This window comes from Sorangium sp. So ce385 (assembly GCF_051474135.1).
In the GTDB taxonomy this organism is placed as follows: domain Bacteria; phylum Myxococcota_A; class Polyangia; order Polyangiales; family Polyangiaceae; genus Sorangium; species Sorangium cellulosum_D.
The window spans coordinates 11,129,881-11,360,566 of record NZ_CP150337.1; the positions used below are offsets into that span (position 1 = coordinate 11,129,881).

The window sequence follows — 230,686 nt, forward strand, 5'->3', positions numbered from 1 at the left end:
TCCTGCGGAATTGTTTCCGCTCTCGGCGTCACCTTAGGGCGAGGCCCGTCAGCACGCCAGCAATGCACGACGAGATCTGTTGATGTGCGACTCGGCGTGGGCAGGACGCCTGGACGCGGCCGTCCAGGGGTGCTCTCGGGCGCGCCATGACACGGCACGTCGTGGTTCGCAGTTAGCCATCCTCGAATAGCCGTTGCAGAGCTCGGCCGAGCCGTAGGACAATCGCCCCGTGACCACGCTCGGCCCACGGCTCCCCCGGATCTCGCGGCTCTCTCTCGTCCTCGCCCTGACGGCCGCGTGCAGCGGCTCGTCCGATGACGAGGCCACGGCCGGCCACGCCGCCGGCGAGCCGCCCGAGATGGCCGGGATCACGGCGGCCCACAACGCGGCGCGCGCCACGGTCGACCCGCCCGCCGACGACCCGATCCCGGTGCTCACGTGGTCGCCCGAGATCGCCGCGGTGGCCCAGGCCTACGCCGACGGGTGCGTGTTCGGCCATAGCAAGAGCAGCTACGGAGAGAACCTCTATGCCACGAGCGGCGCCGCGGCCTCTCCGGAGGACGTCGTCGCGGCGTGGATCGACGAGGCCGCAAATTACGACCTCGCGAGCAATTCGTGCAGCTCCACCTGCGGCCATTACACGCAGGTGGTCTGGGCCGACTCCCTGCGGCTCGGCTGCGGGGTCGCCGATTGCTCGGGCGACTCGCCGTTCGGCGGCGGGTCGTGGCAGCTCTGGGTGTGCAACTACGACCCTCCCGGCAACTTCGTCGGCGAGCGCCCCTACTGAGGTCCGCGCAGGCGGTGCAGGCGGTGGTGGACGGCGCGCCGCCCGCGTCTTCCCCGCCCCTCGCCCGCTCTGGTATCGCACGAGCGATGGACTTCGGATGGACCCCTGCCCAGCGCGCCGTCCACGACCGCATGCGCGCCCTCGGCGCCGAGGCCGACGCCGCGGCCCCGGACGACCGCATGGGCGTCCTCGCCCGCGGCGGCGCCCTCGGCCTGCCGATCGCCCGCGATCTCGGCGGCGAGGGCCTCGACCTCGTCACGACGGCGCTCGCCTACGAGGGCCTCGGCGCGACGCTGCGCGACGGCGGCGTCCTGCTCGCCGCGGGGGCGCACCTCTTCGGCGTGGCGCTCCTGCTCGCCCGGGTGGGCACGCCCGCGCAGCAGCGCGCGTGGCTGCCGCGGATGGCGACCGGCGAGCGCATGGCCACGGTCGCCGCGACCGAGGCCGGCGCCGGCTCGGACGTCGCGTCGGTCGAGGCCACGGCCGACCGCACCGCCGCGGGCTACCGGCTCACCGGCGAGAAGCGGTACGTGACCTGGGCCGACCGCGCCGACGTGTACTTCGCGCTCGCGCGCGACGGCGGCGACGGCGGCGCGCCGGCGCGCGGCCTCACGGCGCTGCTCGTCCCCCGCGACGCCGCGGGCGGGGCGGGCGGGGCGGGCGCTCCCGCCGCGGCGGAGGGCCCCGGCGCGGCGCGCATCCGCCCGGGCGCCCTGCTCGCGACCGCGGGCCTCCGCGGCGCGCGGCTCGCGCCCGTCTCGTTCGCCGGCTGCGAGGTCGGCCCCGACGCGCTCCTCGGCCGCGCCGGCGCCGGCCTCGCCGTCTTCCAGATCGCGATGACCTACGAGCGCGCGCTGATCCTCGCCTTCCGCCTCGGCGCCATGGAGCGCGCCCTCGGCGAGGCCGTCCGCTTCGCCCGGGAGCGCGCGATCGGCGGCCAGTCGATCGCGCGCCACCAGGCCGTCGCGCACCGCCTCGCGCAGATGAAGCTGCGGCTGGAGACCTCGAGGCTGCTCGTCTACCGCGCCGCCTGGGAGCTCGACCAGGGCCACCGCGGCCAGGCCGAGGCCGCGCTCGCCAAGTGGCACACGGCGGACTCGGCCTTGCAGTCCGCGCTGGACGATCTCCAGCTCCGCGGCGGCGCCGGCTACCTCGAGGAGAGCGGCCTCCCCTCCGCCGTGGACGACGCGCTGGGCGGCAGCATCCACTCGGGGACGTCCGACGTGCTCGCCACGATCGTCGCGCGCTGGCTCGGCGTCTAGCGCCGCCCGCCAGCGTCCCGGCGCCTTCGCGCGCCCGGCACTAGCCAACCCCCGCGGACGCCTTTACCAAAGGAGGGCTGCGCGGACCGGCCGAGGGTGCCGGCGCCGCGCCCCGTCCGTCGGCCCCCTCACGCCCAACCAGGAACGATCATGACCGAAGCGACCGACAATCCCCTGCTCTCTCTCGGCTTCGAGATCCCGTTCGATCGCATCCGGAGCGAGCACGTCGAGCCCGCGGTGCGCGCGCTGCTCGCGGACGCCCGCGCCCGGCTCGAGGCGCTCATCGCGACGCCCGGCCCCCGCACCTACGAGAGCACCCTCGACGCGCTCGAGGCCGTCACCGAGCGGCTCGACCGCGCCATGAACGTCGTCTCGCACCTCGAGTCGACGTCCACCACGCCCGAGCTGCGCGCCGCCTACAACGCCGTCCAGCCGGAGGTCAGCGAGTTCCTCAGCGGCATCGCCCTCAACGAGGGCGTCTACGGCGCGCTCAAGGCGTTCGCGGCCACGCCCGAGGCCGAGGCGCTCACCGGCCCGCGGCGCCGCTTCTTCAAGAAGACCCTCGACGACTTCCGCCGGAGCGGCGCCGAGCTCGACCCGCCCGGCAAGAAGCGCCTGTCCGAGATCGACGTCGAGCTCGCGACGCTCACCCTGCGCTTCTCGCAGAACGTGCTCGACGCCACCAACGCCTTCGAGTTCGTGGTCGAGGACCCGGCCCGCCTCGCCGGCCTGCCGCCGAGCGCGATCGAGGCCGCCCGCCAGAGCGCCCAGGACAAGGGCGTCAAGGGCTACCGCTTCACGCTGCAGGCGCCGAGCTACATCCCGGTCCTCACGCACCTCGACGACGCCTCGATCCGCGAGCGCTTCTACCGCGCCTACAACACGCGGGCGACCGAGGGCGATCACGACAACCGCCCGCTCATCCGCCGCATCCTCGAGCTCCGCCGCGAGAAGGCGACGCTGCTCGGCTACGCGACCTTCGCCGACCTCGTGCTCGAGGATCGCATGGCCAAGACGGGCGCCGAGGCGCGCCGCTTCGTCGGGACGCTGCGCGAGCGCACCGAGCCGGTGTTCGCCCGCGAGAAGGACGAGCTCGCCGCCTTCCGCCGCGAGATCGAGGGCCCGGGCGCGCCGCCGCTCGAGCCGTGGGACGTCTCCTACTACGCCGAGAAGCTGCGCCGCGCCCGCTACGACTTCGACGACGAGGCGCTCCGCCCCTATTTCCCGCTGGATCGCGTCGTCTCCGGCCTGTTCGAGATCGCCCACCGCCTCTACGGCGTGCGCATCGTGCCCTGGCAGGACGCGCCCACGTGGCACCCGAGCGTCCGCGCCTACCGGCTCCTCGAGGCGGACGGCGCCCAGAGCGCCGCGTTCTACCTCGACTTCGCCCCGCGCGAGCAGAAGCGCGACGGCGCCTGGATGCACGGGCTCGTCACGGGCGCGCCGAGCGACGGCGGGCGCGCGGCCGGCGAGGACGCGCGGCACCTCGAGGTCCTGGCGGGCAGCTTCACCCCCCCGGTCGGCGGCCGCCCCGCGCTGCTCAACCACCGCGAGGTCGAGACGCTGTTCCACGAGTTCGGGCACATGATGCACCACGCCTCCAGCCGGGTGCCGATCCGGAGCCTCGCCGGCACCAACGTCGCCTGGGACTTCGTCGAGCTCCCCTCGCAGATCATGGAGAACTGGTGCTGGGAGCGGGAGGCGCTCGATCTGTTCGCGCGCCACCACGAGACGGGCGCGCCCATCCCCGACGACCTGCTCCAGCGGATGCGCGCCGCCCGCACGTTCCGCGCCGGCGCCGTGACGATGCGGCAGCTCGGCTTCGCCGAGATCGACCTCGCGCTCCACGTGGACTGGACCCCCGAGCGCGGCGACGTCGTCGAGTTCGCGCGCGAGGTCCTCGAGCGCTACTCGCCGGTCCCGCTGCCCGAGGGCTACGCGATGATCGCCGGCTTCTCCCACCTCTTCTCGAGCCCGGTGGGCTACGCCGCCGGCTACTACTCGTACAAGTGGGCCGAGGTGCTCGACGCCGACGCCTTCTCCCGCTTCCAGGAAGAGGGCCTGTTCAGCCGGAAGGTGGGCGACGCGTTCCGGAGCCAGATCCTCGCGCTCGGCGACACGCAGGACCCGATGGATCTCTACAAGAGCTTCCGCGGCCGCGAGCCCACCCTCGACGCCCTGCTCCAGCGCAGCGGCCTCGCCTGAGCCCCCGGGGGGGCGGCCCTCCGGCGGTCCGCCCGGCGCTGCCGCCTGCCGGCCCCCGCCCCGAAGGCCCGCCTTCCCCCGCCCGGGCCCCTGACGGCCCCCACGGCTTCCCGACGCCCCCTCGACCCCATCGCCCCAGGTAGCCCCAGGACGAGCGCGCCTCCGCGCCCGGCGAGCCCGAGCGCGCTGCCGGCGCCGGACGCGCTGGAGCGATTGACCGGTTCATTCAAGCTCCGGCGGGGCGCCCGAGGCGCGCGATGCCCGTCCCGGCGCGCGGCCCTCCGTGCGTCGCGCGCGCCGCAACCACGGAGACCTCGACCGCTCTCCAGGACGGCGGCGTCTCGGGATCGGCTTTGTGAACATCGGTGAAGAACCCTGAAGAATACATGAAGTCAAAATCGTGCTGCCCGCAAATAAAGAGCGCGACTCGAATTGATAAAACAATTCAGCTCGCTATTTAAACACCGGTCGCGGCCGCCCCTGACTTCGAGCCTCCCTATCGGCTGCATGATCCCGTGATGGCAGGCTCGATCCGGTCTGACAGGAGCGTTCGATGGGGGGGCGTGCGACGTCTCAAAAAAACCGGTTCATCCGGCCTCGCTCCCGTGGACCGTTCGCGCCGATCCGGCCCTGCATCGAAGCGGCCGCCGGCCACGTACGAAACGACCGATCGCCGCCTGGGTGGATGGCATCCAGGAGGGCAGAGGCGACCGACGGTCGCCGGACTCATCAAGGAGAACAACGATGCGACGTTTGAGCTTCATGATAACGACCTCGTGCGCGCTCGCGCTCGGCGCCTGCGTTCAGGCGCCTGAGGCGGACGAGCAGCCCGTCGGTCAGGTGGCGCAGGGGCTCGCGGATCCGGCCTCGGTGCTCGGGTTCGAGAGCGTTGCGGACTGGACCGTCGCCGGCGCCGTGAAGAGCGCCAGCTCCAGCGCCTCGCAGGGCGCCTCGGCGCTCGCGCTCAGAAATTTCGCCTTCGCGGAGCTCCGCTCCGCGCCGCTCACCACCCTGTCCGGCGTGACCTCGAAGCTGGCCTTCGACCTGCGGGCGCCGGTGCCGCCCGACTTCGGCAATGCGCAGCTCTCCGTGGACATCCCGTCTCGCGGCGTGCACAGCGCCTACCTGGGTCAAGTGAGCCTCGACGAGCTCGACGCCAACGTGTACGGCACGCTCTCGTTCGACGTGCCGCCGAGCGTCGTCAGCGCCCTGCAGCAGACCTACAGCGACCTGACGTTCAAGATCGTCCTCAACGTCCCGTTCACGAGCGCCGATTACCTGGTGGATAACCTGCGCTTCGTGGGTGGGGAGCCGCCGGGCGAGGCTTCCAAGGTCGAGCTGCGCGTCTCGGGCGTGGACGACCGGCTCGTCGTCTCGGTGAACGGCCTCCAGCGCAGGATGTTCCACCTCGGCGAGGCGAGCGTCGGCCAGCGCATCGACGTGAGCGGCTGGTTCGGGGGCGGCGCCAACGACGTGCGCGTCCAGCTCCTCAACACCGGGGGTCCGGCGACCGGCGGCGTCGAGCTCTGGGTGGACGATCAGCCTGTCGTGAGCGAGGCGTGCCCTGCGACGGTGTGCAATGGCCTGGATGTCCGGACGGGCATCGTGTGGGATCGGACGTTCTCGGTCGCGACCCCGAACCGGCCTGCGTTCCAGCCCGTGACGGTGACGGGGGACGGCGGCGCGCCTGGCAAGGTGTATGTGAACGACGTCTTCACGGGGCGGGTCACGCCCACCACGCTGTCGCTGCCGCCGGGCGACTACAGGATAGGCGTCGGGTTCAGCAGCGAGCTGCCGCCGCGCGATTACACCGGCTCGTTCTTCGAGCAGCAGGTGACCGTCGCCGCGTCGCCCCTGAACGTCGACATCACGTCGACCCCGCCGCTCCCCCTCCAGGAGGAGACGCGCATCGCGATCCTGCCCATCCGGAACAGCATCAACCATGTCGCGTCGCTGGGCGGGCCGGACCCGTCGAACACCGGCGTGCTCTTCGACGCCGACGTCACGGCGCTCGTCGCGCAGGTCGAGGCGACCAACGAGCTCTGGTTCGAGCCGCTGTCCTACGGGCTCGCGCGGTGGACCGTCGAGGTCCTGCCCACCATCGAGGACGTGCCGATCATCGAGCAGAACCACGACGGGTGGGACACCACGCGCTTCATCGCTGAGGCTGATACTGGCTCTCTGGCGAGCCAGTACGACATGGTCGTGTACTTCTTCTCGCAGCACCGGGCCGACGGTTCCCCGGTCGAGCGCGTGAGCAACATCGCGTGGGCGTTCGACGGCACGAACATCGGTTTCTCGACCAGCTTCACCAGCGTGGGCTCGGACAACCTGAACGCCGGCTTCCTCCACGAGACCCTGCACAACTACGAGTCCTACAACCAGAACGTGCTGCACCTCTACAACGGCATCGAGGGCCTGCACGGCGCCGAGCAGCACGGTTATTACAACGGCTCCAACGGCGAGGTGGACTACCTGCACTTCTATCGCCACTTCATGCGCGGCCAGGTCGCCGAGCTCGGCGCCATGCGCTCGAACCTGAAGTGGCCCGCGATCGGCGAGGTCGCGCCGAGCTCGGACCTCTACCTCGGCGTCTTCCCGGTCCTGCGCCACGGCTTCCGCGTCCCGTGACGTAGCCTCCCCGGCCCGTCCGTCCCCATCCGCAGGCCCGAGGAGACCGTGCTCGTCGCGCGGCGCGGGCAGGGCGGATGTCTGAGCCCCAAGGACAAAGCTCCTCGCGGCGGAGCCGGAGGAGCTTTGTCACAGGCGAGCCCGGCGGGACCCCCGCGCCGCGCGACGAGCACGGTCTCTCGGGTCGGGCCCCCGGGCGGGCCTCTAAGCCAAGCGTAAGGAGGAGGAGGGGGCCCCGGCGCTCATGCCACCGGCCGCCCCCTCCGGCGGGCTCACTTCATCGAGAAGTTGCACGCCGAGAGCGACGCCGACCCCACGGTCTGGGTGATCGCCCAGTTGTTGAGCGACCGGATCTGCGCCTGCTCGGTCCTGAAGGCGTACCGGTTCGCGAGCTGCACCTCGGCGCCGCCCTTCGGCTGGATGTACACCGAGTACCGCCGCGACGACGTCTCGACCACCATCCGGACCGTGTACGTCTTCCCGGCCACGTACGGGAACACCGTCGCCGCCTCGTACCGCGAGCCGTTCCGGACCCGGACGTTGCCCTGCTCGTCGAAGATCACGATCGCCGCGAGCTCGGTCCACTGATCCGCCGCCCCGCTCGACAGCCCGACGACCCCGTCGATCTTCGCCGCGCTCGGCGTCACGTCCCACGTCGCCGTGAAGGTGCCCCACTGCGTCGTCAGCGGCGTGTTCACCCACTCGCCAGCGTCCACGGTCGGGCACGACGGCGCCGGGTCTGGTGTCGTCGGCTCCGGCTCCGTCGGCTCGGTCGGCGTCGTCGGCTGGGTCGGCGTCGTCGTCGTCCCCGAGCCGAACTCGAAGGCGCCGATGTCCATCGCGCCCACGGCCGTCCGCTGCCGCGCGGTGCCGACGGCCTCGAGCGCCCCCTTCGGCGGGTGGAAGAGCGGGCTCGTCAGCGGCTTCGGGAACGGGTACCCCGGGATCCCCGAGATCTGGCTCACGCCCTTGTTCAGGAGCGGGCTCGACGACAGCAGCGACACGTCGCGCCGGTCCAGGCTCGTGAAGCCCGGATTGTCCACGAACTGCGTATTCGCGAAGGCGGAAGGCACAACCGAGCCCGTGGGCACCGCGTTGTTGACGCCCTTGATCACCGGGCTGCCGGTCGTCCACTTCGCCTCGGTGTCGCGGAAGACCTGGACGCTGCCGCCGCCGACGCGGTGGAAGACGTTGTTGTGGAGCTCGATGCTCTCGATGCGGTCGAACAGGTGGATCGCCGCGTTCGACCCCTGCATCAGCAGGAAGGTGTTGTTGACGAACCGGTACCGCCCCTTCGTGTCGCCCGTGCCGTCGCCGCCGACGCGCACCACGTACTGCGTGTGCGTCTTGCGGAAGACGTTGCCGACCACATCGGAGTCCTCCCGCGCGAGGTCCTCATCCTGCCCGTCCGGACCGATGAGCTCGAGGTCCTTGTAGAGCCCGCCTTCGATCCAGTTATAGTAAATCTCGTTCCGCTCCGCGCGGGACTTCACCGCGTTGCCGCCGTTTGTGTCGTGGACGTAGCTGTGCTGCATCCGGAACACGGCGCCCGGATACGCGCTCTCGTCCGTGGCCATGTAGATCGAGTGCTTCTGCGTCCCGCTCCCGCACTTGTAGACCTCGACGTACTCCAGCGTCAGCGAGCCCGAGTCGCTGTCGGCGCCGAGGATGCCGTGCGCTGGACAGTCGTGGACCACCGTGTCGCGAATGGTCACTTCGTGACCATGGTGGAAAACACACCGGGACGTGCCGCCGGTCACATCGAACCCCTCGAGCACGACGTGGTTCGCGTTGAGCTCGATGGTGTTGGTGCCGCCCTTGAGGATGGGGCGCTTCCCGGAGACGCGCTTGCCGCGGATGGTGATCTTCGCGCTGGCCGTGCCCCCCCTCGTGATCCGGATATTGCCCGGGTACGTCACGTTGCCGTCGACCTCCACGATGTCGCCCGGCTTCAGCAGGTTCGCGACGTCGTTGAGGGTCTTGTAGGTGCGCGTAGGGCCGACAAGGAACGTCGTGCCGGCGGCCTGCTCCCCCGCGCCCCAATCCTCCGCGGTCACGTCCTCGTCGAGCGGCGCGCAGCCGGAGCCGACGATCGACATCGCCAACAGCGAGGCGATGAACTTACCGGCGGCAAACGACCGCGACCCAAAGCCTTGAGAAATCGAATGCATGGCTTTTTCTCCCCCGGCGTCGTCGAACCCCTGCGGTGAACAGGACCGTAACGGCCGAAGGCTACAGGGGGCAGAAGTGAAGCCTCCCGCTGTAGACCCTCGCGCCGCGAACCATCGGTGCAGACCATTCAGCACCAGAGGGGCGGATACCGGCGCTCTCGTGAGACAACTTATTCCTGGATTGGAGCAAAGGGTCAAGACGAAATGCTTTCGCAAATCAAACGATCGGCCAATTAGGTCGCACACCTCAGCCGCTTTTCACATCAAGGTTGCAAAAATTCGATGCAAAACTGCAATGCGCAGCTCGTCCGCTGATGTGAGGAATGTGTAGCGATGTGGCCGCTCGCTCGCTCTTTCATGGTCAAAATCCCGCATAATTGTGGGCCAAAGCGCACCTACACCGGAAACTCCGTTCGTCCTAACGACCTCTGCCTACCTCTCCCCGCATCTGTCGAGCTCGCGAGCGACGTCCACGCCGCGCCGAGGCGGCGTGCTTCGCCGGAGCGCGCACCGATTCGTCGTCAGCGATGGGCGGAGCGGTGATCGCGCCGATCTCACCGCGCCCGCATAGGAGCAGCGCCTTTCACGCTTCGAGCCGCTGCCGCGGCCCCTCGAGCGCGCGCGGCGGTGCCACGTGCGCCGGGCGCGCCTCCGCGGCGACGCCCAGCGCGCCTCGGCGCGCGTGCGACGGAGTCATTCGCCGATCGGATCTCCGGGGAGAGCTTCCATTGCGGCGCTCGCGACCGCGAGGGGATCTCGGCCATTGCGATTCGGCGGGGCGCCGTGCGTTCGGCCGGCGGCCGTTCGGCCGGCAGCCGCGCCCGTTCCCGGGGGATCCGAGCGCGCTCGCCGGTGCGTTCTCGCCGGCGAGATCGAGGCGATCGGGCGGGAGATCGCCGAGAGGCACGAATGAGCGGCGTTCGACGACGAGATCCGGCGCGCCCGCGCGGCCGTCGCGCGCGTCGCGCCGTTCATCGCGCCGCCAGCCACGGGAAAGTAAGCCGCCGGCCGCGCCGGAAAACTGAACGGGTTGTCAGGAATACGGAAAAGGATGAATCGGGCTCAGGAGGAGATCTCGTTGCCTTTCGGGAATTCCCGTCTTCCTCCTGGATTCGGGCGTCCGGCGGGCCGAGCGGGGCCGGGGCGGGCTCAGCGCCTGCCTTTGAAGCCCATCATCTGCTGCACCACCGCCTCGCTCTCCTCGGCGATCGCGCCTTCCTGGGCCGCGCGATCGGCGCAGTCTTCACAGACCTTCTTCTTCTTGCTTCCGACCTTGATCGTCTTGAGCTCGTCGACCTCGCTGTCGCACTCGCGGCACGTGGGCATCGCCGACCTTCCTTTCGCGCCGCCAGCATATCGCACCCGCGCCGGGATCGCGCCGCCGCGGTGCGGGGTTCCGGCGGGGCTCGCCCGCCCGATGTTTGGCCCGGACGAGCCGCGCGACCTACGCTCGGCGCCTCACGAGGACCCAGGAGGAACGCATGGATCGCAGGCAGGGCGCGCGCGCCCAGGTCGACTTCCCCGTCTCGGCGCTCGTCGACGGCCACAGGCACCGGTGCCGCGCGATCGATCTCTCCCCGACCGGGATGGTCGTCGAGCGCACGCCCGGGCTCGCGGGCCGGGCGCTGCCGGCGGTCACCCCGTTCGAGCTCGACCTCGGGGTCGGTCGCCCCATCCGGCTGCGCGCCCGCCCGGTCTGGGACCGCGACAACCTGCTCGCCGTCCGCTTCGTGGTCATGAGCGACGCCGACCGGCTCACGATCGCCGAGCACCTCGACGAGAGGGCGCGGCGCCGGGAGCCGCTGCACTAGATCGTCCCCGTCTCCCGTCTGCCGTCTCCCGTCCCCCGTCCCCGTCCTTCGTCCCCGTGCGCGTGCGCGTGCGCGTGCTCGTGCGCGCTGACTTCGGGGAATCGCGCACGCGCACGCGCACGCGCACGAAGGACGAGCACGGGAGACGGAAGACGGAAGACGGGAGACGGCAGACGGCAGACGGCAGACGGGGACGAGAGATGACGCACGGCGTAGCAGTCGCAGCTGAAGACCGCGCTCATTCCGTGCGCCAGCACGCAACGAGCCGGCCCGCCCTCGACGCAATGCGTGCCTGCAAGGATGAAATCGCAGGAGTGCAACGCGAGGGAATGCGCCCGGGACATCTATGCGATTTCGCAGTGAATTTTGAGCTTCTCACGGTGGCACACGAGCTGCTAATTCATACGTCAGCGTTGCTGGTGCGGCTTCTCCCCCCCCCGGGCCCCGGCGACGCTTTTTCTTTTTGTCGATCGCCGGATCGACGCGCCGCTCGGCGCTCGGTGACGCCTCCGCCCGGCGCCAGCGCGCGCCGCTGCGTAAGGGAGCGCCGTGCGACGTGGGCGCCGCTCTACGTGCGCGGCTCCCTGCGCCGGCGCGCGGCGGAGATCGACGTCCGCGGCCACTTGGCGGCAGAGCGGCGCAGCTCGTCGAGCGCTTGCTCGGGCAGGCGCGCCACGCGCGGCTCGGCGGCGCGGGGCTCACCCGGGCGGGGCTCGGCGGCGGCCGGCGCCGCGGCGGCCGGCTCGCCGGCGCGGGGCTCGGCGGCGGTCAGCGGCTCGGCGGGGGCGGCCGGGCGGGCGCCCAGGTAGGGCCAGAGGCGCTCGCGGATGGGCGCCGGCAGCACGTTCTCCAGGTACTCGAGCGCGGTCCCGCGCAGGTGCGCGTCGTCGGCGTGGAGCGCCCGGTAGGCGATCTCGAGCGGCTCGCGCTCGAGGCACAGCGAGAGCACCCGGAAGACGTGCTCCAGGCTGCGGCTCGTCCGCTCGACCAGCAGCCGCTCGGCCAGGGGCGCCTCCACCGCCGGGGACGCGTTCGGGGGCTGGGCGTCCCACACGCGGCGGTCGATCTCGATCTCCCGCGTCGCCGCCGCGATCACGTCGTCGCGGCGCAGGTGGATCGGCGCGCGCTGCTGGAGCAGGCGCGCGAGCGCCACGCCGCACTGGTAGCGCACCTCGAAGCGCTCGTCGGCGAGGCCGAGCATCAGCCCGTCGGCGGCGCGCTGGGTGGGGCAGGCCTGGAGCACGCGCGGGACGCGGCGCCGGACGGCGAGGCTCACGGCCGGGTCGAGCAGCGCGTCGAGGAGCTGGCCGGTCGCGCGGGGGGCGACGGCACGGAGCGCGCGGATCGCCTCCGAGATGAGCCCGTCGCGCTCGAGGAGCGGGAGGAGGTGCGGGACGAGCACGGGGTCGGGCTCCCGGGCGAGGGCCCGGCGGATGCGCTCGGGCTCGCCCGAGCGGAGGTCGGCGACCGCCGCGAGCACCGGGTCGGACGAGAGCGCGGCCGACGCGGAGCGCGCCGAGAGCGGCCCCTCGGCGATCTTGCGCTCGCCGGCCGGCGCGCGCGGGCCGTCGCCGGAGCCGCCGGCGGAGACCGACGGCCGTGCGGAGATCGGCGGGCCGGCGTACGAGGTGCGCTCGCCGTCGCCGGGGGCGCGCCCGGCGTCGGCGCGCGCGGCCGTCCCCTTCCGGAGGGCGGCGAGCTCGGCGAGCACCTTGTCGCGGCTGAGCGCGTCGACGGTGCCGCTCAGGGTGCGGCGGGTGGTCGCGTCGACGACGTTGGCCGGGTCGAGCGAGACGGCGCCGGAGCGCAGGCTGCCCTCGAGCGCGGCGACGTAGCCCCGGTGGAGCCGCGGCGTGAAGAGCAGGGTGACGCCCGCCGCCGCGGTGCCGAGGCCGATGAGGAGCGGCAGCGACGCGTCCGGCGCGAGCGCGAGCAGGACCATGGCGAGGCCGCTGCCGGCCGCGGTGCCGATGCGGTCGAAGCCGACGTCGATGAGGGTCTTGATCGACCGCTTCTGGTCCGGGGGTAGGGGCGTGTAGAGCAGCTCGTAGCCCGAGCGGAAGAGGGAGTTCCGGAGCACCGCCTCGGTGGCGCGGACGATGGAGGCGGACCAGAGGCGCGGCGCGACCACGACGGAGAGGGAGCTCGTGAGGACGGCGACCGGGAGGATGCCGATGGTGGCGGCGAGCCCGAGCCGGTCGAGCGAGAGGGTGGCGGCGAGCGACTGCACGAGGAACGAGAGCAGGCTGACCGAGAGGTGGAAGAGGGCGAAGAACGAGAGGAGCTCGTTGCGGTCGCGCATCGCGTGGGCGGCCTCGGCGCTGAGGGCCACGTCGAAGAGCGCGCCGCTCACGGCGCCGAGGCCGACGAGCAGGGCGAGGTCGCGCAGGTGGGGGCTCTCGCGCAGGGCGCGGAGGCCGGAGGGGCTGTCGGCGGTGGTGCTGGCGGCGGTGGAGCCGGCGGCGGCGGCGCCGGCGTGGTGTTCGGCGTGGCCGTCGGCGCGGGCCGCGGTCGCGCCCGGGAGGCTCGCGCCGAGGAGGTAGGTCGCCAGGGCGGCCAGCCCGCTCAGGCCGGCGAGGGCCAGGAGCATGGTCGGGGCGTCCATCAGGTGGCCGGCGCGCCAGGCGAACAGACCGCCGATGACGCCGCCGAGCGTGCCGCCGCCGGCGATGCGCCCCATGGAGTGGCGGGCGGTGTGGGGGTCGAAGCGCTCGTTGACGAGCGACCAGAAGGCGGAGATGAGGGTCGCGCCGAAGACGGCGACGTGCAGGTAGAAGACCAGGGCGGCGGCGCCGGGCGCGCGCAGGGCGAGGGCCCACTCGAGGGCGAGGAGGACGGAGCTCGCGGCGCAGGTGGCGGGGACGACGCGCGCGGGCGAGAGCTGCAGGAGGGCGCGCGAGAGCAGGAGGACCGCGCCGAACGAGAGCGCCGCGCCGGCGGCCATGACCTTGGGGACGTCGGCGGCGCCGAAGGCGGCGAGGAAGAGGGCGTCGCGGGTGGCGCGGCCGGCGACCTGCTGGGCGATCATCGCGCCGGACGCGAGGGCGGCGATGAGGACGGGCCTTGCGGTGCCGGTCTCCCCTTCCACCGGGTTCTTGGGCAGCGGTCCGTTGGGCATCAGGCGGGCTCGGCGGCGAGCACGCGGGCGTCGGTCACGATGGTCCCGAGGGGGACGTCGCCATCGGTGGCCGGCACCTCGGCGATGAGCTGGAAGTCGAAGGCGACGCCGACGGCGTGCGCCGGGGGGCAGAAGCGCGGCAGGGTGCTGTCGTAGTAGCCGGCGCCGTAGCCGATGCGGTGGCCGCGGGCGTCGATCTGGAGGGCGGGGACGACGATGACGTCGAGCGCGGCGGCCTCCTCGTCGGCGGGGTCGGGCTCGCGGAAGCCGAGGCCGCGCTCCTGCATGGCCTCGGGGTCGGCGACGAAGCGGAAGGTCATGGCGCGCGACTCGGGGTCGATGGCGGGGTAGGCGACCTGGACGCCGCGGGCGCGGAGGAGCGGCTCGAGCTCGCGGAGGTCGACCTCGTTGCGGTCCTCGATCGGGTAGAAGAGCGCGACGCGCCGAGCGGCGACGACGGCCGGGAGCTCGGCGAGGGCGCGGACGATGCGGCGGGAGCGCTCGAGGATGGCGTCGCGGGGGATCGAGTTGCGGACCGCCCGGGCGCGCTTCCGCAGCTCGGCTTTCGCGCGGTAGCGCAGGGCGGCTTCGGTGTCGGGGTCCATGGCGGGGGTGGGTCCTCCGGGGCGCATCCTAGAGAGGCGGGGCGGGATCGGGGAACCGGTGTGTGAGAAATCGGCGGGGGGTGGAGATGGGGGGCGCGGGGTGGGGCGGATTTGCAGGGGGGAGCGCGGGGGTGGGGCGAGACGGCGGGTGCAGGAGGGGGCTGAGGGCGGGCTCTGGAGTGGGCGAGCGGCGGGCACGGGGAGCGGGGAGCGGGGCGAGGTCGGGGGTGGAACGGGAGGGAGGCGCGGGAGGAGCGCGAGCGGGCGCACGAGGCGGACCGAGGCGGTCGCGACCGGCGGGCCGGGATGAGCTCACGGAGGAGCTCGGTGGCACCGTTTGTGCTGGCGGCGCCGGCCGCGTGGGCGGCGTGGACAGGGTGTCTGTTGGCAGCGCCGAAGTTGCGATAAAGCGATGACCGAGCCGGAGTCGCCTGCGCGAGCCGCGGCCCTCGGCGATGGGAGGAGAGCGATGTTCTGGGACGATTTCAAGAAGTTTGCGATTCGTGGCAACGTCGTCGACATGGCGGTCGGCGTCGTGATCGGCGCGGCGTTCGGCAACATCGTCAAGTCCCTCGTCGATCACCTGATCATGCCGCCGATCGGCCTGGTGACGGGCGGCATCGACTTCAGCCGGCACTACATCGTCCTGAAGGCGCCGAGCGGCCCCGGTCCCTACGCGAACGCAGACGAGATGGTGAAGGCGGGCGCGGTCCTGCTTCAGTATGGCCAGGTCATCAACAACCTGGTGAGCTTCTTCATCATCGCCTTTTGCGTGTTCCTGCTGATGCAGCTCATGGGGAAGCTCCAGAGAAAGCACGAGGAGGCCGCGACGACCAAGGACTGCCCCGAGTGCGCGATGAGCATCCCCATCAAGGCGGTGCGCTGCGGGCATTGCACGACGACGCTGAAGGCGGCGTAGGGCCGCGGAGGGGCCGGCGGCGGGGGGCTGTTACCAAACAGGCTCAAGAACGCGCTCGTCCCGTCTTCGCAAGTAGTAGAGCCCCGTCGCCTGGTCGAGCTCCTTGCCGGTGAACACGTACGCTCGCCGCAGCTCGTACCGCGAGTCCGACGCGTCGATCCACAGCTCCCCGGTCGGGAAGTACTCGTCCCGCTGCGTCAACGTCTGCTCGTTGTTCGACGCGAAGCTCGTGCTGCCCTGGTGGTCCGGGTGGTAGTAGATCGTCGGCGGATCCCGGAACCAGTCCGGGTCCATCTTGCTCGCGATGCGCGTCTGCCCCGCGTAGATGTGCTTGGTGATGAACCGCCCGTCCCGCAGCGTCAGGTGCTGATCGTGGTAGGCCGTCTCCTCCTCGCCGCTGATGCGGTGCAGGTGCACCCGCCGCTCGCCGTCGCCGTCGTAGAGCACGCGCGACAGCTCCTGCCCGTTCTGGCTCACCCGTGAGACGCGGTTCTCCTCGTTGCACTCCGTCCCCCGTCACGAGCTCACTATGGCGGTGAGGGCCCTAGCTCTTCGAACCAGCTGGATATCAGGCTCTGCAGTCCTTCTGAGATCTCCTGAGAGCGAAGGCGAGCGAGGTACCATGAGATCCTCTCTCGCAGCTAACCATCGGCCCTGCACGATAATCCTAGGAGGTCAACACAAGAGGCGCGCTCGCCAGGATCTGAGCTGGACTCGAGGATGTGCAAATAAATGGCGACTCCCCTCGATAGCTCTCGCAGACATCGATTGACCAGGTCTATTTCGCCGTGTGCAAGCTCCGACTCCGATCCTTCGCCGCTGCCGATCTGCACCAGGAGCTCCAGTACCTGGGGGGGGGGCGAGCCACGCGAGTACATCGCAGCAAAACCTCTATGAGACACGGCACCGTTGCCAGAGCCGCTTGATAAACAGCTCCTTGAACGACCACAACATTGTCGATCTTCCAGTATGATGCCACCGCATCGATCTCTGTTTTGGCACATTGGAGCTGCCGAATCGCATCTGGGATCCCTGATGCATCGCCTGCGGCGCGCAACTTTGACCAGTCGCAACGTTCAATCTCCCAAACCATGTTTGCTGCTCTCGCTTGATCTCACTTGGACTTGTCGCTCTGAAGCTGAGTCCCTTCGTAGCTCATCACCGGCGGCCACGGCATCGACTCCGCCACGAGGTGCTCGTCGATGTGCCTGGGCGCGTGCGGCTGCGGACCGGCGTACTGGCACATGGACCGACAAAGATGACTCCAGCGGTTCTAGGGTTTACATATGTCCCAAAGCACAGACCTCAGATTGTCGAGACCTGGGTCATACTGTAGTTGGCCGCTTTCGATTCGTGGTAGAGCGCTAGATATATTTAGCTTCGGTTCGAAGACTATTGATCGATTCACAAATCGTTGTCAATGAACAACGTTGACTCTGAAACGGCCTATGCAAGAATTTCGATCCCAACAAGGATGCCTCTAATATCGAAATCAAGTACCACATCTGGGCCATCATAGTCTCCGATAAGGTCATGAAGCCGAACTGACTTGGACATCTTGCACGGACTGGTCCCAGGATGAGATGGCAAACGAAGATAAGCCACGTCGGCATCATCCTCGGACACGCGCAGCTCAAATGTTCCGCTACTCTTTCCCGAACTCGAATCACTCATGTTGTGGCCTCCACTCCAATACCGTTTTCAGTTTTAGGGTTCCATCTTTGACCTGATAGACGACAGCACCCCGTTTCCCGAACCCAGGGACAATCACCCGATCAGCGTGTGCAGTGTCTCGAATGGCTCCACTCGGGAGGCCACCCTTTTCTATGCTCGCCCCGAACTCCTGGAGCGCGGCTCGGGCCTCCTTCACGCTGCCGAAGCCTGCGCGCTCAACTGCTCTTTCGGCAGCGTGGGGCATGTTGCTATTCACGATCTTCTTGATCGGAATGCTCAGTCTTTCCTTCGTTGTTCCTTCGGATGTAGGCTGCTTCGCAGCTGCCTGCCCCCCCTTCATCGCCTGCGCGGGCTTCGTCGGCTGCGCTGCCGGTGCTGGCTGCGGCGGCTTCGCCGGCTGCGCTGCCTGCGCCGGCTGCGATGCCGCCTGCTGCTGGCCAGCGGGCCGCGGCGGCAGCACCGGCTGCTGGTTCACGCCGCCCATGCGCACCGTCCGAGGAGGAGCCGCCGCCGGGCTGACGGACGTCTTGCCCTGCGCCCGCTGCTCCGCCATGCGCTGCATCTGCATCATCTGATGAAAGCGAGCGCCCTCGGGCCCGGTCCAGCAGCTCGGGCTCCGGCAGCCCCCCATCCCGACGCCGCCGGGCGGGAAGTTCCGGTGTCCACCAAACGCCTGCCGCCCATCGGGATCGAGCAGACTGACCGGGTTGTTCAGCGTGTAGCTGTACAGCCCCAGGTTCCCCGGGTTGAACACCCCCGCGCCCGGCCCTCCCGCCATGTACTCGTCCAGGATCGGGTCCGGGCTCAGCCACACGTTGATCCGCGGGTCGTAGTACCGCGCTCCGAAGTAGTAGAGCCCCGTCGCCTGGTCGAGCTCCTTGCCGGTGAACACGTACGCCCGCCGCAGCTCGTACCGCGAGTCCGACGCGTCGATCCACAGCTCGCCGGTCGGGAAGTACTCGTCCCGCTGCGTCAGCGTCTGCTCGTTGTTCGACGCGAAGCTCGTGCTGCCCAGGTGGTCCGGGTGGTAGTAGATCGTCGGCGGGTCCCGGAACCAGTCCGGATCCATCTTGCTCGCGATGCGCGTCTGCCCCGCGTAGATGTGCTTGGTGATGAACCGCCCGTCCCGCAGCGTCAGGTGCTGGTCGTGGTAGGCCGTCTCCTCCTCGCCGCTGATGCGGTGCAGGTGCACCCGCCGCTCGCCGTCGCCGTCGTAGAGCACGCGCGACAGCTCCTGCCCGTTCTGGCTCACCCGCGAGACGCGGTTCTCCTCGTTCCACGCTGTCGTGCGCCGCGTCGCGTCCCGGTAGACCCAGCCGGTCTGGTTGCCGCTGGCGTCGTAGCTCATCACCCGCGGCCACGGCACCGACTCCGCCACGAGGTGCTCGTCGATGTGCCTGGGCGCGTGCGGCTGTGGACCCGTGTACTGGTACACCGACCGGTACGTCTGCTCCCGGATCGCGTGATCCTCCCGCCATCCGCCGCTGCCATCCGGCACGAACCGGTAGCTCGCCTGGTCCTTCGTCAGGATGTTGCCGATCTCGTCGAACTTGAACGACAGCCGGTACCGGTACTGCCAGTCCCTCCGGTCCTGGTACGTCCCGCTCGCCGAGATCAGCTGATAGAGATCGTCGTACCCGTAATCGTGCGTCGTCGGCCCGACCAGCACCGAGCCCGGCATCTCCTGGTCGTACGGCGCCTCGTTCCGCACCTGCTCCAGGTTGCCCGCCGCGTCGTACGCATACCGCATCCGCTGGAACGGCCTCGCCGGCAACCCTCGTTCCACGAGGAACCGGTCGCGGTGATCGGCGTTGATCTCCTGAAGCCGCCGCGACTTCTCGAAGTACCTGTACGACGTCGCGATCCCGTTGCCGTGCACCACGCGCACCCGCTGCTCGAACTCGTCGTAGCCGATGTGCAGCAGGTACTGCGTCGTCGCCGGCTCGTCCGGGTGTTGCGGGTTCGGCTGGGTGTTCGTGCCCACGGCCGACCGAACCAGGCCGCCTCGGTCGTAGCCGTACGTCACCACCTCGGCACCGGAACCGGGGAACTTCATCGACAGGAGCCGCCCGAACGCGTCGAACGCGTACTCCATCGTCGCCTGGTACGGCCCCCGGTGCGGCTCGCGGATCCGGGGGAACTCGGTCGTCAGCTGCGCGACGTTCCCGAGCCGGTCGTACGCAAACGTCCTCTTCCCCGCCTCGCTCTGCTCCTCGACGAGCCGCCCGGCCCGGTTGCCGTGCTCGTCGCCCGCCGCGTCCGGCGCGCCGTACGCGTACGTCACGTCCGTCGAGTCCGGGTAATCCACCCGCGCGATCCGGTTGAACGCGTACTCATACCGGATCAGCTTGCTCGCACCTTCCACCGCCAGCTTCGCCGTCTGCCGCGCGCCGACGTTGCCCGACAGGTCGTAACGCCACTCCGTACGGCCCATGTCCGGGCTGGTCAGCGCCACCATCCGCCCCACCGTGTCGTACTCCGCGGTCGTGACATTCCCGCGCGCATCGGTCACCCGCACGAGCTCGTCCACCGCGTTGTACCCGTAGCGCGTCACCAGCGTGGTCCACGTCTCCGCTCCGTGCAGCCGATTGCGCTCCTCGACCGCCACGATCGCGTTGTCCACGTCCTGGTACGCCGTGCGCACCTTCCCGTTCGGGTCGATCTCCGTCGCGACGAACATCGCCACACCATCGAGCGCCTCGATGTCGTAGCTCGTCGTGGTCACCGCCTCGCCGGCCTCGTCGTCCGGCTCCCGCTGCTCGATCACCCGCGATAGCACGTCGTACTCGAACACCGTCGCGTTCTTCAGCGGCACGTCCACGAACGCCGTCGCCTCGCCGGTATCGAACACCGGCTGCCCCTGCAGCGCGACGCGCCCCCGCTCGTCGAGCACCACCCGCCCGCTCACGGTCATGCCCACGATCGGATCCGCCCCCGGGCCCTGATCCTTCTCGAGGTCCTTCTTCGTCTGGATCACCCGGTCGAGCCCGTCGATGAACGTCACCGTGTCGATCGGATCGCCCGGATGCTGCACGTCCTTGTGCCGCGTGCGCGCCCACGCCGGAACCAGCGGGCTCGCCCCCGGCTGGAGCGCATACTCGAACGCGATCGTCGCCTCCGCCGCCGTGGGCGCGTCGTTCGGGCCGAACACCTCGGTCAGCCGGCCGAACGCGTCGTAACCGTAGTGCACCTCGTGGCCGTTGACGTCCTGGACCGCGCTGATCGCGCCGTAGCGGTAATCCGGTGCTCTCTCCGAGGAATACCCGAACGAATCGCTCACCCGAACGAGGTACGTCTCCGCAATCTCGTCGTACTCATACGTGAGCGTGAAGCCCCGCGGGTCGATCGCCTCCTCGAGGTTGCCGTACGCGTCGTGCGAGAATTCCCATGTTGGATTCGTCGACGCGTCGCCCGTATACGGCGCGCCTGTCGCCGGCTCCTTGCCGCCGATCACCGTGCTCGAGATCGACGCCACCGCGCCGGTCGTCCCGTTGTACACGGCGGTGCGCTTGCGCAGCAGCGTGCCCGCGCTGTCGCGCGCCTCGACGCTGTCCGCCCGCACGATGTGCGGCCCGTCGTACGTCACGTAGTGGATCGTGGTCGTGACGTCGTCGTCCAGCGTGCCTGGCTCGCCGTGCTCCGTCAGCTGGATCAGGTTGCCGCGGTCGTCCCAGTCGCGCTCCTCGCTCGCCTGCTTGCCAGGCGCGCTCGGGTCCGTGGTCTTCCCCTCGTACCAGGACGTCGTCCGCAGCTCTTCCTCGGGGAAGAACGAGCCCGTCAGCGTCGGCAACGCCCCGGGCGAGCGGTAAACCACCTGCTCTCGGCTGAACAGCCGCCCCTCGGCGTCCTGCTCGCGCACCTCCCTCACCAGCCCGCGGCGGTAGTAGTCCTGATTGTGGTACCGCGTGACGATTTGCGAGCCGTCCTCGCGCGTCGACGTCACCTGCGCGAAGCCGTAATCCTCGCGCTCCGCGCGGTCGTAGAACCCGCTCTGGTGGTAATCGAACGTGTGGACATACGCCGGCGTGCCCATGCCGTCGTCCACCTCGACCCGCGACAGCACCCACTTGCTGCCGGGCATGTCCACGCTCAGCTCGTCCGGGCTGCTCGCATACGCCACCCTGTTGCCCTCGCGGGCATAGTCCAGCTGGAAGCTGCCGCCAAGCGGCCGGACCACGCGCCGCAGCCGGTTGGTCTTGCCCGTCAGATTCAGCCGCGCCCGCAGCGCACCGTCGCTCTCGCGCAGCATCCCGTCGCTCAGCTTCAGTACGTGATCGACCGTGCCGTCGCCGTCGAGGTCGTCCCATCCGAGCTCCGTCCGACCGTCGTTCAACCCGAGCTGCGCCGCGATCTCGACGATGATGCACACGTACGGCGTCGTGATCTTGAGCGGCACGCCGTAACCCGCGTTGAACGCCGTCGTCTCGGAGAACGACAGCGCGTCGTTGCTGCCGTTGATCTCCTTCGTGAAGTCCTTCTCCAGCGCAACGCCCCACGGCAGGCTGCCGCTCACCGCCGGCGCGCTCCACTTCTCCTCCGGTCCAAAGCCGTCCCCGAGGTTCAGCCGCACCCGGTAGTAGTCCTGTCCAGGCTGCTTGCTCACCCGGTCGGGCAGCCCGTCGCCGTTCAGATCCACGAAGTCGGCCAGCGTCCGGCTCACCGTGTGCGCGATGCCGCCGCCGATCCCCGCGTAGCCGACCTGAAGGCTGTTCGTCGTGTTGTCCTGCACCCGCACCGACGCGAGCTGCGCCGCGGACCAGACCCGGCTCAGCGCGGTGAGCGGATCCCCTTCGACCTCCGGCAAGGGCTCGAACGGATCACCGCCCGGATCGAGCACCGCCCAGGCGCGCTCGTCCGCGAAGCGGTAGCCCAGGTTCAGGCGCGCGTAGAGCACGCCGCCCTCGCTCCTCACCTTGTCCGGGAGCCCGTCGCCGTTGACGTCCAGGAGGTCGCGCGTCGTCTGCGACGTGCCCCAGCTCTTGCCGAGAGAGGGCAGCACGCTGAGCACCGCCGAGGTCTTCCCGCTCGCCTCGATCTTGTCCGCGAGCGACGACGCCGCGGACCCGAAGCCGAACCCGAACCGCGCGCTCGCGTTCTCAAACTCCCGGAAGTCGCCCGGCCCCTCGAGCGTCAGGTCGCCGTACTCCCCCGGCTGCTGTCCGTCACACCGGCCGCCTCCGCACGTCTGCACGCGCACGCTGCCCTGCGTGACCGCGTCCGGCCGCCGGTCGCCGTTGACGTCGATCAGCTCCAGCTTCGACTCGGTCGTCCCGGTCGTCACCTGGAACGACCCGATGAGCGCGACATCCTGCGACGTCGAGCTGCTGTGGCTCTTGCGCAGCCCCGGCACATTGGCCACGTCCTCCGGCCTGACCCCGCCGACGCGCGACGGCTTGAGCTCTCCGGCCGTGATGTACATGTCCGCGCCCGAGCCGCGGAACACCGGGCCGCTGATGCTGCCCACGAGCGGAAAGCCGGCGTCCTCCGGCGACCAGCCCGCGTGGTAGCCCTCCCAGTGGGGCTCGACGCGCGTGAAATAAGGCGGCTTGTTCTCCTCGGGCCGCTTGTTGATCTGGTTGTCGTCGAACGGATACTCCGTCGTCCACTCGCCGTAGCTGAAGCCCCGGAACCCGCCCACCATGCGGGCGTCCAGCTGCCCGTCCGGCGTCAGCCGCGCATTCACCGTCGGCACGTCGAGCACGGTGCCCGTCTCGTCGAACACGAGCTGCGGCAGCCATGACACCGGCGACCCGGGCTCCGGAAGGCCAGGGCCCAGGTCCTCTTCAAGCTCGAAGAACTTCGTGAACGCGAGCTCGTCGCCCGCCTGCACCGGGAACACCACCGGATCGCTCGGATCAGGCACGCTCCGGGCCGGCGAGATCGCCGCCCCTCCGAGCAGCTCCCGGAACAGCCGCTCGCTCCCCCGATCCACCCGCAGGCTCACCGGCCCTTGCGTCTCCTCCTTGGAGACGGTGCCGATCAGGCGGACCGTCCCGCTCTCGGGCACGATCAGCCGCGCCAGGTCCAGCGGCGCGCCGCCGAGGCCGCTGTCGCTCAGCTGCACCGGCACGACGATCGACGCCTCGGGCACCGAGATCGGCCCGCCATCGCCCGGCAACGCTTCGAGCGCGCACTCCCTCCTTCCGGAGGGCGCGCCGGGCCTCTCCGCACACGACTCGACCGCGCGGCACCTGCCCGGATCCGCGTCGTGGCCGCACACCTCGGTGTACCTGGCGAACCCCTGGTACTGGACGCGCGACGGGTCGACCGTGTTGTCGCTCAGCTCAGCGTACAGGAACAGGAGATCTCCCTGGAGCACCGCGACAGGCCAGGCGATCTCGGTGCTGAGCTGCGCTCCCGACACCGTCGTCCGGTGAAGCTCGACCTGCTCCCCCGAATCGACGTCCCGGCGCACGAGCCGCACGTCGAACGCGTCGTCCGCGTCGGTCCGAACGAAGCTCGCCTGGACCGTGACCTGCCCGTCCGCGCCCGCGGCCCAGCCTGGAACGTTCCGGTCCAGCACCGAGAAGTCGTCCGCGAAGGTGTAGACGTACAGCGGACGCCCGAGCGCGTCGCGGCGCCTCAGGTCCGGCCCGAAGATCGGCACGCAGGTCGCCGACGTGCAGCGCTCCGTGTAGCGGATGCGCGGGTTCCAGCGCGTGCTGTCACCCTCGATATCGTCCTTCGGATCCACCCGGAAATAGAGCGCATCCATCGGACGAACGCGGACCTGGATGCCGTTCCCGCAACCTCCCTCGCCCTCGGGAACACACGCCGCATCGCTCGGCCCGATCTCTCGTTGCCAGAGCAGCTGGCGCTCGTGATGCCCCAGGTCGCCCGGCCGCGGCGCCCAGATCGCCTTCGTGATCGACGCCGTCACCCCGTCTCCCACGCCGCCGCCGGCCAGCGACACGCCGCCGTCGATGACGACGATGCCATCCAATGGCGGCGTCCACTTCACCAGCGGGCTGGTCCGGTAGAACGCCTTGCCGAGCTGCGCGACCTGCTCGCCGTCGCTGAAGTCCTCGTCGACGGTGAAGGCGGCGCCGCTCGCGCCCGACCCGAGCCGCGCGTTGTTCGGGTTCAGCGTCGCCCCGCTCCGACCGAACAGCTCCGGGAAGCCGTCGCCGTTGATGTCGAGCAGCACGCGCTGCGCGGTGGCGGTCGTCCAGGCCTGGTTGATCCCGGCGCCCCCGAGCTCCTGGAAGAAGTGGATCGCCCCCTGGAGGCTGGCCGTGATCTGGTGCGTGCTGCCGGCGCTCTCCGGGGAGAACGCGTTCGGGCTCGACCGATCCGGGAGCGCGTTCAGCCAGACCCCGTTGCTCCCCACGAAATCAGGGAGCCCGTCGCCGTTGATGTCGGTGAAGGCGACCTCGTCCTCGTCCATGCCGAACGAGACGCCGACGCCCAGCCCGCCATGGGGATCGCAGACCGGCGGCCCCGCGCCGACGAACGCGCTGAGCCCCCCTTAGATCGAGCTCGTCGCCCCGAGCCCGTCGCGCCCTTCCGCCGGACGGCTCCACTCGGTCGGGGCGGAGAAGACCTGGAGCCTGCCGTCCTGCTGCTCGAGGCCGAAGTACTCGAACGTATGATCGTAGAGCTGCTCGGCGCCGCCGTTCCCGTGGAGAGCGATGCTCTTGAGGAGCGACTTGGAATAATGCCGGACGTCGGGCTCGTGGTAGGCGAAGTGGTAGCTCCGGATGATCTCCTCGGCGCCGGGCACCTCGCCCATGGTCACGTCGATTCGCTCCAACCTTCGATTCGTTCGCACCTCGAAGCCCGCGCGCGCCGAGCTGAGGATGTCTCTCCGCTGCGCGCCGTCATCCAGAACGAAGAGCACGTGGTAGTAGGCGGCGGGGGAGCCGCTCGCGTGCTCCGTGTAGTCGATCCGCTGCGGATAGAGCTGCACCCACTCCTCGCCGTCGGGCGCGTCCTCGAAGTACGAGACGCGCATCCGGTTGCCGAAGGTGTCCTCCACCCGCTCGAGGTTCCAGCGGAAGATCCCGGCGTCGCCCGACGGGTCCGCGAGGCGCGCGCCCTCGCTCTCGCCATAGACGTACCGGGTGCCGTTCTTGTCCGTGACCACCCAGTGATAGCTCTGGGGATCGGCCCCGAGGCGCTCGATGCGATCGAACGCGCCCTCGACGCGCCGTTCATACCGGCCCGGTTGATCGGGGATGGCCCGGAGCATCTGGCCGTCGAGCGCGTAGAGCTCGTCGCCCGTGTAGCGCGGGACGCCGAAGCGCGTGTCGATCTCGATCGCGGAGAGGCGCAGGTCCCAGCCCACGCCGAGCCAGCCATTGCTCAGCTCGCTCTCGTACGTGACGGCGAGCTCCGGCTCGAGGCCGTGCCGGCCGGGCGGCACCTCGATCGGATACGCCAGCTGCGCCGTGCCCCGGCTGTTCGCCTCGGGCGGCTCGATGAACGACACGCCGGTCGACGGGCTCGCGAGCTCGATCCCCTTCATGGCGTTGGGATCGAACGACTGCGCCCCCGGCTGGTCCGGCATGGCGATCGTCGCGTTGACGAAGTCGGTGAAGTGGTCCGTCAGGCTCGTGAGCTCGCGGGAGCGGCCCTCGTCGGCGCGCCCGAGCTTGGTCCACTGCTTCGCCGTCTCATCGAAGTAGAAGCCGAAGACGTCCCTCGCGCCGGCGCCGTCCGGGAGGCGCTCGCCGTCGATGGGGAGCGTCAGCTTCACCGGCTTCTTGAACCTGAGGCCGTGCGGGCCGAAGCGGAACGCGCGGCCCTCGGGCGTCACGTTGCGCATCGCGCGCCCCATCGGCTGCACCTGGACGGGCATCAGCGGCCGGATCGTGATGCGCGTCGCCTCCGCCAGCGCTCCCGGCGGGACCTCGAGCGTGGCGCCCGCGAACGAGAGCACGCCGCCCTGCTCCGGGCTCACCACCGCGCCGTACGGGGCGCCCTCGTCCACGACGAGCCCGCCCGGCGCCGCGCTCGCCGCGGCGCTTTCAGCGCACGGGCCGAGCTCCACCTCGCGACCAAGGCGCGTGCCGTCCTGGAGCCGCGCCTCGAGGTGCGCCCTCCACGATCGATGACGGGCGCCTTCGGGCTCCGGCAGGGTGAGCTCGAAGCTGCCGTCGTCTGCCAGCTCCACGGGCGTTGCATCGGCGAAGAGCCGCGCTCGCGGCGCGCCCTCGCCGGGGAGGTCGAGGAACCCGCGCACATACGCTCTCCCGTCGGTGCACTCGCCGTGCAGCGGCGTGCTCAGCGCGATCCGCGGGGCGCGGGACGGGATGAGGCTGGCCGCCACGGCGACGTCCGATACCTCGGCGCGGCTCCCCTTCGCTGGCCGGATTTGCACAGAGGCCGTCTCTGACCAGGTCGATTGGACCGGGAGGTCGAGGCGGTGCCAGCCCGGCGAGAGGTCCTTCAGGTCGAAGCGCAACCCGTTCGCCCCCGCGCCGGGCGCGATCTCGATGTCCCCGGCGCCCGCGGCGGTCAGCTGGAACAGGAGCGCGTGCGGGGCCGCGGGCGCGCCGAAATCGATGCTGAGCGGCTCATCGCGACGCGCGCGCTCGCCTCCGGCCGATCGCGAGGCGGCGCGCGCCTCGTACACGCCGGCATGCGGGATCCCGACCACCCGGAGCGCGCTCACGGTGAATCCGTGCTCGATGTCCGCCTGAGGGCGGAATCGCACGACGTTGTCGCCGCGCTTCAGCCACGCGGGCGCGATCTCCTCGACCTGAAGCCCTCCCGTCGCCGGCGCTTCCGCCCGGAATCCGCCGCGCGGCGCTGCGCCGTTCAGCTGCCGGCTCACGCTCGCCCAGTGCCCGCGGCCCTCGAGCTCATAGACGAGGAACGCGCGCGCGAGCGCCCGTGGATCGGTATTCACGTGAAACGTCAGCGACTGCTCACCGCCCGTGCGCGTCACCGTCGCCCGATCGGGTATCGCCGGGAACGCGTAGGCGCCCGCCAGCTTCCCCGCGAGCACGCGATCGGCCAGCTCCACCTCGGCCAGGCTGCGCGTGGGCGCGCCGGCGGTCCAGAACACGAGCTCCTGCGGCCCGCGCTCGCCCGAAGGGAGCCACTCGAGCACGAGTCGCTGCGCCGTGATGGTGATGGGAAAGCGAGTCCAGCGCTCGCCCGTGTCATGGAGCGGTACGTCGACGAGGCCGGACACCGCCTGAAGCCCGGTGCCATGCTCCGCATAGACCGTGAGCGCGCCATCGATGCGCCCGTACAGCGCGAGCGCGTCGAGCGCGGTCGGCTGCGGGAACGAGACCCGGACCCGCATCACCTCGCCGGTCTCGCTGTGGAGTCCGGTGTCAGCGCGGCCGTCGAACAGGACCCATGGGTCCGCACCCTGGCCGGCGCCGGTCGCGCGAACGTCCGCCGGAAGGGCGGCGATCGGTACCCCGGCGCGGTTCTCGGAGGCCCCACCTGGCGTCGCGAGGGCGACGGTGGCAGCGTCGCCGGCGAGCGCAGCTGCCATCTCGGCGCCGGCGCGAGCGCCGCTGAGCCGCGCGCGAAGGGGCTCGCCCATCCGACGCAACGTCAGCGCTTGAGCCCACGCGCCGAGAGGCGCGCTCACCGCCACGAGCAAGACAACGCAGCTCGCGCACCACCGCCACACCCATTTCACCCACCCGGATGCCATTGATTCCCTCCGCGGCGGCGAGGGAAACAATCGAGAATGCAAATAGCAATGACAAAATCTTGCAGGCGCGAGGCAGCGCCATGAACACGCCCTCATCGCCCGATCCGCAGCACGATTTCCGCGCAGCCTCCCTCGGACCTCCACCGGGCGACCGGATTCGTCTACTCAACCGCTGCCGACTCGGATAGCGTGCCATGCTCCGGCAATAAACCGCAGCTCGCTTCTCTCGGCCGCCGGTGCCTCACGGGGCGAGCGAACCACGCCATTACGGAGGTGACCTTGCGCAATCTCACGATAGGAGACCTGAAGCTCGCGCTGCGCGACCTGCTCGACGAGAGGGTCGAGGAGCTGCGGCTCTCGGCCACGGGCAGGCTGTACGAGCCGCGGCTCCGGGCGAGGCAGAAGGAGATCGACGCGATCCCCGACGCCGCGGGCACGCAGGCGCCGCTCGCCCGGGAGCTCTCCGAGGCCGACGTCCGGCACGACGGCCTCGGGGCGGCCATCTTCTTCCTCTGCAAGGCCGTCGAGGCGCACCCCTCGCTGACGACGGAGGTGAAGGCGGCGGCCGCCGCCGCGCAGCAGGCGTTCGTCCCGGGGCTCGACGTGCTGCGCGCGCCCTACGCGGACGAGGCGTCGGCGGCGCTCGACAACCGGCCCGAGCTGACCCGGCTCAAGGCGGAGCTGAAGGCCGTGGCCACGCCCGGCGGGGGGAGCCTGCACGAGTGGGTGAAGGCGTTCGTCGCGGCCGGGGACGAGATCGACAAGCTCCTGCGCAGGCGCGCGACGCTGCTCGCGACGGGGGAGAACGCCGCGGCCACCGGGCCGCTCCGGGGCGCCGCGGTGGGGCTGCTGGGGCGGTTCAGGGAGGCGCTCCGGGACGAGATCCAGGAAGAGGGCAGCAAGCTGCCGGCGGACCATGAGGCGCGGCTGTTCGCGTACGTCGACAAGCTGAACGCCGATCGGGAGCGGGCGGCGCGCGGGCGCGCGGCGCCGGCGCCGGCGCCGGGCGAGCCCGCGGCGCCGGTCGAGCCGGCGCCGGCGGAGCCGGTCGCGGTCGCCGATCCGGATTTGTAGCACACATCACACAGGCGACATGGGCGGGGGCCTGCGCAGCAGGCACCTGCCCATGTGCCGACATGCCCGCCGCCTGCTCGACCAGGCACCGGCCCATGTCTCGACATGCCCGGCGCCTGCTCGGCCAGGCACGTGCCCATGTCTCGACATGCCCGCCGGCTGCTCGGCCAGGCACCGGCCCATGTCTCGACATGCCGGGCGCCTCCTCGGCCAGGCACCGGCCCATGTCTCGACATGCCGGGCGCCTCCTCGGCCAGGCACCGGCCCATGTCTCGACATGCCGGGCGCCTCCTCGGCCAGGCACCGGCCCATGTCTCGACATGCCGGGCGCCTCCTCGGCCAGGCACCGGCCATGGCCCGACATGCCCGGCGCCTGCCTGGCCAGGCTCCCACCCATCTCGCGACATGGCCACCGCCTTCCCAGCGAGGCTGCCGTGACCACCTTTCTCCTCGGCGCCCCCGCAGCCTAGGATGCGCCGGTGCCGGTCACCCCGCAGCAGGGCAATTTCGTGCGCGTGCGCTCGCGCCTCTATCTCGTCGATCAGGTCGCGCAGGACGCGCCCGACGAGGACGCCGTCGTCCACCTCTCGTGCCTCGACGACGACGCGCAGGGCGCGCGGCTCGCCGTGCTCTGGCAGAGCGAGGTCGACGCGCAGATCGTCGACGCGGCGAGCTGGCGCGAGGTCGCCGCCCGCGGGCTCGACGCGCCCCGCACGTTCGCCGCGTACCTGAACGCGCAGCGGTGGCACTGCGTCACCTCGACGCGCCCCCGGCTGTTCCAGGCGCCGCACCGCGCCGGGATCGAGCTGCACGCCTACCAGCTCGAGCCCCTCCGCAAGGCGCTGCTCCTCCCGCGGGTCAACCTCTTCATCGCCGACGACGTCGGGCTCGGCAAGACCATCGAGGCCGGGCTCATCCTCCGCGAGCTCCTCATGCGCCAGCGCGTGCGCCGCGTCGTCGTCGTGGCGCCGCCCTCGGTCGTCGTCCAGTGGCGCGAGGAGCTCGAGTCCCGCTTCGGCCTCTCCTTCGTGATCCTCGACCGCGAGTTCGTCGCGAAGAAGCGCCGGGAGCGCGGCTACTCCGTCAATCCGTGGCTGACCCACAACCTGTTCATCGTCTCCCACGCCCTCGCGCGCGACGAGGCGTACGTCGCGCCGCTCCGCGCCTGCCTGCAGAGAGACGGCGGCGGCTCGATGATGATCCTCGACGAGGCCCACAACGCGGCGCCCGCGAGCGGCGCGAAGTACGCCGTCGACTCCAAGCTCACCGGCGCGGTGCGCGAGCTGGCCGAGCTCTTCGAGCACCGCCTCTTCCTCTCGGCGACGCCGCACAACGGGCACTCGAACAGCTTCACCGCCCTGCTCGAGATCCTCGACCCGCAGCGCTTCACGCGCGGGATCCCGCTCGAGGAGCCGCAGCGGCAGCTCGATCCCATCATGGTGCGCCGCCTCAAGTCCGACCTCCGCGAGGTGAAGGTCGCGTTCCCGCGGCGCGAGGTGAAGCAGATCACCATCGACGGCCTGCCCGACGACGCGCCCGAGCTCGTGCTGTCGCGCATGCTCGAGCAGTACCGCGAGATGCGCGCGCGGCGGCTCGAGCGCGCGTCGCGGAGCGCGCAGGCGGCGGCCGGGCTCCTCGATATCTCGCTGCAGAAGCGGCTCCTCTCGTCGATCGAGGCGCTCCGCTGCACGCTGCTCACCCACCGCGATTCGCTCCGCAAGGCGCGCGAGAAGAAGCAGAAGGAGCAGGGCGCCCGGCCCCCCGCGCCGCCCGCGCCGGTCCGCGAGGAGCGGCTCGACCTCCTGCGCGAGGCGCCGGGCGCCGACGACGAGCGGGCCGGCGTCGGCGAGGACGAGCTGCGGCGCGAGGAGAGCGCGCAGGTCGAGGCCGCGACGCGCGCGTCCAGCGAGGCGACCGAGGCCGAGGAGCTCGCGCTGCTCGACCGCATGATCGAGGTCGCCGAGGCGCACGCGAACGCGCCCGACGCGCGGATCGAGCGGCTCCTCGCCTGGATCCGGGAGAACCTCTGCCCGGATCTCCCCGCGCGCGGGGTCCAGCCCGCGAGGCCCGCCCGCTGGCTCGACCGCTGCAAGGGGCGGGCGCACGCCGCGCGCGTCCTGATCTTCACCGAGTACACCGACACCAAGCGCTACCTGGAACAGCAGCTCCAAGCGGCGCTCGCCTTCACCGACCGCGGCGAGGAGCGCGTCGAGGTCTTCCACGGCGAGATCGCCGACGAGGCCAAGCGCGAGGAGATCAAGCGGGCCTTCAACGGCGATCCGGCCGAGCACCCGGTGCGCGTCCTCATCGCCACCGACGCGGCGCGGGAGGGCGTCAACCTCCAGAGCCACTGCGCGGACCTCTTCCACTTCGACGTCCCGTGGAACCCGAGCCGGATGGAGCAGCGCAACGGGCGCATCGACCGCAAGCTGCAGCGCGAGGAGGTGGTGACCTGCCACTACTTCCTGTTCGCGCAGCGCGCCGAGGACCGCGTGCTCGAGGTGCTCGTCCAGAAGACGAGCACGATCCAGAAGGAGCTCGGCAGCCTGGGGGCGGTCGTCGAGGGGGAGCTCCTGCGCCTGCTCTCGAGGGGCATCCCGCTGCAGCAGGCGGCGGCGCTCTGCGGGAAGATCGGCGCGGTGAAGGCGGCGCCCGCCCCCGACGAGCTCGAGGCCTCCCGCGAGCGGCGCGCGCCGCTCGAGAAGCAGCTCGCCACGCTCCGCGCGCTCCTCGAGGAGTCGCGCGTGCACCTCGGCCTCCGCGGCGGGGACCTGGAGCGCGCCCTCTCCGAGGCGCTCCGGCTGCTCGGCGCCGAGCCGCTGCGGGCCCTCGACCCCGCGCGCGACCGGCTCCCGTCGGGCAAGCCGGCGCCGCCCGGCGCGTACGCGTTCCCGGCGCTGGACCGGCTGCCCGGCGCCGACCCGGGCTGGGCCGAGCTCCTCGACGCGCTGCGCGCGCCCGAGCGGCCGCGCGACGTCGACCTCCGGGCATGGCGCCGGGAGGCGACGCTCCGGCCCGTCGTCTTCGCGGACACCGGCACCCTGGGCGCCGAGGTCGTCCACGTCCACCTGGAGCACCGGATCGTCCAGCGCCTGCTCGGTCGGTTCCGGTCCCAGGGGTTCCTCCACCACGACCTCTCGCGCGCGACCGCCGTCATCACCGACGAGGCCGAGCCGAAGGTCGTGCTGCTCGGGCGCCTGGGCCTGTACGGGGACCACGCCTCCCGCCTGCACGAGGAGGTCATCCTGGCGGCCGCGCCCTGGGTCGCGCCCGTGGTGCGCAAGGCGAGGCTCCGCGGGATGGGGCTCGACCACCACGACGCGATCCTGCGGCAGATGGACGACGCGCTCGCGCGCGGGGAGCGCCCGCACGACAAGGTGAGGGAGGACCTGGCCGCCGCCGCCGAGCGCGACGTCGAGGAGCTCCTGCCGCTGCTCGTCCAGCGCGGCGAGTCCGCGGGCAAGCGCGCCGAGGAGGAGCTCGGCAAGCGCGCGGCGAAGGAGGCGGCGGACATCCGCAAGGTGCTCGAGGCGCAGCGCGCGCGCATCCAGAAGCACCACGACGAGCCCCAGCAGGAGTTCCAGTTCACCGAGATCGAGCGGCGCCAGATCGCGTCGGAGCGCGCCTTCTGGGAGGCGCGCCTGCGCACCATCGAGGCCGAGATCACGTCGGAGCCGCAGCGCATCGAGCGCGCCTACCAGGTGCGGGCGCGCCGGCTCGATCCGCTCGGGCTCGTCTACCTCTGGCCGAGGACAGGCTGATGGCAAGCAGCACGACCGCCGCCCACAACCGCGATCTCCAGGCCCACAAGGCGTGGCTCGGCCTCCTCGAGGGCCAGCGCGTGGGCGTCGTCGTCACGCCGCCCGCGCTGGTCGCGGCGCAGGCGTACGCGAACGCCGACGTCATCCCCGCGCAGGACGCGCTGCTCGCGCTCCTGACCGACAAGCCGCGCGACCTCCGCGACGCCATCGCCGATCGCTGGGGAGAGAGCGGCGACGTGGTCCTCAGGCGGCTCGGCCCCTTCTGCGAGGCGGTGCTCGGCTGGCGGCCGGGCGACCTCTGCCCCGTGGCGCCGGACGACGCGCGCTGGTCGGTGTACCTCCGCGAGCAGCGCGAGACGCTCTCGCCGACGCACGTCCTGATGGATCCCGACGCACGCGATCCGTCAGCCGCGCCGCTGCTCCTCGTGCGGGAGGAGCCGACGAACACCGACCTCGACGCGCTGCCGCCCGAGCGCGAGGACGGCGGCGGGTGGCGCGCGAGCCCCGAGACGCGCTTCGAGCGGCTGCTGCGCGACACGGGGGTCTCCCTCGGGATCCTCTTCAACGGGGCCAGCATCCGGCTGGTGTACGCGCCGCGCGCGGAGACCCCCGGGTACATCACCTTCCCGGTGCGGGCGATGTGCGAGGTCGGCGGGCGGCCCATCCTCGCCGGCCTGGTGATGCTGCTGCACGAGAGCCGGCTCTTCACCGGCCCGAAGGCGCAGCGGCTCCCGGCGATCGTGGCCGAGAGCCGCAAGTACCAGAGCACCGTCTCGACCCAGCTCGCCGGGCAGGTGCTCGACGCGCTCCACGCCCTGGTGCGCGGGTTCCAGGCGGCGAACGAGGTCGACCCGCGCGGGCGCGGCGAGCTGCTGCGCGAGGTGATGGTCGAGGACCGCGCCCAGGTGTACGGCGGGCTGCTCACCACGCTGATGCGGCTGGTCTTCGTGCTCTACGCCGAGGACCGCGAGCTCTTGCCCGCCGGCGGGATCTACCCCGGGAGCTACTCGGTCACGGGGCTGTTCGAGCGGCTGCGCGAGGACGCGGGCCGGCACCCCGACACGATGCACGCGCGGTACGGGGCGTGGGCGCAGCTCCTCACGCTGTTCCGGGTGCTGCACGACGGCGCGCGCGCCCGGGACATGCAGCTCCCCGCGCGCGCGGGGCGCCTCTTCGATCCCGACGTGTACCCGTTCCTCGAGGGGCGCCCCCACGGGACGCGCCGGGCGAAGGGCGAGCGGATCGCGCCGCCGCTCGTGTCGGACGGGGTGATCTACGAGGTGCTCGGGCTCCTGCTGTACCTCGACGGGGACCGGCTCTCGTACCGGTCGCTCGAGGTCGAGCAGATCGGGTCGGTCTACGAGGCGATGATGGGGTTCACGCTCGAGCAGGCCACGGGGCGCTCGATCGCGGTCCTGCCGCACCACGTGGTGATCGACCTGGAGGAGGCGCTCGCGCTGTCCGAGGCGGCGCGGGACAAGCTCCTCGTCGAGGCCGGCTGCAAGCTCGCCGACGCCGCGCAGAAGGCGTGGAGGACGGCGAAGACCGAGGCCGCGCTGCTGGCGGCGCTCGGCCGCAAGGTCTCGCCGCGGACGCCGGACGTGCTGCCGCAGGGCGCGCTCTACCTGCAGCCCACCGAGGAGCGGCGGCGGTCGGGGAGCCACTACACGCCGCGCGAGCTCACCGAGCCGATCGTGCGGACCACCCTTCAGCCGCAGCTCGACGGGCTCGCCGGGGGGAAGACGCCGCGGGCCGAGCAGATCCTCGGGCTCAAGGTGTGCGACCCTGCGATGGGCTCGGGCGCGTTCCTCGTCGAGTCGTGCCGCTTCCTCGCGGCCGCGCTCGACGCCGCGTGGGGCGAGCACGGCGACGCCCCGGTGATCCCCCCGGACGAGGACCGCGAGCTCCACGCGCGCCGGCTGGTCGCGCAGCGGTGCCTGTACGGCGTCGACAAGAACCCGTTCGCGGTCGACCTCGCCAAGCTGTCGCTGTGGCTGTTCACGCTCGCCAAGGACCACCCGTTCACGTTCCTCGACCACGCCCTCCGGCAGGGGGACTCGCTGGTCGGGCTGTCGAAGGAGCAGATCGCGTGCTTCGACTGGAAGGACACGGGCAAGCCGTCGCTCCTGCTCCGGCCGCGGCTCGCGACGGCGCTGAAGGCGGTCGAGCAGAAGCGCGCGGAGATCCACGCGCTCGGCGACTCGACGGACGTGGCGGAGAAGTCGCGGCTGCTCGGCGATGCGGAGGACCTTGTCGCCGACGTGCGGGCGATCGCCGATCTGGCGGTGCTGGCGTTCTTCTCCGAGAAGAAGGACGCGGCGCGCGAGAAGCACCGGAAGCGGCTGGCCGATACCGTGGTGGAGCCGTTCCTGTCCGGAAGGCTCGCGGGGCACACGCTCCGCGAGCAGGCGGATGGGCTGCGAGCGCTCACACCGCCGGTGACGCCGTTCCACTGGGAGCTGGAGTTCCCCGAGGTGTTCGCGCGGGAGAACCCGGGGTTCGATGCGTTCGTGGGGAATCCGCCGTTTGCGGGGAAGAACACCCTGCTGGCCACCGGGGGCCCGTTCATCGTCGATTGGCTCAAGACGTTGCATGAGGACTCCCACGGCAACGCCGATCTGGTCGCCCATTTCTTCCGGCGAGCGTTCTCGTTGATTAGGCGCACGGGCACGTTCGGCCTCATCGCGACGAACACGGTGGCGCAAGGCGATACGCGAGGAACAGGGTTACGCTGGATCGTGCAACACGGCGGGATCATATATTCTGCAAAGCGCCGTTACAAATGGCCGGGAGCCGCAGCGGTGATCGTGAGCGTGGTGCATGTACGGCGCGAGGGGACCACCTCGACGCCGGAGCTCGATGGCAAGGCCGTACCCCGCATATCGGCCTTCCTCGTTGCCAACGATGTTGATGAGGACCCCGCTCCGCTCGCCGCGAACCAGGACCGCTGTTTCCAGGGGAGCATTGTCCTTGGAATGGGATTCACGTTCGACGACACGGACAAAAAGCGACGCACCAACAGCATTGCAGACATGTACCGCCTGATTGAGAAGGATCGACGAAATGGCGAGTTAATTTTCCCGTATCTCGGCGGCGAAGAGCTCAACACGAGCCCAACGCACGCTCACCATCGATTTGTCATCAACTTCGGACAGCGGACTGAAGAAGAAGCACGCGCCTGGCCCGACTTGATGCAGATCGTTGAAAAACGGGTAAAACCCGAGAGGGAGAAGAACAAACGCGAGGTTCGACGTCGCTACTGGTGGCGATTCGGCGAATCCGCGCCCGCACTTTACGCTGCCATTCACCCCCTGCATCGGGTCCTTGTCATTCCATTCGTAGGCAAGTGGCATGCGCCCGCCTTTGTACCGTCCACCACCATCGTGGCGGGACCAGCGAACGTAGTTGCCTTTGACACATTCGCCCCCTACGCGATCCTTCAGTCGCGCCCGCATGAGAGCTGGACGCGCTTCTTCGCGTCATCGCTCGAGGACCGGCTTCGCTACACGCCCTCCGATTGCTTCGAGACCTTCCCCTTCGCCGAAGGCTGGGAATCCAATCCCGCGATAGAGGCAACCGGCAAGGCCTACTACGAGTTCCGCGCCGGCCTCATGGTGAAGAACGACGAAGGCCTGACCAAGACCTACAACCGCTTCCACGACCCCGACGAGCGCTCTCCCGAGATCCTGAAGCTCCGCGCGCTCCACGCGGAGATGGACCGCGCGGTGCTCGACGCCTACGGCTGGCAGGACGTGCCGACCGCCTGCGAGTTCCTCCTCGACCACGACGACGGGGACGAGGACGACGACGAGGGCGGCAAGAAGCGGAAGCAGAAGCCCTACCGCTACCGCTGGCCCGACGAGGTGCGCGACGAGGTCCTGGCCCGGCTGATCGAGCTCAACCGCGTCCGCGCCGAGGACGAGCGCAGGCGCGGGGTGGCGGTGGCGCGCTCCGCGCGCACACTGGACGAGGAGGAGGACGGCGATGGCGACGGCTGAAGCAGGCGCGCTCCGCGCGCTCGGGAGCTCGCCCCCTCCGCCCCCCCGAGAACACCATGCTTAAACGGCTGGAGCTCGACGGCATCGGGCCGGCCGACAAGCTCACCTTCGGGCCGCTCGCCCCCCGGCTGAACCTCATCACCGGCGATAACGGCCTCGGCAAGTCGTTCCTCCTCGATCTCGCCTGGTGGGCGCTCACGCGGACCTGGCCGCAGTACCCGGCCGTCCCCAGGCGGCCCGACGCGTCCATCGGGTTCGCCTTCGACGGCCTCAAGGGGCTCACCGAGGACGTGTCCCCCTGGATCCCGAAGGCCCAGGACTGGAAGCGCAAGCGAGGGCGGCCGTCGAACCCCGGCCTCGTCCTCTACGCGCGCTCGGACGGGGCGTTCTCGGTCTGGGATCCGGCGAAGAACTACCGTCTCTACCGCGGCGCGGACGGCAGCGAGCGGGAGATGCTCCCCGCCTACCACTTCACGCCGGGTCAGGTCTTCGACGAGCTCCGCGCCGGCGACAACCAGGTGGTCTGCCGGGGATTGCTCGACGACTGGACGCGGTGGCAGCAGTCCCACGATCCCCGCTTCGCGATGCTCTCCCGGATGCTCGAGGCGCTGTCCGAGGATCCGGAGCGGCCCATGGAGGCCGGCAAGCCCACACGGCCCTTCCTGGAGGACGTCCGCGACGTCCCCACCATCAAGATGCCTTATGGCGACGAGGTCCCGGTGATCTTCGCCGCGGCCGGGATGCAGCGCATGCTCAAGCTGGCGTACCTGCTCACCTGGGCGTTCTCGGAGCACGAGGAGGCGGCGCGGCGGCAGGCCCTCCCGCTCTCGGAGCAGGTCATCCTGCTCATCGACGAGCCCGAGACCCACCTCCACCCCAGGTGGCAACGCGCGGTGCTCCCGGGGCTGCTCAAGACGATCGGCGCGTGGGGCGCGCATGCGCCGCGCGTCCAGGTGATCGCCGCCACGCACGCTCCGCTGGTGCTCGCGTCGGTGGAGCCGCTGTTCGATCCCGAGAGCGACGCGCTCTGGAAGCTCGATCTCGTGGACGGCGCCGTGCAGATCGCGCAGGACGCGTGGCACAAGCGGGGGGACGTCAACCGCTGGCTGATGTCCGACGTGTTCGATCTCGACGCCGCCACGTCCACCGAGGCCGAGGCCGTGCTCCGCCAGGCGCGAGCGTTGCTCCGGGACTCGAGCCCCGATGCGGCCGAGGTCAGGCAGGTCAACGAGGCCCTCCTCCGCACGCTCCCCGAGATGGATCCCTTCCTGGTGCGCTGGCGGTACTACGTCCAGCAGCACGCCGGCGGGAAGTCTGCGTGATCCGCGTCCAGCCAGCCGCCGAGCCCCCCGACTTCGACGCGAAGGTCCGGCAGAGGGGGAAAGCGGCGCTCCAGGAGCTGATCGGCTCGGCCGAAGCGCCCAGACGACGCGGCCGCCCACGGGCGAAGCTCGCCGAGAAGGTCGAGGATATCCCCTCCGAAGCGCTCCCCCCGCTCTGGACAGAGGCGCTGCCAGCGCTGCGGGCGGCGTACCGCGATATCTGCGCCTACCTCGGCATGTACATCGACCCGGCGACCGGGCTCGCGACGGTCGACCACTTCAAACCGAAGTCGAAGCCGAGCCACAGGGCGCTCGCCTACGAATGGAGCAACTTCCGGCTCGCCTCGCACCAGATCAACACGAACAAGGGAGATCACGAGGACGTCCTCGATCCCTTCGAGATCCAGGACGGCTGGTTCGTCATCGATCTGGGCACGTTCAAGGTCGAGCCCGGGGAGGGGCTCGATGACGACCTGCGCGCGGCGGTGATCGCGACGCGGGACCGGCTGGGGCTGAACTCTCCGACGTTCTGCGCGAGCCGGGAGCGTTACCACGACCTCTACCTCGGGCTGCAGACGGCTCCCGACGACCCGGACGAGCCGCTCCCGCTCGCCTGGATCCGCCGTCATTGCCCGTTCATGGCGCACGAGCTCGAGCGCCAGGGTCGCCTCCGCCCATCCGATCGGGAGTCCACGCGTTGACCTCGGGAGCAGCGCCCGCAGGGCCCAACCAGCCGTCCTCGGATGCTCTAGCATCCACCACGGCGGCGGCAGCGTCGCCCCGGGACGGCGCGTGACGGGACGGCGCCCAGGCGAGGGTGAGAGCGAAGAGCGGTGCTCCGGCGCGTTCACGGACCAGCTGCCGGGATGAGGCGCGCGACCCGGGCGCGGCCGGCTCACTCGAACGGATCCCCGTCCTCGTCCATGGCGACGGCGAAGGGCCCCTCGCTCGGCCCCGCCGGCATCACCCACCGGCCGGCCACGGCGTCGGGCGCGACGCCCGCGAGCTCCGCGATACGCTCCTGCCAGTGCTCGGACGCCTCGGTGGCGCAGCGAATCACCGTGGACGCCGTCTTCCCCACCGCCGGCTCGGCCTCCAGCGCCACGGCGACCTCCGCCGCGAGCGCCGCGTCCGCCTCGACGATCGCGGCGTCCGGATCGAACCGGCGGATCAGATCCGCGACACGCGCGGCATACGAGGAGCCGAGCACGTACGTCCCCACCTGCGCGCGCTGCGCTTCCACGAGCCGGCCCAGCGCGTCCTTGCCCGCCTCGCCCAGCGCAGCCAGATCGAGCGGCACCGGCCGCATGCGGGCCGGGAGCCCCGCCTCGGCGAGCGCCTCGGCGACGGCGCGCTCGTCCACGATCTCCCCTCCGAGCACGGCGACGTCGCCGAAGCGGTGCCGGCGGACCACCTCCCTCGCGGCCAGCGACGCGCCCTCGTGGAGCGCGACCCCCGCGCGCGCGCACCCGATCCGCACGGCCGGGAGCGCCGCGCGGGCCGCCGCCGCGCTGGCCAGGAGCACCGCGGAGATGCCGTACCCCCGCACCAGGTCGAGGCAGAGGAGCACGAGGCGGGCCGCCGACACCCGCGACAGCGTGCCGTAGGGGGCGTGGCGCGTGTCGGAGAGGTGGATGATGCGGTAGCCCTGCACGAGCGACGCGATCTGCGACGGGAGACGCGCGGCGGCGCCGCGCTCGTCAAGGACGACGAGGGTCCTCTGGCTGGATGAGCTCATGACGGACGGGGGCAAGAGGTAGCAGGTGGAGCTGACCGTTCGGAAGGCGGCCGATCGAGTAGGTGACGCGACGACCGCACGCCCCGGGCGACGGCGCCGGGGCGCGGCACACCAGCGTCCGCCGCTCAAGGGACGGGCGGACGACAGAGCGGGTGCTCCCAGTCGTCGACGATCCGCTCGTGCTCGCCCCCGCGGGAGGGCAAGACCTCGACGTGCCCGTTCAGGTAGAGCTTGACGACCGCCGTCCCAGCACACGGGACCTCGAGACGACCCTTCTCGACCTGACCGCGCCTGTCGGTCAGGTGCCGGTACTGCGGCTCCGTCCATTGGTTGTGCTTGGTGATCACCCGGCCCCGCAGCGCCGCGATCTCGACCGGATTGCGCTCCATCCGGCCGTCGGTCCCGGGGACCTCAAGGGGACCGTGGCACCGCGCCGTCACCTGCGTGCAGAGCAGGCGACAAGGGCCTCCTCCGGTGATCGGTTTCACCCAGGGTTCCCTCGGGTGACCATGGGCGTTGTTGGTGCCCACCGAGATCAGCGCCGTCGCGGCCCCCACATCGTTGTAAAGGCGGTCCACGGTCCAGCCCGCGGGGATGCCGCCGTCGTCCAGAGCACCGCCGTGGTGCGGGATGCGGAAGGCCTCTGCTTTCAGCTCCTCCGGGGCAAGCTCGCTCCAGGACAGCAGCGGGGCATCCCCACCGATCAGCATGGCGCTCGGACCAGCCTGGACGCGCAGGATCGAGGAGTAACGGTTTGCCTCCTCCCACTCCCCCTCGCGCTCTCGCCGGATCACCTGTCCATGCCGCGGAGCGAGCAGGGTGACGGACCAGCCTTGGCCGCTCGCCAGGGCCCTTCGATCCCTCGTGTTCGGAAGGAGCTCCCAGCGGCGGCGGCGCGTCTCCTGGTGACGGCTCTGCTCTTCCGCGTAATCGAGCAGCGCCTTCGCTCGCTTCGCGTCCTCGTGATCGACACCGACATCGCGATCCGTGGACAGGTAGACGCCCTCGATGGGCCTCGTCCAGCCCCGGAGGAACTGGAGCGCACCCGCGATGTGATCCTGGTCGAGGTGACTCAGCACGAACGCCGCGATCGCCGGCGTGTTCCAGCCGTCCAGGACCTTGCGCAGCACGTGATCGTCGGCACAGTCGAAGATCACGACACGGTTGTCCGGCAGCAGGACGACCGTGCAATCGCCCTGCCCCACGTCGAGCATGTAGACGGCGAGCCGATCGTTCAAGCGGCGTCCCCGGACATGCGGGCGAGCAGCTCGATCAGCGAGCCGACGTCGCGGCCGCTGCCCGCCGGCTCGAGCCTCGTCGCCGGGCCGGACGGCGCGCCGTCGCGGTGGACGGGCACCCGCGCGAGGTAGAGCCCCTCGGCGCTCTCGGGCAGCAGCGCCTCGGGGAGCTCGATCCGGGGCAGGTGCCGCATCGTCGGGACGAGCTCCCTGCCCGCGACGCGCCCCACGATCCAGCGCTCCGCCGCGTGATCGAGGCCGATATCGCTGTTCAGCACGTCCACGATCGAGAGCAGGCGCCCCTTGAGACGCACGTCCTTGGCGCCGAGGTTCGAGGAAGGGGTCGAGACGAGCCGGCGCGTCTCGTGGGCGATGTGGCATGCCAGCTCCTCGATCGCGGCGCGGGGCTGCGCCGCGTGGCCCTCCTTCGCGAGCTCGCGCAAGCGCGCCGCCCAGGTCCCTCCCGCCTTCCGCACGTCGACCGCCGCCGGGGCGTGGAACACGAGGCGCCCCTCGGTGTCGCCTTGCCCCGCGCGAAACGGCAGCTCGCGGACAGGGAGCCCGCCCTCCCAGCGGCGCAGCAGCGCCCTGCAGCCGTCGGCGACCTCGGGGAACAGGTCCACCGGCTCGTCGAGGACGGGCTCGATCAGCTCGAGCGACAGCAGCGGCAGCTCGGCCTGCAAGGCCGTCGCGGCGGGGCGGACCCGGAGCAGCTCGTCGCGGCGCGGGTGCGGATCCACGCGCGCGGACGCCTCGTTCACCGCCTGCATCGCCTCGATCGGGCGGCCGAGGCGCACCAGGGTCTCGATGAGGCGCTGGTGCCAGAGCGCGTTCTCGGGCCACTCCGCGACCGCCTGCCGGTACTCCGCGAGGCACGTCGCGCCGTCGAGCATCCCCGCGAGGGCGCCGTCCCGGCTCCGGTAGTGGCGCACGTAGGAGAGGAGCCGGCGCCCGAACCGGTCGCCCGTGCTCCAGGGGCCCGACTGCATCATGCGCAGGAGCCCGTCGTACTGGCGCCAGGCCTCCGCGTGCCGCTCGTCCAGGCTGGTGCGGCGGGCGAGCTCGACAAGCCCGTGCACGTGGAGCGCGGCGGTGTGCTCGGCGCGGCTCATGTCTCCCAGCTCGACGAAGAGGGCGTGCGCCCGCAGCACCCGGGACGCCTGCTCGGGCGCGAGGCTGCGCACGTCGTTGACCGGCGCGAGGAGCGCGTGGGCCACCGCGGGCAGCAGCTCCTCCCGCTCCTTCGCGGTCAGGGCGCGGACCGCGCCGGCGTCGGCCAGCGCCGGGAGGAGGGAGAGCACGCCGGACCGCTCCTCGACGAGCTTGAGCCCGCAGAGCCGATCCAGCGTGGAGCGCTCCTCCGCGAGCAGCCCCGGCTCGGCCGCGGCGGCGCCCGCGCGCCCGTCGAGCAGGGGCTCGATCGCGTCGCGCGGGACCTCGCCGAGCGCGCCCACGAGGGAGAGCACCCGCTGCCAGGACGGCGGCGCGCTCGACTGGAACGCTTCCCCGAGGCCCCGGAGCAGCCCGAGGACCGTCGCCTCGTCCTCCTTCGCCTGCTCCACGAGGTCGTTGAACGCGCAGGCCGGCAGCAGCGGAATCAGCGCGCGCGCGAGCGTCAGGACCGCCGGGTTGCCCTTCGCGAGCCTTCCCAGGGTGGGCCAGTTGCGATAGCCGCTCTCGGCCTCCTCGAGCCGGATGGGCCAGTCGCCGGGGGCGGCATGCGCCCGGGTCGACTCGACCCCCTGGGGGTGCCTCCTCCCGACGAGGAACGTCGGAGAGCGCTCGAGGCGGCCTCGCAGCCACTCGAGCAGCACCTGCTTCTCGTCCTGCCAGAGGCTCGCCGCCGGATCGTCCAGGCTCGGCGCCCCGGGGAGCAGGGCGTCGGCGCCATCCACGACGAACGGGTGCCCGTTCACGGCCCGATCGGCGATGTGGAGGCTGGCCTCGATTCCCTCGCTCCGGAACGCCTCGAGGAGCGGCCTGCCGTCGGGGCCGAGCTGCCGCGCCAGATCCGAGGCGAAGCGCTGGCTGAGCAGCGGGCCCGAGGCCACGTCGACCCGGATGCCCTCGCGCACCCCGGCGCGCACGGCGTGCGACTTCCCCGTACCCAGGGGCCCGAAGATCCAGCCCCCGCGCTTCTGGCCGAGGCGTTCTCCGACCCACCGGGTCGTGGGGACCGGCACGTCGCGCGTTTCGAACCTGAAAATCAACGGGACCTCGCCCCGGAAAGTACCCGCGAACGCGGGGGCCTTCAACGTCGTCAGGGCCCGCGCTCCGGACCCCGGGCGGCGGCGTCGGGGCGCGGGCTTTCCGGTGGACATAACTCGGGGGAATCCCCTAGTACTTCCTATTCTGCGGATCCTGGCTCCATTCCGTGGGTTCGCGGGGGGCTCGAACCGGGCTCGACCGCGTACGCACCGGGGGACGAGCGGGAGCGCGGGTCGGCGGTGGCGCGCCGCGCGATCGCGCCGGGGGACGACGAGGAGGACGCCGATGGCGACGACGGAAGGGACGAAGCGCACCGAGCCGGTGCAGGTCCGCGATCACCTCGTGGAGGTCCTCGGGCGCGACCTCGTGGGGGCCGAGCCGCACGAGGTGCTCTCGGTGGCGCCGTCCCGCTGGTACCTGACGGGGTTCCTGGTGCCGCGGGAGGCGCCCATCGAGGTGCGCGAGGATCCGGAGCCGGACGAGGAGCTCGCGAGCGTGGACGGCGAGGACGGGGACGACGCGGCGCCCCCGGAGGTGGCTTCGGCGCGCAAGGCGTTCTTCCCGTCGTCGATCGGCCTGAGCGTTCTCATCCCGGCGGCGACCCGCGCCCTGTCGGTGCGGGCCACGTGGGGCGAGTACGTGCGCGAGGACGGGTCGGTCCGCCCCACGCCGCAGGGCGAAGGCGCGGAGCCGCAGGCGGCCGCTCGCCCGCCGGAGCGCTGGCGGCGGTCGCCCCGGGAGGTCGCGCAGACGCTCGCGATCCCGGCGACCGGGAAGGTGGCGTACCCGCTCGCCGACGGCGTCAACCTGGTCGTTTCCGTACGGCGCGTGCCGGAGGGCACCGGCGTCGAGAAGGGGGCCCGCGCCGTCTCCGCGTTCCTGGTGAACGACAAAGAGCTCTCCGAGCGCGCGCCCAAGGACCAGGCGTTCCTCTTCCAGGCGAAGCTCGAGCTCGACACGGAGGAGCAGTTCCTCCCGCGTCCGAACGTCCGAGGGCAGGACGGGGACGATCCCGACGAGCAGATCGCGGAGCTCCAGTACCGCAATGTCTACGAGCACGCGGTGGGGCACGGGGTCGCGGCCGAGGCCGAGGTCGTCGAGGGGCAGGCGTGCAGGCGCGTGTGGACCACCTGGCTGCCGACCGCGGAGGTCGAGAAGGTCGTGCCCGGCGACGTCCCGGGGGTCCAGCTCGGGATGGAGGCGCTCGCCGACGCCGGGTCGGCGGCCGACGTGCGGGCGATGCTCGAGGAGCTCCCGGCCAGGTACGCGGCGTGGCTCGCGGACCAGGCGAGGACGCCGGTCGGCGAGCACCAGCGCGAGGTGCTGGCCGGGCTGCTCGACGCGGCCGAGACGGTGCGGCGCCGGATGATCGACGGCCTGGCAGCGCTGGACGACGACGACGTCTTCCTGGCCTTCCGCCTCGCGAACCGGGCGATGGCGCGCGCCGCGCGGGCACGCGACACCGAGAAGAAGAACGGTCCCCCGACGTGGCGGCCGTTTCAGCTCGCATTCTTGCTGATCAACCTCCGCGCGATGCACGAGCCGGCGCACCACGACCGCACCGTCATCGACCTGCTCTTCTTCCCGACCGGCGGCGGCAAGACCGAGGCCTACCTCGGGCTCGCGGCGTTCACCCTGGTCCTGCGCCGGCTGCGGAGCGGCGGACTCGGGCTCCCGGGGGCCGGCGTCAGCGTGGTGATGCGCTACACGCTGCGGCTGCTGACGCTCGACCAGCTCGGACGCGCCGCGGCGCTGGTGTGCGCCCTCGAGCTCGAGCGGCAGGAGCGCGCCAAGCAGGGAGACACGCGGCTCGGCGCGTGGCCGTTCGAGATCGGACTCTGGGTCGGCAAGGGCGCGACCCCGAACCGGATGGGCTCCGAGAAGGATTACGATCCGACGACGGCGCGGATGAAGGTCAATGCGTACCAGCAGGCCTCGGACAGGAACCCTTCGCCGATCCCGATCGAGAAGTGCCCGTGGTGCGACCGGAAGTTCGTCCCGAGCTCGTTCCGGCTGACGCCGACCCCGGCCCGCCCGCAGAACCTCGAGGTCTACTGCGCGAACCGCGACTGCGCGTTCTCGGGCGAGCGCGCGCTCCCGATGCTGACCGTCGATGAGCCCATCTACCGGCGACTGCCGTGCTTCCTCATCGCGACCGTCGACAAGTTCGCGCAGCTGCCGTGGGTCGGCCGGACGGGCGCGCTGTTCGGCAGGGTCGACCGGCACGACAAGGCCGGGTTCTATGGCCCCTGCGATCCCGGGATCGGGCGCCCGATCGAGGGGGGTCAGCTCGCGCCGCCGGACCTCGTGATCCAGGACGAGCTCCACCTCATCTCGGGCCCGCTCGGCACCATGGTCGGGCTCTACGAGACGGCGATCGACGTGCTCTGCGAGCGCCCGGCGGCCGGCAAGGCGTTCGGCCCGAAGATCGTCGCCTCGACGGCGACCGTGCGGCGCGCGGAGGCGCAGATCAAGGCCCTGTTCGGCCGCTCCGCGGTCACGATCTTCCCGCCCCCCGGCCCGGATCGCCGCGACTCGTTCTTCGCGCGCACGGTGGCCGTGACCGAGCGGCACGCGCGGAAGTATGTGGGGGTCGCCGCCCCCGGCCGGAGCGTGAAGGTGGCCCTGCTGCGCGTCTACCTCGCGCTCCTCGCGGCCGGGAAGAGGGCGTACGACGAGTCCGGGCTCGCCGCCGACCCGTACACGACGCTCGTCGGATACTTCAACAGCCTGCGCGAGCTCGGCGGGAGCCGCCGGATCGTGGAGGACGAGGTCACCTCCCGCGTCCGCGGCTACGATACGCGCCGGCGCGTCGGAGAGGAGGCCGGCGACTTCGCGGCGCGCTCGCTCGGCGAGCCGGTCGAGCTGACCAGCCGCGAGCCGACGCACCGCGTCGCGAACGCGAAGGATCGCCTCGCGTGCACGATGGATAAGCCCGAGCACGTCGATGTCGCGCTCGCGACGAACATGATCTCGGTCGGCCTCGACATCCAGCGATTGGGCCTGATGGTCGTGTTCGGACAGCCCAAGACGACTGCCGAGTACATCCAGGCGACGAGCCGCGTCGGCCGCGACGACCGGAGGCCGGGGCTCGTCATCACGCTGCTCAACTGCCACAAGCCGCGGGACCGATCCCACTTCGAGCGCTTCAATGCTTACCACGCGTCGTTCTATCGCGCGGTCGAGGCGACGAGCGTCACGCCGTTCTCGCCGCGCGCGATCGACCGCGGGATCGCGGCCGTCACCGTGGCGCTCGCGCGCCTGAGCATCTCGGAGCTGACACCGCCGCGCGGGGCCGAGGAGATCGGCAAGGGCGCGCTGCGCGACCACGTGAACCGCATCCCGCGGCGCCTGGGCGCGCGTGCGGAGCAGGCGCACGTCGACGCGAACGAGGCCCCCGAGATCGCGCGCAGGGTGGAAAAGCGGACGAGCGATCTCCTCGACTCGTGGCAGCGCACCGTCGAGAAGAACCACGCCGTCAGCGCCGGTCTCCAGTACCAGCGCGAGGAGCCCGCCCACCCGAGCCTGCTGCGCGATCCGCTCGAGCCCGAGCCCGACGATCGCGATCTGCGCAAGTTCAAGGCGCAGCGCTCGCTGCGCGACGTCGAGCCTAGCGTGGATGTGTACCTGAGAAAGCCCGGCGGACGCCGGCAGGAGGACGGCTGATGGCAGCGCGCAAGCCGCGTTCGAGCGGCTCCCCGAAGGCGAGGATCCGCCCCGAGGGCCAGGTCCGTCGGAGCCAGGTGCTGACGACCTTCGGTCCCGGCGCGCTCGTCGATTTCCCGAAGCACGCCGCCATCATGGGCGGGCTCGAGTCGTGGGGAGATCCGGACAAGGAGGGTTTCCAGCAGGTCTTCGAGGAGCGGCTCGAGGCCGCCCTCCGGGCTCGCGAGCAGAACCCCCGCTTGCGGCTCTTCGCGCCGCCCTCGAGCCCGGACGCGCTCGACGCGCCGGCGCGCGGCATCACGGCCTTCGAGTTTCCGGAGTGGTTCATCGAGCAGCCGCCAGAGGGCCGGGCCGGCGAGGGCGGCTTCCGATCGCGCCGCCTGCTCCATCGGAGGGCGATCGAGCGCGGCAGCTACGGCAAGGTCGTCCCGATCCGGTTCGTCCGGGCATGCCCGAACGGTCACATCGGCGACATCGATTGGCGTGGCTTTGCCCACGGAGGCCGCACCGACTGCACGCGCGAGCTCTTCCTGGACGAGCGCGGGACGAGCGGCGATCTCGCCGACATCATGGTGCGCTGCGCCTGCAAGGCGAGCCGCTCGCTCGTCGACGCGACGCTGAAGGGCGATCAGTCGCCCCTGGGGCCTTGCTGGGGGGAGACCCCGTGGCTCGCCGACGCGGCGCCGGGGGACGGGGAAAAGCCCGCTTGCGTCGATGAGCAGGGGAAGCCGGTCCGGAACAAGCTCCTCGTCCGCTCGGCGACCAACGCGTATTTCCCGCAGAACGTGAGCGCGATCTCGATCCCGACCGATGCGAGCAAGCAGGCGCTCCGCGAGGCGATCGAGGCGGCGTGGGGAGATCTGGAGTCGGCCGAGGGCGAGGAGGACGTCGCGCGCGAGCTGAAGAAGCCCAGGTACAAGCACCTGCGCGACCGCTTCAGCGCGCCCGAGCTGTGGGCCGAGGTGCAGCGCAAGCGGTCGGGGACGGGCGAAGAGCGGCGCGGGATCAAGGCGGCCGAGCTCGATACGTTCCTCACGATTCCGGAGTCGGCCGGCGAGGACACGCCTGATAAACAAGATTTCTTCGCCCATGCGTCGTCGCTCGCTCCCGCGCGGCGCGGCGCCATGGCGCTCGTCTCGCGGGTGGTCCTCGTGCACCGGATGCGCGAGGTGAGCGTCCAGCTCGGGTTCACGCGCTTCGAGGCGCCGGCGCGCGACGTCGACTACGAGCTGTCGCTCGGCGTGCGCACCGCGCCGCTGGCGCGCGAGGTGACCTGGCTGCCCGCCGTGGAGAACCGAGGAGAGGGCATCTTCCTGGCGCTCGACCCCGGCGCGGTCGCCAGGTGGCGCGACAGGCGGCCTCAGGTCGAGGCGCGGGAGCAGCAGCTCATCGCGGGGTTCGACGCCTGGAAGAAGCGTCGCCAGGCCAAGAACGCACGGTTTCCAGGCGTGACCTACGTGATGCTGCACTCGCTGTCACACCTCTTGCTCACGGCCGTCTCGCTCGAGTGCGGCTATGCGGCCAGCTCGATCCGCGAGCGCATCTATCTCGACGGGGACCGCTGCGGCATCTTGCTGTTCACCGGCACGCCCGACGCCGAGGGGACCCTGGGCGGCCTCGTGCAGGTGGGCAAGAAGCTCGCTCACCACCTCGACGCGGCGCTCGACCTCGGCAAGCTCTGCTCGAACGATCCCGTGTGCGCGCAGCATCACCCGGACGACGCGCACGAGGAGCGGTTCCTCCACGGCGCCGCGTGCCACGGCTGCCTGCTCATCTCGGAGCCATCGTGCGAGTGGTCGAACGAGCTGCTCGATCGATCGCTGGTCGTGGACACGGTGGAGGACTCCGGCGCTGCCTTCTTCACGGAGGCGTGATGGATCCGCTCGAGGTCCCCAGCGAGACGCTGCTCCAGCTCGCCGACGCGCTCGAGGCGGGCCATGTGCGCGGTCCGCTCACGAAATTCGGGCTGCGCGCCTTCACGACGTCCGCGGGCGCTGTGCGGGCACTGGAGGCGCTGCGGCAGACGGCGGGGAGCGAGGCCGCGCTCGCCGCCATGTGCCGCCTCGTGGTCGCGGAGCGGGCCGCCACGATGGCACGCGCGCCCAAGGTGGAGCTGGTGTGGACCGGGCCGGAGCGCGTCGGCGCGTCGTCGCGCGACACCAAGGTGGTGGTGGCCGAGCTCTTCGCCCGGGCGCGGAGGTCGGTGCTCGTCGCGAGTTACAGCCTCGGAGGAGGAGCGACGCTGTTTGCGCCGCTCGCCGCGAGGATGGCGGAAATCCCGGCGTTGCGCGTCCGGATGTTCTTCGACCTCACGGTCGGCGACGATGGCGTCTCGGGGCCGCGAACGCGCGAGGCGTACGAAGCGCGCTTCGTCCAGCGTTTCCGCAAGTGGCACTGGCGGGGCGCGCGCGTCCCCGAGGTCTTCCATGACCCGCGTACCATCGATGACGAGAGAATCAGCTTCCACGCCAAATGCATTGTCATCGACGAGGAGATCGCCTTCGTCACGTCGGCCAACGCCTCGATGGTCGCCCAGCAGGAGAACATCGAGGCTGGCGTGCTCATCGAGGACCGGCTCTTCGCCCTGACGCTCGGGAAACAGTTCGATGATCTCGTGTCGGCAGGGCTGCTCGTTCCCGTTCAGGGGTTGGCGGCGTCGCGATGAATGCCGAATAGAACTTTGCTTTGATGAAGCCCTTCATGTTCCGCCTCGGCACCGTCCGCGCCAAGCTCACCGTCCTCGTCGCGCTCTCTTCGCTCGCGACCCTCGCGGCCCTCCCCGTGCTGTCCTGGGTGATGCACCGGCAGCTCCTCGCGCAGATCAGCGAGCGCGTCCCGCAGGCAATCCGCAACTTCCGCCTGGAGCTCCGGCAGCAGCAGCGCTCCATCTCGACGACCGCGCGCCAGGCCTCTCGTACGCGCGAGCTGGTCGACGGGCTCCGGCTGCGGAACGAGGCGGCCGTCGATACGGCGCTCGAGACCGTCATCGCCGCTCACCCCAACGTCGCCATCGCCGCCTTCGACGAGCTCGGCGACCTCGTCGCATCGAGAGGGCTCGACGCGCCGCCGCCGAGCACGGACGAGGTCCCCGGGCTCGCCGAGGGCCTCTCGAACCTCGACGAGATGGAGGACCTCCGGGACGTGCTCGTCCACGGGTGCGACGGACAGCAAGGCTCGCCGCCCGCGTACATGGTCGCCCAGCGCGCGAGGGGCGACGCCGGATCGCTGCTCGTCTGCATCCCCATCGACCACACCTACTTCGACGAAGCGGCGACGAGGCTCGGCGTGGAGATCGCGCTCGTCGATCCGTCGGGCAAGCGGATCACGGGCACGGCGCGCTTCCCGACCGAGCTGCTCCACGGCGCCTCCATCGGCGACGAGACCCACCCCACGATCGTCGACGACGCGAGCTCGCTCTGGGCCCTCTCCCGCTTCGCGCCCCGCTCCTTGCGGGGCAAAGCCGGCGATTTCTCGATCGTCATGGCGCTCGACGTGAGCGACGTCCGGAAGATCGTGCGCCAGAACCTGCTGCTCGCGGCCGGCGTGCTCACCCTCGCGGCGCTCGTCTCGCTGATCCTCGGCGCGCGCCTCGCGACCACGATGTCGCGCGCGCTCTCCCGCGTGAACGTCGCCCTCAAGCAGCTCGAACAACAGCAGTACGTCCACGTGGAGGGGGTGAAGACCGGCGACGAGCTGGAGGACCTCGCGGCCGGCTTCAACTCGATGGTCGACGGCCTCAAGGAGCGCGACAAGCTCCGCAGCACCTTCGGCAAGTACATGACCGAGTCCGTGCTCGAGCACCTGCTCGCCGGCAAGGTGCAGCTCGGCGGCGAGACGCTCACCGTCTCGATCCTCTTCTCCGATATCCGGAGCTTCACGACCATCAGCGAGCGGATGAACGCCCATGAGCTCGTGGGGCTCCTGAACGAGTATTTCACCGAGATGGTGGCCATCATCCTCGACGAGGGCGGGGTCGTCGACAAGTACATCGGCGACGCGATCATGGCGGTGTTCGGCGCGCCCGTCCCCAGGCCGGACGACGCCGTGCGCGCCGTGCGCGCAGCCATCCGCATGCGCGCCGCGCTCGTGCGCTTCAACGAGCGCCTCGCCGAACGGGGCATCCCGGCGCTGAAGACCGGCGTCGGGATCCACACCGGCGAGGTCGTCGCGGGCAACATCGGCAGCGAAGCGCGGATGGAGTACACCGTCATCGGCGACGCCGTGAACCTCGCCTCGCGCCTGGAGAGCGCGACCAAGGAGCTCGGCGTGAGCGTGCTCCTCAGCGAGGACACGCACCGCCTCGTGAGCGATCGCTTCAACACACGCCCCGTCAGCGAGATCACGGTCAAAGGCCGCGTGCAGCCGGTGATGACCTACGCCGTGACGGATCTTTGACGGCAGCGCTGGGGCGTCAGAGGCGGATCAGCTCGACGCTATCCATATGGATGAAGTTGGCCGGGTTGCCGGAGGTGGCCTTCGTGTGGAAGCCGAACTCCAGGTAACCGCCGGTGACATGGATGACCGGCGTCTCGATCTGCGTCCAGGCCCCATAAGTCCCGATCGTCGTGTAGGTGGGCGAGCACGAGCCGCACGTCTTGGCCTGGAGCCGGCTGAAATCGTAGCTGCCGCCCTTCTTCACCCAGGCCCGGACCTTGTAGTCGCCCGCCGCGAGCCCCGAGCGCGTCTGGTACGTCCACACCTCGAACGGAGAGCCGTTGGTCCAGTGGGTGAGGTGGTAAGAGCCGGTTTGCGCGCCGTTGTACGTCTCGCTGAAGCCCGCTGCCCCGGTGCCGTTCGGGCTCCAGTTGGTCCAGCCGGTCATCCCGGACTCGAAGCTCGGGTTGGTGAGCGAGATGCCGCTCGAGCCTCCCGTCGAGCCGCCGCCCTGCTGGTACCAGCGCACCCACTCGACCTCCATGGTCTTCGAGGTGCCCGACGGCAGATCGATGCTCGCGGGGCTCGGGTTGCCGTACCAGTTGCCCCCGATGGCGAGGTTCAAGAGGATGTAGTGGTTCTGCTGGAGCTCCGTCTCGTTGTGGTAGTACGTGTTGTTGGCCACGATGCTGCCGTCGAGCCGGAAGATCATGCTGCTCGACGACCACTCGACCTCGTAGACGTGGAAGGAGTCGGCGAGGCTCGCGCCGCGGTTCGCCCCGGTCCCCCAGTCCGCCTGTCCATTGTTCCACCAGTGGACCGCGGACTGCATCCAGCTAGGCTCGGTGGACCTCCATTCGAGGATGTCGATCTCGCCCGAGCGAGGCCACGCGTTGGCGCCAGAGTCGATGTTGGCCCCCAGCGTCCAGAACGCCGGCCACATCCCGTAGCCGGAGGGCACCTTGATGCTCGCGGAGATCTTGCCGTACCGCCGCTCGACCTTGCCCTTCGTGTGGATGCGACCGGAATAGAAGGAGCGCCCGCCGTACCCGGTACACTGGGGCGCGGCCGGGTTGTCGCTCGTGCGCTGCGCGGAGAGGATCAGCTTGCCATCGCGGACGGCGACGTTCGCGGCGCGCGGGTACTCGAGCTCTCCGGTGCCAAAGTTGCAGTTGTTGGTGACCGGATCGTAGTTGCTCGTGAGCACGTTCCAGTTCGCCGTGTTCAGGCTCGAGCCGTCGAACTCGTCCGACCACACGAGGTTCCACCCCGCGCCGGGGCTGTAGGACACCTCGGCGAGCTCCTGGCTCGTCGTGTCCTCCGCGCCCGCGGGCTCGTCGGCCGCCGTGATGCACCCGCCGAGAGCGCCGAGGCAAGCCCAGGTCAGCAGCGCTGCGCAACCGTCTCTCCGATCCATGCGTCCTCCTCTGGTTTCGACGGCGACCTGCGTGGTCCGCTCGTATCGCCGCAACTTGCAGCGTCCGTGCCCGTCCGTGAGGATCAAGAAATTCAATCGCGATCAGAACCGAGGTCGGCTCGGGGCGTGAACGAGGCCCCGCGCGCGCGCTCGGGTGATCCGGGAGATCACCCCCCGGGTGATCTGGGAGATCACCGAGGGGCGCGGTCGAGGTCCGGGCCGACGGCCACGGACCCGTGTCACCCGCCCGCGAGCAGCCGCGCGATCTCCCCCCGCTGCCGCCGCGCCGAGCGCGCCAGCGCGAGCTGCCCCGCCGCCCGCTGCAGGTTGTGCGCGACCCGCGTCGGGAACCGCGCCGGGTCCCAGCCGAAGTACCGATCCTCGAACGCGTCCCGGCAGAACCGCGCCGCGAGCTCCAGCGCGATCCGCTCCACCGCGTCCGCGAGCGCCTCCCGCTCCTCCGCGCCGAACGGCCGCGCCTCGCGGTAGCCCGCCGCCGCGGCGGCGAACACCTCCAGATCGAACCGCGCGTCGGGCGCGTCCTCCCCGACCGGGTTGCACCACGACCGCCACGCGTCGCCGAGCTCCACGTCGATCGGCTGCAGCGCCAGCGTGTCTAGATCGAGCAGGCAGATCCCCTCCCCCGCCTCGGAGAAGCGCAGGTTCGAGATCTTGAGGTCGCCATGGCAGTGCCGCAGCGGCAGGTCCAGCCGCCCCTGCCACGTGCGCCACGCGTCGAGGATCGCGTCGGCCAGCCGCCTCCCCTCCCCCCCGGTCGCCGCGCCGTCCAGCCGCTCCATGTGCAGCGCCGTGTCGTGCGCGCCGGCGCGCACGTGGCGGTACGCGTGCTCGAGATCGTCCACCGCCCGGTGGAACCGCGCCACCAGCGCCCCCGCCGCGCGCGCGAGCGCGGGCGAGCCGACCCGGTGGTGCGTGCGGCCGGGGACGAAGTCCATCACCCGCCACACCGCGCCCGCGCCGTCCCGCGCCCAGAGGGCGCCGTCCTCCGCGCGCAGCAGCCGCGGCGTCGCGAGGCCCCGGCGCGCCAGGTGGGCCGTCACCGCCTCGATGTCGTCGTGGACCTCCGGGGCGAAGATCGGGCTCACCCGCTGCACCACGAACCGCGGCGGCCCGCCGCCGGCCAGGCCGGCCAACCACGTTCCGTTGATGAGACCCTCATCGTCGCAACGGCCCACCGAGAGACCGCGCAGCGGCGCCCACACGTCCGGGATCATCGACACGGCAAGCTACCTGCGCTCCGTCCCGCGCCGCAAGGAAACCGCCTCCGGCTCCGCCGCGACCTCCGCCGCGCCCCGCGCGCGCACCGCCGCGGCCCGCCGGCGCAGCATCCACTGCGACCCGATCCACGCGACCACGCCCGCCCCGAGCCCCAGCCACGCCGCCACCCCGGGCACCCCGACCCGCTCGACGAGCACCGCCCCGCCGAGCGACGTCGCGCACAGGCCGACCGTGAGCACCAGGTTGTCGATCGCCGACAGCCGCCCGACGAACCGGTCCGGCGACAGCCGCTGGATCTCCGCGCTCGACAGCACCCAGTTCGCGCCGCTGCCGAGCCCCCACACGAGCGCCACCGCGATCAGCGCCGCCACGTGTCCCGTCACCGAGAACGCCGCGATCGCCGCGAACGTCATCCAGGCGGCCCCGGTCGCCGCGAGCTCGCCCCGCAGCCCGCGGCGGACCAGCGCGACGCCGACCAGCGGGCCGACCCCCGTCCCCGCGCCGCGCACGCACTGGAGCACCCCCAGCGTGAGCGCGGCCGTGCCCGCGAACGCGCGCTCCGCCGCGACGAGGTTCAGCAAGAGCAGCGCGCCGCCGTTCGCCAGGTGGACCGGCGTCTTCGCGAGCACCGCGTCGAGCAGCGGCGGCCGATCCCACGCGTGCTTCCACGCGAGCGCGATGTCCCGGCGCACCGACGCGAGCGCCGAGAGCACGCCGCCCTCCGCCGGCCGCCCCTCGGCCACCATCGACGGCAGGCCCCAGAGGAACAGCGCCGACAGGCCGAACGACGCCGCGTCGAGGGCGAGCGCCGCCGCGGGGCCGAGCGACGCGATGAGGCCGCCGGCCGCCATCCCGACCGCGAACATCACGCTCCACGTCGCCGACGCGATCGCGTTCGCCTCGAGGAGCTCGTCCTCCGCGACCACGTGGCGCAAGACCGCGCTATGCGCCGGCAGGCGCAGCGCCCCCACCGACGCGCGGACGAAGACGAGCACCTGCACCGCCGCCACGCGGCCCAGCACCGCGGCGCCGAGCATCGCGACCGTGAGCGCGCCCTGCGCCACGCTCGTCGCGACGAGCAGCCACCGCCGATCGAGCCGGTCCGCGAGCACGCCCGCCACCGGCGCGAACAGCGCGTTCGGGAGGTGATGCCCGACCATCACCAGCGCGAGCGCCACGACCCCACCCCCCTCGCCGCCCAGCGCGAGCAGGCTCACGGCGACGAAGCTCATCCAGTCGCCCAGGAGCGAGACGATCTCGCTCAGCCAGACGCGACGGAACTGGGGCCGGCGGCGGAGCAGGCTCGGACGGGGCGACGCGGACGCGGCGGACGGATCGTGCCTGCCGCTGTTCATCCAGGGCACACCGTGGTAATCGCGCTCTGCTGCATGCGGATCTGCGCCATCATTCCCGCCTACCAGGCCGAGCGCAACGTGGGGGACGTCACACGGGAGGCGCTCCGGGTCAACGGCCTGGACGGCGCGGTCTTCGTCGTGGACGACGGATCGAGCGACCGCACGGCCGAGCGCGCGCGCGCGGCCGGCGCCACCGTGCTCATCCACCCCGAGAACCACGGCAAGGGCGCCGCCCTGCGCACCGGGATGGAGTTCGCCCTCGCCGCCGGCTTCGACGTGGCGATCACGATCGACGCCGACGGCCAGCACCCGCCCGAGGAGGCGCGGCGCCTCGTCGAGGCCGACGCCGATCCCGAGGCGCTGGTCCTCGGCATCCGGGATCTCGCGTCGGCCGGCGCGCCGCGCGCCAACCAGATCTCGAACCGCATCTCGAACTTCTTCCTCTCGCTCTTCGCCGGCCGCCCCTTCGCCGACACGCAGTGCGGCCTGCGCCGCTACCCGCTCCGGACGACGCTGTCGCTCGGCGCGCGCGACGACGGCTACGCCTTCGAGGCGGAGATCCTCCTGCGCGCCGTCGCCGCCGGCGTCCGCATCGTCGAGGTGCCGATCCGGGTCATCTACCCGCCCGAGGACGAGCGGCTCACCCACTTCGACAGCGTGCGCGATCCGGCGCGGATCGTCGGCCGCGTGGTGGCGACGCTCGCGCTCACGCGCGGCCTCCGCCACGTGCCCGCCGCGCCGACGCCGTCCCCGGCCGCGCGCCGCTCCGCCGTGGCGAGCGCCCTCGCCGCCGAGATCGACCCCCACCCGTCGCAGCCGACGGCCGCGCCCCCCTGACCCGGGGCCAGCGCTCTGGAACGCGTGACGGACCCAGCCGGATCCACCGCGGCCCCCGCCGCCAGCGCAGCCCCCGGCGCCCCCGCGGGCGCGCTCCGCCCGCCCTCGCGCCTCGCCCGCCACCGCCGCAAGCTCCTCGCCGCCGCCGCGCTCCTCGCCGCGCCGGTCCTCGCCCACCTCGGCATCGCCGCCGCGACCCGCATCGAGCCGCCGCCGATCCGCGCCGCCTCCGGCGAGCCCGCCGCAGGTCCCGCGGGCCTGCGCGTGCTCGGCCCCGCCTACGCGCGCCGCCGCGGCCGCATCCTCGAGGCGCGCCTCGCCGGGACGCCCGAGGAGATCGGCCACCAGCACGGCCGGCTCTTCTACCCGGAGATGGTCCAGAACGAGGGCACCCTCTACGAGCAGTTCCGCCGCTACGTGCCCGTCGCCCCGCTCCGGTGGCTCATCATGGACCTGTCGCGCCTCGAGTTCCGCGGCGTCGACGAGGGCATGAGCGACGGCGCGCGGCGCGAGATCGCCGCCCAGGCCCGCGCCTTCTCGCCCGACCCGTTCGACGGCGTCCTCCCCACGTACCACCGCTTCGTCTTCCTCCAGTCGCTCTACGACATCGCGCTCTCGTTCGAGCACTCCCCGCTCATCGGCTGCACCAGCTTCGCCCTCACCGGGGCCGCGTCGGCGGGCGGGCACGCGGTGCTCGCCCGCAACTTCGACTTCGAGGCCGGGCCCGTCTTCGACCTGGGCAAGGCGGTGTTCCTCGTCCACGAGCAGGGCAAGATCCCGTACGCCTCGGTGGCCTGGCCCGGCCTCGTCGGCGCGGTGACCGGGATGAACGCCGCCGGCCTCGCGCTCGTCGTCCACGGCGGGCGGGCCGGCGAGCCGCGCGCGGCCGGCGAGCCGGTCGTGCACACGATGCGCGAGGTGCTCGGCCGCGCCCGCGGCGTCGACGAGGCGCTCGCGCTCCTCGAGGCGCGCCCCCCCATGGTCTCCCACCTCGTGATGCTCGTCGACGCGGCCGGCGAGGTGGCGATCGCCGAGCGGGCGCCCGGCGCGAAGCTCCACGCGCGCCGCGGCCGCGGCAAGGTCGCGCTCACCAACCACTTCGAGGGGCCGCTCGCCGGCGACCCGCGCAACCGCCGCGTCGAGGCCGAGACCTCGACCCACGCGCGCCGCCGCCGCCTCGACGAGCGGCTCGCGGCGCTGCCCGAGGGCGCGTCCGTCGAGGCCGCCGTCGATGTCCTGCGCGACCGGCGCGGCCCCGGCGGCGCGCCGCTGCCGCTCGGCGACCGGCGCGCGATCGACGCGCTCATCGCGACGCACGCGGTCGTCATGGACGCGACGGCGCGCGTCCTCTGGGTCAGCGAGGGCCCCCACCTCGCCGGCCGCTTCCTGCGCTTCGACCTGGCGCGGCTGCTCGACCCGGCGTTCGACCCCGCCCTGGACACCGCCGAGCCGGACGCCCTGCCCGAGGATCCGCTGCTCACGAGCGGCGACTACGCCGCCTGGGAGCGCGCCGGCTCGCCCCACGCGGGCGGCGAGCTCGGCAGCGACGCCCCCGGCCCCTCCGCCGCGGACCTCAAGCGCGGCCCGGGCGATCCCTGAAAGCACGACCGCGTCGCTCCTCGGGCGCGACGGACGCGACGCTCCTTAAATAACCAACGATCTTAACCCAAAAATAACCAACTTAACGAAGCAATCTCTCTTGCCCGATCGCGACAGCCCCGGGCCGTCCCCGGCGCCCGCGCAACAGCGCTGCGTCCTGGTCGTGTCCATCCCATGGCGAGCTGGACAGCGCTGCGTCCGGGGCGCGCCGTCCTGCGGCGATCGCCGGCGCCGCGCCGCTTCCGGCCGCTCCGCGGCGCGCCGGAGACACGGCCGAGCCCGGAGCGCAACTGTTTCGCCGCCGTTTCGCAGGGCCCCTCTCCCACGCCCGTACACCGGGGCTAGGACACCTCTCGTCCGGCGCTCCCGTACCGCGAGATTGCCTAGCGGGAGCTTCCGTCCGACAATGCGATGCGGGGCGCAAGGTCGCGGCAGCGGAGCGGCGACCGGGTCGACCGGACCATGACGGACATCAACCTGATCAACACCACCCTCGATCAACGGTACCTCATCCTCGGGCTGCTCGGGGAAGGCGGGATGGGGGCAGTCTACGAGGCACGGCACCTCGGCACCGGCCGCCGCGTCGCCGTCAAGGTGATCACCAGCAAGCTCGCGCAGGACGACGCGGTGATGGCCCGCTTCGAGCGCGAGGCCAGGGCCGCCGGCGCGATCGAGAGCGAGCACATCGCGAGCGTGCTCGATAGCGGGAGGGACCGGGCCACCGGCCTGCCCTTCCTCGTGATGGAGCTCCTCTCCGGGGAGGACGTCGACCAGATGCTCCGGCGGCTCGGCCCCCTGCCGCCCGAGCTCGCGCTCTGCATCGTGGCCCAGGCGTGCATGGGCCTCATCAAGGCGCACGACGCGCGCGTCCTCCACCGCGACATCAAGCCCGCCAACCTGTTCCTGGCCCGGCGCGACCGGGGGGAGTACGCGGTCAAGCTCCTCGACTTCGGCGTCGCCAAGATCCAGGCCGACGACAGCTTCGAGTCCCACCAGGAGCTCACGGCCACGAGCAACCTGATCGGCTCGCCCATCTACATGTCGCCCGAGCAGGCGCGCAACATGAAGGACGTCGACGGCCGGACCGACCTCTGGTCGCTCGGCATCGTCCTCTTCAAGATGCTCGCCGGCCGCACCCCCTACCGGAACTCGCGGGGGCTCGGCGAGCTCATCGTCGCGATCTGTTCCACGCCCGCGCCGCCCATCCAGAGCCTCGCGCCCTGGGTCCCCTACGAGGTCGGCGAGATCGTCCACCGCGCGCTCCAGATCGACAGGAACCTGCGCTTCCAGAGCGCGGAGGAGATGCTCGAGGAGTGCCGGATCCTCCTGCCGCACGGCTTCTCGATCCGCGAGGACATGCTGCAGCCGCTGCCCGACTCGGTGCAGGCCGACATGCCGCCGCCCTCGCGCGCGAACCCCGAGGCGCCGACGCGGCGCCCGCCGACGCCCGTCCACACCTCCCGCACGCCCACGCCCGGGGGCACGTCCCGCGGCTGGCCGGACAACGGCGATCACCCGACGCGGCGCCCGCCGACCCCCGTGGCCACGCCCCGCAGCTGGCAGGACCACGGCGATCACGCGACCCGCCGCCCGCCGACCCCCGTGGGCACGCCGCGCAGCTGGCCCGAGCACGTCACGGCGTTCTCGCAGAGCGGCCAGGGCCACCTGAGCCAGAGCGGCCACCACCTGAGCCAGAGCGGCCAGCACCTCGGCCAGAGCGGCCAGCACCCGAGCCACAGCAGCCCCATCATCCGCGGGCTGCCGGACGGGCCGCCCTCGTCGAGGACGGTCGCGGGCACCTCCGTGCCGTTCCAGAAGACGATCATCGTGGCGGGCGAGCCGCCGCCCGCCGCCGTGCGCCCCCGCAGCAAGGCGGCCCCGCTCGTGGCGGCGGCGGCGCTGGTCGCGGCGACGGGCGCCGGCGTCGGCGCCTGGCTCGTGCAGAAGACGACGGCGGCCGCGCCCTCCACGGCGACCGGCGCCGCGCCGGCCGCGCCCATGGCCCCGGCCGGGACCGCGGCCGCGCCGGGGGCGACCGCCGCGGCCCCGGCCGAGCCGGCCGTGCAGATCGATCCGGAGCGGCTCGCGAGCTTCAACCCGCTGCCGGCGGTCGTCACGTCCTCGAGCAACCCGCTCACGGACGAGAAGATCCACCTCGGCCGGATGCTCTTCTACGACGCGCGGCTCTCGAAGAACCACGACCTCTCGTGCAACTCGTGCCACCCGCTCGACCGCTACGGCGCCGACGGCACGAAGGTCTCGATCGGGCACGCCCACCAGAGCGGCCGCCGCAACACGCCGAGCGTCTACAACTCGGCGGGGTTCTTCTCGCTCATGTGGGACGGGCGCTTCGACAGCGTCGAGGATCAGGCCAACGGGCCGATGATGAACCCGAGCGAGATGGCGATGACGCCGGTGCGGCTCGAGGCGACGCTGCGCTCGATCCCCGACTACGTGAAGGCGTTCGGCAGGGCGTTCCCGAACGACCCGTGGCCCGTGACCGTCGGCAACACGGCGAAGGCGATCGGCGCGTTCGAGCGCAAGCTGTTCACGCGCGGGCGGTGGGACCAGTTCCTGGAGGGGGAGCGCGACGCGCTGACCAACGCCGAGAAGGAGGGGTTCAACACCTTCGTCGAGGTCGGGTGCGTGACGTGCCACTTCGGCCCGCACGTCGGGGCGACGATGTTCCAGAAGCTCGGCCTGGTGCGGTCGTGGCCCGACACGATGGACCGCGGCGTCTTCGAGATCACGAAGAAGCAGGCGGATTTCATGGTCTTCCGGGTGCCGACCTTGCGCAACGTGGCCGCGACGGCGCCGTACTTCCACGACGGGTCCATCTCGTCGCTGGAGGAGGCGGTGCGGCTCATGGCGAAGCACCAGCTCGGCAAGGATCTGGTGGAGCCCCAGGTCCATCAGATCGTGGTCTGGCTGAAGTCGCTGACGGGCGAGCTCCCGAAGGAGTACATCACGAAGCCGGCGCTGCCGGAGAGCGGGCCCAACACGCCGAAGCCGGTTGCAGACTGAGCGCCGCGCGCCCGTCTGAAGGAAGAGGACGAGGATGCAGCGACGATCTTTCCTGATGGGCCTCGCGGCGTGCGGCGGCGCGCTCTCGCTCGCCGGCCGCGCGCGGGCGGACGAGGTGGGCGACGCGCTCGCCGAGATCACGAGGGCGCGCGCGTCGGTGAAGACGCTGGTCGCGCCGTTCACGCAGGAGCGGAGCATCGGGCTGCTCGCGACGGCGGTGAAGAGCGACGGGGAGATGACGCTGGTCCTGCCGGACCGGCTCCGCTGGGAGCTCAAGCCGCCGGACGCGATCACCTACTGGATCACGCCCGAGGGGTTCGGCTTCGCGACCCCGAAGGGCGCGGCGGGCGCGGGGCGGGGGGCGGCCGGGCGCTTCGGCGCGGTGCTCTCGGACCTCCTGGTGCTCCTCGGCGGCGACCTCGCGAAGCTCCGGGCGCGCTACGACCTGTCGATCCCGAGCCGCGCGGACGGGATCACGCTGGCGGCGCGGCCGCGGGCCGAGGAGGTCGCGAAGCACGTGCGCAGCCTCGAGATGACGTCGGGGCCGGAGCTGTGGTCGGTGCGGCGGGTGGTCATCGAGGAGAAGAACGGCGACCGGAGCGTGATCACGTTCGGCAAGGTGGCGCGGGACGCGGTCGTCGACCCGGCCCGGATGAGGGCGCCGAAGCAGGGCTGAGCGGGCGCGCGGCCCGGGTGGTGGACGCGCCGACCCGGGGCTGCCGCGGCGCCTCGGGCTCAGGGTGGGCAGGCGCCGGTGCCGTTGTTGTCCTCGATCACGGCGGGAGGCGGCCCGTCGAGGCGCTTCACGAGCGCCTCGACCTCGCAGCTCGGCAAGCTCGGGTTGTACTTGACGTCCAGCAACGAGGTGATCGTCCGAGCTCCCAGGCCGCGGAGCGTCGCGAGCGACGCGTTCCCCTCGATCCTGAGGCTGTCGATCTCCGCCGCATCCTCGAGCCCGGTCAGCCCTGGCAAAGCGTCGTTGTCTTCGATGCTGAAATAGCCCACGCGGACCAGGCCGCGCAGAGCGTCGATGTCGACGAGCGCCTGGTTGCCTGCGAGCAATACCGTGTCGGTCGAGCCGTCGCCCGCGCGGAAGGAGCCGAGCCCGTCGAGGCTTGTGAGCGCGGGGTTATGGGCGATGTAGATCGCGCCTCGTATGTCGCGGAGGCCGCTCAGGGGCTGTAGGCTCGTGAGCCCAGGATTGCCGATGATCTCCAGATGATGGAGCTCCGAGATCCGCTCGAGCCCAGCGAGGCTCGCGAGCCCGGAGTTCTGGCGCACGGTGAGGGCCGTCATCCCGGTGATGCTGGCGAACCCGGACAGGTCCTTCAGGGAGCCACACCCCTCGACGGACAGCTCCCCCAGGCTCGTCACCTCGCCGAGGTCGATGCGGGTGAGCTTCGGGTTGTCGTGGAGGTAGAGCGACGGCGCGACGTCCGGGCTCGGGCGGACGTGGGCGAAGGCGCTGGCGCGCACCAGCTTGGGATTCGATACGGCGACGACCTGCGAGACGCGGCGCAGCGAGCGCAGGCCGTCCAGGCTCACCATCGATGGATTTTGGCTGACGTAGAGGTCGCGGGCGGTTTCGAGCGCTGCGAGCCCGGTCAGGTCCACGAGCCGCTCGTTCGACGAGATGGAGATCTGGCCCGCCAAGACGAGGCTCTCGAGGCCGTCCAGCGATCTCAGCTGCCGGTTGTCCGCCAGCGCGAGGTTATCCACGGTCGTGAGCTGCTCGAGGCCTCGCAAATTGACGAGCCCGTCGTTCTCGGAGATGTGGAGATCCACGAGGGCCTCGACGGCGCCGAGGCCATCGAGGCTGGCCAGCGCGTCGTTGTCCGCCAGGATGAGCGACCCCCGGCGCAGGTTGCGCAGACCGTCCAGCGTCGCGAGCCGGTCGTTGCCCGTGATCCAGAGCTCCCCCTCCTCGATGCCCTCGAAACCCGACAAGGACTCGAGCGAATCGTTGTCGAGCACCCGCCACTGGAACGCGTCCACCCCGACGCCGGCGACGCTCTCGAGGAGCGGATTTTCCCGGATCTCGATGGCTCCCCCGACCTTCTCCAGGCTCCGAAGCCCGCTGAGGCTGCGCAGCGAAGCGTTATAGACCACCGTCAGCGTCGACCCGATGGAGGAGAGGGAGCCGAGGCCGTCCAGGTTGGTCAAGCGCGTGGTGTCGTTGATCAGGAGCTCGCCCGTGACGGTCGTCAGGCACGCTAGCGGGGACAGGTCGGAGATGTCGCCGCCGAGGGCGAGCATGCCGTCGACCACGGCGACGCCGCGCAGCTCCTCGAGAGCCTCCTGGCGCGTGGAGCCCCAGAAGCCGGTGTGCACGTGGCTCGGATCGCACTCCTGCTCGGCGCCCCCCGCGCCCGCCATACCGCCCGAGCCTTGGCCGCCTGAGCCCCCGGCGCCCGACGTGCCGCCAGCGCCACCGACGGAGCTGCCGCCGAGGCCGCCGCCGCCGACCCCGACCGAGCTCGAAGCAGGGCTGGCACCGCCGCCGGCTCCTGCGGTGGTCGATCCGATCTCACCTGCGCCCGCCGGCAGGTCGAAGAAAACCTCACTCCGGGCCCCACAAGCCGGCGCGAGCGCGACCGAGGCAAGCACGCCGATCCACCACGGACTCCGCATGCGGCGAGGCTGGGCTCGCTCCGATTCCGCGTCAATGGGACACCCCACCGCCCCCGAGGCGGCCGAGGCGCGCGCGGCGTCGCCCCCTGAGCGCGACGGCTGTTCCCCTGGCCGCGATCTCGACTATGACACCGGCCATGCGACGCCTCCTGCTCTCCCTCCCCGCCCTGACGCTCGCCGCCGCCTGCTCCGGCGCTCCCCCTGAGCCCGCCCAGACGCCCGCCGCCCCGCGCGCGCACGACGATCGCCCGCCCGCGGCCGCTCCGGCCCCGGCCGGGCCCGCGGCCGCGACGCCGCCGGCCTCCGAGCCCGGCGCGCCTCCTACCGAGGCCGGGACGGCCGGCGGGGAGACCGCCGCCGCGGAGGAGCAGGCGTGCCCGGCCGACATGAAGCTCGTCGAGGGCGAGTATTGCTCCGAGGTCGAGCACAGCTGCCTCCGCAGCTGGTACGACAAGTCGAACAAGAAGACGATCTGCGAGGAGTTCGCGCCCACCCCCGGCCGCTGCATCGGCGACAAGACGAAGAAGCGCTATTGCATCGACACGTACGAATGGCCGAACAAGAAGGGGGAGCGGCCCGAGGTGATGAACCGGTTCCACCAGGCGCAGGTCAAGTGCGCCGCGGTCGGCAAGCGCCTCTGCACCGAGTCAGAGTGGACGCTCGCCTGCGAGGGACCGGAGATGAAGCCGTTTCCTTACGGGTACTCGCGCGACGCGACCAAGTGCAACGGCGACCACCTCTGGGACGACCCCGACATGAAGAAGGTGGCGAAGCGCGACCCGGGCGAGCTGGCGCGCCTGTGGAAAGGGGTGCGGAGCGGGTCGCAGGCGCAGTGCATCAGCGATTATGGCGTCGCCGATCTGCCCGCGAACACCGATGAGGTCGTGGCGAGCGAGACGACCGGCGGCTGGCGCGGCAAGTTCGACAGCGTCCACACCGGCGGCCCCTGGTACAAGGGCGTGCGCAACCAGTGCCGGCCGAAGATCTACACGCACGACGAGGGGTTCTATTATTACTTCCTGAGCTTCCGCTGCTGCGCCGAGCCCGACGGCAAGACCACCGACCCGCGGACGCCTCGCCAGATCCAGGAGGGGTGGAACATGGACCGGGTCGAGCGGCTCGCGCAGTTCACGGTCGAGCAGATGCGCGGCAAGCTCGAGCTCAAGCAGCAGGGCAAGTGCGAGTGCAAGCCGACGGATATCCTGTGCAAGACGATGTGCGGGACGCTGCTCGGGCCCAATGCGGTGGACGCGACGCCGGGCGGCGGCGCGCCGGCGGCGGCGGGCGGCGAGAAGCGGTAAAGGGCGCCGCCGAGCCATCCTCGGCGGGCTCTTCGAGGCACGGACCTAGTCCAAACTCTCCCCGATCTTCCCCACGCTGCGCTCGATGAGCTGCTCCTGCTCGCGCTGGCTCCGCAGCACCTCCTCGGACGCCGCCCTGGCCTTCTGTTCCTCCCGGGTGGCCTTGAGCTCGGCCTGTCGCGCCTCCACCTCGGACCTCCGCGCCTCGTCCCGCGCGGCCTGCGCCTGGCCGGCCGCCACGCGGGCCCGCTCGGCCTCGGCCTCCGCGCGGTCCCGGGCCGCCTCGGCGTCCTGCTGCAGCCGCTCGGCCCGCCTCCGCTGCGCGTCGCTCTCCTGCCGCGCGGCCTCGCTCTCCTGCCGCGCCCTCTCCGCCGCGCTCCGGGCGGCCTCCGCGCTCGCGAGCGCGCCCTTCAGCGTGTGCTCGGTGCTCTGGATCGCGTGGAACTGCGACGTGATGACCCGGTTCTGACGGGTCACCGTCACGATCCCGGCCCCCGCCGCGACGATCAGCAGCGACAGCGCCGCCATGATCCCGGACACGAGGCGGCGCCTCCCGCGTTGCTGCTGATCGGCGAACCGGAGCACCTCCTCCAGATAGAGCCGCTCCCGCTCGGGCAGCTCCCCCCGGTAGCGCTTATGAAACTGGCGCGCGTCGTCGGCGACCTTGCCACGCCAGAGCGTGTCCGCGGCGCGATCGCTCGACTCCCAGAGCCTCGCCGCCGCGCGCAGGCGGTCGAGGAACACCGCGTCTTCCTGGTTCTCATCGAGCCAGCGCTTGAGCGTCGGCCACCGCTCGATGAGCGACTCGTGCACGAGCTCCACCGTGGTGCCCGCGCGGTCGCTCGCCGTCTCGAGCGCCAGGAGCCGCGCGTCCGCGAGCAGCCCCACCACCTGCTCGATCTCGCCTCGATCCCCCGGCAGCTCGCACAGCTCCCCCAGGCTGGCGACGGCCCGCGTCCGCTCCGGCGTCACCAGGCGCTCCAGGACCGCCCGCGCGAGCTTCGCCCGGCGCTCGCTCATCGCGGCCAGCACCGTGTCGGCGTGGCTCGCCAGCGCGCCCGCCACGCCGCCGAGCGCCTCGTAGCTGGCGCGCGTGAGCAGCCGGCGCCCCCGATCGCGCATCTCCCACAGCCTCGCCGCCGTGAACTGGAGGAGCGGCAGCGCGCCGCGCGTGCTCTCCAGCGCGTCGAGGAGGCCCTCGACCATCGCCGGATCCTCGATCTCGTGCCGCGCCGCCTCCACCGGCTTCATCAGGGCTTCACGCAGCCCCTCGCGGCCCATCGGCCGGAGGAACACGAGGCCGCGGATCATCGCCGTCATGAAATGCTCGTGCTCGGCCATCCGCTCGAGGAAGTCCGATCGCACCGACAGGACGACCCGGAGCGGCGAGGAGGCGTCGTCGGCGACCCCCTCGAGGCACGCGAGGAACGACTCGCGCTCGCCGGCCGGGGCGCCGAGCGTGAAGAGCTCCTCGAACTGATCGATGAACAGGAGCAGGCGTCGCTGCGTGCTGGCCGACCACGCGCGCAGCGCGGCGCCGAGGAGGCCAGGCTCGGCGCGCAGCCGCTCGCAAAAGCCCGCGCCCGTCGCCGCGCCGCCCTGCGCGGCGAGCGCGCGCGAGGCCGCGCTCAGCGTCACCGCGGGGTGGCTGAAGAGGTGCGCCAGCGCGGCCATGGGCTCGCGCCCGGGCCGCAGGACGAGCGCCTCCCAGCCCTCCCCGGAGCGCTTGAGCGCCGGGATCACCCCCGCCCTCACGAGCGACGATTTCCCCACGCCGGACGCCCCCGCGAGCGCGAGCAGCGGCTGGCTCCGGAGGCGCGCGACCACGGCGGCGAGCACCTGCGCGCGGCCGAAGAAGCGGTCCGCGTCGGCCTCCTGGAACGCCGACAGGCCCGCGAACGGGCTCTCGTCCGCGGGGAGGTGGATCTCCCGGCGCCCGGGCAGGAGGGGCAAGAGCTCGGCCAGGAGCTCCTCGGCGGAGGCGAACCGCTCGGCCTTTCGCTTGCGCAGGCAGCGATCGATGATCGCGGCGAGCCGGCCGAGCTCCGGGTGGCGCGCGCTGACCTCGGGCATCGGATCGTCGGCGCTCGCGACCCTGAGGAGGCTCGCCATGCTGACCGGCGCGAGCGGGTGCGCGCCGAGCACGAGCTCGTGGAGCATGATGCCCACCGCCCAGATATCGCTGGACTGGTCGATATCCATTCCTCGCCACTGCTCGGGAGACATATAAGGCAGCGTGCCGATGACCGCTCCTTCGCCCGTCAGGCGCGCATCGCGGGCGACGGCGCTGGTAACAGAGCGCTCGACCGCGACCGCGAGGCTCGTCTCGTCCTCGCGCAGCTTGGCGATCCCGAAATCGACCACCTTGATCGCCCCCGACGCCTCGAGCATGATGTTCTCGGGCTTGAGATCGCGATGGACGATGCCGGACGCGTGCGCGCGCGAGAGCGCGCTCACGACCGGGACCATCAGCTCCACGGCGAGGCTGGGCGGCACCGGCGCCGTCGACGTCTCCTCCCCGGCGTCCGCGGGCCTGCGCTGCCTCATCCAGGCGCCGAGGCTCTGCCCGTCGATGTACTCGAGCACCATGTACGGGTATCCGTCGTGCTCGTTCACCTCGTGGATCGTCACGATATGCTCGTGCTTGCAGCGCGCGGTCGCCTGCGCTTCGTTCAAAAAGCGCAACACGCCGTTGCTGTTCAGCTTCGTGAGGAGCTTGATCGCGACGAGGCGCGCGAGCCTTATGTCTCGCGCGAGGAAGACCACGCCCATGCCGCCCCGGCCGAGCTCGCGCAAGATCTCGTAATGCCCGATGCGGGCGCCGGCCGAGAGCAACGGGTTGAGTTGCCGAGGTGACGAGGACGGCGGAGCGCCCGCGCTCGCCGTCCCGCCGGCCTTCACCGCGCGAGCGCCCGCCGGCACGACGGCCGCCTCCGCCGCGAAGCCGGCCCGCGCGGGCGCAGCGGGCGCCGCGCCGACGAACATCGTGCTTGTGTAGCCTGCGTCCTCGAGCCCTCCGGTGCGCAGCGGAAAGCTCCCCGCAGGATGGTGCTCGCCCGCGCCGGACGATCGAGCGCCCTTCGGCCCCAGGATGATCAGCTCGGTGGACATCTTCCCCCCTGCGCATAAAACAACGCCGTCACTGAAACGGCGGTTACCACGGCGAGAGCTGCGAGCGCGGTCACGATAGCATAGGCGCTCAATGCATGCGTGCATTCTCAAATCTGATACGACCTCGCTTCACAGGAGGACATGCGAGGGCGTACCCTCGGGAGCGCGGCATGCTCGCCGGCCCGGTGAGCCGGGGTGAAGGCTCGATGGATCACCCCGGGCGACCCGCGAAGCAAAACGACCCACACGCGACCCATGCACGTCCCCCTCCCAGCAGCGAAGCTCTCATCATCGATCGCTCTCGTGGCCTTGTGCTCCTTCTGCGCCGCGCCTGCGCGGGCCCAAGGGACGACGAGCTCAGGGACGGGCTCAGGGACGGGCTCAGGGACGGGCCCAGGGTCGGCGGGCCCGCCGCCAGGGTCGCTGTCGCCGCATCCGCCTTCTCTCTCGCCGCATCCCCCGTCGCCGCCGCTGCCGCCGCCGGCGGCGGTGGAGACGTCTTCGCCCCGTGCGTCGCGGCCGCCGCGGCCATGGCACCAGGGCATCTCCGACGATCGAAAGCAGCGGGCGCACGAGCTATTCACGGAGGCGCGGGCGCTGCACCGGCGCATGATGTTCGCCGAGGCGCGGGTCAAATACGAAGAGGCGCTGGCCGCCTGGGAGCATCCCGATCTCCGGCTTTACCTCGCGCGGGTGTTGAAGAGCCTCGGGCTGCCGCTCCTGGCCTATGAGAACCTGCGGCTCGCCCTGCGATGGGGGCCCGGCACGCTCGCGCCCGAGACGGAGCAGGAGGCGCGCGCGGCGATGCGCGCGCTCATGGAGCACGAGCTCGCCGCCATCGAGATCCGCTGCGATGAGCCGGGCGCTGCCGTGCTGCTCGACGACAAGCCCTGGTTCGTCGGCCCCGGCGCCGAGCGCCGGATGGTCACGCCCGGAGAGCACGTCGTCATGGTGAGGAGGGACGGCTACTCCACGGTCGTCAAGCCCATCCTCGTTATCGCCGGCAAAGAGGCTTCCGGCCAGCTCGCGCGGCGCGTCGAAACCGTCATCGGCCAGCCGCGGTGGCCCGCGTGGGTCCCCTGGACCATGCTCGGGGCAGGCGCAGCCCTGGGCGTCGCGGGTGGCGGGCTGATGTGGAGCGACGCGGCACACAAGGGCAACCAGGCCAGCGGCGACCTGGCGATCGGCGCCTTCGTCGCCGGCGGAGCGACGATGATCACGGGGACGGTCCTGCTCCTCATGAACAGGCCACAGGTCTACCGCGTCCACGATCGAGGCGACGTGCAGATCGAGCTGCGGCCCATCGCGTCGCTCGGCCCTGCGGGGCTGTCGGCCCGGCTCGTGTTCTGACCCGGCCAAGGACGGCAAGAAGAGGACGATATCTTGGCGCCTTGGAGTTCGATGTCTCGCTCGCTCGACGTCGATCGGCGCCGCGCCGAGGCGGTGGACCGTCGCGGCCACCGCCACCCGCGTTCACCTCGCGACCTCGCCCGTCTTCAGATCCAGCTTCAGCTCCCGCACCACCTCCGGCTCGGCGCACACGATCTGCGGCGTCGAGCCCTTCACATCGGCCTTGATCCGCTCCTCTAGCTTCTTCGCGAGATCCCAGCTCGGCACGAACGCGGCGAAGAAGCGCTGCCCCATGTCGCGCGTCACGACGAAGCGCGCCGGAGAGAACTCCGTGCGTCCTTTGAGCGCCTTTCGCGTCAGCGGGAAGTCGTAGTCGTCAGGCGCCGTCTTGCTGAACGTATAGAGCACCACGAGGTTCTGCGGGCACTTCGGCCCGCCGGGCTCGGGGAAGGGCCGGTTCGGCTTGGGCTTTGGCGGCGGCCCCTTCTGGAGCGGGATGGTCCCCGGCGCCGCGCCCGCGGCCTCGCTCTCGCCGCCGTGCTTCAGGACCGCCCCGCCGGCCGCCACCCACACCGCCCCGTCGCTCCCCACGGCCACGTCCTGGGCCTTCACCCCGTCGGGCAGCGGCGCCTGCTCCCAGGCCTCGCCCTTGCGCGCGAAGAGCGCCCCGTCCGCGATCGCCCACAGCGTCCCGTCCGGCGCCGCCGACGCCGTGAGCACGCGCGCGCCCTTCGCCGGCGGGTCGATCTCCTTCGACTCCCCGCCCTGGTAGCGGAGCACGCCCCCGTCCACGATCCACGCCTCGCCCTCGCCGGGGCCTGGCAGGATCAGCGTGCGCGCATCGTCGGGGATCTGCCCCTCGGACAGCGCCGGGACGGGCAGGATGGTCGCGCCCTTGTCGCCCGGCTTCCACACCTCCAGGGCGCTCGCCCCGTCGCAGTCGATCCCGTAGCTCAGCGCGGTCCCATCGCGCGTCGCCCCGAACGCCTGCGAGAGGATCTCGGCTTGCGGGTAAGGCAGCGGCGCTTCCCACCCGCGGCACGGCTCCTTCCTGGGCGCCTGCGTGATCGTCAGCCCCACCCTGGGCCCGCGCAGCGCGATGAACCTCGGGACGCCGAGCATCGTCGGCCCCATCAGCCCCACGAGCGAGCTGCCCATCCTCGCCACCCCGGTGAACGACAGCCCCAGTTCGCTCGCCCGCTGCACCCAGCCCTGCGCCCCCAGCACGTAGTGATCGGCGACGCCGGTGCGGCCCGTGGTGCCCGTCGCGATCAGGTCGAGCTGGTCGGGATAGCGCCCGTAGACGCCGACCACGGCCACTCCCCACCCCGGCACGTGCAGCCGCTTCGGGAACTCGATCTTGCCATCCTTCAGCACGCCGACGGCGGAGCCCATCTGCTCCCCCTCGAGCGTCATCAGGTCGGTGGTCGACACGAGCAGCGCCCCCTCGACCGGGTGCAGCCGCACATCGATCTCCGCCGGGACCTGCGCCACCGGCGCGAACGCCGACTTCGGCGGCGGCGCCGGCGTCGCCGCCTCCTCCGCCTTCACCGCGCCCGACGCGCCCGCGACGCTCGATCCGCCTGCCGCGCCTGCCCTACCCGGCGCGCCCGGCCCCGGCGCTGCGGCCTCCGCGCGCGGCCTGTCCGCCGCCCGCGGCGCCGGCCCGCACCCTGCCATCGCCATCACGAGCCCGCCCAGCCCCCACCACGCCCTTCGCCCGCTCATCGCTCCTCCTTCCCCCGCCGCGCCGATCCCGCGTCCGCTCACGGCGCGAGCCTCCCCGACGCCACCCGGATCTCGCCCTCGATCTCCGCGTCGCGCAGGTCCACCCCGTTCGGGTGCGCCACCCGCTGGTAGGCCACCTGCCACGCGATCGTCCGCCCCTCGCCGGCGGACCCGACGTCGAGCTCCACCGTCACGGGCTCCGCGTGCACCCGATCGTCGGCCACGAGCTTCCGCCCGATCGTCCCCGGCCGCAGCACGAAGTGCCGTGTCAGGTAGCGCTCCTCCTGCCCCAGCACCAGCTCGTCGGGCCCGAGCGCCTCTGCCGACACCTCGAGCCTCCGGAACAGATCCCCCGTCGGGAACGCGTGCCCCGCGTTCGCGGGCGCGAGCGTCACCGCCACGCGCATCGCCGAGCGCCGCCGCGCCGTCACCGCCACGGCGCTCCGCACGAGCGCCTCGTCCCGCGATCCCGCGAACCCGTGGCTGCGCCGCAGCCCCGGCCCGCGCGGCATGTGGCACGCCGCGCAGGGCTGGTCCGCGGCCGGCGACGCGCGGTGCTCGGTGAGGGTCGACTGCATCAGCTCCGCCGTCGACCGCCCTCGCGCCGTGGGGAACGCGAACTCGTGGCAGGCCGCGCACGCGTCCGCGCCCCCGAACCTCGCGTCCCGGATCACCGCGTGCGGCGCCGCCGGCGGCGCCCCGCTCCCCGCCCACGGCGCCGCGAGCACCGGCGCCGCCGCCGGCCCCGCGAGCTCGCCCTCGCCGTCGCTCGTCACGTGGCACGTCACGCACCCCACCCCGAGCGCCCCGAGCGCCTCCGGCTCTGGCTCTTCGGGCCTCGCCTCGGGCGCGTGGCAAGCCCGGCAGAACGGCATCGGCTCGATCGCGAACGCCCGCCGGTACGCAGGCTCGGTGTTCGCCCGGTGGTGGAGCGACGCGCGCCACTCCCGCGCCACCTCCTCGTGGCACCCCGCGCAGGCCTGGTTCGCGATCGCCGCCGCCCCGAGCCGCGCCCGCGCCGGCCTCGGCATGGGCACCCGCGCCGCCTCCGCGGCCCCAGCCAGCGCGCTGCCGGCCGGCGCCCCGACCTCGCCGCGCGGCCGCGCGGGCGCGTCCGGCGCGGCGGCGCACGCGCCCACGAGGGCGACCGCGATCAGCACGCCAAGGCCAGGGACAGAGCGCCGCACAGCGATCGTTACCGCTACAACACCCCCGCCGCGGCGTCACGCCCGAGACTCCCGAGCGACGCCGGCCGCTCCGCCGGCGCGGCGCGCGCCGCGATGATGCCTGGCAACGCCATGGCGGGCCGAAACAGTCAATCGCCGATCGTAGTCGCGCCGTTCAGGAGCGGCACGCCGAAGTTCGGCGTGCCGTCTGCATTCCATTCGAGCCGCTGGACGCGCGTGTGACGGTTCGGGTCGTAGAGCGGGTCCCCCGTGATCTTCTCGTAGTTCCGCGCGTGGTACACGAGCACGTCGATCGATCCATCCGCCGAGGTCGTGAACGAGTTGTGGCCCGGGCCATACAGCCCGTTCGCGCTGACGAACACTGGATTCTCGCTCTTCGTCCACGAGCTGGCGCTCAGCAGGTCGGCCGTCGCGCTCGCCGTCAGCAGGCCGAGGCAGTAGCGGGCGTCCGTCGCGCTCGCTGAGTAGCTGATGAAGACCCGCCCGCTCCGCTCGAGCACGGCAGCACCTTCGTTGACCGCGAACCCCGCCGTCTCCCAGGCGTGCTCGGGTCTGGCGATCCGCACGTTGGGGCTGGCCAGCGTCCACGGGTTCACCATGGCCGCGATGAACAAGCTGCTGTTGTCGCCCGCGACGCTGGGGTCCTCCTGCGCCCACACGAGATAGCGCTTGCCGCCGTGCTCGAACGTCGTCGCGTCGAGCGCGAAGGTGTCCGAGTCCGTCACGATCTGCCCTCGCTCGATCCACCCGCCATCCATCGGGTTGGCCGATGAGCTCTCGAGCGCATACATGCGAATGGCCCAGATGTCGGTCGAGCTTCCGGCGGCGAAGTAGATGTACCACTTGCCGTCGATGAAATGCAGCTCTGGCGCCCAGATGTGCGCCGCCATCGGGCCGGTCGCGTGCTTCGTCCAGACGACCTTCGGGGGTGCGTTGGCCAGGCCTCGTATCGTGGTCGCGCGTCTGATCTCGATGCGATCGTACGTCGGCACGCTCGCGGTGTAGTAGTAGTAACCGTCCGTGTGCCGCTTGATGTGGGGATCAGCGCGCTGCGAGATCAAATAGCCGAGCGGCTCGAGCGCGAACGACGCCTCCGAGTCCTCGACCGCCGTGCCGTCGAGCGCGTGCGCATGGATCTGGTAGTTCAGGTGCCGGAGATAACGTGTCTCATCTGAGTACCACTGCAGCGAGACCATCGTCGGATCCCCGTTCAGCGCGGGCACGACCCGGAACGTGGCGTCCCTCCGGAACGTGGTGGTATCCGTGAGCACGTCGAGCCACAGGAGGTGACTCCTCTCTTCGGGTGGGGTCTGCCAGAGCCCGCCAGCCCGGTTGGACGTCTCGTTCTGCAGCGGGTACCGGGTCGAGTTCGCGCTGTCGACGTGCAGGTAGCGACCGCCGAAACCCACAGACTCGAACGACACCAGCGTCGGATCGTCCGGGTTCGCGAGGCCGGGCACCACTCTCCACTGGAAGTCGTCAGGAACCTGGTTGTTCGCCCTGTCGTCGAGGTTGGTGATCATCGCGTGATAATAGGAATGCGCGACGTAGAGCGGGGCGCCCTCGGTGTGCGTCGTGCGGATATGGTAACCGCCTCCGACGTCGTCGTCGAGGTTGGAGAGCTCGAGAACAGCGGGGGCGGCGAGGGCCGCATACTCGGGGTCCTCGCTGGCCGGTGCGCCGAAGGCGACGCGTACGGGCTGAGCTCCGTCGGCCTGCCAGTCATCGACGCTGCTCAAGGTCACGGTCTGCGCCGCGCTCCAGTCCGCCTCCGTGAACGTCAGGTCCGCGAGGCTCAGCGTCGCCTCGGTCGTGTCGCTGACGGTGAGGGCGATCGTCACGGGCGCGCTCGGCTGCGATGCGAGGCGCACGGTGAACGTCACGGGCGCGCCGCGCTCGGCGAGGGTCCCCGACGGGTCGCTGACGACGATCGCCGCCGTCCTTGGACCGTCGTCGTCCGTGTTCGCGATGTCAGCGGACTCCGCGACGAGGCCGTCGCACGCTGGGTCTGCAGAGACCGAGGGCCCGAAGCGGACGCGGAAGCTCTGATCCCCGTCGCTCTCCGCATCGTCAACGCCCGTGACCGTGATCTCTCGAGGGGTGCTCCAATCCTCCGCCGTGAAGGAGATGGTCGCCGGGGAGACGGAGCCTTCGGTCGCGTCCGAGCTCGAGACCGGCACCGTGACAGGCCCGCTCGGCGCGGCGTCGAGCGCCACGCTCACGGTCACCCGCCCGCCGGACTCCGAGGTGCTGAGCGCCGTGCCCGCCGTCATGATCCGCAATGAGTTGGTCGACGCGTCCGGCGCGTCGGTCGAGGGCCCGTCCGAGCACGCGATCACCACGAGCGATGCGGCGAAGGCGCAAGCTGCCGCCGTGAGCGCGACGCGTGGCGCAGCGAGGGAAGTGCCCTTTGGGTGGGGAGATTTCGGTGCGCGCATGATGAGGGGTGACTCTAACCATCAGTGAAAATATCGAGACGAGGGCCCGGCGTACATGCGGCCCCTTCGGCGACGTGGAATGGCACGCTCGCCTCGCTGTAGGTGCTGCGGATCCGGTAGGATGTTCAGTCGTGGGCGATGATCGCGTCGAGCTCCGCCTGCGTGACCCGGACCGCGTTCGCGTGGCGCACGCCGGACGGAAAGCGGTACTGCGCGCTCGGGAGCTCCGTCCAAGAGCCCGGATCCGCGTCGAGATCCGTCGTGCTCCAGCACCCGAACACACCGCCGTTCAGGTAGTAGTCGGCGAACAGGTACCATCGGCTCTCCCGCGGATCCTTGATGACAAACGGTCCCTCCGTCGCTCGTCTCCTGCTCTGGGCCGACCCCCGGGTGATGTAGTCCGGACTCCATCGCGTGAACGTCGCCGGATCGAGCGCGAGCGTCGAGGAGCGCGCGATCTGGATGTCCTTGCCCGATCCTGTGAGCGCGCTCCCGCTGCTGTCCGTCTCGTCCTTGAAGAACAGGTAGTTGCGGTCGTTCCATTGCGTGATCGTCGCGTCGATGACGCTGTAGCCCGGATCGAAGAGCACGTCGGGGGTCGGGTTGACGATGGTGACGAAGTCCTCGGTGTAGCTGACGTAGATGCGGTTCGCGCCCGTGGTGTCGTTCCCGGACCAGATGATCGCATAGAGCTTACGATCGGGGTCGTAGTAAGCCTCCGGGGCCCAGGCGTGCATCGGGGTGGCCCCGGGGCCCGGAAGGTTCGTGAGCGTGATCAACCGGGGATTCGTGAAGGTGATGAGATCGGTCGAGTCCGCCACGAAGATCTTGGAGCTCGGGTGGTTCCAGTAGTTCGCGTCGTTGATTGAGAGCGTCCAGTCCGTGGCGATATAGACGTACGTGCCATCGTTCTTGCGGAACAGGAACGGATCTCGGATGTGATTCGTTCCCATCCCGGTGAGCTGGTACGCAGGCTGTCCATCGGCGAGGGTCGACCAGTGAAGCCCGTCGGTGCTGTAGGCGAGGTGCAGCGAGTCGCTCGACAGGTCCTGATTCGGCCCGAAGTAGCTCAGCACCCAGGCACCCGGGGAGCAGCTGCTTGCGTTCATCGAGGCCGAGTGCTCGCCGTTCGTACACTTGAGGCAGCTGCGGTCCGTGGTGCTGCTCCCCTCCGTGCCGACGCGCTCCCCTGGCACGCAGTCGGTCCACGCGACGCACGTCGTTGCGGGATCGGCGTCGTCGTCCCAGGTGCCGTCCGCGCAGTCGACAGGCGCGGCGGCCCCGCCTGCGCAGTACGTGCCCGGCGAGCAGGCGTCACACCGCGCGGGCGTGGTGCTCGTCCCGGGCGCGGTCTGCCTCGTCCCAGGCGCGCAGGGCGTGTGCATCCTGCAGCTCGGCGCGTTCATCGTGTCGCTGAAGGTGCCGTCCGGGCACGCCGTGCACCGCCGGTCCGCCGTAGGCGAGCCCTCGGCGCTCGCGAAGGTGCCTGCGGTGCAGCCTGTCCATGCGACGCAGCTCGTCGCGCCATCGCCATCGTGATCCCAGGTGCCCTCGGAGCACGCGGAGGGCTCGGCGTCGGGTCCTGCGTCTCTGTCGGTCGTCGTCACCGGGTCGCTGCACCCGCTAGTCCATAAGAGCGCCACTAGGAATCGCGCTCTCGAGCTGCTTCCCAAACGTGCCATCTCGCTCCTCGGTTTCGCGCGTAGCTGCTGCGCCGATGGGCGCTAGCGTGAGGTGCTCCGGCGCTCGAGCGGGCGAGGCGTGCACATCCTGGTCCACAGCGGGTTCGGCCGGCTTTGCCTTCTCATGTCTGAACCTGATCCCGAGCGACTCGGGAGCTCACGGGTTTCGTGCGACGATGTCGGACCACGGAGTGCCCACCCTGTTGCGCAGCGCAGTGTTCATGCACCTTTGTCCGCGATGACCAGGCGAGCGGAGCCGTGCCGGGATCGGGCCCGAGGACGAGCGCGCTGCGCGCGTGACGGCCTGTCCTGGACAAAGCGAAAAGGTCGTTCGAGAGCAATTGTGAGCGTTCACAACGGCGGCGTCAACCGAAATGGCCCGGCGACGAGCTCACGGCCGCCGGTTCCCTGGAGCCCATCCACCTCGATGCAGGCCCGACGCGCCTGCCGCACGGCGAGCCCCGGAGCTCGCGCCCGGACACCCTCGGCGGCGATCTCGGCGAACGCCTTCGCCCCCTCCTCGTTCGGGTGCGTGGCGTCGCCGGTCGCGTAGAAGGCTCTGGCCTGTGCTCGCCCGATGTTGTCCACCCACGCGGCGCTGGAGGCCATCAGGTCGACGAAGGGGATTCCCTTGTCGCGGGCGATCCGAAGCGACACCTGCGGGACGTTCAGATCATGATAGATGTGCTGTCGGCCAAGCGGCTCGCCGTTGTTCCTCGCCATGGGTGACACCAGCGCGGGGCTCGCGCGCGCTCTTCGTCCGTCACGCCGCATTTCATCCGCGCCCGCCTCGTCGCCTCAGGAATCCTGGCGGGACTATTCCGCGGGGGCGAACCGTCGCGATCCGTCGCATCTCCAGGGATCTGGGGAGGTCGTGACGACGGTTCGCCCCCCTCGCGCGGCATGGGCCCAACCCGGGCCCAGCGGTCAAGCCCCGGGCCTGGGGAGCTTGCCGTAACCGATCCGTCGCCTCGGGCTGCTGTCGTCGCCTCGCTCGCCAGCACCCTGAGCCGCGCCGTCGCCCTCGGGGATGAGGTGGCGGCCCAGGTCGTTCACGAGGCGCTCGGCCGGCTGCTCGGGCTGCCGCTGGCACCGGAGGCGCGAGCAAGCTTGGGCCGAACGTCGAGCCCGCCGCTCGCATCGGCTCACGATTTCGTGATCCCGGCGCCCGCCTCCGAACATAGCTGCAGCAGACCATGATCAGCGCGACCTCAGCCGACCACCCTGCGCGCGCGGAGGCGGCGCGCGACGCGGCCATGACGGCGCACGCGGAGCGCGCCGAGCAGGGCGCGCCGCCGCCCTCCGCGGAGCGCTACCGCGCGCTGGTCGACGCGCATTTCGACGTCATCTGGCGCTCGCTGCGCGGGCTGGGCGTCCCCGCCGGGTCGGCCCACGACGCCGCGCAGCACGTCTTCCTGATCGCGTACCACAAGCTCAGCGAGATGGCGCCCGGCCGCGAGCGTTCGTTTCTCCTCGGGACGGCGCTGGGGGTCGCGGCGAACGCGCGCCGGGCCGGGGCGCGCCGGCGACGCGGCGGGGTGCCTCTCGGCGCTCGACGCCTACGACAGGAGGTTCCCCCGGAGCGCGATGGGCGAGGATGCTCAGGACGATGACGCTGCACTATTACAACTCGGAGTCGCTCGCGGAGGATATAGCGAAGCCGATCTGCGAAATGATGAATGGCACCTGGACGGCGAGCTGACCATCTGTCGCAGCGACGCCGCTCGGCGCACCTCCGTAGCACGAGCCCGAGGGCAAAGTGCGACAACTGGAGCCCCTCATCGCCCGGCTTCACGGCCGGGCAAGAGAACATAGGATCTACCAATGCACAGGCGAGGGCACCTGCTGAATTTGTGTCACGCCGCTCAGCTGTCTTCCTGGCTCAGGTTGGTTTGCTCTCCAGGCGTCGTGGAGCTTCACCGGATGTGGCTCCGAGGAGCCCCTGCAGGGTCCGGTTGGAGCCGACCATCCCCTCGCCGCCAGCGAGCCCGTCGCCGAGGAGAGGAGGGGCTGCCCATCGGCGAGCTCCAGCGGATCGCGTGCGGCACAAGGCGGCACAATCTGTCAATTGTGAACGTCGTTGCCATGGCGCGTGGGGGCACGAGTATCGAGTGTGACCGTGGCCATTGCGCAGAAAATCGAATGGCGCGTTTGTTGCGGAGTGGCCACGCATTTGAGTGGCCACGCATCTCAAGGAGGCGATCGATCATGGGAAGACAATTGAATTCGCGCGACCAATGGATCTTGAGCGCCGGCATCCTCGCCGGCCTGTGGCTGACGGCTGGGTGCCAGATCGATATCAAGGGGTCGCCAGGCGCAGAAGCGGCAGGCGGCGCGGGCGGTCAGGGCGGCGCGGGCGGTCAGGGCGGCGCGGGCGGTCAGGGCGGCGCGGGCGGTCAGGGCGGCGCGGCGGTGACGTGCGATTCGCGGCCGGGCAACCACGACGACGCCTGTCCTGCGGACGCGCCTTGCGCGATCACGCTCGACGTGGAGGTGACCTGCACCGAGTCCAACTTTGCGTTCGGCGGCGTGATGGCCGTGCCGGCGGCGGGCGCGACGTACCTCGTGGCGCTCGGCAACGACCCGACGCGGCTGTTCGAGCTCGACCAGGAGGGGGCGACGCAACGCGATCTCGACATGGAGGCCATTTACATGCACGTGGCGCTCTCGCCGGAGGGAGAGGCGTACGCCGCGGCGGATGAGACGCAGGCCAGCCCAGGCGCCTATCCCGGCGGTCTCGTGTTCCTGCCGCTCGCCGGCGGCGCGACCGAGGAGCAGCCGGTGTTCGACCCCGAGGACAAGGCCGTGCCGGTGTACGGCTTCGCGATGGATTCCCGGGGCGAGCCGCACATCTGGTTCGCTGCGGACGAGCCCGACCGCTTCGTCCACGCGACGCGCGCGCCGAGCGGCACCTGGGACCTCGTGCCGGCGAGCCGGCCGAGCCGCAGCGACTGGACCCATTTCGACCTCGCGCCGGACGGCGCGCCGCTGGCCTTTGGGTTCGCCGAGGCGGATTCGTTGAGCTGGCAGCTCAAGGTGCTCGATGGCACCACGGAGCGGAGCCTCGGCGCTCCGGTCGCCGGAATAGGGCCGCTCGACTACGGCGTCATCGCGCCGCCGCAGCCCGCCGGGGAAGCGATGGTTCCGCGCGTCGCCGCGGTCGTGCAGCACCCCGACGGGCTGCGGCTGGCGAGCGCCGCCGAGGGCGCCGGCTTCGACGAGATCGCGATCCCCGGAACCGCGACACCGACGCTCGAATGTTCGCGCGGCTGGCAGCCCGCGGACCTCAGCGAGCCCACCGGCGGCTGCCCGGCCGAATGCCACGACGTGACCTCGGGGCTCGGGTGGTCGGCCTTCTCGGCCGCGCGCACGAGCGATGGCGACGTATGGATCGCGGTCGTGATCAGCCATATCGACTGGACGATCGACTACGAGGTGCAGAACATGAACGGATCGCTCGTGTGCGCCGGCGACGTCGCGGTGGACGAAAGCCGGGGCGAGCTGCGCCTCGTGCGCGTGCCGTCGGCCGGAGGCGCCCCGGAGGTCACGCTGGTGGTGCCGCTCCCCGCGCTCGGGAACAACGGCTACATCGAGTCGAGCCGGGAGCAGCCGCTCGTCCACGCTTCCGCGTTCGGCGCGGAGCTCACCGTCGCGGTGCGCACGCAGGCGTCTCCCATGGGGCCCTACACGGCGCGCGCCCTGCGCATCGACACCTCGCTCCTTGCCCCTGTCGCGCCAGGCGACTGAGACGCGCGCCGCCCCCTCTGCCATCCTCGCCCGCGGGCTGTGCGCGGTCCCATGCAGCATCCGGTTGACCGGACGGAGGTGGGGCTCGTTGCGGCGCTCGTCCGATAGCTCCACGCCGTACGCTTGCGCCCAGTGCTGGTTCAGCAGCAGGCCCTGCTCGACCCGGACGAGCGAGGGGACGTCGCGCGGCAGCTCGTCGAGCCGGGGCGCGTGGGCGCCGGCGGACGTAATCGCCGCGGGGCGCGTGTAGAAATCGAGGATTTCCTGGGCTGCCTTCATCGTCCGTCATCCACGAGCTGTGTTGTTCCGGGGGGTGCTTTCGTCGGCCCGGAGGGGCTTGTCATGAAGGCGGTGAATCGGGAAGCTCGTGAGGCGCGAGAACGCGAACACGCAACGAGATCCGTTGCCACGCGTTCGTCAGCAGCCGCCCTCTCCGGAGAGCCGGGAGGGCGTCCAGCGCGTCACCGCGAGCTCATTCGAGGAAGCTGCGGACGGTCCGGCGTGCTCGGGTCCTCGTCGCGCTGCGTGATCAAGCACAGCAGGGAAACGACGCGGTCGCGGGCTGTTTCGGTGATCGACGATCGCGGGGGCCGACATTCACCAGTCAACAGTCGGGCGGCCGCGCCTCGTGCGCCCTGACATGCGCCGAGCGCGGCGGTTCCTCTCGAGACGATTGTGCCTCGCGCCCAGCGCGCAGCGTCCGGAGCAGGAGATGCCCGGCGAGGCGCGCGCGAGAGGTCGTCCTGCCGGCGGGAGGCCAGCCAAAGGCGCGGCGGTGGGCCGGCGTGACTGGTGGTGGTCGCGTGTGGGGGGCCCGTTTCATTTCGCCCGTCGCGTGTCACACTTTGCGCGCCCCGGGCCATTCAGAGTTCGATGAGCTGCCACATGGACGAATGTTCGATCCGCTCGCGCTCCCCCCTCGCCGATCCGGACCTCCGCCGGACCCTCACGGACTTCGCGAGGCGGCGCATGTCCGGGGCCGACGTCGAGGACGTGGTGCAGACCGTGCTCTGCGAGGCGCTCACGGCGAAAGCCTGCCCCGAAGAGCCCGCGGAGTTCAGGTGCTGGCTGCTCGGAATCGCTCGCCACAAGGTGGCCCGCCACCTCCGGCGATCGGCCCGCGAGAGCGTCGCAGAGCTGCCGGAGGTGCCGGTCGCGCCGCCGCCGATCGAGGCACGCGAGCTCGCGCGCTGGGCCGAACGGCAGGCCGCCGCGTCGACGCGCGACGCGGAGCAGACGCTCGACTGGATGGCGCGCGAGGGTGAAGGGGAGAAGCTCGAGAGCATCGCCGCAGCGGAGCATGTCCCGGCGGCCCGCGTGCGGCAGCGGGTGTCGCGCATGCGCCGCTGGATGCGAGAGCGCTGGCTCGCGGAGCTCGCAGCTGTGGCAGCGCTTTCGCTCCTCGCCCTCCTCGTCGCGCGCCTCCTCCGGCGGCCGAAAGAGGAGATCGCGTTCCGCCCCGAGCCGGTGCCGTCGCGCCTCGAGGTTCCGTCGTCAGCGCCGATCGATTCGCTCGCGCCGGGCTCGTCGGACCAGCAGAAGATGCCGGAGCAAAGAGCGCCTGCACGAACGCCCGTTGCCCCGAGCCCGACGTCGCAGGTGGTCCCCGCGCCGAAGCCCAGGCAGACGCCCGCATCGAGACCTCGAGCCCAGCAGGAGGTAACGCCGCTGGACACCGCGCGCCAGCTGCGCGCCCAGGCGCTCTGGGCGTGCGAAGTGGGCTACTTCCAGCCCTGTCTCACGCAGCTGGACGAGGCGGCGCGGCTCGATCCGGCAGGCGACCGCGCGCCGGAGGTGCAGGGGGCGCGCGAGCGGACGCACGAGGCGCTCGACGTACAGGGCGGGTCGAGCGATCCGCGCCCCACGCCCCCCGCGATGGCGGCGCCGGAGGCGGCGACCCCGCGGTCGCTGGCGCCGAACGGCTCGCCCTTGCCGGGCTCGTTGGACCAGCAGAAGATGCCGGAGCAAAAGGCGCCTGCGCGAACGCACGTCGCCCCCGGCCCGACGTCGAACGTGATCCCCGCGCCGACGCCCACGCTGACGCCCGCATCGATACCCCCGGCCCGGCCGGCAGCGCCTTCGGTCCCCCCCGAGTCGTCCAGGAAGTGAGCCGGTAGCCGGCGGGTCGCGTGCGCGTGTCCGCCGATCTGCCGCGGCCCGCGATCGCGATGCTGCGGGCGGCGCGCGAGGTCGATGCGTGAGGCGGACGACAGGCTGGGGTCGAATGACCACACGCTCCACGCCAGACTGGCGTCGACATCAATGCTACCACCGCGTCGCCGTCACCGGCGTCTTCCCGGAAAGGGTCCTCGTCAGCGCCTACACAAACGACAGCGGCAAAGTCGTCGTCGTCGCCATCAACGAGACAACCTCCGCCCAGACCGTTCCCCTCGCCTTCGCAGGCGGCACCGCGCCAAGCGCGATGGTCCCCTTCGTGACCGCCGCTTCGAAGAACTGGGCCGAAGGAACTCCCGTCACCGTAACGGACGCCACGCTCCCGATGGCCCTCGAAGCCATGAGCGTGACGACGTTCGTGAGTCAGTGAAGCCTAGCCAGATCGGCCCCGTCGCTCAGGGGACCTTCATCAGGGCGTTCTGCTCTGCTTGCACGCGGCCATCGGTGCAGAACTTGCAGTTGTCGCCGTAGAAGAAGTTCCTGTTCGCTGTGTCATCCATCAGATGAACGCGGAACCAGGCCGCGGCCGACGACAGGGACACGCCATTTGCGCCCTGATAGACCCAGCTACCGTGATCCGCGTTGAGCTCGTTGAGGAAAAACGCGGGCTGATCGGTGACCGTCTTGAAGACATCGTGGACCCCGCTGCATTTCACCGTGGAGTCTTTCCCCCCGCAGAAGAACAACATGGGGGTGTGCACTCCCTCGAGGGCCCTGGTGCCGCAAATCGTGCCGAGGGCCGAGAAACGGGGATCGGAGGCCGTCATGCAAGTCGACATGCCCCCATAGGAATGGCCAAGCTGGCCGATCTTCGTGGTGTCGAGGGCGTGATAGTACGGGCTGCTCGCATCCTCGGCTTGTTCCAAGATCCAATCGAGGCCCGCGGTCGTGGGAAGAGGATCGCCTTCGGCGGTCGCGGTGCTGAGAGAAGCCACCACGACGAAACCGTGGGACGCGAGATGGTTGACGATCGGTCCGTATTGTCCGCACCACTGATTGCTGCCGGAGTTGACGACGCATTTCGGCGGCTTCTGCTCCGGATTGTCCCGGTAGCCATTGGCCCAGATCAGGATCGGATGGCAGTGGCCGCTGGTTGCGATATTGCTCGGGCGGTACACGTTGAAGCGCTGTTGCTCGTCCCCATAGATCGGATCGGGAACGACGCCGGCGAGGGGGCCGACGTTCTTGTCTGCGGTGACCGAGAAGGGGCCCGTCTTGGTAGGATCGGCCGTGGGGAACGGGTCGCCGACGCAGCTACCGACCGAGCCGCCGCTACCGGTCGTGCCGCCGCTTCCGGCATTTCCTTGGCCGCCGCTGCCCGATTGCCCGCCCGAAGCCGCGCCACCCGTGGCCCCACTCGAGCCGCCCGACGCCGAGCCGCCAGCCCCACCACTGGATGCGCCGCCGCTGGATGCGCCGCCGCTTTCGGCCGTTCCCCCAGAGCCCGTCGCACCACCGGAGGCCGTGCCCCCGCTGCCCGTGCCAACCGCGCCCCCGCTCGCGGCAGCGTCCCCATTCGATCCGTTACCACACGCCGCGGTGGAAACGCACACGCCCAAAGCCAGTAGCCAACGCCTCATGGTGACTCTGTCCTCGCCCAGCCGCTCAGCGTCGTCAAGCGCTTTGGCGGATAGGACAAGCAAATGCGTTCCGCAAAGTCAAGATTCTCGGAGCCGTTCCTGGCTCGTGCAGTCCGACTGTACGAGCTTATCGACAGAACGGGCCTTATGCGATCAGACGGGCCTTCCACTCGTGAAACGCCTGCGATTACCGCGACATCGCACCAAGCGGAAGGCATCCTACCGTATAGCTGTACACTACTGGCACCAAGCGGAAGGAATTCTACCGTATAGCTGCACACTACTGAGCTCGTCCAAACGGCCGCCGTCGCGGTTCGCGGCGCGTCGTGATGGCCGGCGCACGCACCTCAGGGCAGACCTCCCCCCGGCCACGTCGTCGAGCAGCGTCCCTCCCCTTTCAGTTTCGTCACGCGGGGTCCGCCGGGTACCGCGCGCGGCACTCCAGCGGCTCGGCGAACAGACCGAGGTGGCTCAAGATCTTCCTCGCCGTCGCCTTGTCCGTGATCGCGGCCATGAGTCGCATCCGCCCGCTGCATCGCGGGCACGCGAGAACATCTACTGCGTAAGTCCGCCGCAAAAGCTTCGCCCATTCGACGCGAGGCGACGTCGCCAGAAGGAGCCCATCCAGCAGGCGCGTAGGTAAAAGAAGCCGGATCGCAGCGCGAAGAAGCGGTGCGCAGCAAACCGAAAGGGTGGGACCGCGAGCGTCGTGATGGCTCGGTCCTGGGTCGAAAGAGCGTGGTCCGGGCGGCGCCGAGCGCGCTAAGGGGCGCATCGGCGTGCCGTGGGCACACGTGTCCGTCCGGGCGTTGGTCTGGCCCGGGAGGCGCGTCGCGAGACGCTATGCGGCGACGAGCTTCATCCGCCCCTTGCAAGCTGGGCACTCGAGGACGTCGATCGCAAATGTGCGGCGCAAGAGCTCGGCGCGGTTTGTCGACCGCCCGATAGCCGCCACGCTTGCGTTTCGAAGCGGCGTCTTCGTCCGCCTTCGTAGGCTCTTCTGGCTTCGCAGGGCGCGGTCCGATGCGCTTGCGCGCCAACGTGGGCGACTTGCCGAGGCGAGCACGCCAGCGTACTTGACGGTGTGAAAGCGCGGCGGCGGGACGCTGGCCGCGAGGCGGCACAGGAGCGAGAGCGGATCCATGTCCACCGCGACAGTCCCGTCAGCGAAGGCGCGCCTCCGCGACAGCCGCACCAGGCCGTCCTGCTGCGGCTCGACGCGCTCCTTGGCGATCGGGGGTCGCAGCACGTAACGCAGCAGCGCCTCCCTCGCCGCGGCATGGTGCGCACCGGCGCGCGTCGCTGCGTGCAAGGTGAAGCCATCGAGCGCAGCGCACAGCGGCTTGTCGTACGCGAGCGCGCTCGGCGAAGACGGCGAGAGCCCGCGGAGCCATTGCGGGGCGACGACGTGTGGCGCGACTCTCGTCCCGAGACGGCGGAGGCACAGAGCGCTGCCTCGGGCTCGCCGTCCTCCTCGACGTCGTGCTCGATTTCGAGATGCCCGTGCCGCCGAAGGTAACGGAGCATCCGCCCGACGGCGTGCTCTATGACCTGACCGACCGCGCGAGTTGGAAGATGACCGAGTTCGTTCCACACGAGCTCGGTGCCGTCTTCGTGATAAGCCCCGTCGAGGAAGACCACGTGCAGATGCGGATTGAGCCGCATGTCGCCGGACGTGCGTTGCACGGCGGTCACCGCGCCGCTCTTGACCGCGCCGCACGCGCCTCGGCGCGCGGCGCGTTTTTCGTAGAACCGCTCCACGCTCTCGACGAAGAGGCGGGTCAGCACGCCGAACAACGCCCCGTCCTGGGCGAGCCTGCGCCGCCACGGAAACGGAAACGTCAACACTAACGGACGGTGCGCCACCTCGGGCAGGATGTCCTCGATCAGGTTCGCCGCCGTGGAACACATGCGTCGGCCCAGACACGACGGGCAGAAACCGCGTCCTTTACAGCTGAAGGCCACCAGCCGACTCTCTTCGCAGCGCTCGCACCGGAGCCGCGCGAACCCGCGGCAGAGCAGCCCGCAGTCGAGGTAGGCTTCGATCTCCTTCTTCGCGTGCTTGGGTATCCGGACCGCGATGGCGCCGTCGTCGATGGCCCCGTACAGCGTCTCCACGTTGTCGCGCACGATCTCGTAGAGCGTCGTCTTCTCGGGGCGACGGCGCTCGTAGACGACGCCCGTGGTGCGAGCCGCGCTGGCCACACGGCGCCGACACCGCACGCCGCACGCCACGCGGTGAGGGCGCGTTTTCGCCGCGAATTTCGACAACCCGCCGGGCTATCGCCCATGGCGGCGCCATGGCGGAGCGGCGGGCCGGGGGGCGGCGGGCCGCGACGCTCGCTGCCGCGGCGGCGGAGGCGCTCGCCGAGCACCCGCCTCGCGCTCGATATGTCGGCGCGCGAGAACGCGAGAGCGCGAGCGCGCAGCGTTGCAGGAGGAGAGCATCCGGGTGCAGCAGAGCCGGCTAGCGGAGCTGTGCACGCGATGATCCCGATCACCGAGCAGGTGATGGTCATGCCTCTCATCGGGACCATGGATGAGCAGCGTGCCAGGCACGTGCTTGCATCTGCGCTCTCTGGCGCCGAGGCGCATGGTGCGCGTGCCGCCTCCGCGCCAGCATGCAGGAGCCGCTTCGCCACTCGTTTTCTTACCGCTCCCCGTGGCGTCCGCAGTTCCGCCATGGCGTCGCCATGCAGCATCGCGGCGAGAGGGTCGTCGCCTGCGCACGCCGCCGCGCTTGCCTCCCGGCACAGGCCTGCTGCTTGCCGGCATCACTTTCCGGATGCCTCCGGGGCGCTTCGGCACGCAACCGCCGCGCGCGGGCGATCCCCGTAGAGCCTGCGGGCACTGGCGAGCGGCAAGGCTCCGGCAGCGAGTCGACGCGAGCGGCGGGCTCGACGTTCGGCCCAAGCTTGCTCACCGCTTCGGTGCCACCGGCAGCCCGAGCAGCTGACCGATCGCCTCGTGCACGACCCGGGCCGCCACGTCATCCCCGAGGGCGACGGCTCGGCTCAGGGTGGCGGCGAGCGACGCAACCACGGCGGCTCGAGGCGATGGATCGACCGTCGCGAGTTCTCCGGGCCCAGGGCTCGGCGGTTGGGCCGGGGTTGGGGCCATCCCTCCCGAGGGCGAGCGATCCGTCGTCACGCCCCCCTGAAATCCCGAAGAAAGCGACGGTCCGCGACGGTTCGCCCCCGCAGCGGAATCCTGGCGGGATTTCCGACCCGCGGTACCAAGGCGCTGCGGACCACGGTGGACCTGAGGTGCCAGCGCGCCCGCATGTCGCACGCCGGCCTGGCCGTCCTGCGAGACGGGCGGGCGCCTCCCCTCACCGCGCCCCCGCCACCTCGAGCTCCCTCTTCCGCCCCACCCGGTACGTCCTCACCGGCTCCCCCCGGACGATCCGGTCGTGCTCGCTCCAGCGCGCGGCCTCCCCTTCTGCGGCCCGCCGCGCGGCGCGCTCCGCGAGCCGCTCCGCGATGCGCTCCACCCCGCGGCGCACGTTCGCGCGCTGCGAGCGCTCGTCGGCGACGCGCACCGTGATCCCGCTCGGCCGGTGGTGGACCCGCACCGCCGACCGCGTCGTGTTCACGTGCTGCCCCCCCGGCCCTCCCGCCAGGCAAGCCGAGATCTCGATCTCCCGCAGATCCACGCCCGCCCCCTCCCCCGCCCCGGCGCCCGCGTCCGCCCCGGCGGGGTGGATCGCCACCCCCGCGAACCACCGCTTGCGCGCCGCCCGCCCCCGGTCCGCGCTCTTCTCGATCAGCGCGTGCGTCCCGATCTCGCCCTCGAGGCAGCGCCGCGCGTCGCCCTCCACCAGGATCTCGACCGAGGCGGGCGCGCCCTCGTCGCCGTGTACCGTCACGTCGACCACCGCGAGCCCGCGCTCCCGGCAGAGCGCCTCCATCCGCTCGGCCAGCCGCGCCACGAACCGCCGCACCTCGACCGGCCCCCGCCCCGCGCTGATCTGCACCCACGACCGGCTCATCGCTTCACCGTGATCACCGGGACGAGCGGCGCGACCGCCGTCGCCAGGCCGGCCTCCACGAGGCTCTCGATCACCGGCTCGATCGGCTTGTACGCGTCCGGGTGCTCCTCGAGCAGCAGCGCCGGATCGTCGCACACCACGCGGCCGCCGAGCCCCGTGCGGGCGAGCTCGCGCCGCCGGTACCGGGCCGCGATCTTCTCGCGCGCCTCGCTGCGCCCCATCTTGCGGCCCGCCCCGTGCGCGACCGAGCGCAGCCCGGCCTCCGCGTCGCTCGCGCGCATCACCCACGACGGCGCGCCGCGCGACCCGAGCACCACGGTGAAGTCGCTGCCCCGCGCGGGCGCGGCCCCCTTCCGGTGCACCCACGCGGGCTCGCCGCCCACCGTCTCCCGCGCGACGTCGTTGTGGGTGAGGTCGAGCCCGCCGGCGATCTTCGACGCCCGCGCGGCGCCGAGCGCGCGCAGCATCCGGTAGGCGAGCAGGAACCGGTTCGCCCGCGCGAACCGGCACGCGCCGGCGAGCTCGCCGAGGTACGGCTCGGCGGCGTCGCCCTCGAGCACCGCGTCGCCCCAGCGCTGCCCGAGCGCGCCGCCGAGCCCGCGCGAGCCGGAGTGGGCCAGGACGACGAGATCCCCGGCGGAGAGGCCGAGCGCCGCCGCCGCCGCAGGGTCCCGCGGCGCGCCGACGCGCGCGATCTCGAGGAAGTGGTTCCCGCCGCCGACCGAGCCGAGCGCCCCCTCGTAGCCCGCGCGGTACGGCGAGGCGTCGCCGCTCGGGCGCAGGCCGTCCTCGGGCTCCGCCGCGGCGAGCTGCGCGAGGGCCTCGGGCACGCCGTCGATCTCCGCGAGCCCGCGCGCGCCGCGCCGCCAGACCTGCTCGAACACGGCCGCCGGGTCGCAGCCGGCCAGCGGATCGTCCTCCATCGCCTGCCGGGCGCGCCGCTCGAGGACGTCCGCCGACACGCGGCCGATCGACGTCGCGACGAGCCGCACGCCGCACCCGGCGTCCCCGCCGATGAGCTGCGGGACGACGCGGTCCGCGAAGGCGAACGCCGCGCCGATCGGGATGCCCCGCCCCGCGTGCAGGTCCGGCATGCCCACGGCGCGGACGCAGCCGGGCAGCGCGGCGACGCGCGCGAGCTGCTGGACGGCGTTGCCCTCGAGCCAGACGTCGTCGCGGGCGACAAGGCGGGCGTGGGCGGGAAGAACGACGCTGTCGGCGGGCGCTTTCATGAGATCTCCGTGGCGGACGCGAGCCCGAGGCGGGCGGCGCGGGGGAACGCGGCGGATCCTTGCGGCTCCCGTGCCAGCGCGCGACCCGCCGGGACGCCGGCAGAACCCTTCAACCTGGTGCACGATGCACCAGATAATGTGGTGCACTGCGCACCACTGCTGGTGTACGGTGCATCGGTGAATCGCCTCCTGCTCACCTGGTCGGACGCGGGCACGCTCGGGCCGGCGCCGGCGCACCACGGCCGCCGGGCGGAGGGCGATCGCGGGCCGGTGCTGCGGCTCCTCGACCAGGAGGAGAGCCGCTACGACGCGATCGTGATCCTCACCATCCCGGCCGGCGAGGCGCCGTCGCGGGCGCTCGTCGAGCGGGCGCGGGCGCGCGCCGCGCGGGTCGAGCTCCGCGTGGTCGACGTCGACGATCCGTCGGACCACGCGAAGCTCTTCCGCGCGCTCGGCAAGCTCTCGGCGCAGCTCAAGCGCGCCTTTCCGCAGGCGGCGTGGGCGACGGACGTCCTGCTCTCGGCGGGCACGCCGCAGGCGCAGACGCTCTGGGTCATCCTGGTGCAGGCGGGGATCCTGCCCGCGCGCATGCTCCAGGTGATCCCGGCGGCGTTCGTGCCGCACCCGCACCCGCGGCCGGTGCGCGAGGTCCGGCTGGACATCGAGGGCTTCCCCGAGATCCGCGCGCTGCGCGAGGAGGTCGTGCGCCTGCGGGCCGAGGCGCGCACCCGCGACGCCGTGCTCGTCGGCGAGAGCGAGCCGATGCGCGCCCTCCGCGCCCGGATCGCCCGGGTCGCCGCGACCGACGTGCCGGCGCTGATCGTCGGCGAGACGGGGACCGGCAAGGAGCTCGCGGCCAGGGCGATCCACGAGCACAGCCCGCGCGGCCGGGGCCCGTTCGTCGCGGAGAACTGCGGCGTCTTCGCCGAGGGGGTACTCGCGAGCGAGCTGTTCGGCCACGAGGCGGGCGCCTTCACCGGGGCCGCGGGGCGGCGGCGCGGCGTGTTCGAGCAGGCGCACGGCGGCACGCTGTTCCTCGACGAGATCGGCGAGCTCTCGCCGCGGGTGCAGGCCTCGCTGCTGCGCGTGCTGCAGGACGGGACGCTGCGCCGGGTGGGCGGCGAGGCCCGGATCGAGATCGACGTGCGCGTCGTGGCGGCCACGCACCGCGACCTGGCGAAGATGGTCGAGCAGGGGACGTTCCGCGAGGATCTCTACTACCGGCTCCGCGGCGCGATCATCGACGTTCCGCCGCTCCGCGCCCGCGGAGGGGATATCGAGATCCTGGTCGACGCGTTCCTCGACGAGGTGCGGGCGCGGCGCAAGGGGCGCGGGCTCGAGGTGACGCGCGAGGCGCTCCGGTGCCTGTACCAGCACGCCTGGCCCGGCAACGTGCGCGAGCTGCGCGCCGAGGTGCACCGGTGGGGGGTGTTCTGCGATGACACGGTCGACGTCGGCGATCTCGCGCCGGAGATCACCGCGGCGGCCGCGGGGCCGGCGGGCGGCGCGGGCAGCGTCGCGCGGGGGTCGGAGGGGGAGGCCGAGGGCGAGGAGGTCGCGCCGCTCGCGGAGGCCGTGGCGTCGGCCGAGCGCGCCGCGATCGGGCGCGCGCTCAAGGTGCATCGGGGCAACATCTCGCGCGCTTCGCGCGCGCTCGCCATCGACCGGAACACGCTCAAGCGCAAGATGGCGGCCTACGGCCTCCGCGGAGACGAGGCGGCCTGATCCGCCAGCGTGAGGCGCGGGAGCGCGGGCGGGCGGTGCTCAACATTGAACATGAAGGCGGGAAGGCGGGAAGAAAGATCGATGTTCTTCCCGCCTTCCCGCCTTCATGTGAACTCTCTCCGGGCAAATTCGAGCACTACCCGCGGTCGAGGGACGAGCATCCATCATGCCTCCGGATCGTGCCGCGCTCGGCGGCCCGGGCCGCCGAGCGCGGCGACGATCAGAACTCCGCGACGTCGAGCCTTCGCCCGTGCGTGCCCGGGCCCTCTCCGGTCCCGTTCGGGCTGCCCGGGGCCAACCCTTGCAGCTTTCCGGTGATGATGCGGCCGCGGATCGTGCCGAAGAGGACGAGCCGCACGTCATCGACCTCCGCGGGGTCGATCTCGGGGATCCGATAGGAGCCCTGGATCCGGGAGGGATGGATCACGTGGATGTACGCGACAGCGTCGCGACGCACGGCCCGGAGCGTGATCGGGAAAGAGTCGGCGAAGGCGCCGTCCGCCGTCGAGAAGCGCAACGGGACGTCGATCTCCAGCAACGGAGCGCCGCCGGGGCAGCCCGCCGCCCTGAGGTCTGCCGGGTCGTCGGGCGGCCCGTCGCCCCCCGTGGCGGACTCGACCGCTGACCTCGTGAAGCGGACGAAGCGCGCGGCGAGCGGCGCGCCCGCAGAGACCGTCACAATCGTGCTGCCGCCCTTCGCCCACGAGAGCGTGGCGGAGCGCGCGCCGGAGATGGAAGAGACCACGTCGTTGGCCGAGAAGCCGAGCCGGGAGGCGTCCTCCACGCCGATGCTCTCCGAGCGCGCCGTGCATGGCCCGACCACTCCGCTGCTCTGGCCGCCCAGCGCGCCTGAGCGGCTGTCCGTCGCGCTGCCGGCGCCGTCGGAGCCCCCGACGAGCGCAGCGCTCAACATCAGCGCACCCCGCCAAAAAAGCCGCAGTCCCCCGTGCATTCAAGAACCCCTCGCGCGGCGCATCTTGTGCTCCCCCGCGCGAGGCTGCCAGGTCACATTCGCGCATTCCATAGCGCAACTTGGCCAGTCGATGTGCGAATCTGCGATACGTCGACCGCGGCCGGTCGGGTCGAGGGGGAGCGGCCCCGGCAGGGCGCTCCGCGCGGGGCCCCCTGGCACGGCGCACGCCACGCGGCGCCGCGAGCGCGCCGGGGCCGCCCATCGCTGTGGACTCTCGACGGCCGCTCGTGCTCCCCTCTGGAGCCGCGGCGGCGGGTGGTGGCGTGGCACTCGCCCCCGCGGGAAGGCGGGCAGCCCGACGTGAGCGACCTCGACGAGCCATGAACTGGGAGCAGCTCTGCAAGCTCGGCCTCGCGCTGCCCGAGGTGGTGGAGGACGTCTGGTTCCGCACGCCCGCGCTCAAGGTTCGCGGCAAGGCGTTCGTGCGCCTCAAGGAGGACGGCCAGTCCGTCGTCTTCCTGCTCGAGAGCGTCGACGAGCAGGAATTCCTGATCGAGGCGCAGCCGGACCTCTACTTCATCACCGACCATTACCGCGGTTATCCGGCGGTCCTGGCGCGGCTCTCGGCGCTGCGCGCGCCCGAGTGCCGCATGCGGCTCGAGCGAGCGTGGCGCCTCAAGGCGCCGAAGACCCTGGTGAAGCAGCTCGACCAGCGCGCTCCCGCGAAGCCGGGGCGGCAGCGCCCCTGAGGGGCGCGCGCTCGGTGACGACCCGGCCGGCGGAGGTTGGAACGCCGCGAGGAGACCGCGGATAGCGGCCCACGCGCCGGCGATCCCGCAAATGATGGACAGCCGCGCTCCCTCGGCGCCGGCCGCCGAGCCGCGGAAGGCCGATGTCTACGCCGGTCGCACTCTCGATCGCGCGCGCCGGGTTCGCTCCTTGCTTCTCCCATCGAGCAGGACGGGAGGCACTGCGAATGCTGGCAGTCACATACCATGGGCCGAGATGCGTCCGTGTCGAGGAAAACCCGGAGCCTCGGATTCAACATCCGAACGACGTGGTCCTGCGTGTGAGTCGCGCCACGATCTGCGGCTCTGACCTGCATCTCTATCACGGCTACATCGCCGACACGCGCGTCGGCACCATCTTCGGCCATGAGTTCACCGGCGTCGTGGAGGAGGTCGGGCCATCCGTGCGGACCCTCCAGCGCGGCGACCGCGTCGTGGTGCCGTTCAACATCGCCTGCGGGACGTGCTTCTTCTGCCAGCGAGAGCGCACTTCCGCCTGCGAGAACACGAACCCGCTCACCACGATCACCGGCGGGATCTTCGGTTACTCGCACACCACGGGCGGCTACCAGGGCGGCCAGGCCGAGCGCGTCCGCGTCCCCTTCGCCGACGTCGGCCCCATGAAGATCCCCGACGACCTCTCGGACGAGGACGTGCTCTTCCTCTCGGATATCATCCCCACGGGGTACCAGGCGGCGGAGATGGGCGACATCACCCCCGCGGATACGGTGGCCGTCTTCGGCTGCGGGCCCGTCGGCCTCGTGGCCCAGCGGTGCGCCTGGCTCCTCGGCGCGCGCCGGGTCATCGCCATCGACTCGATCGGTTACCGCCTCGACTTCGCGCGCCGGTATAACCAGGCAGAGACGCTCGATTTCACCAAGGTCCCCGATGTCGTGTCCGTCCTCCGGGACATGACCGACGGCCGCGGGCCGGATGTCTGCATCGATGCGGTCGGCCTCGAGGCGAGCGGCTCGACGCTGCACGGCCTGCTGGGCAAGACGCTCATGCTCGAGGCCGGCTCGCCCGTCGCCCTCAACTGGGCGATCCAGTCGGTCCGCCGCGGCGGGAGGGTCTCCATCATCGGCGTCTACGGGCCGCCGTGGAACCTCGTGGACGTGGGCGCGGTCATGAACAAGGGCCTGACGATCAAGTCCGGGCAGTGCGACGTGAAGCGGTACATGCCCCACTTGGTCCAGCACATCCGCAAGGGGAACATCGACCCGAGGGCGCTCATCACCCACCGCGTCCCGCTGGAGGCGGCCGCGGAGATGTACCGCCTGTTCGCGGCGAGGACCGACGGGATCATCAAATGCGTGCTCATCCCGTCGGGCGCCAAATGAGCGCTGTCACCGAGGAGGAGGCGACCATGGAAGCCGAGTTCATGCGACCGAAGGAGCTGCCGTACTGGGGAGTCGATCTGTGCCCGGAGGACAGGCCCGGCGTCCCGAGGGAGGCGCCGCCGCACCTCCTCTCGTACGCGCACTGGATAGAGCCCGAGCGGCAGCCGATCGAGGGCCGGGTGCTCAGGCGCCCGGGGCTCGCCCGGCCGACGCCGGTGTTCAGCGCGGCCTTGCCGCCGAGAGGAGCGAGCGGCGCGCTTCGCCGCCTGGCCTACGAGGTCCCGGATCACAAGGTCCCGCACTGGATCTTGCTGGCGATCGCCGATCGGGTCGACATCCTCGAGAGCCTCCCGCTCCTGCTCAAGCGCGGGAGACGGGCCGCCAGGACGGGCTAAAGAACCCGCAAGAACGCCGTGAGGTCGGCCTTCTCCTGCGCGGTCAGCTTCGTGCCGAGGACGAGGTTGAAGAACTCGACGGTGTCCTCCAGCGTGAGCAGGCGCCCGTCGTGCAGGTACGGCGGGCTGTCCTTGATGCCGCGCAGCGGGAACGTCTTGATGGGGCCGTCGGCGGTGGCCATCCGGCCGTTGATGAGCTCGGGCTTGAAGAAGCGCTCTGCCCGCAGGTTGTGCATCAGGTTGTCGGTGTAGTACGGCGCCACGTGGCACGTCCCGCACCGGCCCTTGCCGTGGAAGACCTGCTCGCCGCGGAGCTCCTCCGGCGTGGCCTTCGCGGGGTCGAGGCGGCCGTCCACGCCGAGCTTGGGCGCCGGGGGGAAGTCGAGGATCTCCTGGAACTCGGACATCGCGTGGACCTGGTGCCCCCGGTCCAGGATGTTGATCCCCTTCTTGACGGCGATGACGATGTCGCCGTCGAAGTACGCCGCCCGCTGCTCGAACTCGGTGAAGTCCTCGACGGTCTTGAGCGCGCGCTGCGAGCCGAAGAGGCGCTGGATGTTCACCCCGCGCAAGGTGGGGGTGTCGACCCGGTGCCGGAACTCCTGCGGCCGCGTGTCGCCCACGAGGTGGAATGCGTTGTTCGTGTGCCCGTTCGCGTGGCAATCGAAGCACGCGACGCCGAGGCTCGCCTTCTCCGAGCGCCGGTCCGCGGTCGCGTTGAACTGCATCTGCGGGAACGGCGTGACGAGGAGCCGGAGCCCCTCGAGCTGCTTCGGCGTCAGGATGCCGTTGAAGAGCTCGTAGAAGTTGTCGATCGTGACGAGCTGCCCCTTGGAGACGTCGCCGAGGTCGGGCCGCGTGGTGAGGTAGATGGGCGCCGGGAACTCGGAGATGAGGTGATCCGGCAGGTCGAAATCGAGATCGAAGCGCGTGAGGTCGCGCCCCGTCTGGCGCTTCAGCTCGTCGATGTGGAACTTCGGGAAGACCATGCCGCCTTCCGGGTGGTTCGCGTGCGGCAGCGGCAGGAAGCCCCGCGGCCAGAGCCCCTGCTCCCGGATGGCGTCGGGCGAGAGCGCGGCCAGCGCTTCCCACGTCGTCCCCTTCGGGAGCTTCACGCGCACGCCGGCCTGGACGGGCTTTCCGCGCGACATGGTGACCCCCTGCGCGGCGCGGTTCGAGAGGTCGTACCGCTCCTCGAGCAGGGCCTGATGGCGCTTCGCCACCGCGGGCTTGTCAGCCTTCATGCGGGCGACCATGGCCGCGAACGGCTCCTTGTCCTCCACCGGCAGGTAGCTCGTGCGCGGCGTCTCGGGGCCGGGCGGAGGGTTCGCGTTCATGGGCGCGGGCGCGATCGTGCCGGCCGTCGCGGGGGGCGCGTCCCGCGGGCCGGTCGGGTCTTCGGGCCGCGCGCCCGGCGCCGAGCCGCAGTTCACGAGGCCGAGCGAGAGCGCCGCGGTGCACGCGACCAGGCACGAGATATCCATTCTCTTCACAGGCATAGAAGCGCTCCTTCGGAAGGAATACATCGACAGGGGACGACCGGCCGGGCGCCCCGCTCTCGGACGCCCCGAGCTTCCGTCTGGCTCACAGAGATGGCGACTCGCCAGGCCCGCAGGCCAGGCGCACGAGCAATTCCGCCCGCAGGCGACTCCTGTGCCAAGGCCGCGTCCGCCACGCGCGTGGCTCACGACCAGGAGCGGAGCGAGGCGTCGGGTGCGCGGATTGTCGCGCGCAGGAGCCTCGCAGGACGAGACATTTTGCCACATGGCGTGGCATGGTGGCTCGCTGACGTTGAGACGACCTGGACAGGGGGGCAGGTCCTGCGTGGAGGACGTCCCGATCAACCGCCGCGCGCGCGCCCGTCGGTCGCGATGCGCACGAAGGGATCTCGGACGTCGCGGGCGTTGAAGAAGAACACCCGATCCCAGCACGGCACGCGCTCGCGCTCCGACAGGGCGAACACCTCGCCTCGGGACAGGCTGCCGACGAGCTTCGCGCTCGACTGACCTCTCATGCTCCACCGGAACTCGTACGGGAGGAGGAGGTCGGGATCGCTGAACATGCCGCGTCGCGCGGTGAAGCTGCGCCGCGCGGCCTCCGAGAGATCCTGCGCGTGGCGCAGGTTCGGGGCGACGGTGTACGTCACCGCCAGGCCCTCCTCGAGGAGCTGCCGGTTGATGAGCCGACCTCCGGACAGCACATAGGCGAGCACGCGGCCGTACGCGTCGCACGGCTGCGCATCGGTCTGGATCTCGACCTCGGCGCCCTCGGGGAGCAGCTCGGCGAGCCGCGCCGCCGCCGCCTCGGCCCAAGGGCCCTGGGAGGCGCCGAGGAAGTGCGTCTCCGGCGTATCGATCGAGAGCATGCGGATCGGATGGTCCACGCCCCGCTCGTCGCGCACGTGGAGCGTGTCCCCATCCACCGTCCTGATCACCGCTGCGCGGAAGCTCGCGCCCGGCAGATCGGGCGCCCTGCGCAGCCGCCGCCGAGAGACAAGGGACACGTAGCCGATGAACCTCCGGATTCCCGGAAGCAGTCCTGTCATCGCCCCCTCCTAGGATGGATGGATTCCCAGAAACCAACGTTCGGCGTTCGCTCGGACGTTCGCCCGGCCCAGGCGGCCTGTTCCATCATGGTATGGACCGGGCCGAGGCCGGCTGAAAGAGCTCGCTAGCCCTGATCCGGGGGGCAGGAGGTGACCTGAAGCGCCGAGCGGCGGGAGGAGAGCAGAGAGAGAATCAACGCAAAGGCGCAAAGTAGCAAAGGCGCAAGAAGAAAAAAAAAGGTTATTATCGACTCTCTTCTTCTCTCTCCCTTGCGCCTTTGCGCCTTTGCGCCTTTGCGTCTTTGCGTTAAACTCTCCTCTTCTGTTCTTCTAAAGCTGCACCTGCCGCTCCCCTCCCGTCCCCGCAGCAGGCCTCCGCCCGGCGGCCCCTCCGCGCGCCGCCAGGCTCCGGGATGGGGCTACGCTTCCTGCGCGCTTTCCCGTTACGATGACCGACGCGATCGCTTCGGTAGATCGCGGCGGGGCATGGGACGTCTGCACGTGGCCCCGCGCTTGGCTCCGGGGGCGAGGGCCACCGCGGCGAGGAGGTCTCGGATGTCGTCGCATGATCAGAGGGAGCCGGCCGCGACGCCGGCAGAACATGGCGCGCCAGAGGCGAGCATCGAGCTGGCACGAAAGAGGCGCGGCCTGCGCTTCCGGCTCGCGGCCGGCGCGCTCGTGCTCGCCGCGAGCGTGACCGCGCTCGTCCTGACCCAGGAGAAGGCGCCCGTGAAGGCCAGCGCCATCGGCGCCCGCCTCGAGCTCTCCTCGGGGGAGGTCACGCTGGAGCAGGACGACCGCAAGTCGACGGTGGTGTCCGGCGTCCCCCTCCCGGTCGGGGCCGAGCTCGCGACCGGAAAGGGGGCGCGGGCGCTCGTGCGGCTCGCCGACGGCTCCGCGGTGTTCCTCCGCGCGGACTCGGAGGTGGCGCTCGGCGCCGAGGGGCTCTCGGTCGCCCAGGGCGAGGTGTGGCTCGACGCCCCGCCCGAGGGGCGCGGCGAGCTCTCGCACGCGCTCGGGGAGGTCCGGGTCACGGCGTCCGACGCCGGCCTGTCGATGAAGCGCGCCGGCGACGCCGTGAGCGTGTACGTGGCCCGCGGGCTCGCCGTGGTCACCGCCCCCGGCGGGCGCGTCGAGGTGCACGCCGGCGAACAGGCCACCGTCGCCGGCGGCGCCGCGCCCAAGGTCGCGCCGCTCGCCTACTGGGAGGACTGGACCGGCGGCATGGGCGACCACCGGCCCCTCGCGGGCGAGGGCAGCGGCTCCGGCCGGATCTACGGCGTCGACCTGCAGGGCGCCCCCGGGGCGCAGGCGCGCACGCTCGAGATCAGCCGGCAGGCCGTGCGCGCGGTCGTGCGCGACGGCATCGCCGAGACCGAGGTGGACCAGACCTTCTCGAACCCGGGCGGGCGACAGGTCGAGGGCTGGTACTGGTTCACCGTGCCCGAGCGCGCGCTCGTGAGCTCGTTCGCGGTCGAGACGAACGGCGTGCTCGTCGAGGGGGAGGTCATCGAGCGGAAGGAGGCGGCCCAGCGGTACCAGGCCGCGGTGCAGAGCGGCCATGAGCCGGCGCTGCTCGAGTGGGTCGACGGGCGCAGCTACCGCGCCCGCATCTTCCCGGTGCCCGCGAGCGGCTCGCGGCGCGTGGTGCTGCGCTACGTGGAGATGCTCGGCGCGCCGGCCGGGAAGCTCACCTACGTGTACCCGATGCGCTCGAGCGAGCCGGCCCAGATCGGCGAGTTCTCCCTGTCGGTCGACCTCGGCCAGGCGGGCCAGGGCATGCAGATCGCGACCCTCGCCGACGCGGTGATCGAGGACGGCGGGCGGCGGGTGAGCATGCGGCGGAGCGGCTACGAGCCGCGCGCGGACTTCCAGCTCGAGGCCGCCGTCAAGGCGAAGCCGGCGCCGCTGCGCGTGTCGCGCTTCGCCGCGGGCGAGGACCGCGCCGACTACGTGATGGCGCGGTACGTGCCCGACGTGGACTGGGCCGAGCTCAAGGAGCTCCCCGCCGACCTGGTCGTCGTGGTGGACACGTCGGCGTCGGCCGACGAGACGGCGCGGCAGCAGAAGGCGGCCGCGGCCGAGGCCATCCTGCGGGCGATGTCGCCGTCGGACCGGTTCGCGCTGATCGCGCTCGACTCGGCCCCCGCGGTCCTGCACCCGAAGGACGGGCTGGCCGACGCGTCGGACAAGGAGATCTCCGCGGCGCTCACGCGGCTGGCCGAGCACGCGACCGGGGGCGCGACCGACCTCGGCGCGCTGTTCGAGTCGGCGCTCGGGCGCGTGCACGGCAAGGAGCAGCCGGCCGTCATCTACATCGGCGACGGGCTCGCGACGAGCGGCGAGGTGACGGGCGCGCGCCTCGCCGATCGGCTGCGGCGCTCGCTCACGGACTCGCGCGCGCGCTTCTTCACCGTCGGCGTCGGCGAGAACGCGAACCACGCGCTCCTCCGCGAGCTCGCGCGCGCCGGGGGCGGACAGGCGTTCCGGATCGACGAGGTCGAGGGGTCGACGTCCGAGGTGCTGCGCCTCGCCGGCGCGATCAAGACGCCGACGATCACCGACCTCTCGATCGACCTCGGCGCCGGGCTCGACGAGCCGATGCTCACCGCGAGCGGCAAGGTGTCGCGCGGCGAGGAGGTCGTGCTGCTCGCGCGCACGCACCACGCGCTGCCCGCGAAGGCGGTCGTGAAGGGGCGGCTCGCCGGCAAGGAGTACGCCCGCGAGCACCCGATCGAGATCGACCGGGGCGTCGGGGCGGCGCTGGTGCCGCGCTTCTGGGCGGCCGAGAAGATGCGGCGGCTGCTCGCGGACGGCGACGACATCGAGGCGCACCGGGGCAAGGTGGTGGAGCTCGGGCTCGATTACGGGCTGATCACGCCGTTCACGAGCACGCTGGCGCTGGAGAGCGAGCAGGCGTACCTGAACCAGGGCATCCAGCGGCGGCGCTCGCCGCTCCGGGGCGAGCGGCTGACGGCGCTCACCCCCGAGCGGGAGCGCGAGCTCGCGGCGCTGCTCGCGCCGCCCGCCGCGGGGGTCGCCTTCGGGTGCGCGAGGAGCGCGCCGAGCGACGAGGAGAGCTCGGGGAAAGAGGGCGGCTACGCGCAGAAGGCGGCGCAGGCGCCGATGATGGCGCCGGCGCCGGCGATGGCAGAGGCCGCGGCGCGAGATGAAGCCCCGAGGGCGGACCTCGCCTCGCCCGCGGCTGCGCTGCCGGCCCCGCCCCCGGCGACCGCGGCGCACGCGGAGGAGGCGGCGCTGCCGCCCGAGCCCCTGGAGCAGGACGCCACGGCGAGACGCGCGACCTCCATCCGCGCGCGGCCCTCGTCCGCGGCGGCCCAGGCGGACAGCGAGCACGTGGCGTTCGGCATGGCCGGCGCGAACAAGTCGAGCGCCCCGCCGCGCGGCGGCGGCGGGCCGGTCGTCCCGGGCGCGGGCGCCGCGCCGCTGGGCGCCGCGGCCAGGCCGGCGCCGGCGATCGCGCCGAGGCCCCGTCCGATCGGGACGCCCACGCCCCCGCCGGTCGCGATGGCGCCGTGCAGCGACACCGCGCGGCGGCCGCTCGCCGAGCGCATCGTCGTCTGGTCGAAGCGCCTCGCCCGCGCCACGGCGGCCGAGCAGCTCATCGCGCGCTACGAGGGCGCGCTCTCGACCTGCGAGCTGCCGGACTGGCGCTCGAAGGCCGCGCTGCTCTCGCTCCTCCAGGCGAAGGTGTCGACCGAGGGCGGCGCCGAGGCGCTGCTCGCGCACTTCGGCGGCGAGCCCGAGGCGCAGCGGTTCATCGCGCACGCGCTCCTCCGGCGGAGCGTCGATCCCGCGATCTCCGCGGCGGTGCGGCGCACGCTCTTCGGGGGCGTCGATCCGAAGGCGAGCTGGGCGCTCCTCGACGAGCGGCTCGCCGCGCTGCCGGCAGTCGAGGACCGGCTCGCGCTGCTGCGGCAGGCGCTCACCGAGCGGCCGGACGATCCGGAGGGGGAGATCCGGCGGGTGCGCCTGCTCTCCGAGGCGGGCCGGAAGGACGAGGCGCTCGCCTACGGGCGGAGGCTGCGCGACCGCGGCTTCATGAGCCCGGCGCTGGCGATGGAGCTCGGCGACGTGCTCGCCGCGAGCGGCTTCGCGTCGGACGCGCTCCGGACCTACTCGGAGGTCGTCGAGTTCGATCCGACGAGCCCCGCGTCGCGCGAGCTGCTCGGCGACGTCTACCTCCGGCACGGCTGGTACGCGGCCGCGTACCGGCAGTACACGACCCTCACGGACCTCGCGCCGGCCGAGCCCCGGGGCTGGCTGCGGCTCGCCGCGGCGGCCGCGGGGAGCGGGCGCGTCGACGAGGCGCTCCGCATCCAGCGCAAGGTCGCCGCCGCGGAGGGCACGCCGGGGCCCGACGATCCGCGCGCGTGGGCGCGGCTCCTGTCGGCGGCGCGCATCGGTCGGCTGCTCGCCGGCGATGGCGCCGCGGCCCCCGCGGCGGGCGCCGAGGCCGAGAGCCTCGCCCGCAAGCTGAAGGAGCTGCAGCTCTTCAGCGGCCCGGGGGCGCTGCGCGTCGTGATCTGGGAGGACTACGCGGCGGAGCTCGCCCTCGCGGCCCGCGACGGCCAGGTGGACGCGGCGCTCGGCGACGGCCTCTTCGCGCCGGCGGTCGGGCTCGCGGCGGTGCAGCTGCCCGCCTCCGAGCTCGCGCGCCTCGAGTGGCGCGTGCGGTTCCGCAGCGATCCGCCGGGCAGGGACGTGCGCTTCGTGGTGACGACGATCGTGTGGGACGGGGCGTCGTTCCGGGTCGCGAGCGCGCCGGGGTCGATCGGCGCGCGGGATCGCGAGGTGGTGCTGGCGAGCGGCGCGCTGCCATGATCGACGTCTCGCTGCTCGGCTGGCTGCTCGTCACGCTGACCTCGCCGCTGTCGCTCGTCCTCTTGGTCGTCGCGCTCGGGTCGGTGGCCTACATCGGCGTGACCGCGCTCGCGGCCGCGCCCCCGCGGCGCGGGGCGCGCGCGATCGGCACGGGCGCGGCGGCCTGCGCGCTGGCGGCCGGGATGATCGGGCTGCGCGTGGGCTCGGGCGCGGGCGCGGCCGTGCCGACGGCCGCGGTGGGGATCGCCGCGGCGGCGGCGCTCGGGGCGACCGCGGCGTGCGCGTGGACGTTCGGCGCGGCCGGCGCGGCGGCGCTCGGGGCGGCGCGGGCCCGGCGGAGGGCCGCGGCGCTGCGGGCGGGCGACGAGCGGCGCCGGCTGCTCGCGGCGAGCCAGCGCGCCTACGTCGAGGGCGACGACCTCGCCGCCGAGACGGCGGCGGCCGACGCCGCCGTGGCGCGGCTGCGCGCCGCGGTCGGGGCGCTGGAGGACGCGCGCGCCGCGCTCGAGGCGAGGCGCGACGCGGCGCGCGGCGGCGACGGGGTCGAGCGCGGCGCAGAGGACGGGGACCCGGCGAAGGAGGCGAGCGCGCTCGCCGAGGACCTCGCGCGGGCGTGCGACGAGGCCGCGACGAGGGCGTCGATGGGCCGGCGGGTGCTCGCCGCCGCGGAGGCCGCGGCGCTGCGGATCGCGTGCAACGCGCCGCTCCGCCGGCTCCTGCGGCGGCGGCCGCGCGAGGCCATGCAGGCGCTCGCGACCCTGGGCGTGGGCGCGATCGCCCCGGCGGCGGCGTCGATCGAGGCGTTCCTGGGCGAGGTGCGGGCGGCGCGCGCCGAGGTCGCGGCGATCGCGGAGCGGCGCGCGACGGACGGCGGGGCCGGCCCGGGCGCGGCGGAGGGCCCGGCGTCCGCCGCGCTCGGCGAGCTCGCCGCGATGGAGTCCGCGTACGGGGCGCTGCTCGAGCGGCTGCGCCTGTCGGAGCTCCACGCCTCGACGCGCGCGTCGGTGGAGCAGGTCGAGAGCGCCGCGGGCGCGCTCTCCGCGGCGGCGAGGGCGGCGGCGGTCGACCCGGCGGCGCTCGGCGCGCTCGTGACGGAGATCGCGCGGGCCGAGTCGGCGGTCGCCGCCGCCGCGCCGGAGGCCGGGGGCTCGCGCGCGCTCGCCGAGGCGCTCGCCGAGGGCTCGCTGGCGCTCGATCGGAGCGACGCGACGTCGCTGTCGGAGCTCATCGCGGCGCTGCGCGAGCTCCGGTGACGGAACCGACGAACCGACGGGCGACCGCTCCTGGAATCGAACGACGGAGGACGCCTGCACGTAACGCGCTCCTCTCGCGGCGGACGCGGCTCGGGGAGCCTCGCGGAGGGCTGTTGCGTCGGGTAGATTCGCTCGTGGCTCAGGCGCTCCCCACCACCAGCTACGTCTTCGATGCAGCAGATCCGCGCGCGCCGACGAGCGAGCAGTGGTCCCGCATGACCCCGGCCGAGCGCGCCCGGGTCGTGGACATGCTCCCCGCCGACGTCCCGCTCGATCTCATGCCGCCCGAGGGCGACGCGCACCGCAAGGCCAAGCGCGACGCGCTGGACGCCCTCGACGGCTTCTTCCGCCGGATCGGCCGCAAGATCTACCTCTCGTCCGAGCTCGCCGTCTTCTACCCCGGCGAGCCGCGCTTCGCGCCCGACGTGCTCGCCGTGCTCGACGTGGAGCCCCACGAGCGCATGAAGTGGGTCGTCGACGTGGAGGGCAAGGGCCTCGACGTCGTGCTCGCGGTCCACGTGGCCGGCAATCGCGCCAAGGATCACGAGGACAACGTCGAGCGCTACGCCCGGCTCGGCGTCCGCGAGTACTTCCTCTTCGATCGCTCCCGCCTGCGCCTGCACGCCTACAGGCTGCCGGCGGCCCAGGAGGGCGACGCCTCCCGTCTGCGCGTGTACCAGCGGATCGTGCCCCAGGCTGGCCGGTTCGCCTCCGAGGTGCTCGGCCTCGATCTGCTGCTCGACGGCTCCCGTCTGCGCTTCTTTGCGGGCAACGCCCCCCTCGAGGATGCCGACGAGAGGATCGCGCGCCTCGGCGGCATGCTCGATCAGGTCATCGCTCGCCAGGAAGAAGCGCAACACCTGGCCGAGGAGCTCGCGGCCGAGCTCGACCGAGAGCGGCGCCTGCGCGAGGAGGCGGAGCGGCAGCTCGCGCAGGCGCGCGCGGAGATCGAGCGCCTCAAGGCTCACTGAGCGCGCTGCCGCCGCAGCTCGGCGGTGTTCAGCGCCTCGCCGCCGACGGCGGCGCCCCCGGAAGGCTAGCCGCCCTTCAGCTTCGCGGCCAGGAACTGCCGTACCTTCTCCCAGGCGTCCGCCGCGGCCTTCGTGTCGTACCGCTCTCCCGAGGGGTTCGCGAAGGCGTGGTCGGCGTCGTACCGGAGCACCTGGTGCTCGACGCCCGCGTCGTGGAGCGCCTTGTCGAACTCGTTGACGACCTCGGGCGGGATGCCCTTGTCCTTGTTGCCAAAGACGCCGAGCACCGGCGCCTTGATCGCCTTGAGCTGCGCGGGGTCGGTGACGAGCCGGCCGTAGTAGATGACGGCGGCGTCGAGCTCCGGCTCGTTCAGGGCGAGCTTGAGCGACCAGGCGCCGCCGAAGCACCACCCGATCGACCCGGTGCGCGGCGCCGAGACGCGCGCGTCGGTCGAGAGGAAACGGTGCGCGGCGCGCACGACCTCGAGGCCCTTCGCCTCGTCGACGGCCTTCATCGCCGCCATCGCGTCGTCGGGCGTGCTCGCGACCTTGCCGCCGTACATGTCCACGGCGAGGGCGGCGTACCCGTCCTCCGCGAGCCGATCGGTCCAGTGCTTGATGTGCTCGTTGAGGCCCCACCACTCGTGGATGACCACGAGGCCGGGGATCGGCGGCTTCGCGTCCTTCGGCAGGCTCAGGTACGCCTTCGTCCCGGCCACGTCGACCGTCTGCCCGCGCGCGGGCGGAGCCTTGTCCGACCGGAGCTGGTGGAGCGCCTTGAAGTCCTCCTCCGAGAGCAGCCCGGTCGGGCTGTCCGCGGCGCCGGAGGGCGCGGGCGCCGGGGCGGCGGCGCCGGGCGGCGGCTCGGCGGGAGGCGGGGGAGACGAGGCAGAGCAGGCGGTCGCCGCGAGCAGCGCGAGCGGCGCGGCGAGGCGGCGGAGGAGCGGGCGGAGCGTCATGGCCGCGCACCCTACCAGCTCGGGGAGGCGCGCCGGAAGCCTCGGCGCGGGGAGGCCGCGCCCGGCTACGTGGCGACGCGCAGGCGCAGCTGGCTCGACGCGACGCCCCGCCGGACGGCGGCCGCGAGGGTGTCCGGAGAGAACGGCTTGGCGACGAACGCATGGGCGCCGAGTCGGAAGGCGCGCTCGCGCTCGCGCGCCGACGACAGGGCGGAGACGACGACGAGGGCGACGTCGCGGTGGTGCCGGCTCTGCCGGATGAAGCGGATGAGCTCCAGCCCATCGATGTCCGGCAGGTTGATGTCGATGATCACGGCGTCGTACGCGCCGCGGTGCATCAGCCGGAGGGCCTCGAACCCGCTCGCCGTCTCCGCGACCTCCGCCGCCTGCCCGAGCTCGGGCGCCCGCTCGAGCGCGGCCCTCATGTGCGCTCGCATCGCGGCGGAGTCGTCGATGAGAAGGATGCGGATCATACGGGGCCTCTGCGGGGGGCTCTCGGGGCGCCTAGGTACAACAGAAACAGCAAAAGCAAAAGCGGTCGTCACTTTTCCGACACCCGGGGGCGTCCGGGCGCGCCCGCTGGCAGCCGTCATCCCGCCCTTCCCCGGCCTCCCACCCGCCGCGCGGGTCCGTCGGTCCGGATCGCTTCGCCTGATGACGCAACGCATCATCATGACCCGAACAGGAGGTGACTCCACCCATGCTCGTCGCGGATCGCGGGAGCTCCGCCGAGCCTCCGCGCTGCCCACCTGCTCGGGCCTCAGACACCGGCCCTCCCGGCGCCGCGCGACGCGACGCGCTGCGCCTCCTCGGGCCTGCTCGTCCACGCCGGCTGGGAGCCACGCCGGTCGTCTGCACCACGGATCGGTCCGGGAGGCGGCCTATCCGGCTCCTCCTCGAGCACCCGCGTGATCACACCCGCCCCCTCCGGGAATTCGTCTACGTCACACGGGAGAATCGGGTGCGCACCAGCGTATTGCATTTCTTCGCCACGGCTGCCGTGCCGCGCCTCGCGGGCTGCGGCGACGAAGACGCTGGCGGGGCAAGTGACGCCGGCGGCGGCCTCGGCGGGGCGGGCGGCGCCGACGCCTCCACGAGCTCCGGCGGCCCCTCGGCCACCGCCGACAGCGGCGGCGATGCGGCCGCCACCGCCACGCGCGGCGGCGGGACGACCACGGCATGCGCCAGCGCCGGCGGCAGCGAGCCTTCCTGCACCGATCCGGTCGTTCCCGAGGTCTCCTCCCTGCCCCCCATCGCGGAGCCCCCAGACCCGTTCACGTTCCTCGATGGCACACGAATGACCAGCGCAGCGGACTGGCGATGCCGCCGCGCGGAGCTCAGCCAGCTTATCCAACATTTCCAATACGGCTCCTATCCGCCGTCCCCCGAGAACGTCACAGGGACGCTGAACGGCGACAGGCTGACGGTGAAAGTCGAGTACGGAGGGAAATCGATCTCCTGCAATGCGACCGTCTCCCTCCCGGACGGCAGCGGCCCTTTCTCCGCGTCCATCGTCGTCTCCTCGCCGATGCCCGGACTGACGGCCTCGGCGGTCGACGACAAGGCATTCGGGTACATCTCGATTGACCCGAACGGGATCGCTGCGGACGCGAAGCCTCCGCGCAAGGGGAAGCTCTACGACCTCGATGGCAGCGACTCCACGACCGGCGCGCTGCTGGCGTGGGACTGGGCGGCTGGGTCACGGACGACCACAGCCATGATGTGATGACCACCCGCGAGGCGAGCGCGATCCTCGGCTTCGCAGAGAGATTCAACCTCGGAAAGGACGTGACAACGGAACAATGAGACGAGAGCGCCAGCCCGCCGACCTTCTCCTGGTCGGCGCCATCGACGAGACACACGCCGTCCCGGCCGGCAAGGACCGGGCAGCGCTCGACAGGCCGAGCCGATTGCCCGCGGGCGCTCGGCCCGATCCCGCCGGTCGCCCCTCGATTCGAATCGACCTCAGCACCAGTGCAAATTCAAATCTCGCGTCGCTCAAAAAGAAATAGTTCCAATTGACAACAAAATAGCGCAACGGTATTCCCATTGGCGGTCCAACGCATTGGGGACCGTGCTCCTCTGCGCGTCGCGCCAGCTCAACGAGAGCGGTTGACGGTCAGGACATAACTTAGGTCAAGGAGACTTCTGTATGAGCGAGAAAAAAGAACCCGCGGCTCGTGATCTGCTCGGCGGGGTCGTCGACCGGCGGCAGGTGCTCCTCAAGCTCGGCGCGTTCGCCATCACCGTGCCCGTGCTCGGCGCCTGCGGGGACGAGGGGTCTACCGGCTCGGAGACCGGAGGCGGCGGCGGCGCCGGCGGCTCCGGGGGCACCGGCGGGAGCGGCGCGAGCACCACCAGCGCGAGCACCACCAGCGCGAGCACCACCAGCGCGAGCACGAGCGTGGGCACCGGGGGCGCGGGCGGCGGAGGCGCGGGCGGCGAAGGCGCGGGCGTGGGAGGCATGGGCGGCGGCGGCGGCGGCGACAGCCTCATACCGCCGCCGTTCGACGACGTGCCGATGTGCAGGGCGCAGAACAAGACGGACGGCGCCGGACAGGGCCCCTTCTTCATTCACGAGCTCGAAAAGAACGACGACATCTCCCTGGTCCGACAGGACATCCGCGGTCGCTACAACGAGAGCGCAGCGCCCGGCGTGGAGATGCATCTCCACCTGCGCGTGCTCGACCTGAGCAAGCCCGACTGCGATGGCAAGGGCGTAGGCCTGCCGGACGTCGACGTCTACATCTGGCACACGGACGGACAGGGGTTCTACAGCGGCTTCGGGGCCAGGGGCTCTGCCAACGAGCAGAACCCCGACTCGCCGTACGCGGGCAGGCCGAATCAGAACAACCTCGACACCACGGAGCGCTTCTGTCGCGGCGTGCAAACGACGGACGCAAACGGTGTCGTCTCGTTCCGAAGCATCTTCCCCGGCTGGTACAACGGCCGCGATGTCCACATCCACTTCGTCTGCTTCAAGAAGGGCTCGATGTCGAGGGGCCGCGTCAATTACCAGGGTGGAGATCACATTTTCACGACGCAGTTCTACTTCGATCCCGCCTTCACCGACTCCGTTCATACGCAGTACGAGCCGTACAAGGCGCGCACCATGGGCAATCTGGCGAACGCGTACGCAGGCGCCATCAAGGCCGACGAGGCGGGCAACAGCGGCCTTCGTGCCAAGGCGCGGCTGGAAGGGGACATCGTGATCGCCCAGATGCAGATCGCCGTGAATCCGGCCTAGAGCGCGGCACGGCTGTTCTCGACGAGAACAAGACCGATGACCCCGCGCCTGGGCGCTCTCGCCCGATGTGGTGCGTGCGCCACGTGCCTCGCGCAAAATCTCCCCAGACGAGCGACGTGTCTTCGTGGGACCGAACGTGAGCCCCTTGTCGGAGAACAACGGCGGGAGGCGCCCCCGCGCCCTCTGAATCGGCTACGCGAGCGGCAAGCGCCGAGATCCCCCTCGCCTCCGCACCACCCGCGGAGGCGCCGGCCCGATGCCCACGAGCGCTCCCAAGCAGGTCACCGACTTACCGAAGGAGATTATCTTATGCGTGACAAAAAGAATACCGCGCCTCGTGATCGGCCTGGTGAGGTCGTCGACCGGTGGCAGGTCCTCATGAAGCTCGGGTCGCTCGCCATCACTTCGCCCGTGATCGTGTCGTGGGGCGACGAGGGGTCCAACGACACGGGCTTCGGCCGCGGAGGCACCCGCATGGGCCGCGCGAGCACCAGCAACGCGAGCGCCACCAGCGCGGGCATCGGGGGCGCCAGCGCCACCAGCGCGGGCGTCGGGGGCGCGAGCGCCACAAGCGCGGTCGCCGGAAGCGGCGGCGCGGGCGGCGGCGGCGTGGGCGAAGGGAGCGCCGACGCGATCGATCCCTCGATCTTCGCGAACGGCGCGAGGTGCGACCTGACCGCCACCGACATCGAGGCGCCGTTCTTCATCGACGACCGCGAGATCCCGAACGACATCAACCTGTTCCGCAGCGATCTCCGCGACGGTCACCGCGGCTGCGAGTTCCGGCTCTATCTCCGCCTGCTCGACGGCCGGAATGACGGCGAGCCGATCCCCGACGCCGAGGTGTACATCTGGCACTGCGACGCGGACGGCCGTTACAGCGGCTTCGACAGGCAGGATCCCTCCACGCCGTACACGGGAGCGCTCGAGCGCGCGCCGGAGCACCTGGACCGCTTCTGCCGCGGCGTCCAGCTCACCGACCGCAACGGGATCGTGGGATTCACGTCGATCTGGCCCGGGTGGGATGGGGAGCGCCCCGTCCACGTCCACCTGGTCGCTCGCATCAACGGCCAGACGACCCGGCTGATCACCACGCAGCTCTACTTCGATGCCGAGTTCAGCCGTCAGGTGGCTCAGGCCGAGCCGGCCTACGCGGGGCGCTCGACGAACATCCCCGCGTCCAGCCTCGACCCGCCCGGGGACAGCCCGGCCATGCCGAGGATGCAGTACACCCCCGGCCTGGTCACCGGCATTCTCGACATCGTCGTCGACCGCGCCTGAGCGCACGGGGCTCGGGACAGTCGCCGTCGCCCCCGAGACCGACTCGGGCTCTCCCTGGGTCTGCGCGGGAGACGCCCAGGCCCTGTGCGCCGAGCGTCTCGCGACATCCTGGAAACAAGGCAACCCTCCTGTTCGCCGCACGCGCGCGGCGCCGCGGGTGGTCGCGCGGGGCGGACAATCGCTCTCCCGGCTGGCAGACTGCGGTAAAGAGGTCCCATGAGCGAGACGGATCGGCTGGAGCCAGCGAGCATGGCGCGCGCGTTCCGCGAGGCGCGGCGCCGCGGGATGGATGTGGAGCCTGCGGTCCTGTTCCACGACCTCGGGCGCATGCGGGCGCGGATCGGGCGGATCGGCGCGGCGTTCCCGCCGGGCGCCCTCCACGCGGTGGCGATCAAGGCGAACCCGCTCGTGGAGGTCCTGCGCGCGGCGGTCGACTGCGGCGCGGGGCTCGAGGCGGCGTCGCTCGAGGAGGTGAGGCTCTCGCTCGCCGCCGGCTGCCCGCCCGGCCGCATCGTCTACGACTCCCCCGCCAAGACGCGCACGGAGATCGCGGAGGCCCTCCGCCTGGGCGTGCGGCTCAACGCCGACAGCCTCGACGAGCTGGAGCGGATCGACGCGCTCGTCCGGCCCGAGGGGGCGGCCGGCCGCATCGGGCTGCGCATCAACCCGCAGGTCGGGGCGTCCAGCATCGCCATCACCAGCGTGGCGGACCGGCGCTCCAAGTTCGGGGTCCCCCTCGAGCAGGCCGACGCCGTGCGCGCCGCCTTCGCGCGGTACCCGTGGCTCGCCGGGCTGCACGTGCACGTCGGCTCGCAGGGGTGCGCGCAGGCGCAGCTGATCGACGGGATCCGCCGCGTCGAGGCGCTGCGCCAGGAGATCCGGCGCGCGCACGGGTCGGGCGCCGCCTCCGTCATGGATATCGGCGGCGGGCTGCCGGTCGCCTACCGGAGCACGGACCGCCCGCCGGCGCTGGAGGACTACGCGGCCGCGCTGCGCCAAGAGGTGCCGACGCTCTTCGAGGGCGGGACCACGCTGATCACCGAGCTCGGGCGCTGGGTCCAGGCGGGCTGCGGCTTCGCCGTCTCGCGCGTGGAGTACGTGAAGAAGGACTCGGCCGGGCGCACCGCGGTCCTGCACCTCGGGGCCGATTTCTTGCTGCGGCGCGCCTATCACCCGGACGACTGGCACCATGACTTCGTGGCGCTCGACCCCGACGCCGCGCCGAAGGAGGGGCCGCTCTCGCCGTGCACCCTCGGGGGCCCGCTGTGCTTCGGCGGCGACGTGCTGGCCCGCGACCTCCCGCTGCCGGACCTGGCGCCCGGGGATCTCGTGCTCATCCGCGACACGGGCGCGTACACGCTGAGCATGTGGTCTCGCCACTGCAGCCGCGGCATTCCGGCGGTGCTCGGCGTCGACGGCAGCGACATCCGGGTCCTGCGCGAGCGCGAGCGGCCGGAGGACGTCGTCGCGTTCTGGAGCCGCGGCCGCGGCCAGCCATGAGCACGCTGCGGTGCGTTCACACGGCTGTTTCCACGCGAACCCAGCATGTGAGAGCCTAGTGCGCGAGCGCGGCGGAGTGGAGGAGCGGAGATGAGAGCGAGCGGTGCTTCCGGAGTCCTGGGGAGATGCGCGCGGGCGTGGCGGGTCACGCTCCTTGGCGCCCTGCTGTGCGTGCCCCCGCTCGCCGGCGCGGGCTGCGGCGACGACGAGCCGAGCGGCCCCAGCGATGCGTCCGGCAGCACCGGCAGCACCGGCAGCGCCACGGGGACCGGCTCGGGCGGCGGTGGTTCAGGGACCGGGGGCGCAACCGGCACCGGCGGGCAGGGCGGCGGCACCGGCGGGCAGGGCGGCGGCACCGGCGGACAGGGCGGCGGCACTGGTGGCGGCGGCGCAGGCGGCACCGGCGGCGGCGGCGCAGGCGGCACCGGCGGCGGCGACACCGTGAGCGTGCAGGTCCTCGCCTTCAACGACTTCCACGGCAACCTGGAGCACCCCACGGGCAACAGCGGCAGGATCACCTTGCCCGATACAACGCAGGTGAACGCGGGCGGCGTCGCCTACTTCGCCTCGCGCGTCGCCGCGCTCCGCGCCACCAACCCGAACACCGTGGTGGTCTCGGCCGGCGATCTCATCGGCGCGAGCCCGCTCGTGTCGGCGCTGTTCCACGACGAGCCCACCATCGAGGCCATGAACCTCCTCGGGCTCGACATCAACGGCGTCGGCAACCACGAGTTCGACAAGGGCACCGCGGAGCTCCTCCGGATGCAGTACGGCGGGTGCAGCCCGGTCGACGGCTGCGCCGACGGCACGTTCTTCGCCGGCGCGAGCTTCAAGTTCCTCGCCGCCAACGTCGTCGTGGACACGACGACCGGCAGGACGCTCTTCCCGCGCTACGACGTCCGCGAGTTCGACGGCGTGAAGATCGCCTTCATCGGCATGACGCTCGAGGGCACCCCATCGATCGTGACGCCGGTCGGCGTCGCGGGGCTCTCGTTCATGGACGAGGTCGACACGGTGAACGACATCGTCCCGGAGCTCCAGGCGCAGGGCATCGAGGCGATCGTCGTGGTGCTCCACGAGGGAGGGCTCCCGACAGGCCACTTCAACGAGTGCCCCGACATCTCCGGCCCGATCATCGAGATCGCCACGAACGTCGACCCCGCCGTGGATGTGATCGTCACCGGGCACACGCACCAGGCGTACAACTGCCTCCTCGGCGACAAGATCGTGACGAGCGCGGCGTCGTTCGGGCGGCTGGTGACGGACATCGATCTGGAGATCAGCAGGACCACGGGCGAGGTGACCGCGAAGACGGCGAACAACGTCGTCGTGACGCACGACGCGTACGACGAGGACGTGCAGGCCCTGGTGAGGCGCTACAAGGACCTCTCGGCGCCGCTGGCCAACGTCCAGGTCGGCACGATCGCGGCGACGCTCGACCGCGCGGTCCCTGCCATGGGCGCGGGGCTGTTCGCGATGGGCGCGGTCATCGCCGACGCCCAGCTCGCCGCCACGCGCGAGGCGAGCAAAGGCGGGGCCGAGGTCGCGCTGATGAACCCGGGCGGCGTCCGCTCCGACCTGACCTACGCGGCCTCGTCGACCGAGCTCACGGACGGGGTGGTCACGTTCGGCGAGATCTTCACCGTGCAGCCCTTCGGCAACAGCCTCGTCGTGATGACCCTCACGGGCGAGCAGATCGACCAGCTGCTGGAGCAGCAGTTCCGGGTGGACGCGACCGGCGCGCCGCGGAGCCTGATCCTGCAGGTGTCGGACGGCTTCACGTACACGTACAGCCAGAGCGCGCCCATCGGCTCGAAGGTCGACTTTGCCTCGATCCGGATCAACGGCGTCCCGATCGAGGCGGCGCGGACCTACCGCGTGACGGTGAACAGCTTCCTGGCCACCGGCGGCGACGGCTTCACCGTGCTCAACGACGGCGCCGATCGCCTCGGCGGCGCCCTCGATCTGGACGCCCTGCGGGACTACTTCGCGGCGCGCTCGCCCATCGCGCCGCCCGCGCTCGACCGGATCACGGTCGTGCCCTGAGCGGGAGCCTCGCCGCCGACGAGCGGGTCGTTCGCCAGCGGCGAGACACGAGAAGAGAAGAGAGGATTGAACCACAGAGGCACAGAGGGCACAGAGGAAGAGAGGACAAGATGTTTCCTCTCTCTCCTCTCTTCCTCTGTGCCCTCTGTGGTTGTTCTTCTTCTCTAACGGCTCACCGCTTCACCGCGCCGGGGCGCGGAGGCCACGTCATCCGCTGCTCGCCCGCGAGCTCGGGCGAACGGTGGATGGCTGGGGACGCCGCGAACGACGCGCCCGCCTGACCGCCGTCGCCCGCGACCCGCCTCGGCCACCAGGTCATGCTGAGGTGGATGTGATGATGGTGATACGGCCACCCGTCGCCGTACGCCATCCGGTCCGAGAAGCTCGCGAGCTCGCCGTCGGTGATCTTCCTCGGGTCGCTGTTCGGAAGGGCGTTCAGCTTCTCGGCGGTCTTCGAGAGGAACGGCGCGATGATCTTGTCCACCCCGATGACGCGCGTGCGCGCCGAGCGGAACAGCCGGGCCATGAAGAACGCCTCCCGCTCGAGATCGACGATGTGCTTCCGCTTCGCCGCCGACGAGCAGTACCCGTCCTCGTGCTTCGACCCGTCCCCGCAGATGATCTCCCCGTCGTTCGACCCGTCCGTCTGGAAATACGCGATGTCGATGTTGCCCCCCTGATCGTGCGTCGACTCGGGGTGCCGCGGGCCGTCGACGTCGTAGCCGGGCGTGACGCCGTTCATCTGGCAGACGTCGATCAGCGAGAGGGGCGCCGTGCCAGGGAACGCCCGCAGCGTCTCGGCCAGCGCGTCGCGGACGAGCATGATGAGCTCGCGCCGCGCGAAGCGGTAGTTGCTGAAGGTCTCCCAGACGTAACCGCCGCCGACGACCGAGTCCTCGGGATCCGGGAACGGGAACGGCAAGAGCCCGCTGCCGCCGTCGCCGAAGCCGGCGCACTCGTCGAACGAGAAGCCGGCGCCCACGCAGCTCGGGCCGTCGACATAAGGATACGAGGTCACGTCGAGATCATAGGTGTTCTGCCCCCCGTCGTAGCCGACGACGCGGACGAGGTACTCGGCGCCGCCTCGCTCGGAGTAGAACCCGTAGAACTCGGTGTTCGTCTCCTGATCGCGGTAGGAGTACGGGTACTGCTCGCCGTAGCGCGAGCCGAGCAGGCGGCCCTCGCCGTCATACGCCACGAGATCGATGTCCCCCGCGGCGTGACGGAACCGGATGCCCACGCGGACGATGGTCCGCGCCGGCACCACGATCCTGAACCAGTCCTCGTCCCCCGCGCACAGGGTGAGCTCCTTCGTGACGCCCGCGGGCGCGGTCACCGCCGCTCCCGCGTCGTCGTTGGGCTCCAGCGCGTCGCCCTCGGACTCGCAGCCGAAGGCCTCCTTGCGGCACACGCCGCCGTCGCAGTGGCTGCCTTTCGGGCACCAGCCGGACGGGACGTCCGGCGAGCACGCGACCTCGTCCGGCACGCAGATCTCGCCGAGGCAGGTCGCGCCGTCCGGGCACGTCGCGGCGGCGTCGCAGCCGGCGAAGCACGCGGACCCGTGCGCGTCGTCGACGACGTGGCACACGTACCCAGGCCGGCAGTCGAGATCGCTGCCGCAGGTGTTCATGCACACGGGCGCGCCGCCCTCGGCCGCAGGGAAGCAGCCCGCCTCCGGCCCGCACTGGTCGTCGCTCTCGCAGTCGAACGCGAGGCAGTATCCCTCGACCCAGCCGTTCGGCTCCGCCGGGTCCGCGTCGCGATAGCAGGTCGCGCCGGGCAGCGAGCACGCCTCGTCCGCGTCGCAGGCCGCGCCCACGCGCCCGCGGCCCACCGTGTCCTCCGCGCACGCCGCGCCGCAGGCCGCGTTGCACCCGTCGCCGCGCCGAGGCGAGCAGAGGCCGTGACGGTTCTCCACGCCCTCGCAGGTCTCTGGATCGTAGACGGGATAACACACCCCCGTGTCCGCCAGGATGTCGGTGTTGAAGCAGCGCGAGCCGGGCGCGCAGCCCTCCTCGCCGTTCGGCGCCGCGCACGGCCCCTCCGCGCGCTGCATGCAGATGCCGAGCACGCAGACGGCCGCGTCGCCGTCGCAATCCGCATCACAGCTGCAGCGCGCGCCGTCGGGGTTCCGCTTCGGCCCCGCCCCGCCGCGCAGATCGCCGTCGCCGTCGCCCGGCGGCGCCAGCCTCCATGGGCCCATGTCACACGCTTCCAGAGAACCCATGAGCGCCGGCACAACCACGAAGAGCCATTGCCAACGTAGATTCATGTCACCTCGCCTGTCGATGAACGCAAGTTCGCTCGCGGCGAGCGTTCTAGTCCCAGGCGAGGCGCGACTGGCTATCGAAAAGAGCAGACGAGTCACGCAGGCCACCCTGCGCGAGCATATTTCCAGCTTTGGAGCGGCGTTGTTCCGCCCGTCGGTGGGGGCGCCTACTCGGCTATTCGTACTTCTGGCTGACGCGGAACGAGCCGAGCGAGCGCACGCCCGTCGCGTGCTGCTCGAGCTGCGCGAGGGCGTCCCTGAACGCGGGCTCCTCCGTGCTGCCCTCGCACTCGACGAGGAAGAGGTACTCCTCGGGGCTGTCGGGCAGCGCGCGCGAGACGATGCGCGTGAGGTTGATATGGTGTCTCCCGAGCGCGGACAGCGCCGCCACCAGCGCGCCGGGGCGGTGGTCGAGCCCGAAGAGGAGCAGCGTCCGCCCGCCCGAGGGCGGCGGCTCGGCGGCCCTGCCGACGATGAAGAAGCGCGTGATGTTCTCGCCCTTCACGCCGAGCTTCGGCACGAGGATCTCGAGCCCGTAGATCGCCGCCGCGCCCTTGTTGCCGATCGCCCAGGCCTCGCCGTCCTGCGCCGCGCGCTCGACCGCCTCGGCGGTGCTCTCCGCCTCGAGGATCTGCGCGTCGGGGTAGTTCGCGCGCAGCCAGTCGCCGCAGTGCTTGAGCGGGACGAAGTGCGAATAGATGCGCTTCGGCGCCGCGCCCGGCCTGCCGAGGAGCGACAGCGTGACGTGCAGCGAGAGCTCCTCGCACACGACGAGCGCCGCGCCCGTGCCCTCGCGGCGGATCAGCTGATCCACGGTGTCGTAGATCGGGCCGCCCACCGCGTTCTCGATCGGCACGATGCCGTAGGTCGCCGCGCCGCCGGCCACGGCGTCGAACACCTCCGAGATGGTGCGCCGGGGCGTGAGGTCCGCGCTCGCGCCGAAGCGCCGCGACGCCACCTCGTGGCTGAACGTCCCCGGCCGCCCGAAGTAGGCGACCCGCGGGCGCGGCGCCGGGGCCTCCCCCGCGTCGCCTGCCCCGGCCGCCTCGCCGCGGCGCGCCGCCCCCTCCGCGTCAGCCGACATAGGGGATGGGCGCCTCGCCAGAGCCCGCGCGCGCGATCGCGACACGCCCCCGGCGGGGCGCGATCGCCCGCCGCGGGGCCGGCATCCTTCGGTGGAGCGTGTGCATCGAGCCCGCCTGTTACCGGCGCGGTGCCGTGGCGTCCAGCGAGGAAAGCGGGCCTCGTCCGGCTCCGAAGGCGCGCGCCCGGCCGCGTCCGCCCTGGACCTCACCAAGGACGCGCGACGCCGGCCCGCGGAGCGAGCGCGCCGGCGCGACGCACGGTCCCCGCCGCCGGAGCCGGACGATGAACGATCGTTACATCTCGGGAACCATCGTCGAGCGACGCTTTTCCGAACGATTCGGCCTGTATCTGCGCAATACGCAGGAGAGCGAGCCCTCGACGCGACGCCCACCTGCACCCACATCAGCACACCCGAAAGAGCGAAATTCTGCCTGGGATCGCTTCGGTCGCGTTTTGCAAGTTTGGTTTCTTGTGATAACGATCGTTACGCAATGCCGGGCACAGGGCATGGAAGCGACGGTGGAATGCCGCCGAACGACAGGGAAGGGGCTTACTGGCGGCTCTTCAACAAGAAAACGATCGTGCTCGTACGGCGCTGGCTGCGTCTCCTGGGGGTGCCGCGCCGAGATCGCCGGGACGTCGCCCAGAACGTGATGCTCGCGGCGCACGAGAGCTTCGCGAACTACGACCCCGCGCGCGGCCCGCCCGACCGCTGGCTCAACCGGATCGCGGTCCACACCGCCTCCCACTACGCGGAGCGCGCGCGGCGCCGCGTGGAGGAGCCGTTGCCGGACGACTTCGACGCGGAGCTGGAAGAGCCGTCGGCCGAGGAGCAGATCATCTCGGAGTGCGATCGTCTGTTTGCGCTCTCGATCCTCCGGGAGCTCGACGCCGAGCTCGGCGCCGTCCTCGTGGCCCACGACATCGAGGGCGTCCCGATGGCGGACTTCGCGAGCCAGTCCGGAATCCCCCTCTCGACGGCGTACAAGCGGCGTACGCGCGCCCTCGCGGCGTTTCAGCTCCTGGCCGCGCAGCGCCTCGCGTCGATGGACGGGATAGACCCTCAGAGCAGCAGCGGCCCGCCGGTGCCCCGCTCGCCGCCGGTGCTCATCCTCATCTCGTCCGCGCGGCCGTGACCGCGCAGGGGCTCATCGCCCGGGTTTCCGGCTCGACGACGGGGGGGAGGAGCCGCGCGAGCCGCGCTCCTCGGGCCGCGGCCGGGAGCGCGGGCGGCCGCGCTCCGGATCATCGTTGATGAGGGCGAGGATGGCCTGCTTCTTCGGCGAGTCGTCCGGCTCGATCAGCAGAAAGAGGAGCGCCTCCTGCAGCGCCTCGGGCGCGCGGTCGAAGCGATCGGCGACGACGGCGGAGACCGGGCTCCGCCCGTCGCCGGGCAGGAGGAGACGAGCATCGCAGTTGAGCCCCTGTGCGATGAGCGCCAGCGCGCCGAGCCCGAGATCGCGCTCTCCGCGCTCCACCTGCCGCAGGTACGTCGCAGAGAGGCGCGCCTTCTCGGCGAATTCGGCGTAGCTGAGGCCGTGCAGCAGCCGGAGCACGCGAATGGCCCGACCGACCTCTTTGGGAAGCGCATCGCCCATGACCGGCGCAGCCTATCAACTCCCGCCGCGGCCAGAAAAGGACGATCGCATCTTTCTCTCACCCTCCGCGTCTCGCCCTCCGCGACCGCGCGTCGATGCCCCGTTACTTACTATAACTGATTCAGCTCCTCCACGAGCGCCCGGGAGTGCGCGTTCTCGCGCTTTTCGAACACCATGTTGACGGCGACGGACGCGCGGCGCACGTGAGCTTGGCGCCGGGCTCGCGCGCGGATCGAGCGGATTCGCGCCGGGCCGCCGCGGGTCCGCACCGGGCCGCCGCGGGTCCGCGCCGGGCCGCCGCGCGGGTCCGCGCCGGGTCGCCGCGCGGGTCCGCGTCGGGCCGCGCCGGATTGCCGCTCGGCCAGCGTCCGTTGCGACCGCGGGACGCTTCTGTCATTCCTGGCGAGCCGTGGTCCCCGAGGTGCGCTATCCCGAGCGCCCGTCTCGGCCCCTCGGGGGACGGCGAGGGCATCGATGATCCGTCTGGAGCTTTCAAGAGAGCACACCCGGCTGCACTCGACGCTGTGCGGCCAGTGCCCGCAAGGCCCCGCGGGGTGCTGCGTCAGCCCGCCCGAGCTCGACTGGACGGACATCGGGCGCATCGTCTCCCTCTCCGGCCGCGGCTGGCTGCTCGAGCAGATCGCCGCCGGCAACCTGCTCCCCGTGAGCCGCGGGCTCGAGCTCCGGCGCGTGCGCAAGCGGGAGGGCCCCGCGGCCCCGCGGCGCTCGAAGTGCGTCTATCACGGCGCGCGCGGCTGCACGATCCCCGCCGAGCGGCGGGCGGCGACCTGCAATTACTTCCTCTGCGAGGACGCCTTCGCCGAGCGCGTCGACGGCCAGGCCGACCCGGCCTCGGCCGCGAGCCGCCGGGCGCACGCGCTCCTCCGCGAGGTGTACGGCCGCTGGGACCGCGAGCTCGCCGAGGCGATCGCCTCCCGGCCGGAAGGGCCGTCGTGGGACGCGGCGTTCCTCGACTGGCTGGGCGCGGAGTTCGAGCGGCTCTCGAGCGCGTCCCGCTCCGAGCTCGCCGAGCTCGCCGCGCCGGGGTAGCGCGCAGCGGGCGCGGCGGGCGCGGTCGCCGGGCGGCGCCGCGCCGCGCCGGTCACAGCATCGCGACCGGATCCACGTCGATGATCACCCGCGCGTTCCGGTCGATCCCGTCCCGCATCAGCCCGGTGAGCGCCGCGAGCGTCCCCCGGAGCGGCCCGCGCTCGCGCGCCCGGAGGAGCACCCGGAACCGGTACCGCCCGCGCAGCCGCGCGATCGGCGCCGCCGACGGCCCGAGCACCTCGACGCGCCGCGCGAGCCCGTCCGGACACGTGCGCGCGTGGGCCGCGAGCTTCGCCGCGGCGCCGCGGCCCACGCCCTCGTCGACCGCGTCGATCCGGATGAGCGCGAGGCGCGTGGCCGGCGGGTAGCCCACCTCCTCGCGGTCGCGGATCTCCCGCTCGAGGAAGCCCGGCACGTCGTGCGCCGCGGCGAACGCGATCGCGGGGTGCTCGGGGTTGCGCGTCTGGATGAGCACCCGGCCCGGGCGGTCGCGCCGCCCCGCGCGCCCGGCCACCTGCACGAGCAGCTGGAAGCCGCGCTCGGCCGCCCGGAAATCCGGCAGCCCCAGCGCGGCGTCGGCGTTCACCACGCCGACCAGGGTCACGTTGGGGAGATCGTGGCCCTTCGTGACCATCTGCGTGCCGACGAGGATGTCGATCTTGCCCTCGCGCATCCGCGCGAGGATCGCCTGCGAGCGGTCCTTGCCCGCCACGTCGCGGTCGAGGCGCGCCACGCGCGCCTCCGGGAACGAGGCGGCGATCGTGGCCTCGAGCCGCTCGGTGCCGAGGCCCTCGAGCAGCAGGGTCCGCGAGCCGCACGACGCGCAGCGCTCCGGCAGCGGCCCCGCGTAGTCGCAGTAATGGCAGCGCAGGAGCCCGCCCTGCGGCCGCTCGTCGAGCGGCGCCGGCGGCCCCGGCGGGGGCGCGCCCGCCGGCGCCTGCGGGCGCGCGTCGCGGCGCCGCCCGCGGTGGTAGGTCAGCGCGACCGAGCACGCCGAGCACGTCGCCAGGTTCCCGCACGAGCCGCAGACGACGCTCGGCGCGAAGCCGCGGCGGTTCAGGAACAGGATCGCCTGCTCCTTCGCCGCGAGCGTCCGCTCGAGCGCGCGGTGCAGCGGCAGCGAGATCAGCGGGTCGCCCGAGGGGCCGGCGCCGAAGCGGCGGAGATCGACCCGGGTGACCTCGGGGAGGCTGGCCTCGCGGTGCGCGCGCTCCGGCAGGCGCAGCTCGACGAGCTTGCCGCGGCGCACCAGCGCGACCGACTCGATGGAAGGCGTCGCGGAGCCGAGCACGCACACCGCCCCGGCGCGGTGGGCGCGGAGCAGCGCCATGTCGCGCGCGTGGTAGCGCACGCCCTCCTCCTGCTTGAACGAGCCGTCGTGCTCCTCGTCGACGAGGATGAGGCCGAGATCCGGCACCGGCGCGAACAGGGCGGAGCGCGCCCCGATGGCGACGCGCACCTTGCCGCCGTGGAGGCTCGCCCACATCGCGTGGCGGTCGGCGTCGCTCAGCCCGCTGTGCAGCACGGCGAGCTCGTCGCCGAAGCGGGCGCGGAAGCGCGCGACGAGCTGCGGGGTGAGGGCGATCTCCGGCACCATCACGAGCGCGCCGCGGCCGCGGTCGAGGCAGCTCTTGATGGCGCGCAGGTACACCTCGGTCTTGCCGGAGCCGGTCACGCCGAAGAGGAGGAACGCGCTCGGCCCGGCGGGCCGCGCCTCGCGCGGGGCGGCCCCGCGCGCCTCCGCGTCTCCGGGCGCCGACAGCGCCGCCCTTCCGGGCTCCGACAGCGCCGCGAGCGCCGCGTCGATGCGCGCCGCGGCCTCGGCCTGCGCCGGGTTCAGCTCGGGGGGCACGTCGCGCTCCTCGGGGAGGCGGAAGAACGGGTCGCGCGGCGGCTCGCGCTCGTCGAGGGCGACGAGGCCCCGCTCGGCGAGCTTCTTCAGGGCGCTGCGCGCGTTGCCGTAGCGCTCCTCGAGCCGCGCGACCGGCTGCTCGCCGTTCGCCCGGAGCAGCGCGAGCACCGCGGCGGCCTGCCCGCGGAGCGTGCCCGGCTCCTCGACCGCGTCCGTCGCCGTGGCGTACGCCACCTTGCGGCCGCCCACCTGCTTGGCCCGGCCGAGATCGAGCATGCCGTCGAGCTCGCCCTGCGCCTTGAGCGCCCGCACCTGCTCGCGCTCGATGGCCGGCAGCGCGAGGCGGAGCACCTCCCCGATCGGCGCGAAGTAGTACGCGGCGAGCTCCTGCAGGAACGAGAGCAGCTCGGCCGGCAGCGCCGGGCGCGCGTCGACGAGGGCCGCGAGCGGCTTGATCTTGGACGGGTCGATGGCCGCGCTGCGCTCGCTGACGGCGAGCACGACGCCGAGCAGCTTGCGCCGGTGGAACTCGCAGAGCACGCGCGCCCCCGGCCGCACCTCGCCGGCGAGCGCGGCCGGCACCTCGTAGGTGAAGGCCTGCGAGAGCGGGACGGGCACCGCGACGTCGGCGAGGAGGGGCATCGCTCCGGGAGGCCGCGCTCGGCGCGGCACGGGCGAGATACCAGAGAACGCCGCTCGGGACGAGGAATGCACGAGACGGGCGCTCACGGTGCGCCCGTGCAGTCCCCGCGCTCCCGAAAAGCGGGCAAAAAAAAGCGCCGCCGGGGCCTCGGGGGGGGGAAGGCCGCGCCGGCAGCGCTGCCCGGACATAGAGCACCGTCCGTGCCACCTCTGCTGTTCGCGATCCGAACGTATTTCGTTCCAGATGAGGCGTTCCTGGGTTTCGAATCTGAAATTTCAGCAATTCACCATTGCAGAAGCGAATTCCGCCGCCGTGTCCGCGCGTCGCACCGGCACGCACCGCCCGAGGGGGTGGGAACGCCCGAGCCGCTCCCGTGGGGTCCGCCGATTGCTCGGGATCCGGGTGAGGGGCTCACCGCTGGACGGTCGGCGGGGCGGGCGCCATGCGCTGGAAATGTGCGCGATGAGGCGCCTGCGAGGAGGGGACATGATCGGAACCGCGGTCTTGGGGGGAATCGAGGGGCAGGACTGGATCGACCGGATCGCCGACCCACTTCAGCGCGGCATCCGCTCCGTCCTGAGGCGAGCGCCCGTGGTGGCGAAGGTGCTCCACGGCAAGTTCCTCGGGCACCCGCTGCATCCGGTGCTGGTGACCATCCCCATCGGCGCGTGGTCCTGCGGGCTCGTGCTCGACCTTGCGGGCATCGGCCGCCGCGGGCGGCGGCTCCATCGGGGAGCGGACGCGAGCACGGCCATCGGCCTCGGCGGGGCGCTCGTGGCCGCCTTCGCGGGGCTCGCCGACTGGAGCACGACGCTCGGCTCGGCGAAGCGGATCGGGTTCGTCCACGGCGCCATGAACCTGGCGATCGCGGGCGTGTACGGCGCCTCGCTCGCCTCGCGCGCGGTCGGGCTGCGGCCCCTCGGGATCGCGCTGTCGACCGCGGGGTTCGGCCTCGCGGGCGCGAGCGGCTGGCTGGGGGGCGAGCTGATCTACCGCTACGGCGTCGGCGTGAGCCACGACGCGTGCGAGCGGAAGCCGGAGGCGCAGGTGCCCGTGCCCGAGGCGCCGATCGCCGACGTGGGTTGACTATCGCGCCGCGAGGTAGCAGGCCGCGATGCAGAGCGCGGCGAGGGCGAACAGCAGCGCGCCGTGCAGGAGCAGCGGCGCGAGCCCCTGCCGCTCCGGGGGAGCGAGCGGGCGCTGCGGCTTGACCCAGGGCGACGGCGGCTCGACCGCGGCGAGCGCCGCGCCCTGCGCGCCCGCCGCCCTGGCGAGCTGCACGGCGGCTTCGCTCGCCGCGGGCGCTACCGCCTCCCTCGCGCCGGGCGCTACCGCCTCCCTCGCCGCGGGCGCTACCGCCTCCCTCGCCGCCGCCTCGTGCCTCGCCGCGGGCGCCGCCGCCTCCCGCGCGAGCGCCGCGCCGGCGTCCATCGCGCGCGGCGTGGCGGCCGCCGTCGCGACCGGCTCGATCACCGCAGGCGGACCGAGCTCCAGCGCGCGCACCGCGCGCTCGCGCGCCCGGCGGGCCGCGACCATCTCCATGCCGAAGTTGTCGCGCAGCCACGCCCCGAAGCGCAGCGGGCTCGCCGTCAGCTCGGCCGCCGCCGCGTAGGCGGCGACGTCCCGCAGCATCGCCGCCGCGCTCGGGTAGCGATCCTCGGGCGACTCGGCGAGCGCCCGCGCCACGATCGCGTGGAGCGCCGCCTCGTCGGGGAGCCCGCGCTCCGCGAGCGGCGGGATCTCCGCGCGCCGCGCGAGCTCGAGCAGCTCGACGCGCGCCTCGTCCTTGGAGAGGGCCGCCCCGGCGCCCGCGCTGTACATCCGCCGGCCGGCGAGCAGCTCCCACAGCAGGATGCCCGCCGCGAACAGGTCGGAGCGCGCGTCGAGCGCCTCGCCGCGGGCCTGCTCCGGGCTCATGTAGCCGGCCTTGCCCTGCAGCGCCTCGTCCAGCGTCCCGCCGCAGCGCTCGTGCGCGCGGGCGATGCCGAAGTCGCAGAGCTTGATCTCGCCCTCGAAGCTCAGGAGCACGTTCGACGGCGAGACGTCGCGGTGCACGACGCCCTTCCGGTGCGCGTAGGCGAGCGCCTGCAGCGCCTCGGCGATGATCAGGAGCGAGAACGCGACGGGGAGCTTCACCTTCTGGCGCGCGCAGCGGCGGAGCAGCTCGCGCAGGTCGAACCCCTCGACGTACTCCATCGCGATGTACAGCGCGCCGTCCTCGCGGCCGAGGTCCTCGACCTGCACGATGGACGCGTGGCGCAGCCCCGCGGCGAGCCTGGCCTCGCTCGCGAGCATCTCCACGAAGCGCGGGTCGTGCGCGAACTTCGGGGCGACCTCCTTGATGGCGACGAGGCGCGCGGCGCCGAGATCCGTGCGCACGCGCGCCAGGTAGAGATCGGCCATCCCTCCCTGGCCGATGTGGTCGAACAGGGTGTAGCGGCCGATCCGGCACGGCAACGGCCGCCCGCTGCGGGGCGCCGCCCGGCGCAGCGGGCGCTCCTCGCGGCCGGCGCCGCCGGCGAGCGGCGGCAGGCCGGAAGGCGGGTACGGGAGCGTGCCTCCGCGACGCACATCGAGGCGATCGATCTGCACGGCCCCTCCTCGCAGACTTCGCGCGGACGGGCCAACTAAGCGGGCGCCCCCGGGCACCGGGGACGGCCGCGCAGGCCCGGAGGGAGCCCACGCAAGGAACCAACCATTTGAATTTCATTGGAATTTTGCCCAGCTCCCCCGCGGCTCCCCTGCCCTGATGGCGCTCGCCCGAGCCGCCGGCGCGGCGCGCCGCGCCGATCGCGTGCAGCGCGCGCGGCGGCGGGCTACATCCGGCGCATGACGTTCAGCGCAGGCTGGGGACAGCCCTTTGCCGGATCGTTCATCCGCATCGTCGACGACCGGGGGCGCCGGCACGAGTGGCGCACCCCTCCGCGGCGCATCGTCTCGCTCGTGCCGAGCGACACCTACTCGCTCGTCCGGCTCGGCGCCCAGGGCCGCCTCGTCGGCCGCACCCGCTACTGCGTCGCGCCCGCGGGGGACGTCGAGGGCATCGAGCTCGTCGGCGGCACCAAGGACGCCGACGTCGAGCGCATCGTCGCGCTCGAGCCCGAGGTCGTCGTCGCGAACCAGGAGGAGAACAACAAGCGCGATATCGAGCGCCTCGACGCGGCGGGCCTGCGCGTGCTCGTCTCGTTCCCGAGGCGGGTCGCCGACGGCGTGGCGCACCTCGCCCGGCTGGCGCGCCTGCTCGGCCACGGCGCGAAGGCCCCGCCGTCCGCGCCGGAGGGCGGCGCCCCGGACGCGCTGCAGCCGCCGCCCGCCGCGCGCGAGCAGGTCGCGGCCGCCTACCGCGCCCACGCCGCGGCCGAGGCGCTGCGCCGCGAGCGCCCGCCGCTCCGCGCCTTCGTCCCGATCTGGATGGACCCGCTGATGACCGTGCACGGCGACACCTTCATCTCCGACATGCTCGACCTCGCCGGCGCGCAGAACGTCTTCGCGGATCGGCCGCGGCATTACCCGCTCGCGGCCGACCTGGGCAAGGCGCCGCCGCTCCCGCCCGAGCGCGTCGAGGGCCGCGACGTGCGCTACCCCCGCGTCACCCTCGACGAGGTCGTCGCCCGCGCCCCGGAGATCGTGCTGCTGCCCGACGAGCCGCACGCCTTCACCGACGCCGACGCAGAAATATTTCGTTCCCTCGACATCCCCGCCGCACGCCGCGGCCGCGTGATCCGATGCGATGGCAAGGACCTCATGTGGTATGGCGCGCGGGCGCTCGAGGGGCTCAATCGGCTGCGAGAGATCATCGACGCCGCCCGTCCCTGATGCACGGAGCGATCGTCCGTTCAGGGGCGCGCGAGCGCCTGCGACCGAGCAACGCCGCGGCCGCGCAGCGCCGCGGCCGGGCAGCGCCGCGGCCGAGCGACCCTGCGGCCGAGCAAGCCCCTCCTCGCCACGCCGCAGTTGGGGTAGGACCGTATGATGACGTGGACACGGGAGACGTTGCGGGCAGAGATCATCCAGCTCCTGGAGGGACACACGGCCGGCGAGGTGAAGATCGAGGAGTCGAGCCATCTCGTCGCCGACCTCAGCCTCGACTCGCTCGGGGTGATGGAGATCGTCGCGGATATGGAGGATAAGTTCGACCTCTCGATCCCCGACGACATGTTGCGCGAGGTCGACACGGTCGCCGACGTCGTCAAGGCCATCGAGCTCCGGCTCAAGAACGAAGGAAGGCTCTCGGGATGACGGCTGTTTGGAAAGCGCGGACGGTCGCACAGGCGATCGAGGACGCAGCGGCGAGCACGAAGACGGGCTATCGCTTCATCGAGGAGTCGAGCGAGAACGAGCCGTTCTTCACGCACGGCGGCATCGAGCGGGCGAGCGCGCGCCTCGGCGGCGCGCTCCAGGCGCTCGGGCTGGAGAAGGGCGATCGCGTCGCGTTGATCCTCCCGGACAACGCCGACTTCATCTTCGCCTTCCTGGGCGCGATCCGCGCGGGCATCATCCCGGTGCCCATCTACCCGCCGACGGGCCTCGGCAAGCTGACCGGCTACCTCGAGAACACGCTGCACATCGTCGCGAAGAGCGGGGCCAAGGTCCTGCTCACCAGCGGCGAGATCAAGCGCATGCTCGGCACGATCCAGGCGCAGGCGCCGGAGCTCCAGCAGATCGTGGCGGTGGAGGGCATCCGGGGCTCGCGCGAGGAGCTCAAGCCGGTGAAGGTCGAGCTCGACGACGTGTGCTTCCTGCAGTTCACGAGCGGCTCGACGTCGCGGCCGAAGGGCGTGGTGCTCACGCACGCGAACCTGGCCGCCAACGTGCGGGCGATCGTGGAGCTCGGCCTGGCGGTGCGCGAGTCGGTGGACACCGGCGTGTCGTGGCTGCCGCTCTACCACGACATGGGGCTCATCGGCTTCGTGATCGCGCCGCTCTACCACGTGAACACGGTGACGTTCCTGCCCCCGCTCCTGTTCCTGAAGCGGCCGGTGCGCTGGCTGGAGACGATCACGCGCCACCGGGGCAACGTGTCGTTCGGGCCGAACTTCGCCTACGCGCTCTGCGTGAAGCGGATCCGGGAGCAGGAGATGGCCGGGCTCGACCTGTCGACGTGGCGGGTCGCCGGCTGCGGCGCCGAGCCGATCCGGGCGGACAACCTGCGCGCGTTCGCCGAGAAGTTCGCGCCGGTCGGGTTCGACGAGAAGGCGTTCGTCTGCTCGTACGGCATGGCCGAGAGCACGCTGGCGGTGTCGTTCAGCGCGCTCGGGACCGGGCTGCAGACCGACGCGGTGGACGGCGAGACGCTCTGGAAGGAGGGCAAGGCGGTGCCCGTGCCGGCCGAGAGCGACGGGGCGTCGTCGCTCGTGCAGTGCGGGTCGGCGTTCGAGGGGCACGAGATCGCGGTGTTCGCGTCGGACGACGCGGAGAGCGCGCGCCCGCTCGGCGACCGCGAGGTCGGGGAGCTGCGGCTGCGGGGGCCGAGCGTGATGCCCGGGTACTTCAACGACCCGGACATGACGAAGGAGGCGTTCGCGGGCGGCTGGCTGCGGACGGGCGATCTCGGGTACCTCGCGGAGGGCAAGGTCTATATCTGCGGGCGCTCGAAGGAGGTCATCATCGTCAACGGGCGCAACTACTACCCGCAGGATCTCGAGTGGGAGGCGAGCCGCGTCGCCGGGGTCCGGAAGGGGAACGTGATCGCGTTCGGGACGATGAAGCCGCACAACGACCGCGAGCGGGTGGTCATCGTGTTCGAGACGACGGCGTCGGACGAGCAGGAGAAGCAGTCGCTCAAGGGCGAGGTGCGCCGCGTGGTGCAGCAGGCCATGGGGCTCACGGTCGACGACGTGGTGGCGGTCGGGGCAGGCGTGCTGCCGAAGACGTCGAGCGGGAAGCTCCAGCGGAGCAAGACACGGGAGCTCTACGAGAACGGGGAGCTCCTGATCCGGAGCTCGTCGCGCGACGGGGACCGGCTGGACGCGGCCAAGGAGTTCGCCAAGAGCCAGATCAACTACTTCCGGCACGCGATTTTCCGCGGGCGCGGGGGGTGATCCGGGGGGCAGCGGGATCCGAGCCGCAGGGGCCGCCGGAGGGGGCAGGGAGCGCGTGCGGCGCGCGCGGGGCCCCGCCGGACTCGCACGCGCCCTGAGCCTTACCCTGCGGGTAAAGGCCCAGGGCGCGTGCTCAGACATCGGCCCGTCCCCGCGCGCGCCGCACGCGCTCCCTGCCCCCTCCGGCGGCTCGAGGCCGCCAGGGATGCGCTGCGCGGCGGCTCTGCGATAGGTGGCAACGGGTCGGCCGCGCGCGCTCCCAACCGCGGCTGTAGAGGTTTTCTGGATCGCGACGGCGGCCTTGTGCGGCGGCTTGCGATGAAGCGAGCGAGCGGGCGCGAAGGCGTAGCCGATGCTGCGGGGGGCCGTTATCGTCGGCGGCCGGAGGGCGATCCATGCCTGCTTGGCTCAATCAGCTGCTGCCGATCCTTCTGCTGCTCGCGGCCATCGCGGTCGTCATGCGGCGGCTGCCGAAGATCGACCTCGGACACTCGGAGGAGTTCAAGCGCCGGCGGTTCTTCAACTGGTTTCCGCTCGGCCTCACCTACGCCTTTCTCTACATGGGGCGGTACAACTTCTCCGCCAACGCGTCGGCGCTCGACGCGATGCAGCTCGTCAGCAAGCAGGAGTTCGGGAACATCGACGGCTGGGGCTCGACGGTCTACGGGGTCGCCTTCCTGCTGAACGGGCCGCTCACCGACCGGTGGGGCGGGCGCGCCACCATCCTCCTCGCCGCGGGCGGCTCCGCGCTCATGAACCTGCTCATGGGGGGCGCCGTCCGCCTCGCCCAGGATGGACAGCTCGGCCACGACGCGGCCGTCACCGCCATGACCGCGCTCTTCGCCGGCAACATGTACTTCCAGAGCTTCGGCGCCGTATCCATCGTCAAGGTGAACGCGCCCTGGTTCCACGTCCGCGAGCGCGGGATGCTCGGCGGCGTCTTCGGTATCCTCATCTCGCTGGGGCTCTATTTCGCCTACGACTGGAGTCGATTCATCGCCAAACACCTGCCGATGCCGTGGGTCTTCTACGTCCCCGCCCTGCTGCTGCTCGGCTTCCTCGTGCTCGACTTCTTCGTCATCCGCGACACGCCGGGCCAGGCGGGCTTCCAGGACTTCGATACGGCCGACGCCTCCTCGGGCGACACCGGCGAGCGCCTGGGCGCGATCGAGGTCGCGCGGCGCATGTTCTCGCAAAGGGTCATCTGGATCATCGTCGCCATCGAGTTCTGCAGCGGCTTCCTCCGCAATGCCGTGATGAAGTGGTACCTCATCTTCGCCGGCAAGACCGGCCTCGAGGGCTTCGTGTCGACGCACTGGGGCGTGCTCCTCTGCATCGCCGGCATCCTGGGCGGCGTCTTCGCCGGCTTCATCTCGGACCACGTGTTCGAGTCGCGCCGCGGCCCCGTGGCCTCCGTGCTGTACGCAGGGCTCGTGATCGGCGCGGCGATCGTCCTCTTCACGCTGAGCCTGCCCGTCGCGGGGTGGACCGTCGTGTTCATGTCCCTGTGCGTGATCGGCGTCCACGGCATGCTCTCCGGGACCGCGAGCATGGACTTCGGCGGAAAGAAGAACGCCGGCGTCGCGACAGGCATCATCGACGGCTTCGTCTACCTGGGCACGGCGGCGCAATCGTTCCTCTACGGCAGCATCCTGCCCTCGGGCGACGCGGCGAAGGACCCCGGGAACTGGACGTCATGGCCCCTCGCCATGCTCCCGGTCGCCCTCGTCGGCTTCGCGCTGGCGACGCGCGTGTGGAACGCGAGGCCGCAACGACGGGCGGCGGCCCACTGAGCCTACCGGCGGCGCGAGCGAGCGCCGCGCCGCGCCGCCCGCCGGGGAGCCGGACCGCCGCGCGGCGCCGCCGGCCGGTCACTCCGCCGCGATCGCGTAAGCGCCCCGCGCCGCGGGCGGTCGCTTGTGGAACTGGCCGTCCTTCAGGATCGCGAGCAGCCGGCCGCTGTCCTGCAGGAACCGCACGTCCTTCGACGGATCCCCGTCGACGAGCAGCAGATCGGCGAGGAACCCCTCCCTCACCTGCCCGAGCTCGTCGCCCATCATCATGAGCTGCGCCCCGAGCCGGGTCGCCGCGACGATCGCGTCCATCGGCGTATAGCCGAGCAGGTCGACGAAGTGCTGGAGATCGCGCGCGTTCCGGCCGATCGGGTTCCAGGTGAAGCCGTAATCGCCCCCCGGCAGGATGCGGACCCCGCGCCGGCGCAGCGCCTTCATGTTCTCGCAGCCGAGCGAGAGCTCGACCTCGAGCGCGCGCGCCACGTCCGGGGGAGGCGTGACGCCGTACTCCTTCGCCTCGTAAAGCGACGTGTAGGTGATGCCGAGCGTCGGCGCGACGAAGATCCTGTCCTTCGCGGCCTCGAGCATGTCGAGCGCCTCGGCGTCCGAGAGGGTCGCGTGATAGAGGATCTCGACGCCGTTGCGCAGGCACATCTTCACGCTCTCGGCGCTGCGCGCGTGGCCGGCGACGCGCTTGCCGCGCGAGCGCGCCACCTCGCAGACGGCGGCCACCTCGGCCTCGTTCATGACGGTGTGCATCGCCCTGGCGCTGGGCACGAACTCGTCGCCCGAGGGGTTGATCTTGAGGGTGTCGACCCCCTCGCGGACGAAATGGCGCGCGGCCCGGCGGAACTCGTCGGGTCCGTCGGCGATGAGCGCGAAGCTCTCGCGGTGGAGGTGGTGGAGCCGGACGTCGCCGAGGCCGCCGGTGACCGTCATCTCCGGCGAGGCGGCGAGCATGCGTGGCCCCGGGATCTCCCCGGCGTTGATGGCATTGCGGATCACGACGTCGAGCCGCGGCTTCGCCGACGCGGCGCTCAGGATGCTCGTGAAGCCGTGATCCAGGAGCACGCGAACGTGCTTCATCGTGAGCAGCGTGTGCTCCTCCGGCGGGATATCGCCGAGCGACGAGAGGTCCGACGTGTTGGCGAAGCTCGGGTGCGCGTGGGCCTCGACCATGCCCGGCATCAGGGCGGCGCCCCCGCCGTCGATCACCTCGGCGCCGGGCGCGGACAGCGCCCCCGCCGTCCGGGAGATCGCCTGGATGCGGTTGCCCTCGATCAGGACCTCACCGCGATACGGCGGCTCGCCCGTGCCGTCCACGACCGTCACGTTTCTGAAGAGGATCCGTGTCATCTGCTTCCTTCCAGCCTCGCGTCGACGTGCTCTGCTCCGGAACGCTTCCGAGGATCGGACGTGCAGGCGGCGCAATCTACCACATCGCCGGCGCCGATCGGCATCCGACGCCACGCTGGGCGCGTGGATGGAGGAGCGGGAAGCCCAGCCCTGCGCCGCCGGTCGGCGCGCTCGATCTCGCCGTGGTGCTCCCGTGCGGCCGGCGGCGGCCCTGCCGCTACAGGATGATCGGCTCGCAGTTCGTGTACTTGAGCGTCGAGATCATGAACGTCGATCCGCCGCTGCGGCGCTCCGCGAAGAAGATGTCGAGCGGGTAGTCCTTCCCGAGCTCGAGGCCGAGACGCTCGGCCATCGCGTCGAGATCGATGGTGTCGAACATGAAGCCGTGGACCCCGCCCAGGTCCATCACCAGCTGGTTGTTGATGAACACCCAGATGTCGTCATCGCCGCCGAAGATGAAGTCGTCCCCGCCCCTGTATCTGAAATTCATGTGGAGCTCGAACGTGAAGCCGTAATTGTGGTCCCTGTCCTGGTTGCCCCAGCCTTTGCCGTCGATGGGGAAGAACGCATCGCTGGAGAAGAGACGAAACTCGCCATCGCTCACGTCGAGGGGGACGGTGAACCGGATCGAGCGGTTGACCCTCGGGACGTCCCGGAACCATTGATCGAAGTACTCGGGCCCGGTCGTGTACTCCGTGGCCCCCGCGTGGGCGTACACCGGCTTCTGGTCAGGGCCGAGCACGGGCTCGACGAGCTCCGGCAAACCCGTGCCCTCGAAGTGCTCGAAGTCCGGGTGCCCGCCGGGCGTGCCGTAGGCCCTGAAGTCGCGCACCACCCCTTCGAGCCGCGGCGCGCAGCCGGCTTGCCCGCCGCCCGAGGAGGACGCGCCCGGGAAGGAGCCGCCGCTGGCCGGCGAGAAGTCGCCCCCCAGGCCGGTCCCGGAGGAGCCGCCGCCCGTCCCGGAGAGGTCGATGGTCTTCCCGATGATCTCGGGGGTCGCGGTGCACGCGGCGAGCGCGAGCGCCGGGAGAAGGAGGGCTAGCGATTGAGGAAGACCTGACACGATACGGCTCATCTTTAATTGCGCCTATAGCATATCGGGTCGACGCGCGCCCGCGCGCGTCCTTGCTCCGCAGCCGCTGCGGGCACGCCTGAGCCGCCAAGGCGCCAGGGACGCCGAGATCTTGTTCTCTGCTTGGCGGTTCATTTCTCGGTCGATCATCGAGCTCGGTGTTCCAGAGCGGTTCTCGGCTGCGACTGAGACACCGTCCTCCGTCTCTCGTCCCCGTCTCTCGTCCCCGTCTCTCGTCCCCGTCTCTCGTCCCCGTCTCTCGTCCCCGTCTCTCGTCCCCGTCTCTCGTCCCCGTCTCTCGTCCCCGTCTCTCGTCCCCGTCTCTCGTCCCCGTCTCTCGTCCCCGTCTCTCGTCCCCGTCTCTCGTCCCCGTCTCTCGTCCCCGTCTTCGTGCGCGTGCGCGTGCGCGTGCTCGACTCCCCGGAATCAGCGCGCACGCGCACGCGCACGGAAGAGCAAAGACGAGAGACGGAAGACGGAAGACGGAAGACGGAAGACGGAAGACGATGCGTCAGTCCCAGCTAAAACCGCTCTAGCCCCTTGAGGCGCGACCTCCTCCGCTCCGTTCAGCCCGCCCCGTCCTCCGGCCCATCGAAGACGCCCCGGTACACCTCGTCGAGCGGCAGCCTGCACCCGACCGACGCGAGCTCCGCGACACCGCTCTCCCGCACGTCGTGGAGCGTCCACGTGCCGTCGTCGTTGCGACGCAGGACCTCCACCCGCCGCCGCTGGTACGAGACGAGCACGTACTCGCGAAGCGACGGGATCATCTGGTAGTGGGCGAATTTCTCACCGCGGTCGTATGCCTCGCTGTTCGGCGAGAGCACCTCGACGACCGTGACCGGGTTCAGGATGCTGTTCTCGTCCTCCGGATCGCGCTCCAGCCGACCGCACACCACGCTGACGTCCGGGTACGTAGAGAGCCCTGTCGCCTGGACGCGCACGCGAACATCGGAGTTGTAGACGCGGCAGCGTCGATCGACGAGCTGGCCGCGGAGCACGCTGGCCGCGTTGACCGCCATGAGCCCGTGCTCCGGCGTGCCCCCGGCCATCGCAAAGATCTCGCCGTTTACATGCTCGTGCTTCGCCTCGCTCGCCTGCTCGTGGGCGAGGTACTCGGCGAACGTGAACGTCCGCTTCCGCGCGGGCTCGGCCATGGTCAACCCTTTCTCCCGCAGCGTACTGCGCCGCCGCGCGCCGGGCGAGCCGCGCGCTCCGCCATCACCACCGGTCCTCGATCGCCTCCACCCGCACCTCGCACGCGTCGTCCCCCCGCAGCGGCGACTTCGTCTCCTGCACCCGGAACCGCGTCCCGATCTTGAACAGCCCCCCGTACGTCTCCGCGTCGAGCGGCCGCTCCGTCCCGAAATCCACGCGGTGGAGCAGCTGCATGATCGCGAGCGCCGTCCCCTGCTGGAACAGGAGCCGCGGCCGCGCCGTGGACCCGTGCTTCATCGCGTAATACGCGCTCTCGTGCGTGATCGGCGCCCGCAGCACCAGCACCCGGCCCGGCTGGAACTCGGGCGCGGAGAGCGCCCCCCACCCGAGCGCGCGGGCGAGCCCGAGCAGCTGCTCGAGCCGCCCGTGCTGATCCCGGCCCACCGGACCGCACACCGCCTCGAACGACGCGGACGCGAGCATCCCCCCGAGCAGATGGAACGCGCCCGTCTGCGCCGCCTCCCGCACCAGCGCCTCGAACACCGGGACCAGCTCCGGAGACCGCCGCTCGATGAGGTGCACCGTGTCGAACGTCTTCTGATCGATGTACCCCACCGGCAAGAGCGCCAGGTTCACGCCGTACGCCGAGATGAGCCCGCGCTCGTCCGACCGCAGCGCCCCGAGCTCCTCCAGCATCGCGTCGCCCGTGCGCTGCGCCCGCGCCTCGGGGCCGCTCTCGGGCTCCCAGCTCACCCGCGCCGACTCGACAACCTTCCGCGTCAGCGCCTCGCCGAAGCGCGGCCGCTCCGAGCGCCGCGCGAGCAGGAAGGTGCAGGCCGCGTCGCCCCGCGCGACGCACGTCACCTCGTCGGCGTCGAGCCGCCCCCAGTCCGACGGGAACGCGAGGCTCGCCGCCGCCGAACAGTAACCGGACGCGAACGCGTCCACGGCCATCCGGTTCTGGATCCGACCGCCGTACTTCGCGTGGAAGCTCGTGCCGTGGAAGAGCGCCTCCGCCTGCACCGCGCCGCCCTCGGCGCTCAGCTCGAAGCGCAGGCGCCCCTGCCCCATCGCCGCGAACAGCTCGGCCGCGAGCTCGAGCTTCTCCTCCGGCGAGGCGCCGTGGCGCGCCGCGTACAGCGGGCCGAGCAGCGCGTGCGCCGCCTCGAACGCCGCCTGCCGGCGCACGCCGCGGCTCTCGCCGCCGAGCGCGTCGAAGATCGTCTGCTCCAGGAACAGCGCGAAGTGGTGCGAGTGCGCGATCACCAGCTGGTCCGCCACGTGGAGCAGGCTGTGCGGCGCGATCGGCCCGAGCAGATCGCCGAGCGGCCCGTCGATGCGGCCCCGCAGGCCGCGCCGGAGCGCCGTCACAGGAGCCTCCGCAGCGCGGCGCGCTCCAGGCCCAGGATGTCCGCCACCGCCGTCTCGATGAGCACCGTCGCCTCGGCGCCCAGCTCGCCAGGGTGATCGAGCGCGAGCGGCGTCAGCCCCGCGCGCAGGGCGAGCCGCAGCCGCGCGACGTGCGGCTCCGGCGCGCGGGCCTCGAGCAGCGCGAGCAGCCGCTCGATCCGCGCGGCCTCGGCCGACGGCGGGTCCGCCGGCGGCGGCGTCCCCCCGGTCCGGCGCGCCGGGATGCTCGACGAGCCCCGCGGCGGCGCGGAGCGCGCGACGCCCCGCACGAGATCGTCCACCGTGTCCGCGCTGAGCGCCTCCTCGAACAGCCCCGGCGGGTCGCTCAGCATCTCCTCGGGCGGCTCCTCGAGCGGCAGCTCGGGCGCGAGCGCCGCGGCCAGCCGCTGCGCCACGAGCCGCGCCATGCCGAGCGGCATCGTGGCGTCGAACAGGCTCGCGACCACGCACGCGCGGACGCGGCGCAGGAGGACGGTCCGGCCGCTCAGCTCCAGGGTGACCACCGGGTCCGGCAGCTCCTCCCCGCGGCCGTGCGAGCCCGGCGGCTTGCTCGACGACCGCGCGCCGCGGCCGCGGCTCGAGCGGGCCGACGCCTCGCGCTCCGGGACGAGCCGCTGCGCGGCGAGCTGGCTGCCGAGGTACGCGTCGCGGAGCCCCGCGGCGACATCGCCCGGCGAGAGGGCCGCGCCCTCGCGGACGAACAGGGCGTGGACGCGCGCGTCGCTGAGGTGGAACACGACGATCGCGTCGAGGCCGTCGACGCCGTAGCCGATGCTGTCGAGCGCGATCGGCGCGAGCGGATCGTCGTCGTCCAGCGCGCCCGCGACGGCCGCGATCTCACGGTCGACCGAGGCCTCGCCGTACTCCTCGCTCACCCGACGACCCCGACCGCGGCGTCGAGCGCGTGGCGGCACGCGATGCGGACGGCGTGCGCCTCGCGCGGCATGAGCGGGACCGGGCGCATCAGGCCGACGATGTACGCGGCCGAGCGCGCCTGGAACCCGATGAGCTGGAAGAACGGCCCGTCGCCGACGCACAGCTCGAACCGCTGCGACGGCGCGCCCGGCAGCGCCGCCACGAGCGAGCCGATCGCCGACGCGATGAGGCCCGAGGCGGCGAGCCGCGCCTCGGTGTCGCGGATCGCGCCGGCGAACGGGAGGCCGGCCGCGTCCGCGAGGAAGACGTCCGTGGCGCCGGTCGCCTCGACGATCCACTCGACCACCTTCTCGCAGCGCGCGACCGGCCCGCCCGCCGCGGCGAGATCCGGGAAGCGCGGCGCCGGGCGCCCCGCCGCGAGCGCCTCGACGGCGAGGTCGAGCCGATCCGCGAGCGGCTCGCGCGCCGCAGCGAACGACGCCGACGAGGCGGGCGACGGCAGGTCGAGCGCCTGCCGCGCGTCGACGTCGTCGGCCGACGAGGGCAGCGCGCTGCGCAGGCCGAGCGCGCCGCCGGCGCCCACGCTCGACATCGGCGAGAGGTCGCTCGAGGGCGCGAGCTCCTCGAACGACGGCGACAGCGGCGCCGCGGACACCGGCTCCGCGTCCGCCCGCGCGGTCGGCGGCGGCCGCGAGTCGAACGACACGAGCGGCGCGCCCGCGGGCGCGATCGACGGCGCCTGCCGCTTCCGCGGCTTCGGCTGCTTGACGAGCGCCGCCGCGGTGAGCACGGCGCCGTCGAGGTCAAAGGAGGAGCGAGATCGGGCCATCGTCATCGTCCGGCGAGGTGGGCTCCAGGCGAACCAGCACGTCGTTCGCGAGCTGGTCGAAGACGCGCGCGAGCGGCGGAGGCCGCTTCTGCATGAGCAGGAGCGGCGCCCCGCGCAGGGACGCCTCGAGGAACGCCTCGTCGCGCGGGATGACGGTATCGAGGATGATCCCGTCGGGGAACCGGGTCCAGAGCGCCTCGGCGACGTCGAGCGACGCGGAGGCCTGCCGATCGAACATCGACAGCACCATGCCGAGCAGCGAGAGCCGCGGGTTCTTCTCGGCGCGGACGCGATCGATCACCGCGAGCAGCTGGCCGACCGACCGGAGCGCGAGCGGCTCGGCCTGGAGCGGCAGGAGCGCGTGCGTCGCGACCTCGAGCGCGCGCGTCGTGACCTTGCCGAGCCCCGCGGGGCAGTCCACGACCACGAGGTCGAAGTCCGGCGCGATCCTCGCGAGCACGCTCGGGAGCACGGGCCCGCGGGCGAGCGCGTCCTCGAAGCCCGGGACCGTCGTGGGGTCGACCCGGCCGACCGTGAGCACCTGGAGCTGCGGATCGCGCGTCCGGAGCAGCACCGACTCGAGGCGCTCGGCGCCCGTGAGCAGCTCCGCCACGCCGGGCCGCGCGCGGTCGGCGAGGCCCAGCGACAGCCCGAGGCTCCCCTGGGCGTCGAGCTCGAGGATCAGCGCGCGGTGACCCGCGCGCGCAAGGGCGAGCCCCAGGTTGAGGGAAATCGTGGTCTTCCCCACGCCGCCCTTCTGGCTCGCGACCGCAATGACGTACATGGACTCCCCGACGGCGCGCAGTGCCGGCGCCCAGGGGGCATCCTAACAGGACGGACGCCGCCAGGGACTAGAGCAGCGAGATCCGCTTCATCAGCGTGCCGCAAAGATCGCTCTGCGGGTTGCGCTCGCGCTCGATCGCGAGGCCGGCGCGGAAGATCTTGTCGGCGCTCTCGAGGTTGCCGAGCACCACGTGGCAGAGCCCGAGGAGCTCGTGATCGCCGGGGTCGCCGTGGATCGAGACGAGCTCGGTCAGCGCGGGCACCGCGGCGCGGTGGGCCTCGATCATCGCCTCGGTCGGCGTCGACGGGACGCCCTTGGCGAGGATCATGAGCCGCAGGACCTGCCGCTGGTCCTCGGGCCGGTGCTTGAGAAACTCGGGCTTCTGGAAGAGATCGCGGTAACCCCGGTAGGCAGCGTCGAGATTGCCCCCACGCGCGTGGGTGACGATGGACTTGACCGCCTGAACGAGCGCCTCATTCGCCATGACGAGACGATACACGGGCCGGCGCCCCGCGGGGAGGCCGCCGCTGCACCGCCGGCGCGCCGCGCGCGTCCGTCGTGCGTCCGTCGCGCGTACGTCGCCGTCGCTCGCACACGCGCGCCCTGCGCGATTTCGTCCGCCGTTTCGCCGCCGTCGTGTCGCCGTCGCTCGCGGCCTCTTCCGTGCGCATCCGCGCGCATCCGTCGCCGTCGCTCGCGCCCGCGCCGAGGCGCCGGGCGCGGCGGGGCGTCGCTTGCGGCGCCGCTGTGCGCCGTGGTAGTCGCCTGGGGCTCAAGTGCCCATGCGCGCGCCCCGCTGGCTCTTCGCCTGTTGCCTGTCGACCAACGCGCTCGCCGCGCTGGCCGCGACGCCGGCGCTCGCGCAGCCCGAGCCGCCGCCCGACGCGGCCGTGGCGCCGCAGATCCTCGAGCACGTGGACCCGGTGTACCCGCCCGAGCGGCTCGCCGAGGGCGTCGACACGACGGTCACGCTGTTCGTCACGGTCGAGAAGGACGGCACCGTCAGCGACGCGTCCGTGGCCGAGTCCGGCGGCGCCGGGTTCGACGAGGCGGCCATGAGCGCCGTGCGGCGGTGGCGCTTCTCGCCGGCCATGCGCGGCGGAGCGCCGGTGCGGGCGCGGATCCGGGTGCCGTTCCACTTCGCGCCCGGCCCCCACGAGGCGCCGCCCGAGCCGGCGCCCGCGCGGCCCGACGCTCCGGCGGCGCCCCCGCCGCCCGCGCCGCCCGCGCCGAAGCCGGTGGAGTTCGCCGGGGGCGTCGCGGGCCCGCACGCCGTGGCCGAGCCCGGCAAGCCGATCGAGATCCACGTGCAGGGCCGCCCGAACCCGCCGCGGCGCGCGACGAGCGACTTCCGGATCGGCCGCGCGGCGCTCACCGCCGCGCCGCACGCGAGCGCCGCCGACCTGCTCCGCACGGCGCCCGGCGTCCACGTCGCGCACCCCGAGGGCGAGGCGGTCGCGCAGCGCATCTTCCTCCGCGGCTTCGACGCCGAGCACGGCCAGGACATCGAGCTCCGGGTCGGGCCGATCCCGCTGAACCAGCGCTCGCACGTCCACGGGCAGGGGTACGCGGACCTCAACGTGGTCATCCCGGAGGTGGTGCGGTCGCTGCGCGTCGTCGAGGGCGTCTACGACCCGCAGCAGGGCGACTTCGCGGTCGCGGGCAGCGCGTACTTCGACCTCGGCGTCGAGGAGCGCGGGCTCCTGCTCAAGGGCACGCTCGGCTCGTTCGGCGCGCGGCGGCTGCTCGCGATCTGGGCGCCGGAGGCGCAGTCGGAGGACACGTTCGGGGCCGCGGCGGTGCGCGCCACGGACGGCTTCGGCGACGGCACGCGCGGGGCGCTCTCGGGCGCCGCCGTGGGCCAGTACCGGATGGTCCTGCCGGACGAGTTCTCGCTGCTGCTCCACGTGGCGGCCCACGGCAGCCGCGCGAACCTCGCGGGCGTGCTCCGGCGGGACGACATCGCGGCGGGGCGCGTCGGCTTCTACGACACCTACCGCGACCCGTCGGCCCGCTCGCAGTCGGCCGCGTCGACGCGGCTCCAGGTCGGGCTGCTCGCCGAGCGGGCGGACGACGACGGCTCGCACAAGAGCGCCTGGCTCTGGGCGATGACGTCCGGGTATCGGAGCCGGATGAACTTCACCGGCTACACGCAGCGCTCGCGCGTGCGGCCCGCGTGGGCCGGCCGCGGCGACCTCATCGAGCAGTCGAACGAGGACGCCGCGCTCGGCGGGGGCCTCGCCTACCGCACGCCGCGGATCCCGCTCGCCTCGTGGCTCACCGGCCAGGTCGCCGTCGGGGCCGAGGCGCAGACCGACGGCATCGACCAGGCGCAGAACCTCCTCCAGCCGCCGCAGAACGAGACGTGGGACCGGCGCGTCGACGCGTCGATCCGGCTGACCGGGATCGGCGTCCACGCCGACGCGCTGCTCGAGCTGTCGCGGTGGGCGCGCCTGCGCGGCGGCGCGCGCGCCGACGTGCTCGTCTTCGACGTGGACGACCGCCTCGGCAACTTCATCCCGGCGTTCCAGAAGGAGACGCACATCGAGGGGTTCCGGCGCACGGCGGCGGGCGTCGCGTTCGGCCCGCGGGCCACGCTGGAGGTCGACCCGCTGCCCGAGCTGCGGCTCTCCGCCGCGTACGGCCACGGCTACCGCTCCCCGCAGGCGCGGCAGCTCGAGGAGGGCGAGAACGCGCCGTTCGCGACCGTGAGGAGCTACGAGGTCGGCGCGACCCTGCGCCCCGGCGGGGGCCTGAGCGCGACCGCGGCCGCCTACGAGACGCGCCTGTCCTACGATCTCGCGTTCGACGCGGCGGAGGGCGGCCTCGCGCGCATCGGCCCGACGACCCGCCGCGGGCTCGTCGTCTACCTGCAGGCGGCGCCGAGCCCGGCGCTGACCGCGGGCGTGAGCGCGACCTTCGCCCACGCCACGCTGGACGCGCCGCCGCCGCCGACGCCCGAGAACCCGACGCCGCCGTACGTCGAGGGGCAGCAGCTGCCGTTCGTGCCGCCGGTGGTGGTGCGCGCCGACCTCTCGGTGAAGCGGCCGCTCGTCACGATCGCCGGCCGGCCGATCGTGGGGCGGCTCGGCTACGGCGCGACGTTCCTCTCGCCGCGGCCGCTGCCGTACGCGCAGGCCGCCGCGCCGCTCCTCGTGATGGACGCGTCGCTCTCGCTCCGACGCAGCCTCCGCGCGGGCGGCGACCCGGCGCAGGAGGGCCCCTGGATCGAGGTCGGCGTGGAGGCGCAGAACCTCCTCGACGCCGAGCACGCGGACACGGAGTACGCGTTCGTCTCGAACTGGCAGACCACGCCGCTGCCGTCGGCGCTGCCGGCGCGGCACATCAGCGCGGGGCCGCCGCTCACCCTCCTCGGCAACGTGACGCTCTCGCTATGAACGCCCGCAACGACCGCCTGGCCGCCCGCTGCACGCTCGCCCTCGCGCTCTCCGCGGCGCCGGCGCTCGGCTGCGCGGGCACCGGCCAGCCGGAGGTCTCGTACGTCGCGGTCGCCGAGCCCGCGCCGCCCGGCGAGATCGCCGCCGGCGCGTGGACGGTGGTGCTCGACGAGGCGTCGGTCGCCTTCGGGCCGGTGCAGCTCTGCGCGGCCGAGTCGGGCTCGGCGACGCTCTGCGGCACCGCCATCGCCGAGCTGCTCTCGATCGTGCGCGTCGACCTGCTCGATCCCGGGCCGCACCGGCTCGGTCGGGTCCGCGGCTTCGAGGGGGAGATCCGGAGCGCGTCGTTCGACTATGGGATCCACTGGTTCCTGACCGAGGCCGCGCCGGTGCGGTCGCCCGAGGCGCCCGGCGGCCACTCGGCGCACCTGCGCGGGCGCGCGACGCGGGGCGCGGACGTGCTCGAGTTCGTGGCCGACGTCGACGCGGTGCCGCAGTTCCAGGGGCAGCGCGCGGTCCCGAGCGTCGCGGCCGCGGCGACGGTCGGCGCCGAGCCGGTGCGCCTCGCGGTCCGCTTCGACGTGGGCGCGTGGGTCGCGCGGGTCGACTTCGACGCGCTGGCCGAGGGCGCTGCCGCTGACGGCGCCGGCGGCGAAGGTGCTGGCGGCGAGGGCGCTGGCGGTGACGGCGCTGGCGGCGACGGCGCTGGCGGCAACGGCAGCGGCGGCGAGGGCGCTGGCGGCGAGGGCGCTGGCGGCGACGGCGCTGGCGACAACGGCATGGGCGGCGAGGGCGGGACGCTCCGTGCGGTGATCGCGCCGGGATCGCGCGCGCACAACGCGCTGGTGATCGCCATGACGGCGCAGAGCCCGCCCGAGCTCGTCTGGTCGAGGTCGCCGTGAGGGGTCGCCGCGGCGCCGGCGCGAGCGCGCGCGCGCCGCGGCCGCGGCGGCCGCTCCCACGACGGGCGCGCCCTCGCGCGGGCTCCAGCGCGCGCGGCCTGGTGCTGCTCGCGCTGCTCGCGCAGCTGTGCGGCCTGACGCACGCGCTCTTCGTCCGGCACGCCCGCTGCGAGCACGGCGAGCTGGTCCACGTGGGCGCGCTGGTCCACACCGGCCACGCCGTGGGCGCCGCCCGCGCCGCGCCGCGCGTCGAGGCCGCAGCGCCGCAGCAGGCAGAAGCGCGGGCGCCCGGCCCCGGCGACGAGGTCGCCGCGGAAGGCGCGCTGCGCCACGTCGACGACGATCACTGCGACGCGTTCGCGCTGCGCGGCCAGCTCGGCGCGCCGGTTCACCGGGTGGCGGAGGCCACCCTGCTCGAGGTGCTCTGCCTCGACGCGCTCCGGCCCTCGCCGGAGGTCCGCCCGATCCCCTTGCTGATCCTGGCGCCGAAGAGCTCTCCGCCCGCGGCCTGATCGGCGAGGCGACAGGGTGATGCGGGCGCGGCGTGCGCGCGAGAGCGCGGGACTGCGCTCGCCGGGCGCGCGCGTGCGCGCTCGTTCGGACTTCCAACGATTCGAGGAGCTTTGATCATGCAGAGAATGGGACAGGCAAGCATCGCGGCCGCGGCGGCCGCGCTCACGCTGATCGCGGGTTGCGGCGACGACGGCGGCGCGGGGTCCGGGACCGGCACCGTGCAGATCTTCGTGGAGCCGGAGGACACCATCCCCGAGGGCCTCGAGCCCGGCACGGGGGAGGAGAACATCGCGGACGGCTGGAAGGTCACCTACGATCGATTCCTCGTGACCATCGGCAACGTGCGCGCGGCGCGCTCGGACGCGCAGGAGACGCTGAGCGATCCCTCGGTGTTCGTCCTCGACCTCAAGAACGCTCCGGCCACGCGGTACGTGATCGCGGAGTTCGAGGGCGTGAGCGCCGTGCGCTGGGACCGCTTCGGGTTCGACCTCCCGAACGCGCGGGAGGGCGCGAAGACGCTCGCGCCCACCACCGAGGACGACGTCGCCTTCATGGTCGAGAACGGCTACTCGGTGTTCTTCGAGGGCTCCATCGAGAAGGAGGACGGCGAGTCGTGCCCGCCTTCCGGGGAGTGCGCCCCCGCGAAGGAGGTGCGCTTCAGCTGGGGTCTCTCGGCCGGCACGTCGTTCGACGACTGCGCGACCGAGGACGAGCTGCCCGGGTTCAGCGTGCCGACGGGCGGGACGATCGCGGTGAAGCCGACCATCCACGGCGATCACTGGTTCTTCAACAACATCACCGCGGGCGTGGAGCTCACGAAGCGCTACGCGCAGTACATCGCCGACTGCGACCTCGACGGCGACGGCGAGACGACGATCGAGGAGCTCAAGGAGGTGAAGGTCGCCGACGTCTTCGGCCAGGAGTACAACCTCGCCGGCGCCCTCGGGGAGATCGAGACCGCGTACGACTACGTGGTCGCGCAAGCGCGCACGCTCGGCGACTTCCAGGGTGACGGCGAGTGCCCGAGGCGCGCGCTGCTCCCGTGATCGGCTGACGGCGTCCCGGCCGCGCCGGTCACGACCGGCGCGGCGCGCCCGGCCCTCGCGTCAGCGGGTCATCGAAGGAACTTCCGTGCGCAGCACCCGAGGCTGAGCCTGCAGAGCTGGCCCGGTTCCTCGCAGGTGCCGACCACGTCGCCATCCACGACGCATTCGCACTCGAGCACGTCCTCGGCGTTGAACTCGCACGTGAAGTTAAGAAAGTGGCCATTGCAGGGGGCCTCGCAATAGCAGCCGTTCAATTCACCTCCGCAGTAAACATGGCTGTCGCAGTTCGGCACGGGCGTCCATTCGCCGCCGCCGACGCCGCTGCTGCCGCCGCCGACGCCGTAGGACCCGCCCGCACTGCCGCCGACGCCGCCGTAGTACCCGCCCACCCCGCCGCCGACGCCACCGACGCCGTCATAGTACCCGCCCACCCCGCCGCCGACGCCACCGACGCCGTCATAGTACCCGCCCACCCCGCCGCCGACGCCACCGAACCCGCCGACGCCGACGCCGACGCCGACGCTCACCACGCTGGATCCAACGGCGCCGCTCGCGTCGGGTGAACATTCACCGGCGCTCGATGAGCTGCTATCGAGGCAGGGCCCTGTGCCCGTACCGCCGGTGACATTGACGACATCGATCACCTTGACGTCGCACGCGGACGTGATGAACAGCGCGGCCGCGGCGAGCCGCGTGAGGAAAGCGAAGGAAGAGTTGTGCATGGTCCGATTCCCCCTCGTGGAGGTTCTTGAGGCGTCCAGCGGTAAGTGGAAGCGACGCCGCCGCCGTGGCTCACGAAAATCGAGGCTCGTGAAAGGAGGCTCGGCGCCTCAATAGCTCAGCTTGAGCCCGACGCAGGAGAGCAGCGCGGGGCGTCCGGTGCGCCCCACCTCCGTGCCCGCGACGGCCAGGACCGGCTCCGTCGCGAGCAGGACGGCGTCGAGCTGCGCCAGCGCGGTGAGCTCGGGCGTGATGCGGACCCCGAGGCCGCCTCCCAGCGCGACCCCCGCCGTGACGAAGTCCTGGTGCTTCCCCTCCGCTGGGAGGCTCGCCTGGCCATCGATCGAGGCGTGGTAGGCCCCCACCCCGAGCGCGATCACGGGATAGAGCCGCGCCGCCTCCGCGTCGAAGGCGTAGGCGAGCCCCAGCGTCGCCAGCGTCTGCCGCAGCGTCACGCTGCCCGCCGGCGCGTCGAGGCGATGCTCGAGGATCCCTGGAACGAGGGTCGCTCGCAGCGAGAGGCGCGCCGCCAGGGCGTGCTCGACCCGGAGATACACCGAGGAGACGCCCCCGAGCTCGCCGAGGAGGTGCGCGGAGCCCGCTTCGAGGCTGTCCCGGCGCAGCTCGGCCGCGCGGAGCGCCTCGTCGGCCTCGTGAGGAGCGCGCCGCTCGGCCGAGGCAGGTCCATCCCCGGTCGGCGCCTTCGCCGACCCGGCGGCCTCCCGCGCTGTCCCGGCGGCCTCCCGCGCCGTCCGGGCATCCGCCTCCCCGGCGGCCTCGTTCGCCGCCCCGGCGGCCTCGTTCGCCGGCTCGGACACCGCTCGCTCGGCCGGCGGGGACGCCTGCGCGATCCACCGCGCGATCTCGGGCGGCAGCTCCCGCCTGCGCGCGCCGATCACCTCGACCAGGCTCGCGCGAAGCAGCTCGGCCGAACGCACGGCCAGATCGCTCACGGCGTTGGTCACGTCCGGGTCCCCGAGCTCCACGCGCCGGACGACGGTCTTCTTCATCACGTGGTCGGCGACCCAGATGTCGGCCGCCGCGCCGCGCTCGGACTCGAGGATGGCGATCGCCGCGAGCGTCCCGTCCGCCCCCTCGACCTGCGCGCGCCCGTCGGCGCCCGACGTGCCCTCGGCGGAGCGGACCGAGAAGCCGACCGCCCGCAGCTCACCCGCCAGACGGACGGTGGCCTCGTCGACGACCTTCCCAGCGCGCTGCGGGCGCACCACGACCACATGGAAGCCCTCGTCGGCGCTCGCCTCGCAGGGCATGAGGAGCGCCGCGCACAGCGCGAACGCGAGCCCGCACGACCTCATGGAGGGCCGAGGATCTCCACCGCGGCGCCCGCGAACGCCCCGTGCGGGTGCCGCGCGAGGTATTCCTCGGCGATCGGCCGGGCCGCGTCTTTGCCACGAGAGGTGCGCGTCACGATCATCTTCCGCCCGAGCGCCTCGGCCGCGAGCGGACCACCGGGCGACTCGGACAGGTACTGCTCATACCAGGAGATCGCCTCCGCGGGCGAGCTCGCCTCGACCATGCGGCCGAGGAGGAACGCGGCCGAGCGCGCCTCGGGCGAGCCGGCGAAGCGCGAGCGCTCGGCGAGCAGCGCGCGCCGGGCCAGGTCGTTCCGCCCCGTGTAGCGCGCGGCGTCGGCCAGCGCCGCGATCTCGGGCAGCGGGCTCGCGTCGATGGTCGCGTCGATGCCCCGGGCCTCCGCGTCCGCGATGGCCCCGGCGAAATCGCCCCGGGCCACGCGCTCGCGGTAGCTCTGCGGGACCGGCGCGGCCGCCGCCGGCGCGTCGGTCCTGGCCGGCGCGTCGACCCTGGCCGGCGCGTCGACCCTCGCCGGCGCATCGGGCTCCGGCGCATCGGCCATGGCGGGCGCGTCGATCCTGGCCGGCGCGTCGGGCTCACCCGGAGCGCCGGCCTCCGGCGCAGACGCGTCGATGTCGGCCCTCGGACCTGCGATCGTGAGCTCGCGCCGGCCGGTGTCGGCGACCAGGCGCTGGCCGCCCTGGAGCGTGACGCCGCCCCAGACGAGCGGGCCGCGTACCGCGACCGAGCCGCTCTGCACGGTCAGCTCGAGCCGCTCGTGCTGCCAGCGCAGCTCGAACTCCGTGCCCGTCACGGTGACGGTGAACGGCCCTGCCTCCGCGATCCACTCGGCCTCCGGCAGGTGCACGACCTGGAAGTGCGCGGCGCCGCTCTCGAGGTGGATCTGCGCGCCGCGCTCGGTCACGGCGGCGACGCGCCCGCGCGCCCCCGGGGCGAAGCGGATCGTCGTCCCCTCGCTGAAGCGCGCCGTCGCCCCGCTCGCCTCCGCCAGCACATAGCTGTCCGCGGGCGCGGCGTCGTCGACCCGGTAGCTGAGGCGCGCCGCCGGGCGGAGCCAGACGAGCCCGAGGATCACGAGCAGCGGCACGAGCGCGGCGGGGACGAGCCAGACCCGACGCGGCGCGAGCGGCAGCACGGGCCGCTCGACCTCCTCGATGAGCCGCGCGCGCCCGCGCGCGAGCGCGGCGTCCGTCCGCGCGACCGTCCCTGCCTCCCGCGCCAGCGCCGTGAGCCGCTGCAGGGCGACCTCCGGCGGAACCTCGGGCTTCGGCTCAGCCATCGCTCGCCTCCTCTGCGGGCACGATGTACGCGGCGAGGAGCGGATCTCGCTCGGCCATCGCGTGGACGCGCGCGGTCACCTTGGCCAGGTGGCGCTTCGCCGTGGCGAGCGACATCCCGCTCGCCTGCGCGGTCTCGGCGAGCTCCAGCCCCTCGATGTGGCGCAGCACGAAGAGCAGCCGCGCCCGGTCGTCCAGCTTGTCGAGCATCGCGTAGAGCCGCGCGACCGCCTCGCGCGCGCCCTCGTCGACGCCCGCGGCGGGCTCGTCGGGCAGCACGCCGCTGTCCGTGAGCGAGAGCCAGCGCCGGAACCGCCGGCGCCGCAGCGCCGAGCGCGCCACGCGCACGGCGATGCCGAGGAGGAACGGGCGCAAGGCCGCGGGATCGCGCAGGTTCTTCACCTCGCGGAAGAACTGCAGGAACGTCTCCTGGGCGTGGTCCTCGACGTCCCCGCCCGGGCCGAGCACGCGGCGGAGCAGGCCGTGCACCAGCGCCCCGTAGCGGTCCCACACGGCGCCGGCGGCGCCCGGCTGCCCCTCGGCCGCCGCGCGGGCGAGGCCGGCGTCATCCAGGTCGGCCAGGGGGCTCGCGCGGACGAGCGTGAGCCGGGGGGCGAGGGCTGGGATGGACAGGAGCACGGGAGCTGAAATAGGTGGTCGCAGGGCGGCCCCGGTGGCTCAAAAAAGAGACGAAGGGGCGATCGCCGCGCTCGGCCCCGCGGGGTGCTCCGGCGCGCGCCTGCCTCGCGGCGCGTCCGCCACGCCGGAGCACGCGCAGGGCAGCGCGATCACGGCCGCCCCGACGAGCCACGGGATGCCCGGGCGGGCGCCGGGCGCCCCCTCACGGCGCGAGGACGAGCACCTTGACCTGGCTCGGGACGATCGACACGCCGGGACAGTTCGTGGAGTTCGTGATCGTCATGCTGGTCATGCGCGTTGAAGGGACCCCACCGACGAGCACGGTGAAGGCCGCCGTGACGTGACGCGACGGCCCCATCACCATGCCCGACGCGACCCCCAGGGCGACGCCCGGGTTGTCCCCGTTGGTCAGGGGCACCGTCGTCGCCATGTTGTGCGCCGGAGCGCACATGAAGAGGACGTTGTACGCGGCGGGGATGCCCATCGGCTGCGCCGAGATGTTCGGATAGGGCACGGGGACCGGCGCCGGCGTCGGCGTGAGGCACACGTCGGGGAAGCCGAGGGACATCCCCATCATCTGTGTATTGGCGAACATGGGTTCCTCTTCACCAAGGTGTTCTGCGGGTGTCGTCGCCTATCAAGAGATGATCCATGGCTTGGCCCAGCCTTCACCGGGATAGATCGTCCCCGGGTCCCGCGGATCGATCTTGACCGCGACCGTCTGCCCGGATTGCACGAGCGGGAGGGAGATGAGGTTGATCTCCCACTTCGTCTTGGCGGAATACCGCTCGCCGCTCGGCGGCATCACGTCGAGGCGAAGCTCGACGACGGCCGCGCCGCGCCCCGGCATGGTCGTGGTGGTCTGGCTCTGGACCACCGTCGCCTGCGCCACGGCGGAGCTCGCCATCCGCGCGTCGACCTCGACCCTCCGCCGAATCCCGAGCTCCACCCGCTCTCGCTCCCGACGGAAGGTGCGAAAGACGACGCCCACCACGGTGAGCAGGATCGTGATCGGGACGAAGATCAGATACCAGTGTTCGCCCATTCCTGGCTCCTTCACCGCGCGACGCAGAGGGGCCCGTGGCCGACGGCCTCGGCTCAGCCCACGTGGATCTGCCCGCCGTCGATCTTGGCGAGCTCACCGCCGGAGACGATCGTGGTCTTGGCCTTGATGCTCACCGCGGTATTCGCCGAGACCTCGACGTAGTTCGCGCGCACCTGCTCCGACTCTGCGATGAATCGATAGGCACGCTCGAGCCGCTGGACCCAGCGCTCGGCCACGGACTCGACCTCCCTGGCCACCGTCTTCACCCGGTCCACCTGGGCGGCGAGCTGCTCGCCGATGTACGTCACCGCGCCCACCGCGAGCGAGGCCTCGGTCGCGGCCACCCGCACCTTGGCCGAGGCGATCGTCGTCTCCCCGGGCGAGACGATTCGCACGCCCTGCTCGGCCGCGAGCGTCAGCGGGCCCGAAGGAGCGCTCACCTCGAGCGCCCCGTCCGCCGTGAGCCGCACCGGCGACTCGCCCTCGCGCTCGAGCACGGCCAGCACGTGGCAGCCCTCGTCGTGGAGCGCGAGGAGCACGCGGTCGCCGAGCTCCGGCTCGACGAGGCAGCTGACCGCCCGCCGCGCCTCGTGCTCTCCCGAGCCAGTCCGGACGCGCAGCGAACGGCCGAGGGCCCCGACGACGGTGCCCACCTCGTGGAACGCATAGGTCTCGATCGGCTGTCTCGCCAGGTTGTCTCGCATCGGTCGCCCCGTCTCTCGCGATCGTATCACCGCTTCGGCCTCCACTGCTCCGCCTTGCGCAGCTCGTGGTCGTCCCCCAGCGCGGCCGAGCGATCGGTGAACACGGCCCCGCTCTCGCCGGTCTGATGGAATCGGGCACGGAAGAGCTTGGCCCAGGAGAAATCGGCCCCGTCGAGGGCGGCGTACGACAGGTCCGCGTAACCGAGCTCCGCGCCCAGGAACCGAGCGCGCGCGCACTTCGCCCGATGAAGCACGGCCTGGAAGAGATCGGCCTCGCTGAGGTTGGCCCCCTCGAGCGCGGCGTCGACGAAGATGGCCTGCCGCAGGATCGCCTTCGTGAGGCTCGCGCCGGTGAGGTTCGCCTCGACGAAGAGCGCCCGCTCGGCGTTCGCGCCGTCGAGCTTCGCTCCCGTGAGGTTCGCGCCCTTGAAGTTGACCTGCGCGAGGTCGGCGCCGCGCAGATCGCAGCCCGAGAGGTCCACGTCCGTGAGCTGCGTCAGGGTGAGGACCATGCCCGACAGATCCTGCCCGCGCAGGCTGCCGCCGACGAGCACGACGCTGCGCAGCCCGGCGCCGCGCAGGCTCGCGGTGGAGAGATCGGCCTTGGCGAGCCCCGTCTGCTTCAGGATCGCGCCGTCGAAGGCCGCGCGCGCCGCGGCGAGATCGATGAACACCGAGCGGTCGAGGTTCGCCTCACGGAAGCTCGTCTCGTCGGCTCGCGCCTTGATCACGGTCGCGATCGTCAGGTCCGACCGATCGAAGCGCGCGCCCGAGAGATCGCAGCCGACGAGGCTCGCGCCCACGACGTCGCAGGCGCTCAGATCCGCGAGCAGGAAGGTGCACCCGTCCCACGTCCCGTGCCGTAGCCGCGCCCCGGAGAGATCGGCGCTGGAGAAGTCACACTCGCTGAACAGCGACTCCGCCAGCTTGGCCCCGGCGAGCTTCGCGCCCCGGAACGAGACCTTCTCGAACACCGCGCCGGAGAGATCCTCCCCGGCGAGATCGATCCCGGAGAGATCCTCCCCGGAGATGGGGTCGGACCGCTCGACCTTGGCGAGGAGCTCGTCCCGCGTCATTCGCTCTGCCTCGTGAACAGGGCCTGCGTGACGTAGGCGCCGGTGAAGCGGGTGCGGTGATCGCCCCTCGCGCCGAGGAGCGTGGCGCGGAAGAGGTTCGCGTCCTCGAGCTTCGCGCCCGCGAGCAGCGCGTGCTGAAGGAGCGCCTCCATCAGGTTCGAGCCCGACAGATCCGCGTCCGTGAGGTCCGCGCGCATGAAGCGAGCGCCCCGGCCGCGGAGCCCGAGGAGCCGCGCCCCCCGCAGGTTGGCTTCGCCGAAATCCGCGCCCTCGACCCACGCGCCCTCGAAGCTCGCGCCGGTGAAGTCGACCCCCCGCAGCGTCGCCATGCGCAGGTCGGCGCCCGTGAAATCGACGCCCGGGAGCGCCGACGTCGAGACGAGCCGGAGGTTCCGCGCCCGGGCCTCGCGGAACGAGGCGCGCCTGGCGGCGAGCTCGAGGAAGCCCGTGCCCTCGAGGATCGCGTGGCTGAAGTCGATGCCCTCGCAGGCGCACTGGAAGAACGTGGCCTTGCCGAGCCTCGCGCGCGAGAAGCGCGCTCCCTCTAGGTCCGCCCGGAAGAAGAGCACCTCCTCCGCCTCGGCGCCGCCGAAGTCCGCCCCTTTCAGGGACGCCTCCATCAGGTCGGCCCCGCGCAGGTCCGCGCCCTCGAAGCTCGCGCGCGAGAGGCGCGCCTTGTAGAGGACGGCCTTCTGCAGCCTGGCCCCCGCGAAGCTCGCGCCCGCGCCGTCGACCTCGCCGAGGTTCGCCCCCGCGAGCGTCGCGCCCGTGAGCCTCGCCGCGTCGAGCTTCGCGCGGGCCAGGAGCGCGCCCGACAGATCGGCGCCGGAGAGATCGCACCCGGTCAGGTCGGCGCGCTCGAGGAGCGCGCTGCGCAGGTTCACCCCCGAGAGCGGTAGCCCGCGCAGATCGGCGCAGGTCAGATCGCGCCCCGCGAGCGGCCTGCCCTCGGCGATCGCCCGCTCCACCTCGGCGCGCAGCCGCGCCTGCTCCTCGGGCGCGCGGTCCTTCGCGGGCGGGAAGACGTGCCCGAACGAGCGGTACGCGAAGAGCTGCATGTCCTCCATCTTCGCGAGGCTCGCGCGGAACGCCGGATCCTCGATCTTGGCCTCGAGCTCCGGCATGGGCGCGCCGCCCGCGCGCGCGATGCCGGCGAGCTCCCGCAGGCGGGCGAGCTCCGTCTCCGCGCGGAACGCGGGCGGGCCGCCGCCCTCCTTCCGCCCTTGCTCGACCAGGGCGTCGAAGTCGATCCCCTGCGCGGCGCAGGTCGCCCTCGCCTCCTCCAGGGCGCTCCGCTGCTTGGCCTCGGCCTCGGCCTGGATGTCCTTCGCCTGCGCCTGCACGCGCTCGACGTAGTCGGGCAGCTCGTCGAGCGCCGGCGGCTGCTCGGGGGGCGGGATCTCCTTCGGCAGCTTCTCGTCCGGGTCGAGGCCGAGGACCCTCATCGAGAGGCGCGCCTGCTCGAGCTCGCTCTGCGCGCGCGCGCGCGCCCGCTTCTCGAGCGCCCCCTCGCGCCGGATGAGCTCATCCATGTCGCTCACGGTCTCGTCGGGCAGGGCGGGCGCGCCGGGATCGGGCTCGGGCAGGAGATCCCTCTCCCGCAGCCCGTACAGGTGCCCCTTCTCCCGGTCGACCCGCTGCGCCAGCGTGGCGCGGTAATGCTCGATGGGCCTCGGCGACTCGGGCCTCTCGAGCGCCGCGAGCAGGGTGCTCACGTCGGCGGCGTCGTCCTCCGCGATCGGCTGCACCGCCCGAAAGACGGCGACGCCGCGCTCGATGTTGGGGAACAGGAGCACGGTGTCCAGCCGGGTCGGGACCTCGTGGAGGGGCTGCTCGCCGCCCGCGCCCTTCATCGCGACGAAGCACCGGGCACGCAGCCGCGGCACCCTGGTCTCGAGGCGGGGCCTGGTCGGGTGCATGTTCTCGATCACCACCTCCTCGCCGCCCTGGAAGTACCCCTCGATGCGCTGGTCCAGGGGCGCTGCCTGGAAGAGCTCGGGGTCGAGGTCGCTCGCGAGGCCAGGGAACTCGGCCTCCAGCCACCTGGCCCCGTAGGTACCCGCCTTCCGCGCGCGCTGGGGCCAGGTGACGTCGATCGGCCCGAAGGCCGCGGGAGCGGGCCGATCGCCGGGCGATCGCAGGAGGTTCCTCGGGTCCTCGAGGTGCGGCAGGTAATGCACCTCGACGCCGTTCTCCGCGACGGGCGAGAGGCCCATGCCGACCGGGTTCTGCGGGTAGCCAGGCCCGCCGAAGGCGTTCTCGTACGTGATGGGCATCTCGACGATCGGCTCGGGGTCGGTCGGCCCGTCGAACGCCCACCGCCGCCGCCCCACGACGAAGATGGCCTTGTCGATGGCCCCCGCCCGCACGCGGGCCTCGAACACCTGCCTCGGCTGCCCGCCCGGCGAGAAGGCCTTGCCGTGGACGAGCACCTCGCCGTGCGGCTTGGGCAGCCCCTCGTCGAGCGCCGCGTCCTTGCCGAGCTGCTTCACGACGTTCTGCCACATCGCGACCTCCGGCAGGGGGAGATCGGGCGCCTCGAAGGGGAAATAGACGAGCAGGCCGATGACCAGGCGGTGCTCGCGCCGCACCGTGATCACACGTTGCAGGATCGACAATCGGAGGGGCTTGATCACGCGCATGGCAATGGAACGATCGAGGGTAGACGCGCCGCGCCGTCACATGAGCGTATGGATGCCGGAGAGGCTGTACCTCACCGCGCTCGTGCCCATCCACGCCGGCATCTTCTCGATCGCGGCGGCCACCTCCTTGACCGCGGTGAGCTTCGCCGTCACCTCGGCCGCGGCGTTGATGCACAGGGAGGCGCCGAACTTGTACTCCATGCTGATCGCCGCCGTCATCGCGAATTTGTAGGCCGCGTTGAACTCCGCGAAGCCGCCGAGGGTCGAGGAGACCTTCCCGCCGATGTAATTCTCGTTCGTGAGCCCGACCTTGGTGTCGCTCGTCAGCCCGAGCGTGACCGAGATGCCGGCGCTGACGTTGAACTTGAACCAGTCGCCGGTGGTGTACTGATACCACTTCTGCGCGCCGCTGACGCTGATGTCGCCCTCGGATTTGATGTCGATCCCCTGCGCCGCGTGGATCGTCATCTTGCCCGATTTGGCGTCGATGGTGATCTGGCCGCTCTCCGACTTGATGACGATGTCGCCCTTGCTGAGGATCTCGGTCTGGCCCGACTTGGTGTCGATCTTCGTGTTGGCGGTATCGACGTTGACCGTGTAGTTGCCCGTCTTGACGGTCGTCGTGGTGTCGCCCTTCACCGTCGTGGTCATCGTGCCCGCGTCGACGTCGGTGAAGCGATTGCCGGTCTTGACGTGGAGCCAGGTGTCGCCCTCGACCTCGGTGTACGATGAGCCGGCGTCGACGTAGAGCTCGTGAACCCCCTTCTCGACGTGGGTGATCCAGGCGTCCCTGACGGTGCAGTTCCACGAGCCGCCGTCGTTTTGGCCGACCGTGAGGTCGAAGGTCTTGCCGGCGTCGAGCAGCGTGTTGTCGTCGGTCTTGACGATGAGCTCGTGCTCCTCGTTGGGCGCGCCCATCCGCAGGTACGTGTTCGAGTAGGGCGTCGACACGGTGACGCGCTGCTGGCCCGCCTTGTCCTCGAGCTCGATCCGGTTGCGCCCTCCGGTCTGGATGACGTTCTTGGTGTGATTGCCGCTCGTGACGGGGCTCGGCGTGAGCGCGTTCGGGACGACGCCGGAGATGACGGGGCGGTCGGGGTCGCCCCCGAGGAAGCTGAGCACGACCTCGGTCCCCTTGCGGAGCGGGAAATGGAACCCCTCGATCCCACCGCCGTGAGGCTGCATCATGCGCACGAACGTGGACGCGCTTCCGCCCTTCAAGCTGCTCTCGTCGAAATAGAGCTTGACGCTGTAGCGACCCAGGCCGTCGATCTGCGCGTACTCGCTGTCCGCGGGGCCATCGACGATCCCGTTCTCATACCCGTAGATGCGGGGCCACGGGGTGCGGCTCTCGGGGCGGAACTGGGTCCCGGCCGGGATCGCGGTGATCTCGACGAAGTAGACGTCCTCGTGCGGCAGGTCGAGCAGCTCCTTGTAGCCCTCGGAGCCGCCGGACTGATTGCCATGATGGTGCGCCTCGACGACGAGGTGCCTCTCGTTGAACGACGCGCGCGGGTGGTCCTCGAGGACGAACGTGTAGCCTGCCCGGAGGTGCGTCCGGGTGCCCGCCGCGTGGTAGAGGACCCGCCGGGCGAGCATCTCCTCGGCGCGGAGCTTGGCGAGGCGCTCGCCGGCCGCCGGCGAGAAGAAGCGCTCGCCGTACAGGCTCACCTCCCCGACGCCGGTATCGGAGACGCGGGCCGAGCCGGCGATCTCGAGGTTCGGCCGGGCGTAGTCGTAATCCTTGAGCATGATCTTGGCCGGGAGCGTCTTGTGCCGGCAGGTGAACGTGCGGAACGACGCCCCCGCGCCGTGGTCACGCCCGAGCTGCGGGTGATAGCGGACCGGCTCCCCGACCGGATCTTCCGGGTACGACCGGTTGTCGCAGAGGATGAGCTTCTCGCCCTCGGGGCGGTGCTCGAAGTAATAGTAGATGCCCTCCCGCTCCATCCACCGCGAGAGAAAGTCGAGATCGCTCTCGCGGTACTGGCATATGTGCTCCTCGACCTCGTACTCGCCGAGGCGCAGCTCATAGTCGTCCACGCCGAGCCCGTTGTCTTCGAGGACAGACTTGATGACGTCGGGCAGCGCCATCCTGGTGAAGATCCGGCTGTGCTTGGACAGCTTGAGCTCCCAGAGCTTCGGGACCAGGAGCGCGCGGGCCAGCGCGCGGTCGTCGAGCTCGTGCAAGAGCTCGAAGCTCGCGAAGATGCCCGCGAACAGGAAGGGAGGGAGTCGGTCCGCCGCGCGATCGAGGGTGAGCACCGCCTTGCCCCCGATCACGTCGGCGAGGTCGAAGCCGTCGGCCGCGGTGTCCTGGAACGAGAGGAAGATCTCGATCTCGAAGGGCGCCGAGACGGCCTCGACGCCGCGAAAGCCGACGACGCGCGTCGAGGACGGGAGCATGCTCGAGGAGATGGTGATAAGGTCGTTCATGGCCGTCGCCGCGGCGTTCGAAGGAAACGCGCCTGTCGAGGCTACCACCCGAGGGACGCGACAGGCAACGGCGTGCGCCTGCGCCATCCTGGAGATCGGGCCTGCCCGGACCGGTCCTCTCCCTCGGTGTGGCCCTCGTCGCAAACCGCCTCTGGCCGGTTCATGCCACCACCACACACCCGCGTCCGCGCGTCTCCATCGCTTCCATCGCTCACGAGAATCGATGACTCCGGACGAGCCCGCGACTCGGAAGCTCATCTGGAGCCCAGGCGGCGGTGCGCCCGCGCGCGCCGAGGGGAGACGCTGAGGCCGTTCCCTCGCCTAGCGCGCGTCGCGCTCGCGCCAGAAGGCGAACGCCTCGTCCAGGTAGACCTCCTTGGCGCCGTGCCCGACCGGATGCTCGGCGACGCGCACGGGCCAGCCCGCGCCGCGCAGGACGTCGGCGAGGGCGCGGGCCGAGCGGCCCACCGAATCGTGAGCGCCGAAGCCGATGTAGAACGGCCTGGGCGCGAGCGTCGCGAGCTCGGGCGTCGCCTGCCCGCCGCCGCCGGACATCGCGCCGAAGCCGTCGGCGTCGATGCCGCCGCGCAGCGCGAGCGCCGCGGCGAAGAACGCGCCCGACGACGAGCCGGCCACGTACACCCGCGAGAACGCGACGCCGGCGACCTCCTCGAGCTTGCGCCGCTTCTCCGCGAACGTCGCCACGAACGCGGCGGCGTGCTCCTCGTACGCCCGCCCGCCCGTCGGCCAGCCCCACCAGCGCGCGTACCCCTTCGGCGCGAGGCCGACCTTGCCGCGCGGCATCAGGGCCGCGACGCCCGCGCGCCGGGCGGCGCGCGACACGACCGTCTCGAAGTTGGTCTTCTGCTGGCTCTCCTTCCCCGGCGGGACGATCCCGTGGAGGTAGATGAGCAGCGCGCGCGTCGGCGCGTCGGGCAGCGCGTAGCAGGTCTCCTCGTCGAGCGCGTCGACGCCGTCGATGCACCAGTCCGTCTCGACCCGCGGCGGTCGCGCTCGAGGCCACGGCGCCTGCTCGGGCGGCGCGCTCGCGGGCGCGGCGGCCGTCGGGATCGGCGGCGGCGCCGGGCCTCGCTCCGCTTGCCCCTCGGCGCGGAGCGGGGCGAGCGCGGCGCCGTCCTGCGGCGGCGCGCGCCCGCTCCTCGGCGCGTCCGCCGCGCCGTTGCACGCGCAGGGGACGACCGCGAGCGCGATGGCGAGCCGCGCGATCCACCGCGCGGCGGCGCCGGGAGAGGTCCTCATGACGCGCGGGCCGACGCCGGCCAGCGCGCCGCTCGCGGAGCGCCGGCCCATCACCCCCCGCGCGCGTCGCTCACCGCGATCAGCGCCCCGAGCGCCGCCGCGCACACCGTCTCGGTGCGCAGCGTCAGCGCGCCGAGGCGCACGCGCTCGAACCCGAGCGCCGCGCACACGCCGAGCTCCTCCGGCGTGAACCCGCCCTCCGGACCGACCGCGAACGCCGCCTCCACGCCCGGCGACAGCGCGCCGAGCCGCGCGCCGAGCGGCGTCTCCGCGTAGGGATCCAGCACCATCCCCAGCGCGCCGCCCTCGCCGGGCCGCGCCGCCCCCGCCGCCTCGAGCGCCGCCGCGAGGCTCATCGGCGCGTCGACGCGCGGCGCGTCCCCGCGGCCGCACTGGCGCGCCGCCTCGACCGCGATCCGGCGCCACCTTTGGCTCTTGTCCTCGCCCGGGCGCGCCACGCTGCGCGCCGAGATCGCCGGGATGATCCGCGTCGCCCCGAGCTCGGTCGCGTCGCGCACCACCGCGTCCATCTTGTCGCCCTTGCCGACCGCCTGGATCCACGTCACCCGCCGGCCCGGCCGCAGCGCCGCCGGCCGGGGCGCGTCGATGCGCGCCTCCGCGCTCTTTCGGCCGATCGACTCGAGCGTGGCGTCCGCCTCGACCCCGAGCTCCGGATCGAACACCACGAACCGATCCCCCTCGCGGAGGCGGTGCACCCGCACGACGTAGCTCGCCGCCTCCGGCGGCAGCGCGATCACGCCCGCCGCGATCGACCCGAGCGGCACCCGGAGCAGCCCCTGGCCGCTCATCCCGCCGCGGGCGCCGCGCCGCCCGGCGCGCGGAACAGGAGCGCCACCCAGCCCTCGCCGCCCGCGTCGCCCCGCCCGGCCGCGCGCTCGCCCCGCCCCGACGCGGGATCCGGCCGGGTCGCGACGTGCGCGAGCGGCAGCGAGGTGTACCGCGCCACGAGATCGTCCCGCTCGCTCTCGAGGATGCCCGACAGGATCAGCCAGCCGCCCGGCGCGAGCACGCGCGCGAGCTCGGGCGCCATCGGCCGGAGCACCCGCGCCTCGATGTTCGCGACCACCCACGGGAACCGCCGCGTCACCTGCTCGACCACGCCGGCGCTCGCCTCGATGCGACCCTCGAGGCCGTTGCGCGCCGCGTTCTCGTGGACCACCTCGATCACGTCGTCGTCGTTGTCGATCGCGACCGCCCGCTCCGCCCCGAGCAGCAGCGCGACCAGCGCGAGGATCCCGCTGCCCGTGCCCACGTCGAGGATCTCGCGGCCGCGGAGCTCGGCCGCGTGCTCGTCGAGCAGCTCCGCCACGAGCGCGGTCGTCGCGTGCAGGCCCGTGCCGAACGCCCTCCCCGGCTCGAGCAGCAGCACCCGCTCGCCCTCGCGCTCCGGCGCGCGCTCGATCCACGGCGGCACCACCGTGATCGTGGGCGTCAGCGCGAACGGCGCGAAGTGCTCCTTCCACGCGTCGCGCCAGGCGTCGCCCACCACCTCCTCCAGCCGCGCGGCGAGCGGCGGCGAGAGCTCCCCGAGCGCCGCGATCGCCGCCTCCGCCTCGCCGTGATCCTCGAAGCTCGCGACGAGCGTCACCTGGCCCGAGCGCGCGCCGCGCACGAGCGTCTGCTCGTCGCGCTGCTCGACGCCCGAGGCGCCCAGCTCGAAGAGCGCGGCGGCGATCTCGTCGGCCTCCGGCTCGGGGACATCGACTGCAACGAACGGGTATCGAGGCTCCACCTGGCTTGCTCCGTGACGTGCCGCCGGCCTGAAGAGCGGCGGCGGCGCGCCGGGAGCCTAACGAAAATCCGGCGCGCCGGGGCCGCCGATCGCGCGGAAGCCCTGGAGGACGCGGAGCATTTCTACCGCCCTACGTAACGGCGGCGGGCCGGGACCGAGACGAGCACCTCGCCGCGCAACGCGGGCGGCGGCACGCGCTCGCCGTCGTGGAGCACCATCGCGGTGAGGCGCCCCCCGTAGACGGCGCCCGTGTCGATCCCGGTCGCCCACGCGTGCATCTGCGGCTCGCTGCGCGCGTTGTGGCCGAACACCACGTGCGGCGGGCCCTGGTACGTCTGGCCCCACAGCGTCTTGCCCCCGCGGCGCTCGACCGGCTCGCCGTAGCGGCCGAGGCAGCGCACGTACATCAACGTGTGCGGATCCTGCCGCTCGATCGGCAGCCCGGGGATCAACCCCGCGTGGACGACGCGGAGCCCGTGCTCTGGCAGATCCAGCCAGTACGGCAGCGTCTCGAGCCACGCCCAGTCGCGCTTGCGCAGCTGCTGCGCGGTCTCCTTCGACAGCTCCCCCAGCGGCTCGCCGCGCGGATCGCTGCGCCCCGCGCGCCAGCGGAGCAGCCGATCCTCGTGGTTGCCCCGCACCGAGATCGCGCCGAGCTCCCGGAGCAGATCGAGCGTTCCGCACGGATCCGGCCCGCGCACGATCAGGTCGCCGACCATGACCACCCGATCGCCCGACGTGAAGCCGACGTGCTCGATCAGCCGCGCCAGCTCATCCCGGCAGCCGTGGACGTCACCGATGATGATCGTGCGCGGCATCGCACACCCAACGTAGCAGGGACGCCCGGCTCAGGGGGCCTCCAGGCCCGGCCCCCCGAGCTCGGCGGCGCCCGCCCGGCGGCAACGCCCGCCGCCGCCGGGGGCCACGATCGACGTTTTTCCTTGAATTTCAGGTAGTTACGACTGCGTCGCCGGCCTCCGCCGCCGCGGCCGAGCGGGCGGGCTGGCCTGGGGCCGGCGCCCGCCGCGGGCGCGGCGGGCCGGTCAGGAGCGTTACGGGGAGTCGATCTTCGCGCGCTTCGGGATGACGACGATCCCGCCCTCGCTGACGAACCACTTCTTGCGGTCCTCCTCGAGGTTGAAGCCGATCTCGGCGCCGGCGGGGATCTCGACGTCCTTGTCGATGATGCAGCGGCGCAGCTTCACGTGGCGCCCGATCTTGACGTCCTCGAACAGCACGCACTCCTCGATGTGGCTGAAGGAGTTCACGCGGACCCGGTTCGAGAGCACGCTCCGGTGGATCCGGCCGCCGGAGATGATGCACCCGAGCGAGACGAGGCTGTCCGTCGCGATGCCGACGCGCGCGTTCGCCTCGTCGCGGAAGACGAACTTGGCGGGCGGGTCGTGGCTGATGCCCGTCCGGATCGGCCAGCGCGGGTTGTAGAAGTTGAACGCCGGCTGGATGCTGACGAGATCCATCTGGGCCGCCCAGTAGGCGTCGATCGTCCCGATGTCGCGCCAGTACCCCGCGCCCTCGTCCTCGCCAGGGACGCGGTTCTCGTGGAAATCGTAGACATAGACGCGGCTGCCGCTCTTCACCATCCGCGGGATGATGTCGCGGCCGAAGTCGTGCGCGCTGTCCTCGGTCGCGGCGTCCTGCTCGAGGACGTCGAGCAGCGCCGGGGTCTTGAAGATGTAGTTGCCCATCGACGCGAGGCACATGCCCGGCCTGCCGGGCATGCTCGGCGGATCCTGCACCTTCTCGTGGAAGGCGATGATCCGCCCCGCCTCGTCGCACTCGATGACGCCGAAGGCGCGGGCCTCTTCCTTGGACACCGGGATGGCGGCCACGGTCACGTCGGCGCCGCGCGCGAGGTGATCGTGCAGCATCTGGCGCACGTCCATCTTGTAGACGTGGTCGCCGCCGAAGATGCAGAGGTGCTCGGGCGACTCGTCGGTGATGACGTGCTGGGTCTGGTAGACCGCGTCGGCCGATCCCTTGAACCAGCTCTTGCCCGTGCGCTGCTGCGCCGGGACGGTCTCGATGAAGCTGTCGAGCATCGGCGACAGGCGCCAAGCTCGGGCGATGTGCTCGTCTAGCGACGCGCTCTTGTACTGCGTGAGGATCTTGATTCGGTGCAGGCCGGAGTTGACGAAGTTCGAGAGGACGATGTCGATGATCCGGTAGCGGCCGCCGAACGGCACGGCCGGCTTCGCCCGGTCGTGCGTTAGCGGGCCGAGCCGGCGGCCTTCGCCGCCAGCGAGGATCATCACCAAAACCTTCGACGCTTCGAAAGCGGCGCGCAGGGTCGTCTCGCGCATGGGACGGAGAGGGTACTCGATCGATGTTGCCAGCGCGAAGAGCGGAAACGCGCCCTCCGCGGTTTCACGGACGCCCGAGGGCCGGGAGAACGCCGCGAAGGCCCGCGTAACGCGCGCCCCACGTGCGTAACGAGCGAGCCAGCGACCCTCCCCCACGCGGCCGGCCCGCGCCGCGGCCGGCCCGCGCCGCGGGCAGCCCGCGCGCGTCGAAGGTCCCGCGCGCTCCCGCGCCGGCCCGCGAGCGGCCGCTCCGGCGGGGGAACGTCGACCTCCGCGGCGGCGCGCCGCCGCGTGGCCGCCCGATGAAGAGAGGGGGACGTTTCCGTTTCTCTTTACGATCCGCTCGCGGCCGTGTTAGCCGTTTCCGCCGCCGCGCGCGCACGCGAGAGGCGCCTGATCCGCACGCGGCGCACCGCCGTCCGGAGGCTACTCCAGCGCTGGATCTTTCCTGCCGGATGCCCCCGTCACGTTGACCTTGGAGATGCCATGAACGCCCGATTCGGTCGAACCCTCGCCGCCGCTATCCTCCTCGTCGCGGGCACTTCAGGGTGCGGAACGGACGAGCAGCCCTACCAAGCCAAGCCCGCGTTCAGCGGCCAGAAGCCGAACCTGCCCGCCGTGCCGACGCTCCCCGCGAAGAACAAGAAGCAGGGCGACGCCTACACGGTGTGGGGCGTCACGCACGACCTCCGGAGCCGCGTCCACTTCGAGGACGTGAACGGCAAGAAGCTCTCGATCGTCGGCTACATCGTCAAGACGAACCTCGCGGAGGCCCCGGCCTGCGCCGTCCACAAGACGGGCAAGGCCGACCCGCCGGACTGTAAGGCGCCGGTCCCGAGCTTCGCGATCGCCGACGAGAAGGGCGAGACGAAGGACGTGATCGAGGTGATGGGCTGGGCCTCGAACTTCGCGCAGATCTACAGCCTGATCGAGGCGATCGACCGGGCTCCGCGCGGCAAGGAGAACGAGGCGAAGCTCACCGACGAGTTCTGGGGGCAGGATCTGCCGAACCCGATCCCGGCCGTCGGCGCGAAGGTGAAGGTCACCGGCACCTACGGCGTGACGTTCACGAAGTCGACCGGCGGCGCCGCGGCCAACCCGAAGTACGGCATCATGTCGGCCGAGCAGATCGAGTACCTCGAGCCCCCGACCGAGAAGGCCACCCTCCCCGGCATGAAGCGGCGCCCCTGACGCTGCAGCCCGCGGCGGCGGTGCGCCGGAAGATGGAACCGCCAAGAGCGCCAAGGACGCCAAGAGAGAGGAAGAACAAATTTTCCTTCTCTCTTGGCGTTCTTCGCTTCTCGGCGATTTTTCTCTCTGCCTTCCGTCTCCGTGCCCTGCCCCCGCGCCGCCGCGGCGGGCCGCTTCACGTGAGGATCGACCGGATCCCGCTGCCCGGCTCGGTCGCCGCGGACTCGAAGATGGCGTCGATGAGGAGCCGCCGCATCGAATCGTCGTGCGCCTCCCGGGAATCGATGCGCACCAGCGACGCCGGCGCCTGGCGGATGACCGCATCGAACGACGCCGGCTCGAACCGGTACAGATCCTCCGTCACGATGACGGCATAGGGCTGCGAGGCCGCGATCGTCGGCCGGAGCGAGCGCAGATCGCACTCGCGCACCGCGACCCCGAGCCGCGCCCCCACCTCCCGGCACGCCGCGACGAACTCGGCAGGACAGCCGGCCACGATCACGAGCGGAATGGGCGGAGCGCTCGGGACCACGGCCTTGCGCGGCTTCGTACCGTCCTCCATAGGCGCCTCAACGTAGGCCATGTCTTGACTATGCCGGCAAGGGAATTGTTTCATCGGGCACCACGGCGCGCGGCGCGTGGTCCACGGCGCGCGACGCCTCGACGCTCAGCGCGCGCCGACCCCTTGCTGCACGTGCCACCCCCGGCCCTCCTCCGCGCCGATGAAGCGGATCCGCCCGGACCGCTCCATGTCGTCGACCAGCTCCTCCGCCTCGAGCTGCGAGATGTCGATCCGGTCGCAGAGCACGTCGCGGAACTGCGTCTTGCCCTGCACGTAGTCCGCGTCGATCAGCGGCCCCAGCGCGCCCGTCAGGATCTCGGCCGCCAGGTCCAGCGCCACCACGGGCGTGACCACGGTCTCGGCGGTCGTGCGGACGCTCTCGTCCGTTGTCTGGACCGCCGCGTCGCCCATCGCGACGCTCTCGTCTCCGGTGATGAGGGTGCCGTACTCGACGGTGATCCGATCGGTCGTCATGACTCCACCTCGCCCGCGCCCGGACCGGTCCGCAGACCGCGCCCGCACTTCCTTCCTTCCACGCTATGGAGCGGGGGAGCGCCGATCGGAAGCCGACGCCAGGGCGTCCCCGCCGGAGAAGTCGCTCCCGGCGGCGATTTCAGGCGGCAACCCGCGGCAAGATCAGGGAAGCTACCGCCCCTGCCAGGCCCATCGGCGGGGGGGCGCTGGCCCCCGAGTTCATGATGTCATCCCCCGAGGACCACGCTTCACGCCCGAGCCGCATGGGGGCGGTGCGCACGCCGATCCCCAGGGCGCAGGGGCTGATCGCGTTCCAGCTCGTCGGTCGGGTGCTGCTCCACGCGATCCTCGTCGGCGTGACGGCCGGCATCGCCGGCTCGCTGTTCTTCGCCGCCCTCGAGCTCGCCGAGCACGAGCTCCTCGTCGCGATCACCGGCTACAGGCCGCTCCGCGCGAAGGGCGAGGCGGTGCTCACCGGCGTGCACACCGGGCCGTTCCGGCCGTGGCTCGTCTGCCTCCTGCCGGCCGTCGGCGCCCTCGTCGGCGGGCTGCTCACGGCGAAGCTCGCGCCCGAGACGCGCGGCGGCGGCGGCGACGCCTTCATCAACGCGTTCCACCGGCTGGGCGGCAACATGCGCCGCCGCGTCCCGCTGGTGAAGGCGCTCGCCTCGATCTTCACGCTCGGCTCGGGCGGCTCCGGCGGGCGCGAGGGGCCGACCATGCAGATCGGCGGCGCCATCGGCTCGATCATCGGGCGCGCCCTCCGGGTGGGCGCGCGCGAGCGGCGGATCCTGCTCATCGCGGGCGCGGCCGCCGGCATGTCGGCCGTGTTCCGGACGCCGCTCGGGGCCGCGCTCCTCGCCGTCGAGGTGCTGCACCGCGACGACTTCGAGGCCGACGCGCTCGTGCCGTCCATCCTCGCCAGCGTCGTCTCGTACTCGGTCTTCATCTACTTCTTCGGCGAGTCGACCCTCTTCGCGCACGCGCCCCGCTACCCGTTCATCCCGGCCCACCTCCCGCTCTACGCCGCCCTCGCGCTCGTGGTCTCGCTCGTGGCCACGGTGTTCCTCCGGACGCTGCACACCGTCGAGCACACGATGCACCAGATCCGGCTGCCGATCTGGGCGAAGCCCGCGCTCGGCGGCCTCGCGCTCGGCGCGCTCGTGACCCCGCTGCTGATGCTCCTCGGGCCGCGCTTCGACCGGCCGGGCCAAGGGTTCGGCCTGCTGGGCGCGGGGTACGGGGCGGCCCAGGTCGCGATCACCGGGGCCTCGTGGATGCCCAGCGGGTGGACGGGGGTGCAGCTCCTGCTCGTGCTGCTCGCCACGAAGATCGTCGCGACCTCGTTCACCGTGGGCTCGGGCGGCAGCGCCGGCGACTTCGGCCCGTCGCTCGTGCTCGGCGCGCTCACCGGCGGGGCGTTCGGGCGCGCGGCGGAGCTCCTCTTCAACGACCCGCGCATCGACCCCGGCGCGTTCGCGCTCGTCGGGATGGGCACGTTCTACGGCGGCATCGCGCACGTGCCGATCGCCTCGCTCGTCATGGTCTGCGAGCTCGCCGGCAGCTACGACCTGCTCGTGCCGCTCATGCTGTGCGAGGGCATCGCCTTCGTGGCGCTGCGGCACAGCACCCTGTACCGCGCGCAGGTCGCGACGAAGCGCGAGTCCCCGGCGCACCGCGACGAGCTCATCGTCGACGTGCTCCGCAGCATCCGCGTCGCCGACATCGTCATCCGCAGCCGCCCGTTCGTGTCGTTCGAGGCGCGGACGCCCGCGGCGGTCGTGGTCGAGCGCATCGCGGCGTGCGAGTGGCAGGACACCTTCCCGGTGCTCTCCGAGGACGGCAAGGTCATCGGGACCATCGACGCCGAGATCCTCCGCGCCACCGCGATGAGCCCCGAGCTGTCGGGGCTCGCGATCGCGCACGACATGATGGCGAGCCCCGCCTCGGTCAGCGAGACCGCGGACCTGCACCGCGCGCTCCAGGTGCTGCTGGAGCTCCGCGTGCGCGAGCTCCTGGTCACCGACGGCGACGGCAAGATCATCGGCATCCTGGACGAGTCCGACGTCACGCGCGCCTACCACGACGCCACGGCGCAGCTCGAAGGTACGGCGCAGTAGGAGCCGCGCGCGCGTCACGGGCGTCCTCCGCGCGCGTCACGGGCGTCCTCCGCGCGCGTCACGGGCGTCATCCCTGCGCGTCATGGGCGTCATCGCGCGCGTCACGGGCGTCCTCCACGCGCGTCATGGGCGTCATCGCGCGCGTCATGGGCGTCCTCCGCGCGCGTCACGGGCGTCCTCCGCGCGCATCGCGAACACCGGCCGAACGCGTCGCTCGGGGCGCGCCCTCCGGGAAAAGGCAAGTTTTCGGCGCCCGCAGGCCTCGCCACGAACGCCCGGGCTTCACGCGCGCGCGGGCAGGCGGATGTCCTGGTCGCGCCGCGCGGCCGATCGCGATCTCGGGCGAAATGCCCACGCGCAGGGCCGCCGCCCGTTTCGGGAGTCTCCTGAGCTTTCAATCTTGGATTCCACGCAGCGACGGAACCAGCGGCGTGGGGGATACTCTGGTTCATCCCTGGAATTCGATCCGGAGAGCGCGCAGGGGAGAGTGGGCATGCTGGTCGATACGCTCGGAGGTCGGACGGTGCGGCGCAACGCAGAGGTACGAACACGCTCGAGCGCGCCCAACAGCCGCGCCAAGCTCGTGGTTGTCGTCGACGATGAGCCCAGCATCCAGGAGGTCGTGAGCATGATCCTGGAGAGCGAGGGCGGCTACGAGGTGCGCTGCGCCTCGAACGGGGAGGAGGCGCTGGCGCTGCTCGATCAGATCGCGCCGCCGGACCTGCTCGTCGTCGACATCATGATGCCGGTGATGGACGGCTGGGGCCTGCTCACGGCGCTCCGGCACAACGAGAAGACGGCGCGTATACCAGTCATTGTTTCATCCGCGTCTTCAAAACATGACGCGACGAGCCTCGGTGTCGCTCGCGTGCTCCCCAAGCCGATCGACTACGACGCCTTCCTGGCCGCGGTCGACGAGCTCACGCACTGCCGGGAGCGTCAGATCCTCGGCGCCGAGTAGGATCCGGCGCTCACGAGCGCGCGCGCCATCCAATCGAGCCCATCGAAACCGCAAATGGCCCATGGACCTCGAGGGCCGTCCAGCGGTAGCTTCACCCCAGTGTTGTTAGAGACCCCGGGTGCCGGCCTCTTCGCCGGCTACGCTCCCCTCCCCGGCGCCTACGACGAGCTGTTTGGCCCAGACGGCGCCCCACGACCCGAGTTCCTGCGCACTGCCACGCTCCTCGGCGCGTTCGCGCCGAACGAGTTCGCGCGCGCGCAGCAGCTCGCGGAGCTCGCCCTGCTCAACCAGGGCGTCACCTTCTCGGTCTACGCGGACCAGCGCGGCGCGGAGAAGATCTTCCCGCTCTGCCTCATCCCCCGGATGCTCTCCGCGGCCGACTGGGCCCACATGGAGCGCGGCCTCGAGCAGCGCGTCCGCGCGCTCGGCCTGTTCCTCGACGACGTCTATGGGGACCAGCGCATCCTGAAGGACGAGCGCATCCCCCGGGACCTCGTGCTCGGCTCGGGGCAGTACCTGAAGCAGGTCCACGGCCTGCGGCCCCCGGGCGGGGTGCGCATCCACATCGCGGGCGTCGACATCATCCGCGATCCGGCCGGGACCTTCCGCGTCCTCGAGGACAACCTCCGCACCCCGTCCGGCGTGTCCTACGTCCTGGAGAACCGGCTCATCAGCAAGCGCGTGCTGCCGCACCTGCTCGACAAGGCGCGCGTCCAGCGGGTCGACCACTACCCGGCCCGGCTCGCCGAGACGCTGCGCTCGGTGTCGCCCGTGAGCCCGAGCGGCACGAGCGCGGTCGTGCTCACGCCGGGGCCGTACAACTCGGCGTATTTCGAGCACAGCTTCCTCGCGCGCACGATGGGGCTCGAGCTCGTCCAGGCGCCCGACCTCTTCGTCGATCAGGACCAGGTCTTCGTCCGGACGACGCGCGGCCCGCGCCGGGTCCACGTCATCTACCGCCGCATCGACGAGGCGTTCCTCGACCCCGAGGCCTTCCGCCCCGACAGCCTGCTCGGCGTGCGCGGCCTGATGCGCGCCTACGCCGCCGGCAACGTCGCGCTCGCGAACGCGCCCGGCAACGGCGTGGCCGACGACAAGGCCGTGTACCCCTTCGTGCCCGAGATGATCCGCTACTACCTCGGCGAGGAGCCGATCCTCGAGCAGGTCCCCACCTACCTGTGCATGCGCGACGACGATCGCCGCTACGTGCTCGAGCACCTGCACGAGCTGGTCGTCAAGGCGGTCGACGAGGCCGGCGGCTACGGCATGCTCATGGGCCCGCAGTCGACCGCCGCGCAGCGCGAGGAGTTCCGCGCGCGCATCGAGGCGACGCCGCGCCGCTACATCGCGCAGCACCGGGTCGAGCTGTCGACGAGCCCCACCTGGGACCCGGCCTCCAGGGTCGCGGTCCCGCGCCGGCTCGACCTCCGCCCGTACGTGCTGACGGGCCGCGACGGCCCGTGGGTGCTGCCCGGCGGGCTCACGCGCGTCGCCCTCGTGGCCGGCTCGTACGTCGTCAACTCCAGCCAGGGCGGGGGCTCGAAGGACACGTGGGTCCTGAAGGGCCCGGGGGACGGCGCGGAGCGGCCCCCGTCGGTCGGCGCCGCGAGCCCCGCGCCCGAGGCCGCGAGCAACGGCGCCTCCAGCGCGGCGCCGCCGTCCTCCCGGCCCCCACCCTCCCGACCCCCACCTTCCCCGCCCCCGTCCGACCCCACGGAGGCCCCGTGATCTCCCGCGTCGCCGATCACTGTTTCTGGTTCGGCCGCTACCTCGAGCGGACCGAGAGCGTGGCCCGGATCCTCGCCGTCACGCAGCACCTCGCGCTCGACGCCGAGCTCTCGCCGCAGCAGTGCTGGCTGCCGGTCATCATCGTGGCCGGGCAGAAGGCGCACTTCGCCGAGGTGCACGGCGAGGACGCCGCGGCCGACGGCGAGCTCGTGCAGCGCTACATGAGCCTCGACGAGGACAACCCGACGAGCCTCCGCCGCTCGAGCTCCGCAGCGCGCTTCAACGCGCGGTCGATCCGCGAGGTCGTCAGCCTCGAGGCGTGGGAGACCGTCAACGAGCTCCACCTCTGGATGAACGGCGAGCAGGCGCTGGAGGAGTTCCGGTCGAGCCGCTACGCCTTCTACCGGCGCGTGCGGCAGCTCACCCAGCTCTGCCTCGGGCTCACCCAGAGCACGATGCTCCACGACACGCCGCTCGATTTCATCTGGCTCGGCGTGCTGATGGAGCGCGTCGGGCAGACCGCGCGCACGCTCGACGTCCACCACCACGCCCTGACCACGATGGAACAGCCGAGGTCCGACAGAAACGGCGCCCGGCAGGGCGGCGTGCCCCGGCGCCACCGGGTGGTGGAGACGGCGCTCTGGCTCTCGCTCCTCCGCGCCTGCTCCGGGTTCGAGCCGTTCATGAAGCTGCACCAAGGTCAGGTGAGCCCGCAGGCGGTCGCACAGTTCCTCCTCTTCGAGCCCCGCTTCCCGCGCTCGATCCGGCACTGCGTGCACGCGGCGTTCGCCCGGCTCTGCGAGATCCGGCCGCAGGAGAGCGCGACGCTGCCCGGGGGCGAGAGCCTCACGCGGCTGCACCTCTTGCACCAGTGGGTCGCCGACAGGGCGGGCGAGCCGTTCGATCCGCTCGCGGTCCACGCGGCGCTCACCCATGTGGTCGACGAGACAGCCACGATCTGCGACGGTATCGGTCGCGAGCTGCTCGGTTACGGGCCGCCCGACAGCAGTCCCTCCGCCACGAGCCAGTAGCCAAGACCCGCCGACGTATCCATGCCGAACCTCCTCGCGATGTCGTTCGAGGGCGAGCTCGCCCCGAGCTTCGATCTCACGTGCCTGCGCCCCGGGGGCAAGCTGCCCGACGGCTGGGGCATCGGCTACTACCCGGGGGGCGAGCCGAGCGCCTCGGTGCTCAAGGAGCCGGCGCCGCCGCAGGGGAGCATCCGCAGCGAGCTCGTGAAGGCGTGGGAGCACCTCGAGTCGTCGCTGCTCGTGCTGCACATCCGCACGGCGACGTGGGGCAGCATCAACGACGCCAACACGCAGCCGTTCAGCCGGAGCTGGGGCGGGCGCGACTGGCTGTTCGCGCACAGCGGCAGCCTGGTCGACCGGATCGAGGTCGATCCGAAGTCGCTCTTCCAGCCGGTCGGGTCGACGGACACGGAGCTCATCCTGTGCGAGCTGCTCCGCTGGATGGCGTCGGAGGGCCTCCGGAGCATCGGCGACATCGATCCGGCGGTCCTGCGCGACTGGTTCGACGAGATGAACGAGCACGGCCCGCTCACGTCGGTGCTCGCCGACGGCCGCGACCTCGTCGTCTACGCGGATCGCGATCGCGAGGGGGACGCGTTCCTCTGGGAGGTGCTGCCGCCGTACGAGCGGCTCGCGTTCGGGGACGAGGACCTCGAGGTCGATCTCACCCGCCGGGGGGTCAAGAGCCGCAAGGGCGTCATCGTCTCGTCGGAGGAGCTCAAGGTCCACGCGGGGGCGCAGCCCGCGACCTGGACGCGCGTCCCGCCGGGCCACCTCGTCGTGCTGCGGCAGGGCGCGCTGCGGGCCAGGGCGACCCCGCGCACCGACGGCCGCCGGGCGGCGCCGTCCGTGCCGCCGCTCTCGTCGCGCCCGGTCCGCCGCCCGACGCACGCGCCGATCCGCCGCTTCCACGTGGTGCACCGCACGGCGTACCACTACGCGACCGCGGTCGAGCGCAGCACGCACCTCTTGCGGCTGACGCCGGCGCACGACCGGCTGCAGGCGCTGCTCCACAACGAGATCAACCTGTCGGTCGAGGGCCAGCAGCGCGATTACGACGACGTCTTCGGCAACCGCGCGCGGCGGGTGCTGCTCGACACGCCGTTCAAGGAGCTCATCATCGAGTCGAAGTCGCGGGTGGAGCTGCTCGACACCGATCCGCTGAGCTTCCGCCCGCTGCGCGCCCGCTCGACGATCCCGCTCGTGTGGATGCCGTGGCAGCGGCAGATCCTGCAGCCGTTCCTCCTGCCGCCGGAGCTGGCGGAGAGCGAGCTCGCGGAGCTCATCGAGTACGCGATGACGTTCGTCGAGCGGAACGACTACGACCTGCTCGACACGCTGCTCGACCTGAACGCGTCGATCTTCCAGGAGTACGAGTACAAGCAGGGGGCGACGAACGTGTTCACGACGGCGTTCGACGTGTACGCGAACCGCCGCGGCGTGTGCCAGGATTTCACGAACCTGTTCATCTGCCTGACGCGGCTGCTCGGCGTGCCGTCGCGCTACGTGTGCGGGTACATCTACACGGGGCCGAAGCACGAGAACCAGCGGCAGAGCGAGGCGTCGCACGCCTGGGTGCAGGTGTACCTGCCGGAGATCGGCTGGAAGGGCTTCGACCCGACGAACGGGATCCTGACCCAGACCGAGCACATCCGCGTCGCGGTCGGGCGCAACTACATGGACGCGACGCCGACCTCGGGCACCATCTTCGTGGGGGGCGGCGCGGAGCGCCTCGAGGTCGACGTGCGGGTCGAGCCGATCGATTGAGGGAGAGCGCGGCTCAGGGCCGCTGAGGGAGAGGACGGCTCAGGGCCGCTCGGAGGGCGCGGCTCAGGGCCGCGTGGCGATCCAGTAGAGGAGCGCCGTCCTGCTGAGGCCGTCGTCGAGCGCGGTCTGGGCCTGCGCCTCCTCCCAGGCCGCCTCCTTGTCGATGGTCGCGTGCGCCGCGATGAGGAAGGCGTTCCACGGGTCCTCTGCGCCCGTCGAGGCAGCCTCCATCGCCGGCCACGCGTAGTTGACCCAGTCCTTCGAGATCAGCGACTCCGAGATGGGGGTGATCGGGAGGATCTGGATCCCATAGACGTACTCCGGGTTCTCCCCGAACCACGTCCCGAAGTCGGCCTTCGTGGACCAGAGGACGCCGACGGCGCCGTTCTCCTTGAAGGGCACGTCGTAGACCGTGCCGTTCGAGGTGATCTGCCAATACGTCTGCGCGGAGGCCGTCTCCATGGCGAGGAGCACCCGGCCGATGTTCTTCACGTCATCGTTCTCGAGCGCCTCGCCGAGCAGCTTCAGGCTGTACCAGGCGTTGACGGCCTCGGACGTCGACTCCTGGTTGCGGCCGTCCGCGAACGGGAACAGCCCCGATGCCCAGGAGTGCCCCCTGAACCAATCCATGCTGCGGAACGGCGTGAAATGCGGGTCCTTCGCGCTCGGATTCGCGATGTCGCGGGCGAGCCAGAGCACCTTGTCGGCGTACTCGTCGCGCCAGTCCGCGTCGGACTTCGCCAGGACGGCCGCGGCATAGAGGAAGTAGCCGTAGTGGAAGTGGTGATCGTTGTAATACCCCTGGCCGAAGTCGGCGGTCTCGCTCTCCAGACCCATGGTCGTCACGATGCCGCCCCACGTCGTGTCGTAGACGAAGGGATTCTCGTTCTCGCCGTTGAGCCACGGGTTGAGCTGCGACTTGAGCCGCGCCCTGAGCTCCTCGGCGAGGTCCTCCTTCTCGACCGCCTCGGCGATCTGCGCGAGGCGCGCGAGCTTCGCGATCTGCTTGCCCCCGAAATAGGGGTCCACGCCGGCGACGTCCTGCTTGGGCGTGAACGACCGCTCCTCCTCGAGCGCGTCCGCGACGATCTCGCCCCACTCGTCCGAGACGCGGCGCGGCGAGTCCCAGCCGATCGTGCTGAGCGGGTACACGAGCTCCCAGCTCGCCCCGGAGATGCCCTTCATCTTGCCGATCACGGTCGGATACGCGATGTCCGCGCCCTTCGCCATCTCGAGCCGCTCCTGGTGGTGCGGGAGGGCCATGGTCAGGAGATCGCCCTCGCCCTCCGTCTTCCAGACGAAGCGCACCGAGGCGGTGTCCTCGGTGACCGTCGCCTCGACGTCGCCGCCGACCGGGATGGCGGCGGCGTGCTTGTCGAGCTCCGCCGCCGCGTTCGGCCCCGGCACGAGCGCGAGGCGGAGCGAGCCCTCGTACGGCGCGCGCGCCACCATGGAGAGCGCGTCCCACTCGAGGGTGATCTCGGGGAACGCGTAGAGGACCCACGTCTGGCCGTTGTTGAGCGAGATCTCGAATCGATCGCCCGTGACCTCGGTCGGGCTCGTCGACTCGCCGTTCACCGCGGTGATCGCCACGCCGTCGCCGGCGCGCACGGACGGGCGGAGCCCGGCGTACGTGGTCGTGACATAGGGCATCCCGTAGACGATGGGCGCGGTCATGGTGCCGCCCTGCGCCTTCCACTCCACGGTGACCGAGAGAAGGTCGGACGACGTGACCGCGTGGCCGGAGAAGGCCTCTCGCGCGCTCAGGCCGAGGTGCGAGACATCCGCCGTCGTGACGGACGCCTTCGCCACCGCGACGTCCGGCCGGGAGATCGACAGCCCCTGTCCGAGCGCCTTGAGGTCGTACGGCGCGGCGTTGATCCGCTGATCGCCGGCGCCGAGCACGAAGTTCATCCAGGTGGCGTTCGTGGGGAGCGGGGCCTCCAGATCGGACAGGGCAGAGGCCGGCTCGAGCGGGTGCGCCGACTGCTCGAACTCCGGCTCGACCTTCGACAGCGGCTTGTCGCGGTCGAGCTCCCACGTCTCGACCATCACGCCGCCGGAGCCGCCGTCGCCCCCTCCGCCGCCTCCCCCGCCGTCATTGTTGGCCGGCGGGGTCGGCGGCTGCTCGTCGTCGCCGCAGGCGGCGATGGCGCACAGGCAGCTCAGCAACGTGAAAGTCCGTAGCATCGGATGCTTCAACATCATTCTCTTGCTCCCTCGCTCCAGCGCTCATCGCTCCACCTGATGTGAAGCGGATCGAGAGATGAGCCCTGGTGTCGTGGTAATTTCATCGATCTGCAAGCAACGGAGCAAGATTCTTTCACGAAGCGCCGGGCCCGTCCAGCCTGGCGAGCGCGGCGGACGCCGCGCGCGAAGCCGTCGCGACCTCATCAATCCGGCGATCGCCGTCGCACAGCCCGCGAATCGCTACGTCATTGTCCGATGGTCGCGATCGCGCCTGCCCGGAGGGCAGCTCGCATGTAGGCGGTAAACTATCAAGTTTATTGATATTTCTTCGCACATCGCCGCCCTCGCGTCCCCGCCCGCGTCGGGCGGCGGCTCATCGGGGCTTGGCAGCGGGCTTTGCGGGCGCCTTTTCGGCGGCCTTCTTCGCGGGCGCCTTCGCGCTCTTCGCGGCTGCGCTCTTCGTGGCTGCGCTCTTCGTGGCTCCGCCGCGCGCGGGCGGCGGCTCGGGCGCGTCGCCGCCGCGCACGAGCGCGAGCACGGCGTCGGCGTGGCCGTCGACCTTCACGCCGCTGAAGACGTGCTTCACCTTGCGGTCGGCACCGATGATGAACGTGCTCCGGATCGTGCCCGTCACCTTCTTGCCGTACATCGTCTTCTCGCCGTAGGCGCCGTAGGCGTTGTGCGCGACGAGGTCCGGATCGCTGAGGAGCGTCACCTCGAGATCGTATTTGTCCCTGAACTTCCGGTGGCGATCGACGGAGTCGCGGGAGACGCCGAGCACGACGGCGCCGGCCTCGGCGAACGCGTCGAGCCCGGCGGAGAAGGCCTGGGCCTCCCGCGTGCAGCCGGGGGTGTCGTCCTTCGGATAGAAGTAGAGGACGACCGTCTTGCCCGGGAAATCGGCGAGGCCTACCTTCTTGCCGCTGTCGCTCTCGAGGGAGAAATCCGGGGCACGGTCGCCTACGTTCACCATCGCTCGCTCGCTCCTTGTCTGCTCGGGCGCAGGGGGGACTGACCCCCTCCGGCGCCGCGGCGGGCACGATACACGCGGCGTCGCCGGCGCACCACAGAGCTGCCCCGGAAGCGCGCCCGCGGCCGGTCCGAGGCGGCGAGTCGGCGTGGCCTCGGCCCCGGAGGCGCGGGGGCGTCAGGGCCACCCCGGATCCGGCTCAGGCGGAGCGTGAATTCCGTCCCAGAGCGCCCGCACGGCGGGGGCGGGCCACGCCTCCCGGAGCCGCGGCCGCGGCGGGCCGCCCCACGGCGCCCACGAGCCGTCGTGCGGGTGCCGGCGCGCCCACTCGTACATCGCGTCGCGCGCGGCGCGGTCCGCCATGGCGTCGTAGATGCGCATCCCGGCGGCGATGCGCCGGTCGAGGAGCGCGAAGCCGCCGACCCGGATCGGCGCCTGCGCGCACGGCAGCACGACCGGGGTCTCCTGCCCCAGCGCCTCGGCGAGCGCGAGGAGCGCCCGCGCGTTGGAGAACCGGGGGTGGTGCACGACGCGCCGCTCGATGAGGTTCTGCTCGTTGGTCACGAGATCTCGCACGAGGGCGCGCTCGAGCGCGGGGTGCGGCTGGCCGGCCCGCCGCGCGGCCTCGTGCCTGGCCCACGCGCCGCGGATGAACTGCGAGCACCGGCCCGGCGGGAGCTCGGCGCTCTGCCCGAGCAGGTGGTGGAGCACATGATACCAGGCGTCGAAGAAGATGAGGTGATTGGCGCGCTCCAGGAAGAGGAAGCTCTCCCGCAGCGCCGACGGGGCGATCGCGCCCTCGCGGCGGTCCAGGGCCGCCGCGATCTCGGTCATCAGGGCGCCCGCGTTGCGCGACACGAGGTGCGCCATGAGCAGCCAGGGCAGATCCGGCGGATGGGCGCGGGTGAGCGCGTAGAGCTCCAGGTAGCTCTCCGTGCGCGCCACGTTGTCGACGTTTCGCGCGTCGAGCTCGTCGAGCAGCGCCGTGAGGCGCGCTGTACCGATGCGGCCCGACGCTTCCGAGCACACCGCCTCGACCATACCGGGCGCTCTGCATGAGGCCGGCCACGCCGACTCCGCAGCTTTCCGGATTTCCTCGCGGCGGCGACGGCGGAGCGAAGAGCCCGGCCGGCGGGGCGCGCGGAGGGTGGCGGAGGGTGAACCGATGTGACGATGCGAACGCCGCCTGGCGGCGCGGCGGAGGAGCGCCCTGGGCCGGCTTGCCGCAGCGGGGCCGCCGAGGTACCAACAGGCACATTCGCACGACGCGCCGGACCGCGTCATCGCGCGTCGTCGAGGAGACGACACCCGCGCCGCCGGAGGAGATCATGACCCTACCTGTCCCCGTGTACATCGTCGCAGCGGCCCGGACGCCGATCGGCGCGTTCCAGGGAGCGCTCTCGCCCCTGCCCGCCCCGCGCCTGGGCGAGGTCGCCATCCGGGCGGCCCTCGAGCGGGCGAGCCTCTCTCCCGATGCCGTCGGGGAGGTCTTCCTGGGCAATGTCCTGTCCGCCGGCATCGGGCAGGCGCCGGCCCGGCAGGCCGCCATCTATGCCGGCATCCCGAGCAAGGTCCCGGCCACCACGGTGAGCAAGGTGTGCGGCTCGGGGCTCCAGGCGGTCATCTTCGGCGCGAAGACGGTGGCGCTCGGCGACGCGGACGTGGTGGTCGCGGGCGGCATGGAGTCGATGTCGAACGTGCCTTACTACCTCCCGCAGGCGCGCTCCGGCTACCGCATGGGCGACGGCAAGCTCGTGGACGGGATGATCCACGACGGCCTCTGGGACCCGTACGGCAACTTCCACATGGGCACGGCGGGCGAGGCGTGCGCCAAGGAGCACGGCTTCTCGCGCGAGGCGCAGGACGAGTACGCGAAGGAGAGCTTCCGCCGGGCGCTCGCGGCCCAGCGCGAGGGGCTCTTCGCCGCGGAGATCGCGCCCGTCGCCGTCCCGCAGAAGAAGGGCGACGCGGTGGTCGTGAAGGACGACGAGGGCCCGCCGGCCGGCAAGCCCGAGAAGTTCGCCTCGCTGAAGCCCGCCTTCCAGAAGGACGGGACGATCACGGCGGCCAACGCCTCGTCGATCAACGACGGCGCGAGCGCGCTGGTCCTGGCGAGCGAGCGGGCCGTGAAGGAGCACAAGCTCACGCCGCTCGCGCGGATCGTCGGCTACGGCGGCGCCGCGCAGGCGCCCGAGTGGTTCACCACGGCGCCGGCCGCGGCGATCGCGAACACCACGAAGAAGCTCGGCCTGACGACGGACCAGATCGACCTCTACGAGGTGAACGAGGCGTTCGCGGTGGTGGCGCTCGCCGTGAACAAGCTCGCCGGGATCGACGCCCAGAGGGTCAACGTCCGCGGCGGCGCGGTCGCGCTGGGCCACCCGATCGGCGCGAGCGGGGCGCGCATCCTGACGACGCTGCTCTTCGCCATGAAGGACCGGGGCGCGAAGCGCGGGCTCGCCACGCTCTGCATCGGCGGCGGCGAGGCGCTCGCGGTCGTCGTGGAGCGGTGATCCGGCCGCGGGCCATCGCGGCGGGCGCGGAGGCGTTCGCCGCGCGCACGCCGACGCTGCCGCCGGCGACCCACACGAACAGCTACGCCCTCGGCGGCCGCGAGGTGCTGCTCGTCGAGCCGGCCACGCCCTACGAGGACGAGCGCCGCGATTGGCTCGCGTGGGCGCGCGGCCTCGCCTCGCGGGGTCGGTCGATCGTGGCGATCGCGGTGACCCACCACCACGCCGACCACGTGGGGGGCGCGCGCTTCTTCGCGGCCGAGCTCGGGGTGCCGATCTGGGCGCACGCCGAGGCGGCGCCGCGCCTGCGTGACGTCCTGCACGACGTCCCGGTCGCGCGCCGCCTCTCGGACGGGGAGGTGGTGCGGCTCGACGGGCCGGCGCCGACGGCGCTGCGCGTGCTCCACACGCCGGGGCACGCGCCGGATCACCTCTGCTTCCTCGACGAGGCGGAGGGGGTCCTGGTCTGCGGCGACATGGTGGCCGGCGTGGGGACGATCCTCATCGATCCCCGGGAGGGCGACATGGCGGAGTACCTCGCGCAGCTCGAGCGGCTCGCGGCGCTCGGCGCCCGGGTCGCCCTGCCGGCGCACGGCGAGCCGATCGACGCGCCCGAGGCGCTGTTCCGGCGCTACGTCGCGCACCGGCGGATGCGCGAGCAGCGGGTGCTCGAGGCGCTCGAGGCGGTGGCCGGCGAGGGCGGCGCGTCGCTCGAGGAGCTCCTGCCGGTCGCCTACGCGGACACGGCGCTGGCGCTCTGGCCGATCGCGCGGCTGAGCCTCGAGGCGCACCTGATCAAGCTGGAGCGCGAAGGCCGGGCCGTGCGCCGCGACGGCCGATGGCGGCGGGCGGCCGGCGGGGGCTGACCGCGCGCTGGTCCGGAATCGGCCGGTCGCATGCTCACGAGGGCAGCGAGAACGCGATCCCGCCGAACGCGCCGAACGCGGACAGCACGATCGCGTCCTCCTGCCTGACCAGCGGACCGAGCACGAGCATGCGGCCGCCTCGCTGCGGCGAGCGCGAAACGGCGAGCGCGAACGATTGACAGCCATGTACGGAGCGGCTTAAGAGAGAATTCGGGCGCGAGGCCACCGTTGTCGTAGGGGCATCATGCAAGACGCCGTCATCGTGGTGGGGGCCATCGGCGCGGTCGCGCTGCTCGTGACGCTGGTGCTCGGGAGTGTGCGCGCGGCGGGCCGCCGGCACGATCTGGACCGGGCTTCGAGCAAGACGAACGTCGACGCGAACGGGCAGTTCGTCTTCAATGTGCCTGCGCGGGACAACCCCGTCGCCGTGTTCCTCCGGTTCGACGTCGCCAAGGCGTCCACCGCGGACGATGCTTATGGATTGGCTGTCATCGTGGAGAGCTACCGCGACGGGGCTTATCGCGACGGCCAGAGGCTCTCGCACATCGAATGGCTCACGGGCGTCCAAGCCGTGGCGAGCCCGAACATGGACGCGCGAAAGGTCGAGTCGCTCGAGGCTCCCCTGGAGGGGGCCAACCGGGTCGTCGCGTCGTTCGTGATCGCCGAGGTGCCCGCGGGGTCTTCGATCGAGCTCCGAGGACGAGCGCGCACATCCCCTGGGACCACGCTCACCACGGCCACGGTCTACGTGCCTGGCGAGGGGTGAGGATCTCGCCGCGTCCTATCGCGGCCGCTCATCCCACCTCATCGCAGGCGAAGAGTTGCTCGACCGCGTCGAGGACGACTTGCTCCACGCGGTCCCGCTCGAGCTCGGACGGGTGGGCGACGCGGATGAGGTCGGTCTGGATTCGACTCACTTCCAGATAAGCGAGGACATCTTTTCGCCCGTGGCGGACGATGACGCAATACGCGATGAGGTTCGCCCAGCCGGGCGGCGCGCCGCGGATGCCGAGCCGAAGCTCGACGCTGGGCCGCTCCTTGCCGCCGTCGAGGCATGCGATATGCGGATCTATCGCACGCGGACCTGTCGGGCGCTGATTTCACGGGCGCGGGGATGTTCCGGACCAAGCTGCACCGAGCGAGGCGCGAGAGCGCATCGATCCCGCTGCTCGCCGGCTGGCTGGGCGATGACGAGGCGCTCGCCGAGAAAGAAGATTTCCGTCCCAAGCACGGGCGCACGCGCGAGGAAGAGGACGCATCGAGGTGACGTGGAGGCATCATGCAGAGCAACGCAAGCAGGACAACGGTGAATGAGGAGCCTTCGTCTCCGCCTCATAGCGAACGGAGAATCGTGGAGGATCTCGGGCCGCGCCTCGAGACGGGTATCGTACAGAGCGTCGCGCGGCTCTCGACCCGGATGGGGGAGGTGACGCGCGACGCCAGGCGCGCGAAGAGCTGCCTTGTCGCGCCCGAAGCAGGGGACAAGGTGCTGTGCGCGCTCGACGGCGAGACGGTGTACGTGCTCGCGGTGCTCGAGGGGCGGCCCGAGGGGACGCGCGTCGCGGTCGAGGGCGCGCTCGATATCGTCGCGCAGGGCGGTCGCGTCAGCGTGCGGAGCGCCGATTCGGTGGACGTGAAGGGCGGCAAATCGGTCTCGATCGCGGGTCCGAAGCTCGACGTGCGGGCGGCCGATGGCTCGATCGCGATAGACCAGCTCGGTTATCTTGGCAAGCGCGTCATGGCCGAGGTTGGCAAAGCGGTGGTCGCGGCGCGGGAGCTGGACAGCCTGGCCGATCGAGTCATGCAGCGGGCAAGGCGGGTCTTTCGTTTCGTAGAGGAGGTCGATCAAACGAGGGCGTCGCGTCGGGCACGGTGATGGGGCCCGCGAGGACGGTGACGGCAGCCTTCACTTGTCTCGTCGGGAGCATGCCGCTCGCTCGGCTGACGAGCATGACGATTCAGAACAACACGAATGCACCGGGGATGAAGATTGTCCCGAGCGTGACGAACGTGCTCGTGCTGGCGCCTTGGACGGCGCTCGGCGACGCGGGCGTGGTGGTCACGGCGCTGCGCGTGCTCCACACGCCGGGCCACGCGCCGGATCACCGCTGCTTCCTCGACGACGCCGAGGGGTCCTCGGTCTGCGGCGACATGGTGGCCGGCGTGGGGACGATCCTCATCGATCCCCGGGAGGGCGACGGCCGCGACGGCCGATGGCGGCGGGCGGCCGGCGGCGGGGCGTGGCGCCGGCCGCGCGGCCTGACGGAGGGGTCACTTCGCGGCGGCGTCGCTCCTCGCGCGCTGCGCGTCGCGCGCGCGCTGCCGCTCGGCGACCCGGCGCGCCCGCTCGGAGCGCTCCGAGGCGATCTGGCTCGGGGACTTGGTGCCCGCCTTGATGGCCTGGGCGGCCCAGAACTTCGCGGCCTCCTTGCTGGACATGGCGCACTCCTCGCCCTCGTTGCAGGCCATGCGGGGGCTCTGGCGCTGCGCGGCGTCCCGCGGCGCGGCCGCGCGCTCCTTCCCCGGCGCGGCCGGCGCCCCGGCCGACCGCCCGGCCCACGCGCGGCGCGCCCCGGCGCTCGAGGCGGTGCACTCCCCCGCGTCGCTGCAGTTCATGCGCGACTCGGCCTTGCTCCTGAGCGGCGACGGCTGCGCCGCCCTGCGCCCGGCGTCGGCGCGCGCCTCCGTGCGGCTCCTGTGGGCCGCCGCCGCGCGGGAGGAGCAGTCCGCGCCCATGTCGGAGCAGCGGATCCGCTCCTGCGCGTGCCCGCGGGGGACGCGGATCGGATCGGCGCGCTCGACGCGCGAGTACCGCCCGGCGGCCTGGTCCCGCGGCGCGCGGTGATGGACCCGATCGACGATGTCGCCGCGCGCCCTGAGGACCTGGAGTTGCCGCGGCTCGCGCGAGGCGCGGCCGCCCTCGGCGAACGCCACGCCGGCGCACAGGGACACCGCGACGAGGGTGGAAACCATTGTGGATATTTTCATTGCTGCTCCTCGCTCTCCACGCAGCGTGGGTGGACGACCCACGTCGTTTCCGGCGAGCGCGCCATGCTCGCGGGTGCTCGCCCGCCGTGATCGAGGCGCAAGCAAGAGCGACACCAGCACGGAATTGCCGGAAATCACTCCGATATAGGCGATGCCGTCACATTGCTAACGCCGCTGGGCGCGCGTGGAACGGGCGGCGGGTGACGGCGGCGCAGGTCGGGCTCACAGGGGCACGGGCGCGCCGGCCTTCGTCGCGCGGCGCTTGGCCTCGGCCCGGCGCCGCCGCTCGTAGGCGCTCGTCGACTCGCGCACGATGTCCGGCCGGTCCCGGAACACGAACCGCGCCGCCGCGCGCACCGTCGAGATCCGCGCGTTCAGGAGCCCGATCACCTTGTTGCGGAGGACGAGCGCGTCGCGCGCCTTTTCACCGAGCCCGGCGCTCTGGGTGTCGTGCGCCCGGAGCGCGGCCGCGAGCTCCTTGGCCTCGTCGAGCATGGCCACATCGAACCCGCCGAGGCCGTCCATCGCCTCGCGGTGGGGCGCCGCGAGGGTGGCGTAGTCGTCGAGGGCCAGCGCGAGCGCGTCGGCGGTGGCGGGGTCGTCCGCGTGGGCCTGTCCGAGCTTGGCGAGCCGCGCGTCGTTCTCGTCCTCGACGCCGTCGTCGAACAGCCATTCGAGCGTCGCGGTGATCTCGTCGAGGACGACCTGCCCGCGCTCGAAGGGGCTCGCCTTCTTCGGGTCCACGGCGAGCAGGTAGCGCGTGCCCGCCTCCACGGCGGCGCGCTGGAGCGAGAGGATCTCCTCGCCGGTCTTCGCGGTCAGGGCGTTTGCGTTCTTCTTCTTGCTCGCCGCCATTTCGAGGCCGCGGCGCACCACCTTTCCGTCCTTCACCTCCGGCTTCCAGTAGGCCTTGTGGAACCTCGCGACGTCGACCGCTTCGCCGAACAGCACGTGAAGGGGCACGGAGAGGGAGAGCTCGCCATCTCCCGGAGCGGCGAGCGCCTCGCTCATCCACAGGTCCAGATCGGTCTTGGCTTTGGGCATCGGAATCTCCTGATGTACCGAGGGGGGTTGTTCATGGGGAGTGACGTCCTCCCCGAGCATTCCGGGGTAACGACGTCCGCGAGGAGCGGCAAGGGGTCGAGACGCGGTGGCGCGGGCAAAGCAAGAAGTTGGCGAACGTGATGAGGGGATGATGTGAAGGAGCGATGCATGAATCCAGCGATGGTGTCCATGAGTCTCGCGGCGGCGTCCAGGAACCGATCTGCTTCGTCCAGGAACCGATCCGCCTCGTCCAGGAACCGATCCGCCTCGTCCAGGAACCGATCCGCCTCGTCCAGGAACCGATCCGCCTCGTCCAGGAACCGATCCGCCCCGTCCAGGAACCGATCCGCCTCGTCCAGGAACCGATCCGCCCCGTCCAGGAACCGATCCGCCCCGTCCAGGAACCGATCCGCCTCCTCCAGGAACCGATCTGCCTCGTCCAGGAACCGCTCCGCCTCGTCCAGTGAGCCGTTCGCCGGGCGCCCATGCCTCGCCCGCCGCCGCCCGAGTTGCCCGACGCGCCACCCAGGCCCACGTTAACGGTGCGGGGCGCGTTGCGAGCTGACGATGTCGCATCGACGGAATCCCGGGAACATGGGGGACGTTGAAGGCGACATCGCTCGGCCGTCACGGCGGCCATGTTGATTCAGGTTCCAAGGATAGGGGATGGAGGAAACAATGAGCAAAGGTAGCGGTGGCGGTAAGGGTGGCGGTGGCAGTGGCAGCAAGGGTGGTAGTGGTGGTTCCGGAGGCGGTGGCAAGGGCGGCAGCGGCGGCAAAGGTTCGGGCGGCGGCAGTGGCGGCAATTGGCCGAGCACGACGGGCAATCCGTCCGGCGGGGGCAGAGGGAACAACGCTCCTTCGAAGTAGAAGCGCGCGCTGCTGACAACCAGGGCTCGATGCTGCGAGGAGGGCGCGCGCCGACCTCCGCCGTCCGCCCGCGGCGAGGACCATCGCGCGCCGCGGCCGATGCTGGACGCGGCGCGCCCAGGCGGCTCACTCGGGGAAGCGCAAGGTCTCGACCGCGATGCCATCCTCGCCCCAGGTTGCGGGATCCGCGGGGTTGCCGACGCCGCCCGCGCCGGGCTCGCCGAGCTCAAACGTGACGTTCTCCAGCACGAGCTCGGTATCGTCGAGGTGGGCGATGCCGATGGAGTCCCCGCCGCGCCCGCCGCCGCCATAGCCGCCCGGGCCCCCGGAGCCGCCGTCGCCGCCGTCGCACGCGCGGGCAACCGCATCGGGCGAGTAGGCGCCGACGCCCCCGCGCCCCCCGCGGCTGCCGTCCTGGGGCGCCCCTCCGTCGGCCCCAGGCATGGCCGGACCCGTCCCGATCAGGCTATCGCGCACCGTGACCTTGGCGTGGAGCGCGAGGATCGCGATGCTCGGGATGCCGTTGCTGCCCCCCTTCCCGCCGTTGCCGCCGCAGCCGCCGCCGCCGCCCGAGCCTCCGGACGGTCCCGACCGGGAGGCGACGCCGCAGAGGGCGGCGCTCCCGCGAAGACCGCCGCCCCCGCCGCCCCCCTGGCCCGGCTTCCCCCTGGACCCTTCCCAGGCCCGGCTTCCTATCCAGCCGTTCTCGCTGAGACGTCCGATGCCCTGGCCCGGTGCCCCATCGACGCCAGGCGCGCCGTCCTTCCCCGGTTGCCCGTCCTGGCAGCGGCCGTCGCCGTGGTCTCCGGTACCCCCGGCGCCCCAGCGACGGTCATCAGGACTGGCATCGGGCCCCGGCGCGGGTACACCGTCACCGCCGTCGCCGGCGTCACCGCCATCGCCGCTTGCGGTCGCCCCTCCGTCGCCCCCCTTGCCGCCGATCGTCACGGCGCCGTCGTGACAGGAGCTCATCGCCGGAGCCCCGCCGGCCGCGGGGGCCACGGAGCAGCCCTGCACACCGCCGTTGCCAGGCGCGCCTTCGGGCGGATCGGGAAGTGTCCTCGCATCGTCCGCCGCCCTGTAGCGGGGACTCCCGAAGAGCTCGCTGCGAACAATCTCCACGGCGCTGCCGGACCGGACGAGGAGCCCGACGTCCTTCGTGGTCCCGATCCGCACGTTGACGAGCGTCGAGACTCCGTCCGCGGCCCCCGTGTCGTCGGGCCTCGCGGGCTCGATCGTCAACGCCACACCCACGGGGAATGACGAGATGATTGGATCGTCGCTCGGGTTGCTCCGCTTCCACTCGTTGGCGCAATCGAAGCTCCCCACGAGGTCGACGCCGGAGGGCAGCGTGATCGCGCCTGAATGTCTGCTGCAAAGGAACACGCGCCCGCGCCCCGTGCGCGCGAGCGCGATGCCGCGCGGCAGGCTCTGCACCGGCTTGTCCCGCGTACCGGGGTTTTCATCGTCGCCCCCGAACCCGTCGACGAACACGCCGCAGCCGTCCTCTGCCTGGTCGGCGGTGAGGTAACCGCGACAGACCGACTCCGGCGGAGGAGCAGGTGCGCACGACGCCGCGCCACACGGCGCAGAAGGCTGCTCGTCCTCATAGGGACCGAGATCGATCCCGCACCCCACCGCCGCGAGCGGCATCAGCAAGAGCAGTCGTGGGATTTCAATGATCCTCATGGTCTCTCTCGATGTTACGCCCCGCACGGGGGGATCTTCAGCGCGGCGGCTCCTCGGCCTGGGGCACCGCTGGGAACACGTGCAATGGATCCGATTCGCCCCGCCCACCCTTGCCGTCGTCCCCAAGGACACCGCCCCCGGGACCGCCATCGCCAGGGCCTCCGAGCACGAAATCCGGATGTCGTTCAAAGCTCACGTTGGTGATGCCCACGGTGGCAACGCCGATCGAGTGTCCACCCAGGCCACCCCCGCCGTTGCCGCCGTCGCCGCCGTCCCCTCCTTTGCCCCCCTTACAAGCATTCCAATCATCGTTCAATCCATGCTGCCCGCCGAAGCCACCCGGGAAGCCTATGCCACCCGACTGGCCTGTCCCGCCGGCCCCGCCATTGCCGCCGCGACCGGTCACCACCGTACCGGCATCGACCGTGATCTCGGCGCCCCCCAGCACCAGGATTCCGATGCTCGAGCCCCCGTAGCCCCCTCCCTCGCCCGCCTTTCCACCGCAGCCGCCGCTGCCGCCGGAGCCGCCGGCAGCGCCGCCCCGAGGTTGTCCGGCACGGCACTGGATCATGTCGACCCTCGATCGACTCCCGCCGCCGCCCCCGCCGCCCCGGCCGATGCCCCCGAGGCCGCCATCGGCGCCTCGAACGCCCACCCACCCGGTCACGTCGAGGCTGCCAAGGCCGCTCGCACCGGGGCCATGCCGGCCGGGCTCACCGTCCGCGCCCGGCGCTCCGGTCGTGCATCCCGCGCTGCCCGCGCCGAGCCCCCCCTCGCCGGACATCGGATTCGCCACCGAGGAAGGCGCGCCGGGCTGGCCGTCTCCACCTTCATCGACGTACCCATCGCCTCCCTGCCCGCCGATGGACTCGATGCCCCCGTCGCACTCCGTGACCACCGGGGGAGCGCCCGTAGCGACGTCTTCCGTGCACGCGTCCGCACCGTCGTTCCCGTACTCCCCGTCCTTCGCCCGGAGGCGCGGTGCGTCCTCCCCCGGCTCCCCGTCCTTCCCGTCGGCCGTGTGGACCTGGCTATCCACCACCCGGAGCTTCGCCCCCTGGCTCAAGATCATCCCGATCGACGACTTCCCGTCGCTCGCCGACCCTTCGGCGGCCACGACCCGGACCCCGAACACTGTCGAGCTCGCCCCTCCCCCGTCGAGGACCCGGACCGGAACCCCCGCCGGCCCCGGGGCAATGGTGGTCAGCTGGTCCGGCCCCCCGAACGACCACCCGAACGACCAGTCCCCGTCGGCGCAGCGGCGGCCCCCCAAGAGGTCCACGCCCGATGGCAGCACGACCGCCTCCTCGAACGTCTCGCCGCACGCGTACACGCGCCGGGTCGGCGCCTCCCCGTCGCGCCGACCGCCCGCGGCGAGCACGATGGCGCGCCGCAAGGTCTTCACGGGCCTCTCCCGCGTACCCGGGTTGCGGTCGTCGCCCTGCGCGCGCACGAACACCCCGCACGCGTCGAGCGCCGGCGCCCTCCCGGGATCGCCGTCGCACGGCGAGGCCGCGGGCGGCGGCGCAGGGGGGGCGGGCTCGTCGCAGGTCTGCTCTTCCCAGCAGTGGTTCCCCAGGTACATGCACCCCGAGACCACGCTCCCGCCGCACGCGCCCAGCGCGGCGATCGCGAGCGACACCGCGGCCCTCCGCGCCGCCCTGGCCCGCCTCACGCTCGCCTCGCCATCCAGGCCGGTCTCCAAGCCCCTCACCATACTCCCACCGCCACCAGGCCGACCTGCTGCGCCGCCATCGCCGGGACGACCTGAAAACCGCTCCGCGCCGGCGTCGATCGCAGCCACGAGAAGTCCACGAAGAACGACGCGGCGGTCACCGCGCCGACCACGGCCCCCGTCGCGACCAGGGCCGTTCCGACGGCGCCGGACAGATCGCGCTGCTCCCGCATGCGGCGCAGCTCCGGGCACACCGAGGGCTGCGGCGCTGCGCCGCACGCGCCCGAGGTCCACGCCGGATCCCGGTGGAGGCCGACGATGCGCTCGTCGAGGGCCCCGTCGAGGCGGTTCGCCCGGAGCATGAACACCGCCCCCGTCGACGCGGTGGCCGCCGCGACGGCGATCCCCGCGATCCGAAGCGCCCCCGGCCACGACGCCCACGGCCCCGGCCCCGCCGGGGGCGCGGCCGGCGGGGCCGCCGGCGCGACCGGTGCGCTCCGCGTCGCGCCCGGCTCTGGTGCGCGCGCGGGCGCATCGGCCGCGCGCGCGAGCTGCAGCGCCGCGCCGACCGTCATCCCCGCAGCGACCTCGAGCCGCTGCGAGGCCTCCCCGTACCCCGACAGCCGGGCCCGGAGCGTGTACGTCCCCGGTTCGACGAACAGCTCGTGGGCCGTGGCGCCCGTGCCGATGGGCTTCCCATCCACGAGGATCTCGGCGTCCGGCGGGGAGGCTGCCACGTAGACCCTCCCGACGTGCTCGACGGCCTTGTTGAACGCGCGCGTGAACCTGCGAAGGAGCGTTTGATCCAGGGCGGCGTCATGCGCGAGGCTCTGCCCGAGGTGCTCGGCGGCCTCCCGGTGCTTGCCCTGCTCCAGCTCGCAGAGCCCCAGAACCCCGAGCAGCTCGGCCCGCTGAGGCGCGGGCACCCAGGCGGCGCCGGGCACCGCCAGGACGGCTTCGAAGCTCGCCTCCGCCTCGGCCCACCGCCGCGCGAAGAAGGCACGCCGGGCCTGCTGGTGCGCGTTCGTCGCCGCGCTCTGCGCCGCCCTCGACCCCTCGAGCGCCGGCTCCGCGCGCGCGAGCCCGACGCCGCTAGCCAACCCAACAAGAAAGCAGATCCCGCCCACGACCGAGCGCAAGCGCATCATGCGGCCCACTGTACCGACGAAGCCGCCTGCCCAGCAACCGCGCTTGCGCGCCGAGCGCTGCGCTTTGCATGGCAAATCCGAAGCCACGCTCGTAACGTATCCCACCGAGACGCCACCCGGTCGTCATCCCCGTGTGGGCGCATCTTCGCGCACCGTTTCGTCGTCGCGCCGGTCGATTGGGTCACCTCTTTTCGCGCCTGAATCATCTGGACGTGCATGGACGTGACCAACTCGACGAGCCTGGACGGCGCAGCCCCTTGTCCGCTCGGTTCCGACCGCTTCCGCCGGCTCGCGCGCGCCATGCGCGTGCCGGCTCAGGACATCGACGACGTCGTCCAGCAGGCGTGGCTTCGCATCCTGGAGAACCGCGCGCGCGTCGGCATGGCGAGGGACGCCGCGGCATATGCGGACCAGATCGTCAGAAACGAGGCGCGCACCAGCCGGCGGCGAGCGCGCCGCCGGGAAGAGGTGATCACACCGCTCCAGGGCGAGGAGCCTTCAGACGAGCGGCCGGGCCCGGAAGCGTCCGTGATCGCCCGCCAGCGCGCTGCCGTCCTCTGGCAGTTCATCGACAAGCTCGACGACGCGCGCCGCACGGTCTTCGTCGAGCACGAGCTCCTGGGCCGGACGCTCGCCGAGATCGCCTTGGCGCACGCGCTCTCGGAGAACACCGTCAAGTCACGGCTCGCCGCCGCCTGGGATGGCGTCGAGCGAGAGAGGGCGCGCTGGCAGGCGGAGCAGCGGTGGCGCGGGCAGGCCACAGTGCCGTGCGTGGTGCCGTTCTTCTCCGGTACCTGGCTTCACGACGCCTTGCGCGGGCTTGGCCGGTTCAAGCTGCATGGGGCGGCGGCAGCGGCGCTCGTGCTCGGGGCGGGCGCCGCCTGGCCCGGCCCGGCGGCTGGATCCATCGAAGCGCCCCTGCTCGCCGCCTCGGGGCGCGCGCAGCCCGCGGTCGAGATCCCGGCTGGGCCTGCTGACGCGCGCGGCGTGCGGCCGGGAGGGCCCGAGAGCGCGATCGGGCGAGAGGCCGTCACGGCCGCCGCCGTATCCGCCAATCAGGGCAGCTCCACGACAGGCCGCGCGGTATCCGCCGCCATCGAGAGGTCGTCCCGGGGAGGCACCGGCGCGGAGCATGCCCGGATCGACCCGAGGCTCGAGCGCGCGCGCGCGATGCTCGATCTCGGGACCACCGAGGGACAGCTCTCGGCGTGCCGTCTCTTGCACGAGCACCGCGAGCGTCGAGGTCGCGGAGAGCACGCCGCGGAGCGCGACGCGCTCCTCCGGCGGGCGCGCTGCGCGCGCCACCGGTCGCTCTGAGCACAGGAGTGTTCGCGTCGCGCGCGGCAACGCCATCATCCCTCACCCCAGGGCATACGTCGAGTCGCCGTCATGCTGGACATCGACTCCATCGCCGGGCACACGGCGACCATCGACGATGTATTGCGGCGCTGGCGCATACCGAGCAGGGATCGCGCCGACATCGTCCAGGAGGTGCTGCTCGGCGCATGGCAAAGCATGCGCGCCGGGCGGTTCCAGCCGCGGCCGGGGGTCCCGGACGCCGTGGCCTTGAAGCGATGGATCGTCGGCATCAGCTGGCGGCAGGCTTCCCATGACGTGACGCGCGCGCACCGGCGGTACGAGGTCCTCGTGCCGAGCGCGGGTCGCCTCTGCCAGGATCACGCGCCCGCGCCGCTCGAGCAGCTCGAGGCCCGGAGAGCGCTGGACGATCTGAGACGCGTCGACCCCAGGTTTCGAGCCGTCCTCGCCCTCACGGCACAGGGATACACGATCGCGGAGATCGCCGCGGAGCTCGGGCATAACCCGAACACGGTCTCGAATCGTCTGCGGCTCGGCCGGCTGTGGTTCCAGCGCGTACGCCGGAGGTGGCGGAGATTGGCGCGGGCTCGCCGGGAGCACCATCCACGGCGCTGATGGATCCATCCAGAACATCGAATGGTCGGCCGGACGCGCGCCCATCATATCTCTCCTCAACGAAGCGCGGCGCGCCGTGCGCCGCCGAAGAGGAGATCCCATGACCGCTCACCCCACGAAGGCCGTGACACTCTCCCTCCTGGCCCGCATCGAGGCCAAGCCCGGCAAGGAGGCCGAAGTCGAGGCGCTCCTCCGCTCGGCCGTCGGCCTCGCGGCCGAGGAGCCGCGGACGGTGCACTGGTTCGCGCTGCGCATCGGGCCGTCGACGTTCGGCATTTTCGACACCTTCGCGGACGAGGTGGGGCGCAAGGAGCACCTCGAGGGCCGCATCGCGGCCGCGCTCATGGCAAAGGCAGAAGAGCTGCTCGCCGCCGCGCCCGTCATCGAGCACGTCGACATCATCGCCGCGAAGGCTTGACCGGCCGCGGCCGGGCAGCGCGCGCCAGCAGCGTGTCCCAGAAGAGCTGCATGACCGGCGCCGGCGTGCGATCGCCCGAGCGCACCAGCGCGATGGTGCGCCTCAGGGCGGGGTCCACGAGCGGGCGCTGCGACGCCTCCGTCAGCAGCAACGAGTGCTCCGGCATGAAGGCGAAGCCCAGCCCCGCGTGCACGAGGCTCTGGACCCAGTCCTCCCGATCGGTCCGGTATGCCGCATACAGGTCCACGCGCCGCGCGGCGCACACGCCCGCGACCTGCTCGCGCATCTCGCACGCAAGCCGATCCAGGTAGGGCTCGCCGTCCAGATCCTCGAGCCGCAGGCCCTCGCGCGCGGTCAGGCGGTGGCCGGGCGGCAGGACCACGACGTAGCGCTCCTCGTAGAGGGGCGCCACCACACACCAGTCCGGGACAGCGTCGCCGAGGTTCGCGACGATAACGTCGACCTCGGCCTCCTCCAGCCGCCGCAGGAGCTCGCCCTGCGTGGTCACCGCGAGCTCCAGCTCCACCCCCGGCGCCTCCGCGCGGAACGCCGCCAGCGAGCCCGCGAGCCGCGCGGGCCCGATGGTGCAGAGGATGCCCACCCGGAGCGGCACCTGCTTGAGGCGCCGGTGGTTCTCCGCGATCACCTGCACGGCCTGCATGTCGTCCCGCAGCCGCAGAAACCGCGGCAGCACGCCCTGCCCCAGCGCGGTGAGCTTGGCGCCGCCGCGCTCGCGCAGGAGGAGCGGCCCGCCGAGCTCCTCCTCGAGCTTCTTGATGGCGGCCGTGAGCGCGGGTTGCGAGACCGAGCACCGCTCGGCCGCGCGCGTGAAGCTGCGCGTCTCGGTCACCGCCAGGAAATACCGGACCTGATGGATCTCCATGGCCGCGCATCTTCGCCCGGCGACGCCGCCCGCGCCATCCGTCGCGACCGCCCTCGCGCCGCGACGGCCGCGATCACCTCAGCCCGGTCGTGATCACATACCGCGTCTTGCCCGACTCCGGATCATGGCAGTCCTTGTAATACTGTCCGCCCCGGTGGACCTTCCCGCAGTGGTCCTGGCAGCTCCCGACGATTTCGATCATCCCGCAGCCCTCGAGATCCCCGTCCGCGCCCGGGTGGCCGACGGCGCAGTCGCGCCGCGCCGCGCGCGCGATCTCGACGTTCGCGTCGTCGTAGCAGGCGCGCAGGTAGGGCGTCTCCGCGAAGAGGTTCCCCCAGAAGGCGCCTTCGAGATGAGGGTACGTGGAGAGCTCGTCCGACTCGACCTCGCGGCGCAGCGGGTTCTGCGGGGAGCGCATCGAGATGAGGACCGATACGCCGTAACGGTTCGTGTGGGCCGCGAGGCACGCGGAGACCATCTGCTTGCCGTCCTCGTCGAGCGGGCGCCGGTCCCACCGGTCGGCGAGGCCGAGGTGCCCGGTATAAACCTCGTTGTGGGTCGCGCCCGCGGCGTCGGTCCACGAGAAGCGGAACGACTGAGACTCCTTGAACGCGCAGCTGACCGTGTACTTCACCAGCGTCCGGAAGAGCTCGCCGCCCACGCCGGGATCCTTGAGGGCGGAGGCCGCCTCCGGCCTCAACGCGTTGTAGCTGAGCGCGTTGTAGCTCAGCGCATTGTAGCTCAGCGCGTTGTAGCTCAGCGCGTTGTAGCTCAGCGCATTGCCGCTCTCGATCGCGTCGGCGCTCGAGCCGAGCTCCTCTGTTTCACCATCCTCTTCGAACGCCAGCTCGGGCGCGACGCAGCCGTTAGCCACGAGAAGGATGCCAGCGCATCCAAGTACCGCCTTGATATTCACGTGATGAGACCTCGGTAGCGGGCCAAGGGGAGCGCTCACGCTCCCCGATCGCAGCACGCCCTCCGGCCGTCGCTCAACCCAACGACGACCGGGAACTCTCCACGTCTATGGACATCGTACGGCGATTCACCTCGTCTGTCAGCCCTTAAATCGACGTCCCTTGCAGATTCTCCCGTGGGAAAGCGGCGGGTGTTGGAGCGCAGTTGAGCGCACTTGAGCGTAGTTCCGCGCAGTTCCGTTCAGTTGCGCTCAGTTGCGCTCAGTTCCGACCCGCCCCGACCCACTGCGCCGCGAGCTCCAGGGTGCGGGCGTTGTCCGGGACGTGGGAGAGAAAGCGCCTGCGCCACTCGGGGTCGCGGACGCTCTCGGCCCGGCCGAGCAGCCTGTCGCGCGCCGAGGAGATGGCGACCGCGGCCCGGGCCGCGTCGCCGACCGCGGAGAACGCCTCGGCGTGGACCAGCCGGATCATCGACTCGCCCTCCTCGAGCCCGCCGAGCGACTCGAGCGCCGCCAGGGCGTCGCCGGCGGCCGCGAGCGCCTCGGCCGCGCGCCCCAGCCCGATCAGCGCCCGGGCGCGGATCGCCGTGGCCGCGACGCGCAGCGGCGACGCGCTCTCCAGCGCCTCGGCGTGGCGCGCCTCGCGCTCGGCGCCCGCGAAATCGCCGGCGAGCAGGGCGATCTTCGCCAGGTAGGAGCGCGACACCACCTCGGCGCGCGGGTCGCCGAGCCGCTGGCTCGACGCGAGGGCCGCCTCCTCGACGGCCCGCGCCTCGGCGAGCCTGCCGCGGTAGGCGAGGACCTGCCCGAGGCTGGCCTGCGCCGCCGCCGCCACCTCGTGGAGGCCCATCCGCTCCGCGGCCTCCATCACCGAGCGGAGCGCCGCCTCGGCGCCGCCGAAGTCGCCGAGCTCGCCGTAGCAGTAGCCCAGGTTCGCGCGGGTGATGCACGCGTTGCGCCGGTCGCCGACCTGCTCGAACGCCGCGAGCGCGGCCTCCAGGCCGGTGGCGCAGGCGCCGGGATCGCCCCCGCTCATGGCGCGGAAGGCGCGCGCCTGGTGGAGCCCCGCGACCACCTCGGCGCCCGTCCCGGCGCCGGTCGCCGCGCCGTCGGAGAGCGCGCGCTCCACCTCCGCGATGAGCGCGTCGACCACCGCGGGCCGCCCGGCGAAGGCCAAGGTCGAGGCGCCCGCGCAGAGGCACGTGCTCCTCGCGCTCTCCGCGCCCGAGAGCGCGGGCGCGCCGATCGCCGCGCCCATCCACCGCTCCACGCGGTCGAAGCCGCCCAGCTTGCTCGCCGCCGCGACCACCTGCGCGACGGCCGTGAACCACGGCGCCGAGCCGGGGGTGAGGTGCTCCACCGCCGCCGTGCCCCGCTCCTCGGCGAGCGCGAGGTCGCCCCGCCACACGTGCGCCTCGGCCTGGACCAGCCGGAGCGCCCCCACCACCGCGGGCTCCGGCGCGCACGCGAGCCCGCGCTCGGCCCGCGCGATCGCCGCGCCGAGATCGTTGCCCTCCAGGGCGTGCTGCGCCGCGCGCAGGTACGCGGCCGCGGCGCGCGCGGGCACGGCGCCGCGCTCGAAGTGCTCGGCGAGCGCCATGGCGTCGGGCTCGCCCGCGCCCTCCAGCCAGTCGCCCGCCAGGGCGTGGCCGAGCCGCCGGTCGGCCTCGGTCAGCATGCCGTACGCGGCCTCGCGCACGAGCGCGTGGCGGAAGCGGTACTCGACCTCGCCCCGCAGCCGCCCGGGGCCGCGCCGGTGGATCACCTCGCGCCGCTCGAGCTCCGACAGCCAGCGCGTGACCCCGGCGCCGCCGAGCAGCGCGCTCACCCCGCTCGGCCAGAACGCCTGGCCGAAGACGCTCGCCGCCCGCAGCACGCGCCGCGCGTCCGCGTCGAGCGCCTCGATGCGCGCCTGCACCATCGCCAGCACCGTCTCGGGCAGGTCCGCGCCGTGGCCGGCCGCCACCGCCCGGACCTGCTCTTCGAGGTAGAACGGGTTGCCGTCGGCCCGGTCCACCAGCGTGGCCACGAGCTCCGCGCTCACCTCGTCGCCGAGCGCCGCGCGCACGAGCCGCTCGCTCGCCCGCCGCGTGAGCGGCGGCAGCATCAGCTGGTTGCCGAACCTCCCCTTCGCGAGCGCGGGGAAGATCTCGTGCACCTCGGGGCGCCCCAGGCCGAGGACGAGGAACGGCAGGTCCTTCAGGCTCCGGAGCGCCGCCTCGACCATCGTCAGCGTGGGCAGGTCGCCCCACTGGAGGTCCTCGAGGATGAGCACCACCGGCTGCTTCGCGCACTCGGCCCGGATGAACTCCTCCCACGACAGCCGCAGCTGATCGCCCATCAGCAGCCGGTTGCGCCGCGCGGCGCCGACCTGGATGTCGTCGTCCGGGAACGGCGCGCCCACGAGCTCGCCGAGGAAGGCGCTGACCCGCCCCACGTCGAGCTCCGGGTGGCGCTCGACCCGCGCCCGCACCTTGCGCCGCCGCTCTTCCAGCGGCTCGCCGTCGACGATGCCCATCACGCCCCGGAGCGCGCGCGAGAGCAGCCCGAACGCCGAGCCCGAGCTCATCGGGTCGCCTTGGCCGAACCACACCTCGACCCGCTCTGCGCTGTCGCCGTGGGCTCCGTTCGCGCCGTGGGCTCCGTTCGCGCCGTGGGCTCCGTTCGCGCCGTGGGCTCCGTTCGCGCCGTGGGCTCCGTTCGCGCCGTGGGCTCCGTTCGCGCCGCCGGCCCCGCGCTCGCCGCTCGCGCCGCGCGCCGACACCTTGGCGACGAACTCCTGCCGCAGCCGCGATTTGCCCATGCCCGCCGCCGCGACCACCAGCATCGCGCCCGCGGTCGACTCCTCGATGCTCCGCTCGAGCTCCGCGGTCAGCACCGCGAGCTCCCGCTCCCGGCCGACGCACGCCACCGGCTTGCCCAGGAGCGCCGGCGCGGTCGCCACCTTGAGGTCGTCGCGCGCCCCGTGCAGGAAGCGCGCGCCCCCCTCACAGCTCGTCTCGAACCGCCCGCCGAGCAGCCCCGCCGTCACGTCGTCGATGCGCACCGCGGCCGCGGGCGCCGGCTCGCCCCGCGCCGGCAGCAGCTGCACCGCCCGGTCGATGAGCTCCCCCATCGGGATGCGCGACGTGAGCTCCGCCCGCCCCGTGACGAGCGAGACCGGCGCGCCGCCGAGCAGCGCGCGCAGCGCGAGCGCGCAGCGGGCCGCCTGCGCCGCGAGATCGGTGGCGGCCTCGGCGCTCGTCAGCACCACGAGCGGCGACCGCGCGTCGATGAGCTCGATCTGGCCCTGGTAGCGCGCCGCGAGCGCGCGCAGCTCCTCGGCGCGCCCGAGCGCCCGGGCCTGCTCCTCGTCGTGCGAGCGCGTCTCGTCGTCGGGCTCCGAGCGCTCGTGCGCGAGGACGAGGCACGTGACGCGCCGCTCGCTGCTCGTGAGCTCCAGCACGCGCACCGGCGCGGCGGGCTCGCCCCCGGCCGCGGCGCCGGCGCTGCGGAGATCGATCGCGCCGAGCGCCTCGGCCACGGCCGCGCCGTCGCGGGGCCGATCGCCCGGCTGCTTCGCGAGCATGCTGGCGCAGAGCGCGTCGAGCTGCGCCGGCAGCTCGGGGCGGAGCTCGCGGAGGTGCGGCGGCTCGTCGAGGAGCACCTTGACCAGCACGGCGAGCGCGCCGACGCCCTGGAACGCGGCGCGCCCGGTGAGGCACTTGAAGAGCACGCAGCCGAGCGCGAACACGTCGGCGCGGGCGTCGACGCTCCGCTCGCCGCGCGCCTGCTCGGGCGCCATGTACTCCGGGGTCCCGAGGACGGTGCCCGGCATCGTGAGCTGCTGGTCGATCCGGAAGCGCGCGATCCCGAAATCGAGCACCATCACCCGGTCGAGCCGCCCGTCGGCGAGGAGAAGGTTGCTCGGCTTGAGATCGCGGTGCACGACGCCCTGCCGGTGGAGGGCGCCGAGCGTCCCGGCGACGCGCGCGACGACATCGACGCTCTCGGCGGCGGTGAGCCCCCTCTGCACCATGCGCTCGGCGAGCGTCTCGCCGGAGAGCCACTCCATCACCAGATACGGCTTGCCGTCCGCCGTGAGGCCGTGAGCGATGTACCGGACCACACCGGGGATGCGCAGCGCCGAGAGGGCCTCCACCTCGCAGGAGAAGCGGCGCTGCTCGCCCTTGCCGGCGCGGCGAAGCACCTTGAGAGCCACCGTGTCGCCGCGCTCCAGGTCGCGCGCCCGGTAGACGTGGCCCATCCCACCCGAGCCGGCGAGGCCCTCGATCTCGAACCGCTCGTCGACGATCTCTCCCACGTGCATCAGCGGCCGTGGATCCAGCGATATCACGCGTGAGGCTCGCTTCGCTGTAGGGCCTTCCTGCTTTCGCGATGGCGGGTGGGCGAGCGACCGACATGCGGAGTCAGCGCGTCTGCCCAGCGCGGAGCGTCATCACGACCCGGTGCGCCTCGTTACGTAAGACAGCTCATGATTTCTCCCGCGATCACAGCCTGGGTGAAGCGGTCATTGGCCAGAGAGGTCGCTTCCCAAGGTGGGAAGGTGAGAGGATGGTTCGGGCTTTCTCCCTACCTTCCCGCCGCCGCGTGCCATGGACGGCGCGATCGCGCCGCGGGGCGCCGAAGTCGGGTGACCTCGCGCGATGTCGCGAGACGCCCCTCGTCGCGAGGAGCGCGCGCCGGGAGATGCATTCCGTTCGGATGGCACGCTTTTCCAAGAAAAGCGCCGGTGAGCGGCCGCCGGGGCTCCAGCTGGATCGCCGGCCGCGTCGCGCGGGTCCGCCTCCTGGTGCTCCGGCGCGACGGCTGGGATCCGCGCGCCGGCGCATCCGCGCGCGGGCGGCAGCCGCGGGTTCCAGCTGCAGCGAATTTTCCATGTACGCTCCACATCACCCTCAACCTGGTTGGGTGCGCGCCCTCAACCTCGCGCCCTCAACCTGGTTGGGTGCGGGTTGGGTTCGTGCTCGGGTCGGGTGCGTGCTCGTTGGCGGGCCAGCCCCCCGTCGGCACGTCCTGGACCGCGCTCCGCATGGCCGACGGGCGCCCCCGGCGGACGGGCTCACCGGAGCGCTGGGACGCGCCCCGCCGGGCGTACCGCCGCCCGGCGACCCCTAGGGCAAGCGCCTCGTGTGCATCGACGGCGACCGCCGGGCCGACACGCCGGCGCCGCCGCGACGGTTGCATCCTTAGTAAAATATTTTTACCATCGCGGCGCGCTGACGGTCTGGGTGAGATGGCGCCGCGAACACCATGAATGAAGTTTTCCCCCGGAGGCGTTATCTGCACCGGAGGTGCTCGCGAACTCGATCGATGATTGAAGTTTTTGCCCCCTGACCTCGTCTGCGCCCCGTTGGTGTTCGCAGGCTCGCTCGGCGGCTAGGTGTGTATTGACATCCAGCCATGGAGCTGCGATGTATGGGCTGAGCTTGCCCTTACCTGACAGGAGACGTCGGATGTCGATGAGCATGAAGCTGATGAGTGCCGTGTTGATGAGCGTCGGCATTGGCTTTGCGGGCGCTGCGTGGGCCGCGGGTGGGGCTGCGGATGTCCCCGCTTCTGTTGCCGAGGGGAAGGATTTCGGTTGCGGCGCAAAGGGACAGAAGGCCTGTCCGATGCAGGGCTGGATGAAGACGGTCATGCAGTCCGCGACCACGAGCGGCGACGGCGCAAAGATCGCGTCGGCGCTGGAATACGTCGCGTCGAAGCCGCCGCCCGGGATGCCCAAGTGGGTCGCCATCTCGAAGGAAGGCGCCGAGAAGGCCAAGAAGGGCGACATCGACGGCGCCAAGGCGAGCTGCAAGACCTGCCACGATCTGTACAAGGCGGAGTACAAGGCGAAGCTCCGCGACGCCGCCTTCTGAGGCGTCTCTCTCTTTCTTATCCTCGCCTCTCCCTCCTCGACCCCTCGCGCCCCGCGCGCGATCTCCTGCCGCCCTGGCCGCAACCGCTCGCCAGGGCGTGCCGCGACCGCTGTCACCCGAAACGCTGCTCGTTCGGCCCTGGCCGCCGATGGACCGGGGCCGTGGCTCGGTCCGCGGGCGTGGGCCGACGCTGCCCGCGTCGCCGCTGCTCCTCCGGGCGCGCCGCCGCGCGCCGCCCGCGCCGCTCAGCAGGCGTTGCCGCCCGCGGCCGCGCAGATCTCCTCGGGCGCGAGCGTCCGGCCAAAAACGCGGAGGCTGTCGAGCAGGCCGTCGAACTCGTCTCCGCCCGAGGGCTCTTCCGAGCCGATGAAGATGGGCTGTTCGCCCGAGGCGAGCACCGCTCCCGAGGAGCTCCGGTCGACCTCGACGCCGTTCACGTAGAGGCTCTGCGTCTGACCGTCGGAGAGACACGCGATGTGCGTCCACTCCCCGGGGACGACGGCATAAGGCACGTTCCGCTCGACCCCCATGGTGCAGCGGATCTCCCCGCTCGCCATCAGGAAGATCGAGGGCTTCCCGCCGCTGTCGATCAACGCGTATCGCCCGCGCTTCGGCAGGGAGGCCGGGTTGATCCAGACATCGATGGTCATCGCCGGGGCCGCCCACGCGGCATCGTGGCGAAACCGGAGGCTGCTCTTCCGCGTCACCCGGAGCGCCTGGCCGCCCTTGCCGGGCTCGTAACTCAGGTTCTCCGCCTGCTCCGGCTTGAAGCGATGCTGCGAGCCGTCGCCGGGATCCCCCTCGAACGCGAAGCACGCGATCAGCGACGGATCCGCCGCGTCGCACAGCGCGCTCGGCTCCTCCGCGGGCTCATCGACCGGCTCTTCCGCGGGCTCCTCGGCAGGGACCTCGACGGGGTCTTCGGCGGGCGCGTCCACGGGCGGCACCTCGGCGGGAGCTTCACCGATGTCTCCGGCGGGCTCCTCGACGGGTTGCTCCGGTCGTGGCTCGGCTCGCTCCGGCTGGCGTGTGCCCCTCGTGTCGAGGGCGCAGCCCGGCAGCGACAGCAGCAGAGCGGCCATGCCGGCCAGACAAGTTGGAGACCGGCGAGAGAAACAAATCATAGTGCGTCTCCTGCGGCCGGCAGCCTATCCCAAACGACCGCGCCATGTCACCGAGAGTCGTACGAGACTTCGATCGACGCAGCGCGCTCATCGGGCCCGCGCGGCGCGCCGGCCGAGCCTCTCCCCCTTTCAGGTTGCCTGAGGCGAGCCGGGGACCGGACAGCCTCTCTGTAGTACCGGTCTCTGGGACATCGAGAGCATAACTTTTCATTGCCATGCAGGGAGAGCTCATGATCTCGACGGGGCGCCGTTCTCGGTGATGGGCGACCCGTACATCGCGGAGCGACCTGTTCAACTCCAGCGGACGATGATGTACGCTGTCACCGGATGTCGAGGCACCCTTCAGGTCGCGCCGCAGGACCAGCGCTTCGAGCGGGCTCGCTCGCCGCGGCGCTCGTCTGTCGCTGCGGCGAGGCGCTCGCCCAGCCGGCGGCCGCCCCGATCCCGGAGGAGCCGGCGCCCGTCGAGCAGGGCCCCGGGCGGGCGCCGGGGCTCCGTGGCGGGGCGCCTCTGCTCCACCTCGGCGCGCGCGACAACGCGCTTCGCACGAGCCGATTCGGCTGGACCACCAGCGCCACCACCGACGTCTTCGGCCTGGGCGGCGAGCTGTCCAGGGTCGACGGCGAGCGCGCCGGCATGTCCTTCTCGCTCGCTCCTCGGTACTCGTTCGTGAGCACGAAGGAGCACTGGGCCTGGGTGGGCACGGACGTCGCGCTGGCGCTGGAGCTCACGGACAGCGACGTCTCCGGAGAGGACGCCGTCACCCTGGCCGACCTGCCCCTTCAGGCCGCGTACAACTACACCTTCTTTCAGGACGGCAGGGGCCTCGTCCTGCTCGGCGGGCCCCGGCTCGCCGTCGTGCTCCCGACGTCGGCGGCGAGCCGGAACATCGGCGTCTATGCGCGCACGCGGCTCGGGCTCGGCGCTCTCGGGAACATCCGCCTGCTCGAGGGGGCGTGGCTGAACGGGGTCTTCTTCTCGGCCGGCGGCGGCTGGGAACACCTGTTCTCGCAGGCCACCACGCCCGTGCACGAGGACGCCCACCTCCCGCGGCCAGCCCCGTCGGGCGAGGTGCGCCTCGACGACCAGCTCTCGGGCCGCTTCCTGGAGCGCGATCGGCTCTCCGCGGGGCTGAGCTCCTGGGTCAACGTCTGGGGCGACCTGTCGGTCGGCACGACATGGGGGCTCGGGGCCGGGTTCCGCGATTCGCCGCTCGACGGAGGCTGCGTCGAGACCTCGACCGGATGCGTGCCCGTGGAGCCGCGCGGATCGTCGACGGCGACCATAACGTACACCACGTTCGGGGTGTCGCTGAGCTACCCGGCCGCGGACATCGCCTGGTTCGAGCTCGGCTACGACAACACCGCGTCCACCCTGGCGGAGGACGGACAGCGCCGCTCCTTTTTCCACAGCCCCGGAGCGCAGCTGTACCTCACGATGACCCTGTTCCTCGACAGCCTCTACGCGGAGGCGACGGCGCCGCCGGCCGAGCAGCAGGCCGCCGCGCGCTGAGGGCACGAGGGTGAGGCGATTGACGTGTGATTTTCGTGGCCGCTGTGGCTTCATGGACGTCTCCGGGCGATCGGCGCTTGGAGCACGGTTCGACCCGACAGGACTTTCGTGCAAAGGCGCCCCATGAACACCAGGATGGCTGCGCTCGATACCGAATGGCGCCCCGGACGCCCGACTCGGCGGCGCGCCGTGGCCCTGCGGCCCTTCCTGCTGCTCGCGGCAACGTGGGTTTCGGAGGGCTGCGACAAGGATGCTTCCGGGGTGCCTCCAGCGGAGACGCCGGATGGCGACGGCGGCAGCGGCGGGACGGCCGTGCCGGGGTGCGCGCCCGGCGAGCTCGCGACGGCCTCGGGGTGCGAGCCCGCGGGCATTCCGCCCGAGGCCTGCGGCGCCGGCTTCACGCCGGGCGACCGCGCGTGCGCGCCCGTCCTGCCGCCCGCGCCCTGCGCCGCCGGGACGATGGCGGTGCCGGGAGAGACGGCCTGTCGCGAGGTCGCGCCGTGCGGCGAGGGGGCGTGGGGCGACCTCCCCGTGGACGAGCAGACCCAGTTCGTCGACGCCGCCTACGCGGGGGCCGACTCCGACGGCAGCGCGGCGAGGCCCTGGACGACCGTCGGCGACGGCGTCCTCGCGGCCGCGCCCGGCGGGGTCGTCGCGGTCGCGGCGGGGACGTACGCAGAGGACGTGATCGTCGACAAGCCGGTACGGCTGTGGGGGATATGCCCGGCGATGGTCGAGATCGCCGGGGTGGGTCCGGACACGAGCGCGGCCATCACGGTCGAGCCGGGCGCCGACGCGGCCGAGATACGGGGCGTCGCGGTCCGCGGCGCGGGCGCGGGCATCGTGGTCTCCGGCGCCAGCGGCGTCGTGGTCGACGAGGTCTGGGTGCACGGCACAGGCGCCCAGGGCGTCAAGGTGCACAACGAGCACGGCCCGTCGCAGCTCACCGTCCGCGGCTCGCTCATCGAAGAGGCCCATTCGGTCGGCGCCCACAGCAGGGGGGCCGAGCTCGTCCTCGAGTCGTCGGTCGTGCGGGGCACCCTGGAGGTCGGCGAGTTTCGGGGATCGGGCGTCGCCGCGAACCGCGGAGAGGGCAACGCGCCGGCCTCGATCGCGGTGCGCGCGTCCGTCATCGAGCAGAGCCGTGGAACCGGCGTTTACGTCATCGCCTCCGAGGCGATCGTCGAGGAGAGCGTGATCCGCGACGGCATCGGGATCGACGACGAGGCCGCGGGGATGGGCGTGCTCGTGCACCGGAACACCCAGGGCCAGCCAGGCGAGGCGGCCATCCGGCGCAGCGTCATCGAGGGCAACGAGGAGGCGGGGATGTTCGTCCAGGGCTCGTCCGTCATCGTCGAGGACACCGTCGTGCGCGACACGCGGCCTTACCCGGGAAAGCTGCGGACAGGGTGGGGTATCTATGTCGTCGCCGACATCGCGGCTGGACTGCGATCCGAGGCGACCTTGGAGCGCGTCGTCGTCGAGCGAAGTCGTGACGTGGGCGTCGCGCTCTTCGGCGCCGACGGCTCGCTCGATGGCGTGCTCGTGCGCGACACCCTCCCGCGCGACATGGACGGGAACCACGGTATCGGGCTCGCGGTCGCTTCCGGCAACGAGCTCCACGGCCGCGTCACGGCGCGCGGCGCCGCCATCGAGGGGAGCCGCACCGCGGGGGTCTTCATCGAAGGGGCCGAGGCGACGCTGGAAGGGGTCGCGATCCGCCGCACGCTCCCGCGCGCCTCGGACGAGCGTTTCGGCCGGGGCATCGCGGTCCAAGGCCTCGACGCGCAGGGCGCGCCGGGCCGCCTCGAGCTCCGGTCGTCGCTCGTCGAGGACAGCGTCGAGACGGGGCTCTCGATCATCGGGTCGACGGCCACCCTGGAGGCGACGACCGTCCGCGGCACCCGGAGCTCGTCCAACGGGCTCAAGGGGAACGGCGTCACGGTGAGCAAGGACGTCGACGACGCGGAGGTGACGTTGACCGGCGTGCGCATCGAGGAGAACGACGGCGCGGCCGTCGCGAGCTTCGGCGCCTCGGTCTCGCTCGAGCGCACCACGCTCGAGTGCAACTTCATCGACCTCAACGTGGAGACGGAGCTCGGCACCGCGGGGACGATCACGGACAGCGGTCAGAACCAGTGCGGCTGCCAGGGCGTGAGCATCCCGTGCAGGGCCAAGAGCGAGGGGCTCGCGCCGCCCGAGCCGCTCCCGCCGGCGCTGGAGCCATGAGTGAGCTCCGCGTGACCGCGTGAAACGGATCAGCCCGCGGGCACCACCGTAGGAATTGCGAGGAAACGCAGCCCGCCTTGCCTCATCGAGGCTGGCCGCACGCCGGGCGCCCGCTCCCGAGATCGAACGAGTCCCCCGCGCTCAGCACGTGGAGCCGCACGTCAAAGAGGCTGAGCACGCGGTCGCCCTCCTCCTCGCCGAGGTTCGTATGGCTGAGATTGCGTCCGTCGACGACGTAGACCGCGCCTGTTCCCAGCGCGCGCAGGCGGCGATCCGGCTCTATCGCGGCGGCGGTGTCCTCGTCGATGCCGATCCCGAGCAAGCGGGGGTTGTGGGCGACGGCGCCGAGCAGACGGCCGAGCCTGCCGCGCTGGGCGAAGTGCTGGTCGACGAGGAGGTCGCGCACCAGCCCGAGGCCGGGCGCCATGCGCACGGCGCCGCGCACCTTCGCGGACTCCTCGCCCGCCCCGCCCACGAGCATCGTCTCGCTCATGACCGAGGCGCCGGCCGAGGTGCCCGCGATGGTGCCGCCGCGCCGGTACACCGCGCAGATCGCGTCGGCGATGCGGCTGCCCCCGAGCTTGCTCGTGATCTTGAGCTGATCGCCCCCGGTGAAGAACACGCACCCCGCCCCCTCGAGCATCCCCAGCCAGCGCGCCTCACCGGCGTCGCCGCGCTGGGCGATGTCGAGGTGCGCGACCTCGGCCGCGCCGAGCGCCCGGAAGACCCGCTCGTACTCGACCCAGAGCTCGCCGGCGACGTCGCTCGCGACCGTGGCCACCACGATCGGCCGCCCGCCGGCGCGCGCCACCACGTCGCGCAGGATCTCCCGCTCGCCCTCCTTGTCCTCGTGTCCCCCGATGAGCACCAGCGCGCCGCCCGGCCCGCCCGCCGGAGGCTGCCTGTCCGGCCCTTCAGCGTTCCCTTGGCTTCCGACCATGCAGCTCGACCTTTCGATTGCTCCGCTCGAGGAAGCGCTCGATGACCGCAAGGCGCCCCCCCTTGACCATGCGGCGCCCCCGCGCGACCACCTCGACGATCTCCAGGGATCCCTGCTCGAGCACGACCACGTCCGCGTCGTGGCCGGCCCGCAGCGCCCCTTTCCTCGGCAGCTTCAGGATCCGCGCCGTGTTCGACGTGACGAGCGGCAGCGCGCGCTCCAGGGGAAAGCCGTGCTCCCGCACCACCTCGCGCAGCTGCTCGAACAGCGTGCGCGGGCTCGGGATCGAGGCGTCCGACGAGATCGTCAGTCGGGCGAGGTCGCCGCCCTCCTCGCAGAAGAAGCGCAGCCACCGGCCGAGGTCCTCCTCGACGGTGTCGACGTCGACCGTGACCCCCTGCCGCGTGAGCGCGACGGCCTCGCGCATCAGGCCCTCGTCGCGCTCGACGTGCGTCGGGTAGAGCCACCCCGGATCGACGTCGTGCTCGGCGATGAGCCGGCGCAGAGGCTCGAGCCGCCTCGGCCCGTCGCCCACGTGGAGGTGGGTGATCCCCGCCTTGCCGGTGAGGATGCCCCCCACGTATGCGTCGCTCGCGAGCCGCGCGAGCTCGGCGAGCGACGGCTCGGTGCTGCGGAGATCCGAGATCGCCACCTCGCCGGCCCCGATGACCTCGTCGACGAGGAGCATGTCGCGGCGCACCGTCCCCGTGAGGGTGACGGGCGGCACGTCGTAGCCGCCCGAGTAGAGGTACGCCGACAGCCCCTCTTCCTTGAACGCCTTGGCCTTCGCCAACAGGCCCGTCATCGTCTTTGTCGTCGTGTCGACGCCGAGGCACCCCACCACCGTGGTGATGCCCGCCGTCACCACCTCGTGCAGCGCGATCTCGGGCGTCTGCGACGCGAATCCGCGCTCGCCGCTGCCGCCGAGCAGGTGCTCGTGCGGATCGAGCAGCCCGGGGATCACCATGCAGCCGCGCGCGTCGATGACCTCGACGTCGACCCCCAGCGCGGCCAGCGCGCGGCCGTCGACCGGACCTACCTTGAGGATGCGGTCGCCGGCGAGGAGCACCGCCGCTGCGCCGATCGGCTCCGGCGCGAGGACCTCCCCGCCCTCGATGAGCACGAGCATCAGACGGCCAGGAGCGCGTCCTCGCGGCGGCGCGCGCGGAGCCGGGTCCCGGACCGGAGCTCGGGCACCGCGTTGACCGCGACCGCCCCCATCCGGGTGAGCATCTCTTCCATCGCGGGCGCCTCCTCGGTGAACAGCACGATGACCTCGCCCGGCTCCGCGGTGGCGAGCGCGTGCTCGATGGCCTCGTGCTCGTCCGGGATGACCTCGCACGCCTGCCCGGGCCGCACCTCCGCCACGACCCGCTGCACGAGCGCCGGGAGCTCCCCGGGCGCGCGGCCCCGACGGTCGCCGTCGTCCTTGGCGAGGACGCGGTGGAAGCCGCCCTTGGCGATCTCGCAGGCGCACGCCTCGAGCAACGCGTTCGAGCGGTCGCCGGGCAGGCTGACGATGGCCGTGAGCCGCCGCCCCTCCCACTGGGCCGCGAGCGCGCACGTCGCCTGGAAGGCGCCGGGGTTGTGGCCGTAGTCGACGAGCACGTAGCTGTCGTCGAGCTGGTAGAGGTTCATGCGGCCGCGGTTCTTGCCGCACGCGTCGAAGGTCCGGAGGGCGCTCTGGATGGCGTCGACCGGCACCCCCTGGGCGCGGCACGCGGCGATCGCCGCCATCGCGTTCTGGACCTGGAAGAGCGCCGCGCCCGCGAAGGTCGCCGGGATCTCCGCCGCTCCGACGATGTGCCGCTCGCGGGTGCCCTGGAGCTCCACGATGGATCCGTTCTTCAGCGCGTAGCCCGTCCCGCCCTGGGCGACGTGGGCGCGCAGGACGGCGTTCGACGGATCGAGCGCGAAGAACACGATGGCTCGCGACAGCTTCGTCATGCGGCGGTGCTGCGGGATGGCGGCGAGCAGCGGGTCCTCCGCGTTGAGCACCAGGGTCCCGCCCTCGCGCACCCGCTCGGCGACGACCATCTTGATCCAGAGGAGATCATCGACGCTCTCGATGCCGTCCTGGCCCAGGTGATCCGGCGAGATGTTGGTCATGATCGCGACGTCGGACCAGTCGTAGCCGAGCCCCCGCCGGACGATGCCGCCGCGGGCCGTCTCGAGCACAGCGACGTCCACCGTGGGGTCGAACAGGATCGTGCGGGCGGACCCAGCCCCCGTGGTGTCGCCCGCCTCGATGCAGCGGCCGCCGACGTAGATGCCCTCGGTCGTGGTCATCCCCACCGTGGCGCCCGTCGCCCCGAGGATGTGCCCGACCATGCGCGTGGTCGTGGTCTTGCCGTTGGTGCCCGTGATCGAGATGATGGGAATGCGCGAGGGCGCGCCCGGCGGATAGAGCATCTCGACGATGGCGCCGCCCACGTCCCTCGGCTTCCCCTCGCTCGGGTGCTCGTGCATGCGGATGCCCGGGGCGGCGTTCAGCTCGATGATCGCGCCACGGCCGATGGGCCTCGCGATGTCCTCGGCCACGAGGTCGATCCCGCAGATATCGAGATCGATGGCCCGCGCCGCGCGCTCGCAGAGGCGGGCCGTGTCGGGGTGGATCTCGTCGGTGACGTCGCGCGCGATGCCGCCGGTCGACAGGTTGACGCTCTCGCGCAGGAAGAACCGCTCGCCGCGCGCCGGCACCTCGTCGAGGGAGCGCCCCTGCTTGGCGAGGCAGGCGCGCACCACGTCGTCGACAACGATCTTCGTGAGGACGCCGTTGTGGCCGTCCGCCCGGAGCGGGTTCTCGTTCTCCAGGGCGATGAGCTCGACCACGGTGCGCTGCCCGTCGCCCACCACGTGGGCCGGCAGCCGCTCGCTCGCCGCGACCACCCGCCCGTTCACCACGAGGACGCGGTAATTGCGCCCGCTCACCATCTCCTCGACGAGGACGCGGGGGCGGTGGGCGCGGGCGATCTCGAACGCCTCGCGCACCTGCGCCTCGGTCCAGAGGTTCAGCGACACGCCCTTGCCCTGGTTGCCGTCGAGCGGCTTGACCACGACGGGCGCGCGCAGCTCGCCGAGCGCCCGGGCCGCCTCGCCCGCCATCCTCACCACGATCCCGCGCGGCGCCGGGACGCCGGCGCGCTCGAGGAGCTCCTTGGTGAGCTGCTTGTCGCCGGCGATCTCGACGGCGACGAAGCTCGTGGTGGAGCAGGTGGTGGCCTGCACGAAGCGCCGGTGCTTGCCGTAGCCGAACACGAGGAGGCTCTCGTCGTTGAGGCGCGACCAGGGGATGCCGCGCTTCTCGGCCGCCTTGACCACGGCGCGCGTGCTCGGCCCGAGCGCCGTCTCCTCGGCCACCCGCGCCGCCTCCTTGACCTTCGCGTCCACGTCGAACGGCTGGCCCTCGAGCACGGCGGTGACGAGCTCGAAGGCCGCCTCGAGCAGGAGCCGCATGGCGGCCTCGTTCTCGAACTCGACGACGACGTCGTAGAGCCCGGGCGCCCCGGCGTAGACGGTCTTGCCGTAGGTCACGCCGATGCCCGCCGGCTCGCTCAGCTGGAGCGCGACGTGCTCGATGATGTGGCCCCAGTAGGTGCCTTCCCGGAGCCGCTCGACGAAGCCGCCCGGCTTGCCGCGCGAGCAGTGGTGCTCGCCGAGGCCCGGCAGGAGGGCGAGCAGCCGGTCGACGAAGCCGGGCACCTCGGCGCTGCTCGTCTCGGCGAGGTCCTCGAGATCGAGGGTCATGCGGAGGACTGGCCAGCTGGCGAACACGTTCGGCCCGTGGAGCGTACGGAGGGTGATGATGCGCATGGGTCTAGCTCGGCTGTGTGGGTGTCAGTCAGCAGCGATGATCGGTCTTCTCTCGAGCAGATCGAAGCTCCGTCCGTGAGGGAGCGAGTGCAGGGTGACCCCGGAGAGCGTGATGCAGCCTCCCGGCCCGGTGTCCACGGCGTCGTTGAAGGAGGCGCAGCCGGCGTCGACGATGGTGACGGCGCCGCTCCCGATCACGGTGGCGCGGTGTCCCTCGACGGCGATGGCGGTGTCCTCGTCGATGCCGACGCCGAGGTAATGGGGGAACAGCGCGATGACGGAGAGGAGCCGGCCGATGCGGCCGCGCTGGGCGAAGTGCTGATCGATGATGACCCCGGGCAGGAGCTCGAGGCCCGGACCGGTGCGCACCGCCCCCGCCCGCGGGGATCGGGTCTCGCCCTCGACGATCATCGTCGACGACATGACCGCGGCGCCGGCGCTCGTGCCCCCGACGACCATCCCCTCCTCGCAGCGCCGGTGGAGCATCGTGTCGACCCCGGTGCCGCCGAGTCGGTTCATGATCCGGAGCTGATCGCCGCCCGTGAAGAAGGTGCCGGTCGCCCGCTCGATCTGCCGCATGGCGGCCTCGTTGCGCGCGTCGTCGCGGGCAGCGATGGTGAGCACGGTGACCTCCGATGCCCCGAGTTGCTGGAAGATGTGCTGGTAGAGCTCGCCGACCACCTCGGGCGTCTCGCTGGCCGAGGGGATGATCACGATGCAGGCGTCCTGACCGCCCGCGAGGCGCACGAACTCGCGCAGGATGGCGCGCTCCCCCTCCTTGTCCTCGGCGCCGCCGATGGCCAACAGGCGCGGAAAGCTCGTCGCGGGGACCATGTCCAGGAGCTGACCCGCCCTCGCAACGCCTGGGCCAGGCAGCCGATGCCTGGTTTCGTGCGTGTTTCAATGGGGTGGCTCGATCTGCACCATGGCAAATTGCCACAGGGTGGTCGATTGCCCCTCTCCGCTTCAGCTGAGTCTGGCGTCCTGGCTCAGCCGTAGCTGGCAATCCAGCAGACCGTCGTGCCTTTGCAGACGTACCGCGCCAGGCCTGACTGCCGATCTCCTGCTCGCCGGCCCGCCTCAGCCCGGCGTGCGCTTGGCGCGGCGGAGATCCGCGGCCGCGCCCTTCCCCTCCTCCGGCTGGCACGTCGGACAGTAGATCGCGTCGTACCCGTGGACGCTCGCGCGGCGGAGCTTGTCGCCGCAGCGCGGGCACGGCTGGCCCGGGCGCCCGCGGACCTTGAGGAAGTCGCGGAGCTTCTCGTCGAGCGCCGGCGCCCGCCGGGCGATGGTCCGGGTCGCGTCGCCGAGCACGCGGGCGATCGCCGCGTGCAGGCGGTCGAGCTCCTCCTCGGAGAGGCCCGTGACCGTGGCCTTCGGGTGGATCTGCGCCTCGAAGAGCACCTCGTCGGCGTACGCGTTCCCCAGCGAGTCGAGCGCCGCCTTGTCCATCAGGAAGTCCTTGACCAGGCCGCGCCGCCCGCGCGCGGCGGCGCGGAACGCCTCCTGCGTGAACACCTGCGGATCGAGGACGTCGAGACCCACGCGCTCGAGCCCGGGGAGCTTGTCGTATTCGCCCCGCGCGAGCACGTAGACCTTGCTCATCTCCACCTCGTCGCGGACCCTGAGCTCACGCCCGTCCTTCAGGGCCAGCGAGAACGCGAGATCGGTCGGGACCCGCGTCTCGCCCGGCAGCGTGATCGAGAACCGCCCCGCCAGCATCGGGGCGACCACGAGATCGAGCGCCCGCGCCCCGGCGAGCTCGAAGACCACGGCGTGCGACCGCCGCGTCACGCGCCGGATCTCCGCGCCCGGCAGGAGGACGTCGAGGCGCTCCGGGAGCAGGACGCGCAGCACCACCGGGCTGTCGGCCCGGGCCGAGGCCACGGCCGCGCCCGCGAGCTCGCGCGCGAGGATCGGGACGACGTACTCCAGGTCGGGTCGCTCCGGCACGACCCCAGAATACCCATCCCGCCGCGGAGGTCGCGTGCGACCTCCGGTCGGACGAAAAGAAATGAGGCGGCGAGCGGCTCAGGCGCTGATCCGCGGAGCCTGCTCGCCGCGCGCGGCCTCCCGCCCCTCGCCCTCCTCCGGCTGCCGATCGCCGTGGGCCGCGAGCTCCCGGCCGCGCGCGAGCGCGTACACGGCGCGGATCCGCGCCGCCGCGAGGGCGGGACCCGGCTCCGGGTTGAGGAGCACGGCGCCGTCGTCGAGCTCCAGCGCCATCGGGATCACGCCCCGAGGCTCGAGCGCCGCCCGGAGCTCCTCGAAGGCGATCGCGCCGTTCACCCGCTCCCCGCGGCCGGGCGGCGGCGCCTCGATGCGCACGAGATCCTGCCCGCCGTCGCCGAGGAGCTCATCGTAAAGGGTCGTTACTCCCGGCACGAAGGCGCTGTGGACCATGAAATAGTTCTTGATGCGCTCGGTGCTGACGAGGCTGAGCCGCAGCCGATCGGGCCCGGCGAAGCCGCACTTGCCGGCGTCGAGGAGGCTCCGGACGTGCTCGCCCTTGGCCACCGAGGAGAACTCCGCGAGCACGTGCAGCCGCGCGCCGTGCGCGAGCTCGCCGCTCTCCAGCGCCCGCGCGAAGCGGATGAGCCGCATCGCCGTGCGCGCGTCGCGGTCGAGCCCCTCGGGCTCGCTCAGGAACACCGCGGCGGAGGCCGGCGCCCCGCGCGCCGCGCAGCGCACCGCGAGCGACGCGAGATCATGCCCGTGCTGCGTGTACACGGTGGCGCTGCCGCCGCGCGGGAGGGCGAGCCTGGCCCCGTCCTGGCCCGGCGGCGCGCCGTCCGGCGCGGGGGTGATGCCGAGCGAGGCGAGCCGATCGGCGAGCGGCATCCGCTCGTCGCCGCGCTCGCCGAGGACCAGCGTCACCTCGATCCCGGGGACGAACTGCGCGAGCGCGTGCAAGAGCGACGGCAGCGCGGGGCTGTACCCGACGATCAGCACACGATCGAGGCGGCTCTGGCGCGGCGAGAGCGTCGCCGCCCACGCCCGCGTCGCGCCTGCGCCGTCCGCTGCCGCCGCGTCGTTCGCCGCCGCCATCGCGCCGTCCGCGCGCGCCCCCGCGCCGTCCGCCGCCTCGGCGGGCGCGATCCCCCGGCCCATCAGCAGCTCCCGCCCGTAGCGCCGGAGCGGCGCGTAGGTGGCCGACACGCCGATGAGCCCGCGGAGCCGCCGCGCCGGCACCCGGCCCGCCCGCGCGCCGAGCGCCCACGCCGGCGACCCCTCGGGCGGGTCGAGCAGCGGGTTCAGCCACTGCACGAGCCCCTCCGTCGACACGAGCTCGCCCGCGCGGCGCTCCGGCGCCGCGTCGCCGAGGAAGACGCCCGCGAGGATGACGTTGCTCTGGCAGGCCGCGCGCGCCATGCGCGAGAACGAGATCTCGCCGCCCGGCCCCTCGCCGAGCGCGGCGACGGTGCGGACCGCCTCCTCGCCGAGGAAGATGTGCGTGTAGAACTCCGACCCGTCGGCGGTCATGAGGTCGGTGTAGAGCGCCTCCACGCCCGGCGTGATCAGGTGCTGGCACAGGAAGAAGCCGAGGAACCGCTGCATGTCGAGCGGATAGGTCCCCGGCCCGCCCACCGCCTGGAGGAGATCGCGGTTCTTGCTCTCCTGCACCTCGACGAACACGTGGCCGCGCCGGTTCTGCGTCCGGAACGACGAGAGGGCCATCGCCGTCACGGCGTCGGCGTCGGGCCCGGCGTCGGGCCGCGCGAGGATCAGCGCCCGCTTCGCCCCGGCGGCGCCGACGAGCCCGAGCGCCTCGGGCTGCGCGCTGTCCCCCTTGCGGTAGGCCACCCAGCGCATCCTCGGCGCGTAGAGGTACGCGGGCGGGTCGTCCTCGGTGCCGAGGAGCGCCATCCGCGGCAGCGCGTGCCGGGTCGGCGGGGGGCCGCGGCGGACGAGCCACACCCAGAGCTCCGAGAGCCGGATGCTGCGCAGCGCCCGGTGGCGCTCGTACAGCCGGACGAACTCCTGCACCAGCATCTCCGCCTCGTGCACCGGCCCGATCACCAGCGCGTGCCCGGCGTAGCCGACCGGCCGCCGCCGCGCCGCGCGCACGACCTGATCGACCACGTTGGCGCCGATGCCGATGATGAACGACGTGATGAAGACGCCCACCATCGTGAGGCCGAGCGACAGGATCGCGACGACGGGGTGCACGTGGAGGTTCGCGACGAGGTTGTCGGCGCTCTCGAGCTGCCGGAACGACCACCAGATCCGGTCGAAGAAGGTGGTGTCGGGGACCGGGCCGCGGCCGTCGTAGTCGTGGGAGATCGCGAGGTGGCTGAGCAGCACCGAGGCGCCGAACGCGAGCCCCCAGACGGCCAGCGTGACGAGCCCGAACTGCTCGAGCAGCTCGCGCCGCGTCATGATCGCGTAGAGGTCGATCGCGATCTCGCGCGTGAAGCGCAGGAGCAAGAAGAGCCGCGAGAGCCGCAGCACCGGCAGGGCGTGGGCCGCGTGCGCGTCGAGGAGCCGCTCGAGCGGCAGGAAGCTGAGCCAGGCGATGACGTCGAAGGCGAAGAGCACGACGTCGAGGCGCGATCGCTCGCGCCCGCGCTGCCGGAGGAGGGCGGCCCGGAGGACGAGCTCCACGCCGAAGATCCCCAGGAAGTACGGGCGGAGCTGGTCTTCGAGGCCCGGGACCGGCAGGACCGAGACGAGGATCAGGAGCGAGAGCGCGGCCTTGACGGGGCGGGTCTCCAGCCCGCCGGCGAGGCGGAGGAGCAGGGGCTGGCGGGGCGCCATGGGCGCGAGGATAGAGGAAACGCGCCCTCGCGCGGCCGCTCAGGGCGCCGCGCTGCCCGGACCGGCGTTGGCGTGCTCGTAGAAGCGGTTCGCGGGGTAGGTGCCCGCCGTGGAGCTGTAGGGGCGATCGACGGTCGAGGCGTGCCAGGGAGCCTCCGCGCGGATGTGGGAGCCGAGGGTCGAGTTCCGGATGACCGCGTGGCCGTTCGGGTAGACGCCGCCGGCCACGTTCGCGGCGTACGTCGTGAGGTCGCTCTGCCCCTCGTCCCAGGCCCGGCCGAGGTAGACGAGCCCGTCCGGCGTGCCGGCTTCGGCGGTCAGCTCGCTGTCGATGATGAGGATGCCGTGGTCGTTGCGGGCGTCCGTGCTGGGAGCGACGATGTACCCGCCCTTGCCGCCTTGGCGCGCGGTCAGGTACCTGATCGTGCAGCCGTCGAGCACGAAGGTGCCGCGGCCGAAGATGAAGTCCACGTCGCCCTCCACGTGGCAACCCTTGAAGTACGCGCGCGACACCGTCGCTGCGTTCGGCGTCTTCACGTAGAGCGTGTCTTGATTGCCGAGCAGGCGCACGTTCTCGAAGATCAGCCGGTCGGCCTGCGTCATCAGCGCGACGGCCTGCGTGCCGCCGGACAGGGCGCCCTCGTCGGTGTCGTTCGCGATGGTGAGGTTCTTGGCCCGAAAATCGTCGGCGTACGCGGCGAAGGTCGCGCTGCCGCTGGTCCCGTAGGTCGTCCCGCTCAGGTTCGGGTTGCAGGGGTTCGCGGGGGAGCCCGCCTGCTTGGCCTTGCCGTTGTAGTTGTCGTACGCGATGACCGTCCGGCTGGCGTCGGAGCTCTTGCTGTACAGCGTGATCGGCGGGGCCGACGCCGGCACACAGACCACCTCGCGGTAAGCGCCGGCCGCGACCTCGATGTAGATGCGGCTCGTCCCGCCGGCGGCCACGGCAGCGTCGATCGCGGACTGCACCGTCCTGTGGGAGCCCCCGCTCGCGGCGACCCTGTACGTGGGCGTGAAGCCGCCGACATCGCCCGCGCCCGCGGTGGGATCCCAGGGGTCGGTCACGAGGCCCGACGCGAGATCGCCGGCCTTCTCGAGGTGCTTCAGGACGGTATGGCTCGCCGCCTGCGCGCTCGTGAGCTGCGGTCGCGTCGCGGTGCTTGCCGCGGAGCCGCCCGCGCCGGAGCTGCCCGCGCCGGAGCCGCCCGCGCCGGAGCCGCCCGCGCCAGCGCCGCCTGCGCCGGAGCCGCCCGATCCGGTCATGTCGCCCGTGGAGCTGCTCACGGGGCCAGCGCCCCCGTCCGACGAGCCGCCAGCGCCGGAGGACGAGCTGCTGGAGGCGTCCGGAGTGGCTGGACCTCCACCCGAGGAAGACGCGTCTGTCGGGCCCCCGCCGCCCGAATCGTCGCCGCCGCACGCGGGGAGGCCGAGCGCGATGAGCACGAGAGGGAGCGAGAGCATCCGACGGGAATTGCCGGTCATATTCACCGTTCGACCTTGCCTTTGCCGAGGTTGCGAGGATCTCTGGCGCTGCAAGACACACACCACGCGGCGCGACGCCGCGCGGGGCCGCCCGCCGTGTCCACTCCGGGTTGACACAGTTGACAGCTGCGCGTGACAGCGCCGCCGGCGCGAGTCGCGGCGCGCCTCATGTCCCCGGCGGCGCCCAGCGGCGCACGGTCGGACGGCCGAAGGCGTAGAGGGCGTCGAGCGTGCGGCGCGGAGGCTCGAGGAGGTAGGTCGCGCGGTGAATCGACCACGCGTGAAAGACGCACGCATCCCCGGCGCGCAGGGCGACGCGCACGGCGTTCGGCATGTCTGGCGTGGCCCGCCCGGCGCCTCGGCGGATCCGGAGCTCTTCCGGGGTGTCCCAGCGGGCGTGGGACCCAGGGACGATCTCGAGCCGGTCGTCGTCTTCGAGCGCCACCCGGAAGTGCACCGAGGTCGTCGTCGCGACGACTGCGCGCTCGATCTCCGGATCGGGCTGGCCGAACTGGCTGTCTCGATGCCAGTCCCCGTCCCAGTCATGCCTGGTCTGCTCGTGGTAGTAGTGGGCGTCCTTCAGGCGCGGCGTGTCTCCCTCCTGCGGACGCGCGAGACCGGAGAGCAGCTCGCACACGCGCGGGGAGCCGACGAACGCGGCGATGAGCTCCAGCGCGCGCGGGTCGTCCTGAAAGCAGACGATGCCGTCGGTGAGGAGCGAGATCCTCGGGGTCGAGTGACCCGTCTCCCGGGAGAGCGCTCGAGCGTGCGAGAGCGCGACGTCGCACGCGCGACGGAGATCGGCGCGTGTTGCCGTGTTGAGAAAGGCGGGCGCGACGAAGAAGCCGTGCGCGCGGAAGGCGGCCACCCGATCGATGGTCGAAGTGCTCATCATGACCTCGCGGCAGTGGATCCCGCGAAGATCACTCAATGGACGGTCCGAGGCCCACGCATCGCCAGCGCGACGAGGGGATCGTGGGGAAACGGCCGCGGGCGATGAGGGCTCGATACGACGAGACACGCGAGCCGCCCCGCGATCTCGAACGTCGCGAGCGCGGCCGGCGCGCCGAAGTACGCGATCGGCACGAGATCGACGCCGCGCGCGGGCGCCGGCGACGAGCGCTCGTCGAGGATCCGCGCGAGGGCCCTCTGGTAGCTCTCGCCGGTCCTGGCCATCCTGGCCCGAACGTCCGCGCGCAGCTTCTTGTGGTGGTGACGGTTCCCCATCGGGCCTGTCCAGGTGATCTGCCGAGATCGATCCTTGTCGGCCGGCACCGACGGAAACGGCAGCATCACGAGCCAGGACCCCGAAGGGCAGCGCCCTCTTCGCACCTCGCGCGAGCCGTGCCGGCGGCAGGCGAGGAGCCGGGCTCGGAGCAGCCCGATAGGCGCAGTATTCGCCGGACCGAGGCCGCTGTCAACGCACGTCAGAGGCTCACGCCGATGCCCGCCCGGAGCCGGGCGGCCAAGGCAGGGGCCACCTCGGCCTCCCCGCTGCCCGCGCGTCGCTGCTTGAGGACGTACGTCTGTGCTCCCCCTTCGAGGTGGAGGTAAAGCCCTCGGACGAGGTCGACGGTGACGCCGGCGCCAGCGCCGAACGCGCCGGCGAGGCCGTGGCGGTCGGGGGCGTCCCCGCGCGTCTCGAACTGCTGCCTCATGACGGCGAGGCCGAGATCCACGCCGACGCCGACGGTGATCACGGGGAGGTCCCATGCGTGGGACAGGCGCACGTCCAGGCCGAGCTCGTCGTTGCGCGCCGTGAGGCCCTCGTTCTGGAATCCGCTGCGGCACGCGCTGAGATGGGGCGCGATGCCGAGTTGCTGGAGCTCGATCCGGTAGCCGACGAACCCGCCGTGACAGAGCGAGTCCCCCGCGACGAGGGGCGTTCTGAGCTGATAGCCGGCCACGGGCCCGTGCGCGGCCTCGCGGACCCCGCCGCCCTTGCGCACGAGCCGGGCGAACATGACGCGGCTCAGCCGCTCGTCGCCCACGTCGATCGTTTGCCCGGCCTCGGCCTCGATGCCCCCTTCGAGGAGGAAATCGGGGCCTCGACCTCGCACGAAGTAACGGCCAGGCCGGAGGCTGATCGTCCGCGTCGCGTCGTTCGCCCCGACCTCCGCCGCCACCGGGCCCTCGCTGGCGTCTCGCATCACGAGGTACGACCTGCCGCGCGGGAACCGGAGCACGCCCCGGAGCGACGCATGCACCGGCAGCTCGGTCAGGATGAGCTTGCCTTGACCGCGGAGGTCGTAATGGAAGGTGGGGTGTTGCGCGCCGGCCCACGTGCGGCTCGTGGCGCGCAGGGTGCTCTCGTACGCGTGGCGGTACGCCTCCTCCAGGGAGACGGCCCCGTCGCGATCCGCGTCGGCCGTCCCGAGCAGCCCCGAGACGAGCGCGTGGGTGAAGAACGACCCCTTGAGCTCATCGGACTCCTGGGCGTCCTCGTTTCCGGAGCTCGACGTGAGGGTCACCATCCCTTGCCCGGCGAGCCGCTGGTCCAGCTTGATGACGAACGGGGGCGCGCTCGTGCCGCCCTTGACGCGCGTCAGCGCCCCCGAGCGGCACGAGTCGACGATCAGGAGCCGCGCCGAGGCCGCCGAGCCGCGGACGAGCTGCTCGAACTCGGTCAGCGAGAGCCGCGTCGGCCCGAGGTGAAGGGCGTTCGCGTCGGCGTGTCCGGAGTAGTAGACGAGGTAGAGGACCTCGGTGTCCGGGCTCGACACGGCCGCGCGGACGCGGTCGTTCATCGCGATGAGCGTGCGCCTCGCGGTGTCCGCGCGCTCGCTCCGCAGGAGCACCAGGTTCGCCGGGGGGAAGGCGCCGAGGTCCTTGAGGACATCGTACATCTTCGCCGCGTCGTCCTCCGCGTAGCGGAGCTCCACCTCGCCCTTCTCCCCGGCGTTGTTGCCGATGAGCACCGCGAAGCGCTCGATACGGGCCTCGGCGGGGACCGCCCAGGCGGCGGTGAGACCACACGCTGCGGCGGCGAGCGCCGCGAGGCGACCGAGGCTCACGGCGATCCCGCGACCTTCTCCGCCGTGAGCATGTCGACGTCGCAGCCCGGCGGGACCGAGAGCGCGTCGGGGTTCGCCGCGAGCGCGGCCCGGAGCGGCTCGACCGCGATCGCCTCGGCGCAGAACACCCCGTAAATCCGCTCGGTGCCGAGCGTGCCGTCGAGCACGGTGCTCTGCGGCAGGGGCGCTTCCCGGCCAGGCTCGATCCGCGCGGCGAGCGGGCCGCTCGGGTAATACACGCTCACCTGCGACGCCCCGTCGACGCTCAGGATCGCGAGGTACCGCGCCTCGGCGCTCGTGGTCGTGAACTGGAGCGCGTCGCCGGGCAGGAGCCGCTCTCCCGCGCCGCCGGGCAGGACCTGCTCACCGCGCTTCACGTAGAAGCCGAGTCGCTCTCCTCCCTTGATGCGCTCTTTGGGGATCTCCACGTCTGCTCCCCGCGGCGCCGCGTTGAAGCGGAAGAAGAGGAGCACCGCCGCCGCGGCGGCGAGCGCGCTCGCCGCCGCGGGCGCCAGCCATCGGCGCCGCGGGCGCGCTTCGGCCACGGAGCGGCCCGCCGTGGCGCCTCGATCGAGCCGCAGGGGCGGCGCCGACGCCGCGAACGAGGCGCGCGCCGCCTCCATCTCGGAGAGCCGCGCCGAGCACCGCGAACAGCCAGCCACGTGCGCGCTCGCCTCCTGCGCCGCGGCCGCGTCGAGCTGGCCCGCCATGAGCTCGTCGAGCTTCAGCTCCGAGAGGCACCCTCCGGGTCGCGCTGGCGTCATGGACTCGAACTCCCTTCTCTCATCCGGTCGGAGAGCGTGGCCTTGAGCCGCTCCAGCAGATTGCCGACGTGCCGACGGGAACAGCCCATCACGCGCGCGATCTCCTCGTGGGTCATCTCATCGGAGTAGTAGTGGACGGCGACCTGCGCGAGGTCGACCGGGAGCTGCGCGAGGAGCTCCCGCGTGAGGAGAGCGTGCTCGGCGGACGCCGCCACGCTCTCCTGCTGCAGGGGGGCAACGTGGGTATCGAGGAGCCGCAGCCGGTTCTTGCGGTCGCGGATGCGGTTGAGGCAGGCGTGCGTGGTGGCGCCGTAGAGCCAGCCCACCATCGGGCCCTTGCCGTCGAGCTGCCCGGGCTCGCCGAGCAGGGAGGCGAAGACATCCTGGAGGATCTCCCGCGCCTCCTGCTCGCTCCCGAGGAGCCGCCGCGCCCGGCGCAGCACGAGGTGCCCGTGCTGCCGGTAGGCCGCCTCGATCAGCGACACCAGCGCCACACGATCGTCCACGTCCGGGCGTGTACCACGATCAGTGCCAGTCCGGATACTCCAAATCTTCCGACGGGGCCATCCGGACGGTGAGCGTCGCGTCCGCCCCCTCCGCGGAGGGGCGGGCCTTGAGCTTCCCGTCATAACCGATGCAGGCGTTGTGCTCCGCCTCCGTCGTCGCCACGGCGTCGCAGGCGTCGAAGGCCGCTTGCAGCTCCGCGTCCACCGCGCCTCCGGGCTCGCGGGGCCACACCTCCATGACGTGGTATCCGGGGGCGAGCCGCCCGCCGAAGAAATTCGACCACAAGCCACCTTCGGCCATGTCACCCTCGACGTACACGATCACATGGTTCTCATCGACGCCGAGCGAGGTGCGCTCCCCGGCGGAGGCCTCGTCGAGCGCCGCTTCGACGGTGGCGATGCCGACCCTCGTGTTCTCGAAGATGAACTCGCTGAAATCGTTGAGCGCTCTCTCCGGCGGGGGCGCATGGATCGACAGCGTGAAGCTCGCGGGAAAGCTTCCAGTCGCCGACGCCCGGACGGGGATGATCCGGCTGCCGGAGTCCGTGTCGTCGGCGTTCCAGACCAGCACGGCCTCGACCGGCCCCGCCGGCGCGACGCCGAGCTCATTGACGATCGTGCCCTCGAGCGTCAGGAGCGCCTCGCCGGGATAATCGGAGCCCACCTGTGCGTCGCCGCACGCGGCGAGCAGGAGCGGAAGAGCAAACGAGAGGATCGAACGAAGCTGCATGACACTTCTCCTTGGTAAAAGGACAACGAGCGATGGTGAACGCGCGGGCCAGCCGTCCGCGAGAGGGCGATGCGCGCAACGCTGCCGTCGCCGCCGTGGGGCGGTCGTCGTCGCCGGAGCTCTCGTGGACGGACGGCGAGGCGCCTGCCGTCCCACGGCGCGGCGCCCGGGAGGGAGCCGGGTGTCGCTGGCCCCTTCAACCTGGGTAGACCGCAGGGGGCCCGGTTCGGGCACGGATCGATGTCGATTCTTGCCCTTTTGTTGTCGCTACATTTTTGCAGCCCAGCGCCGTGTGCTCCGGAGGGGGTCGCGATGCGCGCGTCCTCGGCGCTGCGGCGGTGAGCGGCGTGCGCAGCCCGCTCGCGGAGGGCCGGCGTCGAGCGCGCCCTCCGCGGCGGGGCCGCTCACCGCTCGCGGAGCGGCCTCCCGCCGCGCGCTCGCTCCTCGCCCACCATGCGCCCGATGCAGTGCTTGAGGCCCGCCTGGAGGTCGGACAGCGTCGTGATCTCGGCGAGGTCGAGCCCGAGCGAGACGACCGTCTGGGCGACGCTCGGCCGGATCCCGGTGATGATCCCCTCGGCGCCGAGGAGCCGGATCGCGCGGACGAGATCGACGAGGTAGCTCGCGGTCTTTGTGTCGACCGCCTCGACCCCGGTCAGGTCGAGGAGCGCGAAGCGGGCCTGGGTGCGCACGACGGCCTGGAGGAGGCTGTCCATCACCTCCGCGGTCCTCGCGCTGTCGACCACGCCGATCATCGGGAGCGCCAGCACGCCGTTCCAGACCTGGAGGATGGGGGTCGAGAGCTGGCGGATGACCTGCTGCTGCCGCTCGATGAGCGCGAGCCGCTCGCGGAGCTCCAGCTCCGCGCGCCGCGACTCGGTGAGATCGAGGGTGATGCCGACCACGGCGTCCACCTCGCCGCGCTCGTCCTCGATCGGGACGAACCAGTTCTCGAGGGGCTTGCCGTTGGCTTCCGAGATGATGTGGAGCGGCTCCCCGCGCAGGGCGCGGCGCAGCCCCGCGGTCTCGTGCTCCTTGTAGACGTCGAAGACGCTCCGCCCGACGAACTGGCCTGGCTTCACGCCCGTCCCCGAGAGGCCCTTGCCGTCCAGGTAGGTGAACACGCCGCGGGCATCGGAGGCCCAAACGATGATCTTGAGGTTGTCGACGAGGGCGCGGAGGATCGCCTGCTGCTCGACCATTCGCCGGGACGCCTCGACCTCGGAGGTCACGTCGCGGCCGATGCACAGCACGCCGGCCGATGCTCCGCGGGGATCGAGCACGCGGTGGTGAGCCCACGCGCACGCCACGTGGCCGCCGTCGCTCCGGGTGTGGCGCAGGCGCCGCTCCCCGCTGTCCTCGTCGAGCAGGCGCTGCCATACGCCCTCGTCCTCGGGCGTGGGGAGCAGCTCGGCGATGGACCGGCCGACGGCTTCCTGCCTCGGGACGCCGAGCAGCCGCGCGGCGCTCTCGTTCCATTCGGTGATCGCGAGATCCAGGCCGTACTCGACCACCGCGAGCGGCGATCGGGCGAGCGTGTGCACGTGTTCCGTCATCGTCAGGAGCGCCGTCCGCCGGGCGCCGGCGGCTTCGGCTGCGCGCCAGCGTAACCCTGGGCACCGTTGGCAGATCAAGCCCCGATGGAGGGCTGCGCGGGCGTGGAGACCACTTCTCGGCACGGCGCCCCCGCTCGTCCGACAACGTGCGCGGGGCGCGGCGCCGCGGGGACCCGGCTCCGCGGGCCGAGCAGCGGCGCCTCGCGCCTACGGGGTTTCGGAGCCAGGGACGAGCGTGGGAGGGGCAGAGCTCCCGAGGGCGGCCAGCGGCGTCGCTGCGCGTTCGAGGCCAGCGTCGATCGCCGCTGCCGCGGCGGGAGCCGTCGCGTTACGGCGAGCCGCCGCCGACCTCGGCATAGCCAGCGTCGCCACCCGCGCCACCCGCGCCCGAGGTCCCCGGCCAGGAGCCGCCCACGCCGACGGTCGAGGTCTCAAAGCCACCGGCGCCGCCGGCGCCCCCTTGGCCGTAGTAGTATTCGCTCGGGTCTTCGTAGACGTCGATGTTGATGTTCAGCTTGCCGTTGAGCCACAGCGCGCGGTCCCCGATGCCGAACTGATACTGAGCCCAGGTCGTCGACTGCGGCGAGACGTAGGTGTAGACCGTCTGGCTCGACAGCAGCGTGGCCTCCACCTCCGTTGCGGTCCCGCCTTCGACCTTCTCGAAGCTCCAGCCCGGAAGCAGGGTGACGTTGTACCCGCCCTGCTCGATATCGACGAGGATGGAGCTCGCGTCGGGATCTTCGTCCTCGCTATTGACGGTCAGGACAAGGTTGCCGGGATACGAGGCACCGCCGCCGCTGGTGACGACGCCCACGCCCACGTTCTCGTCGTAGTAATAGTAGTAGCCGCTCCGGATCTCGAACGTGGCATTGCGCAGCCGATACTGCGCTCCGGACGGCGCCTCCGCCGCGAGCGGCAAGCTGATCGAGCCGAACGCGTCGTCGTCATTGCCAGCCTGCGCGGTGCAACCGCCGAGCCCGGCCACGAGCGCCATGCCGGCCAACGCGAGCGCCCCAAACCCCCTGAACGTCTTCATCATTCTTCTATCCTCCTAACAAGCTACCGCTCGGGACCACCGGTCGCGTGTGCCGCGGTCTGCCGCGGTTCCGAGTACGGCCACTGGTAAGAGCAATTCGCGAACCAACCTGGAATTGCGGGGGATCGCGTTCCCTTCTGCGGGCCTGCGGCCATCATGGCTCAACCTGGCTCAGCCAGATTGTGCCAGCGGCGCGCAGGTCGCCCAACCCGGGTCGGGTCGCGAGGGTCGCTCAACCCGGGTCGGGTTGGGCTCAACCCGGGTCGGGTCGCGCGAGGGTCGCTCAACCCGGGTCGGGTTGAGCTCAACCCGGGTCGGGTCGCGACCCGGGTCGGGTCGCGCTAGCCCTCGCCCGCGCGCCCTCCACGTGCCTTCAGCCGTACGCGCAGCGCCTCCACCACATGATCCCGCAGGGCGGCGGTCTTCTTCGGCAGGTGCCGGCCGCTCGGGAACACCAGGAACACGCCGCCCACCGGCATCGCCCAGCGCGGGAGCACGCGGACGAGCGCTCCGTTGAGCACGTCCTGCTGCGCCAGGAACGCGGGGAGCAGGCCGATCCCGGCGCCATGGCGCACCGCCTCGCGCACGAAGAACCCGTCGTCCGCGAGCAGCCGGACCCGGAGCCGCGCACGGGCGCGCGACGCCTCGTCGCGCCCAAACGGGCTCGTCCCCGCGAGCGCGACGCAGTCGTGCTCCGCGAGATCGTCCAGCGTCCGCGGCGTCCCCCGCGCGGCCAGGTAGGCAGGCGAGGCATAGAGCTGCATGTCCAGATCGCCCATCTTGCGCGCAACCAGCGTCGAGTCCCGAGGCTTCTTCACGAGGAACCGAAACGCAGCGTCGTACCCCTCCTTCACCAGATCCACGGGCCGGCTCGACAGGTGCATCTCCACCGCGATGCGCGGGTAGCGACGGCAGAAGCCGGCGAGGATCTCCGCCAGCACCTCGGTCCCAAAGTCCGCCGTCGCGGTGAGGCGCAGCAAGCCCGACGGCTCGTCCGCGATCTCCGGGAGCCCGTCGATCGCCTCCGTCAGCGCCTTGAGCCGCGAGCCGAGCCGATCGATGAGCGACTGCCCCGCCGTCGTGAGCGCCACGCTGCGCGTCGTCCGCTGCAGGAGGCGCACGCCGAGCGACGCCTCCAGCGACGCGATGCCCCGGCTGACCGTCGACTTGGGCACACCCAGCCGGCGCGCCGCCGCCGTAAAGCTCGCCGTCTCGGCGACCGCCGCGAAGACAGAGAGGTGGTTCAGGTCCATTGTTCCCATTTCGGAACACACTAACCAACATTTGCTCGTTGAACCAGATCCGAGACAGACCCAACATCCGCTCAACCTCGTCAACAAGGAGCCCTCACCGTGTCTCAGCCTCTCCTCGTTACCGGCGCCGGCGGCCAGCTCGGGCGGCGCGTCGTCGATCTCCTGCTCGCGCAGGGCGCGGGTCCCCTCATCGCCACGACCCGACACCCGGAGACGCTTGGCGAGCTCCGCGCCCGCGGCGTCGAGGTGCGGCGCGCCGACTTCGACGCTCCCGCCTCGCTCGCGGAGGCGTTCGCCGGCGCGGCGCGGCTGCTGCTCATCAGCACCGACGCGCTGGATCAACCTGGCCGGCGCATCGCGCAGCACCGGGCCGCGATCCAGGCCGCGGTGAAGGCGGGCGTGCGGCACGTGGTCTACACGTCGTTGACCAACCCCGGGCCGGGCTCGCCGATCACGATCGCGCCCGACCACCAGGCCACCGAGGACGCGCTCGCGGAGAGCGGGCTCGGCGCCACCGTCCTGCGCAACAACCTCTACGCCGACTTCCTCGTGGCCTCGCTGCGGCGCGCGCTCTCGACGGGCCAGCTCGTCGCCGCGGCCAGCGACGGCAAGGCCGGCTACGTCACGCGCGAGGACTGCGCCCGCGCTGCGGCCGCGGCGCTGTCGGCCGATTTCGACGGCAAGCGCGTGCTCGACATCACCGGCCCGACCGCCGTCTCTCAGGGCGAGATCGCCCGCATCGCCTCGGAGCTCACGGGCAAGCCGATCGCCTACGTCCGCGTCCCGCGCGAGGCGCTGGAGCAGGGCATGCAGCAGGCCGGCGTGCCCGCCAAGGCAGCCACCCTGCTCGCCTCCTTCGACGAGGCGATCGCGCGCGGCACGCTGGATGTGGCAACGAACGCGGTGGAGGAGCTCACCGGAAGGCCCGCCGAGGACGTGCGGAGCTTCCTCGCCCGCCACAAGGCCGCCCTGCTCACGCCGGTCGGGCCCTGAGATCGCCGCCGACCTTGCGTGGGGATCCTCAACCTCGGTCGGGTCGCTGCGCTGCGATCCTCAACCTGGGTCGGTGTGCGATCCTCAACCTGGGCCGGTGGGATCCCCAACCTGGGTCGGCAAGCGCCCAACCTGGGCCGGGTCAACCTGGGGGATCCTCAACCTGGGTCGAGCGCCCAACCCGGGTCGGGTCGGCGGGGATCCTCAACCTGGGTCGGGTCGGCGCCCCGGCGGGGATCCTCGACCTGGGTCGGGTCGGCGCCCCGGCCGGAGACAGGACAGCCGTGTTTGCGCCGGATCGCTTACGCTGACCTCCCGGCATCAGCCGGGAGGAGGCGTGTTCATGCGTCGATGGTCCGTTCTGCTGTACGCTTCAGCCGTCGTTGCGTGTGGTTCGGGGGACGAGTCGCCGAGCAGCAGCGATGCAGGCTCCGGGGGAAGCGGCGGTGGAGAAAGCAGTGGGCTACCTCACGCATTTCGCTACGGAGTCAACCTCGGTCACCGCAATGCGGCCTGGGGCGACGACAAGGAAGGGACGCTCGCGGCGCGAGCAGGCGTCCGCAGCCTCCGCGTCAAGCTCCCAGCGGCGCACCTCGAGACGTGGGGATACGATATCGAGCTCGGCGATATCCAGTCGTATGCGACCCTGGGCATGGCCGACCACATCGGGTTTCTCATTGGCTCCGAGTCGGTTGAGCTGACGACGGCGCCGCCCGGCGTGGCCGACTGGCAGAACGAGCACTATATCCCGAAGAGCCTTTACGAGCCAATCTTCGCGGCCGACGGAACGGTGAACCCGAACAACGCGTGGGCCTCCTACGTGTATCGGACGGTGGACACCTACAAGACCTGGATCCGTGTGTGGCACGTGTGGAACGAGCCCGATTGGGTGGCCGACTGGCACGTCACCCAGACGTGGGCCACCGAGCCGCCGAAGGCCGCCGATCTCCCCCGGTTCAACGGATCGATATTTGATTATATAAGAATGTTGCGCGTCACGAAGGAGGCCGCGCGCAAGGCGGATCCGAGCGCGCTGATCGCGACAGGGGGCATCGGATCCGCGGCGTTCCTCTCGGCCATCCTGCGCTACACCGACAATCCCGAGGGCGGGGCGGTCACACCGAGTTACCCGGAGAAGGGCGGCGCCTATATCGACGTCGTCGACTTCCACTATTACCCGATCTTCAGCCCGAAGAGCTCGGACGCGTCCGTCGACGACCTCCTCGCATCGAAGGACGCTTTCGCCGCGGCGCTTGCCGACGCCGGCGTGCAGGTGGAGGGGTGGAACGTCTCGGAGAGCGGCGCGCCGCTCGCGCCCACGCCGGAGTACCCGGAGGTGGGGAGCCCGGAGTATGCGCGCAATTACCTCATCAAGGTGATGACGTTGGCGCAGGCACACGGCATTGGCGGCGTCGACTGGTTCATCCTGTCCAACGGCGAGGAGGGGGGCAACGATGTGTTTGGGCACATGGGGCTCTACAACGACGTCGGCGCGCTCACGAGCGTGGACCAGGCGACCAAGACCGACCTCGGCAGAGCGTACACGACGCTGAACGATGTGCTCTTCGGCGCGTCCTATGATGACGGCGCGACGAAGGAGCTCGCGCTGCCACGGGACGCGCGAGGTGTGGTGTTCGAGAAGGGGGGCAAACGCCGCATCGCGCTCTGGGCCGTGACGCCGAGCAACACGGAGGATGCGTCGGCGAACGTCGAGCTCGTGACGTCATCGGGGTTCGATGTTCATGCATGGGACGGCGCGAAGACATCAGCCGACGCGCGCGACGGTAAGGTAACGCTCGCCCTCTCGGGCAGCCCGGTGCTGCTGGTTGAGCGATGACCCGAGACTCGACCCCGGTGAGGCCCGAGACCACCCGATAAACCAGAAGCACGCCCCGGGTTGACTGGGATCGCTGAACCCGGATAGCCCCTGATTTCTACCCAGTCAAGATTGACCGACGTCGTGGATGGCGACGTCGTGCGAATACTCTGCTGTCCGGTCCGCCCCTCTCCGAACGGACGTTCGCCCTCCTTGCCATAGCATCATGCGGCGCACCGCTCGATCTAGACCGCGAGCGCGGCGTCCGTCACGCTGGCGCCGTGAAACGTGCGCATCCACCACGTCCCTGCAGGGAATAAGACGCTGCGCACGCCGGCGCGCCACCGTTCGAGCGCCGCGCGGTACGACGCGCGAAACGTCCGCACAGCGGCGGAAGCGATTCGCCATGCGTCCTCCTGCCCCCGACCGACCGCAAAGGTCGGATTACGATCCCGCAGCGCCTCAAAGCTCGTGGCGCGTTCGTACGGGGAGACTTCGCTGGCTTGCTCGGCGCCAAGGAAACGATGGCCTTGTCGCTGAATCTCCGCATGTGCCTGTGCTTCTTGTCGCTCGAGCTCGGCGGCGACCTGTTGACGAAAGCCCTCCGCGCTGTCCTGCTCAATGAGCGGCGGCAACGCGATCGGGAGGGTCATCTCCGCGGGCCACTGCGGGTTCTCCGGATCCAGATACACAGAAGGACGCGCTGCGCGCAGCACGCCACGACCGAGCTCACGCACATCCACCTTGGCGCCCGGCCACTCACGCGCATGCCGAACGAGGCCAGCTGCCACGGGATTCGCGAGGACGTAGGCGATCTTCTCCACCAGTGCTGCGCGCGTCAGCAATTGTACTACGCTCGTCGCTTCGTGGTCCCAAACCGGCCCTTCCCACGTGCGGAGCACTTTTGTGCCGAGCGCGACGATACGATGGAAGAATTGCAGGAACCGCGGCAGTACGCCCTTCGTGTCGGTCACGATGATGTGCAGGTGCGTTGACATCGCGCAGAGCGCGTGCACCTCGACGCCGAAGCGGCGCGCTGATACGGCGAGGGTGTAGACCAGAAGCTGGGTGATGGCCGTGTCGGGACGTAAGAGAAGGTGTCGGCGCAGGACGCGGCGGGTGATCATGTAGGTGGCGCCGGGAATGATCTCGCGGGGCTGGCTCATGGCCAGGACACACAACAAGCTCCGTGCCGGGGGTCGCCGCGAATCTTTTCAAGGACTTGGCGCACGCCATGGGTGGCGGCCGCCAGGCGGTCGGCCCTGGTGGACGGCTCCCCTGCTATCCCGAGCTGGGTAGCAGGGGGGTACTGCCAACCGATGCTACCCCCGCTACCCTGACCCAGGTTGCTTCGCAACGCGGAGGGGCCCCAACCTCGGTGCAACCTGGGTCGGTCGCCCCGGGTCGCCCCAACCTGGGTCGGGTCGCCGCTCCCAACCTGGGTCGGGTCGCCCCCGCCGCTCCCAACCTGGGTCGGGTCGCCCCAACCTGGGTCGAGTCGCCCCCCCCCAACCTGGGTCGGGTCGCCAACCTGGGTCGGGTCGCCAACCTGGGTCGGGTCGCCAACCTGGGTCGGGTCGCCCAACCTGGGTCGGGTCGCCCCAACCTGGGTCGGTCGCAGGTCGGGGTCGCCCCAACCTGGGTCGGTCGCAGGTCGGGGTCGCCTCAACCTGGTTCGGGTCGCAGGTCGCCCCAACCTGGGTCGGGTCGCAGGTCGCACAATCCCTTTCGGGCGGCCTCCGCGGAGCGCGGGAAGCCGCCCCCTACCGCCCGCTCGGCCACGCCCCCCGCATGGTAGCGTCGTCTCATGGAGCTCCGCCTGCGCGGCCTCACCCACCTCGATCCGCTTGCGGTCCCCCTGCCCCACGGCACCGAGGTGACCACCCGCGTCGACCGCCTCCTCGGCGAGCGCCGCGTCCCGCAGGGCGCCGTCGGGCGCGTCGTCGCCTCGGCGGGCGCGGAGCTCGACGTGATGGTCGTCGGCGTCGGCGTCGTCCGCTACCGCCGCGACGAGCTCGTCCCGCGCAAGGCCGGACAGGTGCGGCACGCGGAGCGGCGCAGCGCCGCCTGGGACGCGCTCCGGCCCGCCGTCGTCCTCGAGGCCGTCGTGGGCTCGCGCGCGTGGGGGCTCGCGCACGAGGGGTCCGACACCGACCGGCGCGGCGTCTTCGCCCTCCCCTTCCCCTGGACCACCGGCCTCGCCGAGCCGCCGCGGGACCTCGTGAGCGCCGACGGCAGCGCCTCGTACTGGGAGGTCGAGAAGGCCATCCGGCAGGCCCTGCGCGCCGATCCGAACACCCTCGAGCTGCTCTTCGTCCGCACCGCAGAGGCGCGCGACGAGATCGGCGCGTGGATCCTCGAAGCGCGCACCGCGTTCGTGTCGTCGGCCATCTACGGCAGCTTCGGCCGCTACGCGCTCTCGCAGCTCAAGCGGCTCTCGCAGGCGCACCGGCTCGCCGAGCACCGGGAGCGCGTGCTCGACTGGCTCGCGGACGACCCGTCGCTGGCGCTCGACGACGTCGCCCGGAAGCTCGCCGCCATCAGCCCGCGCGCCGCGCCGACCGAGGCCGACCGCGAGCTCCAGGCGAAGGAGCACATCAAGCAGCTCTACCGCTCGCTCCACGACCAGGGCCTCCTGCCCGCGCGCGACTTCGCCTCGCTCGCCGGCTTCGCCCGCGAGGGCCGCACCTCGCTCGACCTGTCCCGCGATCTCCGCCCCAAGAACGCCTACAACCTCGTGCGCCTCATCGCGACCGCCATCCGCTGGCTGCGCGACGGCGAGGTCGACCTGGCCGTGCAGGGCGAGCTGCGCGAGACGCTCCTCGCCATCAAGGCCGGCGCCTGGCCGCTCGACCGGACGATCGAGCTCGCCGAGGCGATGACGCCCGAGCTGGAGGCCGCGCGGCTCGCGACGAAGCTGCCGCCGCACCCCGACGTGCCCCGCGCCGACGCGCTCCTCCGGCGCGTCCGCGAGGAAGTCGCGAGGCGCCACCTGGCCGCGGCGCCGGGCCCGCTCGGCAAGGACGCTCCCCCCGCGCCCGTCGCCGTCTGGGACGACGGGGGCGCCGGCCTCGCGCGCGGCGCCAGCGACGACGTCGAGGGCGACGGCGGCGGCGACGAGAGAAAGGACGAGGCATGAACACGCAGGTGCTCGAAGCACATCAGCAGGAGGTCGTGGCGCGCGTCATCGCCGAAGAGGAGGCGAAGCGGCCGCACCTCGTCATCGCCCTGAGCGGCGCGCACGCGTACGGCTTTCCCTCCCCGGACAGCGATGTCGACCTCAAGGCGGTGCACGTCGAGCCGACCGCGCGGCTGCTCGGCCTGCTCCGCAGCGGCGCGAGCCCCGCGCGCATGGAGGTCATCGACGGGGTCGAGATCGACTACACGTCGAACGAGATCCACCCCGTGCTCCTCGGCGTGCTCCAGGGCAACGGCAACTACATCGAGCGGATCCTCGGCCCCCTCCAGCTCCACGTCGATCCGGATCTCGCCTCGCTCCGCCCGCTCGTCGCCGAGGCCCTCTCACGGCGGATCTTCCGCCATTACGTCGGCTTCGCCACGAGCCAGCTCCGCGCCTGGGAGGCGGGGGGCCGCACGTCGGCGAAGAAGCTGCTCTACGTCCTCCGGACCACGCTGACCGGCGCCCACGCGCTCCTGACAGGCGAGATCGTCACCGACGTGACCGCGCTGCTCGATCTCTACGGCTTCAGCGCCGCGCGCGAGCTGATCGAGGCCAAGCGGGCCGGCGAGAAGTCGGAGCTCTCCGCCGAGGCCGCCGGCCGGTGGGCAGAGCAGATCTCCCGGGCCTTCACGACCCTGGAGGCAGCCCACGATCGCGCCGTGCTGCCGGAGGAGCCGCGCAACCAGGGCGACCTCGACGACTGGCTGCTCGCGCTGCGCAAGGCGCGGCTCTGAGGCGCAGAGGGAGCTTGAAGCGGTGCACATGCAGAGGTGCGCTCGGTGCGTCGCCTCGACATCGAGATCGAGGACGGGTCGAGGCGACGGGCGCGATGATCACCGGGACGTAGCAGCCCCACGCGCTGTCCACGCCTCACCGCGGCAGCGAGCAGCCGTCCCCGCACGCCATCCGGCCGTCGCTGCACCGCTTCGCCGGCCCCTGCCCCTGGCACGTGATCGGGCACCCTCGTCCGGTAGCGGTGCACGACACCGCGCACGACCCCGTGCAGGTCACCTCGCACAGTCCGACCTGATTGCACCTCACCACGCTCCCGTCTCCGACGACGGGGACGCACTTGCCCGCGTTCTCGCAGGTATACGAGCACCCCGCGCCGCAGGTCGCCTGGCACGTCTCGACATGACGGCAGTCGACGGCGCAGGCATCCGCACACCGCGTGTCGCACGCCTTGCTGTGATCGCAGGAGGACCAGCAGTTGCCGGCGCAGCGGCTCTCGCAGACGTCGCGCTCGGAGCAGCTCGGCCTGCAGCCGGGCGCGTCGCCGCAGGTGAGCTCGCAGCTCTTCGGCACGTTTCCCGGCGTGCCGGGCGCGCAGGTGCAGGGCACGCCCGGCTGGCAGCCGCCGGGGTCGGTCGCGCGCGCCAGGGAGCTCGCGGCGCGGGGGATCTCCTGGAGGGACACCGACGTCGGCGCGCCGCTGCCGGGAGCGTCGCCGGCGCCCTGGTTGCGCGAGCGCAAGAGCAGCAGCGCTGCCCCGAGGCCGACGCAGAAGAGGAGCACCGCCGCCCCGACCACGACGGCGAGCTGCGGCGGCGCCGCCGGCGCGCGCGGCCCTGGCGCGGCGCGCGCCCCCGCCGGCGGCTGACCCGGCAGCGCCGCAGCCGGCAGGGCCGGCGAGACGGCCGGCGCGGCCATGGGCGCGGCCGGCGCCGCCATGGCCGGCGGGATCGCGCCGGGCAGCGGCGCCCCCGCCGGCGGTCCGCCCGGCATGCCCCGGCCGTGGGCGCGCGTGCGCGCGTCGCCCTCGGCCGCCCCCGCCGTCGCGAAGGGGGGCTCCTCGCCCCGGCGCACGGCGCGCACGTCGGCGAGCATCGTTTGCGCGTTCGGGTAGCGCCGCTCGACCTGGAAGGCGAGCGCGCGGTCCACGACCCGCGCGACCCGCGGATCCACGCCCGGCGCCACGGTCGAGAGCGGCGGCGCGGGCGTCGTGCTCATCTTGATGAGGAGCTCTCCCTCGGTGAGCCCGTCCGCGTCGTGGAGCCGCCGGTTCGCGAGCAGCGTGAACATCGTCGCGCCCACCGCGTAGAGGTCGGCCCGCCCGTCCACGTCCCTCCCCAGGATCTGCTCCGGCGCCATGTAGCTCGTCGTGCCCAGCACCGCGCCCGTCCGCGTCTTCAGGCCGGCGCCGCCCTGCTTCATGCGCGCGATCCCGAAATCGAGCACCTTGAGCCGTCCGTCGCGCGTCACGAAGAGGTTGTCCGGCTTGATGTCCCGATGGACGATCCCGGCGTCGTGCGCGGCCCGGAGGACCTCGAGCAGCGCGTCCACGTGGGCGAGGATCTCGGGCAACGGGACGCTGCCGAGCCGCAACGCGCGCTCGCGCAGGCTCTCGCCGTCGAGCAGCTCCATCACCAGGAACGGCTCTCCCTGCTCGGTCACGTCGATGTCGAGGACCTGCACCGCGGCCGGGTGGCCGAGGCGCGTTGCGGCGAGCGCCTCCTGCTCGAAGCGGGCGCGGAGCTCGCGGGACACGGCGCCCTCCGGGTGCAGGATCTTGATGGCCACGCGGTGCCCCACGTGATGGGTGGCCGCGTAGACGGCCGCCATCCCGCCCGCCCCGATCAGCGCGTCGAGCCGCCATTTGCCGCGGAGGGTCGTCCCGACGCGGGCTCTCAGCCGCCGATTCTCTTCCTCTTCCGCTTCCGACATCGGCGCGGAGCCTAGCACGGGCCGCCTCGCGGCCGGCTCGACCGCCACGCCGGCTGGCCCGGCGTCACTGGCCCTCTCCGCTCATCGACGCTCGCGGATCGCGGCCCGTTCCCTCCATCGCGTGACACGCCCGCCCCGCGCTCCAGGGAGATCACCCCATGCGCGCTGCCGCCAGGGTGCTTGTCGCCACCTGCGCTCGGCGCGCGCTCCCGCGGACGTGGCTCAGACCCGGCCGCCGCCGGCGCGGCCGCGGCCCGCGATGTCCCACGCCGTCGCGACCGCCTCTTCCGCGGTCGCGACCGACCCGATGCGATCCGAGCGCCGGTCGTCCACGCGCCCTCCGGCGAGCTGCCTCGCCCAGCCGCCGCTCGTCGCGAGCGCGAGCATCGGCTTGCCGAGCTGCCAGGCGACGGCGATCTCGCTCAGCGTGCCCGCGCCCCCGCCGACCACCACGACGACGTCTGCCGCCGCGACGACCAGGATGTTGCGCCCGATCTGCATGCCGGTCGGGATGACGATGTCCACGTACGGGTTGGCCGCGGACGCCTCGTACCCGGGCAGGAGCCCCACGATGTCGCCGTCGCGCCAGGTCGTCGCCTCGCGCCCGCCGCGCGAGACGGCGGCCATCACGCCCCCGAGCCCGCCGGTCACCAGCCGGAACCCCGCCTCGACGGCGCGGCGGCCGAGCTCGATGCACACGGCCTCGGTCGCCGCGTCCAGCGAAAGGCCGTTGCCGATCACCGCCATCACGGGGCGGCGCGGCACGTAGGGAGCGATGTCCCGCTTCGTGTCCTCCTCTTCCCGATCGTCGTCCATCACGGCTCCGCTCCGGCGCCCGAGGGACGACGCGTCACGTGGCGCTCGGCCCGGTCGCGAGGCGCATCCTGTCGCTTCCCGCGCAGCGTGGCAAGATCGCTCGCCTCGGCGCGCCGGCCGCCTTCGCCGCGCCCGGCGGCCGCACCCTCGCGGCGCCGGGGCCCCGACCGCCGCGGGCCCGCCGCCTGCCGCGTCGCTTGAGCCGACCGATGAGCTGGCGTGTCGCCTCGCGTCGGCGCGCGCTACGTCGCGCGGTGACGCGCCCTGCTTACTGCTGGCCGGAGTAGAGGCCGTCGACGGCCTCGGCCCAGAGCTTGTTCATGGCGACGCGCCCGGCGGGATCCGGGTGCACCTTATCGGTCAGCTGCTCGGGGTGGTCCTCGAACCACGCATACAGATCCGGCCCTGGAGTGAGGGCGTTTTCGGCCGTGAGCTCGTCGATCGCCTGGTTGAACGCGCCGAGCGCGTCGTGGTGGCCGTCGGGCGAGAACGGGATGCGCGCGAGCACCGGGACGCGGCCAGCCCCCTGGATCTTGTCGATGAGCTCCTGCAGGTTCGACTTGAAGGTGCTCGGGTCGGTCTGGTCCCACGAATCGTTGGTGCCGTAGCCGATGGCGAAGAAGTGGTAATCGGGGTTCATCTCCAGGACGTCATCGATGCGATCGAGCGCGCTGGGGCGGTCCGTGCTCCTCGTGAGCTCGCCCCCGATTCCGCCGTTGATCATCGCGGGGTAGTTGGACTCGTGCGCTGCGTGCACGTTCTCCGCGAAGCTCGGCTGCGTGGCCGGCGTGTCGCGGTCGTAGGCGAACGCCGTGATGCTGTCGCCGAGGAAGAACCACGTGTCCTCCGCGCCGTTCGAGACGTCGTGCACGTCGATCTCGTCGAGCTGGACGCCGGTGTCGTCGGACGTCGCGGGGGCCGCGGTCACGACGAGCCGGACCCAGCTCTGGCCGCTGAAATCGAAGCTGTGAGCGCGCGTGCGGACGGGGTTGTCGGTCACCTCGGCGACGCTCTTCCAGGTCCCGTCCGAGCCGTTCGTGGAGTCGCTCGACGTCTCCACGCGGTAGGCGCCCGGCGCCCCGTATTGCACGTCCGTGTAGTTGTAGTTGTACGAGGCCGTCCAGCTCAGGAGCAGCCGCTCGTACCCGTCGCCGACCTGGATGGCGATCCAGGCCGGCGCGCCTGCGGCGGGCTTGCCCGCGATCCAGG

At 72.1% G+C, this 230,686-nt stretch carries 165 protein-coding genes and 2 pseudogenes (1 of these 167 cut by a window edge); 72 read left to right on the plus strand and 95 right to left on the minus strand.

Annotated elements, in window-relative coordinates; translation table 11 throughout:
* Positions 1-229: 229 nt before the first annotated feature.
* From WME83_RS40755 to WME83_RS40770, 4 genes are all read left to right on the plus strand, one after another.
* Entirely contained in the window at positions 230-787 is a 558-nt protein-coding gene (locus tag WME83_RS40755; RefSeq protein ID WP_437315105.1) for a CAP domain-containing protein, read from the plus strand.
* Between the two features lie 86 nt (positions 788-873).
* Positions 874-2,049: an acyl-CoA dehydrogenase family protein gene (locus WME83_RS40760; RefSeq protein WP_437315106.1), complete on the plus strand. Its 1,176-nt coding sequence runs from the start codon at positions 874-876 to the stop codon at positions 2,047-2,049.
* A 150-nt stretch (positions 2,050-2,199) separates the two neighbouring features.
* Positions 2,200-4,254 carry a M3 family metallopeptidase gene (locus WME83_RS40765; protein WP_437315107.1) on the plus strand — a complete coding sequence of 685 codons (2,055 nt, stop codon included), beginning with the start codon at positions 2,200-2,202 and terminating at the stop codon, positions 4,252-4,254.
* A gap of 744 nt (positions 4,255-4,998) precedes the next feature.
* The gene (locus WME83_RS40770; protein WP_437315108.1) at positions 4,999-6,885 is read left to right on the plus strand and encodes a hypothetical protein; all 1,887 of its coding nucleotides are present in this window, start codon (positions 4,999-5,001) and stop codon (positions 6,883-6,885) included.
* A gap of 272 nt (positions 6,886-7,157) precedes the next feature.
* Here the strand turns inward: WME83_RS40770 and WME83_RS40775 are convergent, their stop codons facing one another.
* On the minus strand, positions 7,158-9,056 hold the full coding sequence (locus WME83_RS40775) for a right-handed parallel beta-helix repeat-containing protein (RefSeq protein ID WP_437315109.1): 1,899 nt from the start codon (positions 9,054-9,056) through the stop codon (positions 7,158-7,160).
* Between the two features lie 1,149 nt (positions 9,057-10,205).
* Positions 10,206-10,382, minus strand: coding sequence for a hypothetical protein (locus tag WME83_RS40780; RefSeq protein ID WP_159397796.1), 177 nt, complete (start codon positions 10,380-10,382; stop codon positions 10,206-10,208).
* Between the two features lie 155 nt (positions 10,383-10,537).
* On the opposite strand from WME83_RS40780, the gene WME83_RS40785 reads away from it, so the two are divergent.
* Positions 10,538-10,867 carry a PilZ domain-containing protein gene (locus tag WME83_RS40785; RefSeq protein ID WP_020740063.1) on the plus strand — a complete coding sequence of 110 codons (330 nt, stop codon included), beginning with the start codon at positions 10,538-10,540 and terminating at the stop codon, positions 10,865-10,867.
* Positions 10,868-11,435: 568 nt separating this feature from the next.
* Here the strand turns inward: WME83_RS40785 and WME83_RS40790 are convergent.
* Complete coding sequence (locus WME83_RS40790; RefSeq protein WP_437315110.1) at positions 11,436-13,985, minus strand: hypothetical protein; 2,550 nt, start codon at positions 13,983-13,985, stop codon at positions 11,436-11,438.
* Positions 13,985-14,590, minus strand: coding sequence for a 5-formyltetrahydrofolate cyclo-ligase (locus WME83_RS40795; RefSeq protein WP_437315111.1), 606 nt, complete (start codon positions 14,588-14,590; stop codon positions 13,985-13,987). Before WME83_RS40795 ends, WME83_RS40790 begins: the two co-directional genes overlap by 1 nt.
* 469 nt (positions 14,591-15,059) lie before the next feature.
* Here WME83_RS40795 and mscL point away from each other — a divergent pair, with 469 nt between their 5' ends.
* On the plus strand, positions 15,060-15,509 hold the full coding sequence (gene mscL / locus WME83_RS40800; protein WP_061624051.1) for a large conductance mechanosensitive channel protein MscL: 450 nt from the start codon (positions 15,060-15,062) through the stop codon (positions 15,507-15,509).
* A 30-nt stretch (positions 15,510-15,539) separates the two neighbouring features.
* Here the strand turns inward: mscL and WME83_RS40805 are convergent, their stop codons facing one another.
* The 5 genes from WME83_RS40805 to WME83_RS40825 form a co-directional block, all read right to left on the minus strand.
* Positions 15,540-15,986, minus strand: a complete 447-nt coding sequence (locus WME83_RS40805; RefSeq protein WP_437315112.1) for a hypothetical protein — start codon at positions 15,984-15,986, stop codon at positions 15,540-15,542.
* A 637-nt stretch (positions 15,987-16,623) separates the two neighbouring features.
* Entirely contained in the window at positions 16,624-16,755 is a 132-nt protein-coding gene (locus WME83_RS40810) for a hypothetical protein (protein WP_437315113.1), read from the minus strand.
* A gap of 200 nt (positions 16,756-16,955) precedes the next feature.
* Positions 16,956-17,183 (minus strand): DUF2283 domain-containing protein, encoded by a 228-nt coding sequence (locus WME83_RS40815; RefSeq protein ID WP_437315114.1) that lies wholly within the window; start codon positions 17,181-17,183, stop codon positions 16,956-16,958.
* Positions 17,176-24,570 (minus strand): toxin TcdB middle/N-terminal domain-containing protein, encoded by a 7,395-nt coding sequence (locus WME83_RS40820; protein ID WP_437315115.1) that lies wholly within the window; start codon positions 24,568-24,570, stop codon positions 17,176-17,178. The genes WME83_RS40815 and WME83_RS40820 overlap by 8 nt, the downstream gene beginning before the upstream one ends.
* 81 nt (positions 24,571-24,651) lie before the next feature.
* Entirely contained in the window at positions 24,652-27,687 is a 3,036-nt protein-coding gene (locus tag WME83_RS40825) for a SpvB/TcaC N-terminal domain-containing protein (protein WP_437315116.1), read from the minus strand.
* Between the two features lie 387 nt (positions 27,688-28,074).
* Here WME83_RS40825 and WME83_RS40830 point away from each other — a divergent pair, with 387 nt between their 5' ends.
* The 5 genes from WME83_RS40830 (at position 28,075) to WME83_RS40850 (ending at position 38,657) form a co-directional block, all read left to right on the plus strand.
* The gene (locus WME83_RS40830; protein WP_437315117.1) at positions 28,075-28,875 is read left to right on the plus strand and encodes a hypothetical protein; all 801 of its coding nucleotides are present in this window, start codon (positions 28,075-28,077) and stop codon (positions 28,873-28,875) included.
* A 479-nt stretch (positions 28,876-29,354) separates the two neighbouring features.
* A complete protein-coding gene (drmD, locus tag WME83_RS40835; RefSeq protein ID WP_437315118.1) occupies positions 29,355-32,636 on the plus strand; it encodes a DISARM system SNF2-like helicase DrmD in 3,282 nt (1,093 codons plus the stop codon).
* A complete protein-coding gene (locus WME83_RS40840) occupies positions 32,636-36,634 on the plus strand; it encodes an Eco57I restriction-modification methylase domain-containing protein (RefSeq protein WP_437315119.1) in 3,999 nt (1,332 codons plus the stop codon). The genes drmD and WME83_RS40840 overlap by 1 nt, the downstream gene beginning before the upstream one ends.
* A gap of 56 nt (positions 36,635-36,690) precedes the next feature.
* Positions 36,691-37,956, plus strand: a complete 1,266-nt coding sequence (locus WME83_RS40845) for an AAA family ATPase (protein ID WP_437315120.1) — start codon at positions 36,691-36,693, stop codon at positions 37,954-37,956.
* Entirely contained in the window at positions 37,953-38,657 is a 705-nt protein-coding gene (locus tag WME83_RS40850) for a hypothetical protein (protein ID WP_437315121.1), read from the plus strand. The genes WME83_RS40845 and WME83_RS40850 overlap by 4 nt, the downstream gene beginning before the upstream one ends.
* 194 nt (positions 38,658-38,851) lie before the next feature.
* Here the strand turns inward: WME83_RS40850 and WME83_RS40855 are convergent, their stop codons facing one another.
* The 3 genes from WME83_RS40855 to WME83_RS40865 all read right to left on the minus strand — a co-directional run bounded on the left by WME83_RS40855 (position 38,852) and on the right by WME83_RS40865 (position 43,115).
* Positions 38,852-39,694 carry a hypothetical protein gene (locus tag WME83_RS40855; RefSeq protein ID WP_437315122.1) on the minus strand — a complete coding sequence of 281 codons (843 nt, stop codon included), beginning with the start codon at positions 39,692-39,694 and terminating at the stop codon, positions 38,852-38,854.
* A gap of 125 nt (positions 39,695-39,819) precedes the next feature.
* Positions 39,820-40,932 (minus strand): ComEC/Rec2 family competence protein, encoded by a 1,113-nt coding sequence (locus WME83_RS40860; RefSeq protein WP_437315123.1) that lies wholly within the window; start codon positions 40,930-40,932, stop codon positions 39,820-39,822.
* Positions 40,929-43,115 (minus strand): hypothetical protein, encoded by a 2,187-nt coding sequence (locus tag WME83_RS40865; RefSeq protein ID WP_437315124.1) that lies wholly within the window; start codon positions 43,113-43,115, stop codon positions 40,929-40,931. The genes WME83_RS40860 and WME83_RS40865 overlap by 4 nt, the downstream gene beginning before the upstream one ends.
* A gap of 310 nt (positions 43,116-43,425) precedes the next feature.
* Here WME83_RS40865 and drmA point away from each other — a divergent pair, with 310 nt between their 5' ends.
* Genes drmA through WME83_RS40885 form a run of 4 tightly spaced genes read left to right on the plus strand, consistent with a single transcriptional unit; the run spans position 43,426 to position 51,201 of the window.
* A complete protein-coding gene (gene drmA, locus WME83_RS40870) occupies positions 43,426-46,806 on the plus strand; it encodes a DISARM system helicase DrmA (protein ID WP_437315125.1) in 3,381 nt (1,126 codons plus the stop codon).
* On the plus strand, positions 46,806-48,680 hold the full coding sequence (drmB, locus tag WME83_RS40875; protein ID WP_437315126.1) for a DrmB family protein: 1,875 nt from the start codon (positions 46,806-46,808) through the stop codon (positions 48,678-48,680). Before drmA ends, drmB begins: the two co-directional genes overlap by 1 nt.
* A complete protein-coding gene (drmC, locus tag WME83_RS40880; RefSeq protein WP_437315127.1) occupies positions 48,680-49,471 on the plus strand; it encodes a DISARM system phospholipase D-like protein DrmC in 792 nt (263 codons plus the stop codon). The genes drmB and drmC overlap by 1 nt, the downstream gene beginning before the upstream one ends.
* Positions 49,472-49,494: 23 nt before the next feature.
* Complete coding sequence (locus WME83_RS40885; protein ID WP_437315128.1) at positions 49,495-51,201, plus strand: adenylate/guanylate cyclase domain-containing protein; 1,707 nt, start codon at positions 49,495-49,497, stop codon at positions 51,199-51,201.
* A 16-nt stretch (positions 51,202-51,217) separates the two neighbouring features.
* Here the strand turns inward: WME83_RS40885 and WME83_RS40890 are convergent, their stop codons facing one another.
* From WME83_RS40890 to WME83_RS40900, 3 genes are all read right to left on the minus strand, one after another.
* A complete protein-coding gene (locus WME83_RS40890) occupies positions 51,218-52,597 on the minus strand; it encodes a glycoside hydrolase family 16 protein (RefSeq protein ID WP_437315129.1) in 1,380 nt (459 codons plus the stop codon).
* A 239-nt stretch (positions 52,598-52,836) separates the two neighbouring features.
* Complete coding sequence (locus WME83_RS40895; protein ID WP_437322101.1) at positions 52,837-53,832, minus strand: phosphotransferase enzyme family protein; 996 nt, start codon at positions 53,830-53,832, stop codon at positions 52,837-52,839.
* Between the two features lie 12 nt (positions 53,833-53,844).
* Positions 53,845-55,191, minus strand: a complete 1,347-nt coding sequence (locus WME83_RS40900) for an MFS transporter (protein ID WP_437315130.1) — start codon at positions 55,189-55,191, stop codon at positions 53,845-53,847.
* Between the two features lie 12 nt (positions 55,192-55,203).
* Here WME83_RS40900 and WME83_RS40905 point away from each other — a divergent pair, with 12 nt between their 5' ends.
* The 4 genes from WME83_RS40905 (at position 55,204) to WME83_RS40920 (ending at position 61,327) form a co-directional block, all read left to right on the plus strand.
* Positions 55,204-56,028 (plus strand): glycosyltransferase family 2 protein, encoded by an 825-nt coding sequence (locus WME83_RS40905; protein ID WP_437315131.1) that lies wholly within the window; start codon positions 55,204-55,206, stop codon positions 56,026-56,028.
* Between the two features lie 24 nt (positions 56,029-56,052).
* Positions 56,053-57,627: a C45 family autoproteolytic acyltransferase/hydolase gene (locus tag WME83_RS40910; RefSeq protein ID WP_437315132.1), complete on the plus strand. Its 1,575-nt coding sequence runs from the start codon at positions 56,053-56,055 to the stop codon at positions 57,625-57,627.
* Between the two features lie 462 nt (positions 57,628-58,089).
* On the plus strand, positions 58,090-60,651 hold the full coding sequence (locus WME83_RS40915; protein ID WP_437315133.1) for a cytochrome c peroxidase: 2,562 nt from the start codon (positions 58,090-58,092) through the stop codon (positions 60,649-60,651).
* Positions 60,652-60,685: 34 nt separating this feature from the next.
* Positions 60,686-61,327: a LolA family protein gene (locus WME83_RS40920; RefSeq protein WP_437315134.1), complete on the plus strand. Its 642-nt coding sequence runs from the start codon at positions 60,686-60,688 to the stop codon at positions 61,325-61,327.
* A 59-nt stretch (positions 61,328-61,386) separates the two neighbouring features.
* Here WME83_RS40920 and WME83_RS40925 read toward each other — a convergent pair whose 3' ends face one another.
* Positions 61,387-63,027, minus strand: coding sequence for a leucine-rich repeat domain-containing protein (locus tag WME83_RS40925; RefSeq protein WP_437315135.1), 1,641 nt, complete (start codon positions 63,025-63,027; stop codon positions 61,387-61,389).
* Between the two features lie 392 nt (positions 63,028-63,419).
* On the opposite strand from WME83_RS40925, the gene WME83_RS40930 reads away from it, so the two are divergent.
* The gene (locus WME83_RS40930) at positions 63,420-64,583 is read left to right on the plus strand and encodes an SUMF1/EgtB/PvdO family nonheme iron enzyme (protein ID WP_437315136.1); all 1,164 of its coding nucleotides are present in this window, start codon (positions 63,420-63,422) and stop codon (positions 64,581-64,583) included.
* 45 nt (positions 64,584-64,628) lie between these two features.
* Here WME83_RS40930 and WME83_RS40935 read toward each other — a convergent pair whose 3' ends face one another.
* On the minus strand, positions 64,629-67,568 hold the full coding sequence (locus WME83_RS40935) for an nSTAND1 domain-containing NTPase (RefSeq protein WP_437322102.1): 2,940 nt from the start codon (positions 67,566-67,568) through the stop codon (positions 64,629-64,631).
* A gap of 735 nt (positions 67,569-68,303) precedes the next feature.
* Between WME83_RS40935 and WME83_RS40940 the strand changes: the two genes are divergently transcribed.
* On the plus strand, positions 68,304-69,044 hold the full coding sequence (locus WME83_RS40940; RefSeq protein WP_437315137.1) for a hypothetical protein: 741 nt from the start codon (positions 68,304-68,306) through the stop codon (positions 69,042-69,044).
* 123 nt (positions 69,045-69,167) lie between these two features.
* On the opposite strand, the gene WME83_RS40945 is transcribed toward WME83_RS40940, so the two are convergent.
* From WME83_RS40945 to WME83_RS40960, 4 genes are all read right to left on the minus strand, one after another.
* On the minus strand, positions 69,168-70,772 hold the full coding sequence (locus tag WME83_RS40945) for a hypothetical protein (RefSeq protein WP_437315138.1): 1,605 nt from the start codon (positions 70,770-70,772) through the stop codon (positions 69,168-69,170).
* 38 nt (positions 70,773-70,810) lie between these two features.
* Positions 70,811-71,959 (minus strand): multiheme c-type cytochrome, encoded by a 1,149-nt coding sequence (locus WME83_RS40950; RefSeq protein ID WP_437315139.1) that lies wholly within the window; start codon positions 71,957-71,959, stop codon positions 70,811-70,813.
* Between the two features lie 128 nt (positions 71,960-72,087).
* The gene (locus tag WME83_RS40955) at positions 72,088-74,298 is read right to left on the minus strand and encodes a family 43 glycosylhydrolase (protein WP_437315140.1); all 2,211 of its coding nucleotides are present in this window, start codon (positions 74,296-74,298) and stop codon (positions 72,088-72,090) included.
* A 224-nt stretch (positions 74,299-74,522) separates the two neighbouring features.
* A complete protein-coding gene (locus WME83_RS40960; RefSeq protein ID WP_437315141.1) occupies positions 74,523-75,506 on the minus strand; it encodes a glycoside hydrolase family 43 protein in 984 nt (327 codons plus the stop codon).
* A 28-nt stretch (positions 75,507-75,534) separates the two neighbouring features.
* Here WME83_RS40960 and WME83_RS40965 point away from each other — a divergent pair, with 28 nt between their 5' ends.
* Positions 75,535-75,936: a hypothetical protein gene (locus WME83_RS40965; RefSeq protein ID WP_437315142.1), complete on the plus strand. Its 402-nt coding sequence runs from the start codon at positions 75,535-75,537 to the stop codon at positions 75,934-75,936.
* Between the two features lie 494 nt (positions 75,937-76,430).
* Here the strand turns inward: WME83_RS40965 and WME83_RS40970 are convergent, their stop codons facing one another.
* A complete protein-coding gene (locus WME83_RS40970) occupies positions 76,431-76,802 on the minus strand; it encodes a hypothetical protein (RefSeq protein WP_437315143.1) in 372 nt (123 codons plus the stop codon).
* Between the two features lie 473 nt (positions 76,803-77,275).
* On the opposite strand from WME83_RS40970, the gene WME83_RS40975 reads away from it, so the two are divergent.
* The 4 genes from WME83_RS40975 to WME83_RS40990 all read left to right on the plus strand — a co-directional run bounded on the left by WME83_RS40975 (position 77,276) and on the right by WME83_RS40990 (position 82,371).
* A complete protein-coding gene (locus tag WME83_RS40975) occupies positions 77,276-77,692 on the plus strand; it encodes a hypothetical protein (protein ID WP_437315144.1) in 417 nt (138 codons plus the stop codon).
* Between the two features lie 595 nt (positions 77,693-78,287).
* Positions 78,288-79,826 carry a hypothetical protein gene (locus WME83_RS40980; protein ID WP_437315145.1) on the plus strand — a complete coding sequence of 513 codons (1,539 nt, stop codon included), beginning with the start codon at positions 78,288-78,290 and terminating at the stop codon, positions 79,824-79,826.
* A gap of 885 nt (positions 79,827-80,711) precedes the next feature.
* Entirely contained in the window at positions 80,712-81,935 is a 1,224-nt protein-coding gene (locus WME83_RS40985; RefSeq protein ID WP_437315146.1) for a sigma factor, read from the plus strand.
* Between the two features lie 115 nt (positions 81,936-82,050).
* Positions 82,051-82,371: a glycoside hydrolase family 30 beta sandwich domain-containing protein gene (locus WME83_RS40990; protein ID WP_437315147.1), complete on the plus strand. Its 321-nt coding sequence runs from the start codon at positions 82,051-82,053 to the stop codon at positions 82,369-82,371.
* Positions 82,372-82,396: 25 nt separating this feature from the next.
* On the opposite strand, the gene WME83_RS40995 is transcribed toward WME83_RS40990, so the two are convergent.
* The 5 genes and pseudogenes from WME83_RS40995 to WME83_RS41015 form a co-directional block, all read right to left on the minus strand.
* The gene (locus WME83_RS40995; protein ID WP_437315148.1) at positions 82,397-83,581 is read right to left on the minus strand and encodes a poly(ethylene terephthalate) hydrolase family protein; all 1,185 of its coding nucleotides are present in this window, start codon (positions 83,579-83,581) and stop codon (positions 82,397-82,399) included.
* Positions 83,582-84,422: 841 nt separating this feature from the next.
* Positions 84,423-85,816, minus strand: a pseudogene (locus WME83_RS41000) (transposase).
* 684 nt (positions 85,817-86,500) lie between these two features.
* On the minus strand, positions 86,501-86,623 hold the full coding sequence (locus tag WME83_RS41005; protein ID WP_267898722.1) for a hypothetical protein: 123 nt from the start codon (positions 86,621-86,623) through the stop codon (positions 86,501-86,503).
* A gap of 289 nt (positions 86,624-86,912) precedes the next feature.
* Positions 86,913-87,572, minus strand: coding sequence for a peptide chain release factor-like protein (locus WME83_RS41010; protein ID WP_437315149.1), 660 nt, complete (start codon positions 87,570-87,572; stop codon positions 86,913-86,915).
* Positions 87,569-88,804 (minus strand): RtcB family protein, encoded by a 1,236-nt coding sequence (locus WME83_RS41015; RefSeq protein ID WP_437315150.1) that lies wholly within the window; start codon positions 88,802-88,804, stop codon positions 87,569-87,571. The genes WME83_RS41010 and WME83_RS41015 overlap by 4 nt, the downstream gene beginning before the upstream one ends.
* Before the next feature lie 177 nt (positions 88,805-88,981).
* Here WME83_RS41015 and WME83_RS41020 point away from each other — a divergent pair, with 177 nt between their 5' ends.
* On the plus strand, positions 88,982-90,529 hold the full coding sequence (locus tag WME83_RS41020; RefSeq protein WP_437315151.1) for a sigma-54 interaction domain-containing protein: 1,548 nt from the start codon (positions 88,982-88,984) through the stop codon (positions 90,527-90,529).
* Between the two features lie 220 nt (positions 90,530-90,749).
* Here the strand turns inward: WME83_RS41020 and WME83_RS41025 are convergent, their stop codons facing one another.
* A complete protein-coding gene (locus tag WME83_RS41025; RefSeq protein ID WP_437315152.1) occupies positions 90,750-91,442 on the minus strand; it encodes a hypothetical protein in 693 nt (230 codons plus the stop codon).
* Between the two features lie 380 nt (positions 91,443-91,822).
* Between WME83_RS41025 and WME83_RS41030 the strand changes: the two genes are divergently transcribed.
* The 3 genes from WME83_RS41030 to WME83_RS41040 all read left to right on the plus strand — a co-directional run bounded on the left by WME83_RS41030 (position 91,823) and on the right by WME83_RS41040 (position 93,965).
* Positions 91,823-92,191: an MmcQ/YjbR family DNA-binding protein gene (locus tag WME83_RS41030; RefSeq protein ID WP_437315153.1), complete on the plus strand. Its 369-nt coding sequence runs from the start codon at positions 91,823-91,825 to the stop codon at positions 92,189-92,191.
* 227 nt (positions 92,192-92,418) lie between these two features.
* Positions 92,419-93,570, plus strand: a complete 1,152-nt coding sequence (locus WME83_RS41035; RefSeq protein WP_437315154.1) for a zinc-dependent alcohol dehydrogenase — start codon at positions 92,419-92,421, stop codon at positions 93,568-93,570.
* Between the two features lie 26 nt (positions 93,571-93,596).
* Positions 93,597-93,965 carry a hypothetical protein gene (locus WME83_RS41040; protein WP_437315155.1) on the plus strand — a complete coding sequence of 123 codons (369 nt, stop codon included), beginning with the start codon at positions 93,597-93,599 and terminating at the stop codon, positions 93,963-93,965.
* On the opposite strand, the gene WME83_RS41045 is transcribed toward WME83_RS41040, so the two are convergent.
* Entirely contained in the window at positions 93,962-95,302 is a 1,341-nt protein-coding gene (locus WME83_RS41045) for a cytochrome B6 (RefSeq protein WP_437322103.1), read from the minus strand. The two genes, WME83_RS41040 and WME83_RS41045, sit on opposite strands and share 4 nt — an antisense overlap.
* A gap of 503 nt (positions 95,303-95,805) precedes the next feature.
* On the minus strand, positions 95,806-96,510 hold the full coding sequence (locus WME83_RS41050; RefSeq protein ID WP_437315156.1) for a thermonuclease family protein: 705 nt from the start codon (positions 96,508-96,510) through the stop codon (positions 95,806-95,808).
* A 555-nt stretch (positions 96,511-97,065) separates the two neighbouring features.
* Here WME83_RS41050 and WME83_RS41055 point away from each other — a divergent pair.
* The 3 genes from WME83_RS41055 to WME83_RS41065 all read left to right on the plus strand — a co-directional run bounded on the left by WME83_RS41055 (position 97,066) and on the right by WME83_RS41065 (position 103,579).
* Positions 97,066-101,355 carry a VIT domain-containing protein gene (locus WME83_RS41055; protein WP_437315157.1) on the plus strand — a complete coding sequence of 1,430 codons (4,290 nt, stop codon included), beginning with the start codon at positions 97,066-97,068 and terminating at the stop codon, positions 101,353-101,355.
* Positions 101,352-102,608 carry a hypothetical protein gene (locus WME83_RS41060; protein ID WP_437315158.1) on the plus strand — a complete coding sequence of 419 codons (1,257 nt, stop codon included), beginning with the start codon at positions 101,352-101,354 and terminating at the stop codon, positions 102,606-102,608. Before WME83_RS41055 ends, WME83_RS41060 begins: the two co-directional genes overlap by 4 nt.
* A gap of 134 nt (positions 102,609-102,742) precedes the next feature.
* On the plus strand, positions 102,743-103,579 hold the full coding sequence (locus tag WME83_RS41065; RefSeq protein ID WP_437315159.1) for a Uma2 family endonuclease: 837 nt from the start codon (positions 102,743-102,745) through the stop codon (positions 103,577-103,579).
* Positions 103,580-103,644: 65 nt separating this feature from the next.
* On the opposite strand, the gene WME83_RS41070 is transcribed toward WME83_RS41065, so the two are convergent.
* Entirely contained in the window at positions 103,645-104,538 is an 894-nt protein-coding gene (locus WME83_RS41070; protein WP_437315160.1) for a dienelactone hydrolase family protein, read from the minus strand.
* 65 nt (positions 104,539-104,603) lie between these two features.
* Positions 104,604-105,011 carry a response regulator gene (locus WME83_RS41075; RefSeq protein ID WP_061627803.1) on the minus strand — a complete coding sequence of 136 codons (408 nt, stop codon included), beginning with the start codon at positions 105,009-105,011 and terminating at the stop codon, positions 104,604-104,606.
* Positions 105,012-105,499: 488 nt separating this feature from the next.
* On the opposite strand from WME83_RS41075, the gene WME83_RS41080 reads away from it, so the two are divergent.
* From WME83_RS41080 to WME83_RS41100, 5 genes are all read left to right on the plus strand, one after another.
* The gene (locus WME83_RS41080) at positions 105,500-106,264 is read left to right on the plus strand and encodes a glucuronyl esterase domain-containing protein (RefSeq protein ID WP_437315161.1); all 765 of its coding nucleotides are present in this window, start codon (positions 105,500-105,502) and stop codon (positions 106,262-106,264) included.
* Between the two features lie 426 nt (positions 106,265-106,690).
* Complete coding sequence (locus WME83_RS41085; RefSeq protein ID WP_437315162.1) at positions 106,691-107,785, plus strand: hypothetical protein; 1,095 nt, start codon at positions 106,691-106,693, stop codon at positions 107,783-107,785.
* A gap of 309 nt (positions 107,786-108,094) precedes the next feature.
* Entirely contained in the window at positions 108,095-109,066 is a 972-nt protein-coding gene (locus WME83_RS41090; RefSeq protein ID WP_437315163.1) for a protocatechuate 3,4-dioxygenase, read from the plus strand.
* 216 nt (positions 109,067-109,282) lie between these two features.
* On the plus strand, positions 109,283-110,566 hold the full coding sequence (locus WME83_RS41095; RefSeq protein WP_437315164.1) for a diaminopimelate decarboxylase: 1,284 nt from the start codon (positions 109,283-109,285) through the stop codon (positions 110,564-110,566).
* 90 nt (positions 110,567-110,656) lie between these two features.
* The gene (locus tag WME83_RS41100; RefSeq protein WP_437315165.1) at positions 110,657-112,612 is read left to right on the plus strand and encodes a bifunctional metallophosphatase/5'-nucleotidase; all 1,956 of its coding nucleotides are present in this window, start codon (positions 110,657-110,659) and stop codon (positions 112,610-112,612) included.
* Between the two features lie 172 nt (positions 112,613-112,784).
* On the opposite strand, the gene WME83_RS41105 is transcribed toward WME83_RS41100, so the two are convergent.
* Both WME83_RS41105 and WME83_RS41110 read right to left on the minus strand, forming a co-directional pair.
* Positions 112,785-114,815: a hypothetical protein gene (locus WME83_RS41105; protein WP_437315166.1), complete on the minus strand. Its 2,031-nt coding sequence runs from the start codon at positions 114,813-114,815 to the stop codon at positions 112,785-112,787.
* A 241-nt stretch (positions 114,816-115,056) separates the two neighbouring features.
* Positions 115,057-115,965 carry a prephenate dehydratase gene (locus WME83_RS41110; protein ID WP_437315167.1) on the minus strand — a complete coding sequence of 303 codons (909 nt, stop codon included), beginning with the start codon at positions 115,963-115,965 and terminating at the stop codon, positions 115,057-115,059.
* Positions 115,966-116,458: 493 nt separating this feature from the next.
* Here WME83_RS41110 and WME83_RS41115 point away from each other — a divergent pair, with 493 nt between their 5' ends.
* Complete coding sequence (locus tag WME83_RS41115; RefSeq protein ID WP_437315168.1) at positions 116,459-117,103, plus strand: RNA polymerase sigma factor; 645 nt, start codon at positions 116,459-116,461, stop codon at positions 117,101-117,103.
* Positions 117,104-117,115: 12 nt separating this feature from the next.
* On the opposite strand, the gene WME83_RS41120 is transcribed toward WME83_RS41115, so the two are convergent.
* Positions 117,116-117,565 carry a helix-turn-helix domain-containing protein gene (locus WME83_RS41120; RefSeq protein WP_061622109.1) on the minus strand — a complete coding sequence of 150 codons (450 nt, stop codon included), beginning with the start codon at positions 117,563-117,565 and terminating at the stop codon, positions 117,116-117,118.
* A gap of 474 nt (positions 117,566-118,039) precedes the next feature.
* Here WME83_RS41120 and WME83_RS41125 point away from each other — a divergent pair, with 474 nt between their 5' ends.
* Positions 118,040-118,615, plus strand: coding sequence for a hypothetical protein (locus WME83_RS41125; protein WP_437315169.1), 576 nt, complete (start codon positions 118,040-118,042; stop codon positions 118,613-118,615).
* A 52-nt stretch (positions 118,616-118,667) separates the two neighbouring features.
* Here the strand turns inward: WME83_RS41125 and priA are convergent, their stop codons facing one another.
* Positions 118,668-121,109, minus strand: a complete 2,442-nt coding sequence (gene priA, locus WME83_RS41130) for a replication restart helicase PriA (protein ID WP_437315170.1) — start codon at positions 121,107-121,109, stop codon at positions 118,668-118,670.
* 487 nt (positions 121,110-121,596) lie between these two features.
* On the opposite strand from priA, the gene WME83_RS41135 reads away from it, so the two are divergent.
* The gene (locus WME83_RS41135) at positions 121,597-122,196 is read left to right on the plus strand and encodes a DUF2231 domain-containing protein (RefSeq protein ID WP_437315171.1); all 600 of its coding nucleotides are present in this window, start codon (positions 121,597-121,599) and stop codon (positions 122,194-122,196) included.
* On the opposite strand, the gene WME83_RS41140 is transcribed toward WME83_RS41135, so the two are convergent.
* Positions 122,197-123,702: a serine/threonine-protein kinase gene (locus WME83_RS41140; protein WP_437315172.1), complete on the minus strand. Its 1,506-nt coding sequence runs from the start codon at positions 123,700-123,702 to the stop codon at positions 122,197-122,199.
* Between the two features lie 237 nt (positions 123,703-123,939).
* On the opposite strand from WME83_RS41140, the gene WME83_RS41145 reads away from it, so the two are divergent.
* The 4 genes from WME83_RS41145 to WME83_RS41160 all read left to right on the plus strand — a co-directional run bounded on the left by WME83_RS41145 (position 123,940) and on the right by WME83_RS41160 (position 128,944).
* Positions 123,940-124,926 (plus strand): helical backbone metal receptor, encoded by a 987-nt coding sequence (locus WME83_RS41145; RefSeq protein ID WP_437315173.1) that lies wholly within the window; start codon positions 123,940-123,942, stop codon positions 124,924-124,926.
* 153 nt (positions 124,927-125,079) lie between these two features.
* The gene (locus WME83_RS41150) at positions 125,080-125,349 is read left to right on the plus strand and encodes an acyl carrier protein (RefSeq protein ID WP_129579187.1); all 270 of its coding nucleotides are present in this window, start codon (positions 125,080-125,082) and stop codon (positions 125,347-125,349) included.
* Positions 125,346-127,151, plus strand: coding sequence for a fatty acyl-AMP ligase (locus WME83_RS41155; protein ID WP_437315174.1), 1,806 nt, complete (start codon positions 125,346-125,348; stop codon positions 127,149-127,151). The genes WME83_RS41150 and WME83_RS41155 overlap by 4 nt, the downstream gene beginning before the upstream one ends.
* Before the next feature lie 395 nt (positions 127,152-127,546).
* Positions 127,547-128,944, plus strand: a complete 1,398-nt coding sequence (locus tag WME83_RS41160; protein WP_437315175.1) for an MFS transporter — start codon at positions 127,547-127,549, stop codon at positions 128,942-128,944.
* 78 nt (positions 128,945-129,022) lie between these two features.
* Here WME83_RS41160 and WME83_RS41165 read toward each other — a convergent pair whose 3' ends face one another.
* The 8 genes from WME83_RS41165 to WME83_RS41200 form a co-directional block, all read right to left on the minus strand.
* Positions 129,023-130,300, minus strand: coding sequence for an amidohydrolase family protein (locus tag WME83_RS41165; RefSeq protein WP_437315176.1), 1,278 nt, complete (start codon positions 130,298-130,300; stop codon positions 129,023-129,025).
* A gap of 217 nt (positions 130,301-130,517) precedes the next feature.
* Complete coding sequence (locus WME83_RS41170) at positions 130,518-131,363, minus strand: fibro-slime domain-containing protein (RefSeq protein ID WP_437315177.1); 846 nt, start codon at positions 131,361-131,363, stop codon at positions 130,518-130,520.
* Positions 131,364-131,938: 575 nt separating this feature from the next.
* The gene (locus WME83_RS41175) at positions 131,939-132,529 is read right to left on the minus strand and encodes a Uma2 family endonuclease (RefSeq protein WP_437315178.1); all 591 of its coding nucleotides are present in this window, start codon (positions 132,527-132,529) and stop codon (positions 131,939-131,941) included.
* Between the two features lie 64 nt (positions 132,530-132,593).
* Positions 132,594-133,901: a hypothetical protein gene (locus WME83_RS41180; protein ID WP_437315179.1), complete on the minus strand. Its 1,308-nt coding sequence runs from the start codon at positions 133,899-133,901 to the stop codon at positions 132,594-132,596.
* The gene (locus WME83_RS41185; protein WP_437315180.1) at positions 133,898-134,815 is read right to left on the minus strand and encodes a hypothetical protein; all 918 of its coding nucleotides are present in this window, start codon (positions 134,813-134,815) and stop codon (positions 133,898-133,900) included. Before WME83_RS41185 ends, WME83_RS41180 begins: the two co-directional genes overlap by 4 nt.
* Positions 134,812-135,645, minus strand: coding sequence for a hypothetical protein (locus WME83_RS41190; protein WP_437315181.1), 834 nt, complete (start codon positions 135,643-135,645; stop codon positions 134,812-134,814). Before WME83_RS41190 ends, WME83_RS41185 begins: the two co-directional genes overlap by 4 nt.
* On the minus strand, positions 135,620-136,429 hold the full coding sequence (locus WME83_RS41195) for a ParA family protein (protein ID WP_437315182.1): 810 nt from the start codon (positions 136,427-136,429) through the stop codon (positions 135,620-135,622). Before WME83_RS41195 ends, WME83_RS41190 begins: the two co-directional genes overlap by 26 nt.
* A 67-nt stretch (positions 136,430-136,496) precedes the next feature.
* Positions 136,497-136,913, minus strand: coding sequence for a hypothetical protein (locus WME83_RS41200; RefSeq protein WP_129579198.1), 417 nt, complete (start codon positions 136,911-136,913; stop codon positions 136,497-136,499).
* A 298-nt stretch (positions 136,914-137,211) separates the two neighbouring features.
* Between WME83_RS41200 and WME83_RS41205 the strand changes: the two genes are divergently transcribed.
* The 4 genes from WME83_RS41205 to WME83_RS41220 all read left to right on the plus strand — a co-directional run bounded on the left by WME83_RS41205 (position 137,212) and on the right by WME83_RS41220 (position 142,288).
* On the plus strand, positions 137,212-139,827 hold the full coding sequence (locus WME83_RS41205) for a TonB family protein (RefSeq protein ID WP_437315183.1): 2,616 nt from the start codon (positions 137,212-137,214) through the stop codon (positions 139,825-139,827).
* Positions 139,824-140,729 carry a hypothetical protein gene (locus tag WME83_RS41210; RefSeq protein ID WP_437315184.1) on the plus strand — a complete coding sequence of 302 codons (906 nt, stop codon included), beginning with the start codon at positions 139,824-139,826 and terminating at the stop codon, positions 140,727-140,729. Before WME83_RS41205 ends, WME83_RS41210 begins: the two co-directional genes overlap by 4 nt.
* Positions 140,730-140,830: 101 nt before the next feature.
* The gene (locus tag WME83_RS41215; protein WP_437315185.1) at positions 140,831-141,241 is read left to right on the plus strand and encodes a hypothetical protein; all 411 of its coding nucleotides are present in this window, start codon (positions 140,831-140,833) and stop codon (positions 141,239-141,241) included.
* Positions 141,242-141,358: 117 nt separating this feature from the next.
* Positions 141,359-142,288, plus strand: a complete 930-nt coding sequence (locus WME83_RS41220; protein WP_437315186.1) for a hypothetical protein — start codon at positions 141,359-141,361, stop codon at positions 142,286-142,288.
* Positions 142,289-142,356: 68 nt separating this feature from the next.
* On the opposite strand, the gene WME83_RS41225 is transcribed toward WME83_RS41220, so the two are convergent.
* From WME83_RS41225 to glgC, 15 genes are all read right to left on the minus strand, one after another.
* Positions 142,357-143,010, minus strand: coding sequence for a hypothetical protein (locus tag WME83_RS41225; protein WP_437315187.1), 654 nt, complete (start codon positions 143,008-143,010; stop codon positions 142,357-142,359).
* 108 nt (positions 143,011-143,118) lie between these two features.
* Positions 143,119-144,324: a hypothetical protein gene (locus WME83_RS41230; protein WP_437315188.1), complete on the minus strand. Its 1,206-nt coding sequence runs from the start codon at positions 144,322-144,324 to the stop codon at positions 143,119-143,121.
* On the minus strand, positions 144,321-145,622 hold the full coding sequence (locus WME83_RS41235; protein WP_437315189.1) for a FecR domain-containing protein: 1,302 nt from the start codon (positions 145,620-145,622) through the stop codon (positions 144,321-144,323). The genes WME83_RS41230 and WME83_RS41235 overlap by 4 nt, the downstream gene beginning before the upstream one ends.
* On the minus strand, positions 145,615-146,259 hold the full coding sequence (locus WME83_RS41240; protein WP_437315190.1) for an RNA polymerase sigma factor: 645 nt from the start codon (positions 146,257-146,259) through the stop codon (positions 145,615-145,617). The genes WME83_RS41235 and WME83_RS41240 overlap by 8 nt, the downstream gene beginning before the upstream one ends.
* A gap of 202 nt (positions 146,260-146,461) precedes the next feature.
* A complete protein-coding gene (locus WME83_RS41245; RefSeq protein WP_437315191.1) occupies positions 146,462-146,854 on the minus strand; it encodes a DUF4150 domain-containing protein in 393 nt (130 codons plus the stop codon).
* A 42-nt stretch (positions 146,855-146,896) separates the two neighbouring features.
* On the minus strand, positions 146,897-147,304 hold the full coding sequence (locus WME83_RS41250) for a hypothetical protein (protein WP_437315192.1): 408 nt from the start codon (positions 147,302-147,304) through the stop codon (positions 146,897-146,899).
* A 53-nt stretch (positions 147,305-147,357) separates the two neighbouring features.
* The gene (locus WME83_RS41255) at positions 147,358-148,008 is read right to left on the minus strand and encodes a DUF3540 domain-containing protein (RefSeq protein ID WP_437315193.1); all 651 of its coding nucleotides are present in this window, start codon (positions 148,006-148,008) and stop codon (positions 147,358-147,360) included.
* Between the two features lie 26 nt (positions 148,009-148,034).
* Positions 148,035-149,084 (minus strand): pentapeptide repeat-containing protein, encoded by a 1,050-nt coding sequence (locus WME83_RS41260; RefSeq protein WP_437315194.1) that lies wholly within the window; start codon positions 149,082-149,084, stop codon positions 148,035-148,037.
* A complete protein-coding gene (locus tag WME83_RS41265; RefSeq protein WP_437315195.1) occupies positions 149,081-151,726 on the minus strand; it encodes a DUF2169 domain-containing protein in 2,646 nt (881 codons plus the stop codon). The genes WME83_RS41260 and WME83_RS41265 overlap by 4 nt, the downstream gene beginning before the upstream one ends.
* 36 nt (positions 151,727-151,762) lie before the next feature.
* Positions 151,763-154,162 carry a type VI secretion system Vgr family protein gene (locus WME83_RS41270; protein WP_437315196.1) on the minus strand — a complete coding sequence of 800 codons (2,400 nt, stop codon included), beginning with the start codon at positions 154,160-154,162 and terminating at the stop codon, positions 151,763-151,765.
* A gap of 321 nt (positions 154,163-154,483) precedes the next feature.
* Positions 154,484-155,422, minus strand: coding sequence for a hypothetical protein (locus WME83_RS41275; protein WP_437315197.1), 939 nt, complete (start codon positions 155,420-155,422; stop codon positions 154,484-154,486).
* 50 nt (positions 155,423-155,472) lie between these two features.
* On the minus strand, positions 155,473-156,231 hold the full coding sequence (locus tag WME83_RS41280) for an RsmE family RNA methyltransferase (RefSeq protein ID WP_020740143.1): 759 nt from the start codon (positions 156,229-156,231) through the stop codon (positions 155,473-155,475).
* Positions 156,228-157,175 (minus strand): 50S ribosomal protein L11 methyltransferase, encoded by a 948-nt coding sequence (locus WME83_RS41285; RefSeq protein ID WP_437315198.1) that lies wholly within the window; start codon positions 157,173-157,175, stop codon positions 156,228-156,230. Before WME83_RS41285 ends, WME83_RS41280 begins: the two co-directional genes overlap by 4 nt.
* 122 nt (positions 157,176-157,297) lie before the next feature.
* Entirely contained in the window at positions 157,298-157,993 is a 696-nt protein-coding gene (locus WME83_RS41290) for a metallophosphoesterase (RefSeq protein ID WP_437315199.1), read from the minus strand.
* 234 nt (positions 157,994-158,227) lie between these two features.
* Positions 158,228-159,496: a glucose-1-phosphate adenylyltransferase gene (glgC, locus tag WME83_RS41295; protein ID WP_061621780.1), complete on the minus strand. Its 1,269-nt coding sequence runs from the start codon at positions 159,494-159,496 to the stop codon at positions 158,228-158,230.
* 486 nt (positions 159,497-159,982) lie between these two features.
* On the opposite strand from glgC, the gene WME83_RS41300 reads away from it, so the two are divergent.
* Positions 159,983-160,687 carry a hypothetical protein gene (locus WME83_RS41300; RefSeq protein WP_437315200.1) on the plus strand — a complete coding sequence of 235 codons (705 nt, stop codon included), beginning with the start codon at positions 159,983-159,985 and terminating at the stop codon, positions 160,685-160,687.
* 175 nt (positions 160,688-160,862) lie between these two features.
* Here the strand turns inward: WME83_RS41300 and WME83_RS41305 are convergent, their stop codons facing one another.
* Both WME83_RS41305 and WME83_RS41310 read right to left on the minus strand, forming a co-directional pair.
* Complete coding sequence (locus tag WME83_RS41305; protein WP_437315201.1) at positions 160,863-161,249, minus strand: hypothetical protein; 387 nt, start codon at positions 161,247-161,249, stop codon at positions 160,863-160,865.
* A 105-nt stretch (positions 161,250-161,354) separates the two neighbouring features.
* Positions 161,355-161,723 carry a hypothetical protein gene (locus WME83_RS41310; protein ID WP_061629806.1) on the minus strand — a complete coding sequence of 123 codons (369 nt, stop codon included), beginning with the start codon at positions 161,721-161,723 and terminating at the stop codon, positions 161,355-161,357.
* Positions 161,724-161,944: 221 nt separating this feature from the next.
* On the opposite strand from WME83_RS41310, the gene WME83_RS41315 reads away from it, so the two are divergent.
* The 5 genes from WME83_RS41315 (at position 161,945) to WME83_RS41335 (ending at position 169,330) form a co-directional block, all read left to right on the plus strand.
* Complete coding sequence (locus WME83_RS41315) at positions 161,945-163,843, plus strand: chloride channel protein (protein ID WP_437315202.1); 1,899 nt, start codon at positions 161,945-161,947, stop codon at positions 163,841-163,843.
* A gap of 493 nt (positions 163,844-164,336) precedes the next feature.
* A complete protein-coding gene (locus WME83_RS41320) occupies positions 164,337-164,804 on the plus strand; it encodes a response regulator (protein ID WP_020740151.1) in 468 nt (155 codons plus the stop codon).
* Positions 164,805-164,858: 54 nt separating this feature from the next.
* Positions 164,859-166,532: a circularly permuted type 2 ATP-grasp protein gene (locus WME83_RS41325; protein WP_437315203.1), complete on the plus strand. Its 1,674-nt coding sequence runs from the start codon at positions 164,859-164,861 to the stop codon at positions 166,530-166,532.
* Complete coding sequence (locus WME83_RS41330; RefSeq protein ID WP_437315204.1) at positions 166,529-167,563, plus strand: alpha-E domain-containing protein; 1,035 nt, start codon at positions 166,529-166,531, stop codon at positions 167,561-167,563. Before WME83_RS41325 ends, WME83_RS41330 begins: the two co-directional genes overlap by 4 nt.
* 21 nt (positions 167,564-167,584) lie before the next feature.
* Complete coding sequence (locus WME83_RS41335) at positions 167,585-169,330, plus strand: class II glutamine amidotransferase (protein ID WP_437315205.1); 1,746 nt, start codon at positions 167,585-167,587, stop codon at positions 169,328-169,330.
* 63 nt (positions 169,331-169,393) lie between these two features.
* Here WME83_RS41335 and WME83_RS41340 read toward each other — a convergent pair whose 3' ends face one another.
* The 3 genes from WME83_RS41340 to WME83_RS41350 all read right to left on the minus strand — a co-directional run bounded on the left by WME83_RS41340 (position 169,394) and on the right by WME83_RS41350 (position 173,531).
* On the minus strand, positions 169,394-171,520 hold the full coding sequence (locus WME83_RS41340) for a glycosyl hydrolase (RefSeq protein WP_437315206.1): 2,127 nt from the start codon (positions 171,518-171,520) through the stop codon (positions 169,394-169,396).
* 373 nt (positions 171,521-171,893) lie between these two features.
* A complete protein-coding gene (locus WME83_RS41345; RefSeq protein ID WP_437315207.1) occupies positions 171,894-172,493 on the minus strand; it encodes a peroxiredoxin in 600 nt (199 codons plus the stop codon).
* Between the two features lie 174 nt (positions 172,494-172,667).
* Entirely contained in the window at positions 172,668-173,531 is an 864-nt protein-coding gene (locus WME83_RS41350) for a DUF2515 family protein (RefSeq protein ID WP_437315208.1), read from the minus strand.
* A 287-nt stretch (positions 173,532-173,818) separates the two neighbouring features.
* Between WME83_RS41350 and WME83_RS41355 the strand changes: the two genes are divergently transcribed.
* The 3 genes from WME83_RS41355 (at position 173,819) to WME83_RS41365 (ending at position 176,635) form a co-directional block, all read left to right on the plus strand.
* Entirely contained in the window at positions 173,819-175,003 is a 1,185-nt protein-coding gene (locus tag WME83_RS41355; RefSeq protein ID WP_437315209.1) for a thiolase family protein, read from the plus strand.
* A complete protein-coding gene (locus WME83_RS41360) occupies positions 175,000-175,869 on the plus strand; it encodes an MBL fold metallo-hydrolase (RefSeq protein WP_437315210.1) in 870 nt (289 codons plus the stop codon). The genes WME83_RS41355 and WME83_RS41360 overlap by 4 nt, the downstream gene beginning before the upstream one ends.
* 244 nt (positions 175,870-176,113) lie before the next feature.
* On the plus strand, positions 176,114-176,635 hold the full coding sequence (locus tag WME83_RS41365; RefSeq protein ID WP_437315211.1) for a hypothetical protein: 522 nt from the start codon (positions 176,114-176,116) through the stop codon (positions 176,633-176,635).
* Positions 176,636-176,663: 28 nt separating this feature from the next.
* Here WME83_RS41365 and WME83_RS41370 read toward each other — a convergent pair whose 3' ends face one another.
* Entirely contained in the window at positions 176,664-176,786 is a 123-nt protein-coding gene (locus WME83_RS41370; RefSeq protein WP_437315212.1) for a hypothetical protein, read from the minus strand.
* Between the two features lie 137 nt (positions 176,787-176,923).
* Here WME83_RS41370 and WME83_RS41375 point away from each other — a divergent pair, with 137 nt between their 5' ends.
* From WME83_RS41375 to WME83_RS41385, 3 genes and pseudogenes are all read left to right on the plus strand, one after another.
* Positions 176,924-177,136: a pentapeptide repeat-containing protein gene (locus WME83_RS41375; RefSeq protein ID WP_437315213.1), complete on the plus strand. Its 213-nt coding sequence runs from the start codon at positions 176,924-176,926 to the stop codon at positions 177,134-177,136.
* A gap of 150 nt (positions 177,137-177,286) precedes the next feature.
* Positions 177,287-177,745, plus strand: a complete 459-nt coding sequence (locus tag WME83_RS41380; protein ID WP_437322104.1) for a DUF3540 domain-containing protein — start codon at positions 177,287-177,289, stop codon at positions 177,743-177,745.
* A pseudogene (locus tag WME83_RS41385) lies at positions 177,724-177,897 on the plus strand (PAAR-like domain-containing protein); the annotation flags it as partial. The gene WME83_RS41380 and the pseudogene WME83_RS41385, both read left to right, overlap by 22 nt.
* A gap of 243 nt (positions 177,898-178,140) precedes the next feature.
* Here the strand turns inward: WME83_RS41385 and WME83_RS41390 are convergent.
* Both WME83_RS41390 and WME83_RS41395 read right to left on the minus strand, forming a co-directional pair.
* Positions 178,141-178,842 carry a hypothetical protein gene (locus WME83_RS41390; protein WP_437315214.1) on the minus strand — a complete coding sequence of 234 codons (702 nt, stop codon included), beginning with the start codon at positions 178,840-178,842 and terminating at the stop codon, positions 178,141-178,143.
* Positions 178,843-179,079: 237 nt separating this feature from the next.
* Positions 179,080-179,901: a hypothetical protein gene (locus WME83_RS41395; protein WP_437315215.1), complete on the minus strand. Its 822-nt coding sequence runs from the start codon at positions 179,899-179,901 to the stop codon at positions 179,080-179,082.
* A 164-nt stretch (positions 179,902-180,065) separates the two neighbouring features.
* On the opposite strand from WME83_RS41395, the gene WME83_RS41400 reads away from it, so the two are divergent.
* A complete protein-coding gene (locus tag WME83_RS41400) occupies positions 180,066-180,368 on the plus strand; it encodes a hypothetical protein (protein WP_437315216.1) in 303 nt (100 codons plus the stop codon).
* A 529-nt stretch (positions 180,369-180,897) separates the two neighbouring features.
* Here WME83_RS41400 and WME83_RS41405 read toward each other — a convergent pair.
* The 3 genes from WME83_RS41405 to WME83_RS41415 are packed head-to-tail and all read right to left on the minus strand — an operon-like array spanning position 180,898 to position 185,283.
* A complete protein-coding gene (locus WME83_RS41405) occupies positions 180,898-182,460 on the minus strand; it encodes a hypothetical protein (protein ID WP_437315217.1) in 1,563 nt (520 codons plus the stop codon).
* Between the two features lie 37 nt (positions 182,461-182,497).
* Positions 182,498-184,177, minus strand: coding sequence for a hypothetical protein (locus WME83_RS41410; RefSeq protein ID WP_437315218.1), 1,680 nt, complete (start codon positions 184,175-184,177; stop codon positions 182,498-182,500).
* Positions 184,171-185,283 carry a PEGA domain-containing protein gene (locus WME83_RS41415; protein WP_437315219.1) on the minus strand — a complete coding sequence of 371 codons (1,113 nt, stop codon included), beginning with the start codon at positions 185,281-185,283 and terminating at the stop codon, positions 184,171-184,173. The genes WME83_RS41410 and WME83_RS41415 overlap by 7 nt, the downstream gene beginning before the upstream one ends.
* A 216-nt stretch (positions 185,284-185,499) precedes the next feature.
* Between WME83_RS41415 and WME83_RS41420 the strand changes: the two genes are divergently transcribed.
* The 3 genes from WME83_RS41420 (at position 185,500) to WME83_RS41430 (ending at position 187,633) form a co-directional block, all read left to right on the plus strand.
* The gene (locus WME83_RS41420; RefSeq protein WP_437315220.1) at positions 185,500-186,600 is read left to right on the plus strand and encodes an RNA polymerase sigma factor; all 1,101 of its coding nucleotides are present in this window, start codon (positions 185,500-185,502) and stop codon (positions 186,598-186,600) included.
* A 72-nt stretch (positions 186,601-186,672) separates the two neighbouring features.
* Complete coding sequence (locus tag WME83_RS41425; protein ID WP_437315221.1) at positions 186,673-187,215, plus strand: RNA polymerase sigma factor; 543 nt, start codon at positions 186,673-186,675, stop codon at positions 187,213-187,215.
* A 100-nt stretch (positions 187,216-187,315) separates the two neighbouring features.
* Positions 187,316-187,633: a putative quinol monooxygenase gene (locus WME83_RS41430; protein WP_437315222.1), complete on the plus strand. Its 318-nt coding sequence runs from the start codon at positions 187,316-187,318 to the stop codon at positions 187,631-187,633.
* On the opposite strand, the gene WME83_RS41435 is transcribed toward WME83_RS41430, so the two are convergent.
* From WME83_RS41435 to WME83_RS41445, 3 genes are all read right to left on the minus strand, one after another.
* Positions 187,614-188,516, minus strand: a complete 903-nt coding sequence (locus WME83_RS41435; RefSeq protein ID WP_437315223.1) for a LysR family transcriptional regulator — start codon at positions 188,514-188,516, stop codon at positions 187,614-187,616. The two genes, WME83_RS41430 and WME83_RS41435, sit on opposite strands and share 20 nt — an antisense overlap.
* 73 nt (positions 188,517-188,589) lie before the next feature.
* The gene (locus tag WME83_RS41440) at positions 188,590-189,390 is read right to left on the minus strand and encodes a hypothetical protein (RefSeq protein WP_437315224.1); all 801 of its coding nucleotides are present in this window, start codon (positions 189,388-189,390) and stop codon (positions 188,590-188,592) included.
* Positions 189,391-189,691: 301 nt separating this feature from the next.
* Positions 189,692-193,738 (minus strand): serine/threonine-protein kinase, encoded by a 4,047-nt coding sequence (locus WME83_RS41445; protein WP_437315225.1) that lies wholly within the window; start codon positions 193,736-193,738, stop codon positions 189,692-189,694.
* Positions 193,739-194,891: 1,153 nt separating this feature from the next.
* On the opposite strand from WME83_RS41445, the gene WME83_RS41450 reads away from it, so the two are divergent.
* Positions 194,892-195,293, plus strand: a complete 402-nt coding sequence (locus WME83_RS41450; protein WP_437315226.1) for a hypothetical protein — start codon at positions 194,892-194,894, stop codon at positions 195,291-195,293.
* A 245-nt stretch (positions 195,294-195,538) separates the two neighbouring features.
* Here WME83_RS41450 and WME83_RS41455 read toward each other — a convergent pair whose 3' ends face one another.
* A complete protein-coding gene (locus WME83_RS41455) occupies positions 195,539-196,375 on the minus strand; it encodes a LamG domain-containing protein (protein WP_437315227.1) in 837 nt (278 codons plus the stop codon).
* Positions 196,376-196,744: 369 nt separating this feature from the next.
* Here WME83_RS41455 and WME83_RS41460 point away from each other — a divergent pair, with 369 nt between their 5' ends.
* On the plus strand, positions 196,745-197,929 hold the full coding sequence (locus WME83_RS41460; RefSeq protein ID WP_437315228.1) for a hypothetical protein: 1,185 nt from the start codon (positions 196,745-196,747) through the stop codon (positions 197,927-197,929).
* Positions 197,930-198,190: 261 nt separating this feature from the next.
* The gene (locus WME83_RS41465) at positions 198,191-200,158 is read left to right on the plus strand and encodes a hypothetical protein (RefSeq protein ID WP_437315229.1); all 1,968 of its coding nucleotides are present in this window, start codon (positions 198,191-198,193) and stop codon (positions 200,156-200,158) included.
* A gap of 82 nt (positions 200,159-200,240) precedes the next feature.
* On the opposite strand, the gene WME83_RS41470 is transcribed toward WME83_RS41465, so the two are convergent.
* The 16 genes from WME83_RS41470 to WME83_RS41545 form a co-directional block, all read right to left on the minus strand.
* The gene (locus WME83_RS41470; RefSeq protein WP_437315230.1) at positions 200,241-201,098 is read right to left on the minus strand and encodes a cyanophycinase; all 858 of its coding nucleotides are present in this window, start codon (positions 201,096-201,098) and stop codon (positions 200,241-200,243) included.
* Complete coding sequence (gene iadA, locus WME83_RS41475; protein WP_437315231.1) at positions 201,073-202,227, minus strand: beta-aspartyl-peptidase; 1,155 nt, start codon at positions 202,225-202,227, stop codon at positions 201,073-201,075. The genes WME83_RS41470 and iadA overlap by 26 nt, the downstream gene beginning before the upstream one ends.
* Positions 202,227-204,911, minus strand: coding sequence for a cyanophycin synthetase (gene cphA / locus WME83_RS41480; RefSeq protein ID WP_437315232.1), 2,685 nt, complete (start codon positions 204,909-204,911; stop codon positions 202,227-202,229). The genes iadA and cphA overlap by 1 nt, the downstream gene beginning before the upstream one ends.
* Positions 204,912-204,935: 24 nt before the next feature.
* Complete coding sequence (locus WME83_RS41485; protein WP_437315233.1) at positions 204,936-205,745, minus strand: cyanophycinase; 810 nt, start codon at positions 205,743-205,745, stop codon at positions 204,936-204,938.
* A 246-nt stretch (positions 205,746-205,991) separates the two neighbouring features.
* Positions 205,992-206,864 (minus strand): DNA-formamidopyrimidine glycosylase family protein, encoded by an 873-nt coding sequence (locus WME83_RS41490; protein WP_437315234.1) that lies wholly within the window; start codon positions 206,862-206,864, stop codon positions 205,992-205,994.
* A gap of 78 nt (positions 206,865-206,942) precedes the next feature.
* Complete coding sequence (locus tag WME83_RS41495) at positions 206,943-209,669, minus strand: hypothetical protein (protein ID WP_437315235.1); 2,727 nt, start codon at positions 209,667-209,669, stop codon at positions 206,943-206,945.
* 39 nt (positions 209,670-209,708) lie between these two features.
* Positions 209,709-210,950: a pectinesterase family protein gene (locus WME83_RS41500; protein WP_437315236.1), complete on the minus strand. Its 1,242-nt coding sequence runs from the start codon at positions 210,948-210,950 to the stop codon at positions 209,709-209,711.
* Positions 210,951-211,314: 364 nt separating this feature from the next.
* Positions 211,315-212,043: a phytanoyl-CoA dioxygenase family protein gene (locus tag WME83_RS41505; protein ID WP_437315237.1), complete on the minus strand. Its 729-nt coding sequence runs from the start codon at positions 212,041-212,043 to the stop codon at positions 211,315-211,317.
* Positions 212,044-212,075: 32 nt separating this feature from the next.
* Positions 212,076-212,375: a hypothetical protein gene (locus tag WME83_RS41510; protein ID WP_437315238.1), complete on the minus strand. Its 300-nt coding sequence runs from the start codon at positions 212,373-212,375 to the stop codon at positions 212,076-212,078.
* A 200-nt stretch (positions 212,376-212,575) separates the two neighbouring features.
* Entirely contained in the window at positions 212,576-214,162 is a 1,587-nt protein-coding gene (locus tag WME83_RS41515; protein ID WP_437315239.1) for a caspase family protein, read from the minus strand.
* Positions 214,159-214,926 carry a DUF4384 domain-containing protein gene (locus WME83_RS41520; protein WP_437315240.1) on the minus strand — a complete coding sequence of 256 codons (768 nt, stop codon included), beginning with the start codon at positions 214,924-214,926 and terminating at the stop codon, positions 214,159-214,161. The genes WME83_RS41515 and WME83_RS41520 overlap by 4 nt, the downstream gene beginning before the upstream one ends.
* Positions 214,923-215,432 carry an RNA polymerase sigma factor gene (locus tag WME83_RS41525; RefSeq protein WP_437315241.1) on the minus strand — a complete coding sequence of 170 codons (510 nt, stop codon included), beginning with the start codon at positions 215,430-215,432 and terminating at the stop codon, positions 214,923-214,925. Before WME83_RS41525 ends, WME83_RS41520 begins: the two co-directional genes overlap by 4 nt.
* 19 nt (positions 215,433-215,451) lie before the next feature.
* Positions 215,452-216,162 carry a hypothetical protein gene (locus tag WME83_RS41530; RefSeq protein ID WP_437315242.1) on the minus strand — a complete coding sequence of 237 codons (711 nt, stop codon included), beginning with the start codon at positions 216,160-216,162 and terminating at the stop codon, positions 215,452-215,454.
* Positions 216,163-216,566: 404 nt separating this feature from the next.
* Entirely contained in the window at positions 216,567-217,718 is a 1,152-nt protein-coding gene (locus WME83_RS41535; RefSeq protein ID WP_437315243.1) for a PAS domain-containing protein, read from the minus strand.
* A gap of 328 nt (positions 217,719-218,046) precedes the next feature.
* Complete coding sequence (locus tag WME83_RS41540; RefSeq protein ID WP_437315244.1) at positions 218,047-218,757, minus strand: hypothetical protein; 711 nt, start codon at positions 218,755-218,757, stop codon at positions 218,047-218,049.
* Between the two features lie 338 nt (positions 218,758-219,095).
* A complete protein-coding gene (locus WME83_RS41545) occupies positions 219,096-220,016 on the minus strand; it encodes a LysR substrate-binding domain-containing protein (RefSeq protein WP_437315245.1) in 921 nt (306 codons plus the stop codon).
* A 90-nt stretch (positions 220,017-220,106) separates the two neighbouring features.
* On the opposite strand from WME83_RS41545, the gene WME83_RS41550 reads away from it, so the two are divergent.
* A complete protein-coding gene (locus tag WME83_RS41550) occupies positions 220,107-221,000 on the plus strand; it encodes an SDR family oxidoreductase (RefSeq protein ID WP_437315246.1) in 894 nt (297 codons plus the stop codon).
* Between the two features lie 343 nt (positions 221,001-221,343).
* A complete protein-coding gene (locus WME83_RS41555) occupies positions 221,344-222,837 on the plus strand; it encodes a hypothetical protein (protein ID WP_437315247.1) in 1,494 nt (497 codons plus the stop codon).
* 224 nt (positions 222,838-223,061) lie between these two features.
* Here the strand turns inward: WME83_RS41555 and WME83_RS41560 are convergent, their stop codons facing one another.
* Positions 223,062-223,982, minus strand: a complete 921-nt coding sequence (locus WME83_RS41560) for a transposase (RefSeq protein ID WP_437315248.1) — start codon at positions 223,980-223,982, stop codon at positions 223,062-223,064.
* A 641-nt stretch (positions 223,983-224,623) separates the two neighbouring features.
* Between WME83_RS41560 and WME83_RS41565 the strand changes: the two genes are divergently transcribed.
* Both WME83_RS41565 and WME83_RS41570 read left to right on the plus strand, forming a co-directional pair.
* Complete coding sequence (locus WME83_RS41565; protein ID WP_437315249.1) at positions 224,624-225,955, plus strand: DNA polymerase beta superfamily protein; 1,332 nt, start codon at positions 224,624-224,626, stop codon at positions 225,953-225,955.
* The gene (locus WME83_RS41570; protein WP_437315250.1) at positions 225,952-226,731 is read left to right on the plus strand and encodes a nucleotidyltransferase domain-containing protein; all 780 of its coding nucleotides are present in this window, start codon (positions 225,952-225,954) and stop codon (positions 226,729-226,731) included. The genes WME83_RS41565 and WME83_RS41570 overlap by 4 nt, the downstream gene beginning before the upstream one ends.
* 136 nt (positions 226,732-226,867) lie before the next feature.
* On the opposite strand, the gene WME83_RS41575 is transcribed toward WME83_RS41570, so the two are convergent.
* The 3 genes from WME83_RS41575 to WME83_RS41585 all read right to left on the minus strand — a co-directional run.
* On the minus strand, positions 226,868-228,661 hold the full coding sequence (locus WME83_RS41575) for a serine/threonine protein kinase (protein ID WP_437315251.1): 1,794 nt from the start codon (positions 228,659-228,661) through the stop codon (positions 226,868-226,870).
* Positions 228,662-228,883: 222 nt separating this feature from the next.
* Complete coding sequence (locus WME83_RS41580; RefSeq protein WP_437315252.1) at positions 228,884-229,477, minus strand: TIGR00725 family protein; 594 nt, start codon at positions 229,475-229,477, stop codon at positions 228,884-228,886.
* Positions 229,478-229,745: 268 nt separating this feature from the next.
* Positions 229,746-230,686: the 3' portion of a GDSL-type esterase/lipase family protein gene (locus WME83_RS41585; RefSeq protein ID WP_437315253.1), read on the minus strand. It continues 382 nt past the right edge of the window; the window shows 941 of its 1,323 coding nt (coding positions 383-1,323); the start codon falls outside the window, past its right edge; its stop codon occupies positions 229,746-229,748.

Coding starts and splice junctions, on each gene's coding strand:
- WME83_RS41530 (WP_437315242.1), bottom strand. CDS start 216,162: ATGCAGCTTCGTTCGATCCTCTCGTTTGCTCTTCCGCTCCTGCTCGCC.
- WME83_RS40975 (WP_437315144.1), top strand. CDS start 77,276: ATGATCAGCGCGACCTCAGCCGACCACCCTGCGCGCGCGGAGGCGGCG.
- WME83_RS41105 (WP_437315166.1), bottom strand. CDS start 114,815: ATGGGCCCATGGAGGCTGGCGCCGCCGGGCGACGGCGACGGCGATCTG.
- WME83_RS41270 (WP_437315196.1), bottom strand. CDS start 154,162: ATGAACGACCTTATCACCATCTCCTCGAGCATGCTCCCGTCCTCGACG.
- WME83_RS41075 (WP_061627803.1), bottom strand. CDS start 105,011: ATGATCCGCATCCTTCTCATCGACGACTCCGCCGCGATGCGAGCGCAC.
- WME83_RS40770 (WP_437315108.1), top strand. CDS start 4,999: ATGCGACGTTTGAGCTTCATGATAACGACCTCGTGCGCGCTCGCGCTC.
- WME83_RS41510 (WP_437315238.1), bottom strand. CDS start 212,375: ATGGGGAACCGTCACCACCACAAGAAGCTGCGCGCGGACGTTCGGGCC.
- WME83_RS41345 (WP_437315207.1), bottom strand. CDS start 172,493: ATGGTGAACGTAGGCGACCGTGCCCCGGATTTCTCCCTCGAGAGCGAC.
- WME83_RS40825 (WP_437315116.1), bottom strand. CDS start 27,687: ATGGGCGAGCCCCTTCGCGCGCGGCTCAGCGGCGCTCGCGCCGGCGCC.
- WME83_RS40885 (WP_437315128.1), top strand. CDS start 49,495: ATGAAGCCCTTCATGTTCCGCCTCGGCACCGTCCGCGCCAAGCTCACC.
- WME83_RS41015 (WP_437315150.1), bottom strand. CDS start 88,804: ATGAAAGCGCCCGCCGACAGCGTCGTTCTTCCCGCCCACGCCCGCCTT.
- WME83_RS41405 (WP_437315217.1), bottom strand. CDS start 182,460: ATGAGGATCATTGAAATCCCACGACTGCTCTTGCTGATGCCGCTCGCG.
- WME83_RS41435 (WP_437315223.1), bottom strand. CDS start 188,516: ATGGAGATCCATCAGGTCCGGTATTTCCTGGCGGTGACCGAGACGCGC.
- WME83_RS41395 (WP_437315215.1), bottom strand. CDS start 179,901: ATGCCCAAAGCCAAGACCGATCTGGACCTGTGGATGAGCGAGGCGCTC.
- drmC (WP_437315127.1), top strand. CDS start 48,680: ATGGATCCGCTCGAGGTCCCCAGCGAGACGCTGCTCCAGCTCGCCGAC.
- WME83_RS41060 (WP_437315158.1), top strand. CDS start 101,352: ATGATCGACGTCTCGCTGCTCGGCTGGCTGCTCGTCACGCTGACCTCG.
- WME83_RS41145 (WP_437315173.1), top strand. CDS start 123,940: ATGACGTTCAGCGCAGGCTGGGGACAGCCCTTTGCCGGATCGTTCATC.
- WME83_RS41470 (WP_437315230.1), bottom strand. CDS start 201,098: ATGGTCGGAAGCCAAGGGAACGCTGAAGGGCCGGACAGGCAGCCTCCG.
- WME83_RS40815 (WP_437315114.1), bottom strand. CDS start 17,183: ATGAGTGATTCGAGTTCGGGAAAGAGTAGCGGAACATTTGAGCTGCGC.
- WME83_RS40935 (WP_437322102.1), bottom strand. CDS start 67,568: ATGTTCGTCGGCGCGGCGCCCGCTGCGCCCGCGCGGGCCGGCTTCGCG.
- WME83_RS41415 (WP_437315219.1), bottom strand. CDS start 185,283: ATGATGCGCTTGCGCTCGGTCGTGGGCGGGATCTGCTTTCTTGTTGGG.
- WME83_RS41445 (WP_437315225.1), bottom strand. CDS start 193,738: ATGCACGTGGGAGAGATCGTCGACGAGCGGTTCGAGATCGAGGGCCTC.
- WME83_RS41350 (WP_437315208.1), bottom strand. CDS start 173,531: ATGGTCGAGGCGGTGTGCTCGGAAGCGTCGGGCCGCATCGGTACAGCG.
- WME83_RS41155 (WP_437315174.1), top strand. CDS start 125,346: ATGACGGCTGTTTGGAAAGCGCGGACGGTCGCACAGGCGATCGAGGAC.
- cphA (WP_437315232.1), bottom strand. CDS start 204,911: ATGCGCATCATCACCCTCCGTACGCTCCACGGGCCGAACGTGTTCGCC.
- WME83_RS41040 (WP_437315155.1), top strand. CDS start 93,597: ATGGAAGCCGAGTTCATGCGACCGAAGGAGCTGCCGTACTGGGGAGTC.
- WME83_RS41565 (WP_437315249.1), top strand. CDS start 224,624: ATGGAGCTCCGCCTGCGCGGCCTCACCCACCTCGATCCGCTTGCGGTC.
- WME83_RS41235 (WP_437315189.1), bottom strand. CDS start 145,622: ATGGCTGAGCCGAAGCCCGAGGTTCCGCCGGAGGTCGCCCTGCAGCGG.
- WME83_RS41085 (WP_437315162.1), top strand. CDS start 106,691: ATGAGCGAGAAAAAAGAACCCGCGGCTCGTGATCTGCTCGGCGGGGTC.
- WME83_RS40820 (WP_437315115.1), bottom strand. CDS start 24,570: ATGGACGAGGACGAGGTCGCCTTCACCGACATCAACGGCGACGGGCTC.
- WME83_RS41580 (WP_437315252.1), bottom strand. CDS start 229,477: ATGGACGACGATCGGGAAGAGGAGGACACGAAGCGGGACATCGCTCCC.
- WME83_RS41110 (WP_437315167.1), bottom strand. CDS start 115,965: ATGTCGGCTGACGCGGAGGGGGCGGCGCGCCGCGGCGAGGCGGCCGGG.
- WME83_RS40810 (WP_437315113.1), bottom strand. CDS start 16,755: ATGTGCCAGTACGCCGGTCCGCAGCCGCACGCGCCCAGGCACATCGAC.
- WME83_RS41260 (WP_437315194.1), bottom strand. CDS start 149,084: ATGACGCGGGACGAGCTCCTCGCCAAGGTCGAGCGGTCCGACCCCATC.
- WME83_RS41410 (WP_437315218.1), bottom strand. CDS start 184,177: ATGGTGAGGGGCTTGGAGACCGGCCTGGATGGCGAGGCGAGCGTGAGG.
- WME83_RS41320 (WP_020740151.1), top strand. CDS start 164,337: ATGCTGGTCGATACGCTCGGAGGTCGGACGGTGCGGCGCAACGCAGAG.
- WME83_RS41455 (WP_437315227.1), bottom strand. CDS start 196,375: ATGGCCGCTCTGCTGCTGTCGCTGCCGGGCTGCGCCCTCGACACGAGG.
- WME83_RS41365 (WP_437315211.1), top strand. CDS start 176,114: ATGCAAGACGCCGTCATCGTGGTGGGGGCCATCGGCGCGGTCGCGCTG.
- WME83_RS41575 (WP_437315251.1), bottom strand. CDS start 228,661: ATGTCGGAAGCGGAAGAGGAAGAGAATCGGCGGCTGAGAGCCCGCGTC.
- WME83_RS41210 (WP_437315184.1), top strand. CDS start 139,824: ATGAACGCCCGCAACGACCGCCTGGCCGCCCGCTGCACGCTCGCCCTC.
- WME83_RS40960 (WP_437315141.1), bottom strand. CDS start 75,506: ATGAACGCAAGCAGCTGCTCCCCGGGTGCCTGGGTGCTGAGCTACTTC.
- WME83_RS41460 (WP_437315228.1), top strand. CDS start 196,745: ATGTCGAGGCACCCTTCAGGTCGCGCCGCAGGACCAGCGCTTCGAGCG.
- WME83_RS41450 (WP_437315226.1), top strand. CDS start 194,892: ATGAGCATGAAGCTGATGAGTGCCGTGTTGATGAGCGTCGGCATTGGC.
- WME83_RS40775 (WP_437315109.1), bottom strand. CDS start 9,056: ATGCATTCGATTTCTCAAGGCTTTGGGTCGCGGTCGTTTGCCGCCGGT.
- WME83_RS40780 (WP_159397796.1), bottom strand. CDS start 10,382: ATGCCCACGTGCCGCGAGTGCGACAGCGAGGTCGACGAGCTCAAGACG.
- drmA (WP_437315125.1), top strand. CDS start 43,426: ATGGCGACGACGGAAGGGACGAAGCGCACCGAGCCGGTGCAGGTCCGC.
- WME83_RS41095 (WP_437315164.1), top strand. CDS start 109,283: ATGAGCGAGACGGATCGGCTGGAGCCAGCGAGCATGGCGCGCGCGTTC.
- WME83_RS41090 (WP_437315163.1), top strand. CDS start 108,095: ATGCGTGACAAAAAGAATACCGCGCCTCGTGATCGGCCTGGTGAGGTC.
- WME83_RS41030 (WP_437315153.1), top strand. CDS start 91,823: ATGAACTGGGAGCAGCTCTGCAAGCTCGGCCTCGCGCTGCCCGAGGTG.
- WME83_RS40985 (WP_437315146.1), top strand. CDS start 80,712: ATGGACGAATGTTCGATCCGCTCGCGCTCCCCCCTCGCCGATCCGGAC.
- WME83_RS40945 (WP_437315138.1), bottom strand. CDS start 70,772: ATGAGCGGGCGAAGGGCGTGGTGGGGGCTGGGCGGGCTCGTGATGGCG.
- WME83_RS41245 (WP_437315191.1), bottom strand. CDS start 146,854: ATGTTCGCCAATACACAGATGATGGGGATGTCCCTCGGCTTCCCCGAC.
- WME83_RS41325 (WP_437315203.1), top strand. CDS start 164,859: ATGGCCCATGGACCTCGAGGGCCGTCCAGCGGTAGCTTCACCCCAGTG.
- WME83_RS41050 (WP_437315156.1), bottom strand. CDS start 96,510: ATGACAGGACTGCTTCCGGGAATCCGGAGGTTCATCGGCTACGTGTCC.
- WME83_RS41545 (WP_437315245.1), bottom strand. CDS start 220,016: ATGGGAACAATGGACCTGAACCACCTCTCTGTCTTCGCGGCGGTCGCC.
- WME83_RS40925 (WP_437315135.1), bottom strand. CDS start 63,027: ATGGCGGGCGCGGGGGGCGCCGAGCAGGAGTGCGATCCGAGCCACGTG.
- WME83_RS40845 (WP_437315120.1), top strand. CDS start 36,691: ATGCTTAAACGGCTGGAGCTCGACGGCATCGGGCCGGCCGACAAGCTC.
- WME83_RS41390 (WP_437315214.1), bottom strand. CDS start 178,842: ATGGTTTCCACCCTCGTCGCGGTGTCCCTGTGCGCCGGCGTGGCGTTC.
- WME83_RS41205 (WP_437315183.1), top strand. CDS start 137,212: ATGCGCGCGCCCCGCTGGCTCTTCGCCTGTTGCCTGTCGACCAACGCG.
- WME83_RS40790 (WP_437315110.1), bottom strand. CDS start 13,985: ATGCCCAACGGACCGCTGCCCAAGAACCCGGTGGAAGGGGAGACCGGC.
- WME83_RS40900 (WP_437315130.1), bottom strand. CDS start 55,191: ATGAACAGCGGCAGGCACGATCCGTCCGCCGCGTCCGCGTCGCCCCGT.
- WME83_RS41230 (WP_437315188.1), bottom strand. CDS start 144,324: ATGAGGTCGTGCGGGCTCGCGTTCGCGCTGTGCGCGGCGCTCCTCATG.
- WME83_RS41420 (WP_437315220.1), top strand. CDS start 185,500: ATGGACGTGACCAACTCGACGAGCCTGGACGGCGCAGCCCCTTGTCCG.
- WME83_RS40930 (WP_437315136.1), top strand. CDS start 63,420: ATGCGACGCCTCCTGCTCTCCCTCCCCGCCCTGACGCTCGCCGCCGCC.
- WME83_RS41175 (WP_437315178.1), bottom strand. CDS start 132,529: ATGGCCGAGCCCGCGCGGAAGCGGACGTTCACGTTCGCCGAGTACCTC.
- WME83_RS41555 (WP_437315247.1), top strand. CDS start 221,344: ATGCGTCGATGGTCCGTTCTGCTGTACGCTTCAGCCGTCGTTGCGTGT.
- WME83_RS41520 (WP_437315240.1), bottom strand. CDS start 214,926: ATGACGCCAGCGCGACCCGGAGGGTGCCTCTCGGAGCTGAAGCTCGAC.
- WME83_RS41120 (WP_061622109.1), bottom strand. CDS start 117,565: ATGGGCGATGCGCTTCCCAAAGAGGTCGGTCGGGCCATTCGCGTGCTC.
- WME83_RS40855 (WP_437315122.1), bottom strand. CDS start 39,694: ATGAGCTCATCCAGCCAGAGGACCCTCGTCGTCCTTGACGAGCGCGGC.
- WME83_RS41165 (WP_437315176.1), bottom strand. CDS start 130,300: ATGACACGGATCCTCTTCAGAAACGTGACGGTCGTGGACGGCACGGGC.
- WME83_RS41485 (WP_437315233.1), bottom strand. CDS start 205,745: ATGGTCCCCGCGACGAGCTTTCCGCGCCTGTTGGCCATCGGCGGCGCC.
- WME83_RS41100 (WP_437315165.1), top strand. CDS start 110,657: ATGAGAGCGAGCGGTGCTTCCGGAGTCCTGGGGAGATGCGCGCGGGCG.
- WME83_RS41225 (WP_437315187.1), bottom strand. CDS start 143,010: ATGCACAACTCTTCCTTCGCTTTCCTCACGCGGCTCGCCGCGGCCGCG.
- WME83_RS41125 (WP_437315169.1), top strand. CDS start 118,040: ATGATCCGTCTGGAGCTTTCAAGAGAGCACACCCGGCTGCACTCGACG.
- WME83_RS41280 (WP_020740143.1), bottom strand. CDS start 156,231: ATGAGCGGCCAGGGGCTGCTCCGGGTGCCGCTCGGGTCGATCGCGGCG.
- WME83_RS41290 (WP_437315199.1), bottom strand. CDS start 157,993: ATGCCGCGCACGATCATCATCGGTGACGTCCACGGCTGCCGGGATGAG.
- WME83_RS41200 (WP_129579198.1), bottom strand. CDS start 136,913: ATGGCGAATGAGGCGCTCGTTCAGGCGGTCAAGTCCATCGTCACCCAC.
- glgC (WP_061621780.1), bottom strand. CDS start 159,496: ATGCGCGAGACGACCCTGCGCGCCGCTTTCGAAGCGTCGAAGGTTTTG.
- WME83_RS41310 (WP_061629806.1), bottom strand. CDS start 161,723: ATGACGACCGATCGGATCACCGTCGAGTACGGCACCCTCATCACCGGA.
- WME83_RS41010 (WP_437315149.1), bottom strand. CDS start 87,572: ATGAGCCGGTCGTGGGTGCAGATCAGCGCGGGGCGGGGGCCGGTCGAG.
- WME83_RS40940 (WP_437315137.1), top strand. CDS start 68,304: ATGATGTTCGCCGAGGCGCGGGTCAAATACGAAGAGGCGCTGGCCGCC.
- WME83_RS41255 (WP_437315193.1), bottom strand. CDS start 148,008: ATGCGAGACAACCTGGCGAGACAGCCGATCGAGACCTATGCGTTCCAC.
- WME83_RS40990 (WP_437315147.1), top strand. CDS start 82,051: ATGACCACACGCTCCACGCCAGACTGGCGTCGACATCAATGCTACCAC.
- WME83_RS41150 (WP_129579187.1), top strand. CDS start 125,080: ATGATGACGTGGACACGGGAGACGTTGCGGGCAGAGATCATCCAGCTC.
- WME83_RS41380 (WP_437322104.1), top strand. CDS start 177,287: ATGGGGGAGGTGACGCGCGACGCCAGGCGCGCGAAGAGCTGCCTTGTC.
- WME83_RS41315 (WP_437315202.1), top strand. CDS start 161,945: ATGATGTCATCCCCCGAGGACCACGCTTCACGCCCGAGCCGCATGGGG.
- WME83_RS41160 (WP_437315175.1), top strand. CDS start 127,547: ATGCCTGCTTGGCTCAATCAGCTGCTGCCGATCCTTCTGCTGCTCGCG.
- WME83_RS41025 (WP_437315152.1), bottom strand. CDS start 91,442: ATGTTGAGCGCTGCGCTCGTCGGGGGCTCCGACGGCGCCGGCAGCGCG.
- WME83_RS41195 (WP_437315182.1), bottom strand. CDS start 136,429: ATGTACGTCATTGCGGTCGCGAGCCAGAAGGGCGGCGTGGGGAAGACC.
- WME83_RS41560 (WP_437315248.1), bottom strand. CDS start 223,982: ATGAGCCAGCCCCGCGAGATCATTCCCGGCGCCACCTACATGATCACC.
- WME83_RS41070 (WP_437315160.1), bottom strand. CDS start 104,538: ATGACGCTCCGCCCGCTCCTCCGCCGCCTCGCCGCGCCGCTCGCGCTG.
- WME83_RS41220 (WP_437315186.1), top strand. CDS start 141,359: ATGCAGAGAATGGGACAGGCAAGCATCGCGGCCGCGGCGGCCGCGCTC.
- WME83_RS41495 (WP_437315235.1), bottom strand. CDS start 209,669: ATGGCGCCCCGCCAGCCCCTGCTCCTCCGCCTCGCCGGCGGGCTGGAG.
- WME83_RS41045 (WP_437322103.1), bottom strand. CDS start 95,302: ATGAACGCGAACCCTCCGCCCGGCCCCGAGACGCCGCGCACGAGCTAC.
- WME83_RS40795 (WP_437315111.1), bottom strand. CDS start 14,590: ATGGACCCCGACACCGAAGCCGCCCTGCGCTACCGCGCGAAAGCCGAG.
- WME83_RS41335 (WP_437315205.1), top strand. CDS start 167,585: ATGCCGAACCTCCTCGCGATGTCGTTCGAGGGCGAGCTCGCCCCGAGC.
- WME83_RS41430 (WP_437315222.1), top strand. CDS start 187,316: ATGACCGCTCACCCCACGAAGGCCGTGACACTCTCCCTCCTGGCCCGC.
- WME83_RS41540 (WP_437315244.1), bottom strand. CDS start 218,757: ATGATGAAGACGTTCAGGGGGTTTGGGGCGCTCGCGTTGGCCGGCATG.
- WME83_RS41340 (WP_437315206.1), bottom strand. CDS start 171,520: ATGCTACGGACTTTCACGTTGCTGAGCTGCCTGTGCGCCATCGCCGCC.
- WME83_RS40840 (WP_437315119.1), top strand. CDS start 32,636: ATGGCAAGCAGCACGACCGCCGCCCACAACCGCGATCTCCAGGCCCAC.
- WME83_RS41115 (WP_437315168.1), top strand. CDS start 116,459: ATGCCGGGCACAGGGCATGGAAGCGACGGTGGAATGCCGCCGAACGAC.
- WME83_RS41400 (WP_437315216.1), top strand. CDS start 180,066: ATGCATGAATCCAGCGATGGTGTCCATGAGTCTCGCGGCGGCGTCCAG.
- WME83_RS41035 (WP_437315154.1), top strand. CDS start 92,419: ATGCTGGCAGTCACATACCATGGGCCGAGATGCGTCCGTGTCGAGGAA.
- WME83_RS40970 (WP_437315143.1), bottom strand. CDS start 76,802: ATGGCGAGGAACAACGGCGAGCCGCTTGGCCGACAGCACATCTATCAT.
- WME83_RS40785 (WP_020740063.1), top strand. CDS start 10,538: ATGGATCGCAGGCAGGGCGCGCGCGCCCAGGTCGACTTCCCCGTCTCG.
- WME83_RS41570 (WP_437315250.1), top strand. CDS start 225,952: ATGAACACGCAGGTGCTCGAAGCACATCAGCAGGAGGTCGTGGCGCGC.
- WME83_RS41305 (WP_437315201.1), bottom strand. CDS start 161,249: ATGGAGGACGGTACGAAGCCGCGCAAGGCCGTGGTCCCGAGCGCTCCG.
- WME83_RS41055 (WP_437315157.1), top strand. CDS start 97,066: ATGTCGTCGCATGATCAGAGGGAGCCGGCCGCGACGCCGGCAGAACAT.
- WME83_RS40890 (WP_437315129.1), bottom strand. CDS start 52,597: ATGGATCGGAGAGACGGTTGCGCAGCGCTGCTGACCTGGGCTTGCCTC.
- WME83_RS41190 (WP_437315181.1), bottom strand. CDS start 135,645: ATGGCCCGATCTCGCTCCTCCTTTGACCTCGACGGCGCCGTGCTCACC.
- WME83_RS41275 (WP_437315197.1), bottom strand. CDS start 155,422: ATGAGGACCTCTCCCGGCGCCGCCGCGCGGTGGATCGCGCGGCTCGCC.
- WME83_RS40760 (WP_437315106.1), top strand. CDS start 874: ATGGACTTCGGATGGACCCCTGCCCAGCGCGCCGTCCACGACCGCATG.
- priA (WP_437315170.1), bottom strand. CDS start 121,109: ATGCCCCTCCTCGCCGACGTCGCGGTGCCCGTCCCGCTCTCGCAGGCC.
- WME83_RS40915 (WP_437315133.1), top strand. CDS start 58,090: ATGACGGACATCAACCTGATCAACACCACCCTCGATCAACGGTACCTC.
- WME83_RS41135 (WP_437315171.1), top strand. CDS start 121,597: ATGATCGGAACCGCGGTCTTGGGGGGAATCGAGGGGCAGGACTGGATC.
- WME83_RS41375 (WP_437315213.1), top strand. CDS start 176,924: ATGCGATATGCGGATCTATCGCACGCGGACCTGTCGGGCGCTGATTTC.
- WME83_RS41505 (WP_437315237.1), bottom strand. CDS start 212,043: ATGATGAGCACTTCGACCATCGATCGGGTGGCCGCCTTCCGCGCGCAC.
- WME83_RS40895 (WP_437322101.1), bottom strand. CDS start 53,832: ATGATCCCGGACGTGTGGGCGCCGCTGCGCGGTCTCTCGGTGGGCCGT.
- WME83_RS41265 (WP_437315195.1), bottom strand. CDS start 151,726: ATGCGCGTGATCAAGCCCCTCCGATTGTCGATCCTGCAACGTGTGATC.
- WME83_RS41425 (WP_437315221.1), top strand. CDS start 186,673: ATGCTGGACATCGACTCCATCGCCGGGCACACGGCGACCATCGACGAT.
- WME83_RS40920 (WP_437315134.1), top strand. CDS start 60,686: ATGCAGCGACGATCTTTCCTGATGGGCCTCGCGGCGTGCGGCGGCGCG.
- WME83_RS40995 (WP_437315148.1), bottom strand. CDS start 83,581: ATGAGGCGTTGGCTACTGGCTTTGGGCGTGTGCGTTTCCACCGCGGCG.
- WME83_RS40765 (WP_437315107.1), top strand. CDS start 2,200: ATGACCGAAGCGACCGACAATCCCCTGCTCTCTCTCGGCTTCGAGATC.
- drmB (WP_437315126.1), top strand. CDS start 46,806: ATGGCAGCGCGCAAGCCGCGTTCGAGCGGCTCCCCGAAGGCGAGGATC.
- WME83_RS41250 (WP_437315192.1), bottom strand. CDS start 147,304: ATGGGCGAACACTGGTATCTGATCTTCGTCCCGATCACGATCCTGCTC.
- WME83_RS41535 (WP_437315243.1), bottom strand. CDS start 217,718: ATGACGGAACACGTGCACACGCTCGCCCGATCGCCGCTCGCGGTGGTC.
- mscL (WP_061624051.1), top strand. CDS start 15,060: ATGTTCTGGGACGATTTCAAGAAGTTTGCGATTCGTGGCAACGTCGTC.
- WME83_RS40980 (WP_437315145.1), top strand. CDS start 78,288: ATGGGAAGACAATTGAATTCGCGCGACCAATGGATCTTGAGCGCCGGC.
- iadA (WP_437315231.1), bottom strand. CDS start 202,227: ATGCTCGTGCTCATCGAGGGCGGGGAGGTCCTCGCGCCGGAGCCGATC.
- WME83_RS41300 (WP_437315200.1), top strand. CDS start 159,983: ATGAACGCCCGATTCGGTCGAACCCTCGCCGCCGCTATCCTCCTCGTC.
- WME83_RS41355 (WP_437315209.1), top strand. CDS start 173,819: ATGACCCTACCTGTCCCCGTGTACATCGTCGCAGCGGCCCGGACGCCG.